At 58.1% G+C, this 229302-nt stretch carries 202 protein-coding genes, 2 tRNA genes, 2 rRNA genes and 5 pseudogenes (1 of these 211 only partly in view); 98 read left to right on the plus strand and 113 right to left on the minus strand.

Annotation, left to right across the window (positions count from 1 at the left end; genetic code table 11):
* The 3 genes from AC07UI_RS03585 to AC07UI_RS03595 form a co-directional block, all read left to right on the plus strand.
* Window positions 1-2543, plus strand: a 23S ribosomal RNA gene (locus tag AC07UI_RS03585); the annotation flags it as partial.
* Between the two features lie 158 nt (window positions 2544-2701).
* Window positions 2702-2817: ribosomal RNA gene (gene rrf / locus AC07UI_RS03590) — 5S ribosomal RNA — on the plus strand.
* Between the two features lie 235 nt (window positions 2818-3052).
* On the plus strand, window positions 3053-3538 hold the full coding sequence (locus tag AC07UI_RS03595) for an adenosine-specific kinase (protein ID WP_494991184.1): 486 nt from the start codon (window positions 3053-3055) through the stop codon (window positions 3536-3538).
* Between the two features lie 73 nt (window positions 3539-3611).
* Here AC07UI_RS03595 and AC07UI_RS03600 read toward each other — a convergent pair whose 3' ends face one another.
* The 6 genes from AC07UI_RS03600 to glcD all read right to left on the minus strand — a co-directional run bounded on the left by AC07UI_RS03600 (window position 3612) and on the right by glcD (window position 10952).
* Window positions 3612-4376: an alpha/beta hydrolase gene (locus AC07UI_RS03600; protein WP_494991185.1), complete on the minus strand. Its 765-nt coding sequence runs from the start codon at window positions 4374-4376 to the stop codon at window positions 3612-3614.
* Window positions 4377-4495: 119 nt separating this feature from the next.
* Entirely contained in the window at window positions 4496-6670 is a 2175-nt protein-coding gene (locus tag AC07UI_RS03605; protein WP_494991186.1) for a malate synthase G, read from the minus strand.
* A gap of 65 nt (window positions 6671-6735) precedes the next feature.
* Window positions 6736-7137 (minus strand): heme-binding protein, encoded by a 402-nt coding sequence (locus tag AC07UI_RS03610; RefSeq protein ID WP_494991187.1) that lies wholly within the window; start codon window positions 7135-7137, stop codon window positions 6736-6738.
* A 30-nt stretch (window positions 7138-7167) separates the two neighbouring features.
* The gene (gene glcF / locus AC07UI_RS03615) at window positions 7168-8385 is read right to left on the minus strand and encodes a glycolate oxidase subunit GlcF (protein ID WP_494991188.1); all 1218 of its coding nucleotides are present in this window, start codon (window positions 8383-8385) and stop codon (window positions 7168-7170) included.
* A gap of 3 nt (window positions 8386-8388) precedes the next feature.
* On the minus strand, window positions 8389-9453 hold the full coding sequence (gene glcE / locus AC07UI_RS03620) for a glycolate oxidase subunit GlcE (protein WP_494991189.1): 1065 nt from the start codon (window positions 9451-9453) through the stop codon (window positions 8389-8391).
* On the minus strand, window positions 9453-10952 hold the full coding sequence (glcD, locus tag AC07UI_RS03625) for a glycolate oxidase subunit GlcD (RefSeq protein WP_494991190.1): 1500 nt from the start codon (window positions 10950-10952) through the stop codon (window positions 9453-9455). Before glcD ends, glcE begins: the two co-directional genes overlap by 1 nt.
* Before the next feature lie 233 nt (window positions 10953-11185).
* Here glcD and glcC point away from each other — a divergent pair, with 233 nt between their 5' ends.
* Both glcC and AC07UI_RS03635 read left to right on the plus strand, forming a co-directional pair.
* The gene (gene glcC, locus AC07UI_RS03630) at window positions 11186-11950 is read left to right on the plus strand and encodes a transcriptional regulator GlcC (protein WP_494991191.1); all 765 of its coding nucleotides are present in this window, start codon (window positions 11186-11188) and stop codon (window positions 11948-11950) included.
* Window positions 11951-11998: 48 nt separating this feature from the next.
* Window positions 11999-12166 (plus strand): OprD family outer membrane porin, encoded by a 168-nt coding sequence (locus AC07UI_RS03635; RefSeq protein WP_494991713.1) that lies wholly within the window; start codon window positions 11999-12001, stop codon window positions 12164-12166.
* Between the two features lie 52 nt (window positions 12167-12218).
* On the opposite strand, the gene AC07UI_RS03640 is transcribed toward AC07UI_RS03635, so the two are convergent.
* From AC07UI_RS03640 to AC07UI_RS03705, 14 genes and pseudogenes are all read right to left on the minus strand, one after another.
* Window positions 12219-12866 carry a hypothetical protein gene (locus AC07UI_RS03640; RefSeq protein WP_494991192.1) on the minus strand — a complete coding sequence of 216 codons (648 nt, stop codon included), beginning with the start codon at window positions 12864-12866 and terminating at the stop codon, window positions 12219-12221.
* The gene (locus AC07UI_RS03645; protein WP_494991193.1) at window positions 12863-14059 is read right to left on the minus strand and encodes a methyl-accepting chemotaxis protein; all 1197 of its coding nucleotides are present in this window, start codon (window positions 14057-14059) and stop codon (window positions 12863-12865) included. The genes AC07UI_RS03640 and AC07UI_RS03645 overlap by 4 nt, the downstream gene beginning before the upstream one ends.
* Before the next feature lie 655 nt (window positions 14060-14714).
* Window positions 14715-15149 (minus strand): annotated as a pseudogene (locus AC07UI_RS03650) (CBS domain-containing protein); the annotation flags it as partial.
* Between the two features lie 46 nt (window positions 15150-15195).
* Entirely contained in the window at window positions 15196-15591 is a 396-nt protein-coding gene (nirD, locus tag AC07UI_RS03655; RefSeq protein ID WP_494991194.1) for a nitrite reductase small subunit NirD, read from the minus strand.
* Window positions 15591-18149, minus strand: coding sequence for a nitrite reductase large subunit NirB (gene nirB, locus AC07UI_RS03660; RefSeq protein ID WP_494991195.1), 2559 nt, complete (start codon window positions 18147-18149; stop codon window positions 15591-15593). The genes nirD and nirB overlap by 1 nt, the downstream gene beginning before the upstream one ends.
* A 554-nt stretch (window positions 18150-18703) precedes the next feature.
* Complete coding sequence (locus AC07UI_RS03665; RefSeq protein ID WP_494991196.1) at window positions 18704-19057, minus strand: DUF2784 domain-containing protein; 354 nt, start codon at window positions 19055-19057, stop codon at window positions 18704-18706.
* Window positions 19058-19165: 108 nt separating this feature from the next.
* Complete coding sequence (gene kdpE, locus AC07UI_RS03670) at window positions 19166-19855, minus strand: two-component system response regulator KdpE (RefSeq protein ID WP_494991197.1); 690 nt, start codon at window positions 19853-19855, stop codon at window positions 19166-19168.
* Window positions 19852-22551 (minus strand): two-component system sensor histidine kinase KdpD, encoded by a 2700-nt coding sequence (kdpD, locus tag AC07UI_RS03675; protein ID WP_494991198.1) that lies wholly within the window; start codon window positions 22549-22551, stop codon window positions 19852-19854. Before kdpD ends, kdpE begins: the two co-directional genes overlap by 4 nt.
* A gap of 26 nt (window positions 22552-22577) precedes the next feature.
* Window positions 22578-23150: a potassium-transporting ATPase subunit KdpC gene (gene kdpC, locus AC07UI_RS03680; protein ID WP_494991199.1), complete on the minus strand. Its 573-nt coding sequence runs from the start codon at window positions 23148-23150 to the stop codon at window positions 22578-22580.
* Between the two features lie 12 nt (window positions 23151-23162).
* Window positions 23163-25241, minus strand: a complete 2079-nt coding sequence (gene kdpB / locus AC07UI_RS03685; protein ID WP_494991200.1) for a potassium-transporting ATPase subunit KdpB — start codon at window positions 25239-25241, stop codon at window positions 23163-23165.
* Between the two features lie 10 nt (window positions 25242-25251).
* A complete protein-coding gene (kdpA, locus tag AC07UI_RS03690) occupies window positions 25252-27024 on the minus strand; it encodes a potassium-transporting ATPase subunit KdpA (RefSeq protein WP_494991201.1) in 1773 nt (590 codons plus the stop codon).
* Window positions 27021-27113 (minus strand): K(+)-transporting ATPase subunit F, encoded by a 93-nt coding sequence (gene kdpF, locus AC07UI_RS03695; protein ID WP_494991202.1) that lies wholly within the window; start codon window positions 27111-27113, stop codon window positions 27021-27023. The genes kdpA and kdpF overlap by 4 nt, the downstream gene beginning before the upstream one ends.
* Window positions 27114-27567: 454 nt before the next feature.
* Entirely contained in the window at window positions 27568-27945 is a 378-nt protein-coding gene (locus AC07UI_RS03700) for a cupin domain-containing protein (protein WP_494991203.1), read from the minus strand.
* A gap of 29 nt (window positions 27946-27974) precedes the next feature.
* Window positions 27975-30011: an oxidoreductase gene (locus AC07UI_RS03705; RefSeq protein ID WP_494991204.1), complete on the minus strand. Its 2037-nt coding sequence runs from the start codon at window positions 30009-30011 to the stop codon at window positions 27975-27977.
* 136 nt (window positions 30012-30147) lie between these two features.
* On the opposite strand from AC07UI_RS03705, the gene AC07UI_RS03710 reads away from it, so the two are divergent.
* The 6 genes from AC07UI_RS03710 (at window position 30148) to hpaA (ending at window position 36148) form a co-directional block, all read left to right on the plus strand.
* Entirely contained in the window at window positions 30148-30801 is a 654-nt protein-coding gene (locus AC07UI_RS03710; RefSeq protein WP_494991205.1) for a TetR/AcrR family transcriptional regulator, read from the plus strand.
* A 36-nt stretch (window positions 30802-30837) separates the two neighbouring features.
* Window positions 30838-31677 carry a pyrroline-5-carboxylate reductase family protein gene (locus tag AC07UI_RS03715; protein ID WP_494991206.1) on the plus strand — a complete coding sequence of 280 codons (840 nt, stop codon included), beginning with the start codon at window positions 30838-30840 and terminating at the stop codon, window positions 31675-31677.
* 128 nt (window positions 31678-31805) lie between these two features.
* Window positions 31806-32720, plus strand: coding sequence for an ABC transporter substrate-binding protein (locus AC07UI_RS03720; protein WP_494991207.1), 915 nt, complete (start codon window positions 31806-31808; stop codon window positions 32718-32720).
* Window positions 32721-32870: 150 nt separating this feature from the next.
* Window positions 32871-33734, plus strand: coding sequence for an ABC transporter permease (locus AC07UI_RS03725; protein WP_494991714.1), 864 nt, complete (start codon window positions 32871-32873; stop codon window positions 33732-33734).
* Window positions 33724-34833 carry a quaternary amine ABC transporter ATP-binding protein gene (locus tag AC07UI_RS03730; RefSeq protein WP_494991208.1) on the plus strand — a complete coding sequence of 370 codons (1110 nt, stop codon included), beginning with the start codon at window positions 33724-33726 and terminating at the stop codon, window positions 34831-34833. The genes AC07UI_RS03725 and AC07UI_RS03730 overlap by 11 nt, the downstream gene beginning before the upstream one ends.
* Window positions 34834-35245: 412 nt before the next feature.
* Complete coding sequence (hpaA, locus tag AC07UI_RS03735; RefSeq protein WP_494991209.1) at window positions 35246-36148, plus strand: 4-hydroxyphenylacetate catabolism regulatory protein HpaA; 903 nt, start codon at window positions 35246-35248, stop codon at window positions 36146-36148.
* Window positions 36149-36505: 357 nt separating this feature from the next.
* Here the strand turns inward: hpaA and AC07UI_RS03740 are convergent, their stop codons facing one another.
* The 12 genes from AC07UI_RS03740 to bcsQ all read right to left on the minus strand — a co-directional run bounded on the left by AC07UI_RS03740 (window position 36506) and on the right by bcsQ (window position 55250).
* Window positions 36506-37624 carry an ABC transporter ATP-binding protein gene (locus AC07UI_RS03740; RefSeq protein WP_494991210.1) on the minus strand — a complete coding sequence of 373 codons (1119 nt, stop codon included), beginning with the start codon at window positions 37622-37624 and terminating at the stop codon, window positions 36506-36508.
* Window positions 37621-39228 (minus strand): ABC transporter permease, encoded by a 1608-nt coding sequence (locus AC07UI_RS03745; RefSeq protein WP_494991211.1) that lies wholly within the window; start codon window positions 39226-39228, stop codon window positions 37621-37623. Before AC07UI_RS03745 ends, AC07UI_RS03740 begins: the two co-directional genes overlap by 4 nt.
* Window positions 39229-39232: 4 nt before the next feature.
* Window positions 39233-40249, minus strand: coding sequence for an iron ABC transporter substrate-binding protein (locus AC07UI_RS03750; RefSeq protein WP_494991212.1), 1017 nt, complete (start codon window positions 40247-40249; stop codon window positions 39233-39235).
* Window positions 40250-40540: 291 nt separating this feature from the next.
* Window positions 40541-41692, minus strand: coding sequence for an alginate O-acetyltransferase AlgX-related protein (locus AC07UI_RS03755; RefSeq protein WP_494991213.1), 1152 nt, complete (start codon window positions 41690-41692; stop codon window positions 40541-40543).
* The gene (locus tag AC07UI_RS03760) at window positions 41692-43101 is read right to left on the minus strand and encodes an MBOAT family O-acyltransferase (RefSeq protein WP_494991214.1); all 1410 of its coding nucleotides are present in this window, start codon (window positions 43099-43101) and stop codon (window positions 41692-41694) included. The genes AC07UI_RS03755 and AC07UI_RS03760 overlap by 1 nt, the downstream gene beginning before the upstream one ends.
* Window positions 43102-43119: 18 nt before the next feature.
* The gene (locus AC07UI_RS03765) at window positions 43120-43794 is read right to left on the minus strand and encodes an alginate O-acetyltransferase AlgF (protein WP_494991215.1); all 675 of its coding nucleotides are present in this window, start codon (window positions 43792-43794) and stop codon (window positions 43120-43122) included.
* On the minus strand, window positions 43791-44459 hold the full coding sequence (locus tag AC07UI_RS03770; RefSeq protein WP_494991216.1) for an SGNH/GDSL hydrolase family protein: 669 nt from the start codon (window positions 44457-44459) through the stop codon (window positions 43791-43793). The genes AC07UI_RS03765 and AC07UI_RS03770 overlap by 4 nt, the downstream gene beginning before the upstream one ends.
* 17 nt (window positions 44460-44476) lie before the next feature.
* The gene (locus AC07UI_RS03775) at window positions 44477-48340 is read right to left on the minus strand and encodes a cellulose synthase subunit BcsC-related outer membrane protein (RefSeq protein ID WP_494991217.1); all 3864 of its coding nucleotides are present in this window, start codon (window positions 48338-48340) and stop codon (window positions 44477-44479) included.
* The gene (gene bcsZ, locus AC07UI_RS03780) at window positions 48316-49545 is read right to left on the minus strand and encodes a cellulose synthase complex periplasmic endoglucanase BcsZ (protein ID WP_494991218.1); all 1230 of its coding nucleotides are present in this window, start codon (window positions 49543-49545) and stop codon (window positions 48316-48318) included. The genes AC07UI_RS03775 and bcsZ overlap by 25 nt, the downstream gene beginning before the upstream one ends.
* Window positions 49546-49552: 7 nt before the next feature.
* Window positions 49553-51850 (minus strand): cellulose biosynthesis cyclic di-GMP-binding regulatory protein BcsB, encoded by a 2298-nt coding sequence (gene bcsB, locus AC07UI_RS03785; protein ID WP_494991219.1) that lies wholly within the window; start codon window positions 51848-51850, stop codon window positions 49553-49555.
* A gap of 8 nt (window positions 51851-51858) precedes the next feature.
* A complete protein-coding gene (gene bcsA, locus AC07UI_RS03790; RefSeq protein WP_494991220.1) occupies window positions 51859-54078 on the minus strand; it encodes a UDP-forming cellulose synthase catalytic subunit in 2220 nt (739 codons plus the stop codon).
* Window positions 54075-55250, minus strand: a complete 1176-nt coding sequence (gene bcsQ / locus AC07UI_RS03795) for a cellulose biosynthesis protein BcsQ (protein WP_494991221.1) — start codon at window positions 55248-55250, stop codon at window positions 54075-54077. Before bcsQ ends, bcsA begins: the two co-directional genes overlap by 4 nt.
* 1543 nt (window positions 55251-56793) lie before the next feature.
* Between bcsQ and AC07UI_RS03800 the strand changes: the two genes are divergently transcribed.
* From AC07UI_RS03800 to AC07UI_RS03820, 5 genes are all read left to right on the plus strand, one after another.
* Window positions 56794-57576: a transporter substrate-binding domain-containing protein gene (locus AC07UI_RS03800; protein ID WP_494991222.1), complete on the plus strand. Its 783-nt coding sequence runs from the start codon at window positions 56794-56796 to the stop codon at window positions 57574-57576.
* 57 nt (window positions 57577-57633) lie between these two features.
* Window positions 57634-58362 carry an ABC transporter permease gene (locus tag AC07UI_RS03805; RefSeq protein ID WP_494991223.1) on the plus strand — a complete coding sequence of 243 codons (729 nt, stop codon included), beginning with the start codon at window positions 57634-57636 and terminating at the stop codon, window positions 58360-58362.
* A complete protein-coding gene (locus AC07UI_RS03810) occupies window positions 58359-59069 on the plus strand; it encodes an ABC transporter permease (RefSeq protein ID WP_494991224.1) in 711 nt (236 codons plus the stop codon). Before AC07UI_RS03805 ends, AC07UI_RS03810 begins: the two co-directional genes overlap by 4 nt.
* Before the next feature lie 34 nt (window positions 59070-59103).
* Window positions 59104-59868: an ABC transporter ATP-binding protein gene (locus AC07UI_RS03815; RefSeq protein WP_494991225.1), complete on the plus strand. Its 765-nt coding sequence runs from the start codon at window positions 59104-59106 to the stop codon at window positions 59866-59868.
* A 249-nt stretch (window positions 59869-60117) separates the two neighbouring features.
* Window positions 60118-61017, plus strand: coding sequence for a polysaccharide deacetylase family protein (locus AC07UI_RS03820; RefSeq protein ID WP_494991226.1), 900 nt, complete (start codon window positions 60118-60120; stop codon window positions 61015-61017).
* Window positions 61018-61062: 45 nt separating this feature from the next.
* On the opposite strand, the gene dsdC is transcribed toward AC07UI_RS03820, so the two are convergent.
* The 7 genes from dsdC to AC07UI_RS03855 all read right to left on the minus strand — a co-directional run bounded on the left by dsdC (window position 61063) and on the right by AC07UI_RS03855 (window position 68322).
* Window positions 61063-61992, minus strand: a complete 930-nt coding sequence (gene dsdC / locus AC07UI_RS03825) for a DNA-binding transcriptional regulator DsdC (protein ID WP_494991227.1) — start codon at window positions 61990-61992, stop codon at window positions 61063-61065.
* Between the two features lie 77 nt (window positions 61993-62069).
* Window positions 62070-63422, minus strand: coding sequence for a D-serine ammonia-lyase (dsdA, locus tag AC07UI_RS03830; protein WP_494991228.1), 1353 nt, complete (start codon window positions 63420-63422; stop codon window positions 62070-62072).
* Window positions 63423-63459: 37 nt separating this feature from the next.
* Complete coding sequence (locus AC07UI_RS03835) at window positions 63460-64803, minus strand: GntT/GntP/DsdX family permease (RefSeq protein WP_494991229.1); 1344 nt, start codon at window positions 64801-64803, stop codon at window positions 63460-63462.
* Between the two features lie 185 nt (window positions 64804-64988).
* Window positions 64989-65741, minus strand: a complete 753-nt coding sequence (locus AC07UI_RS03840; RefSeq protein ID WP_494991715.1) for an amino acid ABC transporter ATP-binding protein — start codon at window positions 65739-65741, stop codon at window positions 64989-64991.
* A gap of 11 nt (window positions 65742-65752) precedes the next feature.
* Window positions 65753-66475, minus strand: a complete 723-nt coding sequence (locus tag AC07UI_RS03845) for an amino acid ABC transporter permease (RefSeq protein ID WP_494991230.1) — start codon at window positions 66473-66475, stop codon at window positions 65753-65755.
* Between the two features lie 28 nt (window positions 66476-66503).
* Window positions 66504-67367, minus strand: coding sequence for a substrate-binding periplasmic protein (locus AC07UI_RS03850; protein WP_494991231.1), 864 nt, complete (start codon window positions 67365-67367; stop codon window positions 66504-66506).
* Between the two features lie 148 nt (window positions 67368-67515).
* Window positions 67516-68322 carry a phytanoyl-CoA dioxygenase family protein gene (locus AC07UI_RS03855; RefSeq protein ID WP_494991232.1) on the minus strand — a complete coding sequence of 269 codons (807 nt, stop codon included), beginning with the start codon at window positions 68320-68322 and terminating at the stop codon, window positions 67516-67518.
* Window positions 68323-68419: 97 nt separating this feature from the next.
* Between AC07UI_RS03855 and AC07UI_RS03860 the strand changes: the two genes are divergently transcribed.
* The 4 genes from AC07UI_RS03860 to AC07UI_RS03875 all read left to right on the plus strand — a co-directional run bounded on the left by AC07UI_RS03860 (window position 68420) and on the right by AC07UI_RS03875 (window position 71338).
* Complete coding sequence (locus AC07UI_RS03860; protein ID WP_494991233.1) at window positions 68420-69316, plus strand: LysR substrate-binding domain-containing protein; 897 nt, start codon at window positions 68420-68422, stop codon at window positions 69314-69316.
* Between the two features lie 159 nt (window positions 69317-69475).
* The gene (locus tag AC07UI_RS03865) at window positions 69476-70111 is read left to right on the plus strand and encodes a hypothetical protein (protein WP_494991234.1); all 636 of its coding nucleotides are present in this window, start codon (window positions 69476-69478) and stop codon (window positions 70109-70111) included.
* 57 nt (window positions 70112-70168) lie between these two features.
* A complete protein-coding gene (locus tag AC07UI_RS03870) occupies window positions 70169-70810 on the plus strand; it encodes a helix-turn-helix transcriptional regulator (protein WP_494991235.1) in 642 nt (213 codons plus the stop codon).
* 454 nt (window positions 70811-71264) lie between these two features.
* A tRNA-Cys gene (locus tag AC07UI_RS03875) sits at window positions 71265-71338 on the plus strand.
* Between the two features lie 239 nt (window positions 71339-71577).
* Here AC07UI_RS03875 and AC07UI_RS03880 read toward each other — a convergent pair.
* Window positions 71578-71664 (minus strand): annotated as a pseudogene (locus tag AC07UI_RS03880) (TetR/AcrR family transcriptional regulator); the annotation flags it as partial.
* Between AC07UI_RS03880 and AC07UI_RS03885 the strand changes: the two are divergent.
* The 14 genes and pseudogenes from AC07UI_RS03885 to AC07UI_RS03950 all read left to right on the plus strand — a co-directional run bounded on the left by AC07UI_RS03885 (window position 71644) and on the right by AC07UI_RS03950 (window position 81055).
* Window positions 71644-72269, plus strand: a pseudogene (locus AC07UI_RS03885) (NAD(P)H-dependent oxidoreductase). The pseudogenes AC07UI_RS03880 and AC07UI_RS03885 sit on opposite strands and share 21 nt — an antisense overlap.
* Window positions 72270-72542: 273 nt before the next feature.
* A complete protein-coding gene (locus AC07UI_RS03890) occupies window positions 72543-72893 on the plus strand; it encodes a BON domain-containing protein (protein ID WP_494991236.1) in 351 nt (116 codons plus the stop codon).
* Window positions 72894-73258: 365 nt separating this feature from the next.
* Window positions 73259-73420: pseudogene (locus AC07UI_RS03895) on the plus strand (GNAT family N-acetyltransferase); the annotation flags it as partial.
* 318 nt (window positions 73421-73738) lie between these two features.
* Window positions 73739-73825 (plus strand) — tRNA-Leu (locus AC07UI_RS03900).
* A 170-nt stretch (window positions 73826-73995) separates the two neighbouring features.
* Entirely contained in the window at window positions 73996-75309 is a 1314-nt protein-coding gene (locus AC07UI_RS03905; protein ID WP_494991237.1) for a tyrosine-type recombinase/integrase, read from the plus strand.
* 99 nt (window positions 75310-75408) lie between these two features.
* Window positions 75409-76491, plus strand: coding sequence for a hypothetical protein (locus AC07UI_RS03910; RefSeq protein WP_494991238.1), 1083 nt, complete (start codon window positions 75409-75411; stop codon window positions 76489-76491).
* Window positions 76492-76591: 100 nt separating this feature from the next.
* Window positions 76592-76831 (plus strand): helix-turn-helix transcriptional regulator, encoded by a 240-nt coding sequence (locus AC07UI_RS03915; protein ID WP_494991239.1) that lies wholly within the window; start codon window positions 76592-76594, stop codon window positions 76829-76831.
* Between the two features lies 1 nt (window position 76832).
* The gene (locus AC07UI_RS03920; RefSeq protein ID WP_494991240.1) at window positions 76833-77213 is read left to right on the plus strand and encodes a hypothetical protein; all 381 of its coding nucleotides are present in this window, start codon (window positions 76833-76835) and stop codon (window positions 77211-77213) included.
* On the plus strand, window positions 77210-77680 hold the full coding sequence (locus tag AC07UI_RS03925) for a Rha family transcriptional regulator (RefSeq protein WP_494991241.1): 471 nt from the start codon (window positions 77210-77212) through the stop codon (window positions 77678-77680). The genes AC07UI_RS03920 and AC07UI_RS03925 overlap by 4 nt, the downstream gene beginning before the upstream one ends.
* A complete protein-coding gene (locus tag AC07UI_RS03930; RefSeq protein WP_494991242.1) occupies window positions 77680-77862 on the plus strand; it encodes a hypothetical protein in 183 nt (60 codons plus the stop codon). The genes AC07UI_RS03925 and AC07UI_RS03930 overlap by 1 nt, the downstream gene beginning before the upstream one ends.
* A complete protein-coding gene (locus AC07UI_RS03935; RefSeq protein WP_494991243.1) occupies window positions 77859-78107 on the plus strand; it encodes a hypothetical protein in 249 nt (82 codons plus the stop codon). The genes AC07UI_RS03930 and AC07UI_RS03935 overlap by 4 nt, the downstream gene beginning before the upstream one ends.
* Window positions 78108-78110: 3 nt before the next feature.
* Window positions 78111-78401 (plus strand): hypothetical protein, encoded by a 291-nt coding sequence (locus tag AC07UI_RS03940; protein ID WP_494991244.1) that lies wholly within the window; start codon window positions 78111-78113, stop codon window positions 78399-78401.
* Window positions 78394-79269: a toprim domain-containing protein gene (locus AC07UI_RS03945; protein WP_494991245.1), complete on the plus strand. Its 876-nt coding sequence runs from the start codon at window positions 78394-78396 to the stop codon at window positions 79267-79269. The genes AC07UI_RS03940 and AC07UI_RS03945 overlap by 8 nt, the downstream gene beginning before the upstream one ends.
* On the plus strand, window positions 79262-81055 hold the full coding sequence (locus AC07UI_RS03950) for a DUF927 domain-containing protein (RefSeq protein WP_494991246.1): 1794 nt from the start codon (window positions 79262-79264) through the stop codon (window positions 81053-81055). The genes AC07UI_RS03945 and AC07UI_RS03950 overlap by 8 nt, the downstream gene beginning before the upstream one ends.
* A gap of 95 nt (window positions 81056-81150) precedes the next feature.
* Here the strand turns inward: AC07UI_RS03950 and AC07UI_RS03955 are convergent, their stop codons facing one another.
* Window positions 81151-81543: a hypothetical protein gene (locus tag AC07UI_RS03955; RefSeq protein ID WP_494991247.1), complete on the minus strand. Its 393-nt coding sequence runs from the start codon at window positions 81541-81543 to the stop codon at window positions 81151-81153.
* 56 nt (window positions 81544-81599) lie between these two features.
* On the opposite strand from AC07UI_RS03955, the gene AC07UI_RS03960 reads away from it, so the two are divergent.
* Together AC07UI_RS03960 and AC07UI_RS03965 are read left to right on the plus strand one after the other, a co-directional pair.
* Window positions 81600-82091, plus strand: coding sequence for a hypothetical protein (locus AC07UI_RS03960; RefSeq protein WP_494991248.1), 492 nt, complete (start codon window positions 81600-81602; stop codon window positions 82089-82091).
* Window positions 82091-82249, plus strand: a complete 159-nt coding sequence (locus tag AC07UI_RS03965; protein ID WP_494991249.1) for a hypothetical protein — start codon at window positions 82091-82093, stop codon at window positions 82247-82249. The genes AC07UI_RS03960 and AC07UI_RS03965 overlap by 1 nt, the downstream gene beginning before the upstream one ends.
* A 306-nt stretch (window positions 82250-82555) precedes the next feature.
* Here AC07UI_RS03965 and AC07UI_RS03970 read toward each other — a convergent pair whose 3' ends face one another.
* The 5 genes from AC07UI_RS03970 to AC07UI_RS03990 all read right to left on the minus strand — a co-directional run bounded on the left by AC07UI_RS03970 (window position 82556) and on the right by AC07UI_RS03990 (window position 88932).
* On the minus strand, window positions 82556-83296 hold the full coding sequence (locus tag AC07UI_RS03970) for a GIY-YIG nuclease family protein (RefSeq protein ID WP_494991250.1): 741 nt from the start codon (window positions 83294-83296) through the stop codon (window positions 82556-82558).
* 6 nt (window positions 83297-83302) lie between these two features.
* Window positions 83303-83563, minus strand: coding sequence for a hypothetical protein (locus AC07UI_RS03975; protein WP_494991251.1), 261 nt, complete (start codon window positions 83561-83563; stop codon window positions 83303-83305).
* 132 nt (window positions 83564-83695) lie between these two features.
* Window positions 83696-83917, minus strand: coding sequence for a hypothetical protein (locus AC07UI_RS03980; RefSeq protein ID WP_494991252.1), 222 nt, complete (start codon window positions 83915-83917; stop codon window positions 83696-83698).
* Window positions 83918-84219: 302 nt separating this feature from the next.
* The gene (locus AC07UI_RS03985) at window positions 84220-88020 is read right to left on the minus strand and encodes an SIR2 family protein (RefSeq protein ID WP_494991253.1); all 3801 of its coding nucleotides are present in this window, start codon (window positions 88018-88020) and stop codon (window positions 84220-84222) included.
* Window positions 88021-88263: 243 nt separating this feature from the next.
* Entirely contained in the window at window positions 88264-88932 is a 669-nt protein-coding gene (locus AC07UI_RS03990; RefSeq protein ID WP_494991254.1) for an NUDIX hydrolase, read from the minus strand.
* 345 nt (window positions 88933-89277) lie between these two features.
* Between AC07UI_RS03990 and AC07UI_RS03995 the strand changes: the two genes are divergently transcribed.
* Window positions 89278-90189 carry a hypothetical protein gene (locus AC07UI_RS03995; RefSeq protein ID WP_494991255.1) on the plus strand — a complete coding sequence of 304 codons (912 nt, stop codon included), beginning with the start codon at window positions 89278-89280 and terminating at the stop codon, window positions 90187-90189.
* A gap of 540 nt (window positions 90190-90729) precedes the next feature.
* Here AC07UI_RS03995 and AC07UI_RS04000 read toward each other — a convergent pair.
* The 3 genes from AC07UI_RS04000 to AC07UI_RS04010 form a co-directional block, all read right to left on the minus strand.
* Complete coding sequence (locus AC07UI_RS04000) at window positions 90730-91248, minus strand: GNAT family N-acetyltransferase (RefSeq protein WP_494991256.1); 519 nt, start codon at window positions 91246-91248, stop codon at window positions 90730-90732.
* Window positions 91206-91511, minus strand: a complete 306-nt coding sequence (locus tag AC07UI_RS04005; RefSeq protein WP_494991257.1) for a type II toxin-antitoxin system TacA family antitoxin — start codon at window positions 91509-91511, stop codon at window positions 91206-91208. Before AC07UI_RS04005 ends, AC07UI_RS04000 begins: the two co-directional genes overlap by 43 nt.
* A 411-nt stretch (window positions 91512-91922) precedes the next feature.
* Window positions 91923-92054 (minus strand): hypothetical protein, encoded by a 132-nt coding sequence (locus tag AC07UI_RS04010; protein ID WP_494991258.1) that lies wholly within the window; start codon window positions 92052-92054, stop codon window positions 91923-91925.
* Window positions 92055-92410: 356 nt separating this feature from the next.
* On the opposite strand from AC07UI_RS04010, the gene AC07UI_RS04015 reads away from it, so the two are divergent.
* Window positions 92411-92638: a hypothetical protein gene (locus AC07UI_RS04015; protein ID WP_494991259.1), complete on the plus strand. Its 228-nt coding sequence runs from the start codon at window positions 92411-92413 to the stop codon at window positions 92636-92638.
* A 34-nt stretch (window positions 92639-92672) separates the two neighbouring features.
* On the opposite strand, the gene AC07UI_RS04020 is transcribed toward AC07UI_RS04015, so the two are convergent.
* From AC07UI_RS04020 to AC07UI_RS04030, 3 genes are all read right to left on the minus strand, one after another.
* Entirely contained in the window at window positions 92673-92888 is a 216-nt protein-coding gene (locus AC07UI_RS04020; protein WP_494991260.1) for a hypothetical protein, read from the minus strand.
* Window positions 92889-93195: 307 nt separating this feature from the next.
* Complete coding sequence (locus AC07UI_RS04025; RefSeq protein WP_494991261.1) at window positions 93196-93474, minus strand: DUF2790 domain-containing protein; 279 nt, start codon at window positions 93472-93474, stop codon at window positions 93196-93198.
* A gap of 297 nt (window positions 93475-93771) precedes the next feature.
* Entirely contained in the window at window positions 93772-93978 is a 207-nt protein-coding gene (locus AC07UI_RS04030; protein ID WP_494991262.1) for a hypothetical protein, read from the minus strand.
* Window positions 93979-94232: 254 nt separating this feature from the next.
* On the opposite strand from AC07UI_RS04030, the gene AC07UI_RS04035 reads away from it, so the two are divergent.
* Window positions 94233-94439 (plus strand): hypothetical protein, encoded by a 207-nt coding sequence (locus AC07UI_RS04035; protein ID WP_494991263.1) that lies wholly within the window; start codon window positions 94233-94235, stop codon window positions 94437-94439.
* A gap of 31 nt (window positions 94440-94470) precedes the next feature.
* On the opposite strand, the gene AC07UI_RS04040 is transcribed toward AC07UI_RS04035, so the two are convergent.
* Window positions 94471-94653 (minus strand): hypothetical protein, encoded by a 183-nt coding sequence (locus AC07UI_RS04040; RefSeq protein ID WP_494991264.1) that lies wholly within the window; start codon window positions 94651-94653, stop codon window positions 94471-94473.
* A 201-nt stretch (window positions 94654-94854) separates the two neighbouring features.
* On the opposite strand from AC07UI_RS04040, the gene AC07UI_RS04045 reads away from it, so the two are divergent.
* Both AC07UI_RS04045 and AC07UI_RS04050 read left to right on the plus strand, forming a co-directional pair.
* Complete coding sequence (locus AC07UI_RS04045) at window positions 94855-95388, plus strand: NADPH-dependent FMN reductase (RefSeq protein ID WP_494991265.1); 534 nt, start codon at window positions 94855-94857, stop codon at window positions 95386-95388.
* A gap of 969 nt (window positions 95389-96357) precedes the next feature.
* Window positions 96358-96957, plus strand: a complete 600-nt coding sequence (locus AC07UI_RS04050; RefSeq protein ID WP_494991716.1) for a trypsin-like peptidase domain-containing protein — start codon at window positions 96358-96360, stop codon at window positions 96955-96957.
* Between the two features lie 547 nt (window positions 96958-97504).
* Here the strand turns inward: AC07UI_RS04050 and AC07UI_RS04055 are convergent.
* The gene (locus AC07UI_RS04055; RefSeq protein WP_494991738.1) at window positions 97505-97774 is read right to left on the minus strand and encodes a hypothetical protein; all 270 of its coding nucleotides are present in this window, start codon (window positions 97772-97774) and stop codon (window positions 97505-97507) included.
* Between AC07UI_RS04055 and AC07UI_RS04060 the strand changes: the two genes are divergently transcribed.
* Window positions 97677-98012, plus strand: coding sequence for a hypothetical protein (locus tag AC07UI_RS04060; RefSeq protein ID WP_494991266.1), 336 nt, complete (start codon window positions 97677-97679; stop codon window positions 98010-98012). The two genes, AC07UI_RS04055 and AC07UI_RS04060, sit on opposite strands and share 98 nt — an antisense overlap.
* A 674-nt stretch (window positions 98013-98686) precedes the next feature.
* Here the strand turns inward: AC07UI_RS04060 and AC07UI_RS04065 are convergent.
* Window positions 98687-98902, minus strand: a complete 216-nt coding sequence (locus tag AC07UI_RS04065; protein WP_494991267.1) for a hypothetical protein — start codon at window positions 98900-98902, stop codon at window positions 98687-98689.
* Between the two features lie 229 nt (window positions 98903-99131).
* A complete protein-coding gene (locus tag AC07UI_RS04070; RefSeq protein WP_494991268.1) occupies window positions 99132-99812 on the minus strand; it encodes an SOS response-associated peptidase family protein in 681 nt (226 codons plus the stop codon).
* A gap of 668 nt (window positions 99813-100480) precedes the next feature.
* Between AC07UI_RS04070 and AC07UI_RS04075 the strand changes: the two genes are divergently transcribed.
* Together AC07UI_RS04075 and AC07UI_RS04080 are read left to right on the plus strand one after the other, a co-directional pair.
* The gene (locus tag AC07UI_RS04075; protein ID WP_494991269.1) at window positions 100481-100675 is read left to right on the plus strand and encodes a hypothetical protein; all 195 of its coding nucleotides are present in this window, start codon (window positions 100481-100483) and stop codon (window positions 100673-100675) included.
* A 116-nt stretch (window positions 100676-100791) separates the two neighbouring features.
* On the plus strand, window positions 100792-101127 hold the full coding sequence (locus tag AC07UI_RS04080) for a hypothetical protein (RefSeq protein ID WP_494991270.1): 336 nt from the start codon (window positions 100792-100794) through the stop codon (window positions 101125-101127).
* Between the two features lie 70 nt (window positions 101128-101197).
* On the opposite strand, the gene AC07UI_RS04085 is transcribed toward AC07UI_RS04080, so the two are convergent.
* Window positions 101198-101740: a DinB family protein gene (locus tag AC07UI_RS04085; protein ID WP_494991271.1), complete on the minus strand. Its 543-nt coding sequence runs from the start codon at window positions 101738-101740 to the stop codon at window positions 101198-101200.
* A gap of 235 nt (window positions 101741-101975) precedes the next feature.
* Between AC07UI_RS04085 and AC07UI_RS04090 the strand changes: the two genes are divergently transcribed.
* From AC07UI_RS04090 to AC07UI_RS04100, 3 genes are all read left to right on the plus strand, one after another.
* Entirely contained in the window at window positions 101976-102692 is a 717-nt protein-coding gene (locus AC07UI_RS04090; RefSeq protein WP_494991272.1) for a metallophosphoesterase, read from the plus strand.
* A 379-nt stretch (window positions 102693-103071) separates the two neighbouring features.
* On the plus strand, window positions 103072-103467 hold the full coding sequence (locus tag AC07UI_RS04095) for a hypothetical protein (RefSeq protein ID WP_494991273.1): 396 nt from the start codon (window positions 103072-103074) through the stop codon (window positions 103465-103467).
* 196 nt (window positions 103468-103663) lie between these two features.
* Window positions 103664-104056, plus strand: a complete 393-nt coding sequence (locus AC07UI_RS04100) for a VOC family protein (protein WP_494991274.1) — start codon at window positions 103664-103666, stop codon at window positions 104054-104056.
* 113 nt (window positions 104057-104169) lie between these two features.
* On the opposite strand, the gene AC07UI_RS04105 is transcribed toward AC07UI_RS04100, so the two are convergent.
* A complete protein-coding gene (locus tag AC07UI_RS04105; RefSeq protein WP_494991275.1) occupies window positions 104170-104328 on the minus strand; it encodes a hypothetical protein in 159 nt (52 codons plus the stop codon).
* 289 nt (window positions 104329-104617) lie between these two features.
* Between AC07UI_RS04105 and AC07UI_RS04110 the strand changes: the two genes are divergently transcribed.
* Together AC07UI_RS04110 and AC07UI_RS04115 are read left to right on the plus strand one after the other, a co-directional pair.
* Window positions 104618-105019 carry a hypothetical protein gene (locus AC07UI_RS04110; RefSeq protein WP_494991276.1) on the plus strand — a complete coding sequence of 134 codons (402 nt, stop codon included), beginning with the start codon at window positions 104618-104620 and terminating at the stop codon, window positions 105017-105019.
* 201 nt (window positions 105020-105220) lie between these two features.
* Entirely contained in the window at window positions 105221-105412 is a 192-nt protein-coding gene (locus AC07UI_RS04115; protein ID WP_494991277.1) for a DUF2188 domain-containing protein, read from the plus strand.
* A gap of 145 nt (window positions 105413-105557) precedes the next feature.
* Here the strand turns inward: AC07UI_RS04115 and AC07UI_RS04120 are convergent, their stop codons facing one another.
* Window positions 105558-105971 carry a DoxX family protein gene (locus AC07UI_RS04120; RefSeq protein ID WP_494991278.1) on the minus strand — a complete coding sequence of 138 codons (414 nt, stop codon included), beginning with the start codon at window positions 105969-105971 and terminating at the stop codon, window positions 105558-105560.
* Between the two features lie 392 nt (window positions 105972-106363).
* Between AC07UI_RS04120 and AC07UI_RS04125 the strand changes: the two genes are divergently transcribed.
* The 4 genes from AC07UI_RS04125 (at window position 106364) to AC07UI_RS04140 (ending at window position 109225) form a co-directional block, all read left to right on the plus strand.
* A complete protein-coding gene (locus AC07UI_RS04125) occupies window positions 106364-106606 on the plus strand; it encodes a hypothetical protein (RefSeq protein WP_494991279.1) in 243 nt (80 codons plus the stop codon).
* 460 nt (window positions 106607-107066) lie between these two features.
* Complete coding sequence (locus tag AC07UI_RS04130; protein WP_494991280.1) at window positions 107067-107879, plus strand: class I SAM-dependent methyltransferase; 813 nt, start codon at window positions 107067-107069, stop codon at window positions 107877-107879.
* A gap of 48 nt (window positions 107880-107927) precedes the next feature.
* Window positions 107928-108179: a hypothetical protein gene (locus AC07UI_RS04135; protein WP_494991281.1), complete on the plus strand. Its 252-nt coding sequence runs from the start codon at window positions 107928-107930 to the stop codon at window positions 108177-108179.
* 695 nt (window positions 108180-108874) lie between these two features.
* Complete coding sequence (locus tag AC07UI_RS04140) at window positions 108875-109225, plus strand: hypothetical protein (RefSeq protein WP_494991282.1); 351 nt, start codon at window positions 108875-108877, stop codon at window positions 109223-109225.
* A 200-nt stretch (window positions 109226-109425) separates the two neighbouring features.
* On the opposite strand, the gene AC07UI_RS04145 is transcribed toward AC07UI_RS04140, so the two are convergent.
* From AC07UI_RS04145 to AC07UI_RS04170, 6 genes are all read right to left on the minus strand, one after another.
* A complete protein-coding gene (locus AC07UI_RS04145) occupies window positions 109426-109656 on the minus strand; it encodes a hypothetical protein (protein WP_494991283.1) in 231 nt (76 codons plus the stop codon).
* 136 nt (window positions 109657-109792) lie between these two features.
* Complete coding sequence (locus AC07UI_RS04150) at window positions 109793-110008, minus strand: hypothetical protein (RefSeq protein ID WP_494991284.1); 216 nt, start codon at window positions 110006-110008, stop codon at window positions 109793-109795.
* Between the two features lie 183 nt (window positions 110009-110191).
* Complete coding sequence (modC, locus tag AC07UI_RS04155) at window positions 110192-111271, minus strand: molybdenum ABC transporter ATP-binding protein (RefSeq protein ID WP_494991717.1); 1080 nt, start codon at window positions 111269-111271, stop codon at window positions 110192-110194.
* A 12-nt stretch (window positions 111272-111283) separates the two neighbouring features.
* Window positions 111284-111964 (minus strand): molybdate ABC transporter permease subunit, encoded by a 681-nt coding sequence (gene modB / locus AC07UI_RS04160; RefSeq protein WP_494991285.1) that lies wholly within the window; start codon window positions 111962-111964, stop codon window positions 111284-111286.
* The gene (modA, locus tag AC07UI_RS04165; RefSeq protein ID WP_494991286.1) at window positions 111965-112732 is read right to left on the minus strand and encodes a molybdate ABC transporter substrate-binding protein; all 768 of its coding nucleotides are present in this window, start codon (window positions 112730-112732) and stop codon (window positions 111965-111967) included. It lies immediately after the preceding gene.
* A 274-nt stretch (window positions 112733-113006) separates the two neighbouring features.
* Complete coding sequence (locus AC07UI_RS04170) at window positions 113007-114071, minus strand: NAD(P)H-dependent flavin oxidoreductase (RefSeq protein WP_494991287.1); 1065 nt, start codon at window positions 114069-114071, stop codon at window positions 113007-113009.
* A gap of 210 nt (window positions 114072-114281) precedes the next feature.
* On the opposite strand from AC07UI_RS04170, the gene acuI reads away from it, so the two are divergent.
* The gene (gene acuI, locus AC07UI_RS04175) at window positions 114282-115265 is read left to right on the plus strand and encodes an acrylyl-CoA reductase (NADPH) (protein ID WP_494991288.1); all 984 of its coding nucleotides are present in this window, start codon (window positions 114282-114284) and stop codon (window positions 115263-115265) included.
* A gap of 326 nt (window positions 115266-115591) precedes the next feature.
* Here acuI and ada read toward each other — a convergent pair whose 3' ends face one another.
* The 5 genes from ada to AC07UI_RS04200 form a co-directional block, all read right to left on the minus strand.
* Window positions 115592-116659, minus strand: a complete 1068-nt coding sequence (gene ada, locus AC07UI_RS04180) for a bifunctional DNA-binding transcriptional regulator/O6-methylguanine-DNA methyltransferase Ada (RefSeq protein WP_494991289.1) — start codon at window positions 116657-116659, stop codon at window positions 115592-115594.
* Between the two features lie 96 nt (window positions 116660-116755).
* Window positions 116756-117436, minus strand: a complete 681-nt coding sequence (gene alkB / locus AC07UI_RS04185; RefSeq protein WP_494991290.1) for a DNA oxidative demethylase AlkB — start codon at window positions 117434-117436, stop codon at window positions 116756-116758.
* Window positions 117426-118142, minus strand: a complete 717-nt coding sequence (locus AC07UI_RS04190; protein WP_494991291.1) for a 2OG-Fe(II) oxygenase — start codon at window positions 118140-118142, stop codon at window positions 117426-117428. Before AC07UI_RS04190 ends, alkB begins: the two co-directional genes overlap by 11 nt.
* A gap of 226 nt (window positions 118143-118368) precedes the next feature.
* The gene (locus AC07UI_RS04195; protein WP_494991292.1) at window positions 118369-118539 is read right to left on the minus strand and encodes a hypothetical protein; all 171 of its coding nucleotides are present in this window, start codon (window positions 118537-118539) and stop codon (window positions 118369-118371) included.
* Between the two features lie 45 nt (window positions 118540-118584).
* Window positions 118585-118887 carry a DUF1883 domain-containing protein gene (locus AC07UI_RS04200; RefSeq protein WP_494991293.1) on the minus strand — a complete coding sequence of 101 codons (303 nt, stop codon included), beginning with the start codon at window positions 118885-118887 and terminating at the stop codon, window positions 118585-118587.
* A gap of 208 nt (window positions 118888-119095) precedes the next feature.
* On the opposite strand from AC07UI_RS04200, the gene AC07UI_RS04205 reads away from it, so the two are divergent.
* Complete coding sequence (locus AC07UI_RS04205) at window positions 119096-119446, plus strand: hypothetical protein (protein ID WP_494991294.1); 351 nt, start codon at window positions 119096-119098, stop codon at window positions 119444-119446.
* Between the two features lie 220 nt (window positions 119447-119666).
* Complete coding sequence (locus AC07UI_RS04210; protein WP_494991295.1) at window positions 119667-119897, plus strand: hypothetical protein; 231 nt, start codon at window positions 119667-119669, stop codon at window positions 119895-119897.
* A 23-nt stretch (window positions 119898-119920) separates the two neighbouring features.
* Here the strand turns inward: AC07UI_RS04210 and AC07UI_RS04215 are convergent, their stop codons facing one another.
* Complete coding sequence (locus AC07UI_RS04215) at window positions 119921-120205, minus strand: hypothetical protein (protein ID WP_494991296.1); 285 nt, start codon at window positions 120203-120205, stop codon at window positions 119921-119923.
* A 137-nt stretch (window positions 120206-120342) separates the two neighbouring features.
* On the minus strand, window positions 120343-120531 hold the full coding sequence (locus tag AC07UI_RS04220) for a hypothetical protein (protein ID WP_494991297.1): 189 nt from the start codon (window positions 120529-120531) through the stop codon (window positions 120343-120345).
* 306 nt (window positions 120532-120837) lie between these two features.
* On the opposite strand from AC07UI_RS04220, the gene galU reads away from it, so the two are divergent.
* Entirely contained in the window at window positions 120838-121677 is an 840-nt protein-coding gene (gene galU / locus AC07UI_RS04225; RefSeq protein WP_494991298.1) for a UTP--glucose-1-phosphate uridylyltransferase GalU, read from the plus strand.
* A 129-nt stretch (window positions 121678-121806) separates the two neighbouring features.
* Complete coding sequence (gene gorA / locus AC07UI_RS04230; RefSeq protein WP_494991299.1) at window positions 121807-123165, plus strand: glutathione-disulfide reductase; 1359 nt, start codon at window positions 121807-121809, stop codon at window positions 123163-123165.
* Here the strand turns inward: gorA and AC07UI_RS04235 are convergent.
* Window positions 123162-124187 carry a DNA-binding protein gene (locus AC07UI_RS04235; RefSeq protein ID WP_494991300.1) on the minus strand — a complete coding sequence of 342 codons (1026 nt, stop codon included), beginning with the start codon at window positions 124185-124187 and terminating at the stop codon, window positions 123162-123164. The genes gorA and AC07UI_RS04235 overlap by 4 nt on opposite strands.
* 316 nt (window positions 124188-124503) lie before the next feature.
* Between AC07UI_RS04235 and AC07UI_RS04240 the strand changes: the two genes are divergently transcribed.
* From AC07UI_RS04240 to ahpF, 3 genes are all read left to right on the plus strand, one after another.
* Window positions 124504-125442: a site-specific integrase gene (locus tag AC07UI_RS04240; RefSeq protein ID WP_494991301.1), complete on the plus strand. Its 939-nt coding sequence runs from the start codon at window positions 124504-124506 to the stop codon at window positions 125440-125442.
* 137 nt (window positions 125443-125579) lie between these two features.
* Window positions 125580-126143 (plus strand): alkyl hydroperoxide reductase subunit C, encoded by a 564-nt coding sequence (gene ahpC, locus AC07UI_RS04245; RefSeq protein WP_419119408.1) that lies wholly within the window; start codon window positions 125580-125582, stop codon window positions 126141-126143.
* A 137-nt stretch (window positions 126144-126280) separates the two neighbouring features.
* Entirely contained in the window at window positions 126281-127843 is a 1563-nt protein-coding gene (ahpF, locus tag AC07UI_RS04250) for an alkyl hydroperoxide reductase subunit F (RefSeq protein WP_494991302.1), read from the plus strand.
* A 165-nt stretch (window positions 127844-128008) separates the two neighbouring features.
* Here the strand turns inward: ahpF and gloA are convergent, their stop codons facing one another.
* The gene (gloA, locus tag AC07UI_RS04255; RefSeq protein WP_494991303.1) at window positions 128009-128530 is read right to left on the minus strand and encodes a lactoylglutathione lyase; all 522 of its coding nucleotides are present in this window, start codon (window positions 128528-128530) and stop codon (window positions 128009-128011) included.
* A gap of 196 nt (window positions 128531-128726) precedes the next feature.
* Between gloA and AC07UI_RS04260 the strand changes: the two genes are divergently transcribed.
* Complete coding sequence (locus AC07UI_RS04260) at window positions 128727-129263, plus strand: DUF4946 domain-containing protein (RefSeq protein WP_494991718.1); 537 nt, start codon at window positions 128727-128729, stop codon at window positions 129261-129263.
* A 180-nt stretch (window positions 129264-129443) separates the two neighbouring features.
* Here the strand turns inward: AC07UI_RS04260 and AC07UI_RS04265 are convergent, their stop codons facing one another.
* The 3 genes from AC07UI_RS04265 to AC07UI_RS04275 all read right to left on the minus strand — a co-directional run bounded on the left by AC07UI_RS04265 (window position 129444) and on the right by AC07UI_RS04275 (window position 132589).
* Complete coding sequence (locus tag AC07UI_RS04265) at window positions 129444-129806, minus strand: histone-like nucleoid-structuring protein, MvaT/MvaU family (protein WP_494991304.1); 363 nt, start codon at window positions 129804-129806, stop codon at window positions 129444-129446.
* 246 nt (window positions 129807-130052) lie between these two features.
* Window positions 130053-131594, minus strand: a complete 1542-nt coding sequence (locus AC07UI_RS04270) for an EAL domain-containing protein (protein ID WP_494991305.1) — start codon at window positions 131592-131594, stop codon at window positions 130053-130055.
* Between the two features lie 122 nt (window positions 131595-131716).
* Entirely contained in the window at window positions 131717-132589 is an 873-nt protein-coding gene (locus AC07UI_RS04275; protein WP_494991306.1) for a LysR family transcriptional regulator, read from the minus strand.
* Window positions 132590-132666: 77 nt separating this feature from the next.
* Between AC07UI_RS04275 and AC07UI_RS04280 the strand changes: the two genes are divergently transcribed.
* From AC07UI_RS04280 to hpaR, 3 genes are all read left to right on the plus strand, one after another.
* Window positions 132667-133611 (plus strand): DMT family transporter, encoded by a 945-nt coding sequence (locus AC07UI_RS04280; protein ID WP_494991307.1) that lies wholly within the window; start codon window positions 132667-132669, stop codon window positions 133609-133611.
* A gap of 260 nt (window positions 133612-133871) precedes the next feature.
* Window positions 133872-134948 (plus strand): 4-hydroxyphenylpyruvate dioxygenase, encoded by a 1077-nt coding sequence (gene hppD / locus AC07UI_RS04285; RefSeq protein ID WP_494991308.1) that lies wholly within the window; start codon window positions 133872-133874, stop codon window positions 134946-134948.
* Window positions 134949-135069: 121 nt separating this feature from the next.
* The gene (gene hpaR, locus AC07UI_RS04290) at window positions 135070-135492 is read left to right on the plus strand and encodes a homoprotocatechuate degradation operon regulator HpaR (RefSeq protein WP_494991309.1); all 423 of its coding nucleotides are present in this window, start codon (window positions 135070-135072) and stop codon (window positions 135490-135492) included.
* A gap of 19 nt (window positions 135493-135511) precedes the next feature.
* Here the strand turns inward: hpaR and rarD are convergent, their stop codons facing one another.
* The 3 genes from rarD to AC07UI_RS04305 all read right to left on the minus strand — a co-directional run bounded on the left by rarD (window position 135512) and on the right by AC07UI_RS04305 (window position 139362).
* Window positions 135512-136393, minus strand: a complete 882-nt coding sequence (gene rarD, locus AC07UI_RS04295) for an EamA family transporter RarD (protein ID WP_494991310.1) — start codon at window positions 136391-136393, stop codon at window positions 135512-135514.
* 286 nt (window positions 136394-136679) lie between these two features.
* Window positions 136680-137693 (minus strand): aldo/keto reductase, encoded by a 1014-nt coding sequence (locus AC07UI_RS04300; RefSeq protein ID WP_494991311.1) that lies wholly within the window; start codon window positions 137691-137693, stop codon window positions 136680-136682.
* Window positions 137694-138051: 358 nt separating this feature from the next.
* Window positions 138052-139362: an MFS transporter gene (locus AC07UI_RS04305; RefSeq protein WP_494991312.1), complete on the minus strand. Its 1311-nt coding sequence runs from the start codon at window positions 139360-139362 to the stop codon at window positions 138052-138054.
* A 172-nt stretch (window positions 139363-139534) separates the two neighbouring features.
* Here AC07UI_RS04305 and AC07UI_RS04310 point away from each other — a divergent pair, with 172 nt between their 5' ends.
* The 5 genes from AC07UI_RS04310 (at window position 139535) to AC07UI_RS04330 (ending at window position 148625) form a co-directional block, all read left to right on the plus strand.
* A complete protein-coding gene (locus tag AC07UI_RS04310; RefSeq protein WP_494991313.1) occupies window positions 139535-140662 on the plus strand; it encodes a sugar diacid recognition domain-containing protein in 1128 nt (375 codons plus the stop codon).
* Window positions 140663-141062: 400 nt separating this feature from the next.
* On the plus strand, window positions 141063-142205 hold the full coding sequence (locus AC07UI_RS04315; RefSeq protein WP_494991314.1) for a glycerate kinase: 1143 nt from the start codon (window positions 141063-141065) through the stop codon (window positions 142203-142205).
* A 406-nt stretch (window positions 142206-142611) separates the two neighbouring features.
* Window positions 142612-144579, plus strand: a complete 1968-nt coding sequence (locus tag AC07UI_RS04320; RefSeq protein ID WP_494991315.1) for a hypothetical protein — start codon at window positions 142612-142614, stop codon at window positions 144577-144579.
* A gap of 237 nt (window positions 144580-144816) precedes the next feature.
* Entirely contained in the window at window positions 144817-146973 is a 2157-nt protein-coding gene (locus AC07UI_RS04325) for an autotransporter outer membrane beta-barrel domain-containing protein (RefSeq protein WP_494991316.1), read from the plus strand.
* A gap of 176 nt (window positions 146974-147149) precedes the next feature.
* Window positions 147150-148625: a hypothetical protein gene (locus AC07UI_RS04330; RefSeq protein ID WP_494991317.1), complete on the plus strand. Its 1476-nt coding sequence runs from the start codon at window positions 147150-147152 to the stop codon at window positions 148623-148625.
* Between the two features lie 74 nt (window positions 148626-148699).
* Here AC07UI_RS04330 and AC07UI_RS04335 read toward each other — a convergent pair whose 3' ends face one another.
* The 5 genes from AC07UI_RS04335 to AC07UI_RS04355 form a co-directional block, all read right to left on the minus strand.
* The gene (locus tag AC07UI_RS04335) at window positions 148700-149803 is read right to left on the minus strand and encodes a fimbrial protein (RefSeq protein ID WP_494991318.1); all 1104 of its coding nucleotides are present in this window, start codon (window positions 149801-149803) and stop codon (window positions 148700-148702) included.
* Window positions 149804-149852: 49 nt separating this feature from the next.
* On the minus strand, window positions 149853-152372 hold the full coding sequence (locus tag AC07UI_RS04340) for a fimbria/pilus outer membrane usher protein (protein WP_494991319.1): 2520 nt from the start codon (window positions 152370-152372) through the stop codon (window positions 149853-149855).
* Between the two features lie 37 nt (window positions 152373-152409).
* On the minus strand, window positions 152410-153165 hold the full coding sequence (locus AC07UI_RS04345) for a fimbrial biogenesis chaperone (RefSeq protein ID WP_494991320.1): 756 nt from the start codon (window positions 153163-153165) through the stop codon (window positions 152410-152412).
* A 98-nt stretch (window positions 153166-153263) separates the two neighbouring features.
* Entirely contained in the window at window positions 153264-153812 is a 549-nt protein-coding gene (locus AC07UI_RS04350; RefSeq protein ID WP_494991321.1) for a fimbrial protein, read from the minus strand.
* 420 nt (window positions 153813-154232) lie between these two features.
* Window positions 154233-159257: an RHS repeat domain-containing protein gene (locus AC07UI_RS04355; protein ID WP_494991322.1), complete on the minus strand. Its 5025-nt coding sequence runs from the start codon at window positions 159255-159257 to the stop codon at window positions 154233-154235.
* A gap of 329 nt (window positions 159258-159586) precedes the next feature.
* Here AC07UI_RS04355 and AC07UI_RS04360 point away from each other — a divergent pair, with 329 nt between their 5' ends.
* From AC07UI_RS04360 to AC07UI_RS04385, 6 genes are all read left to right on the plus strand, one after another.
* Entirely contained in the window at window positions 159587-161383 is a 1797-nt protein-coding gene (locus AC07UI_RS04360) for a hypothetical protein (RefSeq protein ID WP_494991323.1), read from the plus strand.
* Window positions 161384-161586: 203 nt separating this feature from the next.
* A complete protein-coding gene (locus tag AC07UI_RS04365; protein ID WP_494991324.1) occupies window positions 161587-163941 on the plus strand; it encodes an imidazole glycerol phosphate synthase subunit hisF in 2355 nt (784 codons plus the stop codon).
* A gap of 64 nt (window positions 163942-164005) precedes the next feature.
* The gene (locus AC07UI_RS04370) at window positions 164006-166306 is read left to right on the plus strand and encodes a hypothetical protein (RefSeq protein WP_494991325.1); all 2301 of its coding nucleotides are present in this window, start codon (window positions 164006-164008) and stop codon (window positions 166304-166306) included.
* A gap of 72 nt (window positions 166307-166378) precedes the next feature.
* Complete coding sequence (locus AC07UI_RS04375; RefSeq protein ID WP_494991326.1) at window positions 166379-169267, plus strand: hypothetical protein; 2889 nt, start codon at window positions 166379-166381, stop codon at window positions 169265-169267.
* A gap of 92 nt (window positions 169268-169359) precedes the next feature.
* Complete coding sequence (locus AC07UI_RS04380) at window positions 169360-169851, plus strand: hypothetical protein (RefSeq protein ID WP_494991327.1); 492 nt, start codon at window positions 169360-169362, stop codon at window positions 169849-169851.
* Between the two features lie 99 nt (window positions 169852-169950).
* The gene (locus tag AC07UI_RS04385) at window positions 169951-174657 is read left to right on the plus strand and encodes an RHS repeat-associated core domain-containing protein (protein WP_494991328.1); all 4707 of its coding nucleotides are present in this window, start codon (window positions 169951-169953) and stop codon (window positions 174655-174657) included.
* Between the two features lie 101 nt (window positions 174658-174758).
* Here AC07UI_RS04385 and AC07UI_RS04390 read toward each other — a convergent pair whose 3' ends face one another.
* The gene (locus tag AC07UI_RS04390; RefSeq protein WP_494991329.1) at window positions 174759-175088 is read right to left on the minus strand and encodes a LuxR C-terminal-related transcriptional regulator; all 330 of its coding nucleotides are present in this window, start codon (window positions 175086-175088) and stop codon (window positions 174759-174761) included.
* A gap of 222 nt (window positions 175089-175310) precedes the next feature.
* A complete protein-coding gene (locus AC07UI_RS04395) occupies window positions 175311-175595 on the minus strand; it encodes a LuxR C-terminal-related transcriptional regulator (protein WP_494991330.1) in 285 nt (94 codons plus the stop codon).
* A 494-nt stretch (window positions 175596-176089) separates the two neighbouring features.
* Here AC07UI_RS04395 and AC07UI_RS04400 point away from each other — a divergent pair.
* From AC07UI_RS04400 to AC07UI_RS04410, 3 genes and pseudogenes are all read left to right on the plus strand, one after another.
* Window positions 176090-176842, plus strand: a pseudogene (locus tag AC07UI_RS04400) (MCP four helix bundle domain-containing protein); the annotation flags it as partial.
* On the plus strand, window positions 176837-177700 hold the full coding sequence (locus tag AC07UI_RS04405) for a methyl-accepting chemotaxis protein (protein ID WP_494991719.1): 864 nt from the start codon (window positions 176837-176839) through the stop codon (window positions 177698-177700). The pseudogene AC07UI_RS04400 and the gene AC07UI_RS04405, both read left to right, overlap by 6 nt.
* A 40-nt stretch (window positions 177701-177740) precedes the next feature.
* Window positions 177741-178931, plus strand: a complete 1191-nt coding sequence (locus tag AC07UI_RS04410; RefSeq protein ID WP_494991331.1) for a pyridoxal phosphate-dependent aminotransferase — start codon at window positions 177741-177743, stop codon at window positions 178929-178931.
* A 127-nt stretch (window positions 178932-179058) separates the two neighbouring features.
* Here AC07UI_RS04410 and AC07UI_RS04415 read toward each other — a convergent pair whose 3' ends face one another.
* The 7 genes from AC07UI_RS04415 to AC07UI_RS04445 all read right to left on the minus strand — a co-directional run bounded on the left by AC07UI_RS04415 (window position 179059) and on the right by AC07UI_RS04445 (window position 186720).
* Complete coding sequence (locus AC07UI_RS04415) at window positions 179059-180051, minus strand: 2-hydroxyacid dehydrogenase (RefSeq protein WP_494991332.1); 993 nt, start codon at window positions 180049-180051, stop codon at window positions 179059-179061.
* A gap of 21 nt (window positions 180052-180072) precedes the next feature.
* Complete coding sequence (locus tag AC07UI_RS04420) at window positions 180073-181371, minus strand: MFS transporter (RefSeq protein WP_494991333.1); 1299 nt, start codon at window positions 181369-181371, stop codon at window positions 180073-180075.
* Between the two features lie 137 nt (window positions 181372-181508).
* Window positions 181509-182489 carry a sugar kinase gene (locus AC07UI_RS04425; protein WP_494991334.1) on the minus strand — a complete coding sequence of 327 codons (981 nt, stop codon included), beginning with the start codon at window positions 182487-182489 and terminating at the stop codon, window positions 181509-181511.
* Window positions 182482-183264, minus strand: a complete 783-nt coding sequence (locus AC07UI_RS04430) for a sugar phosphate isomerase/epimerase family protein (protein WP_494991335.1) — start codon at window positions 183262-183264, stop codon at window positions 182482-182484. The genes AC07UI_RS04425 and AC07UI_RS04430 overlap by 8 nt, the downstream gene beginning before the upstream one ends.
* A 191-nt stretch (window positions 183265-183455) precedes the next feature.
* Window positions 183456-184478, minus strand: coding sequence for a LacI family DNA-binding transcriptional regulator (locus AC07UI_RS04435; RefSeq protein ID WP_494991336.1), 1023 nt, complete (start codon window positions 184476-184478; stop codon window positions 183456-183458).
* A 322-nt stretch (window positions 184479-184800) separates the two neighbouring features.
* Window positions 184801-185754, minus strand: coding sequence for an alpha/beta hydrolase (locus AC07UI_RS04440; protein ID WP_494991337.1), 954 nt, complete (start codon window positions 185752-185754; stop codon window positions 184801-184803).
* Between the two features lie 18 nt (window positions 185755-185772).
* Entirely contained in the window at window positions 185773-186720 is a 948-nt protein-coding gene (locus AC07UI_RS04445; RefSeq protein ID WP_494991338.1) for a choline ABC transporter substrate-binding protein, read from the minus strand.
* Between the two features lie 305 nt (window positions 186721-187025).
* Between AC07UI_RS04445 and AC07UI_RS04450 the strand changes: the two genes are divergently transcribed.
* A complete protein-coding gene (locus AC07UI_RS04450) occupies window positions 187026-190058 on the plus strand; it encodes a fibronectin type III domain-containing protein (RefSeq protein ID WP_494991339.1) in 3033 nt (1010 codons plus the stop codon).
* Window positions 190059-190112: 54 nt separating this feature from the next.
* Here AC07UI_RS04450 and AC07UI_RS04455 read toward each other — a convergent pair whose 3' ends face one another.
* The 3 genes from AC07UI_RS04455 to AC07UI_RS04465 all read right to left on the minus strand — a co-directional run bounded on the left by AC07UI_RS04455 (window position 190113) and on the right by AC07UI_RS04465 (window position 195253).
* Window positions 190113-190754: a DUF1345 domain-containing protein gene (locus AC07UI_RS04455; protein WP_494991340.1), complete on the minus strand. Its 642-nt coding sequence runs from the start codon at window positions 190752-190754 to the stop codon at window positions 190113-190115.
* A gap of 213 nt (window positions 190755-190967) precedes the next feature.
* The gene (locus AC07UI_RS04460; protein ID WP_494991341.1) at window positions 190968-194066 is read right to left on the minus strand and encodes a multidrug efflux RND transporter permease subunit; all 3099 of its coding nucleotides are present in this window, start codon (window positions 194064-194066) and stop codon (window positions 190968-190970) included.
* Between the two features lie 29 nt (window positions 194067-194095).
* Window positions 194096-195253: an efflux RND transporter periplasmic adaptor subunit gene (locus AC07UI_RS04465; RefSeq protein ID WP_494991342.1), complete on the minus strand. Its 1158-nt coding sequence runs from the start codon at window positions 195251-195253 to the stop codon at window positions 194096-194098.
* Between the two features lie 250 nt (window positions 195254-195503).
* Between AC07UI_RS04465 and AC07UI_RS04470 the strand changes: the two genes are divergently transcribed.
* A complete protein-coding gene (locus AC07UI_RS04470; protein WP_494991343.1) occupies window positions 195504-196205 on the plus strand; it encodes a response regulator in 702 nt (233 codons plus the stop codon).
* A gap of 4 nt (window positions 196206-196209) precedes the next feature.
* The gene (locus tag AC07UI_RS04475; protein WP_494991344.1) at window positions 196210-197511 is read left to right on the plus strand and encodes an ATP-binding protein; all 1302 of its coding nucleotides are present in this window, start codon (window positions 196210-196212) and stop codon (window positions 197509-197511) included.
* Window positions 197512-197664: 153 nt separating this feature from the next.
* Here the strand turns inward: AC07UI_RS04475 and pncA are convergent, their stop codons facing one another.
* The 4 genes from pncA to AC07UI_RS04495 all read right to left on the minus strand — a co-directional run bounded on the left by pncA (window position 197665) and on the right by AC07UI_RS04495 (window position 200267).
* Window positions 197665-198342, minus strand: a complete 678-nt coding sequence (gene pncA / locus AC07UI_RS04480) for a bifunctional nicotinamidase/pyrazinamidase (protein ID WP_494991345.1) — start codon at window positions 198340-198342, stop codon at window positions 197665-197667.
* A 49-nt stretch (window positions 198343-198391) separates the two neighbouring features.
* The gene (locus AC07UI_RS04485; RefSeq protein ID WP_494991346.1) at window positions 198392-199168 is read right to left on the minus strand and encodes an anti-sigma factor family protein; all 777 of its coding nucleotides are present in this window, start codon (window positions 199166-199168) and stop codon (window positions 198392-198394) included.
* The gene (locus AC07UI_RS04490; RefSeq protein WP_494991720.1) at window positions 199165-199662 is read right to left on the minus strand and encodes an RNA polymerase sigma factor; all 498 of its coding nucleotides are present in this window, start codon (window positions 199660-199662) and stop codon (window positions 199165-199167) included. The genes AC07UI_RS04485 and AC07UI_RS04490 overlap by 4 nt, the downstream gene beginning before the upstream one ends.
* A 62-nt stretch (window positions 199663-199724) precedes the next feature.
* Window positions 199725-200267 carry a tetratricopeptide repeat protein gene (locus AC07UI_RS04495; RefSeq protein WP_494991347.1) on the minus strand — a complete coding sequence of 181 codons (543 nt, stop codon included), beginning with the start codon at window positions 200265-200267 and terminating at the stop codon, window positions 199725-199727.
* Window positions 200268-200618: 351 nt separating this feature from the next.
* Between AC07UI_RS04495 and AC07UI_RS04500 the strand changes: the two genes are divergently transcribed.
* Complete coding sequence (locus tag AC07UI_RS04500) at window positions 200619-201431, plus strand: crotonase/enoyl-CoA hydratase family protein (protein WP_494991348.1); 813 nt, start codon at window positions 200619-200621, stop codon at window positions 201429-201431.
* Between the two features lie 6 nt (window positions 201432-201437).
* Window positions 201438-202268 (plus strand): NAD(+) diphosphatase, encoded by an 831-nt coding sequence (gene nudC / locus AC07UI_RS04505; RefSeq protein WP_494991349.1) that lies wholly within the window; start codon window positions 201438-201440, stop codon window positions 202266-202268.
* On the opposite strand, the gene AC07UI_RS04510 is transcribed toward nudC, so the two are convergent.
* The 3 genes from AC07UI_RS04510 to AC07UI_RS04520 form a co-directional block, all read right to left on the minus strand.
* Complete coding sequence (locus tag AC07UI_RS04510) at window positions 202236-203015, minus strand: TSUP family transporter (protein WP_494991350.1); 780 nt, start codon at window positions 203013-203015, stop codon at window positions 202236-202238. The genes nudC and AC07UI_RS04510 overlap by 33 nt on opposite strands.
* A 277-nt stretch (window positions 203016-203292) precedes the next feature.
* Window positions 203293-203772 carry a nuclear transport factor 2 family protein gene (locus AC07UI_RS04515; RefSeq protein ID WP_494991351.1) on the minus strand — a complete coding sequence of 160 codons (480 nt, stop codon included), beginning with the start codon at window positions 203770-203772 and terminating at the stop codon, window positions 203293-203295.
* A 55-nt stretch (window positions 203773-203827) separates the two neighbouring features.
* Window positions 203828-204391 carry a TetR/AcrR family transcriptional regulator gene (locus AC07UI_RS04520; protein WP_494991352.1) on the minus strand — a complete coding sequence of 188 codons (564 nt, stop codon included), beginning with the start codon at window positions 204389-204391 and terminating at the stop codon, window positions 203828-203830.
* A gap of 215 nt (window positions 204392-204606) precedes the next feature.
* Here AC07UI_RS04520 and pssA point away from each other — a divergent pair, with 215 nt between their 5' ends.
* Window positions 204607-205950, plus strand: coding sequence for a CDP-diacylglycerol--serine O-phosphatidyltransferase (pssA, locus tag AC07UI_RS04525; protein ID WP_494991353.1), 1344 nt, complete (start codon window positions 204607-204609; stop codon window positions 205948-205950).
* A gap of 286 nt (window positions 205951-206236) precedes the next feature.
* On the opposite strand, the gene efeO (AC07UI_RS04530) is transcribed toward pssA, so the two are convergent.
* From efeO (AC07UI_RS04530) to efeU, 4 genes are read right to left on the minus strand one after another with little or no spacing between them, the layout of a single operon-like run.
* The gene (gene efeO / locus AC07UI_RS04530; protein ID WP_494991354.1) at window positions 206237-207061 is read right to left on the minus strand and encodes an iron uptake system protein EfeO; all 825 of its coding nucleotides are present in this window, start codon (window positions 207059-207061) and stop codon (window positions 206237-206239) included.
* 34 nt (window positions 207062-207095) lie between these two features.
* Window positions 207096-208394: an iron uptake transporter deferrochelatase/peroxidase subunit gene (gene efeB, locus AC07UI_RS04535; RefSeq protein WP_494991355.1), complete on the minus strand. Its 1299-nt coding sequence runs from the start codon at window positions 208392-208394 to the stop codon at window positions 207096-207098.
* Window positions 208395-208410: 16 nt separating this feature from the next.
* Window positions 208411-209610, minus strand: coding sequence for an iron uptake system protein EfeO (gene efeO, locus AC07UI_RS04540; RefSeq protein WP_494991356.1), 1200 nt, complete (start codon window positions 209608-209610; stop codon window positions 208411-208413).
* An 8-nt stretch (window positions 209611-209618) separates the two neighbouring features.
* Window positions 209619-210464, minus strand: coding sequence for an iron uptake transporter permease EfeU (gene efeU, locus AC07UI_RS04545; RefSeq protein WP_494991357.1), 846 nt, complete (start codon window positions 210462-210464; stop codon window positions 209619-209621).
* 201 nt (window positions 210465-210665) lie between these two features.
* Here efeU and AC07UI_RS04550 point away from each other — a divergent pair, with 201 nt between their 5' ends.
* The 6 genes from AC07UI_RS04550 (at window position 210666) to AC07UI_RS04575 (ending at window position 217623) form a co-directional block, all read left to right on the plus strand.
* Window positions 210666-211682: an AraC family transcriptional regulator gene (locus AC07UI_RS04550; RefSeq protein WP_494991358.1), complete on the plus strand. Its 1017-nt coding sequence runs from the start codon at window positions 210666-210668 to the stop codon at window positions 211680-211682.
* A gap of 343 nt (window positions 211683-212025) precedes the next feature.
* A complete protein-coding gene (locus AC07UI_RS04555) occupies window positions 212026-213684 on the plus strand; it encodes an AMP-binding protein (protein WP_494991359.1) in 1659 nt (552 codons plus the stop codon).
* A gap of 16 nt (window positions 213685-213700) precedes the next feature.
* Window positions 213701-214468 (plus strand): SDR family NAD(P)-dependent oxidoreductase, encoded by a 768-nt coding sequence (locus AC07UI_RS04560; protein WP_494991360.1) that lies wholly within the window; start codon window positions 213701-213703, stop codon window positions 214466-214468.
* Between the two features lie 12 nt (window positions 214469-214480).
* Window positions 214481-215674: an acetyl-CoA C-acyltransferase gene (locus AC07UI_RS04565; RefSeq protein ID WP_494991361.1), complete on the plus strand. Its 1194-nt coding sequence runs from the start codon at window positions 214481-214483 to the stop codon at window positions 215672-215674.
* A 9-nt stretch (window positions 215675-215683) separates the two neighbouring features.
* Complete coding sequence (locus AC07UI_RS04570) at window positions 215684-216811, plus strand: acyl-CoA dehydrogenase (protein ID WP_494991362.1); 1128 nt, start codon at window positions 215684-215686, stop codon at window positions 216809-216811.
* A gap of 38 nt (window positions 216812-216849) precedes the next feature.
* Window positions 216850-217623 carry an enoyl-CoA hydratase gene (locus AC07UI_RS04575; RefSeq protein ID WP_494991363.1) on the plus strand — a complete coding sequence of 258 codons (774 nt, stop codon included), beginning with the start codon at window positions 216850-216852 and terminating at the stop codon, window positions 217621-217623.
* Between the two features lie 96 nt (window positions 217624-217719).
* Here AC07UI_RS04575 and AC07UI_RS04580 read toward each other — a convergent pair whose 3' ends face one another.
* The gene (locus AC07UI_RS04580; protein ID WP_494991364.1) at window positions 217720-218871 is read right to left on the minus strand and encodes an acyl-CoA dehydrogenase family protein; all 1152 of its coding nucleotides are present in this window, start codon (window positions 218869-218871) and stop codon (window positions 217720-217722) included.
* Between the two features lie 3 nt (window positions 218872-218874).
* On the minus strand, window positions 218875-219981 hold the full coding sequence (locus tag AC07UI_RS04585) for an enoyl-CoA hydratase/isomerase family protein (RefSeq protein ID WP_494991365.1): 1107 nt from the start codon (window positions 219979-219981) through the stop codon (window positions 218875-218877).
* 458 nt (window positions 219982-220439) lie between these two features.
* Here AC07UI_RS04585 and AC07UI_RS04590 point away from each other — a divergent pair, with 458 nt between their 5' ends.
* From AC07UI_RS04590 to astA, 7 genes are all read left to right on the plus strand, one after another.
* The gene (locus AC07UI_RS04590; RefSeq protein WP_494991366.1) at window positions 220440-221219 is read left to right on the plus strand and encodes a transporter substrate-binding domain-containing protein; all 780 of its coding nucleotides are present in this window, start codon (window positions 220440-220442) and stop codon (window positions 221217-221219) included.
* Between the two features lie 108 nt (window positions 221220-221327).
* On the plus strand, window positions 221328-222020 hold the full coding sequence (locus AC07UI_RS04595) for an ABC transporter permease (RefSeq protein ID WP_494991721.1): 693 nt from the start codon (window positions 221328-221330) through the stop codon (window positions 222018-222020).
* The gene (locus tag AC07UI_RS04600) at window positions 222017-222727 is read left to right on the plus strand and encodes an ABC transporter permease (protein ID WP_494991367.1); all 711 of its coding nucleotides are present in this window, start codon (window positions 222017-222019) and stop codon (window positions 222725-222727) included. The genes AC07UI_RS04595 and AC07UI_RS04600 overlap by 4 nt, the downstream gene beginning before the upstream one ends.
* A 78-nt stretch (window positions 222728-222805) precedes the next feature.
* On the plus strand, window positions 222806-223567 hold the full coding sequence (locus tag AC07UI_RS04605; protein WP_494991368.1) for an ABC transporter ATP-binding protein: 762 nt from the start codon (window positions 222806-222808) through the stop codon (window positions 223565-223567).
* A 12-nt stretch (window positions 223568-223579) separates the two neighbouring features.
* A complete protein-coding gene (locus AC07UI_RS04610; RefSeq protein ID WP_090322115.1) occupies window positions 223580-224059 on the plus strand; it encodes an Lrp/AsnC family transcriptional regulator in 480 nt (159 codons plus the stop codon).
* Between the two features lie 264 nt (window positions 224060-224323).
* Window positions 224324-225286: a citrulline utilization hydrolase CtlX gene (gene ctlX / locus AC07UI_RS04615; protein ID WP_494991369.1), complete on the plus strand. Its 963-nt coding sequence runs from the start codon at window positions 224324-224326 to the stop codon at window positions 225284-225286.
* Window positions 225283-226317 (plus strand): arginine N-succinyltransferase, encoded by a 1035-nt coding sequence (astA, locus tag AC07UI_RS04620; RefSeq protein WP_494991370.1) that lies wholly within the window; start codon window positions 225283-225285, stop codon window positions 226315-226317. Before ctlX ends, astA begins: the two co-directional genes overlap by 4 nt.
* 48 nt (window positions 226318-226365) lie before the next feature.
* Here the strand turns inward: astA and AC07UI_RS04625 are convergent, their stop codons facing one another.
* The 3 genes from AC07UI_RS04625 to AC07UI_RS04635 all read right to left on the minus strand — a co-directional run.
* The gene (locus tag AC07UI_RS04625) at window positions 226366-227073 is read right to left on the minus strand and encodes an HPP family protein (RefSeq protein WP_494991371.1); all 708 of its coding nucleotides are present in this window, start codon (window positions 227071-227073) and stop codon (window positions 226366-226368) included.
* Window positions 227074-227221: 148 nt separating this feature from the next.
* Window positions 227222-228394 carry an MFS transporter gene (locus tag AC07UI_RS04630; RefSeq protein WP_494991722.1) on the minus strand — a complete coding sequence of 391 codons (1173 nt, stop codon included), beginning with the start codon at window positions 228392-228394 and terminating at the stop codon, window positions 227222-227224.
* A 271-nt stretch (window positions 228395-228665) separates the two neighbouring features.
* Window positions 228666-229302: the end of an MmgE/PrpD family protein gene (locus AC07UI_RS04635; protein WP_494991372.1), read on the minus strand. 731 nt of this gene lie beyond the right edge of the window; only the last 637 of its 1368 coding nucleotides appear in the window; its start codon lies beyond the right edge, outside the window; the stop codon is at window positions 228666-228668.

Consider the following 229302-nt stretch of genomic DNA (forward strand, 5'->3'; position numbering starts at 1 on the left):
GTCATGAAATCGAGTAGGACGGGGCACGAGAAACCTTGTCTGAATATGGGGGGACCATCCTCCAAGGCTAAATACTACTGACTGACCGATAGTGAACTAGTACCGTGAGGGAAAGGCGAAAAGAACCCCGGAGAGGGGAGTGAAATAGATCCTGAAACCGTATGCGTACAAGCAGTGGGAGCCCACTTTGTTGGGTGACTGCGTACCTTTTGTATAATGGGTCAGCGACTTATTTTCAGTGGCGAGCTTAACCGAATAGGGGAGGCGTAGCGAAAGCGAGTCTTAATAGGGCGTCTAGTCGCTGGGAATAGACCCGAAACCGGGCGATCTATCCATGGGCAGGTTGAAGGTTGGGTAACACTAACTGGAGGACCGAACCGACTACCGTTGAAAAGTTAGCGGATGACCTGTGGATCGGAGTGAAAGGCTAATCAAGCTCGGAGATAGCTGGTTCTCCTCGAAAGCTATTTAGGTAGCGCCTCATGTATCACTGTAGGGGGTAGAGCACTGTTTCGGCTAGGGGGTCATCCCGACTTACCAAACCGATGCAAACTCCGAATACCTACAAGTGCCGAGCATGGGAGACACACGGCGGGTGCTAACGTCCGTCGTGAAAAGGGAAACAACCCAGACCGTCAGCTAAGGTCCCAAAGTTATGGTTAAGTGGGAAACGATGTGGGAAGGCTTAGACAGCTAGGAGGTTGGCTTAGAAGCAGCCACCCTTTAAAGAAAGCGTAATAGCTCACTAGTCGAGTCGGCCTGCGCGGAAGATGTAACGGGGCTCAAACCATACACCGAAGCTACGGGTATCACTTAGGTGATGCGGTAGAGGAGCGTTCTGTAAGCCTGTGAAGGTGAGTTGAGAAGCTTGCTGGAGGTATCAGAAGTGCGAATGCTGACATGAGTAACGACAATGGGTGTGAAAAACACCCACGCCGAAAGACCAAGGTTTCCTGCGCAACGTTAATCGACGCAGGGTTAGTCGGTCCCTAAGGCGAGGCTGAAAAGCGTAGTCGATGGAAAACAGGTTAATATTCCTGTACTTCTGGTTATTGCGATGGAGGGACGGAGAAGGCTAGGCCAGCTTGGCGTTGGTTGTCCAAGTTTAAGGTGGTAGGCTGGACTCTTAGGTAAATCCGGGAGTCTAAGGCCGAGAGCTGATGACGAGTTATCTTTTAGATGACGAAGTGGTTGATGCCATGCTTCCAAGAAAAGCTTCTAAGCTTCAGGTAACCAGGAACCGTACCCCAAACCGACACAGGTGGTTGGGTAGAGAATACCAAGGCGCTTGAGAGAACTCGGGTGAAGGAACTAGGCAAAATGGCACCGTAACTTCGGGAGAAGGTGCGCCGGTGAGGGTGAAGGACTTGCTCCGTAAGCCCATGCCGGTCGAAGATACCAGGCCGCTGCGACTGTTTATTAAAAACACAGCACTCTGCAAACACGAAAGTGGACGTATAGGGTGTGACGCCTGCCCGGTGCCGGAAGGTTAATTGATGGGGTTAGCTAACGCGAAGCTCTTGATCGAAGCCCCGGTAAACGGCGGCCGTAACTATAACGGTCCTAAGGTAGCGAAATTCCTTGTCGGGTAAGTTCCGACCTGCACGAATGGCGTAACGATGGCGGCGCTGTCTCCACCCGAGACTCAGTGAAATTGAAATCGCTGTGAAGATGCAGTGTATCCGCGGCTAGACGGAAAGACCCCGTGAACCTTTACTATAGCTTTGCACTGGACTTTGAATTTGCTTGTGTAGGATAGGTGGGAGGCTTTGAAGCGTGGACGCCAGTCTGCGTGGAGCCATCCTTGAAATACCACCCTGGCAACTTTGAGGTTCTAACTCAGGTCCGTTATCCGGATCGAGGACAGTGTATGGTGGGTAGTTTGACTGGGGCGGTCTCCTCCTAAAGAGTAACGGAGGAGTACGAAGGTGCGCTCAGACCGGTCGGAAATCGGTCGTAGAGTATAAAGGCAAAAGCGCGCTTGACTGCGAGACAGACACGTCGAGCAGGTACGAAAGTAGGTCTTAGTGATCCGGTGGTTCTGTATGGAAGGGCCATCGCTCAACGGATAAAAGGTACTCCGGGGATAACAGGCTGATACCGCCCAAGAGTTCATATCGACGGCGGTGTTTGGCACCTCGATGTCGGCTCATCACATCCTGGGGCTGAAGCCGGTCCCAAGGGTATGGCTGTTCGCCATTTAAAGTGGTACGCGAGCTGGGTTTAGAACGTCGTGAGACAGTTCGGTCCCTATCTGCCGTGGACGTTTGAGATTTGAGAGGGGCTGCTCCTAGTACGAGAGGACCGGAGTGGACGAACCTCTGGTGTTCCGGTTGTCACGCCAGTGGCATTGCCGGGTAGCTATGTTCGGAATAGATAACCGCTGAAAGCATCTAAGCGGGAAACTAGCCTCAAGATGAGATCTCACTGGAACCTTGAGTTCCCTGAAGGGCCGTCGAAGACTACGACGTTGATAGGTTGGGTGTGTAAGCGCTGTGAGGCGTTGAGCTAACCAATACTAATTGCCCGTGAGGCTTGACCATATAACACCCAAGCAATTTGTTGACTCGAGAGAGCACCAGATTGCGGTGTGTGAAGACGAAACGAACCGAAAGTTCGAGAGACTTGCGAAACACCGAAGCTATCACATACCCAATTTGCTGAAGCGCGGCCAACAGGCCACGACTCGGTACCCGAATTTCTTGACGACCATAGAGCATTGGAACCACCTGATCCCATCCCGAACTCAGCAGTGAAACGATGCATCGCCGATGGTAGTGTGGGGTTTCCCCATGTGAGAGTAGGTCATCGTCAAGATTAACTTCCGAAACCCCTATCTGCATCTGCAGGTAGGGGTTTTGTTTTGCGCGCGATTTGTCGGCGCGGGCTGGCTCGCGATGGCGATTTCGAAGACGCCATGGCGCGCACTCGGGCGTCGACCGGCTGCTCCTGCAGAGACTCCAGCCTGGCTTGGGCCAGAGACAGCCGATGGACACAGACATGGCAAATGAATAGCTATGCTTAGTCAACATCGGAAAAGGAGTAGATTGAAATGCAACTCATCACTGTGAAAATCGATAAGTCGGAAGCTACGAACTTCATTTTTGGTCAGACGCATTTCATCAAGTCCGTCGAGGATATCCACGAAGCGTTGGTAGGTGCCGTGCCAGGTATCAAGTTTGGCGTGGCCTTTTGTGAAGCCTCTGGCAAATGCCTGGTGCGATGGTCTGGCACCGATACCGCCATGATCGAACTTGCCCGGAAGAATGCGAAAGCCATTGCCGCAGGCCATAGCTTCATCATTTTTCTCGGGGACGGTTTTTATCCGCTGAACGTGTTGAACACAGTCAAAATGGTGCCAGAGGTATGCCGCATTTTTTGCGCAACAGCCAATCCAACTGAGGTGATTCTTGCTGAAACGGAGCAGGGTCGAGCGGTCCTGGGCGTAGTGGATGGTTTCTGTGCCAGTGACATAGAAGGCGACGAAGACATCCTTTGGCGCAAGAGCTTGTTGCGACAGATCGGCTACAAGCTATGAGTGAAGACCAGGCACTGTGTAGCGGCCCAATGATGCCTGGACAACGTAGCTCCCTGCTCATCAAGCAGGTCGATTACAGCCCGCTGCCGAGCACTTTCAAGTATTGAGGGCTTTGCGATATTGAGTTGTGGCCAGTGCCCGGAATGACCTTGAACGAGGCCACGCCAGTGGGGAAATGTGCGTAGAGTTTCTCGGTATTTGAACGCGGTACGATCTCGTCGTGTTCAGCCGCGATCAACAGCGTAGGGACAGTGATTCCAGCGGCATATTTCCACGATTGAAACTTGTCCTTTAGCAGCCACCTCACTGGAAAAAAGGGCATTTTTATCGCGGCGAGATCTTCCAGGCTGCTGTACGGCGTGATCAGGATCAGGCGCGATGCCGGCCGCTGGCTCGCAAGGTGAATGGCGACGCCCGTACCTAAACTACGCCCCACAACCACCGTATTGGGGTGGTCGGCGTGGACCATATCAAACAAGGCCAGGGCATCGCGCTGGAGGGTCTCCTCGGAGGGGGATCCGGAGCTTCCACCGAATCCTCTGTAGTTAAGCAGGTAGATCGCCTGATTCGGGAAGGCTTGCGAAAAGTCGGGCAGGTTCAGCGAGACATCCTCGGCATTGCCTCCGAAGTAGATCAGCGCATCCGGACCGTCGTGGGGTCTGGTTGAGACCAACACTTGGGCGTCGGCTACAGGCAGCTTGAGAATCGTTGCGGGGATACCCATGGTGCGAGGCTGCGGAAAGTAGATGAGGGCACGCTGAAACACGAACAAGGCGGCACACAACCCAAGGTACGAGGCTGCAACCAATGCGAGGAGCAATACGACGGTTCGCGGCATGTGGCTGACTTCTTTCAGGGGGCACCCATCCGAGGTGTAACGCAACATGGAAAGCTGGCGCAGGCCGCGAAAGTGTAGTGCAGTCGTTGAGCTGGCAGGTTTTTAGAGTTCACTCGGCGTCAACCTTGTTTGAAGGCGATGCGGAACTTATGCAGCAGCGGCTCGGTATAGCCGCTCGGTTGTTCGCATCCGTTGAAAACCAGCGCACAGGCTGCCTGAAAGGCCCGCGATCGCTCGAAGTCGATTGCCATGGCTTGGTAGTGCGGCTCTGCGGCGTTCTGCTGGTCGACGACCTGAGCCATGCGTTGCAGGATCTTCAGGGTCTGCGTTCGGTCGATCACACCATGCCTCAGCCAGTTGGCGATGTGCTGGCTGGAAATGCGCAGGGTCGCGCGATCTTCCATCAGCCCGACATCATGAATGTCCGGGACCTTGGAGCAACCGATACCTTGCTCGATCCAGCGCACGACATAGCCGAGCAGACCCTGGGCGTTGTTTTCGACTTCCTCTTGAATCTCCTCGGCGGACCACCGGCCAATAGTGGCAACCGGAACGCTGAGCAGATCATTGAGAATTTCCTCACTGACGGCGGACAGATCTATCTGCTCCAATGCTTCTTGAACCGCGCGCACATCGACCTTGTGATAGTGCAGCGCGTGCAGGGTGGCAGCCGTAGGCGAGGGGACCCAGGCGGTGTTGGCCCCGGCTTTGGGGTGGGCAATCTTCTGTTCGAGCATGTCGGCCATCCGGTCGGGCATTGCCCACATGCCTTTGCCGATTTGCGCGCGACCCCGCAGGCCGCAGGCCAGGCCGACCAGTACGTTGTTGCGTTCGTAGGCCTGAATCCACGCGCTGTTCTTCATCTCGCCCTTGCGCAGCATGGCGCCGGCTTCCATGGCGGTATGCATCTCGTCACCGGTGCGGTCGAGGAAACCGGTATTGATAAAAGCCACGCGCGAAGAGGCGGCCGCAATACAGGCTTTCAGGTTGACGCTGGTGCGTCGCTCTTCGTCCATGATCCCCATCTTCAGGGTATTGCGCTCAAGCCTGAGCAGATCCTCGATACGACTGAATAACAACTCGGCAAACGCCACTTCGGCGGGGCCGTGCATCTTCGGTTTGACAATGTAGACGCTGCCGGTGCGCGAGTTGCCGCGGCGCTGCAGGTCATGCAAGGCAATCAGACTGGTGACTACGCCATCGAGGATGCCTTCCGGGATCTCCACGCCGTCGCTGTCGAGAATCGCCGGGCTGGTCATCAGATGGCCGACATTGCGGATAAAGAGCAGTGAGCGACCGTGCAGCGTCAGAGTGCTGCCGTCGACGGCGGTGTATTTGCGATCCGGGTTGAGGCGTCGGGTGATGCGTTTGCCATTCTTTTCCAGGTCTTCCCTGAGGTCGCCTTTCATCAAACCCAACCAGTTGCGATACACCTGCACTTTGTCAGCGGCGTCGACAGCGGCGACGGAGTCTTCGCAATCGATAATGGTCGAGAGCGCCGCCTCCATCAGCAGGTCCTTCACTCCTGCGTTGTCGGCACGACCAATCGTACTGTCCGGGTCGATCTGGATTTCTACGTGCAGGCCGTTGTTCTTCAGCAGGATAGCTGTGGGTTGCAGCGCCTGGCCTTGGTAACCGACATATTTTTCAGGCTGCAAGAGTGCGCTCCGGCTGCCATTTTTCAGGGTCACTTGCAGTTGACCTGACTCAACGCGGTAGCTGCTCACATCTGCATGAGAGCCATTGCTCAGTGGCATGGCTTCATCGAGAAAAGCGCGGGCAAAGGCGATGACCCTGGCTCCACGGACCGGGTTGTAGGTCGTGCCTGCCTCGGCGCTACCTTCATTGGAAAGCACATCGGTGCCATACAGTGCGTCATACAGCGAACCCCAGCGGGCATTGGCCGCATTCAGTGCATAGCGAGCATTCACCGCAGGGACCACCAATTGCGGGCCGGCCTGAGTGCTGATCTCTATATCGACATTACGGGTGCTGGCCTGCACTTGGGCGGGTTGCGGCTGCAAGTAGCCAATGGCGGTGAGAAAGCTGCGATAGGCCGGCATGTCAGTCACAGGTCCCGGGTGGGCACGGTGCCAAGTGTTGAGTTCGCTCTGCAGACGATCGCGCTCGGCGAGCAACGCCCGGTTTTGCGGGGCCAGTTCATGCACCAGAGCATCGAAGCCGCTCCAGAAGGTTTCCTGGTCGAGGCCGGTGCCTGGCAGCACTTCCTCATCGACGAACCGTTGCAGGGTCGCTGCCACTTTAAGGCGCTGGCAGTTGACGAAATCGGACATCACACAGTCTCCATCAGAGGTTGTCGATTCAGCGCAAAGCGCTGTTGGTTCAGTGAAGGGCCGGTTCAATTCAGGCATTGGGCGCCGGCTCTGGCGACTTGGGCATCCTGTTCGGCTTTCACTCCCGACACCCCGACCGCACCGATCACTTGCCCATCGACGATGATCGGCACGCCGCCTTCCAGCGAGGTCAGCAGCGGCGCCGAAAGAAAGGCGCTGCGACCTCCGTTGACCATGTCCTCATAGCCCTTGGATTCACGGCGGCCCAGGGCCGAGGTGCGGGCTTTCTCCGTGGCGATATAGGCGCTGATCGCTGCGCAGCCATCGAGACGCTCAAGGGCCAGTGGGTGACCGCCGTCATCGACGATGGCGATGGTCACCGCCCATTGATTGTTCTGTGCTTCAGTGCGCGCGGCGGCCAGGATCTGACTGACTTCGCTCTGGCTCAATACGGCTTTGGTTCTCATGGGGTTCTCCAATGGACGCTGTTCGTTCGGTTAAGGCAGGGCTTCTTCGACCAGTTCGATCCAGTGCCTGACAGGGGTTCGGCCGGCACCGTCGAGGTGGGTCTGACAGCCGATGTTGGCGGTGGCAATCACCTCGGGTTTTCCGCTTTCCAGTGCATTGAGCTTGTTGTCGCGCAGTTGTCGGGACAGTTCGGGTTGGGTCAGCGAATAGGTGCCCGCCGAGCCGCAGCACAAATGGCTGTCCGGGACTGGCGTGAGGTTGAAGCCCAGGCGAGTCAGCAACTCTTCTACCGCGCCGCCGAGCTTTTGTGCGTGCTGCAAGGTGCAGGGGCAGTGGAAGGCCAGACGCATGGTGGCGCTGATCTTGAGTTGCTCCAGCGGCTCCTCACGCAGCACTTCCACCAGATCCCTGGCCAGGGCGCTGACCCGTTTGGCCTTGGCTGCATAGGCCGGATCGTTTGTGAGCAGATGGCCGTAGTCCTTGATGAAGGCTCCGCAACCGCTGGCCGTCTGCACAATGGCTTCGGCACCGTTTTCGATGCTCGGCCACCAGGCGTCGATATTGCGCCGAGCGCGATTGAGGCCGGCCTCTTGGGCGTTCAAGTGATAGTCCACGGCACCGCAGCATCCGGCCTGGCTGATCGGCGTGACGCTGATTCCCAGGCGGTCCAGGACTCGTGCAGTGGCGGCATTGGTATTGGGTGACAGGCTCGGTTGCACGCAGCCCTCGAGCATCAGCACATGCCGCGTGTGCTGCGTCGTCGGTCGTGGCTTGGCGGGGTGCACAGTGCGCGGCAACTTGACCTTGAGTACCTCAGGCAACAGCGGGCGAAAGGTTTCGCCGGTATTGATCAGCGTCTTGAACAGCCCCGGGTTAGGTACCACCGCTCGCAGACTCTCGCGTAGCAAGCGCTGGCCGAGAGGACGTGGCACGGCCTCGTCGACCACCGCGCGGCCGATGTCCAGCAGGTTGTGATAGTCCACGCCGGAGGGGCAGGTGGTTTCACAGTTGCGGCACGACAGGCAACGGTCCAGGTGCAGTTGGGTCTTCTCGGTGACCTCGTTGCCTTCCAGCACTTGCTTGATCAGGTAGATACGCCCGCGAGGGCCGTCCAGTTCATCGCCGAGCAGTTGATAGGTCGGGCAGGTGGCGTTGCAGAAGCCGCAATGTACGCAGGTGCGCAGAATGCTATCTGCTTCTTCGGCGCGCGGCAGGCGTTTGGCCTGTTCACTTAAGGTGGTCTGCATGGTTCAGAGCTCCGCGTACATTCGACCCGGGTTGAAGATCCCTTGCGGGTCCAGTTGCGCTTTGAGTTGGCGGTGATAGCGCAGCAGCACGGGGGACAGCGGCTGGAAAGGGCTGTCGATCAGTCCGTGGCTGTAGCAGGTGGCATGACCGCCGGCCTCATGGGCAATCGAGCGAATAACGGCAGCATCGGCGTCGGATTTCAGCCAGCGTTGGGCGCCGCCCCAATCGATCAGCTGCTCGCCGGGCAGATCAAGAATGCCGGTATTGTTGGGCACTGACAGGCGCCACAGTGGCTGACCTTCGTCGAAAAAGGCCAGACGCTGTTCATTCAGTTCGCCCCAATAACCGGGGTCGAGCCATTCGCCGCCGAGACGATCATGGGCGGCCGTCACCGACCCTTCGCCCCCTTCCAGGCGCAGATGCAAACGCTGGCCGTCATGGCAGGCGGCGCTGATGGGAAGGGGTTGCTGGCCCCATTCGGCAAGCCTTGCCAAGGCGTGCGCGCGGTCCATTTCCAGCGAGATACTGATGCACCGGCGGGGCTTGGGCAGGACCTTTAACGACACTTCTGTGAGCAGGCCAAGACATCCGTAACTGCCCACCAGCAAGCGCGACAGATCGTAACCGGCGACGTTTTTCATGACCTCGCCACCGAAGCGCAGGTGTTTGCCCAAGCCTGTGATCACGCGGGTGCCGAGAACGAAATCACGCACCGAGCCGGACCAGGGCCGGCGCGGGCCGGACAAACCGGCGGCGACCATGCCGCCCAGCGTCGCACCCTCACCAAACGACGGCGGTTCGCAGGGCAGCATCTGGCCGGCTGCCTCCAGGGCTGCGGACAGATCGGCCAAAGGCGTGCCCGCCCGCGCGGTGATTACCAGTTCGGTCGGGTCGTAGCTGACGATGCCGCAATGACCGCGAGTGTCGAGCACTTCGCCTGCGACCGGGCGGCCGAGAAACGCCTTGCTGTTGGAACCCTGGATCAGCAACGGCGTGGCATTGTTCAGCGCCTGGATGACCTGTTCCAGCAGCGCAGCGCTGCCGTCGACATTCTGTTCGACATACATCAAAAACGCTCCAGTTCAGGGAAGGGCAACTGGCCCAGGTGCACATGCATGGCACCGAATTCGGCGCAGCGGTGCAGGGTCGGAATGTTCTTGCCGGGATTGAGCAGACCGCTGGGGTCGAAGGCGGCTTTCACTGCGTGGAACAGGGTCAACTCATCGCTGTTGAACTGGGCGCACATCTGGTTGATTTTCTCGCGGCCGACACCGTGCTCGCCGGTGATGCTGCCGCCGACCTTGACGCACAGTTCGAGGATCTTGCCGCCGAGGGTCTCGGCACGCTCCAGCTCACCGGGCTGATTGGCATCGAACAGAATCAGCGGGTGCATGTTGCCGTCACCGGCGTGAAACACGTTGGCGACCCTCAGGTCGTATTCGGCGGCCAGAGTGGAGATGCCTTTGAGCACGCCGGGGAGTTCACGCCGCGGGATTGTCCCGTCCATGCAGTAGTAGTCCGGCGAGAGCCGTCCTACCGCCGGAAAGGCATTCTTGCGTCCGGCCCAGAACCGCACCCGCTCGGCTTCGTCGCGGGCCTGACGCACTTCGGTGGCACCCGCGCGCTCAAGTACGGCACGAACCCGGTCACACTCATCGTGGACGTCCGCTTCAACCCCATCGAGTTCGCACAGCAGAATGGCTTCGGCGTCTACCGGGTAGCCGGCATGAATGAAATCTTCGGCCGCGCGAATCGCCAGGTTGTCCATCATCTCCAGGCCGCCGGGAATGATGCCTTTGGCAATGATGTCGCCGACCGCGCGTCCGGCTTTTTCCACGGAGTCGAACGCGGCCAGCAGCACTTTGGCGATTTGCGGTTTGGGCAGCAGTTTGACTGTGACTTCGGTGATGATCCCGAGCATGCCTTCGGAGCCGGTGAACAGCGCCAGCAGGTCAAAACCCGGCGAGTCGAGGGCCTCGGAGCCCAGAGTCAGTCGTTCGCCTTCGACCGTGAGGATTTCAACCTTGAGCAGGTTATGCACGGTCAGTCCGTACTTGAGGCAATGCACGCCACCGGCGTTTTCGGCCACATTGCCGCCGATGGAGCAGGCGATCTGCGAGGAAGGATCCGGCGCGTAATACAAGCCGAAGGGGGCGGCAGCCTGGGAGATCGCCAGATTGCGTACGCCAGGTTGAACACGGGCGCTGCGCGCTGCGGGGTCGATGTGCAGGATCGTGTTGAAACGCGCCATCACCAGTAGCACGCCTTTTTCCAACGGCAATGCACCTGCGGAAAGCCCGGTCCCGGCACCGCGTGCGACTACCGGCACCTGGCGCTCATGGCAGAGTTTGAGCACGCCTTGTACCTGCTCGATGTGCCGGGGCAGCACCACCAGCATCGGCGTGGTGCGGTAGGCAGACAGGCCGTCGCACTCGTAAGGCTTGAGATCTTCCTCGCGGTGCAGGATATCCAGATCGGGCAATCGCTCTTGCAGGGCCTGGAGTAGCGAGCCTTTATCGACGGCAGGCAGCGCACCGTCAACGCGTTCGTCGTAGAGAATGTTCATGGGTGGCTAACGACCCTGAGTTGCTTTTATTGGAGCTTGTTCACGGGAACAGCTAACTTGCATCATTGGCCTAAGGGGCCTTACTGTCCATGTGTTGTGAGGCTGGTCGAACCAGTTTTTTAGCGGATGGATTTTGTTACTTGTGATTAATATCAATATATTCAGTAAGTTAGTTGTGTTGTTTGATTTTATTGGCGTTTTCGCCATAACTGGTCATACCAGTTGGAGGTTGCATGAGCAACAGTGATTCGGGCCGTGCCCAGGTGGCGGACGTGGTGTGCGAACGCATCGAGCGTCTGATTGTCGATGGCGTACTGAAGACCGGTCAGCTCTTGCCTTCCGAACGACGGCTGACGGAAAAGCTCGGCGTTTCCCGCACCGCGCTGCGAGAAGGGCTTAAATTGCTGCGTGCCAGAGGAATCATCGAGACCGAACAGGGCAAGGGCTCGTTTGTCGCGCAGCTGTCGGGACATACCCCCACGTCGCCGTTGATGCATTTGTTCAGTTCACAGCCCCGCACCCTCTACGATCTGTTCGAGGTGCGTAGCCTCCTGGAAGGCGAGTCCGCCCGACTGGCCGCGTTGCGTGGCACCGATGCGGACTTCGTGCTGATCACCCGCAGCTATCAGGCATTGGTCGAGGCTCACACACAGTCACTCGATGCCTCGGCCCATGCACGGCTCGATCACGCGTTCCATCTGGCGATTTGCGAAGCCTCGCATAATCCGGTTTTGGTGCAGACCTTGCGCTCATTGACCGATCTGCTGCTCAACTCAGTCTTCGCCTCAGTCAACAACCTCTATCACCGCGAACCTCAAAAACGTCAGATCGACCGGCAGCACGCGCGGCTCTATAACGCCGTCACCGGCCGTTTGCCCGAGCAGGCGCGCAAGGCGGCCATCGCGCATATCCAGAGCATCTGCGAGAACCTCAAGGAAATCGAAAACGAAGAACAGCGCCTGGTGCGTTCCACGCTTCGGCTTGAGGGGTGGACGTGAACATGTGGCATATCGATCCGGTGTCTCTGCGGCTGTTCATTGCGGTCTGTGACGTATGACTTCGCTGCACTCGGCATTCCGGGGCTGACGTTCGGTCTGCGTTACGTCAAGGGTGACGATGTCGACGCCAGCCATATCAGTACCTCCCTGGCCGCCGGCCTGCGTGCCAGCGCCGATGAACATCGCGTGATTCTGAGCTACGTGTTCAATTTTTAAGCGCCAGGCTCTGCCGTTCACTTTCTCTTCCAGGGAGCCAGCCAACTTAACCTCAGTTCAGATCCCGGCGGATGGCATCGAGGCGTTCGTCGAGCAAGGGGGTGAGCAGGGCGTAGCACTGCGCCGGGTCGATGGACACTGTCGGGGCGTCGATCAGGCAACGCTGCAACCGTTCAAGAGCATTGCGCAGCGAGCCTTGAGCCTGCCTGAGTAAGCGTTCATGCAGGTACTGCAACTGGATCAGCATTTCCAAAGGGCAACTGCGAAAGGCGGCCGCGCGCACGGACAAACCGCGCAGCCGCCCCAGGTCTTCCAGTTCCCAGCAGCGTTCGGCGATGCTGGGTGGGGTCAGATTGAACGCACAACGATGCAGTTCAAGATGCTGGATGGCGCCGAGCAACTCTTGTAACAGCCGGCAGTGACCATCGAAATCCGCGGGGTCGCGGCGCAACACCTGCCAGGCTTGTCGTTGTGTCGCATACGGCCACGCTCTCCAGCCCTGGTCGAGCGAGTCGCCCAGAACCTGGCAGCGCAGGCGTGCCTCGCGGGTGGTCTGTCCACCGAGGCCGCGATGCTGCTGCAGGCCTTGCAGCAGGTCGAGGCCCAGCAAGAGTGCCTGTCGCAGGCCCGGGTCATCCTGTGGCAAGCGGGTTTGTCGGGATGGCTCGCCGTCGAGTATTTCGATGAGTGTTGAGTTCATGGGCGGCTTCCGACGGTGAGCTGGTTGAGATAGCGGGTCAGGTCGTGCAGCGCATGAGTCTGCGAGCTCTGTTCCTGCACAGCGCCATTGACCTGTTGCAACTGTTCGCTGAGGGCATGATTGGCTTGCTGGTGCTCACTGAGCGCCTGTTGCATGGCGCCAAGGTGCTGCAGATTGGACTGACTGCGTCGTGCCAGATTGTCGAGGTTGGCGGCGAGCTGCTCGCTCTGCTGGCTGCCTGCTTGCAGCAAGTCGCGGTGTTCTTTGACCTCGCCATCCACCAGGTGCACCGCCGTGGCAATCGCTGTTGCGGCCGTGGTGATCTCCTGGGTGGCCCGGTCGGTGGCCTGGGCCAGGCTGCGGACCTCTTCGGCGACCACGGCAAAACCACGACCGTGCTCGCCAGCGCGGGCAGCTTCGATGGAGGCGTTGAGTGCCAGCAACTGGGTCTGCTTGGCCAGCGCCTGGATGCTCTGCACCGTGCTCTCGACTGCGGCAGTGCGCTGCAGCAAGGCTTCCACGGCCTGTGCGGTATTGCCCAGGCTGTGCTGGATGGCGAGCATGCTGCCGCCCACGGCGCGCGCCTCCAGACAACCGGCGTCGCTCTGGGCATGGGCGTCGGCGAAGGCTGCCAGCGCACCTTGGGCCAAGGCGTCGATGCTGTGCAGGGTCTGATCGATCTGCTCGCTGGCGGCAGCGATCATAGCGATCCGTTGGCTCTGTTGCTCACCCTGGTCGCGGGCTTTTTGGGCCATCTGTTCCAGGGCGCGGCTGGCGAATTGCACTTCGCTACGCAAGCGTTCGCTGTTGCGCAATTGCATACTGCCGGCCATCAGTAGCGTCGCCGAATCGGCATCCCGGGGGCTGCGCAGTAGTCGTGCCAGTTCGGTGTTCCAGAACGTCTGCAGTCGGCGTAGGTGGCGCTCGCGCAGGTGCCAGGCGCAGCCCAGGTAGAGTACGCCAGGTATCAGGGTCAGTGCGCTGGCGGGCTGGTCGGCGAGCGCGAAACCGCAGGCGCCGAGGGCTAATCCAAGCGGTAACCAGGCGCCGATTCGACTGCGTTCGAGAAGGGCTCTACCGGGTTCGAACAATGCCTTGCCGAATGCCGTGCCTGTCGGGCGACGGGGTTTGCCGACCCCCTCGCTCCGGTTCGCTGCGGCGTGAGTCGAATGGAGCATTCCTTGAGCGGACATGGATAATCCTTACATTGCCAGGATGAAAGCAAAAACGGCGCACGCTCACCTTCCGCAATGCGGAGGAGGAGCGGACGCCGTTGCCCATGGTGTTTGCGAAGCCATCGCCGTTGATGGCTCATGCCTGGTTATCCCTTAGCAAATTGTCTGCCAGGCTTTGCTATCGACAGATCGCAGGAGTGTGCCCGGACAGTGAAAAGGGCGAATTCGCCGACAATCCGACGTTTGTCATTGGCAGATTTGCCTGATCGGCAGCTATTCAATGGGGACGGTGTATGCCCAAGCCACACCGAGAGTTCTGCAGCGCACAGCACACGGGTGACTCCGTCGCGCTGATAAGGGGCAGCAAGTCCGGGTCACCGACCGCGATGCACCTTGGCCGGGCAGTCGCCTTCAGGCTTTCATCAGGGTTTTTCTTCAGCCGATAGGCCAGGGCAGGGCGGGTCATGCTGAGTAAAGGCGATGCGTACTGGATGAAATTGACCGTGCCGTTTGAGCCTGATCACCGCAGGCTCTGTCTGGTGGTTTCAGAACATGCCCGTATCGCAAGATAGGGGCATTTTTGTATGCGCTGTTCAACTCACGGCAAGTGGCCGACTTCTGCCGCATGCATCTCAGGCGCTCGTGCGATGCCCACGACCGGGAGGCTCCATAGATCTCCGCGAATGTACTGTTCCAGTTGGCGGATCAGATCGGCCTGCTCGGTGATGGCTTCTTTAACCAGGTCGCCAATGGACAGCAGGCCCAGCAGTTGTCCGTTCTCCACCACCGGCAAGTGGCGCAGATGGCTGTCGGTCATGATGCCCATGCAAGTCTCGACGCTTTGACGGGAGTCCACTGTCACCACTGGCGCGCTCATGATGTCTCTGACGGGCGTGCCGACCGAGGAGCGCCCCTGGAGAACAATCTTGCGCGCGTAGTCGCGCTCGCTGATGACACCTACCACCTGGCCCCCCTCCATGACCGGTAGAGCCCCCACATTTTTTTCAGCCATCACTCTCAGCGCTTCCAGCACCATCTGATCCGGGGCGATGGTGTGGACCTGATTTTGCGTGGCTTTCAACTTCAATAGTTGTGCAACGGTCTTCATGGGGAACGCTCCTGTGAATGTCTACCTGCGGGCCGAGTCCTGTCACTCAAGCACTCGCGCTTACTCCAATCTCCACCACATCGCCGTTCAGCCGCACCGGCCAGACGCGCAGGCTTTGCTCCGGATACTCCAGGCAGCTGCCGTCTTCGAGACGGAAGTGCTGTTTGTACAGCGGCGAGGCAATCACCAGATCGCCCTTGAGGTTGCCGACGATACCTCGGCCAATGACATTGGCGCCTGACTTCGGGTCGCGGTTGTCGATGGCGTAAAGGGTTTTGTCCTGGGCATCGGGCAAGTGAAACAGCGCCACCTGGGCGCCATCGATCCAGGCGACGACACCTGAATTGGCGACCAGGTCGTGACGGCTGCACAGCGCCCGCCAGTGCGCAGGGCTTTCGCTGGCGCGGTGGGGTTCGATTCGGACGACGTTTGACTGGCTCATCAGAGCACCTCCTCGGTAACGGGAATCAGATGGAGTTCGGTGGCGTGCACCGGGCGACGCTGGCCGCGTTCCTTGACGAAATGGATATCCGGGTCGCCGCGTTCGTCATTGACGAAGGTGCGGAAACGCTTGAGCTTTTCCGGGTCATTGATGGCGTTGGCCCATTCGCATTCGTAACGGTCGATCACCAACTGCATCTGCGACTCCAATTCAGCACCCAGCCCCAGGCTGTCCTCGATGATCACCTCCTTGAGGTAGTCCAGGCCGCCTTCCAGGCTCTCGCGCCAGACCGAGGTGCGCTGCAGTTTGTCGGCAGTACGGATGTAGAACATCAGGAACCGGTCGATGTAGCGCAGCAGGGTGTCGTCATCCAGGTCGGTGGCCAGCAGCTCGGCGTGACGCGGGCGCATGCCGCCATTGCCGCAGACGTAGAGATTCCAGCCTTTCTCGGTGGCGATCACACCGATGTCCTTGCTCTGCGCTTCGGCGCATTCGCGGGTGCAGCCGGACACTGCAAGCTTGAATTTATGCGGCGCGCGCAGGCCCTTGTAGCGGTTCTCCAGAATCAGCGCCATGCCAACGCTGTCCTGCACGCCGTAGCGGCACCAGGTGCTGCCGACACAGGATTTCACCGTGCGCAACGACTTGCCGTAGCCGTGGCCGGTCTCGAAACCGGCCTCGATCAGCTCGCCCCAGATGTCCGGCAGTTGATGCAGTTGGGCGCCGAACAGGTCGATGCGCTGGCCGCCGGTGATCTTGGTGTAGAGGTCATATTTTTTCGCCACGGCGCCGAGGGCGATCAGTTTGTCCGGGGTGATCTCGCCGGCGGCGATGCGCGGGATGATCGAATAGGTGCCGTTCTTCTGCATGTTCGCCATGAAGGTGTCGTTGGTGTCCTGCAAGGGCACCAAGGACGGATCCATGATCGGCTGGTTCCAGCACGAGGCGAGAATCGAGCCCACCGCGGGTTTGCAGATATCGCAACCGGTGTGGCCACGGCCGTGCTTGGCCAGCATCTCGTCGAAGCTGATGATCCCTTCCACCCGCACCAGGGCGTACAGCTCCTGGCGGGTGTGGGCGAAGTGTTCGCACAGGCTTTTGTCAACGGCGACGCCACGGGCGCTGAGTTCATGCTCGAAGACTTGTTTGAGCAGCGCGCTGCAACCGCCGCAACCGGTGCCGGCCTTGGTCTTGCCCTTGAGTTCGCCCAGATCGGTGCAGCCGGCGTCGATCGCACAGCACACCGCGCCCTTGGTGACGTTATGGCAGGAGCAGAGGGTGGCGGTGTCCGGCAGCGCATCTGCGCCCAGTGTCGGAGCGCCGTCCGACAGCGGCAGGATCAGGCTGGACGGGTCCTTGGGCAGCGCGATGCCGTTCTGCGCGTACTGGAGGAGGGTGTCGTAGTAACTGTTGTCGCCGATCAGCACTGCGCCGAGCACGTGCTTGCCGTCAGCGGAGACCACCAGGCGCCGATAGCTGGCGCTGGCTTCGTCGATGAAGCGGTAGCTTTTGGCTCCGGGTGTGGTCGCGTGAGCATCGCCGATCGAACCGACATCGACGCCCAGCAGCTTGAGCTTGGTCGACATGTCTGCGCCGGTAAAAGGCTCGTAGTGCTGACCGGCCAAATTTGCGGCAACGTTACGCGCCATGCTGTAGCCCGGCGCGACCAGGCCAAAGATGCTGCCGTTCCAGGACGCACACTCGCCGATGGCGAAGATGTCGGGGTCGCTGGTGCGGCAATGATTGTCGACCACCAGACCGCCGCGGATTGCCACCTCCAGTCCAGCGCTGCGACCGACAGCGTCCTGGGGGCGGATGCCGGCGGAGAATACGATCAGGTCGGTTTCAAGGAACTCGCCATCGTTGAAGTTCATGCGGTAGGCATATTCTTCACCAATGACGATCTCCTGGGTCGCTCGCGAAAGGTGCACGCCGACACCCAAGGCCTCGATCCGTGCCCGCAGCGCCTCGCCGCCGCTGGCGTCCAGTTGCACCGGCATCAGTTGTGGGGCGAACTCGACGACATGGGCTTCCAGCCCCAGGGATTTCAAGGCGTTGGCGGCTTCAAGACCAAGCAGACCGCCACCTACCACCACACCACGACGGGCATGGGTGGCGGCTTCGCGGATCGCGTCGAGGTCGTCCAGGGTGCGGTAGACCAGCCGCGAACGTCCCTCGGCGCCGGGGATCGGCGGCACAAAGGGATAGGAACCGGTGGCCAGCACCAGGCGGTCATAAGCCTGGCGTCCGGCGCTGGTGACCACTTCCTTATGCTCACGGTCGATTTCAAGTACCTGAACCCCGAGGTGCAACTGCACGCCATGGCGGGCATACAGATCGGCATCGCCAAGGGCGAGGGACTCGGCATCACGGCCGCCGAAATACTCTGAGAGGTGTACGCGGTCGTAGGCACGCTGACGCTCCTCACCGAACACATGCACGTGATAGTGGGCGAGTGCACCGCGCTCGATCAGTTGCTCGACACAATGGTGGCCGACCATGCCGTTGCCGATAACGACCAGTGTTTCGCTTTTGATCGGGGTGACGATAGCGTTCATAGCCTTTCCTCTGTCGAAGCCGCTGCCTTGGCATGGCCAGAAAAAAACCAAAAAAAAAACGCCTGGAGCCGTTTAGCAGCTCCAGGCGTCTTTGCCTGGTATTCATTGATGTCTGGTGGGGTGATTAACCGAGGCCGCGCTGCCTGGTTCACCCGTCCCATGCCTGTTGAGGCGGGTGGTCGGCGGTGACCACTTGGGACGCCCGCCGGAGAGTTCGGCGGGTTTGTCAGTAGAAGAGCAGATTTCATGCCAGTTCCGGCGCGCGGTATTTTGATCCCGGGAAACGGTTAGCGGCGCAGGGGATGAAACGCTACAACGCGGGCTTCTCAGGAACTCTTGAAGACACCCATTGGCTTCGCCCGGCCAGTTATCACCCAGGCGCATTGAACCAGAAGGGTGCGAATTACTAGTCCGGTTCCTTTTTTGGGGCAAATCTGGTTCGGGATGCGTTTGCGGCTCATCTGTAGCCGTTAGCGAAGGCCGTGTGCAGTCGTATTTTTGTGGCTTGCGACAACGCCACTGGATCAGAACGCGTATTGCACACCTGTCTCCTTTCACTGCCTCAGCAGCAACAGGTAGACGAGCACATTGACCACCAGCACCAGAGCGCCCAGCCATACCTGTATGCCAGGTGTCAGCCCGGCCGGATAAATCAGCGGCCACAGATAATGCTCAACGAAACTGGCACCATGGCCGGCTTCTCCGGCGGCCAGACGCAGGTGGTTTTCCCATCCGGTCAACGGGCAGGGCCACTGGAAGCCCTCGACCGCCGCGCCCCAAGCCACAGCGGGCAAGTGCCACCAGCACAGGTGGCGCCATTTGAGCACCAGTAGCCCGCCGCACAGCACGAAGAGAATGAACAGCAAATGGAGCAGCACCAGCCCGTCGGCGGCTATGCGATAGAACATGTCGACTCCGTCGTTTCCGGATGCAGAGGCAGGCCATGCCGTTGCACACCCTTGAGGTATCGAGACAGGTGTTTGGAGCGTAAGGGGCCCGCCATATCAAGGCTCCGCTCAAGGAAGAAAACGGTAGCCGACACCGGTCTCGGTGATCAGGTGGCGCGGTTGCGAGGGGTCCACCTCGATCTTCTTGCGCAGACCGCCCATGAACACTCGCAGATATTGCGTATCTGTTTGATGGTTAGGCCCCCAGACCGCCTTGAGCAATTGCAGATGCGTCAGTACACGGTCTGGATGGGCGCACAAATGAGTCAGCAGGCGGTACTCCAGTGGCGTCAGATGCACGGGGACGCCGGAGCGCTCCACGACACGCCGTTCCATATCGATCCGCACGTCACCAAAGGTCACGATCGAGGTGCTTTCAACACCCTTGACGCTCCGGCGCAACTGGGCCCGGACTCGCGCGAGCAGTTCACCGGTGCCAAAGGGTTTGACCAGATAGTCATCGGCACCGGTATCCAGCGCAACGATTTTCGCGGACTCGGCACTACGCGCCGACAAGACAATAATCGGGACCTGCGACCACGTCCGCAGATCCCGGATGAGATCGACCCCATCGCCATCTGGCAGTCCGAGGTCAAGCACAATGAGGTCGGGACGTCGTGTCCCGGCTTCAATGAGACCACGCTCCAGCGACTCTGCCTCATACACCAGCAGACCTTCGGCCTGCAGCGCCATGCGCACGAAGCGTCGGATTTCAATTTCGTCCTCAACGATCAGGACACGCAGCGCCGTTTCGCTCATGGTTGGTCCTCTTCAGTCGGCTCCGCCGGCTGTTCGATAACGGGTGGCTCGCCGCGTGGCAGACTCAGCGTGAAACGCGCACCGCCATCCGGACGCGTGACGCCGTGAACCGTTCCGCCATGGACCTGGGCGATGGCACGGCTGATGGCAAGTCCTAGCCCGACGCCCGGGATTGCGCTTTCCTTTTTACCACGCTCGAACTTGCTGAATATCGCTTCCTCGTGTCCTCGCGGCAATCCAGGACCAAAGTCGTCGACCCATAATTCAATGGTGTCGCTGGTCGCTTCAGCGCCAATTCTGATAGGCGTGTCGGGCGGTGTGTACTTGCCGGCGTTCTCAAGCAAGTTGACAAGAATTCGCTCGATCAAAACAGTATCAATCTGGACCAGCGGCAGGTCCTCAGGTAGGGACACCTGCACCGGGCGCGCGCCTAAAGCAGGGCGAACGGCCCTCAGCGAACTGCCCACTACTTCCTCCAGGGGCTGCCACTGGAGATTCAGTGCAACCGCGCCTGATTCAAGTCGTGCCATGTCGAGCAAATTGTTAACCAGAGTGTTCATGCGCAGCGCTGATTCACGTATCGCATGGGCAATCTCAACGGGCTCGCCGGTCAACGGGGGCTTGGTCAGCGTCAGTGTCTCCGCCAATCCGACCATCGCCGCAAGGGGTGTTCGCAGGTCGTGCGAGATCGCAGCCAGCAGCGAGTTACGCAGGCGCTCGGATTCCATCTGAACCGTGGTGTCCTGAGCGACATTGACGTAATGGATTCTTTCCAGCGAGATGGCTAACAGCGACGCGCACGTGTCGAGCAGGCGTCGCTGCTCCGGAACGGCCAGACGAGTTGAGTCGCGCGGTTGTATCGCCAGTACACCGCGTACGCGCATTGGCGCCGATAGCGGCAGATAGAGGGTCGGGCTCGCCGGCAGGGTATCGGTTCCGTATCCGGCTGCCTCGGCTTTATCGAAGGACCACTGGGCAATGGCAGAGTCGACCTCAGGAGCATCGCCGGTGGTCATCGGCGCTTGCAGCTTGTCGTTGTCATCGGCGACGAGCAATGCCGATCGTGCGTTGAATTCGTCTGCGAGGAAACGCGTGCCGATCTCGGCCACTTGCTCGGTCATGAGTGCTGCGGACAAATACCGGGACATCTCATACAGCGCTCGTATGCGATCTTCGCGCTTTTGCGCTACCCGTGCCTGGTAGGTCAGGCCGGCAGTCATTTGACCGATCACCAGTGCCACAACGAGCATTACGCCGAAGGTCACCAGGTACTGGGCGTCGTTGATGGTGAACGAAAAACGCGGTGGCACGAAGAAGAAGTCGAACGCACCAACCGAGAGGAATGCTGCGAGAACCGCCGGACCGCGGCCATAGCGAACCGCGATGCCGACGACCGCGAGCAGGAACAGCATCACGATATTGGTCAGTTCGAATACCTGCAACAGGGGCGTGGCCAGCAAGGTGGTCGCCGCACAGATCGCAGCACTCATGGCGTAGGCGGGCCACACCACGCGATTCTCGCTGCCGACGGTGGCCTTCTCGGGTCGAGTACGTTGTTGTGCCGGGAGTGCGATCTGAACCACGTCCAGGTCGCTTCCAAGCTCACCGATCCGATCCGCCAGCATGCGAGTCCAGGGCCATCGGCGCGGCGTATCGTCACGCCCAAGCACGACCTTGGAGAGGTTGTGCTGTCGTGCATACTTGACCAGGGTCTGGGCAACGTCCTGGCCGGCCAGGGTCGAAATCTGCGCCCCCATCTCTTGGGCGAGTTTCAAGGTGCGCAGGACACGCTGGCGTGCGACATCGGGCAGGCGTTGCAATGCGGGTGTCTCGACGTAGACGGCATGCCAGGGCACATTAAGTTGGGCCGCCAGACGCGCGGTCGAGCGCACGGTTTTCTCTGTGCGCTCCCCAGGGCCGACGCAGGCAAGCAAGGAATCTCGTGTGCCCCAGACGGGCTGTACCGCACCGCTTTGGCGGTATTGCAGCATCTCGTTGTCGACCCGATCGGCCGTTCGGCGCAGAGCCAATTCTCGCAGCGCTATGAGGTTGCCCTTGCGGAAGAAATTGTGCACCGCGTGTTCGGCTTGATGCGCCAGGTACACTTTGCCTTCCTTCAAACGCTGCAACAGGTCGTCGGGTGGCAAATCGACGATGACCACTTCGTCTGCGCTGTCAAACACGTGGTCGGGCACCGTCTCCCACACCCGGATCCCGGTGATGCCGCCGACAATGTCATTCAGGCTCTCAAGATGCTGGACGTTCATCGTCGACCAGACATCAATGCCGGTGCTGAGCAGTTCCTCGACATCCTGCCAGCGTTTCGGGTGCCTGGAGCCGGCGAGATTGGAATGCGCCAGCTCATCGATCAGGATCAGTTTCGGTTTGCGCTCAAGCGCACCGTCGAGATCGAATTCAGTCAGCGTGCGATCCTTGTAGAGGACTTGTTTGAGCGGCAGCTGCTGGAGCCCGGAAACCAGCGCTTGTGTCTCGGCGCGACCGTGGGTTTCGACCACGCCAATCAGCACATCGACATTCAGCTCTTGCGCTGCACGGGCGGCGACGAGCATCGCGTATGTCTTGCCGACACCGGCGCTGGCACCGAAAAAAATTTTCAGTCGGCCGCGCTTCGCCTGCGATTCCTCCTCGCGAATCTGCGCCAGCAATTGATCCGGGTCAGGGCGTTGTCCGTCCATCAGGACCACCGTGTATGAGTCGGCTCTCAGCGTGTGGCGTCGAGTGCCAGGTTCAGTGCCAGGACGTTGACCCGCGGCTCGCCCAGGAACCCCAGCAGCGGGCCTTCGGAGTGTTCGACAATCAGTGCGCGCACGCGCTCGAGTGGCAGGTTGCGGATCCGCGCGACCCGGGCGGCCTGGTAGTCGGCGGCAACGACACTGATATGTGGGTCAAGTCCACTGGCAGAACTGTAGACCAGGTCAGCCGGTGCCGGCGCACTGTTGCTCGGGTCGGCTGCGCGCAGTGCTGCGATGCGGCTCTTGACGGCGTCGGCCAGGGCCGGGTTCAGCGGGCCCAGATTCGATCCGCTCGAGGCGCTGGCGTTATAAGGCATGGGGCTCGTGGCGGATGGACGGCTCCAGAAGTACCTGGGATCACTGAATGCCTGGCCGATCAACATGGAACCCACCGGTTTGCCGTCCTTCTCGATCAGGCTGCCCGCAGCCTGCTGCGGGAATATCAGTCTGGCGATGCCGGTCATGGCCAGCGGATAGGCCACGCCGGTCATCAGAGAAAGTACGATGAGCAGTGTCAATGCCGGACGGAGCAAGGATGACATGTGAGCGCTCCTTCAAGTCAGACCGACAACCGACAAGGTCATGTCGATCAGTTTTATACCAATGAACGGCACGATCACGCCGCCCAGACCGTAGATCAACAGGTTCCGGCGCAGCAGCAACGCTGCTCCGACCGGGCGGTACTTGACGCCTTTCAACGCCAGCGGGATCAGGAAGACAATGATCAGTGCATTGAAGATCACCGCGGACAAGACCGCCGAGTTCGGGCTTGCGAGCCCCATGATGTTGAGCGCGGAGAGCTGCGGATAGGTGCTGACGAAAGCGGCCGGGACGATCGCGAAGTATTTCGCGATGTCGTTGGCGATCGAGAAGGTGGTCAATGAGCCTCGGGTCATCAGCATCTGCTTGCCTGTTTCCACCACCTCGATCAACTTGGTCGGGTTGCTATCGAGGTCGACCATGTTGCCGGCCTCTTTGGCAGCCTGGGTACCCGAGTTCATGGCCACCGCAACGTCGGCCTGAGCCAGGGCCGGTGCATCGTTGGTGCCGTCGCCCGTCATCGCGACTAGTCGACCTTCGCTTTGGTGACTGCGGATTAACCGCAGTTTGTCCTCGGGCGTCGCTTCGGCCAGGAAGTCATCGACCCCCGCTTCGGCAGCGATTGCCGCTGCGGTGAGCCGATTGTCACCGGTCACCATCACGGTCTTGATACCCATGCGGCGGAGTTCGGCAAAGCGTTCCTTGATGCCGCCCTTGATGATGTCTTTGAGTTCTATGACACCGAGAACCTTGAGCCCGTCTGTCACCACCAGCGGCGTGCTGCCACGACGGGCAACGTCGTCGACGATGGCTTGCACTTTCTCCGGAAAGTTGCCGCCCAGGGCGTCAACATGTTTATGGATCGCTTCGGCCGCTCCCTTTCGTATCTGCCGGTTGCCCATGTCGACGCCGCTCATACGCGTCTGCGCCGAGAAGTGAACAAAATGCGCGCCGAGCGTGTGGATGTCGCGCTCACGCAGGTTGAACCGCTGTTTTGCCAGTACCACGATGCTGCGGCCTTCGGGGGTTTCATCGGCAAGCGAGGCGAGTTGCGCCACGTCGGCCAGTTCCGATTCCTTGACTCCCGGTGCCGGCAGAAAGGCGGATGCCTGGCGATTGCCGAGGGTGATGGTGCCGGTCTTGTCGAGCAGCAACACGTCGACATCACCAGCGGCCTCCACCGCCCGCCCCGAGGTGGCAATCACGTTGGCTTCCATCATGCGGCTCATGCCGGCTACACCTACCGCCGACAACAGGCCGGCGATGGTCGTGGGAATCAGGCAGACGAGCAGGGCGACCAGTACGGTGATCGAGATGGGCGACCCGGACTTTGCCACTTCGACGCCATACAGCGAATACGGCAGCAGGGTGACGGTGACGCCGAGAAACACGATGGTCAGGGCCACCAGCAAGATCGATAACGCGATTTCGTTTGGAGTCTTCTGCCGCTTGGCGTTCTCGACCATCGCGATCATGCGGTCGACGAAGGTTTCACCGGGGTTCGTCGTGACGCGAATGACGATCCAGTCGGAGAGCACCCGTGTCCCGCCGGTCACCGCGGAAAAATCGCCGCCAGCCTCCCGGATTACCGGCGCTGACTCGCCAGTGATGGCTGACTCGTCCACTGACGCTGCGCCCTCGATCACATCGCCATCGGCGGGAATCAGAGAACCTCCGAGATCGCCTGCTTCGACCACCACCACGTCACCCTTGCAGAGATCGCTGGACTGAGCCAATTGCCACTCTGAGCCATAGTGGGGTTCGCGCAGCTTCTTGGCCCAGATCTCCTTTTTGAGGTCGCGCAGAGAAGCCGCCTGAGCCTTGCTGCGACCTTCCGCGAGGGCCTCGGCAAAATTGGCGAACAGCACGGTGAACCACAGCCACAAGGTCACGGCGACGATAAAGCCGCTGCTTGCCTCGCCTTTGCCGCCCAGAGCCTGGATCCACAAGCCGGTGGTGAGGATCGCGCCGACATAGACGACGAACATCACCGGGTTGCGCCACTGCACCCTGGGGCTGAGTTTGCGAAACGACTCGACAATGGCGGGTCTGGCCAGGGTTGGGTCGAATAAGGTGAATGATTTTCGTGTCATTTTCCTGGACTCACTTGAACAGCACCAGATGTTCGACGACCGGTCCCAGCGCCAGCGCCGGCACGTAGTTCAGCAGGCCGACCAGCAGCACGGTGCCGATCAACAGAACGACGAACAGCATCCCGTGCGTGGGCATCGTGCCTGCCGTCACGGCCAGTCGTTTCTTGGCTGCAAGGCTGCCGGCAATTGCGAGTACCGGTACGATGACGCCGAAGCGACCAAACCAGCTCGCGATAGCGAGTATCGTGTTGTAGAACGGTGTATTGGCTGACAGACCGGCGAAAGCGCTACCGTTATTGTTGGCGGCCGAGGTAAAGGCATAAAGGATTTCGGAGAAGCCATGGGCTGCGGGGTTGGCAACGCCGATCCGGCCCGCATCGGCCATTACCGCAATCGCCGTCCCGAAGAGCACCAGCAGTGGTGTCACGAGGATCGCTATGGACACCATCTTCATCTCGTAAGCCTCAATCTTCTTGCCGAGATACTCGGGTGTACGGCCGATCATCAGGCCGGCGATGAAAACCGCGAGAATGGCAAACACCAACATGCCATACAGGCCTGAGCCGACACCGCCGAATACCACTTCGCCCAGTTGCATCAACACCAGCGGAACGGCACCGCCTAGCGGCGTGAACGAGTCGTGCATGCCATTCACCGCCCCGCACGACGCCGAGGTGGTGACGGCGGCGAACAGGCTCGACGCCGAGATGCCAAACCGCACCTCCTTGCCTTCCATGTTGCCCGCGGCAGCGTCGACGCCCAGCGCCGAGAGCTGCGGATTGCCGAGCTGCTCGTAATGGGTGACCGCCACGACAGCGACGACAAAAATGATCGTCATCGCCGCCAATACCGCCCAACCCTGGCGTTGATCACCCACAACGCGGCCGAACACGAAACACAGTGCAGTGGGGATCAGGAAGATGGCGATCAACTGGAAGAAGTTCGCCAGCGCAGTGGGGTTCTCGTAGGGATGCGCCGAGTTGGCGTTGAAGAAACCGCCACCGTTGGTACCGAGCATTTTGATTGCTTCCTGTGACGCCACAGGTCCCATCGCGAGGGTTTGCGTGTTGCTCGTATGGTCCTGCAGGACCGGGTTGCCTTGTGCATCCTTGATTGGCTGGCCGGCCGCATCGAGCTGGGGTGATTGGTACTGCGTCACCTCCAGCGTCGTCACGTCCTTGTAGGGATCGAAATTCTGGATCACGCCCTGGCTGACGAAGAACAACCCGAATACCAGCGACAGCGGCAGCAGGACCCACAACGTGACGCGAGTGAGGTCGGTCCAGATATTGCCGATGCTGGTTGCGCTGTGGCGCGCGAAGCCGCGGATCAGCGCCATCACCACTACCAGACCGGTGGCCGCCGATAGAAAATTCTGCACCGTCAGCGCGAGCATCTGGGTCAGGTAACTCATCGTCGATTCGCCGCTATAGCCCTGCCAGTCAGTATTGGTGACGAAGCTGGCTGCGGTGTTGAACGACGAGTCGGGGCTGATGGTGCCAAAACCCTGCGGATTGAGTGGAAGAAAACCCTGCAGCCGTTGCAGTGCATAGACTGCCAGCAACCCTGAAATGTTGAATATCAGCAGCGCGAGCATGTACTGAAGCCAACCCATCTCGACGTCAGCCTTGACACCCGCGAGGCGATACAACGGTGCCTCGATACGTGAGCCGAGGGTAAATCGGCCCTCCATCACCGTGGCGATCCATCTCGCGAGCGGCCATGCCAATGCAACCAGCACCAAGAGATAGACGCCAAGCAGAGTCCAGGCCTGGATCGTCATAAGAAGTCCTCCGGAAACAGCAGTGCGGCGATGAGGTAGACGAGCAGCCCGAGCGCCAGCAAGCCGCCGAAAAGGTAGAAGCCGTTCATCAACGCCTCCTGTTCAGCGCGGCACAACCGTAGGCCATGCCGACTACGGTGACGAAGCACAACGCACCGAGCCCTAGAAAGACGAAGTCCATCGCGATCCCTCCTGTGATGCTGTCTAGTGGCCTGTGTGGTTAGTTCTGTCAGTCAACTTCGGCGCCACAAGCCCCTATCCTGCGTTGCTGTTCCTCGCCATAGCGGGCTATGACTCGTCACAGCGCCTTGGCCAGGGACTTCTGGCATCCGAATTTGAACTAACGAACTAACCGTACAGGCCTCTAGGCTAGTTTTTCAGGTATCAAGATGCTGAAAATATTCAGGGGGGCGAGATAAAGATTTCGAAAAGATGGAGCAGGCAACGCTGCATTTTCGTGGCAGGGGAAAGTGACGTCGCGACGAGAGTCCGAGATGGATGACATCACCAGGTGATATCCGCAAACAATCCTTTGCGCATCGGTCAGCGGCGGGTATAGATCACCAGCAGGATGGCTCCTTGTACGGAGCCCGCGCTGTGAACCGCATCGGGTGCCCGGCAACAGTAGTCCCCGACATTCAGCGTTCGGTCCTGATCAAAGAATGAGCCTTGCAGTACGAACAGTTGTTCCAGCTCGCCTGCATGGGTATGGCTGGCGACATGGGCGCCTGGGTCGACCTTCATCAAGAGGGTTTTTTCACCGCGCCCGGTGTCTTCGAACAGCGGTTTGATCCAGAAACCTTCAGTCCGGGTCGGCAGCCAGTCATCTGCCGAAGACGAGTGATAGCGAGAGCCTTCGACCGGTCCCTGAATGCCGTTTTTCCCGGCAATTCTCCAGGATGGAGTTTCATCTTTTTGCATGGCGTTCTCCACCCCGGCAATGGGATCGTTTACAAGTTCTTGACCAGTCTCAAGGCATCGTAGATAGCGGCGTGGGTGTTACGCGCAGCCACCGCATCGCCAATGCGAAACAGCTGAAATACACCGTCCGGGTTGGTCACGACATTTTGCGGGTTGCCGACGATCAGGTCCTGATGCTCAACCACGCCGCCATTGCTGGAGGCGGCTTTCAATTCGAAATACAGCTCGTCCAGCGGTCGGGTGCCGTGGTTGACCACCACCTGATCGACGCGTCGGGTCTTGCGCGCGTTGCCGTAGTCACTGTCGATGGTCGCCAGCAGATCCTGACCCTCGCGTTCGACGGCGAGCAGGCGGAAGGTGACGGTGAAGGTTGTATCCAGTGCTTGCAGCGAGCGCATATAGGGCACCAGGTTCATCGCCATGACTTCCGGTGCGAAGGTGCGGTCCGGCGTCATGATTTCGACTTTTGCGCCGCTTTTGGCGATGAACTCAGCGGCTTGCAGGCCCGCGTGATCGCCCGCGTCGTCGAACAGCAGGACATTGCGCCCGGGCTTCACATCCCCGGAAATGATGTCCCAGGCCGAGACCACCAGTTCATTTCCAACAGAGAGGATCTCGGTATGGGGCAGGCCGCCGGTGGCGATGATCACCACGTCCGGTTTTTCGTCGTGGACGGTACTGGCCTGCGCCCAGGTATTGAAATGAAAGGTGACGCCCCGAGCCATGCACTGGGCCATGCGCCAGTCGACGATGCTGATCATTTCCCGCCGTCGTTGTGATTGCGCAGTGAGACGAACCTGCCCACCCGCCTGATTGGCGGCTTCGAACACCACGACTTCATGGCCACGTTCGGCAGCCACTCGTGCGGCTTCCAGCCCGGCAACACCGGCACCGACAATCACGATCTTGCGTTTGTTGCCGGCCTTGGGAATGTCATGGGGCATGCTGGTTTCACGGCCTGTGGCCGGGTTGTGGATGCAGTAGGCGGCACCGCCCTGGTAGATCCGGTCCAGGCAATAGTTGGCGCCGACGCAGGGGCGAATATCCTCTTCGCGGCCCTCGATGATCTTGCGCACGAGATGCGGGTCGGTCATGTGCGCGCGGGTCATGCCGACCATGTCAATCTTGCCTGAGGCGATGGCATGGCGGGCGGTGGCCACGTCCGGGATCTTCGCCGCGTGAAAGGTGGGGAAGTCGGTGGCGGCGCGAATCTCCCCTGCAAAATCCAGGTGCGGTGAGTTGCGCATGCCCTGGATAGGAATCACGTCGGTCAGGCCGGCGTCGGTGTCGATATGTCCGCGAATGACGTTGAGAAAGTCCACCATGCCGCTGTCTTTCAGGCGTCGGGAGATGTCCAGTCCATCGGTCTGGGTCAGCCCGCCGGGCATTTGCTCGTCGCCGGTATAGCGCACGCCGACGATAAACTCATTGCCGACGCGCTTGCGGATGGCGCTGAGGATATCGAAGGTAAAACGCAGCCGGTTATCGATAGAGCCGCCATAGGGTGCATCGAGGTCGTTGGTCAGTGGCGACCAGAATTGATCCATCAGGTGCCCGTAGGCCTGCAACTCGATACCGTCCAGGCCCGCTGCCTTCATTCGTTCCGCGGCGTCGGCGTAGTCCTTGATGATGCGCTCCACATCCCAGTCTTCCATCTTCTTCGGGAAGGAGCGATGGGACGCCTCGCGCTCGAACGACGGCGACACCACGGGCAGCCAATCACCTTTGTCCCAGCGCGTACGGCGGCCCAGATGGGTCAGCTGGATCATGACCGCTGCGCCATGTTCATGGCAGGCGTCGGTCAGGTCTCTCATCCAGCCGACAACCTCATCCTTGTAGGCCAGGATGTTGTTGAACACCGGCGGGCTGTCACGGGAAACCGCGGCAGAGCCGGCGGTCATGGTCAAGGCCACACCGGCCTTTGCCCGTTCCACGTGGTAGGCGCGGTAGAGGTCCTTGGGCATGCCGTCTACGGGATAGGCCGGTTCGTGGGCGGTGGTCATGATTCGGTTTCTGAGAGTCAGGTGCTTCAACTGATAGGGCTGGAGGAGCGGATCATTCAGCATCGTCAAGACTCTCCGGAAGAGGGCATCGGGTCAGGGTTGAAATTACGTTAGGGTGAAATGTACACCTGTGTCAACATGCTGGACATAGGTGTACATTTTACTTGCGTGGCTTTTGGCAACCGGCTAGGATCGAGTCATGAATGAACATACCAAAGCAGTAGAAACAGGCTGGCGAGGGTCGCTGGAAGGCTGGCTCGACGCCGCCTATGAAAGCCTGACCGAGTGCGGTGTCGACACGGTGCGGGTGATGCCGCTGGCCAAGAAACTGGGGCTGTCGAGAACCAGTTTCTACTGGTTTTTCAAGGATCGCGAAGAGCTGCTCGCGGCATTGATCGAGCGTTGGCGGGTGAAGAACACCGGCAATCTGATCGCCCAGACCGAGTGTTATGCCGAGAGCATTGCCGAGGCGATGCTTAACGTTTTCGACTGCTGGCTGAACCCGGAACTGTTCGATTCACAGTTCGAATTTGCCATGCGCAGCTGGGCCTTGCAGTCCGCCGAAGTGGCCGAACATATCCGGGTGGCCGACATTGCCAGGCGCGAAGCACTGATCCGGATGTTCGTGCGCTTCGGCTACGCATTCGACGCCGCCGATGTGCGGGCTCGAACGATTTACCTGACGCAGATTGGCTATATCAGCACCAACACCCGAGAGGATATCGGGGAAAGAATGCGGCGGATTCCCGAGTACGTGAAGATATTCACCGGCCAGGAGCCTCTGACTCGCGAGTTGAAACGTTTCTATTTCCGTCATGGCTATGAGGCGGATGACGTTTCATCGGCTACCTGACTGACCGCGACTTCTGATTAACGAAGGCAGGTTCAAATGTTCAACGAACCCACGATAGGCATTATCGGTGGATCGGGATGGCTCGGCCGCTCGATAGCCCTGGCGATGCTCGACAAGGCCTTTATCCGGCCCGGCTCGCTGGTGCTTTCGAACCGCTCTGCAAGCAACCCGTTAGCGAGTGAAAAGTGGCCGCAAGTGACCGTAACGCGCAACAACCAGGAGCTGGTGGAGCGTTGTGATGTGGTCATTGTGGCGGTACGCCCGGAACAATTTGCCGACGTGGAGATTTTCGCTGAAAACAGGCTGGTGATTTCTTTGATGGCCGGCGTGAGCCTTCGCAACGTGGCGGCCTATACGGCAAGTCGACAGGTCATTCGTGCGATGCCCAATGCCGCAGCAGAAATCGGCAAGTCCTATACGCCCTGGTTGGCAGCGATGGGTGTCACTGACGAGCAGAAAGCCTTTACCCAGAGGCTGTTCGAAACCTTCGGTAGTGCCGATGAAGTCTTCTCCGAAAACCATTTGAACTACCTGACGGCGCTGGTGGGAACGGGGCCTGCTTACCCGGCGCTGTTGGCGCGCAGCCTGCTCGAGCATGCCTTGAACAGTGGCTTGCCCCCGGCGATCGCCCAGCGTGCGGTGCAGGCTGTGGTGGTGGATGCCAGCCAGTTGATCGGGAATGGACACTCCCCCGACGAGCTCTTGCAGACGCTCATCAACTACCGGGGCGTTACGGCGGCAGGCCTCGAAGCCATGATCGCCGGCGGCTTCGATAAAACAATAAAAGCAGGTCTGGATTCGGCGACCTCAGTCGCCTGTTCCATGAGTCCATTTGCCCATTCTGCTGACATGAAAGAAGGTTCAATGATGCGGTAGTTGACCCTTCTTAACTTTGGCCGCAATCGAGGGTAGCGTTTATGAATATAAAGTCTTTCTCGAAGACGGGAGTTGCGTTGGGGATCGTTGCATTCAGTGGTTGGGCCTCAGCGTCTGAATGTGGCGATGTGACTATCGCCAACATGAACTGGCAATCGGCTGAAGTGATGGCCAACGTCGACAAGCTGATCCTCAACGCAGGCTACGGCTGTAATGCCGATCTGGTGACCGGGGATACCGTTCCAACCATCACCTCCATGGTCGAAAAGGGCCGACCCGATATTGCCCCGGAAGGCTGGATCGACCTGGTTCCGGAGGTCGCCAGGACGGGTGTTCAAAGCGGTAACCTCATTCAGGCGGCGCGTTCATTGTCCGATGGTGGCTCGCAAGGCTGGTGGATTCCGAAATACGTTGCCGATGCCCATCCGGACATCAAGAGCTTTGATGATGTGAAGAAGCACCCCGAGTTGTTCCCGGCGCCTGACGATGCGAAAAAAGGCGCGATCTACAACGGTCCTCAAGGCTGGGGCGGCACGGTGGTGACCAGCCAGTTCTACAAGGCTTACGGGTTCGAGAAAGCCGGCTTTGTTCTGGTGGATACCGGCTCGGCCGCGGCGCTTGATGGTTCCATCGCCAAAGCCTATGAGCGCAAGGCGCCCTGGCTGGGTTTCTACTGGGCACCCACCGCCTTGTTGGGTAAGTATCCGATGGTGAAGCTGGAAAATGGCATCCCCACCGACCCGGTGGAATGGAAGCGTTGCAATACAGTCGCGGACTGTCCTGATCCCAAACCTAACGGCTGGCCGATCGACCGGGTCTTTACCTTGACCACCAAGTCCTTCGCCGCTCGCTCGCCAACCGTCATGGCGTACCTGAACAAGCGCGCCTGGTCCAATGAGACGGTGAACCGCCTGATTGCCTGGATGACCGATAACCAGGCCACCGGAGAGGAGGGGGCCAAGTACTTCCTCAAAAACAACGAAGCACTCTGGAGCCAGTGGGTCACCCCTGAGGCGACCGGCAAGATCAAGGCTGCGCTTTAATCTCTCGGATCAATGCAGCCGTTGCGATGCGCTGCATTGATCCTTGCGCAGATAAAAATAAAAACACCCATGTATTGAAATGACTGCCAGCGTTCTTACGGTCTTCTACAAAAGGGGAATGTTATGGAGTGGCTATCAAGCTTTCCACATATGGAGGACGAAAGACTTAGGGCTTTGAAAAAGGCTATTGACGGTGCTTTTCGACACTTCACCAGCACCTATGGCAATGGCTTCGAAGCGTTCTTCGAGCCGTTGCAGTATTTCCTCAATCAGTCCGAGCGGTTCATGACCACGACGCCATGGCCGATCATCATTCTGCTCGTCGCCTTGATTGCCTGGTTTGCCAGCCGCAGCTGGAAGATTGTTTTGGGTTGTGTGTTGACGCTGATGGCGATCGGTTATCTGGACATGTGGACCGACACGATGAAGACCCTGTCGATGATCTTCGTCTGTACCGTGATATCCATCGTCATCGGCTTGCCGACCGGAATTGCCATGGCCCGCTCCAATCGCCTGCAGAACCTGATCAGCCCGGTGCTGGATGTGATGCAGACCCTGCCGAGTTTTGTCTACCTGATCCCGGTGGTGATGCTATTGGGGATCGGCAAGGTCGCGGGGCTGATTGCGGTGGTGGTCTACGCCTTGCCACCAATGATCCGGCTGACCAATCTCGGTATCCGCCACGTCGATGCCGAAATGCTCGAAGCCGCCGATGCCTTTGGTTCCTCCGGCTGGCAGAAACTGAAAAACGTCCAGTTGCCGCTGGCGCTGCCGTCAATCATGGCCGGGATTAACCAGACCATCATGATGGCGCTGGCCATGGTGGTGATCGCCTCGATGATCGGTGTTCAAGGGCTGGGTCAGCCAGTGCTCAAGGCCATTTCCAACCAGTACTTCACCCTGGGCATGTTCAACGGCCTGGCCATCGTCGGTATCGCGGTGATCTTCGATCGGGTCAGCCAGGCCTATGGCAGAAGACTGCAAAAGCATCTGGAGATGGTTCATGGTCACTAATCTGTCCAACGATTTCGGCATCGAAATCAAGCATCTCTACAAGATCTTCGGTTACCAGGCTCAAGCCAGTATCGAGCGGGTCAAAAACGGCATCAGCAAGGCCGAGCTGCTGTGCAATCACAGTCATGTACTGGGTTTGAAGGACATCAACATCAGCATGCCGTCCGGGGGCATCCAGGTCATCATGGGCCTTTCCGGTTCGGGAAAATCGACCTTGATACGACATATCAACCGATTGATCGAACCCACCGCCGGCGAAGTCATCGTGGGTGGCGTGGACGTGCTGAAGATGAGCCCGCACGATCTGCGAGAATTCCGCCGACATAAAATCTCCATGGTGTTTCAGAAGTTCGCGCTGCTGCCCAACCGGACCGTGCTCGACAATGCGGTGTATGGGCTGGAGATCCGGGGACTGCCGCGTGGCAGGCAAGTGGACGTGGCCATGGGCTGGCTTGCGCGGGTAGGGCTCAAGGGCTTCGAGAATCATTATCCGAACCAGCTCTCCGGCGGTATGCAGCAGCGGGTCGGTTTGGCCCGGGCACTGGCCAGCGACGCGCCGATATTGTTGATGGACGAGGCGTTCTCGGCACTCGATCCGCTGATCCGTATGGATATGCAGTCGGTGCTCCTGGATCTGCAAAAAGAGATCAAGAAAACCATCGTTTTCATCACCCACGATCTCGATGAAGCGCTGCGTATCGGTGATCGAATAGCCATCCTGCGTGACGGTGAAGTCGTGCAACAAGGCACCCGACAGGACATCGTCATGAACCCCGCCGACGATTACATTGCCAACTTCGTCAAGGAAGTGAACCGGGGGCGGGTGATCAGCGTCGAGGCGATCATGCGGCCGTTTGTTCGGGTGAAGGCCGGAGCGACGTTGGCGCTGCCAATGGGGACGTCACTCGAGTCGGCGGTCAAACGACTGGTCGAAGCGGGGCTCGATGAATTGGTGGTCACCAACAGTCAGGGCCAGCCGGTGGGGCAGCTGGCGCTGAAGTCCATTATTGCGACGATGGTCACCTCGACGGTGAGCGAGGCGTCGCAAGCGGATCAGGTCAAATCACCCGAGCGGCTCGTGCTGCCGGATTGCAGCTGAAGAGCGCCGGATGCGCGCGCCTCCAGCAAGAGAGGCCCAGGGAAAAACCCATGGCCTCCTTGTTGTGACGGCTATCTGTTTGCCTTGTTCCCGACTTAACAAACGCGCCAGATCCTCGCCGTTTCAGAGCGTTGAGTCTTATCGCGTCTTTCAAGCATTCAGTTAGTTCAGCGCGACACCGAACAGGGTGCCGGTCGCAATGTCATGCAAGGCACGGCTCATGCTTTTCTCCTGGCAGTTGCAGGGCGGTGGGTGCCCTGCGTGTAATTAGTTAATGCATTAACGTTATAATTAATATGTTAACTATCGTCAAGCGCTTGTGGAGCACACGACAACTGGCTCTCGGTTTGAGGATGGCGCAGGATGTGTCCAGGATTGGACCGAAACAAAAAACAAGAATGAGAACACTGTCATGACTGATCGCCAGCCGATCCCCAATATCAACATCGGCCAGGTCTACGACCAACGCTACAGCGATGCCGAGGTGCATTACGACAAACTGAGCAATCTGGCCGGGTTCTTTGGCCGCAACATGCCAGTGCATCGTCACGACCGTTTCTTTCAGGTCCATTACGTCAAAAACGGCGCGGTACGGGTCTACCTTGACGACCAGCAGTATCTGGAATCGGGGCCGATGTACTTCCTGACTCCGCCGACCATTCCCCACTCGTTCGTTACCGAGCCCGATAGCGAAGGCCATGTGTTGACGGTACGCCAGCAACTTGTCTGGGGATTGATCGAGGCCGATCCGAGCCTTGCACCCGGGTTCCAGATCCCGCCGGTTTGCGTGGCCCTGACACGGTTGGCACCGGAGTTCGATGTGGAGGCCAGGCGTCTGGAGTTGCTGTTTGACGAGCTGCAAAGCGAAATCAATCGACAGCGTTCCGGGCGCGGGCCTGCCCTCGATGCCTTGACTCGTCTGATCGTTATCAGCCTGCTCAGGCTCTCGGCCAATTCGCTCGAGGCGAAACCTGCCAGGCATGAGGACCTGCAAATATTTCATCGTTTCAATGAACTGATCGAAACGCATTACCTGCAGCATTGGCCACTGTCGCGCTATGCCGACCGAATCGGTGTGACAGAAGCCCGTCTCAATGACGTGTGTCGACGGATCGCCGACTTGCCCTCCAAGCGCCTGGTGTTCGAGCGGTTGATGCAGGAAGCCAGGCGCCTGCTGTTGTTCACCGGCAACTCGGCCAACGAAATCTGCTATCAGCTGGGTTTCAAGGACCCTGCCTACTTCAGCCGGTTCTTCCAGCGATATGCACAAATGACGCCGGGAGAATTTCGTCGGCGGCAGTCGGGCTCGCGATGAGGGGGGCATGACGCTGGTGCATTTAAATCAGCGGGGCTGGCGGGCGGGGTGCAGGGCAAGGTTTCATTGATGTTCCCTGTTGTCATTGTTCTGATGCGCTGAGCGCTTATCGCCCATCATGGCGATAGTCAGCGTCTTGAAAAATGGCTTTTACAAGGAATGAATTGCACTTTTCATGGATTTTTCTGCCCGCGACTCAATGAGCACAGCCCCGCCAGGCGACACTGGCGAGTCATCCGCATCTTTTGTCAGCAAGGCGAAATGGAAAGCCGTCAGCAGGCCCGTTTGGCCTGCGTCCGAGGGGGGCGAAGACTGAAGAACGTCAAGCCGTGATGAATGACTCCACGTTCAACTCACTCAACAAGGCTGAGGCGTCGTCTGCGCGTTGCTGGGGATGGTCGGGGTGGTCATGACGTGAGCATGCCCCTCTGCGTAGATATGAACCGTGCTTCCCAGCGCAGGAGCATGGATGCCAGAGCTGCGCACCGTTAACGTCCGGCTCGATGGCTGCCCACCGGCGGATGGAGATGGCACCTTCAGTTCCACCGTCAATGTGCAGGTATTGCCGCCAAAATCGAGCTCGGTAACGACCCCCCAACACCCCTCTGACTGCTCCTGGCCAGAGACCTGGCTGGATATCTGGAGCTGTTCGGGCCGCAACATGATCTGCGCCGCACCATATTGCGAGCTATCGCTGACGTGGATACGTCCCAGATCGCATTTGGCCCAACCCTCTTCGATCCAGGCAGGCATCACCACCGCGTCGCCCAGGAAAAGAGCGGTTTCCTCGTCACGGGGGCGCAGGTAAAGGTCCATGGGCGGACCGGCCTGAACCAGTCTGCCTTGGCGCATGACAGCCAACTGGTCAGCAAAGGACAACGCTTCGGCCTGGTCGTGAGTCACCAGAATAGTGGTGACACCGGCATCCGCCAGGAGTCGCGCCACCGTCTTGCGCATGGAGGCACGCAGACCGGTGTCCAGTGCAGAAAATGGTTCGTCCAGCAGCATCAGTCGAGGCCGTTGGGCCAGGGCGCGAGCCAGGGCTACCCGTTGTTGCTGACCACCCGACAGCTCGTGAGGCCAGCGCTGGCCCATGCGCGGGTCCAGGGCAACCATGTCCAGCAATTCCGCGACCCGCTCTTGTTTCGAGGCCGTATTGCCTGGGAGCCCGAATCCGATATTGGCGGCAACCGTCATGTGCGGAAAAAGCGCTCCGTCTTGCGGAACATAGCCAATAAGCCGCTGGTGGGCCGGCACCTCGGTGGTACTGTTGACCAACGTCTGGCCATTGAGCGAGATGCTGCCTGAGTCAGGAAACTCAAACCCGGCGATCATCCGCAGCAAGGTGGTTTTCCCCGAGCCGGACGGGCCGACAATGGCCGTGCGGCTGCCTGTAGGTACCGACAGGTTGACGTTCTCCAAGGCCGGCAGGGAACCAAAGGATTTGTAGATTGAAGTCAATTCAAGAGCGTTCATCGGCCTGCCGTGCGTTTGGATTGATGGTAAAGAAGCCCGGTCAACGGAAGCGAAAGAAGGATCATGATCAACGCGTAGGGTGCAGCGGCGGCATAGTCGATCTCACTGGTCATGGCCCAGAAACCGGTGGCCAGCGTGCGGGTGCCGTTGGGGGCGAGAAGCAGGGTGGCGGTCAGTTCATTGGTGATCGCCAGGAAGACCAGTGCAGCGCCAGCGGCGGCTCCCGGCGCCGCCAACCGCATGGTGATAAGCCATAGCGCCTGGCTGGGCGAACGACCGAGACTACGGGCCATGTTTTCCAGTTCCACCGGCGCCTGGGCAATGCCGGCGCGCAAACTGACCAGCGCTCTGGGCAGGAACATCAGCAGATAAGCCAGTAGCACGGTGATCGTTGTCTGGTAAATCGGTCGGGCGAAATTGATCGTGATAGTCACCAGTGCCAACGCCACGACAATGCCCGGCAATGAACTGGTGATGTAGTTGCAGCTTTCCAGCACACGGTGCAGTCGCCCCGGTGAGCGGATGGAGAGCCAGGCGACAGGGATCGCCGCACAGGTAGCGATGATCGCGCCCGCGCCGGCCAGAATCATGGTCTGCTCCAAAGCCGGCAGGATATCGCTCATGCGCCAGACCTCTGCGCCGCCGGCCACCAGCCATCTGGCCAGGGTGATCAACGGCACGCCGAGTGCCAGCGCACTGGTCACTATCGGCAGCAGCAATGCCATGGTTTTTTCCGTGCGATCGAGCCGCATGATTCGCTGCAGGCGCGCACTCCCGGACCCCACCCGTGCATAACGGGCCTTGCCGCGCGTTGCCGACTCAAAGGTCAACATGGCCAGGCAGCACAACGCGAGCACACCGGCCAGCATGTTGGCCGCAGGTCCGTTGAACGTGGACTTGAACTGGTCAAAGATCGCCGTGGTGAAGGTGTCGAAGCGGATCATTGCGTACAGACCGTATTCGGCCAAAAGATGCAGCCCGACCAACAAGGCGCCACCGCCGATGGCCAGACGCAACTGCGGCAGTACGACCCGGAAGAATACCGCCCAGGGCTTGAGGCCCAGTGATTCGGCGACATCTTCAATGGCCGGATCAAGGCGGCGTAGCGTCGCCGCAACGGGTAGGTAGAGAAAGGGGAAATAGGCAATAACCGAGACTAATACCCCGGCGAACAACCCATGAATCGGCGGGACCAGGCTGACCCATGCATAGCTGTGTACAAACGCCGGCACCGCAATGGGCGCGGTCGCCAACACAGACCACAGGCGCCGGCCTGGCAGGTCGGTGCGCTCGGTCAACCAGGCCAGGGCCACCCCAAGCGCGACGCACAACGGAATCGTAAACACCACCAGCAAAACGGTGTTGATCAGCAGCTCGGCGACTCGGGGCCGGAACACCAGCTCCCCGATGGTCGCCCAACCGATCTGAAAGGAAACACCGATCACGAAAGCGAGCGGCAGCAGCGCCAGCAACGAGACCAGTATTGAAATGCCAACGACCCACGCGCCGCCGCTCCGGGAGCGGCGGCGTCGCAGGTGCAGGTGCGCTGGAGTCGCCGAATCGGCGACTCCAGCAGGTTTTGAGACGATGACTGGCTCTGACATCAAATTACAGCAGCCCGGCCTGAGTCATCAGCTCGACAGCCCTTTTGCTGTTGAGTTTCGAGGCATCGACGAGCGGGGCGTCGAGTTCTTGCAGCGGCACCAGTTTCGGGTTGGATTGCGCATTCTGGCCAACAGCGTACTCGAACGATTTGCCTGTTTTCAGGATGCCCTGACCGTCTTTGCCGGTAATCCACTTCAGGAAAGCCTGGGCCTCTTCCTTGTGTTTACTGGACGCCAGAACGCCGCCACCGGAGATGCTGACAAAGGCACCCGGATCTTTATGTTTGAAGTAGTGCAGGGAGGTGTTCTTGCTGTTTTCGCCGGTCTTGGACTGGTCGACGAAGCTGTAATAGTGGTAGATCACGCCGCTGTCGATCTGGCCGGCATTGACGGCCTTCAGCACTGCGCTGTTACCGCGGTAAACGGTGGCATCGGCTTTCATCGCCTTCAGCCATTCCAGCGTTGCGGCTTCGCCTTTGAGCTCCAGTACTGCGCTGACGATGGCCTGGAAGTCTGCGCCGGCAGGCGATACGGCCCAGCGGCCTTTCCAGCTCGGGGACGCCAGGTCAAGCAAGGACTTTGGCAGATCGGCTTCGGCGAGCTTGCTTTTGTTGTACACAAATACGGTGGAGCGAGCCGCAATGCCGACCCACTTGCCATGGGCCGGACGATAGGCCGAACCCACTTGCTCAAGGGTGGTTGGCGCCACTGGCGTAAACAGCCCGGCATTGTCCACCAACACCATGGCCGGCGAGTTTTCGGTCAGGAACACATCGGCAGGGGAGGCGCTGCCTTCCTGCACAATCTGGTTGCCCATCTCGGTGTCATCGCCGTTGCGCACGGTGACCTTGATCCCGGTCTCACGGGTGAAGCCCTCTACCCAGGACTTGGTCAGGCTTTCGTGCTGAGCGTTGTAGACCACGATGCCGTCGGCGCTTGGAGCTGCATACACATGACCAGCGCTCAGGAGAGCGGTCGCCAGCAGTGCTTTTTTGAGGAAGGAAGGGATACGGACAGTCATTCTGTTAACAGCTCCAGCGGTTTTTCGAAATGTTATGGTCGGAGGTTTTGCATGGGTCGCTGCGATGAAGCTCGCAACCCATGTTGAACAATGCGAATCATTTGCATGTTTAATTCGCGTGGAATGTAGTGTGGCAAATGAGAAAAAAACGTCAAAATAACATTTAATAGATGTTATTTGCATTTAGATTAACGCCGCACGGGTCAGGGCGTGTCAAGGGGTTGCTGACGTTTGGAGTGTTGCTGCTCACGAGGTTGAGGTTTGGGGTCCAATTGTCTGCGCTATGGTCTGTCACAGTGGGCGATACGTAATGCGGTCGGTGTAAGCCGATTGCAGGTCCCGCTCCGGGATCTCCCAGATGATCAACCTGGGTGGCGTTTCTTTGAATGCGGGGTTGTTGAGGTAACTGTTTGCGGCGCCGGAGAACGCTCCGCCATCTTTGGCGAAGTTACCCACGGGGGCGCCCAGTGCCAGCTGCAGGAACCCCGCGAAGTTGGAGTTGCGTGAAAAAGAGGTCCCGATGAGCGCGGTGTCAGGCAGGTTGGCATCGCCAAAGAGGTCCAGCGCATTGTCAGGACTGTCGACTGGCGCAGCGGGAAGTTCGCTGATGCTGGTTTGGGCGACAATTTCGGGTTCGGGTTGCCATTTCAACGGCAGCCAGTCGATGCCTGCCAGATGGGCCAGATCGCCGGGTCGCACCACGCCCTTGGTGTGACTGACGTTGAACGACCGGTGGGGCATTGCGGTGATGCCCAGGGTCTTGAGGTGCTGCGCGATGGCATCGGCCGCAGCCTTCGCGCCAGACTCGCTCCAGTGCGTGTCGGTGCGCAAATAGGCATTGGCCCCCAGTGGCGTCAGCGCGTCGGTCAGGTCCAGATTCGACACGCCACCCCCATTCAGCTTCGAGGTCCAGGCCTGGATACGTCCTTCCAGCGCGGCCGGGCGGTGCAGGGAGCAACGTTGCGCAGCGGCGATGCGGCTCTTGTCTGGAACGATGACCACCAGCAGGCTGATCCCGCGTCGGGCGAACTGCTGTTTCAGATCAATCACCGCCTGGGCTTTTCCATCGGCATTGCGCTGCGCTTGATGATTGACCTTGAGTTCATCGGCCAGAAACAGCCAGTCACGGCAGCCCGGACGAACCCTGGGCCCAGTGTCGCCGAGGAATACCCAACTGGCACCGCGCTCCAGCTCGGCGAACGTTGTGGGGACGGAAGCCTTCGACAGCTCCTTGGCGAACCGCTGGGTGATATCGCCGTCAAGAATCTGTTCGCTCAATAATTTCGCAGGTATCAGCTCGATTTTTCCTGAACCGATCAACCGGCCTGCGGACAGCAATCCTGCAAACAGGAATACCAGCAGGGCCAGGCCTGCCAGCGGGCTGCCGCGTGAAGCCAGATCATCTGGCTGAGTGGGGGCGGGGGTGTGCTCTGGGGGCGTCATCAGAATTGAAAGTACAGGAAGGGCACGGTTTCGCGACTGGCGATCAGTGCGAACGACAGTACGAAACCGGCGATGGGCCAAAGGGCGCTGACGCAGAGCGCAATACCGCCCAGTCGTTTCTCACAATAAGGGCCCAGCAGCGGTGCGAGGACACCGAACACACCCAGCAAGGCCGCAAGGCCGTGTACCGGGCGCAGTGTCGCGCGCAGTTCGTCTGCCAGAGCAATGCCCTGCAGGCCGAACTGCCCGGCATACAGGCGCAGCGCGCTGTGGAAATCGGGGGCGCGGAACAGTGTCCAGGCCAGGCATACGAACAACAGTGTCAGCCCATGGGAAAGCACCGGCGGTACAGGGGGCAGGGCAGAACTGTTCCAGGCACGATCAACACACAACGCAATGCCATGCGCGCAGCCCCAGAGCAGATAGTTCCAGCTATCGCCACCGTGCCAGAGGCCGGCGATGGCCATGATCAGGAACAGGTTGCGGTAGGTTTTCCAGGGACCGTTGCGATTGCCGCCCAGCGGAATATACAGATAGTCACGTAGCCAGCTGGACAGCGACAGGTGCCAGCGCCGCCAGAAGTCCTGGATGCTGTTGGCCAGGTAGGGACGGTTGAAATTCTCGGGGAAGTGAAAGCCCAGCATCAGTCCCAGACCAATGGCCATGGCGCTGTAGCCGGCGAAGTCGAAGAACAGTTGCAAGGAGTAGGCAAGGCAGCCAACCCAGGCGTCGGAGAAGCTGGGGTTCTGCAAACCGAACGCCACATCGACCACTGGCGACAGGGTGTCGGCCACCAGCACCTTCATGCACATCCCGACCATGAACCGGCGTGCACCCAGCGAGAAATTCTGCACGTTGAAGTAACGGCGTTGCAGCTCGCGTTGAACCCAGTCGTAGCGAATGATGGGGCCGGCGACCGAATGGCCGAACATCGAGATATAGGTGGCGTAGTTGAGGAAGCTGCGTTCGACCGGCACGGTGTGGCGATGCACATCCACCAGGTAGGAAATCGCCTGCAATACGATAAACGACAGCCCGGCCGGCATGATGACCCGTTGCCAGTCCACAGGCATGGCGCCGTACCAGGTGAGGGTCTCGTTCAATGTACCGGCGACGATGTTGGCGTATTTGTACCAGCAGAGCACCGCGGTGTTGAGCACGATCAGTGTCACGAGTATCCGCACGCGGCCCTTGCCATCCTCCCGGGTCGCGTCGATCAGCAACCCACCGGCCCACGCCGTGATCGTCAGCATTACATGCAGTGCAAGGAACACTGGGCTCAACCAGCCATAGAACAGCCAACTGCCAAGCAGTAGCGTGACGTTGCGCCAGGCTGGCGGACTCAGCGCATAGGCGCACAGGAACAGCGGCAGGAACAGCGTCAGAAACTCGAGGGAGGCAAAGACCATGGTGGTGGCGCGATCCGGTTAGTGAGCCAGCGCGTCAGTCGCGGACAGCAGGTACGGGCCATTTGCGCCCGGCAGCAGCACAATGCTGTAGCGTTCGCCGGCCTTGAGTTGGCCCAGGCTCAGCGGAGCACCGACGTCGGCCTGGGCACAGACCAATTGAACCGACAGGCTGACAGGGTTGATGGCGCGGCGTTGCACGCTGCCATTAGCCACCTCCTTGAACAGTTCGGCTTTCGAACCTGCGGGGCGCAAACCGGCTTGGGTGCAACCTGGATCTGCGTTGATAAACGCCAGTGAAGCTCTCAGGCTATTGAAATCGTCGGGCTGCTCACGGATGACCACCTGGCTGATACCTTGAGTGCTGTCTGGCAAGGCGATCACGGTGGCGAATTCACCCGCCGCGATCCGGATGTCCAGCGGCTGGCTTTTGCCGTCGCGTTCGAGGGTGCCCTTGATTGGATGGTCGGCAGGCACCGGCATGTAGTCGGATACGGCGTGCGGGCCCTCGAGCCTGAGACGTGCCTCAGCGTTCTCGGCCAGCAGTTGCAACGGTCGGTCGGCGGCATTGATAAAGCGCAGGAAGGCCGAGTCCTGGGCCGGGCCCGTCGGGTATAAGGCAATGTCTGCGGCCTGGGCATGCAGGCTCAGCAACAGGGGCGCGAACAGGGCCCAGCCAAATGTCGGGCGGGTCATTTTACTACTCCCTTGTTGCTGACACTGGCGGCAGGCAGTTTGGCCAAAGCACCGCCGATCGCAGCGCCCCATGATTGATAACCGGCGACGGTGAAGTGCTGCCCATCGGTGGTAACCCACTGCCCGGGTTTGGAGAGCGTCAGCGAATCGATGTAGGTGCAAGGCGCCACGTTCGTGGCCAGAAACTGGGACATCAGCTGAGTGCGGGCATCGTTTTTCTGGTACATGCCACCGGCCTTGCCCCAGGCCGGGCCAACCCAGGCGCAACGCGTTCCGGTGGCGCTGATGGCCTTGGCCAGGCTGGTGACGCTTTGCCACGCCCAGGCCTTGGGAAATACCGGTTTGTCATAGGACGCCATGGTGTCGCCGATGACCAGTACCACCAGGTCGGGCTTGTCGGCGGCAATCAGGTCCTGGATCGGTGTGGTGGTTGCCTCGCGCCCCTTGATCACTATCTTGTCGTTGCCTTTGCGCTCGGCACCGCAGTCGACCTTTTTGCTGATCAGCCAGTCGCCGGCGCTGGCACCGCAGGCACCGATGGAATGAACCTGGGCCCCTTGACGGGTCAGGTTGTCGTGCAGCGGCTCGAGCAAATGGTCCGCGAGGCTCATGTGACTCTCCCCCAGAACAAGTAGAGTCAGGCCGGCAAGTGCAGAAGTGGGCATCGAAAGCTCCAGAATGATCAGTTGGAATAAGGTGAGGTGTACGGGCTGACCGGGAGGTTCATGGGGCCGCTGATGTCCTCGAACTGGTAGCGCACAGACAGGGCGCCGCTGATTTGTTGATAGTCGTGGGCGTTGTCCAGACCCAGATTGGCGCCCAGCAGGAAGTTCGAAGCGACCTTGTATTGCGCCGCCGCGGCGAGGCTGTAACCGATCCCGGTTTTGTTTTGCGCTGCGTAGCGCAAGCCCGAGGCCGCCTGCAGGGCTTTGTCGGTAGGGAAATAGTCGGCACTGTCCTGCTCGAAATGCTGCACGCCGACTGACGTCTTGACTTGATACGTCAAGCGTCCGCTGCGTTGCGCCCAGGTCACCGGCACGCCCAGGGCGAAAAAAGTCTGCGGGCTGAAATAACCGCCGTGGCCAAAGGTGAAATAGTCCTGGTTGTTGGCGTAGCTCATACCAGTCATGCTCAGGCCGGCAGTCAGCTTGCTGTCCGTTGCATTTTGCAGGTACCAGTAGACACCGCTGCCCAGTTCACTGCGGCTGTTGGATTCGACATGGTTGCCCATTAGCTGGTGCCAGGAGGCGTAGCCATAGGCGCCGACTTCGTTGTCGTCATAGCTCAACTGGCCACGCCCACCGTTGGCACTCACGCCGCCCCAGGACTGGCCACTGCGTTTGTCGGTGGTACCGGCAAACGAGGTAACGCTGTCGGTCACCGGACGCCGGGAAACGCTCACGCCGTAACGGACATTGGAGGTGTCGCTCAGGGGGCGGTCGACGCTGATGCCACCTGTAGCGGTGCTGTATTTGAAGCCCAGAGGGGTGGTGCCAATATCGGCTTTGAGCCCTTCAGCGGGCCTTTGAATGGCGACAGCGAGGCCGACACCCTGGGCTTTTTGCGAGCCAGCGCCGTCATTCTGCGCACCGTTGCCGAAACGCTGCAGCGACTCGCTGCTGGCGCTGCCCGCGTTCAGCGATACCGGCGTCACGCGCAGGGCGAGGCGGCTTTCATCCAGCGGAATATTGATTTCGAGCGGTGTTTCAACATCCGTCAGTTTGCTCAGTCCCGACTCACTGTTGTTGCTGCGAATGCTCAGGCCTTGAGTGACATAGGCGCTGCGCTCCTGGAGGATCTGATTGAGCGCCCGTTGCGCGGGGCTGATGTCCTCGCTCGCCAGGGCTTCGCGTGGCAGCCGTGACTCGAATGGATTGCTCGCCTGCTGCGCGCCTGGGGCGGCCCCGATGCCGGTGTTGTCGCGGGACGCAATGAGGACTGGCATCTCCTGAGCCGGCGGCGGAATCGCTGCCTGTGAGGTCGTGCGGCTGACCTCCCTGAGTTGGCCCGGCCCCCCTGCAAAAGGATTGGACGCAACCGTCGAAGCTGCCAGTTGGGTGCCTCGATCCCGGCGTTTCTCGCTCTGTTCGATGGCCACCGCTTTGCGCAGCAGATCAGCGGCCATGCCGGTCTTGCCCATGTTCTGGTAGAGGCGCGCGGCCTCAGTCAGCGTTTGAGGGTTACCGGATTCGGTCTTGAGCAGCTGTTGCAGCGCCTGTTCGGCAAATACAGTGTCATGTGCGAGCAGGGCCGCGTTGGCAGCCCCCAGCAGCAGTTGTGGGTCGTTTGGCTGGCGCTGCAACAGCGGCTTGTAGAGCTCGAAGGCTTTTGCCGTGTCGCCGTTGGCCGAGTACATCCGCGCCAGGGCAGAGACCGCAGCGCTGTCACCGGGGCGTTGCGCCAACGCGGGCGCCAGCGTGTCATAGGCGCTGGCCAGATCGCCTCGTTCACGCAACTGGTCAGCCTGACGGATGCGATAGAGATAAAGCAGGTCGTCGAAACGCTTGCGAGTCGACGCGTTCAGGGGCCGGTTCTGCAGGTCGCGCAGAATCGTGTTGACCTGTGAGTCTTCTCCAGCTCTCAACAGGACCGTAGCGTATTGCAGGATAAAGTCTGCCGTGGGGGCCGTGGCTGTTTGCATCTGGCTGCGCATGAGGGTCAGTGCGCTGCTCGGGTCACCGACCTCGACATAGGCTGAAGCCAGGCTCGTCGTGCGCTCCGGGCTGTTGCTGGCCATCGGCTGAATGCGGTCGAGCAATGTCAGGGCCTCCTGGCGCTGCCCGCGCTTGCCCATCTCGATTGCCTGGCTTAGTTGCAGGTTGAGGCTGACATCAGCGGCCAGCGCTTCCATATCCGGGGTGCGCTGGTCGGGACGTAAGCGTCCCAGGGTCGTCTGAGCGGCTTTCCATTCACCCATCTGGACCGACAGCAAGGCGCTGACGTAAAGCGCATCGGCATTGTCGGGGTGGGCCTGGAGCATGGAGTTGATCAGCTCCCGAGCCTTTTGCGGCTCTCCCATCGCCAGGTTCAAGCGTGCCAGGGCGAAGCGTGTCCAGATGTTGTCCGGCTCGTACCGCAGCGCATCCTGCAAGGCGTTGCGCGCGGCCGGCAGGTCGTTGCGTTGTTCGGCGAGAGCGGCCAGTTGCGTCGAGCGCAAGGCTTGCAAGCGTCCCGACTGGCCGAGCTTCGCCTGTTGGACTGCTGGCAAGGTCTGGATCAGTTGCAGGGCTTCATCGCCCTTGCCGCTCTTGAGCAGAACATTGACCAACCCTTCCAGCGCCTGAGGATCGTCACGGCGCAGGCTCAGTACCAGACGATAGTTGCGTTGTGCATCATCGAGCTGACCCTCCCGGGCCTGGATATCGGCCAGGGCAAGGCGGGCATCCGCCCCATTCGGGGTCAGGCGCAGGGCCTGGCTGACCAAGGCCTGTGCCTGGGCTGTCTGGCCTTTGGCCTGGGCGTCCCGAGCCTGCTGCAATGCAAACCAGTAGCGGACTTCTTGCAGAGCTGCCTGCCACTGGCTGCCGTCACGTTGTCGTGCGGCCTGACTCAAGAGTTTTTCCGCTTCGTCCAGTCGGTGTTGCTGCTGGCGGATAACCCCAAGGCCACCCAACGCGTCAGCATCCTCGGGCCGGGTGTTCAAGCGCGCCTGAAAAGCCTGTTCGGCCGTGGCCTGGTCACCTTCTTTGAGTGCCTTGAGGCCGCGCGCCACTTCAGCGGGCGGTTGCCAGCCCTTGTTGTCTGTCGCGCTCAGCCGTTGCTTGCCCTTGTTCATCTGCGAGCGGATTTCCAGGTCATCCGGATGAGTCTTGAGGTAGGCCTCGAACAAAGGCAGTTGCGTGGCATTGGGCGGGCCGATCCAGGTCAGCGCCAGGCGCCAGCTTTCGTCTGCATCACCGGCGATGTCAGTACGCTGGGTCAGCCCGGCCAGGGCGCGGATGCCCTCGGCACGGCTGTCTTCATGGCGTACCAGATGCTTGGCGTAAAACAGCGCGACGATCGAGTCGTTGGGCATTTCGCGTTGCAGGCGCTGAAATCCGCTTCGCGCTTCAGACCAGTCGGCCTGATTGAAGGCAAGGTTGTTGTAGTACTCGCGGCCGATCTTGCCTTGAGGTGGGCGGCCATCGAACAGTTGGCGAAACACGGCGGTCGCTTTGTCGCGTTCGCCGGCATCGACGAGGCGGCGAGCCTCTTCCAGACGCTGCTGGTTCTGCGGTTGTGCCAGGGCGATATCCTGTGCCAATTGCAGTGCCAGGCGAGGTGACGGCTGGATCGCCTCCAGGCGGGCGAGGTATTGCTGCGCCTGCTGTGGCGTGTTCAGTTGCACACCGATCAGGCCCAGGCCATACAGTGCATCCACCTGGACAGGGTCCAGAAGCAGGACTTTCAACCAGACTTCCGCCGCGCGTTGAGGGTTGTCATGCAACTGCCAGTAATGCCCTTGCTCGACGAGCAATGTCTGTGGCGTCGGGCTTTGAGCGTGGGCAACAGCGGCCGTCCACGCGCTCATGGCGACGATGGCTAGCGTGCGGTGGTGCGCGTACATGCGGTCTCCCAGGAGAGTTTCAGCGTTCCGTCTTCCCGGAATCGATAGTGTTTGTCTGCCCAGCCGAGCGCGAACAGGCTGAGCATGAAGTTGTAGTAAAGCGGGGGGCCGTCAGTGACATCAGTATTGGCCAGCGCTTCTCGCAAGGTCTGTTCCACACGGCGCCGTTGCTGATTGGCCAGCCGGGGTTGGCCCTTGGCCTGAAAGTACGGAATCAGTGCCGCGGAGAATCCGAAAGGGCCCTGACCCTGAACGTTGCCCTGGAGAACCTGGACTGTTTCCGGTGGGACCCCCGTCGCGACTGTACTGCGGGCCATACCGTCCAGCCGATTGAGCAGGGGCCCTGCCAGTGGTTCGGTCGCGTCGCTCATGCCCAGCCAGAGGTACACGCGAATAGCGTCGTAGCTACCCGTTTCGCCCTTGAACGGGTCGCTCACGAATACGCCCGATTGCGCTGAGTCCCCTTGATAGCCGACCCAGTCCGCAACGAAACCGCGCGGGCTTGATTGACGAATCATCGTGGCGGTGTTGTCGGCTATGGCTTGCCAGGGACCGGAAGGTGCTTCCTTGGCCAGCCGCCGCAACAAGGGCAGGGGCAGGTAGCTGGGATTCAGACGCCAGAGCTGGTCCGGCTGGACGAAGCCCACCGGCCCAGGCAATACCATAGGGCCCAACCCGGGCAACCTGACGACCAATTGCGCCTCGATCGTCGCCATCAGCTGCAGGGCGTCTTCGCGATAGTCCGGCCGGTGCCACAGACGTGCTGCTTCAAGCAGGGCGTAGGCGAACCACAGATCAGCGTCGGCGGCCGAGTTGGCGTCCTGCAGGAGCCATTGACCGTCCGTGCCTTGCCCCCATAACCAGCCTGGCAGTCGCGTGGCGATGGTTGCACCGGCGAGGTTGGCGGTGGTCCAGCGCCATAGTTTGTCGAAACGTTGCTGATCGTTGCCGATCAGTGCGAAGAGCATGCCGTAGGACTGACCTTCAGAGGTGCTGTGATTCTTCTCCAGGCTGGACTCCAGAACCCGGCCATCGGACTGGACGAAGCGCGTTGCATAGGTTTGCCACAGTGGCCAGGCCGGTTGCTCGCAGGATTTTCCCGCCGCCATCGCCGGAGCCAGCAGAGCGAGCGCAAGCGCGGCGCTCAACCTGCGCACAGTGCTGCGCAGGCAAGCATTCCGGGTGCTCATGGTCGATGGCGGCATGCGCGGCTCAATGACCAAGGCGACGTTTGGCCCTTTGGCGCAGGGTCAGGTAAACGATCGAGGCAAGCAGCAAGACCCCCGTGAGGGTGATCAGCACCAACGCCAGTACGTTTTGCGAGAGGTACCATTGCAGGTAGCGCCATGCTCCCAGTTTTCCGACGTAGTAATCCTGTTCGGCGACCAGCGATTCGACGTGTTTGCCCCTGACCACCACCAGGCTGCCTTGCAGCTCGTGGGCGTTTTCTTCGGTGCTTTGTAGGGCGGCGGTCACGTCGGCCAGGCCGTTGGGCCTTGCACTGGCGATGAACACCACACTGCGCCCGCTCTTGAGCGGCGATTCAAATCCGGTCAGATAAGCACTGCCATCCTCAGCGGAAAACCTGAGGCTGTTGCGTGCTTCGCGTAGATTGGTTTTCGCATCCGGGCTGATCCAGTTACGCACTCGCAGGGGCAGGTCGGACAGTTCAAAGTATTGCGTAGCCCCTTCGTCCCTGGCCGGCAGAAAGCTTTGCCACTGGTCCAGCAATGGCTGATTGTTGCCCGAGGCAAGTACCAGCAAATCCCGGTCGCGTTGATCGGCGAGCTGGTCGGCGTGAACCACTCTCACGCCGGTCGCCGGATAGCCGGTGGAGTCGCCGAAACGGCCCAGCAGGGTCAGGTAGGCGCTTAGATCGGCGGGGCCCGGGTTATCGGACAGGATCACCGAGGTTTCAGAAAGGTCGGCCATGCGGGTGAACGGGAAGCCACTGTCCTTGAACACTCCAAGGTTGGGCATGGCCATAAAATGGTCGTAGTCGCTCAGGTCCAGAGTCGAGTCCGGATCGATCACACCGCGCATGTTGTCGATAATGATGTCGCGGCATTCGCCCTGTTTGGTGTACTCGTACATAAAACGAAATTGCAGGCGTGATTGCAGTGCCACTGAATTGAGCGGCAACAGCATTCGCGACGTACGGGCCAGGCTGTCGTCGGTTTTGAGCATCGCCAGCAGGCTGTCGCTGCTGCCGAGTTTCTCGATCGAAGGCAATTCGATTGACTTGATCAGGCTGTCGTTGAAGCTGATCAGCAACGAGGAATTGGTGGCGATCGGTTGGGGCGTATAGCGGTATTTCAGGTCAAGTTTCGCGCCTGGTTCGCGCCAGTTGAACAGGTCCGGCGGCAAGCGCAGCGTAACCGCCATTTGTCCCGGGTTATAACCCGACACATTGAGCTCAGCGGGCTTCGCCAGTTCACCCAGACGAACCGGGCGATCGGAGGGCAGCCAGTTTGGCGCGTCATACGGCTGGCGTGGCTTGAGTGAGTCGATCCGCTCGATCACTACGCTCTGCCCCGAAAAGGCTGAACTGCCGAGGGCCAGGGCTGTCGCGGCGATTTTGAGGTCGGCGCCATCGCGCCCGGAAACGATCAACAGCTTGCCCTGAGCATCGTTCGGGTTGCTCATCATCGTCAATGTCGGCCCTGTGGCCTCCTTGATTTTCAAGCCATCCAGGCGTGCGGCTTCGCTACCGCTGACAAAAACCACGGCGTTGCCTTTGGCTGGCAGGTTCGTGAGGCTGGCGGGAAAGGTCGCGCCGCGGTAGCTGGCCAGTGCGCCAAACCAGGAAGACAGGATGCCCGCGGCTTCCAGCTCCGGACCGTCAGGGCGCGAGACAAACACGAAGGGCAGCCTCAAGGGCAAGGCATCCCGACGATCGAACAAAGGCTGCGGCAGAGCGGACAGATCGTTGGGCTGTTGAATCGAAGACACCTGCAGGCTCAACTGGCTCTCGTTGCCGATTCTGGCCCAAAGGCTTGAGTGCAAAGGGTCTTCACATTGCATTGTGTAGTGTCCAATGAACTGCAGGCTGAGCCGGTTGAATTCGGTGATCATCTGTGGCGGGATCTGAACGGTCCGGGTCTGCAACTGACCGGCCTCTTCCTTGGGTAAGGGCAGGCTGGCGGCCACCTGGTCGTTGACCAGCACGTTGATTTGCGAAAGGTCGGCCAGCAACGCCGGTGAATAGCTGTACTGCAGCGTGACTTGCGCCGATGTCACGACTTCATCGGCGCGCACGTTGAAGTTCACACTGTCCGTTGCCTCGGCTCCCTTGAGGTTCATCGAGTAGCTTTTGCCCAGCTCCTTGAGGGTGCGGGTATAGCGGTTGCCCGCAGCATCGCTCAACGGTGCGACCGGCATCACCGCCGGGACTGTGGCGCTGGTTTGTGCGGTAGCACTCAAGGCCAGGTCGCTCCAGCCCAGTAGCGAGCAGGCGATCAGCATGAGAGAGCGGCGAGGGAGAAAGGTCCGGCGAAAGGAATGCTTCAAGATCGTTGCTAATCCGCGGTGGAGTCGATAGGTGATGGAGCGTTCGAACGTTTACGCAGCAGGGCATGGCCGTCTTTTACGGTTGCGACGAACAGGTTGAGGATCGCGCGCAAGCCAATGCTGCTGACCTCGCGCAATGCCGCCAAGGGGGCGTCGAGACGGCCGTTACCCCAGGTGTTGGCCCACGTGTCGGCCCGTGAAAACGTCAGACGCACCAGTTCGCTTTGCTGGCGCAGGGTCAAGGCACCGAATTGCATGCCCGCCACGCTGTCGTTGCTGAATACCGCCGTTGCAGGAAAGATGCTTGAGGGAGGGCTGCGCAAAATACAGAACCGCAGCTTTTCATCGGCAGTGAGCTGAACCTCGGGTGGCAGTGTCAGACCTACACCGTTCTGCGAGAAATTCTGGGTTTTGCAATCGAACGACGTGCCGTCTTCGCGATAGATGCGCACGGGTAGATCGGCTGGCACCCTCGGCTCTGCGCGCGCTTGAGAGGCCTCACTGGCCACTGCTACGGCGGTGCTGACAATGATGATGTTGTACAGGGTCCAGGTCAGGTTGATCGCCAGGGTGGTGACCTGGGCCGAATCACCCCCGATCAGTTTCACCACACCGCATACCAGACCGATCATGTTCAAGGTCAGCAGGACGATATAAGGCCGCGCGAGCTTCCAGTCGAAATACTCCTTTTCGATGATGCCGCCCTTGTCGGTCACGTTGAACTTGCCCAGCGAAGGGCTGATCAGGGCCAACAGTACCGGCCGCATGATGTACCAGGCCAAAACCGACTCATACACTTCGTTCCAGAATGAATGGCGGAAGCGGCCCTGGATGCTGGAGTTGGTCAGGCTGGAATGGACAATATGCGGCAGTACATAGACCGTGACCATCAACGCCGAGGCGTGGAAAATCTCTGCACCGAAAACCAGGTAGGCCAATGGTGCGGTCAGGAACACCAGGCGAGGCAGGCTGTAGAAAAAGTGCATCATGGCGTTGAGGTAGCAGATACGCTGCCCCAGGTTCAGCCCTTTGCCGAACAGCGGATTGTCGGTGCGAAAAATCTGCGCCATGCCGCGCGCCCATCGTATGCGTTGGCTGATGTGCCGGGAAAGGCTTTCCGTGGCCAGTCCCGCTGCCTGTGGAATGGCCAGGTATGCGGTATTGAAACCACGGCGGTTGAGCTTGAGCGCGGTATGCGCATCCTCCGTCACGGTTTCGGTCGCGATACCGCCGACTTCCAGCAAGTGTGTGCGCCGCATGACCGCGCAGGAGCCACAGAAGAACGTTGCGTTCCAGAGGTCGTTGCCGTCCTGCACCAGGCCGTAGAACAGCTCACCTTCATTGGGTACCGAGCGAAAGGTATCGAGGTTCTTTTCGAAGGGATCGGGTGAATAGAAAAAGTGCGGTGTTTGCAGCAACGCCAGATTCGTGTCCTTGAGAAACCAGCCCATGGTGATCTGCAGGAAGGAGCGGGTAGGGACGTGGTCGGCATCGAAGATGGCGATGAACTCTGCGTCAGTGACTTTGAGCGCCTCGTTGAGGTTGCCGGCCTTGGCATGCCGATTGTTGTCGCGGGTAATGTAGTTGACACCAATGTCCTGGCAGAAAAGCCTGAACTCCTCCCGACGTCCGTCGTCGAGCACATGCACACGCAGTTTTCCCTCGGGCCAGTCGATGGCCTGGGCGGCGAGCACCACCAGTTTCACGATGCTCAACGCTTCGTTATAGGTGGGAATGAAGACATCTACCGTTGGCCATTGAGCGGGCGCCTGCTGCAAAATCTGCGGTTTGCGGTGCAGCGGCCAAGCCGTTTGTACGTAGCCGAATATCAGCACGAGCAGGGCATAAAGCTCGGCCAGCACCAGCCCGTAGCCAAATACGGCATCCTGCCAGTTCTCAAAGCTCAGGGTTTCGGACAGGCGCCAGTACATGTAGCGCAATGAAGCGATCAGCGAGAGTGTTATCAGGGTCAGGATCGCCAGACGGCCGGCTTGCCTGCGGATGATCAGGCTGGCGGCAAAACAGACGGCGGCAAACGCTCCCTGGGAATACAGATCCAGAGGCGCAGTGAGGATGCCCAGTGCCAACACCGCAGCTATCAACCCGATCGAGATCTTCAGGCCCTGGCGACAGCGAAGGGGCCATCGGCTGACACGAGCCTGGAAACTATCCAGTAGTTCCTCTAGCCGCCACGTCCTCGCGGGTGCCTGATTCAGCTGGACGGTCATGGTGCAATCCGCTCGCCGGAGGAATCCTGGAGAAGCAGCGCATGGACCGAGCGCGATAGCGCAAAAATGTCTTTGCAGGCGATGCTGCCGGGTGAGTACTGCAGTGGGTCTCGACCATAGGCCAACGATTCGTTGAGCTGGTGATCGTGATGAATCGTCCCGATCAGCTCAGTACCCAGCCGCCGCTGAAACAGCACGCCCATGTCCCTGCTGAAGGCGCGAGAGTCATCCTGTTGGTTGAGCACATACCTGTGCCGTTGCCCACGTCGCCGGCTGGTTTCCAGCCAATGCGTCATCGTGTCCAGTGCCAGATAGGAAGCCGCATCGGCCACCGTCACCACCAGCACCAGATCGGCGGCATCGAGTGCCTGTTGCGAATAGACGGTCGCGCCCGAAAGGGTATCCAGGATCACTGTATCGTTTTCGCCGAGGTTCATCGCCGCAAGGCGCTGATTCAACCAGTCAGGATCTTCAAGCATCAGCTGCTTGAGCGATCGGCGATCGTTCACCTCGCCCTTGCCGAAGGGCAGGGACTCACTGTCGCCATAGCCCTGCAGGCAATGAGCGCTCCAGTCTGCGGCCTGCTGTCTGAGCTGGATCAGCCCGGGAACCTGTCTGGTGATGCCCAAGTGGCTGGACAGGGCGTTCTGAGGGTCCAGATCGATCGCAATGGTTCGCCCGCCAGGGCGCCGGAGTGTTTTCGCAAGGCCTGCTGCGACGGTGCTTTTACCCACTCCGCCGTTAGCTGAAACGACAGCGATGACCTTTGCCTTGGTCCGCGTGCGAGCCGCTTCTGGCAGACCGTCTCTACGAACCTGGTGGAGTTCGCGCAACAGGTCGCTCAATAGCTGACGGTCACCCGTTGCAGAACCTGCAGGTGATGCAGTCAATGAAGGTGCACGCGTCGGCGAAAGTGGTGAGATGACGACGTTCTTCAAAGGCTCGACCCGCGCGCCAATCGGCTGGGCGGGCTCTGGCTCGTCAGGCGTAAACACCGTGGCCGTTGGTTTGAGGGGGGGCAATGTCACGGTCAACTCTTCTTCAGTCGCCGACACCGTTGGTGTAACCGGGTCATCTTTGAAGTGTTGATAGTTTGGTTGTATTTCCTGGTAGCTTCCTGCACTGGCGCCAAAACTTGTAAACAGTTTTGCAATGTCGTCTACATATTTCATGCGTTGTACCAGGAATGAAGTAACTCGGAAACTCAGGGTTCCGTTAACTAGACGGGTTTGTTGCGTTGTCTTTGTATCGACAGAGTCGGACTAGTTTGTGGTGATGGCGTCGTGCTGTCAACGATTGTTATAAATGGTCGGGTTGTGTTTTTTATTCGCCTGAACGCTATCAGGGCGTTGCGTGATTCGCAGAGCTGTGAATATCAGGGAGGTTATATAATGTAGTTTGGGGAAAGTGTAATGCGCTATTGGAAGGCGGGTGTCTTTGTCAGGATAAGTAACTTTCAGAAGCGAAAGAGCAGTCAGTTTCGGGCGTCTTCGAGGAATTGTTTCTCGGCTATATTTTAAAGAAGTTGACCTGCGCGTTTGCAGAAAGAGTGACGGCATTCAAAATATGCCTTTTCAGATACGGTACGGGCGTCCCAAGGCTGCTCGTCAGGCGATGTAAAGCTGCAAGGACGCTCCCCGTCAGGCCTGGGTGGCTCGACGTCAGTCCCCACGTAACTGCGATGTATTGTGGCCTCAAGACTTTTTTGGTGATAATTTCCGAAGGTTCCGGGAGACTGTTGGTCGTCATTGAAGCGCAACTTCTCGCGCGGTCGTTATTTTTGCAGTGGGTGTTTTTTAGTAGCAGATAAAATGAACGATTTGACGTTCTCTATTGTCCGTTATCAGACAGTGATTCTTATTAAGTTCCAGACTCAGGCCTGAGATCGAAGCAAGGGGCTTTATAGGTTTGAGTAGATTCAAGCGTGTAAAATAATTAACGCGTTCATCATGAAAACCTTTCTGCGGGAGTCGTATCGACGAGATTTAACCGCATGATAGGGGTGAATAGTTGACTAAAGTGTTTTTTTTATGGGGGTGTTGCGGTCTTTTGGCGAGAAGTTAATCAGCGGGTCCGTATTAGTATTTCACCGTCTATGCGCTCCATCTGAACGAAAACCCTGTGCCGAACCTTCGATGAGCTGCGCCCGTCTGGACTTCAATAGGGCACCCGGCGGTCTTTCACGACGCCCGGGCTCAAAGCAGAGATTCATACACTTCGTGATAAGCGGCCCTGCACGAAAGTAACGACGCTCCTCCAGTCTCAATCCGTGGCGTCAAACGCTTTGTGCCAGCAGACGAGAGCGACAGGGCGAGACTCGACCAAGGGGTGTTTTCGCACGCACGATCCCATCTCAATTTGTTACCGGACGTACCTGCACGGCGCAAAACGTGGCTGCGGTAACAGTTGCGAGCGCTTCTGAAAAATCTTCGATAATTTATTTGTCGTCTCGTAAGGCCCGTTCCAGACGGTTCCTGGCTGCTTTTCAGATCTTTTTTAGCGGCCAGTCAGCGAGTTGGCCGCTTGATTGCATAAGCTTGTACATACAAGTATGTGTGTGTGCGTAAGAGTCAACAGGAGTCTTGACGCACAGGCGGTTTTTAAAACACTTGTCCGAAATGTTGGTTCGGAAATTTCTACGTTCATAGCGTCGCACGCGTTCCAGTAACAGTACTCATGCGCCACAAGCGCTCATATTGGTTTTAGGAATTGAATATGAAAAAAGCATTGCTAACCCTTTCTGCACTGACTTTATGCATGGTTGCCGGCTCCGCGCTGGCCAAGGAGTATAAAGAGCTGCGTTTTGGTGTTGACCCTTCCTACGCGCCGTTCGAGTCCAAAGCGGCTGACGGTAGCCTGACAGGGTTCGATATCGACTTGGGTAACGCGATCTGCGCCGAACTGAAGGTCAAGTGCAAATGGGTCGAAAGTGATTTCGACGGCACGATCCCGGGCCTGAAAGCCAACAAATTCGACGGTGTGATCTCGTCGATGACCGTGACCCCGGCCCGCGAAAAAGTCATCGACTTCTCCAATGAGCTGTTCGCCGGTCCGACTTCGCTGGTATTCAAAAAAGGTTCCGGCCTGAGCACTGAGATTGCCTCGCTCAAGGGTAAAAAGGTTGGCTACGAGCAAGGCTCCATTCAGGAGGCCTATGCCAAAGCCGTACTGGACAAGGCCGGGGTGGAAACCCAAGCCTATGCCAACCAGGATCAGGTCTACGCCGATCTGGTCTCCGGCCGTCTCGACGCCTCGATCCAGGACATGCTGCAAGCCCGGCTGGGCTTCCTGAAGTCGCCACAAGGTGCCGATTTCGAGGTCAGCGCGCCAGTCGACAGCGAGCTGCTGCCTGCCAAAACGGCGGTGGGTATCGCCAAAGGCAACACAGAGCTCAAGGCCCTTCTGGATAAAGGTATCAAAGCGGTGCACGACAACGGCACCTATGACGCGCTCCAGAAGAAGCACTTCGGTGATCTGAATCTCTACAGCGGCAAGTAACGAGCCGGCGCCCGTCCTGTGGACGGGCGTTTTTTTATCGCTATAGGTCCCTGAATTATGTTCGAAGCACTGTTACAGACCCTCGGGCTTTCCGCGTTCAGCCTCAAGGGGTTCGGCCCTTTGTTGCTGGAAGGCTCCTGGATGACCGTCAAGCTATCGATACTGTCGCTGTTGTTGAGCGTGCTGCTCGGCCTGATCGGCGCCAGTGCCAAGTTGTCCAGCATCAAACTGCTGCGGGTTCCGGCCCAGCTCTATACCACACTGATCCGCGGGGTGCCGGACCTGGTGCTGATGCTGCTGATTTTCTACAGCCTGCAAACCTGGCTGACCAGTTTCACCGTAGCGTTGGGCTGGGAATACATTGAGATCGATCCGTTTGGCGCGGGGATCATTACCCTGGGCTTCATCTACGGTGCGTATTTCACCGAGACCTTTCGCGGCGCGATCCTCGCCGTGCCGCGCGGGCAGATGGAGGCCGCAACCGCCTATGGTTTGAGCCGTATCCAGCGTTTTCGCTTCGTGGTGTTCCCACAGATGATGCGCTTCGCCCTGCCGGGTATCGGCAATAACTGGATGGTGATCCTCAAGGCCACCGCGCTGGTGTCGATCATCGGCCTCGCCGACCTGGTCAAGGCCGCTCAGGATGCCGGCAAAAGCACCTATCAACTATTCTTTTTTCTGGTGTTGGCAGCGCTGATTTACCTGGTGATCACCAGCGCTTCGAACGTCGTCCTGCGCCGCCTCGAACGGCATTACGCGTCAGGTTCCCGGGAGGCTGTACGATGATTGAGCTCTTGCAGGATTACTGGAAGCCCTTCCTTTATAGCGACGGCTACCACATCACCGGCCTGGCCATGACGCTGTGGCTGCTCAGCGCCTCGATCTTCATCGGTTTCCTGGTGTCGGTTCCGCTGTCCATCGCCCGGGTCTCCAACAAGTTCTACGTGCGCTGGCCGGTGCAGTTCTACACCTACCTGTTCCGTGGTACGCCGCTCTATATCCAGTTGCTGATCTGCTACACCGGGATCTACAGCCTGGCTGCCGTCCGCGCGCAACCGGTGCTCGATGCGTTCTTTCGCGATGCGATGAACTGCACCATCCTGGCCTTTGCCCTGAACACCTGTGCCTACACCACGGAGATTTTTGCCGGGGCGATTCGCAGCATGGCCCACGGTGAAGTCGAAGCGGCCAAAGCCTATGGCCTGAGCGGCTGGAAACTCTACGCCTACGTGATCATGCCCTCGGCCCTGCGCCGCTCGTTGCCCTACTACAGTAACGAAGTGATCCTGATGCTGCACTCGACTACCGTGGCCTTTACCGCGACCGTCCCGGATATTTTGAAAATTGCGCGGGACGCCAACTCGGCGACCTTTTTGACCTTTCAATCGTTCGGCATTACCGCGCTGATCTACCTGAGCGTCACCTTTGCGCTGGTCGGTTTGTTCCGCCTCGCCGAACGCCGATGGCTGGCCTTTCTGGGCCCGGCTCACTAGGACTTCTACTTCCCCTTTGAGGATGCTTGCGCACATGTACAAACTGACCATTGAAGACCTGCATAAAAGTTACGGCAGCCATGAAGTACTCAAGGGTGTCTCGCTGAAAGCCAAAACCGGTGATGTGATCAGCCTGATCGGCGCCAGCGGTTCGGGCAAGAGTACCTTTCTGCGCTGCATCAACTTTCTCGAAACACCCAATGGCGGCGCCATGAGTCTGGACGGCCAGTCGATTCGCATGGTCAACGATCGACACGGCATGCGCGTGGCCGACGACGCTGAACTGCAACGAATTCGCACCCGTCTGGCGATGGTGTTTCAGCACTTCAACCTGTGGAGCCACATGACCGTGCTGGAAAACATCACCACGGCCCCGCGTCGGGTGCTGGGTGTCGGCAAGAAGGAGGCAGAGGATCGGGCCCGACGCTATCTCGACAAGGTTGGTCTGCCGTCCCGCGTTGCTGAACAATATCCGGCGTTCCTCTCCGGCGGTCAGCAACAGCGCGTGGCCATCGCTCGGGCCCTGGCCATGGAGCCGGAAGTCATGCTGTTCGACGAACCGACCTCGGCCCTCGACCCGGAACTGGTGGGCGAAGTGCTCAAGGTGATCCAGGGCCTGGCCGAAGAAGGTCGGACCATGATCATGGTCACCCACGAAATGAGCTTCGCTCGCAAGGTGTCAAACCAGGTGCTGTTTCTGCATCAGGGACGGGTCGAAGAGCAGGGTGCACCCGAGGACGTACTCGGCAACCCCCAGAGCGACCGGCTGCGGCAGTTCCTCAGTGGCAACCTGAAGTAGGCGCCATCCTCCGTGCAACACCTTTGAGCGACTGGCCAGTTGCTCAAAGGTGTATTGTCTGCCTGGTTCAGTCGAGCCAGTGTTCCAGGCGCCGGTTGAAGCGCCCGCGATCTACTTTGCCGCACATTCTGTTAGCCTCATGAACGACTGAACTCAAAGGTCGCTCGCCTGTCGAAGCGCTCAGCCCCTGATCGCTGACTTCAGAGAGCGGCGTGGGAAGTTCGAACGATCTGGATTAAGGCAAAAAACATGAAGCGGATCGTCACCGTTTTATCAGCGTTCGCTATCGCAGCAGGCCTCTTCGGTTGTATCAGCCAGCCGATCGAAATGACGCCGCAGACTGCGCAGCGTTTGCAATCGCAACCCCCGATCCGTTTTCTGCTGACCTTCGACGACGGTCCAAGCGCGTCCGGGTTTTACAATCCGACGGTCTCCGTTCTCGACGATCTTGCCCATAATCCGGTGCAATCGGGTATCAAGGCGGTCTTTTTTGTGCAGACTCGTGCGACAGGGGCGGGTGGCAGCGAACGGGGCCGGGAAATCATGCACCGTGAACATGACGAAGGTCATGTGCTGGGCTTCCACACTGCCACGCCGGGGCACACCAATCATCGCTCGCTGAACCCGGAAAAACTGGAGCAGTCGCTCACCGATGGCAGCGCGGACATTGCTGCAATCACAGGCGCGGCTCCGATTTTCGTGCGCCCGCCATTCTGGAATTACGATAAACGTACCTTCGCCGCGTATCAGCGCCATGGCATGCATGTTTTGCTGACCGATCTGAGCGCCAATGACGGCAAGATCTGGGGCTACAATTTCAGTCTGCGCAGACGCTCCAACCTGCTCAGGCAAATGTCCGAGGTGCGCGAGCGGATCGCCGCTGGAGAGTTGCCGACGGTCGATGGCGCCATTCCGGTGGTGGTGACCTTTCACGACCTCAATCGCTACACGTCCCGGCATATGCAGGAATACCTGCAGATCCTGATCGACAGCGCGCGCGAGACGGGCGTGGCAACCGCAGCCAAGCCTTTTTACGATGACCGATCGGCGTTGCAGCGTGCCGTCATGGCCCGCACGGTCAGCGATAGTTCCGAACCTGTCCGTTTGCCAGGGTTCTGGAACTGGTTTTGGAAAAGCAATTCGGAATAAGACTGATAAGCAGGTATGGAGCCGGCGAAATTTTTTCGTCGGTGGTTACGTACATTCGTGCAGCCAGTCAATCAATACCTGGACGCGCTTTGGCATGGGGGTGCGCTGAGGGTGGACCAGGAAATAGTCGTAACGCCCGGGCTGGGTAAAACCGCCAAAGGGCAGGATCAATTCACCTTGATCTATTCGTCGTTGCACCAGGCGCTGGCGACCGATTGCTATACCGACATTATTGATTGCCGCGGTAACGCATAAGTCGGAACGATCAAAGGTCAGGCTTTTTTTCGGTAGCCACGCTTGCATGCCTTGATGCCCGGCCCACAGCTGCCACTCTGCATCGTAAACGGCGTTTTCCCAGGCCAGAGCGTCGTGCAGAAGGGTGCAGGTGCGCAGGTTTTCGGGGTTCTCCAGCAAACCATGTCGATGAGCGTATTGAGGAGTGCAAACGGGGGCGATGGTTTCGCTCATCAGTTTATGGCTGACCAGGCCAGGGAATTCACCGTTGGCATACAGCAGGGCCAGGTCGATATTTTGGGTGCGGAAGTCGATGTTGTCGTTTCCGACGCGGATATCCAATGAGATTTGAGGGTAGCGTTCGTGAAAATCGGCCAGGCGTGGCACCAGCCAGCATTGAGCGGCCGAGGGGCGGGAGTAGAGCGCGACTGAGCCGGATATTTCCGAGTCAGGAGATGGTTGCAGCGCCTCCGTCAACTCGTCCATGACGCCTTGCAGAATCATGAACACGCGTTCGCCTTCGACCGTCAGCCGGACTTGCCGTGTCAGGCGCTCGAACAGGCGCAGTGACAGGGCGCGTTCGAGTTTGCCAATGCGATGGCTCACGGCACTCGGCGTCAGGCACAGCTCTTGTGCGGCCAGGGAAAAGCTCAGGTGTCGAGCCGCCACCAGAAAAGTATGCAGGTTGGCAAACTGCGTGCTATTGATTTGAGCCCCAGGTCGGGGGGGAAGGTTCAGCATCAATAGGTACTCCGCTGGCGAAAATCGATGGATCCGTGCCCCTGCATTGAGCACGGGCACGGACCGACGATCAAGGTTTATTGCAGTGCCAGAAGCACCCGTCCTTTAGTCAGGTAGGCGTCCATTTCTTCGTCGGGCACCATGCTGCCTCCAGTGCCCCACACCAGATGGGTGGCGTTGGCCAGGCGCGACTCGGTCAGGTTCAGGCGCTCTCGATAACCCTGTTGCTCCTGTACAACCCTGATCAGGCCAGGAACGCCTGCCAGCGCGGAGGGTTCCAGTTTAATGCCTTCGGTCGATTCCATCAGGGCCAGCAGGCGGTACATTTCCTCATCGCTGATCGTGTAGTAACCGTCGAGCAAGCGTTGCATCGAACGACCGACGAAACCGGACGGTCGACCCACCGCCAAGCCATCGGCCGCGGTGCTGTTGTCGATGCCGAAGTCATAGACAGAGACCGCATCATGCAGACCGGTATAGACCCCCAGCAGCATGCAAGGCGAGTGAGTCGGCTCGGCGAAGATGCAATGCACTGCGTCGCCATAAATGTGCTTGAGGCCAAAGGCAACGCCGCCAGGGCCACCGCCTACGCCGCACGGCAGGTAAACGAACAGGGGATGTTCTTGATCAACGGTGATGCCCGCCGCCGTCAGCTGTCGCTGCAAGCGCTCAGCGGCCACGGCATAGCCGAGGAACAGGTTGACCGAGTTTTCATCGTCGACAAAATGGCAGTGCGGATCGGACTCCGATTGTTTACGGCCTTGCTCGACGGCCACACTGTAATCGGACTCGTACTCCATCACGGTGACCCCGCAAGAGCGCAACTTGTCTTTCTTCCATTGCCGCGCGTCGGCGGACATATGCACGGTGGCCTGAAAGCCCAGACGGGCACTCATGATGCCGATGGACAGCCCAAGATTGCCGGTGGAGCCGACGGCAATACTGTACTGAGCGAAAAATTTGCGGGCTTCTTCGCTGTCCAGTTTCGCGTAGCTGTCGCCGGGTTGAATCAGGCCCGAGGCGAGAGCCAGGTCTTCGGCATGCTTGAGTACTTCGTAAATCCCGCCGCGGGCCTTGATCGAGCCGGAAATCGGCAGCAGGTTGTCGGCCTTGAGCCACAAGGCGCCCTGCGATGCCTGCGGGTATTGGCTGGCCAAAGCCGCCTGCAATTTAGTCAGGGGCAAAATCTCGGACTCGATGATGCCGTGACTGGCGCTGGTCTGAGGAAAAACCGACATGATAAATGGTGCAAAACGCTCAAGCCGGGCGCTGGCATCAGCGATATCGGCGGCGGTCAAGGCCACGTCGCTCAACGCCTGTGCGGCAGGGGCGAGGGCAGGGTTGAACCAGGTGGTTTCCTTCAGGTTCACCAGTTCGGTGATCAAGGGATGGCTTTCGCACCATGATTCGATGGTTTTATCCAGGGTCATCTTGTTACTCCAGACTTTTAATTGCAGACGGACGGGCTCACACCCAATGCGACAACAGTAGTGTCATCCCCAAGGCGATGACTGAGGCGAGCACGGTACCGGCGGTAAATTTTTTCAGCGCATCACTCAGGGAGACGCCCAGGTATTCCTTGACCACCCAGAAAGCCGAGTCAGTCACGGTGGTCCAGCCGATAGCGCCGGCACCGATGGCGATCACCATGAGTTCGCGGTTTTGCCCTGGCATGGCGTCCAGGATTGGCAGAATCATGCCAGCAGCACTGACCATTGCCACGGTTGCCGAGCCCACGGCCAGGTGCATCAGGCCGGCGACGAGCCAGGCCAGGAGGATCGGATTGATGTCCCAGTGCCCCAGTGTGCTGGCGAGGACTTTGCCGACGCCGCTGTCAATCAGCACGCCATTGAACGCGCCACCGGCGCCGATGATCAGCAAAATGTTCGCCAGCGGGGTGAAGCAGCTCTGGGTCAAGACCTGCAGTTGCGCCATCTGCAAGCCGCGGCGCAGTCCCAGTGCCCAGTAGGCAAAGATCACTGCGATCGCCAGGGCGGTCAGGGGGTTGCCGAGGAAGGTCATCAGGCTGTACAGGCTGGTGCCTTGAGGCAGGCTCATGACCGCCAACGTCTTGCCGACCATCAACAGCAGCGGCAACAGGATGGTAAACAGGGTCAGTCCCAGGCCTGGCAGCTCTCGGTGCGGACTCAGGACGCAGCGCTCATCCAGAAAAGCCTGTTGGCTAGCGGGCGCAGTGCGCGAGCAGACCAGGTTGACCCAGACGGGGCCGGCGATGATGGCGGTCGGCAAGCCGACGATCAAACCGTAGAGGATGACGGTGCCGACATCGGCGCCGAGCATCTTGGTAATCGCCATGGCGGCAGGATGGGGCGGCAGCATGCAGTGCACGGTCATCAGCGAAATGGCCAGCGGTATTCCGACATACAGGATGTTGAGGCGGGTTTCCTTGGCGACGACATAAATCAGCGGGATCAGCAAGACAAACCCCACCTCGAAGAACACCGGGATGCCTACGACGAAGCCAACCAGCATCATCGCCCATGCGGCGCGCTGTTCGCCCAGGGCATTGAGCAATGCCTGAGCGATGCGCTCGGCGCCACCTGACTCTTCGAGCATTTTGCCGAGAATACTGCCCAGGCCGATGATCGCTGCGAGAAAGCCCAGAGTGCCGCCCATGCCTTTTTCAAAGGATTCGGCAATGCTCGGCAAGGGCATACCGGCCCCGGCGCCGACGACAAAACTGGCCAGCATCAAGGCCAGGAAGGAATGAACTCTGAATTTGACCACCAGCACAATGATCATCACGATCGCTGCCAGTAGTATCAGTAATAGGCCCGCATTTTCTTGCATGACAACCCCTTATTATTTTATTGAGCGCGTTAACCCGCATACCTCACGGTGCGGCGGATTAAGCGCCAGCGCTGAAGGGGTTTACAAAGGATGCTTTTTCAACGAACGGGTGATCTGATGTCACCTATGGGGAGGGGGTTCCCCATGCCGGATTCAGTGAAGAGCCTGACATGAGGAGGCGCTGGTCAGTGCTGCATCGACTGGATAAAACTGGCGATGCGGCTGTTGTTGGGAGAGGCGAGTAGCTGCTCCGGGCAACCGGATTCAAGAATGCCACCGTCAGCGACAAAGCAGATGCGGTCGGCCAGTTTGCGTGCAAAGTTCATTTCATGGGTGACGATGATCATCGTCATGCCTTCTTGGGCGAGTTGGCGGATGGTGTCGAGCACCCCGGACACCAGCTCCGGGTCAAGGGCCGAGGTAGGCTCGTCGAACAGGATCAGTTCCGGTTTCATGGCCAGGGCTCGCGCGATAGCGACTCGCTGACGCTGCCCGCCGGAGAGTTGGTCAGGGTAGTAGTCGAGGCGTGCCGACAGGCCGACCTTGTCGAGAATGGCCCGGGCTTCGGCGATTGCCTCGTGTTTGGGGCGGCGTAGCACATGCACCGGTCCTTCGATGACGTTCTCCAGAACAGTACGATTGCTGAACAGGTTGAACTGCTGGAACACCATTGGCATTTTGCTGCGCGCCATGCGCAATCGGGATTCGTCCACCTGTTGGTAGGTCTGGTTGTCCTGATGGCACAGCCGCTCCCCGGTAAAGGTGATCTCACCGGCGCAGGGCGTTTCAAGAAAGTTGATGCAGCGCAGCAGCGTCGACTTGCCGCCGCCGCTAGGGCCGATAAGAAAGATGACTTCGCCACGCTTTACGGTGAGGTCAACGCCGCGCAGGATTTTGGTGTTTCCGTAGGCCTTATGCAGGCCGCTGATCTGCAGGATGGGATCGGCATTCATGATTTGGCCTCTGTCAGCCTGGAGGATATTGGACTCGTATCGGTACGGGTGCCTGTGCGCAGGTGGGCCGGTGTCAGGCGTTGCTCGATCCAGTGCACCCCGCGTGCAGCAATGAAGCTCAGGACGAAATAGATGATCGCTACCATCAGATAGACCTGTATGCTGAGGAAGGTATTGGCGATAACGATGCTGCCGTGACGCAGTAGCTCATTGACGGCAATGAAGGAAACCAGCGAGGAGTCCTTGAGCAGTGAGATGAAATAGCCGCCCACTGTCGGGATCGCAATTTTCAGTGCCTGAGGCAGGATCACTCGCAGATAGATCCTGGTGCGCGACATGCCAATCGATAGACCCGCCTCCCGCTGGCCCTTGTCCAGCGAGAGGATGGCGGCACGAAAGACCTCGGACAGGTAGGCGCCGAGGTTGAGGCTAAGGCCCAGCACCCCGGCCCAGAAGCCGGAAAGTGTCAGGCCGATTTGCGGCAGGGTGAAGTAGATCACCAGCAACTGTACGACCAGCGGCACGCCTCGCCAGAGTTCCACATAGCTGCGCAGTGGCCAGTCCAGCCAAGGCCGGCGTGCCAGTCGACCGAGAGCGACGGCAATGCCGATCAGTATGCCCAGGGTCATGCTCAACACTGACAGTTCCAGTGTCACAACCGCGCCCTTGAGCAAGAATGGGAAGTACTGGGGGATGAGGACAAACAAGAAGTCGTACATGGCGGGTATCCCTCTGTTTGCTTAAGGGTCAGTGCTTGATCAGCCTGGTTTGCATGGAGTCCCATACGCCGTATTTTTCGAGGATGGTCTGGTGAGTACCATCGGCGATCATCGAGTCGAGTGCGCCGTTGATGGCTTCGCGTAAATCCCCACATTCGTCACGCACGGCGATCGCTTGCGTACCGTAGATGTACGGCGCCTTGGCTTCGGCAGCAGCCCATTCCGGTTTCGGTTGATAAAGGATTGGCTCGCCGACGACGCGCAGGTTCTTCATGGTTTCCTTCTGGCCAATCAGGGTGCCCTGATCGAGCAGGACGGCATCGGCCTGATTGTTCTGCAGGGCCTGGAAGGGCTCGCCGAAACCGTTGAAGTCCATGACTTCGCCCACCACGCCGGCGTCAGCCAGCCGGTGCGCGTTGAGCGAATCGTCGGTCCCCATCACGCTGGCGAGCTTCTTGCCTTTGAGGTCGTCCATCGTTTTGATCGGTGAGTCGGTCTTCACGATGACGTAGTTGTAGCTCAGGAAGTAAGGATTGCTGAAGAGGATCCCGGCGTTCTTTACCCGTTCCTGGGTCGCCGACATGGCGGAGAGAATAATGTCCCAGCGCCTGGATTTCATGCCGGGAATCAGGGTCGACCATTCGGTAACGACATACTCGGTCTTGGGGACGCCGATACGTTTACCGATCTCCTTGAACAGCTCGGCTTCGAAGCCGCCGTAGCTGCCATCTTCGTTTTGCCAAATAAAAGGTTTCGTGCCCATCAGGCCGTTACCGGATCGCAGCACGCCTGAGGCTTTGACGTCCGCCAGGCAACTGCTACCGGCCTGAGCCAGGCCGGCAGTGCCGAGGAGCAATGCAAGAGCGCTGATTTTGAGTAGTGAACATTGCATGGGTGTGTCTCCGATTGGGAATTTTATTTTTATTTTGCTGAGCAAAAGCTCTCAATCTCGGAACCGTGTATCTATGGTGTGCAACTCCTTCTCCCTGATTCCCGGGGAGGCGAGCGATGAAGGTAAGGGGCAGGCGTGTGCAGTCGTCTCAGTCGTCTTTGCGCCAGACAACCGGAAACCAGTCTTCGCGCATACGGTCGCCGGTTTTCAAATTGATCCCCGGGAAGGGCGGAGACGTGCGCCCGGGGCGGGCGATGTAACGCACATCGTCGCCGATGAAGCGGGTCGAGAATGCTCTTCTGCGACCGGTTCCCTGGTTGCCCGCGGCACCATGCACAGCGCGAAAGTCAAACACCACGGCATCGCCCGGTTGCAATTCCGGCGAGAGGATTCTGAAGTCGCCGTTATCCACATCCGGCATGTCCATAAAGACACTTTCCCCGGTTGTCGAATGGGTCTCGCCATAGAAGTTCGTATTGCTGGCCCAGCTTTTCGGTCGTACCGGTTTAGGCCACAGATGTGAGCCGAGTACCACGCTCAGGGTGTTGAGTCTGGTCACCGGATCAAGCGGAATCCAATAGCTGGCAGTCTGCAATCCATCCACGCAGTAGTACGGCAGATCCTGATGCCAGGGCGTTGGTTTGGAGGTGCCGGGCTCTTTGACCAGGATGTGATCGTGGAAGACCTGCACCTGGTGTGACTGCATGATGTGGCCCGCGATCCCCGCTGCCGGTGAGTTCATGACAAAGTCGGTAAAGGCCGGGATACGTTGCCAGTTGCAGTAGTCTTCGAAAAAGCGACCGTTTTCGCCGCTACCCACGTTCTCTATCGCAAACTGGCTGGGTTGCGCGAGGTTCTGTTCGAATCCTTCACGCAGGCGTTCGATCCAGTCGGTGAAGACACCGCGCAGGACGACAGCGCCATCTCGCTGAAATACCTCGACATCGGACATCATCAGACTTGCTCCTCTGGTGTTAGCGGTGTGCGAGGAGTATTGCTTTTAAGCCTGAATAGGAAAACTATATATTTCTTATTCTTGAGTATAGGAAAAAATGATAGGTTTTTCGTTCCGCCAGCTGGAGTACTTCGTTGCTGCCGCCGAGCATGGAAGCATCAGTGCCGGGGCAAGGGCGCGACATGTATCGCAACCCTCGGTGTCTCTGGCCATTTCTCAGCTGGAAGAGGTGCTGGGTGAGCGCCTGTTTCGGCGCCAGGTCAGTCGCGGGCTGGAGCTGACGCCGGCAGGGCAGCGCCTCTTGGGGCGCGCGCGGGACATTCTCAATCTGGCGGCGGCGATGACCGAGGAACATAGTGACCGGCAAACGCTACGTGGACAGCTGACGCTGGTCTGCTTTCAGGACCTGGGACCTTATTTCGCACCTCGATTACTGGCCGGCTTTCGTGCGCAGCACCCAGAAGTGTTGATCACGCTGTTCGAAACCGATCTGGCGGGTGTGCATCGCACCTTGAACGCTGGCAAGGCGGAGCTGGCATTGACCTATGAGTTGGGGCTCGATCCGCTGACCGAACGGCAAGTGCTCGCTCAACTTTCACCCTATGCCTTGCTGCCAGCCGATCACCCGCTGGCAGCACAGGAGGACGTATCGCTCTTTGATCTGGCGCGCGAATGTCTGATTCTCGAAGACATTGCGCAGACGCGAGAGTACTTCCTCTCGCTATTCTGGTCGCACGATCTGCATCCAATGGCGCAGCAATACACCCAGACCTTCGAGATGCAGCGCGGCCTGGTTGCCCATGGTTATGGCGTGGCATTGTCTTGCACCCGTCCGGCAGGTGATCAGAGTTACGACGGTAAACCGATTGTCTGTTGTCCGCTGCGCGAAGCCGTCAAGCCGCAGCGCGTAGTGCTCGCCCAATCCAGCGCAATGCGCCCGTCACAGGTCGCTGAAGCCTTCATGCGCTGGGCTGCCAGCGAAGCCCTGCCATAGCGTCAATCTGCTCATTTGCGTTCGACTGCACTGCATGGCTGGTGAGTTTGATCCTGTCATTCAGGGCGATGTCTCGACGGAAGGTCATTTTTCAATATTGACATATATATATGTCGAAACTACCGTTATTGAACAAACCATCAATTCGAGTCTCCCGCCATGAACATCAAAACTCTGGGTTTCTTGCTTTTTGCACTTTGCGTTCAACCGGTCTGGAGTTACGCCGCTCAAAGCCCGGCGCCTGTCGCGGGGGCGCCAGAAGCGGCGCTCACGACTCGACTGGCACTGCGGGATCTGTGGGTGGAGCACATTTTCTGGATCAGAAACTACGTTGTCGCCAGCCAGCAAGGCAATCGCGCGCAGGCGGATACAGCGGTGGCTCAAGTGGTGGCCAACGCCACCTCGATAGCCAATAGCCTTGCACCCTTGTACGGCCAGCCTGCAGCCGATCAGTTGTTGAAGCTGCTCGCCGGACATTGGGGGGCGGTGAAACATTACAGCGATGCCTCTGTAGCCAAGGACACCAAGGGGAAAAATGCCGCCGTTGAAGAACTGACCAGTAACGCCAAAGCCCTGGCGCATTTCCTGGCCTCGGCCAACCCCAACTTGCCGGAGGGGACATTGGTCGCCATGCTCAGCACTCACGGCGGCCATCACATCGCGCAAATTGATCAGTTGGGCAAAAAGGACTATGCCGCTGAAGCCCGAACCTGGGCGGCGATGCGGCAACATATGCAGGTCCTTGCAGACACTTTGGGTGCAGCACTGGTCAAACAGTTTCCGGACAAATTCTGACGTTGGACGGGGCGCGCAAGCGCCCCTTTTTTTTGGCAAAAGCGGTGAGGTTGCACAATGCTGCAGGGGATGGGTCGTACACAGCAGGATCTTTTGTCAGCACTGCTGTACCAGCCGGCGGGTATGAGTATTGATGATCTGGCGAGCCACCTCCAGGTGACGCGTACCGCCATTCGACAACACCTGACCGCGCTGGAGCGGGACGGCCTGATCCTGCGTGGCGAAACCCGACCTACTGGCCGACGCCCTCAGCAGTTGTTTCTGCTCTCGAGCTCCGGCCGGGAGTTGTTTCCACGGCAATACCAGATGCTGGCCGATCTGTTGATTGGCGAGGTCGCCGAAATCATTGGCCACGACAATCTGGTCAGATTGATGCGCAGCCTCGGTCAGAAAATGGCCGCGGGAATGGAGCAAGCGGTCGTAGACGAAGAGCGGATCGTCAGCCACATGAATCAGGTTGGATATGAATCGCAGGTGTTTTTCCGTTCCTCTGGCGAGAAGGAAATAGTCGCCCACAACTGTGTGTTCCATCATTTGGCCAAAACCCACCCTGAAGTCTGCCAGCTTGATCTGGCGCTCATCGGCGCGCTGGGCGGCGGCGAGGTGGAACACCTCGAGTGCATGGTGCGCGGGGGCGAGGTCTGCCGCTTTCACCTGAACCGCAAGCCGCCGGATTCAAGCGACAAATCTCTCTTGTAAGGCACGTGCCAGGAGTGTCGCCAAACTCGGCGCTTTAAAAAGACTCCTCGGCAGGTTGCGACAAGCACAACACCGAGCGGTTGCCAGGATGGTGCTAGATCACATGCGCTCGATGCAGCTGACTATGCCGACCTCTGGGCGAAGAAAGCCAATCCCGGTTATCGATACCTCATTCCAGCAGGTGCTGTCGCAATAGTCACTGCGCTTTACGGAGGAGGGTGAGGCCATTGTTTTTGCCTGCATCGGACAGCGAATCGATGAATTGAGAGGAGAGTTAAATCTTTTAGAATTCAGGGGGTTGCCAAGTCCTGTCTTCTTCTCCATAATGCCGCCCATCGCTCAGGCGCTTGGCTACAAGCGGCTTGCAGGATGAAGGTTTGGGTCGTTAGCTTGGCTTCCGTATCCGCTCCAGTTTGTATACGGTTGATGTCGTTGTATGGCATCGAGCGTTTGAGGCCGAGTAGCAAAATGGTTATGCAGCGGATTGCAAATCCGCCTACGCCGGTTCGATTCCGACCTCGGCCTCCACTCTTGAAAACCCCGTAGATCAATGATCTACGGGGTTTTTTATTGCCTGCCGGAAAGTGAAGTGTTCCGCAATCGGTCGTTGTCTCGTGGGCGACCCGTTCTCTGATCCTGAGTGATTGGATCCTTGATCATTTCCCGAGATGGGTCGGTGAGATCGTATCGTTCAGGCATTTCAAGGGGTTGCGTACAGAGCCTGGTCGCCCAGCCTGCTGGCCTCTGCGACGCCATGGGTGCCGCGTGCGCTTGATCTTTTCGAGCTCCGGTGAACTGGCCAGCGCCGCGATCACGCCGGGTATCTCGTTGCCCTGGAGGAGCACGCACTCATCGTTGTTGCTCATCACGATCCCCGGTCCCTTACCCGTAGCCTCGCTGCGCAAGTCGCTGAGGGCTTAACCTTGGCCGATCCCGGCAACTCCCTTGAAATCGCGGACCTCTCGGCGCAAGCGTTCGATCCGCGGTTCACCGCGGCTGATCTGGCTGTCCATCACAAGGAGGCGCCGCCCCCGTCGATGTGGTCGCCGAGCAGGCGAGGATCGATCGCGCCGATGCCCTTGTGCTGGTCTATCCCGTCTACTGGTGGTCGATGCCGGCACTTCTCAAGGGATGGATCGATCGAGTGTTCGCCAATGGCTGGGCGTTTGACTTCAGTTCGGATGCCAGGCTGGTGAAGAAGCTTCGTCACCTACGGGTTCATCTGGTCGGTGTCGGCGGCACCGACGGGGGAACCTATGAGCGGCACGGCTATGCCGACGCCATGAAAATGCAGATTGACCATGGGATCTTCGATTACTGCGGCGCCTGCGTCGTGACGTCCGAGCTCCTGCTCGAATCGGAAACGCAGGATCCGGCTGCTCATTTTGACGCGGCGCGAACCCTCGGTCGCAATCTCTTCACTGCATCCCGGCGATGCAGCAGTAAGGGTGCTGATTAATTTTCCATGGCCTGAATGTCCTTTCTGGCCGTTTTCTGTCGGCCGGGATCGGCAGCGACGGGCGCTTTGCAGGTATTGCGCCTGGTACAGAGCGACCAAGGCGGACATTCACGGGCACAGCGTAGCGGCCGCACTATAATTAGTCTGTGTCCTTGTTTGTGTGGCGAGCACTCCAGAACGAATCAGGTTTCCATAGCGCTCGTCTGACAAGCACAGGGCAGCACAGTAAATGGGACGCAAAGTACGTTCGATTACGCAAGAGAGGGTCCTGTCATGAAAATTCACTCCTTCCAGCATTACTCTCATGGTCTGGAAATGGCCGTTCACGACGCATGGATTACCGCCAAGGTGAAATCGGCCCTGGCGCTTTCCGAGCCGGCCCTTGGTCTGCATGTCAATGTCAAAACCCATGCGGGCACGGTGGCGTTGAGCGGCCGTGTCAACACCCATAGGCAGTGTGAGCAGGCCATAGGTCTGGCCCGTTCGGTTCATGGTGTCGCCGAAGTCGATGCCAGCGACTTGCAGACCCACGTGTTCACGCCAGGGAGTTTTCCAGAAGCTCCCAACGCCGAAGAGAGCACTGAGAGTCGGCCACAATCGTCAGCAAAGACGGACGACAAGTGACGATGACGACCTTGCCAGCGCCGCGCTCCTGGTTGGGGGGAGCGGGGCGCAATGCAGATCGAGGACTTCCACGGACTAACAGACCACGATGCTGTCACCGCTTGTAGCGCGAGAGCGGGATCTGCTGTGAGGTGGAGTCCATCGATCTGCCGGGCGTCGGCAGGTTGAATGCCTGTAGGCTCCAGCGTAATGCCTTGCCGCGTTGGTATAGATCAAGCTGCCAGCGCTCGTTCTGTCGTGACGCGAGCGGCTTCGACCCTCGCCGGCCAGTCGCTTGCGGGTATGAATCCGGGCTTGCTACAGCCGTGGATAGGGCAGATACAATCCTTCGACTTTATTAATCCAGATAACAGGGAGTGGAAGTCATGGACGTTCAAGTCGTACGCGCTGACGTAGATTGTGTCGATAAAATCGCGAAACTCTTCGATGCCTACAGAGGATTTTATGGGCAGCCCTCCCATATTCAGGAATCGTACGACTTCATTGCAGAACGCATCACCCGAGATGAGTCTGCGATCTTTTTCGCGAACAAACCCTTGAAAATCAGTTGGTTGCGGAACGATGCTCATGCTAACCTATTGAAATAGCTTGTTTTTTCGTAGATGGATTGCAAATCCACCTACGCTGGTTCGATTCTGACCTCGACCTCCACTATAAATAGGCTCCGTAGATCAATGATTTACGGATCTTTTTTATTTGAGCTTCAAATCAGGATTTTGTCTTGCATTTGACGTCAGCGACCTTGCTTCAAGGGGAAGGGATGTATATATTTCCTCCCTTGCTGCACAAGCGCCAGGACTGCGTAATCGTTATTAACCTGTTCTCGGCCGCTTCACCGCGCTACCGCCCGAATGGCGAAACTGGTAGACGCATGGGACTTAAAATCCCCCGCTCGTAAGGGCGTGCCGGTTCGATTCCGGCTTCGGGCACCATTAACACTCTCCTGCTTGCTCCCCGATTCGTCCAAGTAAGAAGGAAACCCAAAGAAACCGGCCACTGAGCCGGTTTTTTTGTGCCCGCGTGTTCCCGTGTTCGTCTGGATATACCCGCCGTTTGAGTATATGTTTAGGTATATTCCGGTTCGATATTGAGGCGTATACCAATGGCGCGCACCGTTACCCCACTCACCGACCCCAAATGTGAGGCTGCCAAGCCCCGCGAAAAAGATTACCCACTATTCGATGGCCAAGGGCTATACCTGTTGGTGAAGCCGTCCGGGGTAAAAACTTGGCGTTTCAAGTATACCAAGCCTGATGGGAGGGCTGGACTAGCCACCTTTGGCAATTACCCTGCCCTTGGTCTGAAGGCTGCCCGTTTCCGTCGTGCCGAAGCGCTAGAGCTGCTGGCGCACGGGCAAGACCCAATCGAGCGCGCCAAAGCAGTCAAGATTGAAACTGCTGCCGCCGCCGCGAACACCTTTAAGGCCATCGCTTTGGAGTGGCATTCAGCCGGTGCCCGCAAGTGGTCGGCAGGACACGCCGCTACCATCCTGCGACGCTTGGAAACAAGCCTGCTCCCCGCGTTGGGCCACCGTCCTGTTGCTGATTTGAAAGCCCGTGACCTGATGGCGCCGCTCAAGGCTGTTGAAAAGCGCGATTCCCTGGACTTGGCTAGTCGCCTGCGCCAGTACATCACCGGAATCATGCGCCTTGCTGTTCAACACGGGCACATCGACAGCAACCCGGCGATTGATCTACAAGGGGCAACCGCAACCCGTAAGGCGACCAACCGCCCCGCACTTCCACTGGATCGCTTGCCAGAACTGCTGGCTCGCATCGAGGCCGATACCGGGCGATCACTGACTCGACTTGCCGTAAATCTGACTTTGCTGGTGTTCATCCGATCCAGTGAGCTGCGCTTTGCCCGTTGGGGAGAGATCGACCTCGACCGATCCATGTGGGAAATTCCCGGCGAGCGCCAGCCCATCGAGGGCGTGAAAAACTCGTACCGTGGATCGAAGATGAACACTCCGCACCTTGTCCCACTGAGTCGCCAGACCTTGGGCGTACTCGGACAGATACACCAAAGAACAGGGTTTTACGATCTGGTATTCGCAGGAGACCACCACCATTGGAAGCCAATGAGTGAGAACACGGTTAACAAGGCGCTACGCCGGATGGGGTACGACACCAAGACGGATGTTTGCGGGCACGGGTTCCGCGCAATGGCGTGTTCTGCCCTGGTGGAGTCGGGCATGTGGTCGCGTGATGCGGTAGAGCGGCAAATGAGCCACCAAGAACGCAACGCTGTGCGCGCCGCCTACATCCATAAGGCCGAACACCTGGAGGAACGCCGACTGATGATTCAGTGGTGGGCCGACTACCTGGACGCCAATCGAAAAATTCACATTACCCCGTATGACTTCGCCCACCGGGCCGACAGTGCCGACAATGTGGTGACAATCAAGCGGGCATAGCAAGTTTTGGCTGATCTAGGGTAGCTCCCGAAAAGCGGATTTCCCACCCGCCTGGTCAGCCGATTTATTCAATATGGGATCGCCTGGGAGGGCGTGAGAGTGGATGAATTTCAAGAGCTGCTACCGTGGTTTAATTCAACGCAGGCTATAAGTTTTTGGCAATCCATTACGGGAAAGCAGATCACAATTGAGGCGCTGCTAGCCGGTCATTTTCCGTTGTACGTGGATTGCAGTTCGCTGAAAGGCGACGAGTACGAAGGGGCTTGTCGTCCAGTGCGCGGGGATGGGATTCAACGAATAGAGCGGCTGGAGCGTATGGCGGAAAACCCGTTTTACTTTGGCGAATTGAGGGCTGTTCGTCCCATTGTTTCTGGTTCGGTATGGATTTACGCATCCGGTGATATGACGCCAGACCATAAAGAAAATGTGTTGTGGCGCGTCGGTAGTGTCAGCACCGCAGGGCAAGACAGGTCATACGAGCTGCCCGTCCTTATCAACTCTGCCGATATCCAAGTCCTTATAGAAAAAATGTTTGGGTATGAATCGCCGCAAGCAAGAGAGGCTGCCTTGTTTCGAGCGGTTCAGGTAAACCTCCAGCTTGATGCAATCACGGAGCAGCTGGCGCAGGCGCATCGCGTAGCAGAAGCCCTGGAGCAACGAGCAGCGAAATCAGAAAGCAAAGCCGCTGAATACAAAGCCGCTTGGAAAAGCGCCCTATCTGCTGAAGGCCAAGTGCGGCAACAGTTGGACTTGGTCAGCGTGGCGCGTAACGAGTCCGAGAGGCGCGCTAGTTATGCCGACGCCGCGGCTGCTGAACTGAAAGACCAGCGTCGGCAATTGGCGCAAGAACGCACTTATCTTGAAGCCGCGCGGGCTGAGATTGATAACTTGCACCAAGCATTGAAGTCCAAAAAGGAACAACCTTCCCAACTGTTGGCAATCGCCGGGCTTCTGGAATTACTGCTCGACGACAGCCGTCCACGCTACAACCAAGGCACAGCAGCTGATGCAATCGAAGGGCAGCATCCGGACTGGTATGGTGCCAGCGCCAGCAAGCTGACCAAGCTATTTGCCGACGCCAAGTCTGCAGCGAAGGATGCCGACAAAGTTGCCCAGGCTAGAGCTGAAGGCAGAGAGGCTGCAGCCACCAGGACGGGGGCTAGGAAAGTCGCGAAGGTCTGATCGGGTATTTTGCAATTGCAAAAATGGATTTTGCCGTTGCAATGACTGGCAATTAACTCCCCCGTACCGTGTGCCCTGTCTTAACACAGGAGCACTCGGAATGACCCGTAACCAAGCTACCGCAACACTGACACCCCCCTTTCCCGAACTGCTGACCATGGCCGAGCTTGCCGCTATGCTGCGCCGTACCCGCTCTGGAGTGGACAAGCTGCGCGCACGTGACCCGAGCTTTCCAAAGCCGCTGAAGGATGGCAACGACCGTCGCAGCCGCATCTACTTTGTGCGCTCGGAAGTCGAAGTGTATTTGGCCGCTCGGCTTGAAGCCCGCGAGGTGGCCTGAAATGAAAAAGAGCCAGCCCCCTTACCAGCAGACCAGCCAATCGCACACCGATACTACCACCAGCCCCAGTCCCGTCGTAATGCTGAAAACGGCGCCGACTAAGATTGCCCGCGTCCTGGTGTACTTCCGTCACTTTGGAACGCTCAACCGCTTTGAGGCGCCGAAGCGGGTTGGCGATTCCCGCCTGAACTCGACCATCCACGTACTGGAGAACAGCTACGTCCTGACCTTTGAACACTTGCCGGAGAAGTCGCCGAACAATTGGGGTGAGCCCTACGACTGTACCCGTTACCGTCTGCTGGAAAGCTCGTTCGCCCTGGCCGGCAAGGTGCTGGCGCAGATGTTCAACCGGACTGCCAAGCGCCAGAAGGTGGCGGCATGAACGCTATCACCCTCATCAAATCCCAAGGCGAGCCCCGAGTGGATAGCCGCGTGCTCGCCAAACAGATGGGTAATCAACACAAAAACACCATGGAATTGATCGAGCGGTACGCCGGCGAGTTCCTTCGGTTTGACCATCTTCCGTTTCAAACCGAAGTTGGTAACCGCGCGCAGGGTGGCGGCAAAGCCGAACGCTTCGCCCTGCTGAACGAGGATCAGGCATTTTTTCTGCTCACCCTGTCTCGTAACACTGATCGCGTCGTAGAGCTGAAGTCGAGTCTGATCGTGGCGTTTCGCGAGACCCGTTATGGGTACGCCTGCCAGCACCTGGAGTCTCGGACGCAGGAGGCGAGCCAGAACGGTCGCAGCCTCGCCCGCTTTCGCTGGGACAAGCCAGGCCTGGAGCAAGGTGTGGCCTACCTGAAAGAGCAACTGAAGTTGCCTATCGATCTGGAGGACGTGCGCTAATGAGCACCACCGCCCACCCAGCATTCCCACTGCTCAATCTGAAACAGAGTGTTGCACCCAAGGTTGGCCACATGGCCCTGAGTGCCCTCAGCGCCGACTCCAGCCTCGCAACACGCCTCAAGCGTTACTCGCACCACATGGCCACCGCCCGCACCCTGGAAACTGTCGGGGGTGCTGTATGAATTTCGGCACTCTCGCGCAAATCGCCAGTGAATCGCTCGACACTATGGAATGCAGTCGCGACCACCTCCGGTGGCTGTCAGCACTCGGCAAGGCGATTCACACTGACCTGTCCACTGGTCACGGCCTTGTCGCAAAGGATCTGGCGGACCTCGTCCAATACCTCGCCGATGATCACCGCAACGATCTGGACCACCAGCTCAGCAAATTCAACGACCGGCTCGACGCTATCGTACTGAGGGTGTAACCCATGAAAATTCAAAACAGTGCGCAAGCGCTGACGGGATCGGCTTGCCCGAAGAAAGCCACCGAGCTGTTTTATGTGACCCACCCGAAAGCGCCCAAAGCGCTGCTGGGGCCGTTCCTGACCGAGGCTGACGCCGAGTGTGGGCGCATCGTCATGCGTAGTGCCGATGCCGTGGTCACGTCCGCTCTGGTCGATCACCTGGACGACTTCACCCGCTCGCACGCCGTGAATAACGGCCAGGTCTGTCGGGCCTTTGCTGGCGCTGATCACCAAGGAAGCGTCCGCCATGACTGACGCCACGATCCTTTTCCATGACGCGCTCCAGTCGGTCTATGGCCCGCTCGACCGACTGCCGGTGCCCGATGGTGCCATTCACCGTTTCCGTGTGCCCGGCGACAAGCCCGGTTCGCTCAATGGCTGGTACGTGCTGTACCTGGACGGCATTACCTCTGGGGCGTTCGGCAGCTGGAAGGCTGGCGGCACTCACACCTGGACCAGTCGTGAACCTGCCGACTACCGCGAAGCAGAGCAGGTGCGCCAACGCATCGAGCAGGCCCGCCAGCAGCGCGAAGCCGCGCAACAGCGGCGCCAGCAGAACACCGCCAAGTTGGCCAACCACTGGTGGAGGGATGCACGCCGCGCCGATCCGGATCACCCGTACTTGTTGGCCAAGGGGGTAGGCCCTCACGCCCTGCGCCAGCGTGGTGACGAACTGCTGGTGCCACTGTACACCGATGGCCAGTTGGTCAACCTGCAACGCATTGCCCAGGACGGCAGCAAGCGCTTTCTGTTCGGCGGTCGCATCAAGGGCTGCTATTCGCCATTGGGTGAGGTCGCCCCCGACCGTCCGCTGTGTATCTGCGAAGGCTGGGCCACGGGCGCCACGCTTCGCCAGGACGGTAGCTACACCGTCGCCGCCGCGATGAATGCCGGGAACCTCAAGCCGGTGGCGCTGGCGCTGCGTGCCCGCTATCCGGGTCTGGAACTCATCCTTGCTGGCGACGACGACCGGCATACCGAGGGCAATCCGGGGCGCACCGCTGCCAATGCGGCGGCAGTCGCTGCCGGTGGTCAAGTGGCTTTCCCCGACTGGCCCGCCGACGCGCCCACAGCTCTCTCCGACTTCAACGACCTCGCCAACTGGAAACGCTCCCATGAATAACCCTGACGCCAACGTCATCAACCTGCGCCCAGACGTTGCGACCATTAAGCCGGATCGCCCGTGCTGGGCCGTGTATGAACACTGGGTAACGAACGAGAAGGGCCACAAACTGCGTCCGGGGGTGTACCGGCATGGCTTCAAGCGTAGCGTCCTCGATCAAGATGCCGACGAGGACAGCAACACCGCCCGTCCCACCGTTGACGAGTGGATCGCCAGCCCTGTGACGGTGATTGCCCGCACCACCAACAGCGACGACGACAGCGAAGGCCGCTTACTGCGCCTGGTAACCGAGCGCGGGGTCAGGGAGTGGATTATCCCCATGGAGGTGTTCGGCGGCAGTGGCGAGGATGCCAGGCGCCAGCTGTTCGGCATGGGCGTCATCATCGCGCCCAAGAAACGTGGCGCGTTCGTGGAGTACTTGTTGGAGCAGCGCCCCACCGAGGTGTTCGCCACCACTTGCCGACCGGGCTGGCATGAGTCGGGCGCCTTTGTACTGCCTGGGCGCACGCTTGGCAGCCACAAGGTGCGCTATCAGGCCAGCGGCAAGGGACAGAACCTGTTCAGTCTGCGCGGCGACCTGGAGGGCTGGAAAACCGAAGTCGCGACCAAGTGTGAAGGCAACCCGGTGCTGACCCTCGCTATCGGTTGTGCACTAGCTGGCCCGTTGCTGAGCCTGGTGGGCGTATTGGGTGGCGGTGTTCATCTGGTGGGTGACAGCTCCAGCGGCAAGTCACTGGCACAACTGATCGGCTCCTCCGTGTGGGGCGACCCTAGCATCTTTGCCGCGTCCTGGGACATGACCAAGGGCGGTTTGGAGATTGAAGCCTCGGGCCGCAATGACACTCTGCTGCCCTTGGACGAGATCAAGCGCGCCGACCCCAAGCGCGTACAGGAAATGGCCTACTCGCTCGCCAACGGCCAGGGCAAGGGCACCATGACCCGCGAGCGTGAAGGTCGGCCCAAGCTGAGCTGGCGCCTGCTGACGCTCTCCAGCGGCGAGCGGTCATTGTCCGAACACGCGGCCATCGGTGGCAATGCGGCCCACGCTGGCGCTGAGCTGCGCATGGTGGATGTGAACGCCGGTACTCGCACCCACCGGGCCTTCGATGAGTTGCACGGCCTGGACGGCGCCAACTTCCACCGTGAGCTGACTGTTGCTGTCAGTGCCCACCATGGGCATATCGGGCCAGCATTCGTGGAAAAGCTGCTCGCCAGTAACGACCGCCCCGGCCTGCGGGAAGACTTCGCCGGTATCCGTGCCCAGTTCACCGAGGACAACGCCCAAGCCGGACGGGTAGCGGATCGCTTCGCAGTCATTGCACAGGCGGGGGAAATGGCTATCACCTATGGCCTGTTGCCCTGGTCACAAGGCAGCGCCCTGGCCGACTGCCAGTTGCTCTATGGCGAGTGGTTGAACCGGGTAGGCAGCGGCAATGCCGAAGACCGCCAGATCCTCGCAGGCATCGCCGACTTCATCGCCAAGCACGGCAGCAGCCGCTTTTCCAACGTGAACGCATCAGAAGATGATACCAAGGTGTTCAACCGGGCCGGGTACTGGGAGTTATCAATGGGTAAGCGCCTGTACCTGTTCAACAAGCCGGCACTGATCGAGGCCGCGCACGGCCATGGCCTGCCCCGCGTGGTCAAGGCGCTGGAGGGGGCAAACGCCCTCGCAGACCACAACAACGAGCGCAAGATGAAAAACTACCGCCTGCCTGGTGGCGGGCAAGAACGTCTGTATGTGATTGACCCCGAAGCCCTTGACGGCGAAAGGGGCCGCGTATGACCGCCACTACCACCAAACACTAATGCCCGAGTTCACAGGAACCTAGAATCACTGGCAACAGTGGCAACAGTGGCAACGTCCTTGTGCGCCGTGGCTTAGAGCCGTTGCCACCCTATAAAAAAAGTGGCAACAACTGGCAACACACACATCAGTTTCAATATAAGAGAGCCTGTCGAACATTGCTTTTGGTTATCACTGTTGCTGGTAAAGAACCGGTGGCAACAAAATCCCGGCATCGGCAACGCCTGGAAGCCACGGTTTAAGGGGCTGTTGCCATTGTTGCCACGGTTGCCGGTGTTTTTGAATTCACAGGAGCATGTGTTTGTTAAAGGTTCGAGCAGGTTGAATTGCCCGGCAGTTGCTTTTGATTTACTCCTAGTGCGGCGAACAGTTGCCTCGCTGGAGAGGACGGCGGTGAGCAGGTTATTCTGAACAAGCCTGCTTCGAAAAATGACCACCCCAATTCGCAGCCCGCAGAGCGACGGCATGGCCGAGAGATTCGTGAAATGCATACATCGGAGATAAGAATTGTGGGTACGCAAGCATGACTGACCGCAAAGAGTATTTGACCGAGTGCCCGGCGTCCTTCGTTGAGCAGATGGCGCCGAACTACCTGGGCAACCCGAACGTGGTTGCCGAGATTCTCAATGAGTTCGTGACCGAGATTTACGGGTGGGTGGGGCAGCGCTCGAGCGGTGCCATGACCGCGGATGAGATGACCGAGCTGGCCTATGCGCGCAGTCGCAAGTTTGCCGCAATCTTCTCCGGCGAGAATCCGGACTATGCCGGGATTATCGGCTGGAACACGCGCTCTGGTGGCGGCCTGGGCGCCTACCTGATGGCGGACCTTGGCCACTACTGGCAAAACAATCGGGACGCCTTTGGCAATGACCCGTATCGGGTTTGTTACGGCTGGCTACTATGGGCGACGGTCGACGCGATGAAAATCGACGACGAGGATCTTACCGCGCTGAAGATGGGCGATCGCCTTAAAAGCGTAATTCGCCTGCTGACCGGCACTACAAAGAGAGTCTGATGGATACGCGCGCGTTTTTTCTGCTGAAGTCCGAGGTCAAGGGCCACGTCCGCACGGATGTATCCGTGACAGGTGACAAGCTGTGGTGGTTCCTGGGCGTGCATGAGTGGAAGGTGCTCCCGGCAGAGAACGACCCAGGCTGTGTGAAAACGTTTTAGAGCAGGTTTGACAGTCAGGACTGGAACGAAAATCTCGTTCCTACGCAAATTTCCGGTCTGGTTGATTAACCAAACGCTGGTAGATTTTACGTAGCAACGCACACTTCAAAACGGCGCATGCGTTTTCACACAGCCTGGACCCATTGCGGTCGTTCACGAGCGGTGGGCGCAAAGGCAGACCATCAGTACTGGTTCGAGAGCAACTCTTGCACCGGGATCAAAGTGCTGATCGAGCATGTGACCGACCGCGACAGCTATTTTAAGCTGATCCCTCGCCAGTCCAGAGGCAAAGCATTGGAGAACGACCTAGGGCTTTGATCTGGCGATTTCAGCGGCCCGAGATTGAGCCCGACTAATGGGGATCAGATTCTCCTGTTCCAGCAACTCCCTAACCTTCCGACGGAGATCTCGCTGACGATCCTCCTCAAATGTTTTGAAGATCGCCAACGCCTTATCAACCTCAGGGTTATTTTTGGGCTCAGCCGGCTCCTGGAGAAGCTTCGTACCAAAGATTCTGTTGATCATGAACGCCACGAACGACACACCATTTCCAACGACATAAAGCAGCCCCATCAAGAGTTTATTTTCGATGTCTTGACGGATCTTTCGTTTACGCGCCTGCGCCTCGATGGGGTACTTGCGCATGATGATCGCCAGCTGGACATTAAACCGGGTCGTGTCGGACTGCTCCTCGGTATAGTATTGATCCAGCCTCAAGATGTCCTCGTAATACAGCTCCGTCTGCCCGTTGCCGCACAGAGGCATGTCCTTTTCCGCACTGTATTCGCGAAAAGCCCGACTCCCCGAAAAATGTGAGTGAAGGGTCGACTCGATGGCGAAGGCGTTGTCGTGATAGGCGAAGTACAGCACTTCATCGATGTAGTCATCGTCCCCGGTGCCTTGAAACGCAAGGCGTGCCTCAACCGAAGGAAGCGAGGTAAAACCAAGCTTGTAGAAAATTCCTAGCGGCGTCTTAAGCCGAATGTAGTAGAGATTGCCGTTCTTTTGCGCGGGCGGAAGTGGACGATAACCTACACGTCTGATCATCGAAAGTTACCGCCGCTTAAGTTGGCTAGACAATGAAAAATCGAGCGCCTGCGGATCTGAGCGCGAATCCGGATGACGAGGTTTGGCCAAAATGGCCTTACACATGTGACCGTCACGTTCAGGTGGGTTGATCGAGATCATGAAGTCAGTCGCGGCGGGGGCTTTAATGCTGGCAGCCCTTAAAACTTCCATCTTCACCTTGATGGGATGTTTGGCCACTAGCGCTTTCATCCACGCCGTCTGTTCGATGGTGTTTTCGTCGTGCATGGGTGTCCTTCCTCTATCCACATTAGCGAAATTGTCTGTTTTCAGGATCTGTTGTCGAGATCTTGCCGGGGAGGCGAATCCAGGCTCATGTCCTCGAGCCCAAAACATTGCTCCAAGTTTCGAGCGGCTCGATCACGAATGATGTCCATGCTCCGCCCACAACACAAGTGTGGATGCCTGATCGCCAACCACATCGGGTGCGACGATCGAAAGACACCCAGCTTGGGTGGTCTGATTAATGAGTGTTTCATAGGTTTGGAAAACCCTCTGCCAGTCCATGTGGGCCGTCGTTGACCGTGGCAGTCTCAGCGCAGCGGCGGCGGCCTTGAGCCTTTCGCCTTCAATGGTTTTCACTCACCATCGCCTTAAGCGATGGCATCAGGAAGGTGTGTTGCCCGGACGGTTACGGTGCTCCATCAATCGACTTGGGAGCTGCGAAATTGCACTCCACTTGACTACCCGTTTGCATTCGACCTGACCAGTCATTTGCATTCGTTCTGACCACCGATTGCATCGGATTTGACCAGTACGCTTTGTAACCATGATCGGCAGAGAACGGCCAATTTCTGTCTGTCGAGACAGGCTGCAATCAACCCTTTCGCAGTCACTCTCGCTCGAACGCTTACGTTTACGTTGGGGTGTCCGTTTATGTCACGCTAACGCCGCTGTTCTCGACGTCTCAGTTCCGCCAATCTCGGATCGTTCTGGGTCTCGGCTTTCTCAGCAAGCTGGCTGAAGAGTTTCTCAACACCATAGGGCCATTCGACCGGATCCTCGACCAAGATGACCCAGAGCAAATTTAGGAGCGCCTGTGGATGTCGTCTGGCAATGGTATTACTCGACTCGGTGGCGAGAGACGGGCTAATTCGCAATGATGCACCATTGGTTGGAACCAGCTTTGGAAGAATAGCCTCCACGATTTCGGGAAACCGGTCAGGTATAGCCAACGCGAGATCAGCAAGACGCGCCGAGACCAATGCCGTACGGACGTCACGCTGGCGTGGCCAAACCTGGGTAAGAAAGGGCATTAGGCGATCACCCCATCGGCTTCCAGCTTCGAGAGTCCAGTGCTCGAGATGCCAGAGCATCTGCGTGCGCAGATCATCCTCGGCATGTATAAGAATCTCGCGCAATTCTACATCGGAGATTAGGCGTTCGGAGTCTACTGCGCCCTCATCATCGCCCCAGCCGGCCAGCAGCATGCCCGCTAGATTATTTGCATCGTTCCGGCGTTGATCCGTCTGGCGCGCGAGTGCAATAAATCCAGGTTTCAGCCGCAGATAAAGGGTGCGCTGTGGTTTTCGAGCGCGCCAGAAATATCCTGCCCAGAACGCCCTGCTGTCGTCTCCCGCGCCGCCGGCGAGTGACAGAAGCTGGGCTTGAGTCCAATTAGGATCGGTCTGGAATAGCCAATTGAGGTGCGGCGAGATCATCACGATGGCGTGCGGCCGATGGTCGCCGGGCAGGTTCAGCAACTGGTTAAGTCGGCGTAGCCAAGTGTCCGGTAGGCCTGCGCAAGACTCAAATGTCGTCTTCGCAGGATCTTTAAGCAACGCGTCCACCATGCGGCTAACAGGACTGTTCAAACCCTCATCGACCCACGCCCGATCAGGTCGTGGATACCGCTTTACCTTGGGAACTGCCATTAGCGCCGCGATCGTTGCGTCCCAGACCAAGTCGAAAATAACTGGAAACTCAATAAATAGTCGCTCCCCCTGTTCGCTCAGCCATGCCGAGACCGGATGGACTATCTCCGCCAGATTACTAGCCGAGAGACGTGCAAGGCGACGCCCTATGGTGGACAGCAATCGGGAGGACATCGCTATGTTGCTCACCGAAGAAAGGAGTGCACTCCACGCCCATGGCACGAATATATCTTTCCGCGCAGCATCGGTCAGAACGCTAAGCGCGCGTATTGGTCGATCTGCGGCGAAGCCGGAAAAAGGCTGTCGCTGAACGTGGGAAGCGAAATTGTACTGACCAAGGGCCAGCGCCTCTTCAAGGACTTCACCAATAGGTAACCGCTCAAGCGGTGCGGCATTCGTGTCGGTCTCAATACTGTAAACTCTTGAGACACTTGGCTGAGCCGTATGCGCGCTGGAATCCTCCGTCCAGTCAGGTGCTAGAGCACGCAGCTTCGCAACGTCAGCGTCCAAATCGAAGGAAAAAGTGACTCCCTGAGTCGAGAGCCAATGGAGCCGGCAGAGCCGGCAATAAGCGACAAGCTCGTCGCTATCTTCGCGCTGCGCCGTCCATGCAATTTGACCCTCGCGAATGCGTGTCTCAATTTCAGCGATCATTGATGAAGGTATTTCGGACCATCGATCGCGCAGGGAAAACAGCAAATCCCGTTCCTGCTTCGATGTCCAAAATGCATCGTCATTGAGATCCAGAAATATCTGGCCAGCTTCCTCGGGTGTCGTCAGGTCGTTGCGTCCAGCGGCCCAAATACGCAAACGGGTAAAGAGCGGATCGTTTATTCCGGACCACTGAACGGCTTCTTTACGCGCAGCTGTGCGGTCCTCTACTGTCAGTCGCGCCACCATTTTAGTAAAAATAGCGAGGTGGCCAGTCAGTCCGTGGCTATCCTCATCCAGAGCATAGCCGTCATCGGGCCGCGTGGTGTCGAAATAGAGATCATCATGACGGTTGACCTCGCGTTCGATTTGGACAGCGTATTCAAGCTTCTGACGGAAAAGCGCGGTGGCATAACCCAGCATGTCTGGCGGAATTTCAAGCGTCTGATGCGGTCTCGGATATTCCACATCAATGCGCAAGATGTCCTTGAGCGATAGCTCCGGATGCGCTTCCGGTGCCATAACACCAACTGGTTCGACAGTGAGGATCGGCTGATACAGCGCAATAGCTTCTCGGATGAATGAGGGGGACCAGCCCTCAAGCTTCGTTTTGGCTTCGATATCATATCGACAGGAGTCTGGATCAAACGCTTTCTGCTGCCAGGACGCCAGCAGGATACGCCAACCATCGCGTACAGCCGACGCATAAAGAGCCGCGTTGTGGCGTAGTGACCATTCGATGCGTTGCTGAATAAGCGGATGGAGCCGTGCTTGCTTAGCCGCCCACCACAGGGCGGCCGGTTGATGCGAAACTCTAACGAGCCATATGCCGAGGTGCCAAAGGCGAGGTGGTAGATTTGCCGCAACATCTGCGCGAACTCCGCATAGTTGCGCGATGCCCTCAGATAAGAGATCTGCACGGTCGATTGGTAGTAATGCAATGCCGTCCCAGGCATTTTGTTGCACTGCGCGCTTCGTAAAAATGTGATCTGGATCAACTGGAACAGGAGGCGTATCGCTGTCTAGACCGAATGCCTCGAACGGGTCGAAGCGAGAGCTTGTCTGGTCATAACGATCTACCTTATCGACTGGTGCGTACCGGGCATTACGATCAAAGACGCACAGCCAGTGAGCGGGTAGCGGATCATTAGCTGAAGACAGCAGCCGGGCACCGGTTGCGGTCGAAGCAAGATGCGCAATCATGCCGCGCTGATATGGTGCCATCAGGACTGGTCCGTTTGACGCGCTAGTAATTAGCCGATCGTGCCAGCCATCAACATCACGAGCGCGCTCTGCCCAAGCCGACAGCGTCTTCCACAGCGCAGCATGTCCATTTGCGCTGTCATAGGCGATGGGTTCAACTCCTTTATGCGCCCACTGAGCCATCGCCTGCGTCGCATCTCCCGATTGGAATGCGTAAAGCTTATGGCCAGGTCTTTCAAATCGATTGAGCGCTTCCAGTAGATACTGGACCGGTGGATCGTCGGCCGAATAACCGACGAATACGATCCGAAAACGTCGCAAAAGCGCCTGTATGTAGCGAGTCGCCCAGCCATCCGAGAGGTAGGCATGGCCAAAATCGGCGCTTGAGAGCACAAATTCGTCGTCGCAAGCGCGACGATAATCGGCATCAACACGGCCATGAAGATGAATAATTCCGCGAAAGTCGATGTCGCGGCGCGGATCTGGCAGTTGAGGTGGATTGGACGAGACGATCCCCGGCTCACACTCCTCGAATAGCAGATCGAAGTTAGTAGTAACGAGCCGTGCCACTCCAGCCCGCGTCCGCGACAGATCTAGCATGGTGCGATGTGCACCGAGGCTGTAGTCGAACTCTGGTTTGAGCGCGATGGCCACCGCCTCTCGTACTTCGGTAGGTTCGAACTCTCGTTCCAGCATTCCAAAGATTCGATCAGTAGCGACCAGCCCGGTTAGGCCCGTTCCTTTCTCAAACTCCCTGCCGGCATCGAACAACCGGCGCGCTGGACTGTCGAGCGCTGATCCGAGCAGCCCCAGCACCTTTTCGGCTAAGACCGCAAAGTTCGGCAGATGTGCTTCAGCTTGTGAGACGCCTGCGCCACAGAAAAACAGCACCTCGCCAGCGTCGCGCGCACTTAGGAGTTCATCGGGTAGCGACGGGCCGTCAGGAATGAAACGCATGGGTTAACTCGCGTGCTCGGTACGGCCTACAGAGGGGCCTGTGGAATTTTAGTTGGAGCTGGGCGGCCCCTTCGAATTGACAAGTCAGTCAGCATATCAGGCGAGCTTCGCTGAAAGACGATCGTTTTTGGCCGATTTTCGTCTGTAGCGTAAGGTCTATATAGGGTCGATTGCGGTCCTTCCTGATAGGAAGATAACGCCGTCTTGCTGACATTGCCGATAAGCCCGACATCAGCTTGAGCGTTAAGGTGCTGAAAGTCCGGCGCCGCCCCTCTGGCCCAAGCGTTCCCTCAGCGCTTCGATTACGGGCTTGTCTGCCGTACCGTTCAGCAGTCTCGGTAGGGCATCCAATGGCACCAGGCCGACAGCCTGACTTTCCCAGCCCATGGCGGCCGGTGATCCACCGAGGCGCTCGCCGATGTAGAGGCGGCAAACGCTGGTCGTGCGAGTGAAGTCACCCAGCAGATCGGTGATCCGCACCTGTAGACCCGACTCCTCCATAGCCTCGCAGATCGCCGTCGCTTGCAGCGTCATGCCCTTGGTGACAGTTCCTTTTGGAAAGGTCCAGTTGTAGCCACCGAAGCCGTTGGTGGGTGCAACGATCCATACCCTGCCATCACCTTCCAGTACAATAACGCCGGCACTGACTTTCAAGCCGGGCGTTTGCTTGAGTGGTGGCGCTTCTTGGTCGAGAAGCTGGCTTGTAATCGCGTTCCAGCCTTCAGCCGTTGTCGGGTGCTCTGTCCAAGGTGAGACCGGGATGCCGTTGATGATACTTGGCAAATCTCCGCCGGGAATTGCCGTAGCAATAGTGGCGGCATCCTGCCAAGTCTTGGCAGTTGAGGGTGTGCTCGGATGCTTGATTAGAACCGGTTTCCCGTGTTCGTCCTGATGTGGGTGGTAGATGGACATGCCTGACTCCTTTTTGTCATGGCGAAGATTGTGGATTGTCTGTATCAGAGTGGCGCCAACGCGGATGATGGAGCCGAGGGTGACAAGGGGGGTGACAAAGATGACGTGTCACCCCCCTTGTTGTCACGGGAACCACAAAAAAAGACGACGCTTTGTCACCTTATGGCTCTCAGGCTCTCAGCGCAGTATCTGCCGAGCAATGCATGACTTCCAGTGTGTGGGTTACTTACCAGCCACGCTTAGCTTGGGCAACTTATGACCGCGCCCCATGGAGTCGCACCAATGACCGGGACAATCAGATCGGCACGCATGACTGCGCCGAACAATGAAACAGGGGGTGTCAGTATGGAAAGATTGAAACCGGGGGTTTCAGATAGTCAGCGGCGGCGTGTCCTCGATCTGCGCCGCCAACACTCATTCCGTGAAGTGGCAAAAATCACCGGGATACCGCTTGGGACTGTAAAGACCATTGTTAGTCGTTCGGGGGCATTCCGTGACAACGAGGCCCACCGTACCCTGTTCACATTGCCACCGATCACGGCCAGGGCTGAAACGCTCCCCAGCGTGCCCGAACTGCCGCCACAGCAGAGCGTGACCGGAGACAAGGAAGTGGACGCCGTGTTGTGGCTGCGCTCGATCATCAACACCGGCCAGGCCGCATTGATCGAGCGGGCCATGGAAGCGGCCAAGAAGATCAAGACGCCGCTCGACGTGCTGGAGAAGCGCTATCGCAACCACCTGACGGCCACCAACCCCGGCAACCTATTCGCCGCCCTGTCATCGTTTGGCTTCGCTGACCTGGAGTCGCTGTCAGTTCGGGCCATCGAGCAGCACCGGCTACGACTGGAGGGCGTGTCCCGCTTTGGTGACGCCCTGCTGGCCGACACCGAGGCCGAGGCGTTTTGCATCGAGGCGCTGCGCGGGCTGGAGATCCCCAAGGGGAAGGTGTTTCTCGACAAGAAGGAAACAGCCGCCCGATTCAACGCCCGCCCCGAGCTGATGCCGCAAACGCTGACCGACTGCCTGTACGAGCTGGGCTACTGGCGTCAGCTTTACTGGTTACGTCATGCGGTTGAGCGTGATTGCGCTGACCCGGCGCCAGAAGCGTCAGCGCGGGACGACTTCGTATTCGATATACTGGCTGATATACGCCCACGACATAAGGACGAGGCCAGGGCCGTGCTGCGCTATCTGACTACCAATGATCTAGGCGACACGAAAGGCGCAAACCGCATCATAGAAAACCTGGTCAGGTGAGCGCCAGACACCAAGGGGGGCATCCAGATGCCCGAGGGGGTACTTTCCGGTTTAGGTATACGTTTAGGTATACGAATTGGATTTAAAAAGTATTTAGTTCAATAAATACGTGGCCTGCGGGTGCTATGTTCGATTCCGGCTTCGGCACCATCTAAATCAAGGGTTTGCGAGCGAAAGCTAAGCAAACCCTTGTTCGTTTCTGGTCCGCAATTTTAGAGTTGGTCCGCAATTCACTTGGTTGGCGAGACTTTTTTTACCCTTTCGGTTGCGGATGTATTGTTCGGTCATTACGACGGTCGTATGCCCAAGTTGATCCCTCTCCATGTGCCTGCGGGCGTGATGTGTGTGACTACCTCACACTGACGCATCAACACACAAACGGCGCCCAACTGAATGCAGTCATGTACATGCACCGCTGACCGCAGTTCACTAGCGAGCGAAAAGCAGTACCCGATTACGGGAGCCGCAAAATCGCAGGAGGGAAGAGCGGGACTTAACCGGCCGCAGCTAGATGCGGCCAGTTTGCTGTCCGACGGTCAATCAGGTGAAGGGAAGCATCATCGTGATTGGAGACAGTTGTGGGCAGCGGTTGAACCCTGCTTTCTCGTAAAACGTCACCAGCCTGTCAGTCAGCGGGTGGACTACGAGAGCGGTCGACGCGACGTCACTGGACGCGGCAATCGAACGAATAATGGCGTCTTTGAGTAGATCCAGCGACAGTCCGGTACCTTGGACCGTCTTGCACACCCCCATGCGCCCCAGGACAGTTACCGGATGCTGGTCGGGTGAGTTGCGTTGCGCCCGCTTGGGCACCACGTCTGCCCGCATAACCATGCTGTTCGACAGTGTGTAATAGCCGACGACGGTATTGGTGCCCTTAATGCAGGTGACAAAAACTGTGGCGTGTTTGGCGTCCCGGGCTTTGAGAGCCCTTTTTATCAGATACTCGTTGATCGATTCCTCACCACAATCGAAGGCGCTCAGATCGTGGATTGCAGTCAGTTTCTCCGGAGCGCTTAGCTCCAGCGAGGCGGTCTTTCGAGCAGTTGGCGTAGACATTCGTTACTCCTTGCGGGGTTCGACTGTAAGGCTTGCTCGAATGCGTCAAAGTCATCGTTAGCAAGGATGAACAGGCGTTGATCCAGGATGACGTCCTCTGCTTTTTTACACGCAGCATCCAGGATAAAGCTGGTCCGATCGCTTCCTGAAATGGCTACGGCCACATCGATCAAGTCTCGTTTTCTAAAATCGACCCGCATGTTGATCGGAACGGCCTTGGTCTTTTCTGTTGCAGGTTTCGCAGGCAAATGAGTACTGGTCATGGTCTTGGTCCTATTCTTTCTTCACTTTCTGGGGGGGACCTCCTTAGATTCATCTCTTCGTGGGTAAGCAGGTTTGGCTGTTCATTGATTGATCCCTCAGGTACGCGACAGTGCCGCTTAAAGGTGCCACTAGAAGTGTGGCGCGGGCTGCATAACAACCCGTGGGCAAATCATAGTTGGCCTGTGTAGCAGTTGTCTACACGTAACGCAGATAGCTACACAGAATCGGTCGAGCGGTCGTCAGCCGATTTCGGTTCGAGAAATGACATCAGGTAGCTGCAACGGACTGGAGGCTAGTGGGAAATTGTTTAGGAGGTCATAACGCCACCGACCGCCTCGCACCGTTTCATGCGTGAAGATGCGCTTGCCGCTGTAGTCGTCGATGAACCAGACCTTGCCGAGCTGATCGACTTACATGCTGGCGTAGCGATTGCTGGCCTGGCTGTAGAAGAAGCGGTGGCCGTGGTCGGCAATGATCCGGATCGCCTGGTTGAGGTGTTCGGCGCGCTGCTGCTTCAGAGTGAGTTTTTTTTCTGTGGGCATGAGGATGTGTCTCGGTGGTCATAGGAAAAGTTGGCTAAGCTCATGGCGGTCAAATTCTCAGGGGTAACAGCCATGACGAGAAAGCTCATCTGCCAGAAATGCAAACAAGATACGTCCGTAGAGCTTTGCTTTGACGAGGATATCGACGGCCAGGTCTTCAATTGCGAGCACTGTGGCGGGAGGCATGTTGAGGTTGAGACCAGCAAGCTGCCGGGATCCCCTGTCTTGAGCAGGTTCCGATTAGATGAAGATGAGTAATCGTGCCATCGACCAGGCATCAGCTCTCAGGCTGGCGTGATGTGAGTTTGTGGGCTATTGGTTGATGGCCCGGCATGAGGCCGGATCAAGGAGGTGGTATGTCAGAGTTATTGCCGATGTTCACCACTGATTATCGCGACCATCAGTTCGTGATTGATTTCTATCGACGCCAAAACGGAATCACAACGAAGCTACAAGTGTTACAGGGCCAAACTGCTCTTGCGCCAGTGACTTATGACAATCTCTGGTCAAATTACGAAGATGCCAAGGTGTTCGCAATCAAGGAGGCCAGGCGTCTGATTGACGACCTGATCAAAAACGCATGAACTGACAGCATTCAGCGCAATAGGTGAGGGTGGATCAGGCTTCGCAGAACGCTGTGAAATTCAGTTCACCGTCGATATCCAGTGTATCCATCACACCGAGCCCTTCCTGCAACGCCACGATGCGAACCTTCAACCCGCGAAACTCGCCGATCTTGTAGTCGAAGCCCTGGCAATCTTGCTCAACCATCTGCAGGTGAGCGTCGGCCAGCACTTGCGCCAAGCCATCCTTGACCTCAACGATCTTTTTCATAGTGAATCTTCAGTAGGCGCCGCCCTCCGTGACCGGATGCGACAAGTAAGGGGGGTGTTCTTTGATGGGCTTGAGCGCTTCTTGGCGCGCGGTATCTTCGAGCTGACGCGACAGTTTTTGGCTAATCGTGATTCTGCGTCGTGATACGGCAAAGAGCGGGGCGCAAGCCTCAGGCCTTGTCCCGGGCATTGGCTGGACCAACTCGGGCTGTGCGCGGCGGTGGACGAGTTTCTGCGACAGGAGCGAGTCGGGGGTACTTGCCTGCACCGAGGAGGCGTGTGGCCTGTACCCCTATCGACAGGGCTGATCAGGTAATGCTGGTGTTGCTCGCTGCACTCCCGCCCCATTCGAGGAAACGGATCTTGTGCACCTCGCCCTCGCTGTCCTCGTAGACCAGGGTCACCGGTACTACGCCTGTCTTCTGGGACGTGTCGGTGCGCTGCAATACCTTCTGCACATCGATTTCCATCCCGTAGTGGTAGTCCACGGCGGAGATGCTCGCACCGGGGTCTTGCTGGCCGTTCTGGGCGAATACACTTGGCGCGAGACTGGAAATCACCGCACTGACAACTGAGGCCATTTGCATAAGGCTGTTCCTCTGCTGGGGTTCGCTTACATGGACTTCATGTGACCGTCGATGAGGATGAAGTTCACTCCACCCCGACGAACGCCCCCTGTCTGGCTTTGCCAGAGCCGCGTGTAAAGGCTGGCTATTCCTCGTGCTAGACGCTCTCGACCATTCGTCCTTTAAACCCTGCTTCTGTCTCGGCGGCACGTACTGGCATCGGATGAAAACCTGGCTCTGCCGCACGCTGAACTGTGAGTACTGCATGGCATGCGACAAGCCGGCGACTAACCCAATCGATACTGAGATCAAGCGCAGTCAGAGCAAGTAACCAGTTGCTTGTCCGAGGTGGTTGTCCTGCACTCCGGCGATGAGGTGCAGTGGAATGTGCTGTTGCGCATCAATGGATGGGATTTCGAAGCTACCTACTATTTGAAGGTTTCGCTCACTCAGCCCGGTCGACTCTTCTTCCTTTGCCTTAGCCATTCTCGCGTGGTTCGCTGCGATTTCATTGAGGGTTGACACGTTACATCTCCGGTGACTGACCAAGCGTATCGCTGGGGTCCTTAAAGGTTAATTTTGATTGCCGCCGCGTCAGAATTACGTCGTTCCGGGGCCGCTACGGGCGTACTTAGCAATCCTTAAGCCAGGCATGGTCGCGTATACCGCGCCACGTTTTCATAAGCGACGAATGGTGGTGCGGAGTCATTCATGGGCAACGTACTGCGCATCCGCCACGTACTGCCGGTGAGCATGGATATCGTCGAAACGCTGGCCAGATGCCGTCAGCACGCTGCGCAAGTGCTGACGACCTTGAGTCGGGTGAGCTTGAGCCGTGTTCGGTCGGCGTGCTGGCATTGCGTTCAGAGAGGGGGCGTATCGAGGTGTACGGCGTTGGCCCGAAGACCGAGGACATGCAATCGCTTGCCCTGTTCCGATTGGGCGAGCAGAAGCTGATTGATGTGATGCTGTCGGTAGACCAATAGGTGTGCCGCAGATGAGTGCGGTACGGGTAGATCAGGGGGCTGTGTACTCGAGATACAGTTTTTCGAGCGCCTCCTGGTACTTGTCTCCCGTTAAAGACTTTTTCAGAGCTGCCACGAGTTCGAGTGCTGAGGCCGCAGCCATGACCTCGTTTTCTCCCCGGCTTGCAGCGCGCTGTCTTGCTGCCGCAATTATCGCATCTTCAGTCGTGCGCATGGTTCTGTCCTCGAAAGATGAAGCATCACTGATGCCGACAATCCACCACTAACTTTAGCCCCGAGAAATGCCATGACAGCCAGGCAACCCGACTGGAGGCAATCGAACGCGCCTACCGATCGGCAATGCTGTCACGCTTAAGATGGCTTTGGCTCGTGTATGCGACAATTCACCAGCCCACTAAGTCATGGAACGTTATACATGGTGCAATTGCTTGCGGTCTCTGGAAGCCTCCGTGCAGCCTCTACAAACTCCGCGCTACTGCGTGCTGCTGAGATGCTTAGCCCTGAAGGGATGTCGATCAAGCACTACCTGGAGGTGGGTCAATTACCTCACTTCGATCCGGATCTGGCGGACGATCCTCCGCAGATCGTCGCAGAGCTGCGCGGGATTATTGCCAGGGCAGACGGCATTCTCATTTCGTGCCCTGAGTACGCTCGCGGAATACCGGGGTCGTTCAAAAATGCACTGGATTGGCTCGTAGCCAGCCAGGACTTTCCCGGTAAGCCGGTAGCACTTTTCAACGCATCACCTCGAGCGAGTCACGCCCAGGCGGCGCTTAGGTTGGTACTGGAAACAATGTCCGCGATTATTGTCGAGCCTGCCTCGATAACAGTAAATCTGCTGGCGAAAGGAATGGATGAGTCGGACATCGCTGCGAGCTCGGAGATCAGTCAGCAAATCGTCTCGGCCTTGGGCGCGTTCAAAAATCAAATTGAGGGCGGTCTTTCTTAGTACTAGTCCTGTCTGAAATCGAAAAACGGTGAACGGATATGAGATTAATCGACCGGCCTTGGCCTCTTCAATGAGGGCGACGGCTACCCGATTAGCTTCGCTCCAGGCCCTGATGTCGCTGACTGGCTCTTCATCAGAATCATCGATCACCGATGATGGGCTGGTACTGGCAGATAACCTGCTGTGTGACTTCGAATGTCGTTCGAGCGACGCTGAATAAAACGTTCTACGAAAACACCCCATGAACGAGGCAAGCCCATGGCCCTGCCCGAATTCATCGAGGCGATAGACTGCTGATAGCTGAACGCTTATCGATGGCCCGCCAAGTGCGGGCTTTTTTGGTTCTTCACGGAATTCCGGGAAACACAGAAACAAGAACACCGATTTGATTGATGATGTTTGGTCGGCAGGACCCCGGAGGAGGGGGCGGCTGGTTATGGAACACTTCCGTAATAGTGGTTGAGCACTTCGGTAGTAGTAATGGAGAACTTCCATAATGGTTTTTGATCACTTTCATGATGGTCGTGAAATGCGTTCATGATAGTTATGAAGTCTGTCGATTTACAGAGTTCAAACCCCCAAACAATGGAACCGAAAAGCCCAGAATAATCAGTGCTTTAGCGTGCAAGTATGGCGAAGTCGATGTCCGTCGTTATTTATCAGGGAGCCCATAGAGGCTACTCTTTTTACTTCAAGTTTCTGCCATTTTTCAGGCGCCAAATATTTGTTCATCTGGATGGATCGTAAAGCGATTGGCCTTAGCACGATTCATTCATACGCGCCATTAAAACTCAGCCATAAATTACAAAGCGCTTAACTAGGACAAGCAGTAAGGAGAACTAGGGTTCGACAAAAGACAAAAAATTGACAACAAAAAACAGTCACATTCTCCCTGTAAGTTGGTGATACATAATGATCAAGATCATTGCCTGCTTTTTAATAGGAGTTGTAACTGCAGGATGCAACGGTATGGTAGAGCCCGACTTTTCGGGGCCTACTAACAATTCATACTTTTTAGTCTTTTCAGGCTTTCCTTTTCCGTATCTATACATGGCTTCTGCCGTGCAATGGAACGAGGACTACGCCGTCACCACTCGCCACACCCCGTTCATCTCCAACGTGAAATACAGCTGCAGCACAGGCTGCGACCTTGTCTTCATTCAGCACAAGGCCAACGGCCGCTACCCATCATGGCGCGCACCGCGTGTGGGCGAATCCATAACTGCCGTGGGGGCAAGCCCGTACCTGGCGACCGCCACCGGGAAAGGCAAGGTGTATCAAACGCCTTTCTCCAATACCGCTGAACACAGCGGTGATCTCTATGCCATCCATGATGCCCCGCTGATCCAGGGGATGTCAGGCGGGCCAGTTATCGCCAGTGACGGCAGTGTTGTCGGCATCAATGTCGGTTTCTACTCCACCACGCTGAACAATGTGAGCGTGCAGCTGGACGTAAAGAGCGCTGAGAGGATCAGCGTCTTTATTCCTTACTCGATCATTCAGCGCGAGTGGGGGCTGTTGCAGGCAAAGCTTGACGATCCGCACGGCACGAAATATGCCGCGAAGTAGCTTTAGCCATTGCCCGGTTTGTTGGAGGGACCTTCATCCCTTTGCGCATCCTGATGTACTGCTCGGTCATGCCAATCGTGGTATGCCCGAGCTGGTCGCGCGCCCCCTGATGCTCCCGGTTGACGCTTCTCTGTCGGTAGCCGCCTTGGCTTGAAGATCGCGCATATCAAATAGTGCTTTTTCAATTCCGGCAGACCTCCGCGTGCGGATTCCACACCATCTGCACCAGGCGGCTTCAAGCCGCCTGCTCGACCTTCGCCGTCGGCCACTCAGTAAACCCAACCTTTGGTGCCTTTGTTTTCGGGTTACTGGCGATTTGTACAGGCGCAAGGGGGCGGCCTGTTGCATGGCTGGACACACCTGATATCCAGAGATGTTCAGACTTCTGTCGCTATACAGACGATCACGACATTAAATATTGCCAGGGCCGTGCCGATAACTCCGTATCTATGTATCAACGGAGTGACGAAGCATGGAAGTCAGCAATACCCAAAGCGGGTACCAGAAGCCCAAAAACCTGGCCAGTCTGGGTAGTCGATTGCAGTCTCTATCCATCTTGCATGCTCAACATCACGACGCCGTTCCTGAATATTTTTGACTGGATATTCATTTTCTTCGGCTCACGGAAACGACTTGGCGACGTGCTCGCATCGACGATCGTGGTCCGATCCAGATAAAGACGATTACCACTGTTCCCATATTCAGGACGAGGAATAACCATGAGGGTTTTGATCGGGGTGTTGGCAGGAATGGTGCTGACCGGGTGCTCGTTGCCCGCATCCTTGGTGCCGGGTGAGCCAAGTGTCAGTGAGGTCACGACCAAGGTACCAAAAGACTATGCCATGTGCGTTCTGCCTGCTTGGCAGCATGAGGTCCCTAAAACCACTCAATCCGGGATTACGAATGGATACCGGATCACCGCGCCAAGCGTTGTAACGGCCGATGAGATTCTTGATATCGTGAAGTGGAAGAACGGGAGTCGGGTATCGCTCTACCAAGGCCCGCCATGGGCCAAGTCAGGCGCTCTGAACAAGTCACTGCGTGACTGTTTGTAGCGGCGCCTCTGTATACAGGTCGTCCTGTACGGTTACAAAAAAAGCTCAGTCTGGTGCTGCAATGCTGCTCAGTTAAGGCGACGACGCGATCCGTAGCAGCTGGCGAAGCCTGCGTTCGGCTGCGCAGCAGTCGCAAATCATGCAACCACGGTCAACCTGTAACACCACAGTGCCTGATTTTACGACCGCTACGCAGCCGAACGCAGCCTTCGGCAGCTGCTACGGGGAATGTGCGGAGCCAGAAATTCCTTAACTGAACAGCATTGCAGTCTGGTGCCGGGCTTTGTCGTTTCGGGGTTTTGTACAGGACAAAAAAGAGCCTCAAAGCTCTTTGATGGGGAGGAAGTAGAGCCATTGAGGCTCAAGATGCGCATGAAGCGAGTGGCGAGCTTGGTAGGCGTTCAGGTCACTCACCACCCACGCAGTTGCAGGAGCATTTAAGCAACTGCGTAAATATATCGTAGGAAGGTGGGATTTCACGCTCAAGTACCACTAGTCGAATGTGCCGGGATTGGTGCCAGCACCGGCGAGCCTCCCTTTGAGAGACTACGACTGGTTACAGGCGTCTTGTCGCTACCGACACATGAAACAGATCCATGTCGGCTGTAGATAGGGAGGGGCCAAAGCGTATGCAGAAGCCTTTGCCTCCGCATACGTCTTTGTATCTCACTACTTCACATCCGAATGTCGAGCGATGTCGCCATCTGCGACGGCTGATAAGGCCCGGTCGAGTAGTACTCGCGAAGCTGGGCTTCAAGGCTGCGAAGGATCTCCATATCAAGCCGAAGGCCGGTCTCTCCGGGGCGATTCTGAATCAACCCTTGGGCGTATCCACCAGCGATGAGCGCATTAAGCGTGTCCCGAGCGTACTCGGCAGATTTATCAGTCATGTCCGGCCTCCGGGGCCTTTTCGTGTGGAAATAAAAAGCTACCACGGAAGCGCTGGACACCTATAGCGCCTGAATCGCAGGCACAAAAAAGCTGATGGAGACGATCGGCTATTTCGCGAAACCAGAGAGGCCCAATCATGCATGGCCCGACTGCCGCACGCCCGGTAGCGACGCCTGCTTGAACTGCCGAGTGCAGTTGGATAAGCCATCTTTTGACCGCTCAGAGAAATCAAGACACCCGCTTGATCAGTTTTGCCCCCTGGTTTCTCACATTGCCCACAGCCATGTCGACCTTGAACCATTCGAAGGTATCAGGTGGCTCGCCTTGCTTGAGGAGCATCTGTTCGGCACGTTCCTTTGGGGTTGAATGGTTGAGCCATTCCCGGGCCAGCTCCGGTGTCAGAACGACCGGCCGCCGGTCTTGGGTATCGACCAATCCTCCGACGCTTTCTGCAGTGATGATCACGAAGCCATCGTCTTCCCTCGGTTCACGGCCGCCGGCGGGGTACTGCCCGATGGCCGCACAGAGTATCGGTGCGCGGTCACGGCGCCGGATGAGGTAGGGCTGTTTCTTCGAGCCACCTTCATAGATCCACTCGAACCAGTTGTCGATTGGGGCAATGGCACGGTGTGGCCAGATCGCCCGGAAGAAATGGCCGTGCGCGACCTTTTCGACCCTGGCATTAATCGGTGGCGGCTTGTCGATTGCCCAGTGCGGGCGCCATCCCCAGCGAACAAGGTCGGCATGCAGTGCTTCGCCTTCCAGATGCAGAAGTACAACCTGGGTAGTGGGCGCGACGTTGTACCGTTCGATTGGCTGGTCGCCCACAGTGTTGACCAGCGCATTGGGCATGCTCAGCGCGGCAACGAAGTCGTGGATGCCCCGATATTGTGAAAGCCTTCCGCACATGGCAAGTCCTCCAGCCTATCTTTTAGCTTAGCTGCAGTGAGCGCATGCCTGTGACTCATTGGACCTGCCGTCTGCAGTGAAACCAATAGAGCGGAAGATCAATTATTGCAGCGGGCTTGCACTACCTTGCAGGTATTCGGAGTTCCACCTGATCGACCTGCATAGCGTCTGCAATTGTCCATTGAAGAGGTGCGTACCTGCTGCAGATTGGAACCCCATGCCAGGCCCCCCTCTCCAACAGTGGGCATTGCTTTTGCGTAGCAGCTGGAGCCCCCGGTTGGAGTTGTAGCGAGCCCCTCAGTCTGTTTATGTGCACATCCTGCAATAAACGAAAGGCAGATAGAAAAAATTGATATAAAAACCAAGGACTTGTTTTTTGGTGATGATTTTTTGTTCATTCCATTTCCCCCTGTTAATGAGGTTTCTGGCCGGCATTCATGCCAATTGAAAGGTCGAGCCTCGACAGCAAGGCACTGCACCTTCTTTGGTCGTACCAAAACTATTTTAGTAGGAGGTGCAGGTCCTTGGGCTCGCAGGCTATGGACTGGGGGATCAAGGTCTGAAAGGCAAAACGATGCTGGGCAGACGGTTACAGATTTTCGGTATGGAATCCTGGAGATTACTGGAGTAAAAAATACCTTACCCACCTCAATCCGGGGGATGCGCAAATGGTCATTACTGTCAAAGAACGCGATGAGCATCACATGTCTCATGACTCAAGTAGAGAGGGGGTCAGAATGTGGGATGTATATCAAGGAGATGTTCTTGTAGGCGTCTATCACAGTGAAGCAGATGCATTGAAGTACAAGGCTTTGCTGGAGAGCGGTCGATTGGATAGCCTCAAGGCAGCTCCGAAACACTAAGTTCGACGTGATGAGCAAGCCCGGCCCCGCGCTGGGCTTTGTCGTTCCTGCAGCGGGTTTTCTCAAGTGCGCGGAAGCAGTGATACAGTCCGCCACTTTCAGAACGAGGAAGCACTATGCGGATTTTGATTGGGGCGCTGGCGATGGTGATGTTGGCCGGGTGTTCGTTGCCCGCATCCTTGGTGCCGGGCGAGCCAAATGTCAGTGAGTTCACGACCAAGGCACCGAAAGACTACGCCATGTGCGTGTTGCCTGCCTGGCAGCACGAGGTCCCTAAAACCACTCAGTCCGACATTACGAATGGATACCGGATCACGGCGCCAAGCGTTGTAACGGCCGATGAGATTCTCGATATCGTGAAGTCGAAGAACGGGAGTCGGGTATCGCTCTACCAAGGCCCGCCATGGGCCAAGTCAAACGCTCTGAAGAAGTCACTGCGTGACTGTTTGTAGTGGTGTTTGTGTTTGCGGGTCGCCCTTTGCATTGACACGACAAAGACCGGTCCAGCGCCGGGCTTTGTCGTTACGCATCGGGCTCAGATGGGATGAGGGCGACCAGATCCGTATCACCTGCGTCGACACCCGCTTGTGAAAGCAGGGTCGTAACCTGGCCTCGGTGATGGGTCTGATGATTGAAGAAATGCATGACCAGGCTGTAAAAGCCCTTGTCTGCCGCAACCCCTTTCATGCTTGAGTAATGAAGGGTGTGATCTAAATCGGGCTCTGTAATCGAGCGAGCCCATTGGATTATTACTCGATCGAGCCACGCTCGATGCTTTGAGAGTTCCCGGATATTTGCGAACAGTAACTGGTCGAGGTTTTTCGGGTCAGGAAGCTGCCGTACCGGTTCCAGTGCCAAGTAGTTCACTGGGTGCCTGGCAAATCGCTTTAGCCAGATCGTGTCTGCGGCCGTCACGTGGTTCAGCGTTCCGAGAATAGAACCAAAGAATGCTTTCCTGTCGGCTGAGAGTTCTTCATCGGACAGGCGTCTGGCCGCCGCATAGATCTTGGCGTTCATCCACTCGTTATAGGTTGCCATAAGGCAGACATGGCTGGTGCGGCTCACTGTTATCCTCCTGGAAGGCGCGGCGATCATTGGACGTTCACCTGGTCCGGTGACAGCGCTTCGATGCGCTGTTTTTTGCTGGTTGCCAATCATATAGCGGGACGCTTGCCAGAGGGGGCGCACTCGAACCACATTAAGCGTTGGGAAGTCCCGGCAGTTGACTACCTGCAATCGTTGCTCCAGTCGCAAATGATCTGGCTGGAAAAAGGTCTACTGGAGGAGTAGGGGTGGCGATATGAGCAAGATCAAGCGTTTTGAAATCAACACCACGGGTCGCGACTTTGCCGTTGGCGACATTCACGGTCACTTCACCAGGTTACAGGCCGCTGTGGATGCCGCTGGCTTCGATCCTGCCGTGGACCGGCTGTTCAGCGTTGGTGATCTGGTCGACCGCGGGCCTGAATCGCTCGAAGTGGATGATTGGCTACTGCGCAAACCGTGGTTTCATGCCATTCGCGGCAATCATGAGCAGATGGCGATCGAATCGTACGAAGCCGGTAAGGGCAGCAGTCAGTGCGCCCTTCACTACATCAATGGTGGCGCATGGTTTTACGCCCTTTCCGGCGTCGAGCAAGGCTGTTACGCAAGCATTTTCAGCGATTTGCCGCTACTGATCGAGGTCGAGACTGCTGCCGGGCTGGTGGGGCTGGTTCACGCTGATTGCCCGTGCAGTAGCTGGTCAGAACTGGTTAATGCGATCGAGCTTGGCAATAGCGAGGCAGATCACTTGAGCGCAATCTGCCAATGGTCGCGCCATCGCCTTCAGTATGAGGACCGGTCAGTGGTTGCAGGCGTTCGCGCGGTTGTTGCCGGGCATACCCCGTTGCGCCAGGTGGCAGTGCTCGGAAACGTTTATCACATAGATACCGCCGGCTGGCTGGATGGCCACTTCACGCTGCTCAACCTGGCAACGCTCGAATGCATGCCACCGATCAACCCAACACTTCATTGAATTTGGGAGGCATGGACCGTACTCCGGGGCTCTCCACCAGCAAAAAGCTCGTCATCATTTTGTAACAGTCCGGTCGCTATAATCAGGCAACACAACGCGTGCTCTTTTTTTTTGCTGCCATTTAAGGCAGCTTTTTTTTGCCTGCCGATTTTGGCGGCAGCCTGTCAGACCTACCCATTGAGCTACGACATTTACGAGAGCGGTTGCTGCCCAAGTCAGCCCAACCTGTTCAAGCGTGCACGTCTTCGATTTCTGGCCGACGTCGCAACTGCCCCCGCTGAAACAGGCTATTTGAGGATTTAGGATCCAATCGCTAAAGTCATTGATAAATCAGCCGATAGTTTGGAATGCCAGCCACATTTTTCGGTAGGGTGTCACTATGGATGCTAACGTTTGCAACTACCACGAAATTTCGACTGAAGAAATTTTGCAAAAAATTCGCAATAAAGAAAGCTTCAAGATCAGCAAGGTTCCGTTCAGTGCCTACCAGTCGGCCGTTGAGTACACCGAGAAGTTGATAAAGTCGGCTGGTTTCAAATGCTGGGTCTACACAGTCGGCCGTATCGGCGCAGTTACCCCGACCATCGGTTCAGGCATTGGGGCGGTTATCGGTATCGGAACGGCGCTGACAATCGCAACGCACAACATAGAGAGCAAGGGCCCTGATTATGAAATAGGCCGCAACATCTATGGGTGTGACTTTGAGGTTATCTACAAGAAGAAGCCCCTCTATCTGGAGCTTCCAGACAATTCAGTTCGGCTCCAGCACGCTTAAAGGAATTCTCGCGAACGCCAGGCGCAGTCGCCCCTCATTTTTTGGGCACGCTCGAAGCAGCGGCGCTGGCCGCTCCCACAAGTCGTCACAGGCGGCATTGGGTCGAAAGTAATGGGATGGACGAAAGCCTGATGAAGCACCTGGCTTCAATATGCTAGATTCGCCGCTCAATTGGCATGACAAGGAATGTTCGTCCATGAAGTTCGGCTACATGATCATCTATGTCCCCGACGTTGCTGCCTCACTCCAGTTCTTTTCGTCCGCCTTCGGGCTTAACGTTCGGTTCCTCCATGAGTCCGCCACCTATGGCGAACTCGAAACAGGAGAAACGGCGCTGGCATTCGCTGCCGATGAACTGGCCGCGATGAACTTCAGCACCGGCCATGTCCCGGCACACTCTTCCCCCAAACCGCTCGGAATCGAAGTCGGCCTGGTTACCGAGGACGTTCCAGCCGCTCATGCCAGAGCGCTGAACGCGGGCGCCACTGAAATTTCTGCCCCAAGCACCAAGCCCTGGGGGCAAACCGTATCCTACGTTCGATGCCCTGACGGGACGCTGGTAGAACTCTGCACACCGGTACAGCAGTAAGTCGAGGTAGTGGGTAATCGGTGAGGCGACCGTAGCCACCGAAAGGTCCTGGTCTCTTCAACGGCAGTACTGGCGAGGGCGCGTAGTTCAGGTTTGAGTCAGGACGATTTGCATCACTTGCACTCCATGGAGTAATTACCGGGAACCACGGCGTGGTACATCGCGATCTGGGCCATGCACTCTTCGAGCGTGCGCCACTGGCTGAGCGGCCTGGTTTCGCAACCTTGGGCGGTGCAGTAGTGGATATACAAGGTGAACAGGGTGGCTGTCATGGTCGGCTTCCGGGATCGCTGGGCGGGCAGCTTGGTGATCACGCGCCAGAAGTGCTCGTGGGATCAGCGTCCAAGTGGCCGTGGAATGAGTGTCCAAGTCAGCGTGGAATCGCTGTCCAAGTGTTCGTGGAATGGGTGTCCAAGTGCGCGCGGAATCCGCAATGGAAGGATTTGAAATTTGTTATGGCGCTGAGCACATGCTGATTCTCGGTTTCGACGGTGAGGTCAGCGGCCAGATGTACGACTTCAGGCCTGGTTTACCGATGATAATGAACTGGTGACGCCGTTGGTGCGTCCGCTGACCTGGTTTCACGACCGTCATGCCGAGGCGAACGGGTTTGTTCTGTTTTGCTGTGGCGACAAGAATCCTCGTCAGAGTGGCGTGATGGTTGGTTGTGGACTAATGCTTAAGACTGGGCAATCACTGGATATCCGGGAGAACGAAATGGCACCAGTAGACAGGCCGTCCCCCTTTAATTACGTCCACTCAAACGGCAAAGAGGCGATGATTGATTTCGAATGGGGGGATCCAGGTGATCCAATCCCCAAAGGCCTTCGTATTACCGTGAAGTACTCTGAGGACAATATTCAGAATCTTCATGAAAAAGCGATTTATAAAAGCTTCGAAGATGCAAAAAGCCAGGGCATTAAGCTCGCTGCCAATATGATCAAGGAGGCCGACCGACTGTAGGCCTGTCGTTCTCCCGAGGTGTTCGGTGAAAAGGGCGAGGGCGGGTCAGGCGGCTTCCCTTGCCGACTCGACGGCCCATGCATCAGGACCCGGCGTGCCGATTATCTGATTTTATGGAGCTTGAGCATCGTCATCAGGGGTAAGCAGCGTATAAGGTGATCTCGGCACCCCTGGATTATCTTTGCCTGAATGGAGGTGACTATGAGCGCTCCAATGCTTAGCAAGATGCAAATCAACGGTTATGAATTGATCAGTGTAAACAACGGCCCCTGGAAAGTGTGCACGCAAGGTGACCGGCTCGGATCCTTCGGCACCCGGGAAGAAGCCATGGCTTATGCGGCCATTTTGCCGTCTTACAAAGTCAGGTCGAAAAAGTCGGCCGATACCCAATAGCTCGACCTTTGAATCACTTCTCCAGCCTCGGCCATGCCGGGGCTTTTTAATAGCCAGCACCAGCAGATCACCGGCTATCGCGAGGGGGCTACGATCGTTCAGCGCAAGAGATCCCGGTGAGAGGGCTCCCGAGCCGCGCGCACCGCTATCTGCCATCAATCGAGTATTTGCCCGGACCTGTAATGCCCAGCAGCAGCAAGCCGCCCATGATGCTGATGTTCTTGAAATACTGGATCATGTTGGCCGCGCGTTCCGGGTCAACCATCGTCCAGAAGTGATGCCCGATCAGCGCGGTGCCGAGTACGAACAAGACGAAGAGAAAGGCGAGTGGGCGGGTGTAGAAGCCCAGGATGATCGCTATCGCGACAAAGAACTCCATGACGACTGCAACCCCCGCGGCGACCATGGGCATGGGCGCGCCGAGTGAGCCTATGTAAGCAACGGTACCGCCGAAGTTTGTCAGCTTGCCCCAGCCGGACATGATGAAAAGGATCATCAGAAGGATACGGGCGAGCAGGATGATCTCGTTTCTCTGATTCTCGAACAGGTTGTATCTCATGGTGTTCCGCCTGTGGACGTGAGAGAGGACGCACAAGCAAGTCTGGTATTGGGGACCTTGCGCGTACGTTTAACACTAGCAGCTGATTGGTAGCCTGCTCTCGGAACAATGCATGAGTCTGTAAGACCGTGCTAATTCCGAGCCCGGTATATGCTTGTGCATCGGTGTGCTCTATGGAGTAACCGCCTTTATTCAGTGATGGTAGTCATCAACTAACGCTACCGAAGGGGTAGTGCGCATTTGTTGTTGGAGTCGACAAAGTCCGGCCCCGCGCCGGGCTTTGTCATTTCCGGGGGGGGGGCGTAAAGGCGAGGCGGTCTGCAACTGGCATGACTTGAGTGCGTGGTCTATTTCTATTTATCCCGGCACGGGGCCGGATCAGGGAGATTTCCATGCATTTGGTTGTGGAAAGGCCTTATCCCGTGGATTACATCCATCCAAACGGAGAACAAGCAAAGATCGACTTCATCTGGGGTGATCCGAAAAGCATGTCGCCTATCGGAATTACTATTTGGCTCAAGGCTGGAAAAGACTGGGTCAAGCTCGGCGAGGAAATGGGCGAGTGGTGTACCTATGGTGAGGCCTTGCGATTCGGTATTGCTATAGCCAATCAATGGCTTGGTCGACTGCGCTGATTCAGATCAGCCAGGGGCGCTTATCTCCAGAGACCATAACGCCGGGACAAAAAGTTATTAGACCCGCAGGGCGGGCTTTGTTAAAAAAGTAATTGCACGGCTCCTGCCTTGAAGGAAACAGGTTGAGGTGTGAGCGTGCCGATGAACCTCCATTTATCTAAATGGAAACCGCCCAACATTGAGCTGGGCAACGATCAATGAGTCTGATTGCCGACCTTCGGGTAAATCGCTGCGCATCTGGCCAACTGCTCGCGCACCTGTGCATAGGGCTCATTGATCCCCTTCTTTTTCTTCCTGCAAATACTGTACATTCGATGCCCCCCTGTGAGCGCCATCGCGGTGCAACGGCCTGTGGCCGATGGGTATACTCAGGCCGGTTTTTTCAGGCGCAGGAGTCGAGTCTCGTCACTCGCAGCCAATACTCAGTGAACGCCATGTCCAGTCAGGATCGGAGAATGCAATGGAAATGCAAAAAAATAAAAGTGCCATAGCCAGCAACCGGGATGCGTGGAATGACTCTGCCAAACATCATAAAAATACCGATCAATGGCAGGCGCGTTTAAGTTCGGTTAGCCGCGCGGATTTTTCATGCCTGGACCAGACCATCACATCCTTGCTTCTGCGTGTGGGGGTCGATGGCAAAGATGTGGTGCAGCTCGGCTGTAATAATGGTCGAGAGAGCCTTTCGCTTTTTGCCCTTGGCGCTCGTTCCGTGGTTGGAGTTGATCAATCCAGTGCTTTTCTCGATCAGGCGCGGGAGCTGGCGTCTCTCTCTCCCCATGATCCCGAGTTCATAGAAGCCGACATCCATTGCTTGTCGCCCGCACTCCACGGTCGTTTCGATGTTGCGTTGATTACGATTGGTGTATTGAACTGGATGCCCGATATTGCGGACTTCCTGTCTCATGTCGCGAAGACCCTCAAAGTGGGCGGCACCTTGGTGATTTATGAGACCCATCCCTTCCTCGAGATGTTCGATCCGGAGTCGACCGATCCCTTGCGTGTACACAGCTCCTATTTCCGTGTGGAGCCCATTGTCGAAGACAACGCGATTGTCTATGAGGGAAAAGTCGAGGCGAAGATCTCTCCGTTCTATTGGTTTGTCCATCAGATGGGTGACATCGTCACGGGTTCAATAGAGGCCGGGCTTCAGATCACACACTTGAAGGAGTATCCGCACTCCAATCGCGAGGAGATCTACGATCTCTACGAAAATCAGCAAGTGCAGCTACCTATGTGCTACACGCTTACGGCCATTAAGCGTCAAGCATGAGGAGCAGTGCCGTGTCAGGCACTATCGGCGGCGCAGGCTGGATGAAGAGTGACCACTGGCGCCCTGATGCGTTCATTGAGCAAATCATTGAGCTTTAATGCCGACGGTACCGAGACTTTCCAGATGGCCGGCTCTGAGGCGCAACTAGAGCACTGGACAGTCAAGGATGGAGTGATCTGTTGCATTATGCCCAAGGACCCAACCGAATGTTATCGGCTCAAAAAAGACAACGATGACTACTGGCTAGTGAAGCCGGATACCGGAGAGGTGCATTACAGCTACACCCTCGCACTCCAGTGAGGTAAGAGCCCAGGTCCCGGATTCCATGCCCGGTCATTGTGCCTAATGCCGTTCAGTTAAGCGAATGTGGTCCACTGTAGGAGCGAGCTTGCTCGCGATGGTCGTTAACGATAACGCGTGTTTACTGGCTAAACGCGGCGCACTTAAGTCCATCGTCGGAACGCCGCCCGGAGCAAGCTCGCTCCTACAACTTCCTTAACTGAACAACATTGCGGTCATTGGTCGGGCTTTTTCTTTTCGGCTCCAAAGCTTCAAATTTCCGGCTAGGCTCCAACGCGCTGATGATCAGTATTTCCCAGGCAACGGGCGCTTGCTGGTATTGATCAGCTGTCACAAGGGAGGCAGTAGATGAGAGATTCTTACATTGAAGACGATGGGGCTGAGTATCCGATAAATAACCTCGTACGCTGCGGCCAGATTCCTTATAAGGTTGATTTCGAAGGTGCGGCAATCGACGACTCGTCAGGCAAGACAAAATCGACGGTTTCGCGAGGGAGGAGCAGGACGAAGTTCCTCCCCAAAGCGATTCACCCGTCGAAGAAGTAGTTGAGATGTAGCCACGCCTCGCCATGTGCGGGGCTTTTCATTTGCGCGTTCCAATGTCTGACGCCACTCAAGAACACCGAAGTTTTCTGCGTATCACTAATCTGCGTCGGCTCAGTGATACAGTCGCCTTTTCAGAATGAGGGAAGGCTATGCGGATTTTGTCAGGGGCTCTTGCGATGGTTCTGTTGGCAGGGTGCACGACGCCCGCGATGAACGAGGCTCGGTCAAAAAGCCCATACAAGACGCTTTCGTCGAACAAACCGGAAAAAGTCGTGGCCCAGTGTGTCCAGTTTGCGTGGCAGGATGAGTCGGTGTTTGGTGTTGATGCCGGGGCATTTCTCCAGCCGGGCAAGTCCGGCGGCTATACGGTCTACACGACCGGAGCGCAGTACTTTGTCGACGTGCAGAGCGCTGCATCAGGTACCACCACCAACTATTACGCGGCATCGGACACTTGGGTCGCCAAGCGCAGGCTTGCCGCGCTGGCAACCTGCCTGTAACCCCTAAAACGAAAGGCTTGGGTGAAGTGTTTCACTCAAGCCTTTCGTGTTTGTCACAAGCGGTCAATTTTGTCTGCGTCACGTTGATTCCTTCTGTCTCATGCTTGGCCCATCACCGAGAATGCAAACCTCCCTCATATTGCCATTGGCATGGTAACGGCACCTGAATGAAGTCAGGGGCGCACCAGGTAGATACCTGGCTACCTGAATCTGGGAAGAGGGGGGTCGATAGGTTTCAAAGATGTCAGGGCACTTCTAATGAGTGGAGTTTCGGTCTCTATCTCTTTGAGACGATCTCGTATTCTGAGTGCTGTGGGATGGCCACCTTGGTGGTCGACCCAGTCTGCGATTTCTTTGCAGGCTGCGGCCAGGCGGACCTGACGGGAGTCGAGGAGTGTCAACAATGTGGTGATGGACTCTTTTTCGGACATTTGCAATACCTCCGTTGAGAGAGGAATCTGATGGGACGAAGCAAAAAAGCCCGCGAGGAGCGAGCTTTCTGCCGATGAGGCTGATCCTTCAGCTGAAATCAGTATAGACCCGGTAATGGATGTGGATCGCTCGACTCTAACGAGATGACACGTGCCTGCTTCTGGCGTTAAGCCGCTGGCATTCACGATCGGCTTCTTCTTCGTGATCAAAGCCATCCCCGATAAAGCCACCCGTGCGGGTATCGGCAATCCGGTACCAGTCGGCTACAGGAGCGAGCAGAGAAGACTCTCCCGCTCTGCGGCCCTGGATGATGATCTTGTTGCAGCGCTGCACAACGAAAAAGTCTTCCATGGCGTCACCGGTCTGATTCGTGTCAGAACAACTATAGAAGCAAGTTTGAATCGTGCAAAAACCTGCGCCAGGCGGTCATGCGCCTGAAACATCGAAAAAGACCTCATGAGTCATGAACCCTCAATCTCCAGGCGTTCGGTGTTCTTCCTGCCAATTGTTCCCGTCACGCGGTCTGCCCGATGTTCAAGCCAGTACGGCCACTGCTTTGATCTGTGCCCAGAGTTGCTGGCCGGGGCGCAGATTCAACTGATCCCGAGAGTAACGCGTGATCCGCGCCAGCAACGCAGTGCCCGCGGCATCAAGGCGTACCAGTACATGGGCAGCGTTATCAGCGGGGATTTCGCTGATCACCGTGACCGGCAAGCGATTGAGGATGCTGCTGTGTCCGGCGACCTGCAGGCTGAGGCTGACGTCGCGAGCCTGAACCTTGAAGCGTAGGGCCTTTCCATTTGCCAGGAGCGAATGTGCGACTCGTACGCTCAGCAGAGTGCCCGGCAATTGCAGGGTCAGAAGCTGGTAGTGGGCGTCGTAGGCGCTGACCTTGCCTTCGATCACCACGCCGGCATCGTCTCCCAATGCCATCGGCAGGTCGAGGCGAGCCAGGGTTTCGCCGATGGGGCCGCTGGCCAGGGCTTTGCCCTCGCTGAGCAGGACGATGTGATCGGCCAGACGCGCGACTTCATCCTGCGAGTGGCTGACGTACAGCACCGGGATTTCCAGCTCGTCATGCAGGCGTTCAAGGTAGGGCAGGATTTCGTTCTTGCGCTGGTTGTCCAGCGCCGCCAATGGCTCATCCATCAGCAATAGCCTGGGGCTGGTCAACAAGGCGCGAGCGATGCCGACACGTTGACGCTCACCCCCCGACAGGTTCTGTGGATGGCGATCGAGTAAATGGCCGATCCCCAGCAGTTCGGTGGCATGGGCCATATCGACTCGACGCTGCTGACGCGGGATACGCCGCAGTCCGAATTCGAGGTTGGCCAGCACCGACAAATGGGGGAACAGACTGGCCTCTTGAAAGACGTAGCCCAGTGCCCGTCTATGGGGGGCAAGGAAGAGTTTTTTGCTGCTGTCTTGCCAGACCTCATCGTTGATCTGGATAAAGCCTTGATCGGCTTTTTCAAGGCCGGCGATACAGCGCAAACACGTGGTCTTGCCCGAGCCGGAATGGCCGTACAGCGCGGTGACGCCGCGACCCGGCAGGCGCAGGTCCAGGTCCAGCGTGAAGTCGGGGTAGCTCAGTTGCAGGCGAGCATGAATCAACGCGGTCATCAATCAGCTCCAGCCGGTTTTGGTTTTGCGGCTCGAGTAGAGCGCGAGCAGTATCAGGAACGAGAACACCAGCATGGCACCCGCCAACCAATGGGCCTGTAGATAATTCATGGCTTCGACGTGGTCGTAGATCTGTACCGACACCACGCGGGTCTTCTCGGGAATATTGCCGCCGATCATCAGCACCACGCCGAATTCGCCGACGGTATGGGCGAAGCCGAGAATCGCTGCAGTGATAACGCCGGGCCTGGCCAACGGCAAGATGACACTGAAGAAGGTGTCCCAAGGATTGGCGCGCAACGTTGCGGCGACTTCCAGTGGGCGGGTACCGATGGCTGAAAATGCGTTCTGCAACGGTTGTACGACAAAGGGCATTGAATAGATTACCGAGCCGATCACCAGGCCGCTGAAGCTGAAGGTCAACGTGCCCAGCCCAAGTGACTGGGTGAACTGACCGATAAACCCGTGAGGGCCGAGGGCCAGCAGCAGGTAAAAGCCGATCACCGTCGGTGGCAGCACCAAGGGCAGGGCGACGATCGCGCCGATCGGGCCGCGCAGCCAGGAGCGGGTGCGCGAGAGCCATAGCGCAATCGGAGTGCCGATGATCAGCAGGATCACCGTAACCAGGGACGCCAGTTTCAGGGTCAGCCAAATGGCGGAAAAATCGGCACTCGATAGCGGCATTTAGAGTTGGTAACCGTAGGATTTGATGACGGCAGCGGCTTTCGGACCTTTCAGGTAGTCAACCAGTGCCTTGGCGGCCGGGTTGTCTTTACCTTTGTTGAGGATCACCGCGTCTTGTTTGATCGGGTCGTGCATGGCAGCCGGAACGATCCAGGCCGAGCCGCTGGAGACTTTGCCGTCTTTATAGATCTGCGACAAGGCGACGAAGCCCAATTCGGCGTTACCGGTGGACACGAACTGATAGGCCTGGGTGATGTTCTGGCCTTCGACGATCTTGCCTTTGACCTTGTCTGTCAGGCCCAGTTTGGCCAAAACCTGTGTAGCGGCCAGGCCATAAGGCGCTGCTTCAGGGTTGGCGATGGAGAGATGCTGAAACTGGTTGTCGTTGAGCACTTTGCCCTTGGCGTCGATGTAACCGTCCTTGGCCGACCACAGCGCAAGGGTGCCGATCGCGTAGGTAAAGCGCGAACCCTTGACGGCGTCGCCTTCGGTTTCGAGTTTCTGTGGCGTGCTGTCATCGGCGGACAGGAACACTTCGAAAGGCGCGCCATTCTTGATCTGGGTATAGAACTGGCCAGTGGCGCCATAGGCGGCGACCAGCTTGTGGCCGGTGTCCTTTTCGAAGTCGGCAGCGATTGCCTGAATCGGTGCGGTGAAGTTGGCCGCTACCGCCACCTGGACTTCATCGGCCTGAGCCGATCCGAAAGCGCAGACCGCGAGCAGTGAGGCCAGGCAGGTGGGGGCGTAACGTGAGACACGAATAGTCATGTAGCAGCTCCGTGGGCAGAGTGTGGTGGGCAGTTTGTCTGTAGGAGCGAGGCTTGCCCGCGAAGAACGACAACGCGCAATGCCTGAAAAACCGCGGCGTTTGCTTCGCGGGCAAGCCTCGCTCCTACATCGGATCAGCGCTTGGGGGGTTAAACGCTATATAGTTGAATATATAGCGAATCGGCAGCGAACGGAACTGGAGGCATTGGCGCAGGGATTTTTTAGCGGGGATCAACTGGAGAAGGCCGCGATCTGGATCGCGGCCCTGTGCGTGTTAATGCGCGGTCAATTTAGCCAGAGCCTGTGCGGCTAAACGTGTGGTCAGCTCAGCGGTCGACAGTTCGACGCCCAGTCGTATTGCCTGTCCGGACCAGAGGGTGCTGAAGTCGGCCTCATCTTTGGCACGCAGCGGCATCAAGGCACCGCCAGCGAAAGGGAAGGCCGGTGCCGCAGGGCTGATCGGGCCGAGTTCGCGCATGACCCGGTTGAGAATCCCCCGAGCCGGACGGCCCGTGAAGACATTGGTCAATGCAGTCTCGCTCTCTTTGGCGGTGCGTAGGGCCTTGTGATGAGACGCCGTGACTTTCGCTTCTGGCGTGAACAAATAGGCCGTACCCAACTGAACCGCTGATGCGCCGAGGAGGAAAGCCGCGGCGATTCCTCGGGCGTCGCCAATCCCGCCCGCTGCGATGACCGGGACGCTGACGGCATCGACGATTTGCGGCACCAGGGCCATGGTGCCGACCTGGCTATTGAGGTCATCGCTGAGAAACATCCCACGATGTCCGCCGGCTTCATAGCCCATGGCGATGATCGCATCGCAACCGTGCTGTTCCAGCCAGATGGCTTCATCGACGGTGGTCGCCGAGGAAAGGATTTTCGCGCCGCTCGCTTTGACGCGATCCAGCAGAGATTTTTCAGGCAGACCGAAATGAAAGCTGACGACCTCCGGGCGAAATTCTTCGACCACTTCGCAGGCGGCGTTATCGAACGGCGCGCGGTTGGATACAGGTGTGGGTGCCTCGAAATCAGCGCCGAGTTCGCGGTAATACGGCTCCAGCAGATTCTTCCAGTCACGGTCGCGACCCGCATCGGCGGCTGGTGGTTGATGACAGAAAAAGTTCACGTTCAGCGGGCGCTGACTGTGTTGGCGGAAAACCTTCAACTCCTCGCGCAACTGCTCGATGCTCAACATGGCGGCAGGCAAGGAGCCCAGACCTCCGGCATTGCTGGCGGCGATGACCATGGCTGAAGTGGTCGCACCGGCCATGGGCGCTTGAATGATCGGCAGTTCGATGCCAAGCAGGTCAAGAATGCGGGTATCAGGCCATTGGCTCATTTTGGGTTCTTCTCCGACGTCAAAAAAGATAAGGACGGCTACGGGACGTTTGTATCAGGAGTGACTGGCGCAAGGCCAGTCGACTTTCAGCTGGGTCCTACCTTTGGCTGATTGACTTGAGAGACGAGAAGGCTAATGTCCTTGTCATGACGATGAACGCCACCTCAGCTCACATGTTCATTACCCACCAACGCTCTACCGGGAGGCGCTATGTTCAATGGTATTTTGATCGAGAAAGATGAAAGTGGTTATCGGGCCAATCTGACTCAAATCAGCGAAGACCAGTTGCCGGAGGGAAATGTCACCGTCCGTGTGGCGTATAGCACCTTGAACTTCAAGGACGGCCTGGCCATCACTGGCAGCAGCCCGGTAGTGCGTAAATTTCCCATGGTGCCGGGGATTGATCTGGCCGGGACTGTCGAAGTCAGCAGCCATCCAGACTACAAGGCCGGAGACAAAGTCCTGCTCAATGGCTGGGGCGTAGGCGAAGGTCATTGGGGCGGTCTGGCGCAAAAGGCACGACTTGACGGCGATTGGCTGATTCCGTTGCCTGCGGCGTTTACTCCGGCCCAGGCCATGGCGATCGGCACCGCGGGTTACACGGCGATGCTCAGTATCCTCGCGCTGGAGCGTAATGGCGTGAGACCGGATCAGGGCGAGGTGCTGGTGACTGGCGCTAACGGCGGGGTCGGCAGTTTTGCCATCGCCTTGTTGGCCAGGCTCGGTTATCGAGTGGTGGCGTCCACAGGTCGCACCTCAGAGCACGCCTATTTGCACCAGTTGGGGGCCAGCGAAATCATCGACCGGGCCAGTCTGTCCGAACCCGGCAAACCGTTGGCCAAAGAACGCTGGGCGGCGGTGATTGACTCAGTCGGCAGTCACACCCTGGCCAATGCCTGCGCCAGCACCCGAGCCAATGGAACCGTGGCGGCCTGTGGTCTGGCGCAAGGTATGGACTTTCCTGCGTCTGTGGCACCCTTCATTTTACGTGGCGTTACATTGGCCGGGATCAATAGCGTGACCCAACTCAAGGCCAATCGTATCGTTGCCTGGGATCGCCTGGCCAAGGATCTGGACTTCGCTTTGCTGGCGCTGATCAGTCATGAAATTGGCTTGAGTGAAGCCATAGAGGCTGCGCCGCGGTTACTCGCCGGTCAATTGCGTGGTCGGGTTGTGGTGGATGTGAATCGTTAAACAGGGCTTTATGGGTCTAGAGCCAATGCCCGTCAGTTAAGCCTTTACGCGGTCCGTAGCAGCTGGCGAAGCCTGCGTCCGGCTGCGCAGCAGCCGTAAACCCTGCTGCCACGGTTTGTCTGGAATACCGCAGCGCTTGATTTTACGGCTGCTGGGCAGCCGAACGCAGCCTTCGGCAGCTGCTACGGGGGAATGTGCGGGGCCAGAAACTTCTTAACTGACCGGCATTGGGTCTAGGGCGGTCAAACAGCCAGTCAACCAACAGCCGCAAACCCGGCGCAGGTTCGTACCGGCCCCGATAGCGTGGCGGTCCATATCGGGGTTTTCTAAGCCTGAGTCTCACGCTCCAGCAGCTGGCGTTTGCGCTCCACGCCCCAGCGATAGCCCGAGAGGTTGCCGTCGCTACGCACCACCCGGTGGCAGGGGATCGCCACCGCCAGACTGTTGGCGCCGCAGGCTTGAGCTACGGCGCGGAATGATTTCGGTGCGCCGATGCGCTGGGCGATTTCGGCGTAGCTGGCGGTGCTGCCCGCCGGAATCTCCCGCAGCGCCATCCATACGCGCTCTTGAAACGCAGTGCCGCGCAAATCCAGGGGTAAATCCAGGCCAATGGCCGGCATCTCGATAAAACCGACGACTTTGGCGATCAGTTGCTCAAAGTCATGGTCGGCGCCAATCAGATTGGCCTGCGGGAATTTATCCTGCAGGTCATGGACGAGGGCATCGGGATCGTCTCCCAACAGAATCGCGCAGACCCCGCGATTGCTTTGTGCGACCAATATTGCGCCCAATGAACATTGACCAACGGCAAAACGGATGTCGGCGTTCAGCCCACCGGCGCGGTAGTCGCTGGGTTTCATGCCGAGCAGGTTATTGGCTGACTCGTAGAAGCGACTGTTGGAATTGAAGCCGGCGTCATACAGTGCGTCCGTTACGGAGTTGCCATGTTCGAGCCGCTCACGGACTTTGCGCGAACGGTGACCCGTGGCATAGCCCTTGGGCGTCAGGCCGGTAACGGCTTTGAAGACCCGGTGAAAGTGAAAGGCGCTCATGCCCGCCATCTGCGCCAATTCTTTCAGGCTGGGCAGGGTCTCGGCGGATTCAATCTGCCGACAGGCTGTTGCGACCAGCGCGCAGTGTTGCGCCGCGACATGCGTCTGGTCTGCCGCGGCGCGTTTGCTCGGACGATAGCCGGCGGCTTGCGCTTGTTCGGCAGTGTCGAAGAATTCGACGTTTTCAGGTTTGGGCAGGCGCGCCAGGCTGCTCGGCCGGCAATAGATTCCTGTGGTTTTTACCGCGTAGACAAACTGACCGTCCGCGCGCGGATCTCGTGCCAGCACCGCTGACCAGCGTGGGTCGTTCTCTGTCGTGGTTTTTGCGGGGGCCGATGTCATGTTGTCCTACTCGTTTACAGGTTCAGGTCAGATTATCGAGCAAGGAGGGCGAGGGCACTCCGGGCCTTGCGGTCAAATTCCACTCTGGAGGTTTCATCAGTCGGCGGTACGAAAGGTGAAGTTGATACGTTGGGCGCCGAGCAGCGAGTGCAGGCCATCCTTGAGTGGCAGGATGCTGTGATAGCGCAAGCGATCGACACCGCCCCAAACCACGATGTCTCCATGAAACAGCGGCACTCGTTGGCTTTTATCACTGCGTTTATGACCACCAAACAAGAATATGGCCGGTAACCCGAGGGACACCGAAACGATCGGTGCGCTGTAGGAGCGTTCGTTCTTGTCTTGGTGCAAGGACATCCTGGCTCCCGGCACATAGTGGTTGATCAGGCAGGAGTCCGGCTGGAAGTCGTGAAATCCTGCTTCCAGTGCCGCCGCCTGAGCCAGCGCCAGGAACACGGCTGGCATATCGGGCCATGGCTGGCCTGTTTGCGGATCGATGGCGGTGTAGCGGTAGCCGGTTCGATCAGTGGTCCAGCCCAGTGCGCCGCAACTGCTCAAACCCACTGACATGGTAAAGCCGCCGGGCGTGACCATTTGGCGAAACGGCGCCGCCAGCAGAACCCTTTCCAGCGCGGATAACAACCGATCTTCCCATGGCAGGGCAAAGCCCCTGAGGACGAAAGATTGTTCGCCTATCTGCTCGGTTTTGGCCGGTTGTTGAACGTCGGTGCCAGCAAACAGGTCAACGATTGTCGAGTTCATGTCATCACTGCGCATCGTGAAATATGACTCCAAGCGTATGCCGTTTACCCGTGTGCAGGCGACTCACACCGTGGCGTAACGTGACTCTGTAGTAGCCGCGAACGCCGTGTACCGGTCGGTGATGCACGGCAAAAATCACTGCGTCGCCTTTCTTCAGGCCTATGACCTGCGGACGCGACTGCATGCGCGGGCGTTGTTCCGTGATGACGAACTCGCCGCCGGTAAAGTCTTCGCCTGGTTCGGATAGCAAAATCGCCACCTGCAATGGGAAGACGTGCTCGCCATACAGATCCTGGTGCAAACAGTTGTAGTCCTCTGGCCCATATTGCAGCAGTAAAGGCGTCGGCCGCTGCTGTCCGGCTTCATGGCAGCGCTGGAGGAAGTCCTCGTGCTGTATCGGATAGCGCGTTGGCAGATTCATTTGCTCATTCCAGCGGTTGGCCAACTCAACAAGCTCTGGATACAACGCGCCACGTAAATGGGCAACCATGTCGGGCAGCGGGTACCTGAAATATTTGTATTCGCCGCGACCGAAACCGTGTCGGGCCATCAGCACATGAGAGCGGAACAGCGCTTGATGGTCATATAAGGCGCTCAGGCGGTCGCAGTCGGTTGCACCGAGAAGTCCGGTGATAGTGGCGCTGCCGTTCTGGTCAAGACTTTGTTCGATCGCGGGCCAGTCCAGAGCGGCAAGACGTCGGGAGAGATCGTGCTCGCTCATCGCTGTGCCTCACGGCGAACAGTCGAGAGGTGATTCGTTGAGGTGGTGTATGCAAGGGACATGGTCTGATTCCTGAACCAGAGGTTGAGGTCTGCCAGTCTAGGAAGCGATCATCGCGCTGACACTCCGGCGCTTGCGGTCGAATTTCGGGGGGGAAGCGCGGGAGTGGTCAATCAAGGCGCGGGGGAGCGTGACGTCCATGTTGCTCCGGTGCATTTGCGCCGCTTTAGAGCGCCTTGCTCACGTTGACTTCGCTGATGATGTCGTCGGTCTGGCCATGAATGGCCTCCAGTGCGGCTTTGGCTTCTTCCACTGTGCCTGACACAAGCTGAGCGAATTCGAAACGACGCTCGCCATTGAGTTTGTATTTGATGACGTACTTGATCGTTTGGGTCACGGTCGTACCTGTTCCTGTTGATCGAGGGGCAGTGCGGGGCGGGTTTCAGCGCAGTTTCGAGCTGGAACGGCGGATGATCTTGATCGAATGGGTCAGGTTCGGTTTGCGAGTCACGCTGATTGCCCGACTGCTGACGGTGTCGATGGTGATATTCCAGAAACCGGTGCTGGGTGCAGTGATCTTGGCCGGAAACTTGTCGAACGCGCCGCCGTGGTAAGTATGGCGACCGCCATTTTTGAAGCTGCGAAAATTGGCGTCGTTCATCAGCCGGATGTTGCAAACCTGGGAGCATTCGATGACGACGATATCGTCTTCATTGAGGTGCTCGCGCTGGTGGATAAATTTCATGGGCGCCTCCAGAAGGGCTTTTTCTACAAAATCAAAACGATAGATGAGCAGTGGCCCAGTTTATCAGTCCAAACGGTTTATTATCGGACTGACGAGGGCGGGTTGGACAATCAGGAACAGTTATTTGGGATTTTATGAGAGATACAAGCCTGCGTCTCGGAGAAAAACAGCATTTGCGCTGTCGGACCGTCTTTATCGGAGGTTTTGTATGAAGCGGGCGGTGTGGGTTCTGGCCTTGGCTATAAGTGGTTGCGCGACGGTAGCGGACATCAGGCAGACGCCGCCAACCATGGTTGTAATCTCGGGAAAAAGTCCGCAGGACTATGCCAGGTGTGTGACCGACAAACTGTCGAGTAGCCGTGGTGCCTCGCAGATCGAGCCGCACAAGGACGGCGTGAGGGTTATCGTCCCGCAAAAAATTTCCTCGGGACCGGCCGCGGTGTTCGAGATTGAAGACCGATCCAATGGCAGCAGCATCAAACTTTTTGAGCGAATGTCCAACATGCCGCTGCGACCCTGGGATGTGCGTAATGCGGCCTCGGAGTGTATTTCCGGCTGATTGCGAGCTTTTACATTTAAAGCCTGAAGAGGCATGAACACGTAGTGTTTGTGGCACTTCAGGCTTTTTTGGTTTCGGCAATATGGTTGGCAGGGAGTGGCCTGCTGATGGCAAGGTCGAGCACCTATTGGCCAAGGCATCCGATAAACTGTCGTGAATCGATACAGATGCCGTCGAGGCTGGCGCTTGGGCGGCATTGTTATTTTTGGGGGGGGCAGTGATGAAGCGTGAACAGGTAAGAGAGCGGCATGCCGAGGGGCATATCTCGGCGACTCATGTGATTCAAAATCCGGCCAATTCGGGCGAGTGGATTGTGTTTTTCAAGAAAAGTGCAGGGCGCAGCTTTTTCCTGGTGGATGACAGCGATGAAGTCGAGTCATTCGCGCGACTGGATGATCTGATCGAGACGGTGCGCGGGCTCGGGATCAAATTTGCTGAAATTCATATGTGATCACGACGGGGCTGGTTGCAGGCTTACTTGCAGACCACCACCACGCTGCGGCTCTTGAAGTTGCCGACGTCGACGCCCAGCGTTTTGTCGCTTTCCTTGGGTGAAGGTGTACCGTCGGTGCCAATGATGCTGTAGCCGGTACCGGCACATGAAGCATCTGCTTTTTCATAGCAGGCGGCCCATGAGTTGACCTCTCCGGAGCAGTCAATGGTCAGCCCTTGTTGGCCGTCGTTCAGATAAGTCTTTTCTGCGCTGGCACAGCCACTGAGAGCCGCCAGTATCGCGCTGATTACCAAAACTTTCTTCATGTTATTTATCGTCATCAAAGTGTTGAAGCAGAGCGCGTACAGCCGGGCTTGGCGAAAGATTATAGCGAAAGGCCATTTGGGTACAGACAGACACCCGCAAGCCCTGCGCAAAGGCAGGGCCTGAATAGCGCGGGCTTTTAGGGTTTGGTGCTGCGTCGCCGGGCAGGGGGCGCCGGCTGGTCCTGCAGCACCTCTGCAACCTCAATGGCCAACGCCTGTGTGGGGAAAGGCCCGGCAACATTTTCGCCGCTGGCACTGTCTACCCACCATTGGCCATCTTTTGCCTGATTGATCAGGTAACCGTTCACGCTTTTTGCTGCCGACATCGATCTGCCTCGTTGGCTGGGTAAAGCGCGCAATCATAGCGTCAAAAGCGGGGCGAAAGGGCAGTTGGCGGTTTGTCGACGCTCAGGACAGTACCGTCTGAAGAAGTACGCATCCCCCCTTTAAAAGCGTGGCCTGACGACAAGAAGGTGATTTACGGCAGGCTCGATATGTAAGATGCTGCGGAACTATTGCTCCTGATATTTCTCTATGATGGCGTCGGTTAGCCCGCGCAGGGCATTGTAAGGTGCTCGCCGCCTGATTAGACTGCGCCGAAATTCGTACGTACAGCCCTTTCAAGGACTCATATGATCAAGAAATGCTTGTTCCCAGCAGCCGGTTACGGTACTCGCTTCCTGCCAGCGACCAAGGCCATGCCTAAAGAAATGCTGCCGGTGGTGAACAAGCCACTGATCCAGTACGGCGTTGAAGAAGCACTGGACGCTGGCTTGACAGAAATCTCCATTGTTACCGGTCGTGGCAAACGTGCCCTGGAAGACCACTTCGACATCAGCTACGAGCTGGAAAACCAGATTAAAGGTACTGACAAAGAGAAGTACCTGGTCGGCATCCGCAAGCTGCTCGACGAGTGCTCGTTCTCCTACACCCGTCAAACCGAAATGAAAGGCCTGGGTCACGCTATTCTGACCGGCCGTCCATTGATCGGCGACGAACCCTTTGCAGTAGTGCTGGCGGACGACTTGTGCGTCAACCTGGAAGGCGACGGTGTGCTGACCCAGATGGTCAAACTGTACAAACAGTACCGTTGCACGATCGTGGCAATCCAGGAAGTCGACCCGCAGGAAACCCACAAATACGGCGTGATCGCCGGCGATTTGATCGGTGATGACCTGTATCGCGTGCGTAACATGGTCGAGAAGCCAAAACCTGAAGATGCCCCGTCCAACCTGGCGATCATCGGTCGTTACATCCTGACCCCGGACATCTTCAAGTTGATCGAAGCAACCGATCCGGGCAAAGGTGGCGAGATCCAGATCACCGACGCCCTGATGAAGCAGGCGCAGGACGGTTGTGTGATTGCCTATAAGTTCAAAGGCACACGTTTCGACTGCGGTGGTGCTGAAGGCTACATTGAAGCAACCAACTTCTGCTTCGAACACTTCTACAAAACGGGCAAGGCTTACTGATAGCGCTTCACCGTTCTGTTCTAAAAAGCCACCTTCGGGTGGCTTTTTCTTTTTCCGGCCCCATGTAGCTCGCAGCGCTGCCCAAAAAGGCCGCAGCGGTTATGCTTGTGGCCTGCCGAGGAGATTGAAATGGCCTACGATTTTGACCTTTATGTGATTGGTGCCGGTTCCGGCGGTGTTCGTGCTGCGCGTTTCGCTGCCGGCTTTGGTGCGAAAGTGGCCATTGCCGAGAGCCGATATTTGGGCGGTACCTGCGTCAATGTGGGGTGCGTGCCGAAAAAGCTGTTGGTGTATGGCGCCCACTTCGCTGAAGACTTTGAACAGGCCAAGGGCTTTGGTTGGTCGCCGGGCGAGGCCGAATTCGATTGGCCGACGCTGATTGCCAACAAGGACCGCGAAATCAACCGATTGAACGGTATCTATCGAAATCTGCTGGTCAACAGCGGTGTAACGCTTCATGAAGGTCACGCCAGGCTGATCGATCCGCATCAGGTGGAAATCAATGGCCAGCGCTTCACCGCAGAGCACATTCTGATTGCCACAGGTGGCTGGCCGCAGATCCCGGATATCCCGGGTCACGAGCACGCCATCAGTTCCAACCAGGCCTTCTTCCTGAAAGAGTTGCCCAAGCGCATTCTGGTGGTGGGCGGTGGTTATATCGCGGTCGAGTTCGCCGGGATCTTCCATGGTCTGGGTGCAAAAACCACACTGCTGTATCGCGGCAATCTGTTCTTGCGTGGCTTCGATGGTGCGGTGCGCACCCATTTGCAGGAAGAGTTGACCACGCGCGGGATGGATCTGCAGTTCAGCGCGGATATTGAACGTATCGACAAGCAAGGCGACGGCAGTTTGAAAGTGACGCTCAAGGATGGTCGCGAACTGGAAGCTGATTGTGTGTTCTACGCCACGGGTCGCCGTCCGATGCTGGACAATCTAGGCCTGGAAAACACCTCGGTGAAACTCGACAAGCGCGGTTTCGTCGAAGTCGATGAGCAATACCAAACCAGCGAGCCCTCTATTCTGGCAATCGGAGATGTGATTGGTCGCGTTCAACTGACGCCGGTCGCCTTGGCGGAAGGCATGGCCGTGGCGCGACGCTTGTTCAAGCCAGAGCAATACCGCCTGGTGGATTACAGGATGATCCCGACGGCGGTGTTCAGCTTGCCGAATATCGGCACTGTCGGCCTGACTGAAGAGCAGGCCAGAGAAGACGGCTACACCGTGCAGATTTTCGAAAGCCGTTTCCGGCCAATGAAGCTGACGCTGACTGAGTGCCAGGAGCGCACGCTGATGAAGCTGGTGGTAGACGCCAAGACCGACAAGGTTCTGGGTTGCCACATGGTCGGGCCGGAAGCCGGTGAGATCGTTCAGGGACTGGCCATTGCCTTGAAGGCGGGCGCGACCAAGCGCGATTTCGATGAAACCATCGGTGTGCATCCTACGGCCGCTGAAGAGTTCGTCACCATGCGCGCGCCCGTGTCGGGTTAATCGTCTTTAGCGGGCTCTGAGGCACCTTGCGTATCTGGCTCTGTGGTCGTCACGGACGCCAGGTGCAGGGCTTGCAGGCTTGCTTCGGCTTTTGCCAGTGAAAGCTCCAGTTCCTTGTTGGTTTGAGTCTGCTCGTTGACGGTTTGTTTGAGTGAGTGGCTTTCCAGCAAGGCGACGCGCAAGCGTTCCTGGAGGAGGGTGCGATCACTGTCGACGTGGTTTGAGTGCTCCAGCAACTGTTGGTAGCGGTTGTTGACCTGCTTGAGCTGCTCCTGGATCAGGCTCAGCTCCCGAAGTGTGCCGCGGTTCTCGGTCAACAGGCGTTCGTTGTCGCGGTGCAGCTGGGTGATCTCGTCCTGACGCACCAGTGCACTCTGCTGTGCCTGACGCAGCTCCATTTGAACCTGCTGCAGCTGTCCTTCGTGGCGGCGTTGTTCTTGCTCGCGCTGTTCCTTGATGGCATTGCGGTAGTGTTCCAGGGCATCGCGGGCATGCAGGTGCTTTTCTTCCAGTGAGCGTATCTGCTCATCCTTGTCTTTCAAGCGTAATTCGAAGTCGCTCAGTGCCTGATTCAATCCGGCGTTGCGGGTTTGCTCGGTCTGCAGCATCGAGCGGGTGCTCTGCAATGTAGCGGTCTGGTCGGCGAGCGCCAGGTGCTGAATCTCAAGTTGTTGCTTGAGCCGAGCCTGAGCGTCGATGGCTTCAGCCAGTTGCGCTTCCAGCGCGTTTCTTTGCGACTCGAATCGTGCCTCGGCGCGATCGATCGGTTCTTGAGCCTGTTCTTTAAGGCGCTGCGCCAGGCGCGCAACCAAACCCGTCAGCTCATCGTCAATCTGCTCGTGCGGCGCGCTCAGGCGTTCGTCGCCGTAGTCCAGCTCCTTCAGATAGCGATGGATGGTGGTCTTGGATCCGGTGTTGCCCATCTCGATACGTACCGCATCGATGCTTGGATGCTCGCCGCGGGCGAGGATCGCCAGGCGTGCCGTTTGCACTACCGCTTTATTGACGCCGCCACGAGCCATGTGTTCTCCTACGATTTCGTACTGTGGTATGTACTACATATATACGTACTATATCACGTGATAATTAAAATTAAAGATTTGCATTTTTAGCATGGGATATACTGGTATTACCCCGTGTCATAGCTGTTCCGAAGTATTTATCGCTCTATTTCCGTACACAACACCCTTGTAGGAGCAGCCGGTCGACGCTCGATTGCTCGCGAAAAACTTGAGAGCGCTGAGGTGCATCTGGCTTCCCGCGTTAGCGTTAACGACCATCGCGAGCAATCGAGCGTCGACCGGCTGCTCCTACACGGGTCACCACAAGGTCATTCCCATGAGCGATCTGGATCGTTATCTGCACGCGGCAACCCGCGAGAACACACGGCGCAGTTACCGGGCGGCCATTGAGCACTTCGAAGTCAGTTGGGGCGGGTTTCTGCCGGCGACCGGCGATAGCGTGGCGCGTTACCTCGTTGCTCATGCCGGCGTGTTGTCGATCAACACCTTGAAGCTGCGGCTGTCTGCGCTGGCGCAGTGGCATAACAGTCAGGGCTTTGCCGATCCCACCAAGGCACCCGTGGTGCGCAAGGTCTTCAAAGGCATCCGCGCTTTACACCCGGTCCAGGAAAAGCAGGCCGAACCGTTGCAGCTCGAGCATCTGGAGCGAGTCATTACCTGTCTCCAGCAAGAAGCGTTGCAAGCCATGGCGGACGGCGATCAACCCACGCTGTTGCGGGCCAGGCGTGATGCTGCACTGATCTTGTTGGGCTTCTGGCGTGGCTTTCGTAGCGATGAGTTGTGCCGCGTGCAAATCGAACACGTGCAGGCAACCGCCGGCTCGGGCATCACGCTGTATTTGCCGCGCAGCAAAAGTGATCGCGACAACCTGGGCAAGACCTATCAAACCCCGGCGCTGCAGCGCTTGTGTCCGGTGCAGGCTTACATCGAATGGATCAATGCCGCCGGGTTGGTACGCGGCCCGGTGTTTCGCAGGATCGATCGCTGGGGCAACCTGAGCGAAGAGGGCTTGCACGCCAATAGCGTGATTCCGTTGTTGCGTCAGGCATTGCAACGCGCGGGGATTCCCGCCGAGCAATACACCAGTCACTCATTGCGCCGGGGTTTCGCCACCTGGGCTCACCGCAGCGGTTGGGATTTGAAGTCGTTGATGAGTTATGTCGGCTGGAAGGACATGAAATCGGCCATGCGCTATGTCGAAGCCAGTCCGTTTCTCGGGATGACTCAACTCGCCGAAAAACGCATTGGCGAGTAGCTAACATTTTCTTCTATTAACACAGCGTGCTAATAGCCAAAACCAATCGGCGGCATCATCTTTGCCAATGAGCCATCAGGAAGTTGAGTGGGTAGGATTCACCTCATCAACTTTTCAACCCTGACGGAGAGTCACCGATGCCTATCATCAACAGCCACGTTAAACCGTTCAAAGCAACCGCATTCAAAAACGGCGCATTCGTCGAAGTGTCGGACGCCGATCTGAAAGGCAAATGGTCTGTCGTGTTCTTCTACCCGGCCGACTTCACCTTCGTATGCCCGACCGAGCTGGAAGACCTGGCTGATAACTACGCCGAGTTCCAGAAGCTGGGCGTAGAAATCTACAGCGTGTCGACCGACACCCACTTTGCTCACGCTGCCTGGCACAACACTTCGCCTGCTATCGAAAAAATCCGCTACACCATGATTGGTGACCCGACCCATGTGATCTCCCGCAACTTCGACGTGCTGATCGAAGAAGTCGGCCTGGCTGACCGTGGCACCTTCGTGATCAACCCTGAAGGCCAGATCAAAATCGTCGAACTGAACGACGGCGGTGTAGGCCGCGACGCTTCCGAGCTGCTGCGCAAGATCAAAGCCGCTCAGTATGTCGCTGCTCACCCAGGCGAAGTTTGCCCAGCCAAGTGGAAAGAAGGCGAGGCCACTCTGGCGCCGTCTCTGGACCTGGTCGGCAAGATCTAAGTCCGTGAGTCGATTGAGGGCGATGAGCTCTTGAGCCTGTAAACCGCATCGCCCCAAAAAAACGCCTGGGCGAATCTGCCCGGGCGTTGTTTTTTCTACCGTCCTGCCTCTCTACCAAAAACATGGAAATCGCCCGTATGTTGGACGCCAATCTAAAAGCTCAGTTGAAGTCATACCTGGAACGGGTCACCCAGCCGATCGAGATCGTCGCCTCCCTCGACGACGGTGCGAAATCCCAGGAAATGCTCGCGTTACTCAAGGACGTTGCCAGCCTTTCCAGCCTCATTACCTTGCTCGACAACGGTACCGATGCGCGCAAGCCATCGTTCTCGTTGAACCGCCCGGGAAGCGATATCAGCCTGCGCTTCGCCGGCATCCCTATGGGCCACGAATTCACTTCGTTGGTGCTCGCCTTGCTGCAAGTCGGCGGCCACCCTTCGAAGGCCAGTAGTGAGGTGATCGAACAGATCCGCTCGCTCAAAGGCGAGTTCAACTTCGAGACTTATTTCTCGCTGTCTTGCCAGAACTGCCCGGACGTGGTCCAGGCGCTGAACCTGATGGCGGTGCTTAACCCGAACATTCGTCACGTTGCCATTGACGGCGCGCTGTTCCAGGACGAAGTCAATGATCGTCAGATCATGGCGGTGCCAAGCGTTTACCTGAACGGGGTCAACTTCGGCCAGGGCCGTATGGGCCTGGAAGAAATCCTCGGCAAGATCGACACTAGCGGCATCGAGCGCCAGGCTGAAAAGATCAGCGCCAAAGAGGCCTTTGATGTGTTGGTGGTGGGCGGTGGCCCGGCCGGTGCTTCGGCTGCGATCTACGCTGCCCGTAAAGGCATTCGTACCGGTGTCGCTGCCGAGCGTTTTGGTGGGCAGGTGCTGGACACCATGGCCATCGAAAACTTCATTTCGGTCCAGGAAACCGAAGGGCCGAAACTGGCCGTGGCCCTGGAAGAACACGTCAAGCAATACGACGTCGACATCATGAATCTGCAGCGCGCCGATGCGCTGATTCCCGGCAAGAGCGGGGCGCTTCACGAAGTCAAATTCGCCAGCGGCGCATCGCTCAAAGCCAGGACGGTCATCCTCGCGACCGGCGCCCGCTGGCGTGAAATGAACGTCCCGGGCGAGCAGCAATACCGTAACCGTGGCGTAGCTTACTGCCCGCACTGTGACGGCCCGCTGTTCAAGGGCAAGCGCGTGGCGGTGATCGGTGGCGGCAACTCGGGTGTCGAGGCGGCCATCGACCTGGCCGGTATCGTGGCGCACGTCACGCTCCTGGAGTTCGATGTGCAGCTACGCGCCGATGCGGTATTGCAGCGCAAGCTGCACAGTCTGCCGAACGTTACGGTGATCACCCATGCGCAAACTACTGAAGTGACCGGCGATGGGCAGAAGGTCAACGGCTTGCTCTACAAGGATCGGCAGTCAGGCGAAGTGTTGAATGTCGAGCTGGAAGGTATCTTTGTGCAGATCGGTTTGCTGCCCAACACCGATTGGCTGAAGGGTACGATCGAGCTGTCGCCTCGTGGTGAGATTATTGTCGATGCACGCGGCGAGACTTCACTGCCGGGGGTGTTCGCTGCCGGTGACGTGACCACGGTGCCGTATAAGCAGATTGTCATTGCAGTGGGCGAGGGTGCCAAGGCATCGCTCAGCGCGTTCGATCATTTGATTCGCACGTCCGCTCCTGCATAAATCCTCGATGCAGAAACATAACCCCTGTGTGATCGTTCCCACGCTCCGCGTGGGAATGCAGCCCGTGACGCTCTGCGTCACATCCAAAGCGGACGCGGAGCGTCCGTTGAGGCATTCCCACGCAGAGCGTGGGAACGATAATGTGCTGGATCACTTATGGGTGGTTTACAGTGGTGCCGGCTGAATGATTTCAACCCAGTAGGCGTCCGGGTCCTTGATGAAGGCCAGGCTCTTCATGCGGCCGTCGCTCAGGCGTTTCTGGAAGTCCACACCCAGTGCTTCAAAGCGCTCGCACGCGGCGCGGATATCCGGCACCGAGATGCAGATATGGCCGAAGCCTCGTGGGTCGGTATTGCCGTTATGGTAGGCAAAATCCGCATCGTTTTCGGTGCCGTGGTTGTGGGTCAGTTCGAGAATGCCGGGAATCGACTTCATCCACTCGGTACGCGCGCCAGCGTCAGCCGGGATCTGCGCTTTATCAACCAGGGCCAGGAAGTACAGACTGAATTCGGCTTCCGGGAAGTCGCGTTTTTCCACCAGGGAGAAACCCAGGATGCGGGTGTAGAAGTCCAGCGACCTGGTGATGTCCTTCACCCGTAGCATGGTGTGGTTGAAGACGAATTTCTGAGTGGCAGTGTCGGGCTGGGCGGTCACACCCGGGAAAGTGTTCAGTTCGTGCAGGCTCATGGGCCCTCCAGAAAATAAGTGGGGCAAACGGCGCTCCAGGTCACGAGCGGTCCCCTGGCTTGCGGTTGATTGGGTGGACCAATGATACGCAAGCGTTGCTGGCAGCGCCAAACCAAACGTCAACAGACCCTGGCCTATTGCCTGGTGACGTTGCGGGCCTCAAACTTTATCGTTCGACCCGCGAGTGCTCATTGCAATGATCCGACCCTATAAAACCCTATTCGTTTTGACAGGCCTGTTGCTTGGCAGTGCTGGCATTCAGGCTGCCGACCCGGTTATCACCTGGCCCAACGGCTGGGAAGTGGAGGTGTTGCCGCAAGAAGGCTCAACGCTTGAGTCCTCGCCCAAAGTGTCCAGGCAGCGAGCGGTCAAGAATGATCAAAGCGCAACTCCGGTCATGGTCATGGAGTTGACCATGACTCAGATTGACGCCGGGCATCAGGTCAATCTGCAGGGGGTGTTGCTGGAAATGCGCAAGTCCGTGCAAAAGGATTTCGTTTCGGGGGGATATCAAAGCGTTTGCAACAAAATCCACTCAGCCACATTGAGTCGGCTGTCGGCGCTTGAAACCACTTGCACCATCACGCAAAACGGGCGGCACGTACTGTCTCAAACATTAGTCGCTGCGGTTGATGGCGATAAAGCTTATGTTCTTTCCTATGCAGGGCAAGCAGAGGCTTATGCGGCGAGCCAGGATGAGATACTCGTTGCACGAAACAGCCTGAAACTTTAATTGTTTGTTCAATCGTTACGGATTTTGCGCCGGGATTTGCTGTTAGCTAGTCGAGGGGGCAAGTACAAAGTTGTGGTGTGGGCCGGGTATTTCTAACGGGCTCGACAACCATCGTTAGATTGACTGCCGCCCTAAACGAAAAGGCCCTGCATGTGCAGGGCCTTGATGTGGCGCAATCGCTTAAGCTCGCAGCCAGGACTCAACGGTGGCGGCACCGTACTGTTCCTTCCAGGCTTTCAAGCCGCGGTGATTACCGCCCTTGGTTTCAATCAGTTCACCGGTATGCGGGTTGTGATAAACCTTGACCACGCGGGCCCGACGCGTCTTCGGAGCAGCCACAAGCGGGCTGGATTTACCCAGCTTCGGATCGAGGATGGCGATGATGTCGCGCAGGCTCTTGCTATAGGTTTTCATCAGGCCCTGGAGCTTTTCTTCGAATTCGATTTCTTTCTTGAGCCCGGCGTCATTCTTCAGCGATTCCAGCTGCGCAAGCTGTTCTTGAAGGGCCTTTTCAGCGGCACGAAATTCAGCGAGTCTGGACAATATCTTCACTCCAATAGTGTATTTGGCTGATACCAACCGCAAACAAAGCTATAAGCCAAGAGCCTTAGGACGAGTCGGTGATAATGGCTCACCTGCAATCTTGCACAGGCAGCAAAAATTGTAGTAGTTAATGCATCAAGAGTAAATCATGTCTTTTTGTTCATCGGGTGGATAAGAGTCGCCCGATGCAATGTGCTGCATGATTCAATTGCAACATGGGGATTTTTGTCCGGTAAGCCTCTCTATTTAATGGTGATTTAATGTCAGGAGGAATTCATCTCCGGGCATGGGCCGAGCGAATAGATAGCCTTGCAGAAAATCCACACCTTGTGCCGTGAGATAGTCGCGTTGTTCGGGTGTTTCGACACCTTCTGCAACGATACCCAGGTCGAGCTTGCCTGACAGTTCAATGATGCTGTCGAGTATATGACGGGACAGGGCGTCGACTCCGATCATCGCTACAAAGCTCTGGTCTATTTTCAAGAAGTCCACATTGAATTGGCGCAAATAGCCCAGGCTCGAGTGGCCTGTGCCGAAATCGTCGATGGCGATCATGACACCCAGCTCATGGAGTTGTTTGAAGAGCTCCCGGGTGATGTCTGTTGGCTCGATCAGCTCGCGCTCAGTCAACTCCAGAACGAGCGTGACTTTGCCGGGTGGGAATGCGCCGAGAAACTCCCGGCAGTCTTCAACCAGCTCCAGGTCATGGCAGTGGCTGGCGGTGATGTTGATACCGATATGGAAGCCATCATTGAATGACTGGGCATGTGGGGCCAGCAATGCAGCGGTTTGCCGCATCAATGAGCGGGTCATCGGGACGATCAATCCGCAGTGCTCGGCAAACGGGATAAACAGGTCCGCACGCACCAGGCCTTCTTTGGGGTGTTGCCAGCGCATCAACACTTCCATACCGGCCCATTGCTTGTTATCGCCGCGTACCACGGGCTGGAAGTAGGGAATGAACTCAGCTGCCTTCAATGCACGTTGTAACTCATGGCTTGGCGAGGATGAGTGCTTCTGCAGCCGATGGCCGATGGTTCCGGAAATTACACCGAAGAAGATCAGCAGGCTGAAAAGAGCCGGGTACCTGGCCTTCATATAGCGCCAGACTTCGCCCTCAGGCATACCAGCTTCGACACTATAGGCATAGCGCGATGACTTTAGATGGTTGGGGGCCACGGGGAAGACCGGTAAACGCGAGTCGTGAACCTGGCCATCGGCGGATAACCAGTTGGAACCTACCTGGAGCACGAGGTCTGTATAGCGGCTTATCAAACGCAGTGCATTGGTCAGATGGTAACCATCGATGGTTGCAAGAGCTCCCTGACTGCCCTCGCTCAATCGATAGACAAGCACGGCAGTATTTGGCGTGACGGGGTTGCCACTCATCAGCCACAGTTTCCCTTCGACATAATCTTCAGGGTCAAGCACTGAAACAGCGCTGTTGCCATACAGAGAACTGCAATAGTTACTGTTATTCCAGATCAGGTTGGTAGAGCGCACGAAAGGGCGACGGGTGACTTGCTCGCGAAGTGCCAACTGTTTGTCGTCATCACAAGACGGTCCCGCGAGGGGGAGAATCTCCCGTGCCGCCATCGCGGTGTTATCGAGCATCAAGTCAAATTGGCGCACCGCCTCTTCGGCGGTTTGTGCGGTGGCCTGCTCCAGTGTGCGCTGCGCTTGCGTATACAGGATGGCGAACCCAAGCACTACGGGCATCGCTGCAGTCAAAACGGTAATTGCAATACGGCGGGTCCGTTGCTGACGACTTTTAACAGTCAATGGCATTTGCGAAACCTATAGCGAAGTAAGAACGGTAGGGCTCTCAAATGCGGGTAGGGCAATGACTTTTCTCCCAAAAAGAGTTCATGCACCGGCCATGATAGTTGGTGCACGCACTTTACGCTTTTTCATCGGTAATCGAGGCTCAAGGCCAACTTGATGAAGGCCAGTGTCGCCGGCGATGCCTGCCGTTGATCCAGTACTGCCAGACCCACCTGACGCTTGACCTGAGGACACAGCGCTCTTTTTACATACCGGTCGTCTGCGCAGTTCGGTAGCGACAACTCGGCGACGATCGTCAAGGCGTCACCGCGGCTGACGGTCTCCAGTGTGCTGAGCAACTGCGAGCTTCGATAACGAATGTCGGGCGTCAATCCGGATGCGGTGAACAGCCTTGAAACCAGCTCCGATGAGCCCGCCTGCGTGAGAATGAACGGGTCGTCGCACAGGTCTTTCAAGGTCACGCCTTTCTTCGCGGCCAGCGCATGATCGACCGGGATCAGCGCGACCATCTGGTCTTCGACCAATGCATACGTATCGAAGCGCTCTTCAGGCAATACCACAAATCCGATATCGATCCGCCGCTCTTCGAGCCACTGGACGACCTGATGGTCCGGGCCTTCGTCGATGTGCACCTCAATCCCTGGATGGGCTGCACGATAGGGCTGCAGAATCATCGGCAGAAGTCTCATCGATGACGTCGGCCCAAAGGAGCCAATGCGCAAAGTACCGCGTTTCATGCCGCGCGCATCGGCGGCTTCCTGTTGCATGGTGTTGGCCAGGCCCAGCATGGCCCGGGCGCGCAACACCAATTGCTGGCCGATGTCACTCAGTTCGACCTGGGACTGATGCCTTCTGAGCAGCTCGACGCCAAGCTCTTGCTCCAGCGATTTGATGGCGTGGGATACCGCCGATTGGGTAATTCCCAGGCGGGTCGCGGCGCTGGTAAAACCGCGCAGCTCGGCAACCAGCGAAAAGATCTCGAGTTGGGTCAGGGTCATGAGTTTTTACTCATTTTACGATGATCATGTATTAGGTGAAGAATACGCCATCCCCTGCCTTCGCGCCCGAGAGTGTTATGAGAACCGATGTAAACGCTGTCCCGATTGAATCCGATGTGCCGGTTTACCTGAAGCTGGCGGCGGTCACGATGATCTGGGGCGGGACTTTTGTCGCTGGACGTTTCCTGGCCGACACGCTCAACCCGTTGCTCGCGGCGAGCGTGCGCTTTCTGTTGGCCAGTCTGGCGTTACTGCTGTTCATGGCGCTGGCGCGTATCCCCTTGGCGCGCCCCAACCTCAAGCAATGGCTGCAGTTGGCCGTGTTGGGGTTCTTCGGGATCTTTTTCTATAACCTGTGTTTTTTCTATGGATTGCATTACATCAACGCCTCGCGCGCTTCGCTGATCGTGGCGTTGAACCCGGCAGTCATCGCCCTCGCGTCGTGGCTGTTGTTCAGGGAGCGCTTGAGTCGGGCGAGAGTTTTCGGCATCGGGATTTGCCTCGCAGGGGCGGGCCTGGTGATCGTCAGTCGAAATCAGCAACTGTTCAACGGCGCTGCGAATGCCTGGGTCGGTGACTTGCTGATTTTCGGCTGCGTGCTGGGCTGGGGAACCTACTCGCTGTATTCCAAAGGCCTGAACCAGGCTCTGGGGTCACTGCAAACCGTGACCTATTCGATCCTGATCGGCACCGTGATGCTCTGGGCGACCAGCGCAGCGCGCGGTGAACTGAGTATCGAGGTGCTGGCAAGCCTCAACCCCAGGCAGTTTTTCAGCCTGCTTTATTTGGGCGTGCTGGGTTCGGCGCTGGCCTATATCTGGTACTACGACGGTATCCGAAAAATCGGCGCAACCCGTTCCGGCGCTTTCATCGCCCTCAACCCGCTGACTGCGGTAATTCTGGGAGCACTGCTGCTGGGTGAGCAACTGACCCTGCCGATGTACCTGGGCGGCGGGTTGATTCTGGGGGGCATCTACCTGTGCAACAAACCCCTTGCACTGGCGTCAAAAAAGGGGATTTGATACAGAATGCGGACAAACTGTTTTACGCTGTGTAGAATCGGTTTACGCATATAAGAATAAGTCTTCTGGCAGCAGAAGCCTCGCCCGTACGAGAATGGGTCGACATGAAGCTACTAGGGTTCCAATTGATTTTCGGTGATTTCCTCGCCCGCAGCGTGCGGGGGATCTCCTGCGCGCCGCCCGTCGGCTTCAGCATTGATAGCAACTAACGATCCGTTAATTCCAGCTGTTAATTCTAAAAGCATGATGAGGCGCCAACCATGGCAGATTTATACGAAAACCCGATGGGCCTGATGGGCTTTGAGTTCATCGAATTCGCATCGCCGACCCCAAACACGCTCGAACCGATCTTCGAGATCATGGGGTTCAGCAAAGTCGCAACCCATCGCTCCAAAGACGTGCACCTGTATCGCCAGGGCCACATCAACCTGATCCTCAACAACGAACCCCACAGTGTCGCCTCGTACTTCGCGGCCGAGCACGGCCCGTCGGTTTGCGGCATGGCGTTTCGTGTCAAGAATGCCCAGCAGGCGTTTGCCCGTGCCCTCGAACTTGGTGCCCAGCCGATTCACATCGAGACCGGCCCGATGGAGCTGAACCTGCCGGCGATCAAAGGGATCGGCGGCGCGCCGCTGTACCTGATCGACCGTTTCGGCGAAGGTAGCTCGATCTACGACATCGATTTCGTGTTCATCGAAGGTGTTGACCGCAACCCGGTCGGGGCTGGCCTGAAAATCATCGATCACCTGACCCACAACGTGTATCGCGGTCGCATGGCGTATTGGGCGAATTTCTACGAGAAGCTGTTCAACTTCCGTGAAATCCGGTACTTCGACATCAAGGGCGAATACACCGGCCTGACCTCCAAGGCCATGACCGCCCCGGACGGCATGATCCGCATTCCACTGAACGAAGAATCGTCCAAGGGCGCAGGGCAAATCGAAGAGTTCCTGATGCAGTTCAACGGCGAGGGCATTCAGCACGTTGCCTTCCTGACCGACGATCTGCTCAAGACCTGGGATCACCTGAAGAAAATCGGCATGCGCTTCATGACCGCGCCACCGGAAACCTACTACGAGATGCTCGAAGGTCGTTTGCCGAACCACGGTGAACCGGTCGAAGAACTGCAATCGCGCGGGATTCTGCTGGACGGTTCATCCGAGCCGGGCGACAAACGCCTGCTGTTGCAAATCTTCTCGGAAACCCTGATGGGGCCGGTGTTCTTCGAATTCATCCAGCGCAAGGGCGATGATGGCTTCGGCGAGGGCAACTTCAAGGCGCTGTTCGAATCCATCGAACGTGACCAGGTTCGCCGCGGTGTGCTTGCAACCGAGTAATCAGTTGCTGAAGTAAAAGAGCCCGGCTGCAGCATTCTGCAGCCGGGTTTTCTTTTGCGTGTCGGATGGCGATAGTGAATGTGTTAATGTTTTTCTTTCCAGCCTTTTGACCGATCCTCTTATGACCCATCCAAGACCTTCTTTGACATTGACCCTGCTTCAGGCCCGTGAAGCGGCCATGGCGTTTTTCCGACCTTCGCTCAATCAGCATGACCTGACCGAGCAGCAGTGGCGGGTCATCCGCATCCTGCGCCAGAACGGCGAACTGGAAAGTCACCAGTTGGCAAAAATGGCCTGCATCCTGCCGCCAAGCATGACCGGGGTGTTAACCCGTCTTGAGCGCGATGAGTACGTCAGCCGCCGCAAATCCTCTGAAGATCAGCGACGTTTGTTCATCAAACTGACCGAGAAGGGCGAGGCCTGTTTCGTCTCCATGAGCGGTGACATGGAGATCAACTACCAGAAGATCCAGCAGCAATTCGGCGAAGAAAAGATGCAGGCACTGCTGGCACTCCTCAACGAGCTGAAACAAATCAAGCCCTGACTCAAACGGGCCGTTTGAGTCAGGATTTGCGATGGCGTGCCAGGTGTTTAAACCCTTCGAAGACCAACACCAGCACCGCCAGCCAGATCGGGATATAGGTCAGCCATTCCCCCGCACCGATGCTTTCTCCCAGCAGCAGGGCGACGCCGAGCAGCAGCACCGGCTCGACATAACTGAGCAGCCCGAACAGACTGAAGGCCAACAGCCGGCTGGCGATGATGTAGCTCACCAGCGCCGATGCGCTGATCAGCCCAAGCAGCGGGATCAGCAGGTATAGCCACGGGTGCTGCCCGACCACGCCGAAACCTTGCTCACCGCTTTGCACGAACCATAACGCCACCGGCAATAGCAAGGTCATGTCGAGCCACAATCCACCCAGGTTGTCTGCGGCCAGGCGTCGGCGCAGCACGAAATAGGTCGGATAACCGATGGCCACCAGCAAGGTCGTCCAGGAGAAGCTGCCGACCTGATACAACTCATTGACCACGCTGAGGCTCGCGAAGAATGCCGCGATCTTTTGCAGGTGAGAAAGACGCTCGCCGTAAACGAGTCGTCCGGTCAGAACCATGGTCAGTGGCAGTAGAAAATAGCCAAGGGATACATCCAGGCTATGCCCGTTCAGTGGCGCCCACATGAACAACCACAGCTGCACGCCGAGCAATGCCGAAGAAAGCAGCAGGCCCAGCGCCAAAACAGGTTTGTCGAGCAGGCGTTTGATCAGTGCGACGGCGTGTTTCCATTCGCCCGAGGCGAACATGAAGACGGTCATGCACGGCGCGGTCAAGAGCATGCGCCAGCCAAAAATTTCTACGCCGCTGAGGGGCGAGAGCAGCGATGTGTAGAAATACATGACGGCGAACAGCACCGATGCCAGAACCGATAAAGCAATACCTTTTGACACACTGTCCTCGCGAGACCTGGAGTGAGCGTAAACGGGTGCAGAGGATAGCGGTTTTGGGGAAAGAATATCGCTCATCCTGGGCTGAGCGGCGGTACTGCCTTCGCAGGTAAGGCAGTACCGCCGCTCAGTTAAGGACATGAGGTCTCTAGGGAGCGAGCTTGCTCCGGGCGGCGTTCCGACGATGGGCCCAAGGGCGGTGCGTTTATTCAGAAAACACGCGTTATCGTTAACGTCCATCGCGAGCAATCGAGCGTCGACCGGCTGCTCCTACAGGGGTGGGATTGACTCAAGTATTACGCGGTACCCGTCCGGAAACGAAGTGACTGACATCGTTGTAGCCCGGAGTAGAGGAGTGGCCCGGGGTCACCAGCGAGTCGATAAAGGCTTCGTCTTCGGCAGTGATTTTCACCGCCAACGCCTTGGTGTAGGCGTCCCACTGTTCTTCGGTACGCGGTCCGACGATGGCTGAGCTGACTGCTGCATTGTTCAGCACCCAGGCGATGGCAAATTCGACGATGCCGACGCCACGGCCCTGGGTGTATTGCTGGATCTGTTGGGCAATGCGCAGGGATTCGACCCGCCATTCGGTTTCCAGGATGCGTTTGTCCTGCCGCCCGGCGCGGCTGTTGACGTCCGGCGTGACATCGGGCGCGTATTTGCCGCTGAGCACGCCACGGGCCAACGGGCTGTAGGGCACCACGCCGAGACCGTAGGCACTGGCGGCGGTGATCTGCTCTGTCTCGGCCTGACGGTTGACGATGTTGTACAGCGGCTGACTGATCACCGGCCGGTCGACCCCGAGTTTATCCGCCACGCGAATCACTTCAGCAATGCGCCAGCCGCGGTAATTGGACAGTCCCCAGTAGCGGATCTTGCCCTGGCGCAGCAGGTCGCCAATGGCGGAAACGGTGACCTCCAGCGGCGTGTTGTGGTCTTCGCGGTGCAGGTAGTAGATGTCCAGGTAATCGGTGCCCAGCCGGGTCAGGCTGGCCTCGATAGCGTTGAAGAGATGCTTGCGGCTCAAACCCGTGCGATTCGGTACGCCGTCTACCGGGCCGTAACCGACCTTGGACGCGACGACCCACTCCTGACGGCGACTGGCAATCGCTTCGCCGACGATCTCCTCGGAGCGCCCGCCAGTGTAGACATCCGCGGTGTCGATAAAGTTGATGCCCTGATCCCAGGCCTTGTCGATGATCCTCAGGGAGTCCTCGGTGCTGGTCTGTTCGCCGAACATCATCGTGCCCAGGGTCAGGGCGGACACTTGCAGACCGGATTGGCCGAGGGTGCGGTAGCTCATGTTCGAAATCCTCTTTCGGGTTGAGTGTGGGCATACACAAAAACGAGGTTCTTTATTACACCGTTCTGTGTTCCCTCTCAATGCTCCTGGCTTGCGATCCGCGTTGCCGGTGGGAAAAGATCGCAGCCTTCGGCAGCTCCTACGCCGACCGTGTTTGGCAAAGATCTGTCGGATACACACACACCGTTTGATCGTTCCCACGCTCCGCGTGGGAATGCCGCCCTGGACGCTCTGCGTCCGCTCTGGATGTGACGCGGAGCGTCACGGGATGCATTCCCACGCGGAGCGTGGGAACGATCAAACCATCAATAGTCGAGATACAAGGAGCTGCCGAAGGCTGCGATCTTTTGATCTTCGGCTACGCGCGCAGCGTACGGGTCATGCGCAGCGCCAGCAGGCTACCGGCAACGATCACCCCGGCCAGCAGATACAGCGCAGCGTCGGTCGAACCGGTGCTGTCCTTGACCCAGCCGACCAGGTATGGACTCAGGAAACCAGCCATCTGCCCCATGGAGTTGATCAGCGCCAGGCCACCCGCCGCCGCACCGGCGCTGAGCATCGCAGTAGGCACCGGCCAGAACATCGGCAAGCCGGTGAGGGCGCCCATGGTGGCGATGCTCAGGCCAAGAATGGCGACGGCCGGATGCGTCGCGAAGTTGACGGCGATCAGCAAGCCCACCGCACCCATCAGCATTGGCACCACCAAGTGCCAGCGACGCTCTTTGTGCAGATCGGCTGAACGACCGACCATCAGCATGAACACCGCAGCCAGCAGATAGGGAATCGCACTGATCCAGCCGATCACCAGATTGTCGCTGAACCCCAGGCTTTTGATGATCGATGGCAGCCAGAAGTTGATCGCGTAAACGCCACTCTGGATGCAGAAATAAATCAGGCCGAAGGCCCAGATCGCCGGATTCTTGAACACCGCCAGCAGTGAGTCGGTGGTGCTTTTTGGCTTGTTTGCCCGATCTTCAGCCTGATCCGCTTCGAGTACCGCACGCTCTTGCGGGGTCAGCCATTTGGCGTTGGCGAAGTTGTCGCTGAGCAGGAAGAACGCCAGTGCGCCGAGAATCATCGTCGGAATGCCTTGCAGCAGGAACATCCACTGCCAACCGGCCAAACCGCCTTGACCCGCCGCGAAGTGGTTGAGGATCCAGCCGGAGAACGGGCTGCCGAGCAGGCCGGAAACCGGGATCGCCGACATGAACAACGCCATGATGCGGCCACGGCGGAAGGTCGGGAACCACTGCGAGAGGTAGAGCACCACGCCGGGGAAGAACCCGGCTTCAGCCGCACCGGTGAACAGCCGCAGAGTGTAGAACTCGGTCGGGGTGGTGACGAACAACAGGCAGGTCGAGAGCATGCCCCAGGTGATCATCATCAGCGCGATCCAGCGCCGTGGGCCGAACTTCGTTAACGCCAGATTGCTCGGTACGCCACACAGCACATAGCCGATAAAGAAGATCCCGGCACCGAGGCCGTACACGGTTTCGCTGAACTTCAGCGCGTCGAGCATCTGCAGCTTGGCAAATCCAACGTTGACCCGGTCGAGGTAGTTGAACAGGTAGCAGATGAAAATGAAGGGGATCAGGCGCAGGGTAATGCGCTTGTAGACGGCATTTTTGTGGTCAGCTGTGACCAGTGTGGCCGCGGCGCTCTGGGACATGGCGGGTCTCTCTTTATTATGATTTTTTGCGATGCGAGGGTAACGTTGATCGCACCAAGAGTCTCGGTCACCCCAGGGTTCCTGTCTTTGTGCCTGCGCACAGGGTTTGGACGCTTGCCCTGTGCCGCTGAACAATCACTAATAAGAAACTGCCTTCAAGGATCACGCTGCTATGTTCGAACTGGATCATGACCTGGCGCAGGATATCGTCGACCGGGCGATGGCCATCCTGCCCTATAACGTCAACGTCATGGACAGCCAGGGCCTGATTCTGGGCAGTGGCGAGCCGGAGCGGGTCAACACCCGCCATGAAGGTGCGCAGTTGGTGCTGGCCAATGGTCGTGTCGTGGAAATCGATGAGCAGACCGCCAAACACCTCAAAGGCGTGCAACCGGGGATCAATCTGCCGTTGTTCCTCGACCAGCGACTGATCGGCGTGTTGGGCATCACTGGTGATCCGGACCAGTTGCGAACCTACGCGCAGCTGGTGCGTATGACCGCCGAGATGCTTGTGGGCCAACGTAACCAGCAGGACGAACAACAATGGCGGCGCCAGCGTTGCGATGATCTGCTGGCCTTGTTACTCAGCGAGGCCGGAGATTCACCACGCTTGATTGACGAGGCCCAACAGCTGGGGCTCAAACCGCAGCTGCCGCGCATTCCTTATCTATTTGAACTGGGGCTGGAACATGGCCCCGGGCAGACCGTTGAAGCATTGAGTGCCTGGCTGGCTTCGCGATATCCCGACAGCTGGTGTGTGAGTTCGGCCAAGTCATCGTTGCTGTGGTGTCGCGCGGCGACGCTGTCGATTGAAAATGAACGGCTGCTGGAAAAACTCGACGGCCAGGGCTGGAACATACTGCGTATCGCCGTCGGTGGTCAGGCCGATGGTCTGCAAGGGTTGCGCCGCTGTTACCGGCGAGTTGGTGACCTGCTGGCCTACGGGCGCGATGTGCTGCCACAGAGCCGCTTGCTGACACTGAACCGCTATCGTCTGCCGGTGATGCTCTGGCGCCATCGCAACGATGATGCCCTCGATGAACTGCTTAATCCGTTGCGCAAGGTCATCGCCAAGGACAGTAACGGCCAGTTGCTGGCGACCCTGCGCAGTTGGTGTGAACACGACGGTCAGAGCCAGGCCTGTGCTGACGCTTTGGGGATACACCGCAACAGCCTGCGCTACCGGATGGAGCGCATCGCCGAACTGAGCGGAGTCGATCCGTTGCGACTCGATGGGATGCTGGCGCTTTATCTCGGGGTGCAGCTGCTGCCGCAGACCGATGCTCCCGCCACCCCTTAGACTCGGCTTGCCGGTGATGGTGATCTTGAAGGCGCCATCGCGAGCAAGCTCGGCTCCTACAGCAATTTGCGCACGACGGTCAGAGGCCGGGCCTGTGCCGAGGCCTTGGGTATCCACCGCAACAGCTTGCGATGGGATGCTGGCGCTGTATCTGGGGGTGCAGCTGTTGCCTCAAACCGACGCTCACCCTTGACAATGGTCAACGCAAATCCCGTAGGAGCACGGCTTGCCGGCGATGGCGTCGTTGAGGTCGCCATCGCGAGCAAGCTCGGCTCCTACAGTAATTGAGGTGGCGGCTTTGTGACAATGAACAATAAACCCACCCGGTACTTGTGCAGCGGACCGGCGTTATTCCTGATTCCAACTGGCAGCATGGCTCCATTGGAACTGGAGAACTCACATGAAAATCATCATCGCCCCCGATTCGTTCAAGGACAGCCTGAGTGCCATCGGTGTGGCCGATGCCATCGCCCTCGGGCTGGCGGAGGTCTGGCCGGACGCGCAACTGCTCAAGTGCCCGATGGCGGACGGAGGTGAGGGCACGGTCGAAGCGATTCTCGCCGCGCGCGATGGCGAGTTGCGCAGCACTCAAGTGCAAGGTCCGTCAGGTCTACCGGTGCAGGCCTGTTGGGGCTGGTTGCCGCAGAGCCGCACCGCAATCATCGAAATGGCCGAGGCCAGCGGTTTGCAGCTGGTTGCGATCGGCCAGCGTGATGCCTGCTCCAGCAGCACTTATGGCACTGGCCAGTTGATTGGCGCGGCGCTCGATGCCGGCGCGCAACGGATCATTCTGGCCATCGGCGGCAGTGCCACCAATGACGGCGGCGCCGGTGCGATGCAGGCGTTAGGCGTGCGCTTGCTCGACAGTCAGGGACAAGCATTGAGCCGGGGCGGTCTGGCACTCAAAGCGCTGAGCCGGATCGAACTGGACGCAATGGACCCGCGTCTGGCCCAGGTCCGTTTCGAAATCGCCGCGGACGTCAACAATCCACTCTGTGGTGCCCACGGCGCCTCAGCGATATTCGGCCCGCAGAAAGGCGCCTCGCCTGAACAGGTGCAGCAGCTGGACCAGGCCCTCGGGCACTTCGCCGATCACTGCGCTCAAGTGCTGGCCAGGGACGTGCGTGACGAACCCGGCAGTGGCGCCGCCGGCGGTTTGGGGTTTGCCGCCAAGGCATTTCTGCATGCGCAGTTCCGCCCCGGCGTGGAAGTGGTGGCTGAACTGGTCGGTCTGGCAGCAGCCGTACGCGGCGCCGACCTGGTGATCACCGGCGAGGGCCGTTTTGATGCCCAGACCTTGCGTGGCAAAACCCCCTTTGGTGTCGCGCGGATTGCTAGTCAACAAGGGGTGCCGGTGATTGTGATCGCCGGCACCCTGGGCGAGGGGTATGCGCAGATGTATGAACACGGCGTCGATGCCGCGTTTGCCTTGCCGTCGGGGCCGATGAGTCTTGCGCAGGCCTGCGCTAATGCGCCGCAATTGTTGCGCGAGCGGGCAGGGGATATTGCGCGGGTCTGGCGGTTGGCGGTTGGCAAGTCTTAATCCAACGATCGTTCCCACGCTCTGCGTGGGAATGCCGCCCCGGACGCTCCGCGTCCGCTCGTGTGACGCAGAGCGTCACTGGATGTATTCCCACGCGGGAGCGCGGGAACGATCTCTAATCGCCCGCAAGTCTTGAAGCCATCCTGAGGGGCACTCGTTGCCCGTCCTCGAGCGCTGTTTCATGTGCTGTACAGCGTGCTTTACCTAACCACTGTATAGGCGACCACCTGTCAACTCTGACAGTATCGCGCTCTGAAAAACCGGTGCTTAATTCGCTCAGGCTTTTACGGCCGGGCAGAACGACAAGGCGCTTTGCAGTAGTTGAGCCATGCATGGACTGCCAGACAAGTTTTTAAGGTCATGAACCTTTTCATGGCTGAACTAAAACGGATTTGGAGAAATAAGCATGGCTATATATGAAAAACTAACGGCTGAGCAGGTGCGGGCCAATTATCGTGAAGAGTTCTTTGTCGCCGATCTACTGCCCCCCACAATCGTGGATGCTCTTGATGCCAGTGGCTTGATACATAGCAGTAAGCTTAGTGCTCCGTTGAAAGTCAGTATTCCATTGTGGGATGAGCGGCCTCCTATTCCAGGGCAGGTAAACGTATTGACGATGGAGTGGCTGCCTGCCAGTTCAACCGATTACTTGCCTATCGGCATTCCAGAAGAAATTGCTGACCCCAGTACGTTTCCTGATAGCAACTTCCCCCTGCAGAGGACAATCCCTGAATTAATTTTCGATAATTATGAAGGCATTTTTCAGTTTCGTTATCGCGTGAGCAACTGGAATGGCGGGGGGGAAAGAGAATCCCCAGCAGCCCAAGTGACCATCGACAGGACCGGGCCGATTTGGGCAGATCCAGAACACGCCGTGATCGATATTGATGAAAACTTGATCACCGATGCTGTGCTAGTGCGCGATGGCGGTGTCAAATGCACGATCCCGGATTTTATTGAGGCGAATAGGGTCGATGTGATGGTTCACGTCGCCTGGCTGGATAGAGTGCCGTTGCCGTCGGAGGATCTTGCTCAGTTTATCGTGCTTTCGCGATTGCTTCCTCCAGACCGCAAAGTGTTGATACCTGCCAGTGCTGTCATAGCCTATGGCTCGACAACCCAATACGCTGTGGCCTTCTTGATAGACAAGGCCGGTAACCGTGGTGAAATATCATTACCGGCTACGGTTCCGGTTGCACTGGGTACGCTGCCCAGTGCCTTGCGGCCTTGCACCGTGCCTCTGGCTCTTGATGGCGTGGTTGATCGGGCCGACGCGGCTTTTCCAACCAAGGTGCATATCGAGTCGTACACCGGGTGGGGCAACGATGATGGCATCGTAGTGAAGTGGGGGACGAATCTCGCTCGGACTTCGGTCGGTGCGCATTTGCCGTTTCCTCTGGCCATCACCGTACCCTGGCCCCATATGGCACGAGAGTACGATTTTAACTCGGCCACGCATGTGCAACCGGTCGCGGTGGACTACCAGGTATTCAGGGGCGATGTCGGCTTCGCTTCGCCAGGCGGCATCTCGGTCAATACGGACTTCGCGATTCCCGGGCCGGTTAACCCAAACCCTGAGCCGATCAATCCGAGTCTGAATTTAATTGTCTTCGAGAGTTTCAGTGGCAGCAGTACCGAATTGACGTTGGCCGATGTCGGTGAAGATGCAACAGCGTCTATCGAACTGTTTGATGATCCCGAAATCGGCGATACATTGACGCTTTATTACAATGGCGTTGCTGTTATTTCGTCTTCTAACCCTTATGTTGTCGACGGTACTGAGACTGCAAACCAGGTCATCGACATCGTCATACCGTGGGCCGATATCGAACTCACTCCGGTCATGGATGACTTGCCGATGTACTACACCCTGACGCGCGCGGGCTTCGCTAACCCGCAGGAATCAGATCGCACCACCATCGATGTTTTCGTGGAAACCGTCGATCTTCCTGCGCCGGAATTTCCTGAAGCTTTGATCAACTGCAACAGCCTGAGGCAGCAAACTCCGGGTAGTGGGCCATGGGGGGTCTTCATACACATACCCGCATCGAATTACCTGAAAGAAGGTGCAACAGTAGCGCCGGACTGGAAGACCTACGAATATGACGGCACTACGTTAATACCCGACACCGAACACACTGAGAGTCTGACTGTTTCCTCAGAGCAAGAGCGGAACGGTATCGACTGGTTTGTTCCCTATGATGAATGTCTAAAGCCCACCTACAGACCCCCTGTTTCTGGCGGTAAGGGCAAGATGAATTACACCATCACTGTTCGCGGCAATCCCGAGCCGTCGCCCACCATTGACGTTATTGTCGCTGTATTTGAAGGCAACGGCTCAGGCAACGACCACTGCCTAATCCCCAGACCTTAAGCTCATTCAACGGCAGGCAGCAGGAGGGAGGAATCTTCCTTCTGCCTATCGTTGAATGTGTTGAGGTTTGGGATAAGTCCTACAGACGTATCCGTGCGTTCTGAGTAACTTTGCCGCCCCAATGCGTAGGGCACAGCCATCAGCCCTGACGAACTCCAGTTCAACGACTTTTTGCGGTGCTTGATGAACCCTAAACGAACCTTTGCCTTACATCCTCTTTCGGTATCACTGAAGTGGATGACGCTCCTGCCCCTGTTGCTGACCAGCACTCACTCGCTGGCGAGAATCATTGATGGCAATAGCAGCCCACCCGTGACGATTGACGGCAGCGTTGCTGCCGATCAGTACCTGCTGAGAAACGGGGCGAACCTGACGGCCAATGGTGCGGCAACCAACGACATCCGGGCTGAAACCAACTCATCCTTGACCCTGAACGGTTCGGCGGTGACTTCGGTTGCCAGCAACATCGGCGTTGAGCTGGTCGATAGCCGCGCAACCATCACCGGCAGCACTGTCACCGGGAACAGACTTGGCCTGTCGCTTGGTTACAACACCGCCGCCCCTGCGGGTTCCTCGGCAACAGTGACTGGCAGTGTCATTACGGGGGGCTCTACCGGCATTCTGGCCGGGGACCTGAGTGATCTGACCCTGGTCCGATCCACGGTCACCGCCAGCAATTCCACCGGGACCGGCCTTCAGTTGGCCAATGGAACCGTCTCGGCAACGGCCAGTACCATTCGCGGAGGCGATCAAGGGGTGCTCTTTGTACCCAGCGGTAATGTCGGCACGCCCGGGCGTCTGGTACTCAACGACACACTGGTACAAGGTCAAACCGGCTCGGCGATTGTCGTCAACGACTTTGGCCTGGCACCGGTTTCAGCCACGATCGAAGTGAATGACGGTTCCACCCTGGTGGGTGGTAACGGGCGAATCCTGGAAGTCGATGGCACATCGACGGCCAACATGACGGTCGATAACAGCCACCTGGTGGGTGACGTCGTTGCGGGCTCCGGTGCCACGGCCAATATCACCTTGCAAAATCAATCGACCCTGACCGGCCGGCTCGACAATGTCAGCCAGCTGACCGTCAATAGCGACGCCCGGTGGGTGATGGTCGGTGACGGCAACGTTGCCAACCTGGCACTCAACGGCGGTGGCGTCCAGTTCGGCAACCCCGGCGAATTTTTCAAGTTGACGGTGGGCAATCTGTCGGGTGAGGGCGGCACGTTCTACATGCACACCAACTTCGGTCAGGTCGATACCCTGACCGTCACCGGTACAGCCACGGGCAATCACGACGTCAGGATCGATGCCAGTGGTTCCGAACCGGTGGCTGCCGCTTCCTTACCGGTCATCCACATTGCTGACGGCGACGCAAGGTTTTCATTGCTCGGCGGTCCTGTGGACCTGGGCACGTACTCCTATGACCTGATAAAGCAGGGCAATAACGACTGGTACTTGAACACGGCGTCGCGGGTGATCAGCCCAGGCACCCAGTCGGTACTGGCATTGTTCAACACCGCGCCCACGGTCTGGTACGGCGAGCTGACCACCTTGCGCAGTCGCATGGGCGAAGTGCGGATGGACGGCGGCCAGGCCGGCGGCTGGATTCGCGCCTACGGTAACAAGTTCGATGTCAGCACCGGTTCCGGCGTGGATTACAAGCAAACCCAGCAAGGCCTGTCGTTCGGTGCCGATGCGCCGTTGCCGGTCGGTGACGGCCAGTGGTTGGTGGGTTTGCTGGGCGGTTACAGCAAATCCGATCTCAACCTGAGCCGCGGCACCAGCGGTACGGTCGACAGTTACTATGTCGGCGCCTACACCACTTGGCTGGATGAGCCCAGCGGTTACTACTTTGACGGCGTGTTGAAGTTCAACCATTTCGAGAACGAGGCCGACGTACAGCTTAGCGACGGCAGCAAAACCAAGGGTAGTTACAACAACAACGGTGTCGGAGCATCCCTTGAATTCGGGCGGCATATCAAGCTGGCCGATGACTATTTTGTCGAGCCGTACACTCAATTGTCGGGCGTGGTAATCCAGGGCCAGAGTTATGACCTGGACAATGGGCTGGCAGCGGACGGTGATCGTACTCGCTCATTGCTGGGCAAACTTGGCGCCACCGCCGGGCGCAACTTCGATCTGGGCGAGGGCAAGGTCGTACAGCCTTATGTTCGCGCCGCTTACGTGCATGAGTTCGCCAAGAACAATGAAGTCGAAGTCAATAACAATGTGTTTAACAACGACCTGTCCGGCTCCCGTGGCGAGTTGGGCGCCGGGATCGCGATGACCCTGACCGACAAGGTTTCGCTGCACGCAGATGTTGATTACAGCAACGGCGAGAAGATCGAACAGCCGTGGGGTTTCAACATCGGTGCTCGCTATAGCTGGTGATCACGCCGAAAGATGATACGGGGGGAGTGAACGCCTTCCCCCGTTTTTTTTACGTCAACGCCTGTCGTTTTGTGGCGTGTGTCTCGGGTAAAAACATGGCGCTGCATTTTTAGAAAACTGGCCGGAATACCATTGAAGGTAATCGTTTCGGCGCGCTACTGAATGAGGGAATCATCATGTCCAGGTATTCCGAATCTTCCAATCAGCCCGCAACCAGCCTTCCTGTTCCCGATGTTATCGGAGTTCTCCCTCCGGTTCCTGACGGTGAAGAGAACCTGTTGCCCAAAGATGCGTGGCTGCGTCCGCTAAGGGTTGAATTTGGTTGGTGGGAAGATCCAGTGTCACTGCCAGACTTCACCGATGTCGTCCAGCTCATCTGGGATGGCGACGAAGCCAATCCCGTTGCTGTAAAACAATATGACTGGAGCAATTATCCAGACCCGCCCCTTGAACTCTGGTTGGAGGTTCCGGTTTCCAAGCTGGATGAAGGAGTTCATACCTTGTATTACCGGCTTTTGCCCTGGAATGGCTCAATGCCGCAATCATCGCTACCGGTAAACGTCACCATCGATAAAACCGCCCCAAGACTGGCACCTTCCAGCCAATTGATTTTCCCTCCCGCCGTTCTCCCGCCTAACCAAGTCACAGATCGGTACCTTCAGGCCAATGATGATCAGCTGAAGGCTGATCTCCCTGCGTATACAACACCCCGGCCCTGGGACCGCATCGAATGGTTCTGGGGGACAGGCGCCGGTGACTTCAATTCAGGCGGAGTCATTGTGCTGGACGATCGAAATTACGCTGATCCCGTGGTGGTAACGATTCCAGGTGACTTGATTCGCGCCCGAGGGGACGGCCAGCGCTTCGTGCAATATCGGGTGCAAGATCGTGCGGGTAACACCAGTACGTATTCGGCTCATGTCCAACTGAGCATTGCCGCCACCCCGATCCCGCGCACGCTCCCTCCGTCAAAGGTCAAGGAAGCTACGGGAGGTGCGTCGAGCGGTGTGCTGAGCCCGAGCAATGCCATTAGTGGTGTAACGGTAGTCATTCCTCCCGAGGCGGTCATCTATGACGGGGAGCCAGTGTTTGTGCAATGGGCCGAGCAGGGCAGTGCAGGGGGGTATCGAACGGACATACCGACACCTGTGGGTTCCCGGGAATACAAAATCCCGAGCGACAAGGTTGCCTTTCACGTAGGGAAATCCCTGCCCGTGCGTTACGAGGTGTTCGAGACCGGCGTCGTGGCCCCCTATATATCGCAGCCGTATACCTTGCGGGTCGAAGCGTTGGGCGGAATGCCCACTGTTCAATGCGACAAGGTGTCGGGCGCAAGGTTGAGTGTAGGGAGCATTGCGGACGGCGGGTACGCCAGTTTCACGCTCGAACGCTGGACCCTCATGTCTACGAACCAGTACATCACCATCAAGGTGATAGGCGTTGGCAGCAATAGCCAGGCGCTCGAGATTCCTGTATTGACGGAGTTTCCTGTCCCGGAAGTGGCGCAAACCATTGCTGTCGGGCGTATTTCAAAGGCTGATCTGCAACGTTTCAAACTCAATGTCGGTTTCGAGGTGCGGGTTAGCGTGAGCTTCGACGGTAAGGAGACCTGGCAGCGCTTTCCATCGTTGACGCCGACACTGGTCGCTTAAGGTTTTCGGGGGGGAGGGGAAGCGGGTTTGCCGGGAACGGCAAACCCGCTTTTTTGTCGTGGGTTACTCGAGGTTTATTTGTAGGTAACGGTGAAGTTCAGCGCACCTTTGGCCAGGCCAGGGCGAACCGCGCTGGTGGGCTCGGTCTGGTAGAAACGGGCGGTGAAATCCAGGACCGTGGTGCCGGGGGAAATCGCGATCAAGGGCACTTCTGTGTTCAATTCCATGGGCGTGATGCCATCGCCTTTGAGTATCTGAATACCCATGCCTTGGGCATCCGAATCGGACGTCAGGCTGAAGATTCCACTGGTCGTGGGGCCGATGGGCACTGATCCCCTGACCCCTTCGAGCTGGATATTGGCGGTTGCAACGAAACCACCACCTGTATCGGTTTCGCAGGAACTTAACGTGATATTGAAAGGCACGAGCGTTGTGGTGTAACCCGGGCCGGTGAAGTCTGCGGCATCCCAGTCGCCGAGCTGAACGGGGTCGGCGCTGACGGGATTGGCGCCGACGGTGCATTGGGCCTGAATAATAGTGCCGCTCAACCCATAACCGAACACCTTGCCCAAATCGGGGAAGTGACCGCTGAACAGCTCGCTGCCATCGAGTGTGTGCGCCCCGACAGGCAAAGGTCCGGTTTTCACCAGCGTGACCCGGTTGCTCAGAGGATTGAGCCGAATGTATGTGAGCAACTGTTTGTCGTTGTACCCGTCATAGGGAACTGTCGGGGTGCCGCCGATGGGAACGAAGGAGTTATCCCCTCGGCCATCGAGCGGAGTGCCCAGTTTGACGCGTACGCCAACGCCCGGAATGTTGGTTTGCAGAATCTTGCCAGTGACATCTTCACCATTGATCGGATCCAGCGGGCCGGGAAACACAGGGGCCGTGGCTCGGGCATTGAACATCAAGTACTGGGTGCCATTATTCAGGCATTCCGCAGTCATGGCCGGGTTGTCCGGTGTGCTCGCGAGCATGTCAACGGTGCCTATGACGGATCCGACGCGGGCGTCCCGAGGGATGTACAAGGTGCCGATGTTGCGTTGATAGTTTTTCACTGTCGACCCGGCGGGGGCCCACCAGCAATCGGCCATCGCCAGGGGCGACAGACAAGTACCGATCAGTAGTGCTCCACACAGTAGTGTTCCACGCAACAGTCGGTGTATCGAAGATTTCATGCTGAATTTCCTGATGGATAGCTGTTGACGCGCACCGTCTTTCCTTTGATCAGAGGCATGTCAGTTCCTGCAATCGGTAGCCCTGTACTTGCTCCATGCTGTCGGGGTCGACGTTCAGTCGGCACTGCGGATCGCTCTGATCACCCCAGCGTACGTCGAGTGTCTGTGGCTCGGCGCCGGTGGAGAGCATCATTTGCCCGGCCTGGCCGACGGTGCCGATGACGGTGCCTGCGCCATCGCTGACCTGTGCGCCGAAAGGCAGTGGCTGGCCTGTGGCGGTGCGGCCAGTGATGACCAGGCGATTGACCGAGCGCGCCGGGAACGTAGCCTTGACCACGGCTCCGCGTCTGGGCACGACCTGAGCGCTGCCATTTTCGATTTCCACCTCGGGACCTAGCTGGTCGGTCTGTAGCACGACGTGATTGACCCGATAAGGGCGCAGATACGGAACGAGGGCGTAGCCACGTTCGTTCGTCTCCACGCCGGTGGCATTCACAACGCCGACCCCGGCGATGTCTGGTACCAGGACCAGTGCACTGGTTTCGCCCAGAGAGGGCCCGACATTGATGCCATCTGCGTGTAGCAACACGGCGCCGCTGGCGTTGATTGACGTGCTGCGGTAATCCCGGCCTTGGGTCAGCCCGGCACCGACGCTGCCAAAGGGCGCCTGATAGCCGACTGAAAGTGCTGCCGCCTGTTGGCGTTTCTCATCGGAGCTCAGGCTGACCCGGTAGTTGAACCGGTTCTCATCGACGCTGCCACCCAGGCTGGCGCGCTGGCTGTAGTGCTCGCCGTTATTCTGAACATCGAAGGTCGCAGTACTTGAGTGACCGAAATCAAGGGGCATCGACACGTTCAGACCGAACTGTCGGTCGGTGCCGTGGGTATTGCTTAGTGATTGCGAGGCGTACAGGTTGTAGCTGACACCCTGGTATTGGGTGTTGAAGTTGAACTGGTACTGACGTTGTTCGTGACTGCTCCCCCAGTAGTCCTGATGTGACAGTGTCAGGCTCACTGCACTGCGACTGCCGAGATGCTGATAGATAGACCCCTCCAGACGACTGCGCCGGCTACCGTAGAACGTCGAGCTGTTGCTGCGTTGGCTGACGGCTTCGTCGAAATCCCGATAGCCTTCGGTGGAGTAGCGATAACCGGCGAAACGCAGATTGGTCCTGGTCGCAAAAGACTTGCCGTATTTCACGGCGTAACTCATGCCTTGGACATTGTGCGTGTCCGGTGCGTCGATGTCGGTGTTCGAGCGGGTAACGTCCAGGGACACGGCGCCGATTGATCCCAGGTCTTTGGCGAGGCCCAGAGTGCCGGCACGATAGAAATCACTGGCCATCAGGCCGCCATACAGTGTTGAGTTCCAGGCCGTGCCCATGGCCAGCGTGCCCTGCCAGAACAACGGATCATCTTGATTGCTCGCCGAGTGGTAGCGCCCCAATGCACCGCTGTAACGCCATACGCCCTCACGCAACAAGTTGCCGATGGTGGCGTAGGGCTGGGTAAAGCGTCGAACCTGGCCATCGGCCTCGGTCAGAACGATTTCCAGCTCGCCGCCACCGCCAATGGTGCTCAGATCGTCGATTTCATACGGGCCAGGGCTGACATAAGTGGAATAGATCGGGTAACCGTTTTGCAGAACTTCCAGTTTGGCGCGGGTTTGTGCCACGCCGCGGATGATCGGTGCATAACCTTGCACGGCATCGGGCAGCATGCCCATGTCTGAATTGATCAAGGCACCTTTGATCGGCACGCTTCTGAACACATCGCTGCCGGTAAAGGTTTCGCCCAAGGTCAGATTGGCATGGGTGCCGGGGAGGTCGCGCTGTGCATAGGTATAGGCACTGGTCCATACACGCTTGCCCTCTACGTCCTGGCGCATCGACTGGTTGCTGCGCAAGCGCCAAGGGCCGAGATTGATGCCGCTGTTCAGGTACAGGTCGTCACTGTTGTTCTTGCCGCCATAGCGGCTGGAGCCTTGCTGCGCCGAGACTTGGTAATTGACGAAAGCGGCGTTGATGCCGTAGTCCCAGCGTTCGGGGTCTACGTGACCAATGACATCACGCCGCATGGCGATCTGTGGAATAGAGATCGCCAGCCGTAGTTTGTTGGCGTCGAAGTCGATCTCGGCACCATGGATCAATACAAACAGATCGACGCAAGAGGCCAGCAATAGCGAGGGGTCGGCCAGTCTGTCGAGCCGTACACCCAGCTGTTCCAATAGCTCGGAGGACAGGCAAGGCAGCAGGCGGTCACTGTCCGGGTCGAATTCGAAGGCAATCTCGCGCTGGCCGAAATAACGCAGATTGATCTGAATATCCACCCAGTAACGTCCAGGCCCCAGTTCGCTACGATTGGCCAGAGCGCTAAGGGCCAGGGCGCCGGCATCGCTGGCGTGCGCCGGGCTTTGGCGCATGAAACCGGATTGGAATTCGACGGGTTGGGTCGCCAGCGCGGGCTTGATTTCAAACAGGATGGCACTGCTGCTGCCGACGAAGAGTAGTTGAGCGAGACGCAGGCGCTTGGGTCTGGCCGCGTACCAGCGCTCGAGTGAAGTAGTCATGGTTATTTTCCTGGCAGTTAATGCAGTGGGCACTGCCTCAAGGGGCCAGTTGAATCGGCACGGTCAATGGCACGCTGTAACCGCCGTAGTCGTTGATCGCCGAGAACACTACCTGCATGCCCTGATGGGGCTTGATGCCGCTCAGGGCGTAGCGCTGGGTGTTGAATGGCTCGACCATGATTGCGTTCTGCACGGGCTGATTCTGGCCCTTGTCGGTCACTTCAAGGCGCACGAAAGAAACGTGGAAAGGGGTCGGATTGTTCACGACCAGATGAGTCTGGCCGCTGGCGTCCTTGATCGACCACTGCAAGTCTTTCAGCCGCGTCATGGGGTTGTCCTTGATCTGGCTGGGGCGATAAAACAGTTTGATGCGGGTACGAAGGGCAATATTCAGGGCATTGCCATCGTTGGCTTCTGCCTGCGGAATTTCCTGCAGATTGAAATAGAACAGTGACTCGCGATCGGCGGGCAGAGTGTTGGGCAAACCGTTGATCTGTACCTGTTGTTCTTTGCCTGGGTTGAGTCGAAACAGCGGCGGCGAAGGGATGAACGGCACAGCAGTGGTGTCGTCGTCGCTGGCCGTATTGACCCAGGTTTGCGCCGCGAAAGGTCGGTCGCTGGGGTTGGCGACGATCAACGAAGTACTGCGCTTGTCGCTGTCGAAGACCACGCGGGTGCCATTGAGCGTCAAGGCCGCCTGGCTGACGGGAATATAAGATGCAAGCATGAATACAGTCATGCAGGCGCCAAGGGTCGGGCGGACAGTGGCCGCCTGCTTGATCAAGCCGAACATAGGTCAGTACCTTCTATCCAGGCAGAAACCTGTGCCTGGACAGCATTGAGAGGCCCCTTGATCGCGAGGTGCGATCAAGGGGCAAGGAGTGGGGGGTATCAGTTGATCGCGACAACGAACTGAACGTCGGCCGAGGCGACGCCAGCCGTCACAGCAGCGGCTGTCGAGCGGTAATAGGCGTTGAAACGCATATCGGTTGGGCCGGTATCTTCGAGGTCGTAATCAGCAGACGCTGCGCCGGGGGCGATCGATGCGCCGGATTTGTCCTTGAGTACGATAACGACATTTCTGGCGCCATCCGCAGTCGGGGTGACCGCGAAGTAATTGCCGCTGATATCGGCAGTACCGTTGAAGGTGACCTTGGCAGTGCTGCCAGTAGTGATGCCGCAGCCTGGAACGCCTGAGACGCGCAAGGCAAAGCTCTTGCCGGCGTATTCCTGGCCGATAGCGGTAAAACGGCTGGCCTCGATGCTGCCCATTTTTACCAGATTACCAATGGTGCCATCTTCCGGGTTGACAACCTCAATCGGGCAGGTGCTGGAGGTGATCTTACCTTCTAAGTTAATGGTGCCGGTATTGGCGAATGCCGAAGTGCCGGCCAGGGTTGCTGCGAGGCCCAGGAAAAGTGCAAGTAAATGTTGTTTCATGATAAATCCTTAGTTGGAGAGAATGTCCGTCATCGCATCGGTTTGATGCCGGGTTTAGTTGTGCTGGTGATATCAGTTAGTTGTGTGGCGGTGTCATGACGGGGCGGGATTTTAGGCGGGTTTTTAGATTTAAAACAGGTTATGGAACCGCAGAAGTGGGGATGCTTGATGTAGGATAATTCTTTATTTTCAATCGTGATTAGACGCGAGCGATAAGCGTTTTTATTGAATCGTTTAGAACTTGAGGTTGATAAGCAATGTTTTTGGCTGTGGGAAATGTGAGTACATATATGTAGGGTTTTTCTTTAGTTCAAAAAAAGCACTGGATTACCATGGTTAATCCAGTGCTTAAAATAGAAAGTATTAATTGATGTTCTGGGCGACTGGAACATAGGCTCTTGTCGCCCTATGGGCGAGAGCTCAACGGCGAGCAGGATGCCTGTTAGAATCTAAAATTGCTTTTGAAGGAACTCCCTCAGCGTTTGCTTTGGCTGTCGCGCCTTTCACTACCCCACTATTAATTATGTTTCCTGCGTCATCGAATTGTAAATTCCCGCGTTTCGTAACTGCTATTGTCAAGTCGTCCAGCATTGGGTTTTTGTGTGCAAACGGTGCAGGTGTCTTCTTCAACCCGGCAGCCGCTTGCCGAATGGAAGCAGTATCCATGACGGGTCTACCAGCAACTGGCACCACTGGTGGAACAGGGGCAGAGACAGCCGGAGTCTGGGTCCCAATGGAGCGGACAGTGGGGCTGACAGGCTGGGTTGTCGGGCGAAAATCTATTGGTGCGTCAGGACGACGGAGAGCTGCCCTGGGTATATTGGCCATACTACTGACCGATGACCTCTTGGCCGTTTCCTTGGTGACAACACCGAGTAACCCCCTCACCCCCTTGTAACCACTATGGACAATCGAAGGCGCCGCTACGGCCATCGCCGCATACCCCAGATATGCCCCCCACTTGGCGGCTTGTTCATCACCGTTGGCGGCCGCGACTGCACTGGCGGCGGTCGATCCAGCGGTAAGGGCTGTACCCACCGCCAGTAGCGTACCCTTGGCGATGATGGGAGCCGTGAGTGGGGTGGCAACGCCAAATGTGGCAATCGTGGCAACGACCCCAACGACAACAAACACGGCGCCCACCGCCACGCCGATCCAGGATTCCCAGCCGCCTCCCTGTTTCATTGCAGGCAGCACGTCCTCATCCGGCCGGCGCAGCCTGCCACTCCATCCGATCGCTTCGTGCCCTGTCGGGTCGCGCAGCGCAATCGGGTTGCCCAGGCAATAGGTATAGGGGTTTACACCGCCGCTGCCAAACGGGCTGAGCGAGTCCGGGCTGTGGAAGCGCATCAGGCCCGGGTTGTAAGCCCGATAACCGCGGCCCAGCAGGTACCAGCCACTGACTTCGTCGCGCACTTCACCGTTGAACGCCAGCAGGCTCTGTAGCATGTTTTCACTGTGGCGTTCGCCATAGGCGCTGTAGACGACCGTGCGCAGGTCGCTTTGTTGGCTTTCACCAATAACGCTGTGGTTCGCGTCGGTCAGTAATAACAATGTTTGTGAGTTGTCTGTGGCTTGTTGTCCGAGGGGTTGGCCGTGGTAGAGAAACTGGGTCTGGCGATCATCCTGAACGATATTGCTCAGTTGTTCGTCCTGATAAAAACGCAAGGTCTGGCTTTCATTGCCTTGTTGTGAGGTGACCAGATGATCGTGGCCGTCATAACGATACTGGCTGACGGACTGGCCCAGGGCATTCTCCACACCCAGCAGACGGTTCTGACTGTCGTAGCTCAGGCGTTGGCCGCGTTCATCGTTGAGTTGGCAACCGTTGAGGTCGTAAGTGAACGTCGGGTCGGCTGTCGCTCTTGCCGGCGTATAGGCAATACCCTGGAGCTGGCAGGGGTCATCGGTCGCGTACGTGAATATCGCCCGCTCGGAGGTACCGTCAGGGAATCTCGTCAGCACGAGCTTGATATTGTCCAGCGCATCGAACGAGAAGATCTGGCTGCTGATCTCCCTGCCTTCACTGTCCCTGGGCAGTGTAGTGCCCTCGCAATTGTGGTTGGTCAGCCGGCCCCGTCGGTCATAGGCGAACGTCTCCTTGAGCAGGCTGATCCCGGCTTGTTGAAGATGTCGACCTTCCAGCAGGCCATCAGGCTGCCAGGTTTGCGCCTGGGTGCGTGGCGGCTGCTGGTTCAGGGTCAGCGTGCGCAGAACTTCACGGCCCTGATCGTCATACTGCAGTTCGGTCACCAGCGTGCTGTCTGCGGTTAGGTCTCTGGTGGTGGTACGCCAGAGTTGGCCCAGGTTGTTGTATTCGAACGCTGCCAGAATCTGGCCTTGATGGATGCTGTTCACCCGTCCGAGGGCATCGTAGTCATAGACGGTGTCCCGCCCGTCGCTGTCCCTTTGCTTCAAGTCGGTTCGTTTGAGCTGGCGGCCTTGCATGGAGCTTGAATAATGGGTCTCCCAGGCTTCCCCTTGTTTATCGACCCAACGTTCGATGCGTAATTGGTTGGAGGTGTCGTAGTCGTACTCGCGAGTACCTTGTTCATTTTGCGCGTGGGTCAGGCGTGAGCTGATCGAGTGATACGTGAAGCCTGCGGTTTCGTCCGGCGCACGACTGCTGATGGGTTGGTCGGTGAGAACCAGGTTGTAGTCGTATTCAATGGACTGATTGGCCGGCGTAATCCTTTCTTTGATCTGCATCTGGCCGGGGTCGTAGGTGAAGCGCTCTGTGCGCTTGCCGGCCGTGGTTCGGGTCAGGCGCTCCAGACCGTCGAACTCTTGTTCACCCACAATAATCGTCTTGCCGTCGCCGTTCACGCTCAGGTCCACGGCTAATTCCGACGTGCTGTGCGGGGCGTAGGTGCGACTGACGATGCTGTCGTCGGGCAGGGTGCTGCTGACCAGGCGCGACCAGGCGTCATACGTGAATCGGGTGATGTATTTCGATGTGTCTTCGTGCTGGGTACAGCGACCCAAGCCGTCGTACAGGTAGGTTTCGGTCGCGATTTCTTCCTGGTCCGCATCCAGGGTACGGACCCGGGAGGGTTTGCCGAACCGGTTGAGCCAGGTTTCGCTCAGGCCGATGATCGTGGGGTTCGGGCCGGCACTCTGGATCCAGCTACGCTGGATCGGTCCTTGCGACGCTGTCGTCCCGATCGGGTCGATGCTCTGGTGGGCTTCGACGCCATCGGCGCCGATCACGCAATTTTGTTGCGCCCAGTCGTCGTAGTGGAGCGTGCTCTTGAGCGCCAGAGGTGCTCCATCCAGCCAGTCGTATTCAGTCTGTTCAGCCAAATCGCCCCAGGCATTGTAAATGGCCGCATAGGTTTGTCGGGTTCGGTCCGGGTTATTGCTATCGACATGGTCGCGCTCCTGGAAAACCAAGCGGCCCAACCCGTCGAGAACACTGCGCGTTCTGATCTGTCTGGCGTTGATGCTGACCTGCTCGGCCTGCTGCCCGAACTGTGTGCTGAGAATGTATTCATAGCGGCGGCTGGCCGTGAAGTCAGTACCAGGGGCGACAATTTCGCTCGTCACTTGACCCAGGACGTCGTACTGGTAGTGGGTTTCAACATCGTCAATGCGGCTTAACAGTTCTTGCGAGGTGATCAACGAGTGTTGGCGAAGGACAGCTTTGCTGACGTCATCGAAATCAGTACTCACGGTTTCCGTGGTTTGTTGCACCGGCACACCCAATTGGCGGCTGACGAACTTGCGGAAGTCATAATCAACGCGGGTGGATTTTTCGTTCAGAGTCGCCGTCTGGCGCGTGACACGGCCATGCAGGAACGCATCACTCGGAGCATTGCTGTGTTCGAACAGCGTACGCTCCAGCTCGGTTTCACCGCTGGTTTGTACCTGCACCAGGGTTTGGCTCTCGACCGTGATCCAGTTTTCCAGTGGGCTGCCGGCCAGCGGCGGTAAGGCCTTGTAGCGATAGCGGGTACGCAATGTCGGGGCGTTGCCGGCAGGCGACGCCGGAGTGACGGTCTGCTCCTTGAGGTGCCGCACAAAGCCCTCGGGGTCGGCCGGACAGCCATCGGCGCCCGCGGCGGGATACCAGATGCAGATTTCGACTACGCCATTGGCCTGGGTCTGCTCCAGCAGGTTACCGAAGTTGTCGTAGGTGCTGCTGACGGTTTCACTGCGCCGGTGGGTCGGATTATCGAGCAGCGACCAGGTGGTTTTGACTTCTTTGGGCAACTGGCAGTACCGGGGCTGCTGGTCGAACGCGACGTTCGGCGTCAGGTAATACGTAGTTTCGACCGTCTCGACCTTGTTGTTCTGGGTGGTCGTTTCGGTGGTCAGCAGGTGGAACTGGTTGAATTTGCGTTCGATTTTTCGGACCGGTTGCGGTTGCGGCGCCGGTACCGATTCGGTAGGTGGATCTGTTACCCACAGGGTTTCGATGCACACATACTCGTAGGCGCCAATGTGTTTGTAGAGGTTGTCGAGACCGTCATTATCCCACGGTACGGAAAGGCCGAAACCCACGAAATTCGTTTCGCTTTTTCCCGGCTCTTCGCTTTTGTAGGTGTACCGAACCTCGATCATCGGCTGGTCGAATCCCGGATACGTCAGATGCTTTGTCACCCGTGGCAGGGCCGAGCGACCGCTACCGGCCGGGAACTGGTGACCGAGGTCTTGATAGGACATTTCCTCACGTCCACCGGTGGGCGTCTCCACCCAGGTCATGCACAGCTGATCGCGGACAAGGGTGTAGCCAAAGCGCCAGGACGCCTGGTTCTCGGTCGGCAGAGTGATCTGGGTCACGCGCTTGTCAGACGCGCCCAAGGTCATGACGAAGCGCGCCAACGGCCCGCCGTCAGGGCCGCCGAACGGCTGCAGCAGTACCTCGACGAAGGTGCTCTGGCGGTCGACCGTCAGCAAGGTCTGGCCCGAATCATCCTTGATCCAGGCCAGTAGCTGGTGAGTGCCGCTGAACGGCTCATAGCCGAGGGTGACCTTGTGCCCCGTGGGCGAATGAATCTCGACCGGCAACGCCACCCGGTTCTGGGCGCTGCCCTGCACCTCAAGGATCTCGACCAGGCCGGACTTGTGCACCACCCGGTAACGGTTGCTGCCTTCCGGATAGAAATGAAAGCTGTCGAGTTTCTTTTCCCGCATCGTCAACTGGCCAGTGACGCTGTCGCTGCCGGTGACCTTGAAGGTTTCGCCGGTGCTCAGCGACAGGATCTGGTTGCCGGGCGTGTATTGCGACAGTTGCAGGTTCCAGCCATGGCCGTAGCCACTGTCCAGAGTATTGAGCGGGCTGTACGCCAGTGCTAGAGCAAAGCCCGGGCCGCGCAAGTCATTGGTTTGAATCTCGGGAAAGTTGATCGCTACTGTATATAAACCGGTGCGCGGGTCAACGCCATTCTTCATTGAACTCATGAAGTTAAGCGCGTTGGAGTGTACGGAGCTGGCGACAGTCATTGATATGAACCTCTTTGACGGTTAAATAAGAAAAGCCGGTAGTCGGAACGCAAGTGGGTATCAATAACGTCAGCGTCTACCACCGCTGAATTCAAGCGGGCTGTAATAATAAAGAAGCCGATAAAACGGGTGTTGACCTGCATCCAGTGAATCAATACAGGCATTCAATGGAGACAATAACAGCGGTGCGATGCCGCGTAACCTAGCAGTTCTGATAGTAGGCAGGTTGTCAGTTAAGGCGTAAAAAATAGCCATCGATAACAGTCAAATTTTTTGCTGTACCAGTGAATTAACTGGCGCCAAGACGTGCAAATAAGGGAGTCCAAGTAATGGCTATTGCGCTACCCCCGCCGAAGGTTCCCGGCTTAGGACCGGATAACGCGATTGATCTGGATGATTTAGGCAGTGCGGACCTTGAAACCTACATTGACTATCCCGGGATAGCAGAAGGCGATCAATTCTGGCCCAATTGGCGTGGATGCGGACCGCTCGGCGATGTCGTCGACCAATTTGAAAACCTGGTGACGATAAACCCCGGTGATTTGCGACCCGAAGGCATGCCGATCAGCATCGCCAACGATCTGCTTGTAACCCTGGATCAGGGCTGGGTGTTTTACTCGTACCAGATGGACGATCCGTCTCAACCGGATAATCGGGGAGAGGAATCGCTGCGCCGGTTTTTCTATGTGGGCAAACGACCGTCGATGACGACGCAGTTACTGCCGGCGCCTCAGTTCAAGGAGTCCCATGATCTGTGTGTGGATCTGTCGCTGGTGGAGGCTGGGGGAGCGACCATCGTGACGTTGCCTTATCAGGCGATGTCGGCAGGCGATGTGGTGACGTTTACCATGAAGATGTTTTTTTATGACGGTTTTCCCTGGGACGACTTCATCCGCACGAAGACCTTGACGGAACTCGACATCGGGCAACCGCTGCAATGGACAGTGCCACGTAACGAGCTGGAAATCATTGACGGGGGCTCCGTGCAGCTGAGCTACGGCATCGTCTATGCCACCCCGACGGTCTCCACTCCCTCAGCTGAACAAACATTGCGCATCGTTACACCGGTGACCTCATTGCTGCCGCCCCTTGAAATCAAGGGCTTTAGTGGCGACATGCTCGACCCCGAGGCGCATCCCGATGGCATCACGCTGAGCATCAAACTGTATCCAGGCATCTCGGTGGGCGATGACCTGGTGGTGTACGCCTTGGGCGACACGCGCGTGATAAAGGTATTGCGGGTTGATCCGTCGACGATTGATGGCGAAATACTTGAAATCCACCTTGAGTACGAATGGTTAGCGGCCAACAACGGCAAACTGGTGAGCCTGATGTATCAGTATGCCCGGGTCGGCAGTGCAGGCACCTCGAAGCCGTTGTCGCTGATGTTGCGCGTGCCCCTGTATTTGCCACATCCCATTGTCGAAGGGGTGATACCGGATGGCGATCCAGATGAGTACAAAGGTTATTTGCTGGCCCGGAGTACCACCGGGGGCGTCTACATCAGAATTCCGGACGACGCGGTGATTGGTGCAGACGATGGGGTTCAGATGATCTGGGAAGGCTACGGTCACTTGGGGAATTACATCGCTGACCCTACGGCGGGTAACCCGAGACGCTTCTATATTCCGCCACAGTTTGTACCCGCGAACCTGGGTAAACGCCTGCGGGTGTTTTATCGAGTCACCCCGCCAGGGGAAGAGCCCTTTCTTTCGAAGGTTTACAACCTGGAAATCAAGGATATGGAGAGCGGCTGGCCGACCCTCCAGATTGAAACTCCCGTTTCGCCGGGCAACAGAGTTTCTTTGGCTACTGTCCCCCCTGACGGTGTGACCTTTCGCCTGGGGTCATGGACGTTCATGGCAGAAGGCCAACGGGTGAAGATATACGCGAAGGGCCTTCTGTCGGATGACGACAAAGAAGAGATCATTAACTTGCGCGAAGGCGAAGACGAGGAGGTCACCGAAGATGAGTTTTACGCCGGGGAACTGTATTCGAAATTGCGTCGGGACTTTCTGGAACGTTTGAAAGTCGGTCTGCAATTCGATGTATTCGTTGAAACCAGTTTCGATGAGGGTTTCAGTTATAAGGCGTTTCCGATGATATCGCCGCAACTGATCGCGTAACCCATGGCGGGCAGTTATCCATAGGTGCTGAGGTAAAAATTATTCCGCGTGGTTCATCTCCGTCGTCTTTGACGTGGGTGCAAGATGAATCACGCCTGTGGTTGGTCTTTTACAACGACTTAATGCATGAAACGAAGGGATGCCAAACATAAAAAGTCAGTTCGCGTTCATTATCTATGTACCTATCAAATGGAGCCACTATCATGGCCGGTAATTCGTTGAAAGATTTGTTGGCGTGGATGAAAGGTAACTCGCGCATGTTGGGTTGGGGGCTCGTGGTTGCCATGGAGCGACGCAAGACGAATTTACTGTTGCTCCAGGAATATATCAGCCGTTTCGACACAGGCAGCTACTTGCCGCCCATCCGGGGTGAAGTACCGATTGTCGAAAATCAGTGGCTGGAATTTGTCCATGATTTCGTGATGGATGTGCCGGTGCTGTCGTTTGAAAATGCTGATCTCAATGACTCCAAGGCCATGTTGACCATGGCCGTCATGGGCGGCAGCCAAATAACCCTTAAGAAAGAGAGCGTTGGATGGAAAGCCGTTAAAGTTGACGAGATCGACCCTCTACAAGGACCGAAGTTATATCTGGATCTGCTGCTGAATGAGGTGCCAGGGGATGTTGATGTCGATGGCCGAGTCATACTGGATTTGAGCAAAAGCGATAACTTCAGGTTGACCTTTGGGCAAACACAACATGAGCAACGGATGGGCGGTGATTTCTTCAAGGACTTGTTCAATCAACTGCCGGATGAGAAGCGTATTTATCCGCTGGGCAAGATTGAGCGCGGAACGCAAGAGCTGATGCATCCGCAGTCTTTTGCTTTGCGGACCCAGGCGAGCGGCGCGGCGGCTCGGGACCCCGAGTCTCCTGAATACGGTGATGGCGCTGTGCTTGCGCTGGTAAGGATGGAGGGGCGCGCTGGAGGAAATATTCCAGGCGCAAACTACAAGTATTTGATTCCTGATGATCAGGGGAAGGATTACTCGGCGACTGTGCTGTTTGATTCTGGGCAAACAATGAAAGCGGCACTCTTGAATGAAGTTGAAGCATTTATCCAAAGTCATGAGTTTGACTATACGTATGATCAAAATGACGAATTAATAGCAGTGAGTTCAACGTCTGGCGTAGTGGTAGTTCCCGAGTACGACGGTACAACGTCTGAAACGCTACCGGATGGCTCCGTAATTGATATAGGTCTTAAAATTGGAGAAGTGTCTTTTCCAGCTGGCACTTCGTATCCGTTGAATGTTGAATTTACGACCGATAAAGCTTCTGTTCATTGGACGTCAAGTGCTGTTGCGGAGTGTGTTAGCACTACGAAAGACAAAGAACCTTTTCTTTTTTTGGTGCCATACAAAATCGTGCTGGAGACGGAATATGAGTTTGTTGAGACGGATGAAGGTATGTTTTGGCGGCAAACTAAATTCGACTTTCGCCCTTATATCGACATTGTTCCATCGGAAAATTTTGTTAGTGGCAAAGCACTTTCATTTTGGATGACGATTATAGTAGTCCTCATGGCTATGCTCTTCACGGCTCTTACTAAAGTATTTATTGACAATTGTAAACGATATTTTACCGAAGATATACTTCCGGGCGCATCGGTAACGGAAAGTATCAATGAAATTATCAAGCTGAACTTCGGCCAGGCCATACAAGGCAACGAAATCTACGCCCCTCACGACATCGGTTTCTTCGGCCGCATCAACCCCACCCAGACGTCTTTCGTGGTCAGCCCGATGCAACCGCTGATCAAGCAGGGTGGCACGCTGCAATTCACCACTGACCCTGTCGTGACAGGCGTGCAATGGAAGGTCGAAAACCTGGTTGAAGGGCCGGGTAACCCAGGAACCATCAACAACAGTGGCATGTACCAGGCCCCAGCCGCCGCTTCGATCTCTGGGCGCTTCACCCGGGTTCGAGTCACCGCAACGGCCCCGGACCGCGGGTACCACAGCTCGGCCCTGGTAACGGTGGTGGTCAGCGAGCTGTCCGTCCACCCCTTGATCCAGATCTGCGATATCGGCGCCACGGTCGAACTGGCGGCCGGTCTTCTGGGCGAGGGCACGCTCAGTTGGTCGATCAAGAATCCGGTGTCGGGTGAAAGCGGCGAGGTGAGGCGCAGCGACAAACCCGATGGTGATCATACCTATCACCACGGGCCGGTCGTGAGCACTAAAACCTATGTGATCGATGAGATAGAAGTTAAAAAAACCGGGACGAATGAAACACGCTCGGTGCATGTTCTGGCGTTGCAGAAAGCACCCGGGCTTACGGTGGAAATACTCAGCACTGACGTAGCGCAAGGGCGCGTACAACTGCAGGCCATTGTCAATGGTAATGCGATGGCCGCCGAATGGAGCCTTCCTTTGGGCGGCCCAGGTTCGATTGATCAAACAGGCCGCTATCAATCGGCCGCAACGGCCACCGAACGATTCGCGCTGATTTTTGCAGTGGTGGACGGTGGTGCATTTGGCACGTTCGAAGGCCATCTGATTTTGCCTCTGCCCCTGGTCGAGCTGCCGCAACTGCTTGAAAAGTTGAGTGAGTGAATAGCGAACATCGAGCAAACAACTTCGTGTTCATTGTGTATGTACCTGTCAATTGGAGACTGTCATGGCCGGTAATTCGTTGGAAAGTTTGTTGGCGTGGATGAAAGACCGCTCCCAGATGAGGGGGTGGGACCTCATTGTTGCGCTGGAAGGACGCCAGACCAATCTTGGCTTACAGCAAAACCACATCATTCGATTGAGTCAGGGCACTGATTTGGGGAATATCTCGGGTTCCTTTGATATTCCAGAGACCAATATTACCCATTACCTGTCAGGTTTCAGTCTGGCTGCACCGGCGCTGTCCTTTGAGCACGCTTCCCTTCAGAGTGCAAAGACAGCCTTGAGCGTGGCGGTGGTCGGGGGCACCCAGATGACGGTGGAAACCGTCCAGGGCCAAAAAAACATCACCCGCCTCAGCGCCCTCGATCCACTGGACGGCTCGCACCTGACGCTGGACCTGCCCATCGGCGCGGATTCGCGAAGTGTTCACTTGGACCTGGCGAACAGCGAGGACGTGTTGCTGACTTTGTTCAACACGCCAAATGAACAACGTGAAGCAGGGAAGCTTTTCAAGGACTGGTTCGAGACACTGGACAACGACTCGCGGGTTTACACCTTGGGTACGTTCCCGGGTGAGGGCAATCCGTTGATGCTCACCCGCAGCATCGATGTTCGAACCCAGGCTCGCGACGGGCAGGAGCTGTCACCGCAAGCCCTCAACGAAAACGGTGCCGTGCTCTTGTTCGCGAGCATGGTGGATGGCAGCTTGGGTGATTTACCTGGGGATGGTTCGGGTTTCAGGTACTTGATTCCCGATGATGATGCGCAAAACACTTACTCGGCGACGGCGCTGTTTTCCTCAGGATTGATCCACCGCGCTGCGTTCGGTCATGCCGTCCTGCAGCTACTCGATAATGCTGAATTCGAGCGCATCCTCGACGAAGAGGGCTCATTGACAAGAATGGTGGCCAAGCGCGGTGTCCTGCAGGCAACGGCAGGCACTTACCAGAGCCTTGACTATCAGTTCGAGTCCGAGGCCTTCAGCCTTCCGGCCACGGAAGGGGCATTGCCGCTAACCGTGGAGTTTGCTCCGCGCGAAGTGATTCAACGCTGGCACAGCACCTTCACACTACCGTTTAGATATCGCCCCGTAGGGGGCACAAACTGGAACACCTATACAGCCACCTTCAACATCAACCTGCAACACAAGTTCCACTTGTCGGCGGATGAATCCGGTGTTTCGGCGATGGAAGGTGAATTGTTCGTGCCGTATGGCAATAGTCAAGAGGTGAGCCACGTCTCCGGGCTTCCTGGCACGATTGGGTCCGCCGAACTGGAGCAGATCAAGGACTTCGTCGCGTTCACCGTCAAGCGGGCACTACTTGAGTCGTTCTCCAATACGCTGACGACAACAGCGTCCGACACTTTTGTGAAGGGCGTCGATATCGTGGGCGGCAGTACCTTGCATCCGTCCCACGTTGCCTTGCCCCTTGACCTGGCAATGTTTGGCCAGCTCCAGTCGGCCGGTTCGTCATTCTCGATTGTCCAGCCGCAACGCCCGATAGCGGCCGGCAAGCTTCTGCAATTGACCACGGATCCTGTGCGCACTGATCTGCGTTGGGCAGTGGAAAACCTTTCGGGGGGCGGCAACCCGGGCACAATTGAGGAACAAATAGGCCTGTATCGAGCACCACCTGCCCATTCGATGACCGATACCTACAGCCAGGTATTGGCCGTTGCCACTGACAGGCTCACAGGCGAGAAAAGTGCAGCATTGATCAGGGTCCAGGCGAACCCGATTACCATCAATCCGCTGATTCAGACGTGTTATTACGGCCAGCAGGTCGAGTTGTCGGCGGGTCAGCTGGATGGGAGCGAGCTGAGCTGGTCGATCAAGAACCCTGTTCCGGGCGAAAGTGGTGAGCTGGTGGCCAGTGATAAACCTGGCGGTGATCACACTTACATCGCCGGCCCACAGGTTCCAAGAAAAACCTATGTGCTCGATGAAGTGGAAGTAAAAGACAGTCAGGGTCAAACCCGATCGACCTATGTTCTGGTGCTGCAGAGAGAACCCGGAGCCACGATAAAGCCTGTCGAGAATTCAAATCTGCCAGACGGCCAGATTCAATTGCAGGCCTTTGTGAACGGTAACCCTATCGAGGGCCAATGGTCCCTCCGGCTCGACGGGCCGGGATCGATCGATCCTTTCACAGGTATATACAGCGACAACCCCGGGGCCAAAGAGCGGTTCGTTCTGATTACTGTGTTGGTGGACGGTGGTGAATTTGGCGAGTTTGAAGGCCATATTGTACTGCCACTACCGCTCACTGATTTTCCCACCGTACTGAGTGCACTGGCCAAATAACGATTTGGTTTAACTGAAGTAATACCTGGATTTTTTTTGCTTTGTTTTTTAAACAAGGGCGAGGGCGCTATCATGTCTGTTAATTCGCTGAAAGGTTTGCTGGAACGTATGAGTAAGGGTTCGGTCACCCAAGGCTGGGGTGCTGTTTCGACCTTCAGTCGCAGCCGGCTCAATCGTTTGCTGGAACAACAATATATTGAAAAATTCAACGGTCAAAATTTCCTGCCTCCTGTCAAGGGGCATATGGTTTTAAATGAGGCGGGGAATGATTACGTTGAGTTGAAAAACATTGCACTCGGCCAACCATTGCTGTCGTTCAATACCGCCTCACTGACTAACTCCACCGCGGTGTTGACAATGAACATCGTGGCCGGTGGTTATACCGCGTGGCGTCAAAGTCCCGGTGCTTCGAAAAAACTGCTGACGGCATTCACTGTCACCGAGCAGCAGGGTTTTAAACTGGAAATGGATATTGACCTGTCCCTGGTGGTCGGAGAAGTCGACAAGCAGGGCAAGGTGAAGTTGAACTTGTCCCAAGGGGCCAATTTCCGGTGCAATCTGGCGGGTAATGACGAGCAGGCGAATAGCCGGTTGGCTGCATTCTTTAAACAAAGCTTCGAGGACTTGCCGGCGCATCGAAGTGTCTTTCAATTGGGGATGCTTGAACTCAAAGGCTACAACCACCTGACACCTGCCTCGTTTCGTATTCTCACCCAGGCGGCGCCAGGTGCGAAGGTCAGGGGCGCGTTGAACTATGGTGACGGTGGCGTGGTGATTTTCATCCGGCTGCGAGGTAATGCGGCCGATGGGCGCTTTCCGCCGGATGACAACTTCCCTTATTTGATCCCGGATGATCAGGAGTCAGATGGCAGCGATCGCTATTCGGCTTCATTGGTTCTCTCCGAATCGATGATTCGTTATGTCGAGAACAATCAGCTGGATGTGCTCAATAACTTGCTTTTTCCCGGCGATAACGTTTTCGAAGAGCGTGAGCGACATGTGCCTCGCGACTTGGCGGTGTTCGGCAATATCAACGCGAAGCAGACCCGCATCGCTCTGGAACCCGCCTTCAAGACCCTCAAGGCTGGAGACACACAACGCTTCACGCTACGTGACTGGAAGGGTAATGCGATTCAGGCCAGCAGCTGGCGAGCGGTCAGCTTGCAGAGTCATACCGTCGCAGGACATGGCACGATTGCCAATGGACTGTACACCGCTGCCTCGAAAGCCCTTATCGGGCATGAGTCGCTGCATGTGGTGGTGACCGCCGAATACATCAATGCGGGTATTACCTACACCGCTTCGGCTCTGCTATTGGTGGCGTACGACAGCATGGTGGTTGCGCCGCGAGTGGGTACCTATCCGACTGGCGTGCAATCACAGCCCATTGTATTGACGGCATCGACCCTGAACGATGCTGGCGTGACCTGGGCATTGCGTGCGCCCGAGTATGGCGCGCTGGTGCAGAACGGTAATCAGGGCGCGTTCACCCCCGACGCCCGCGCAAGAGCTAAAGGCCTGGCTATTCAGCAGGTTGATGCCATGGGCGCCGAGACCATGCACTCATCGTTGCTGCTGGTGAATGCACAGCAACTGCTGCGGATCAATCCTGCTTATATTCCGGCGGTCAGCAAATCCGCGGAGGTACAACTGACGCAGGATGCCACGTTGTTGCCGGGCGTCCCCAGACGCTGGAAGGTCATTAGCGGGGGAGGCACTGTCGACGCTACCGGGCTGTTCAAGGCACCCGCGCAGGGCACGACGTCCAGCAGCGTCGTGCAATGCGAAATCGTGCGTAATGGCGTGGTTTTCTCCAGTGGCTACAGCGTTGTCGATTTTTCCGAACTGGAAGTCGAGCCCGGCTGGAGACAGCTTTCGCAGTTCACCATCAAGGTGCCGGGTGGGCTTGATCAGGGGCGCCTTGGCTCGCTGTATACCAATGGCTATCAACAAGTCAGGGCTCAGATTCTCGTCGAGACAGTCCCGGTTGACGGTGTTGCCTATCCGCTCAGCGTGATTGAAAAGGCCAGCATGCGGCTGGTGGACGAATACTCGAAAGCCGAAATTCAATTTGTGGATGACGCCCTTGACGGTATTCCAGAAGCAGATGACCAAGTGTGGCGCACCCGTTTGATCTCCAATCGCTTCGAACTGGCCGTTCCCAGGGCTGCGGAACCGGATAACCCAATCACTGCCGCCCTGGCCATCAGTCTGCAGGATGTTTACCTCCATACCCGGGAGAGAGCAGGCGCGGCGGCAACCTTTCATGTGACGTTCCAGGCGGACAGTGACGACAGATGGTGGAAATCGACTGAGATAACCGACATCAACAACAAGATCGATATCACGCCGCTGGCCATTCCTGATTTCCAACCAGCCGACTACACCTTCGAGCGGGTAAGAGTTGACGGAGGGTCGGGCGGCCCGGGTGATCCGGAAGACGATGATTTTGACTTCCATTTGCGTACGGTCGATTACTGGAAGTTGCGATATACGGGTGTCCCCGGGGCACCTGGGACGACGTTTGAGACGATGGAGTTGATGTCTATTAACGGAAACGAGATCAATACCTCGACTATTCGTTGGGAGAGCGAGCAACTGGCTGAAACGATGTTCAGTTGGACGGGGTATGTTTTTCAGGATCCGCACAAGGCCGATGATACGAAGAAAGTGCAGTTTGATCAGGTCGTCAAGGATGTAGTGAAGTCAGAGTCACTCGATGTGAACGTTAATCAGTCGGTGTTTGAAAAAGGACTGCTGGTCATCAGTTTGCACCGTTCCGATCGCGTGAAATATGTGAGGCCAACGGATCCTTCGCGAAGCAAGTTGTCGCGGGATTTGGCAGTCGTGCTGATTGATAAACGTGGGAATGCGCATAAACGGCGAATCTCTTTCCTCCCTTCCGGCGTGTACGGTAGCCGCAATAAGTTGCAGCATACACTGTTTACCCCCACCGCCTGACGGGGCTGTCTGACAAACACTTCTGGTGCCCGGTATTTACGGGCGTCAGAAGCGCCTGGACAATGAATTAATCAATGTAAAGGAGTGGTGTCATGAAAATTTTTAAAGTGTTTGCAGTAGGTTTGATGATTGCAGCCTGCGGACTTCCCGCGGCATACGGCGCTACGCAAGCTGCAGCGGATATGCCGGACGGGGTTATTGCGTTCGCTGAGAAATATGAGAACGGCGCGCCCGGAGGCGATCAATGTTCGATCGCTGCCATAACGGGTTACTATAATATGAATTATCATGGCTGCAAGAATGATCAAATGACTTATTTTCGCCTTGACAATGTTCCGTCGGCTACGACGTTCAAATTGGAGTCGGAGAAATGTAGTGGGGGGTCACATCGTTGGTATTTTTTGGTGAAGAGCTATATTCATCCTACTACGACGGCGTGGGTGTCCATAATGGACCTCGCTAGTAAAAGCGTAGGTGATATTGTGACAAAGGGAATGATTCTGGTCGACAAATACGATGATGGTGGTGTGCCGCACAAAGGAAAGTTGAGCTGCCTCAATATTGTTCGTTCGCAGTTGCCTTGAGGGAAGTTGATTAGTTCATGGTTTTTTAAGGTTCAATAACTGTTATAGGTGGCCAGTGAACATTGTTCGCTCGCCACGCATACGCGAGGCTTATAAAAAATGACCACTTCAACTTCCGTACACTCCAACGCCTTCAACTTCATGAGTTTTCTGCAAAACGGCGTTGACCCACGCACCGGGCAATACACGGTAGCAATCAACCTGCCCGACGTTAAAACCAATGACCTGCAAGGTCCGGGTGTTCCGCTGGCCTTGACCTACAACCCGCTTAATCAGCAGGACAGTGGCTACGGCCATGGCTGGAACCTGCAACTGTCGCAATACACGCCCGGCAACCAGATCCTGTCGCTGAGTACCGGCGAAACCTTCAAGGTCACCGGCAGCGACAGCGCCACTGGCCAGTTGACCATGAAGGAAAAGAAACTCGACAGCTTTCATTTCTATCCGGAAGGCAGCACCCGTTACCGGGTCGTACACAAGTCCGGCCTGGTCGAGATCCTTGAGGTGCAGGGCAGCGCCCAGAACCGGGTGGCGTTGCCGGTCGAGATTCATTCGCCCACGGGGCACAAGGTCACCCTCGGCTATGAGCCGTTCAGCGGCACTCACCAGCTACTGGCCTGGATCAAGGATGATTCGGGCCAGACCCTGCTGACAGTTAACCGCCAGAGTACGTCCGTCGAGGTGTTGCTGCAGCCGTTCGGCGGCCCAGACGGCGGGCCGTTGGCGCGCTTCGTCATGACCCTGGAGGGCTCTGACAAGCAGGTGACCCGGATCACCCTGCCCACCGAAAACCAGGCGTCCTGGCGCTTTGGCTACACCCTTATCCAAGATCAGCTGTGCATGAGCAGGGTGGAAACGCCCACCGGTGGACGTGAGGAAATGCTCTATCAAGACCTCGGTCACCAGTTCCCGGCCGGTAGCGGTCGCACGGCCCTGCCACGGGTGACAAAGCACCTGACTTACCCGGGGTTTGACCAGCCGATGATCGATGTTCGGTACACCTACCCACAGGAGAAAAACTTCCTGGGCTTCGGTCTTCCCCTGGCGTGGGATGATGACGGGCTCGATAACCTCTACAAGCACATTGGCGCCTACGAGTATGTGAGCGTCGAAACCCTGTGGGGCGACGATGAACAGCAACCGGGAGAAAATAAACCGGTCCGGGAAATCGAACGCAAGTTCAACCAGTTCCACCTTCTGACCACCGAAACGACCACCCGGAACAACAAGGTCAACACCGTCGAAACTACGTATTACCTGACGCCGAACGTCGCATTCGACCAGCAGCCCCGGTACTGCCAGTTGCCCAAAGAAGTCAAAACCACCTGGTCGTTGCTCGATAATCCGACCCAGCGGCGCAGTGAAGCCGTCAGCAGCACTTACGACAACTTTGGTAACCTGCTGGAGCAGACCCAGGCCAGCGGTGTGCTAGAAACCAGCGCCTGGTATCCCGCCGCGGGCGCCGATGGCTGCCCGGTCGACCCCGAGGGCTTTGTGCGGCACCTCAAGGAGCAGACCGTGACTCCGGCGTCGCCTGCCGGCAACGCCCCGACATTGCGTACCCGCTATCGCTACAAGGCCTTACCGCCGCTGGCCGGCAGCCCGCTGGAAAACTGGATCACGGTCGAGAGCCAAGCCTTGGTGCAGGTACAAACCAGCAGCGAAACCGAGCTGGAACGCACGCTGTTCGAACACGGCAATGCTCCGAGTGATGCGTTCCTGCATGGCCGTGTCACGCGCCAGACAGTGACCCTGAGCGGAAAATCCACGACGACCGACTATCGCTACAGCAAGCTCGACAGCCCCGACTTCCGGGAAAGTGTGCTGCAGACGGTCGAGACTGTGACCGGTTTTGACCACGAACAAAACGGGAAAAACGTACAAAAAATCATCACCCTTCAGCATTCGCTGCTCAACGGCGAGCCACTGCTCAACCGTGACGACAACAATGTGGAAATCCGATATACCTACGACGCGCTGCGGCGGGTGGTTCGCGAAACCGTCGCGCCTGGCACGGATTACGCCGCCTCTCGTCGCTATGAATATGTTCTTTGCGCGAATACTGGCGAACAGGCCGAACAGTTGCTGTTTGATGTCAAGGACGTGAAAACCTGCACGAAGTTCGACGGGCTCAATCGGGCTGTTTACGAAGAACGGGAAAACGCCGATAACCGTGCGCGCGCCAATGAGCTGCGCCAGACTTACGAGGCGACTTACGACGAATTTGGCCATCTGCGCAAAGAGGTCGAGTACGACTGGCTGGAAGAACAAGCATTGGCCTTGACCACGCAATACGAGTACGACGACTGGGGTGTGCAACGCTGTGTCACCGGCCCGGACGGCGTCAAGACGTTCGAGGACACCGACCCGATCGGAACGACCGCGTCACGAGGCCCGATCCAGCGCAGTTGGCGTGAAGGCGTCCTGCCCACTCCGGAGGTCACCGGCGTCACCGAGACCTGGATCAACCTGTTCGAGAAGCCGACCCGTACCGAACGGCTTGACCTGAGCGAACAGCGCGTCAGCCTGCATGAGTACTTTTATGACGGGCTTGGACGTACCGTCAAAGAGATCGTCGGTTTCGGCGATGTGAAGCGCGAGACGCTCTATGGCTATGACGCCTTCGACCGGATGATCGCAAACACGCTGCCGGATACCGCCGTGGTTCGACGCAGCTACGCCGCGCACAGTCGTGAGGATCTTCCGGTTTCGATCAGCGTCAACAACATCGTCCTTGGGACGCAAGTGTTCGATGGCCTGGACCGTATGACCCACTCGACCACGGGCGGGCGCGAGCAGGTGTTCACCTTTAAACCGGGACAAACCGAACCCGACACGGTGACCACGCCCAGCGCAGAGGTCATCGAATACGACTATCAACCACAGCTGGGCAACGAGCCTGTACGGCGGCGCCTGCCTCGCATTGCGGCCAAGGGTGAGTTCGACGAGGCCACCTACGATTACGACCAGAAAAACGCACGGCTGCTTTCTTGCCAGGAACAGGGCATATACCTCACCCGTGAGTACTACAGCACCGGTGAACAGAAGCGCGAGCGGCGAGTGGTAGAGGGTGGTGAATACACCATGGACTATCGCTACAGTCGCCTGGGTCGTCTGCTGGGTTACACCGATGTGCTGCGTCAGGAGCAGAGTTATCGCTACGATGCCAAGGGCCGGCTTGAGCATACGCAACTGGGCACCACGGCATCGACGTTCACCTACGACTCCCTGGGCCGCACGGCCACCATCAACACCAGCGACAGTGCCGGTGGACAAAGAGTGACTATCACGCTGCAATACGATGAGTTCGATCGGGAAACCCTGCGCGAATTCGACCTCAATGGGGTCAGGCAGCAACTGACTCAGGTGTACAACGATGTCGATGGTCTGGCACAGCGGACCTTGAAGGAGGGCACCGTTGTATTGCGTGACGAAGAATATGGTTACGACCTGCGCGGCCGGTTGACCAACTATACCTGTGCCGGTACCCAGCCGCCCGTTGATCCCTACAACAAAGCCATCACCCGCCAGGTGTTCTCGTTCAGCGAACTGGACAACCTGCGCCTGGTGCTCACCACGTTTGCCGGCGGCACCAACCGTGCGACCTACACCTACGACACGGTTGATCCGGTGCAACTGCGAAAAGTGGCCAACACCCATGCGGATTACCCGGCAGAAATCCTGCTGGACTACAACGAGGATGGCCATCTGATTCGCGACGAAGAAAGCCGCACGCTCGAATACGACGCCCTTGGCCGGTTGACCGGCGTCAGCGGCTCGTCGGGTGGGACGCCGGGCAGCTACAGCTACGATCCGCTGGACACACTGGCGGGTATGAGTGACGGCAGCGCGCAGGAGCAGCGCTTTTACCAGGGCGATAAATTGGCCAACCAAATCAAGGGCGCCAACAGCAGCACCTTTATGCGGGGCGACGAAGTTGTGCTCGCCGAGCACCAGGCAGGTGCTGGCCCAAAGTCCCTGTTGCTGGCCAGTGATGACAAGAACAGCGTGCTGTGTGAAGTCAGCAACGGTTCGGCCAATGACATCGCTTACACGGCGTACGGCCATCGCAACGCGGAACCGGTGAGCACGCAATTGGGCTACAACGGTGAACCCAGCGAAGCGCAAACCGGTTGGTATTTGCTGGGTAAAGGCTATCGGGCGTTCAATCCGGTGTTGATGAGGTTTCATAGCCCGGACAGTTGGAGTCCGTTTGGGGAGGGTGGGGTGAATGCGTATGCGTATTGCGAGGGGGATCCGATTAGTAATGTAGATCCGACGGGACATAGCCCCTGGGGAGCGATTTTGCGAGCTTTTAAGACTACCACTGCATCTTCTGGTATAAAACTACCCGCAAGTTTTACTGGTAATCCACACCAAGACAGAGGGGCGACTCTGCACACTATTGAATCTAAACATGTTACAAGATTCGAAAAAAGGTTTAAGTTATATGGCAAAGAAGCGTCGGTCTCCTTGGAAAAATTTACAAATCTTCAGAAAGACCCAAGAGCTAATAGAGAGCAATTAAATTCCATGATAACAAGGCACAATTCGCAGGTCGACAAGGCGCAGTCAGCCGTTTCTGATTATGAATTTGCTAAAGAAAATCTAGGCAAAAAAGGTATTACTCAATATAGCGCAAAAGATCTCAAAAAAGCTGCAAACCAATACGATAAAATGGAAGCGATAAAAAAAGACGCTTTTCGGACAAAAATTAGCAAAGACATGGCGGACATTAGAGCTAAAGGTCGCGGTAGAGGCGTTAAGACGAACTTCTTGGGCAACGACAATCAGGATTACATTTAATTGAATTGATTTTTCGAGCTGGAAAGCGATGAGCAGTATTGTCGCTATCCAGTTTCGGATCGGTCATTCAGCATGAGTTCAATGTCTGCTTTCGCTGAACTTCACCCCAACCCACTCAACCGCGCAAACTCCACCAACGCACTGTCATGGCCAAGTCCCAACTTGTCCATGGCGGTGCGTTTTTGTCGGCTGATGGTTTTTTCGCTGCGGTTCAGTTGTGCGGCGATCTGCCGGCCGGACAGGCCCTGGACGAACAGGCGCACCACTTCCATTTCCCGTTCGGAAAGACTCACCCGCGGCGCATCGGTGCTTGCGTGGGGCAAGGTCTGGGCTTCGAGAATCTCTGCAAAAGAAGGGCTGAGATAGCGACGGCCCTTGGCCACGGTCTGCACCGCCTGTTTCAGTTCGCTCAACGAACTACGTTTGGGCACAGGCCACTGTTGAGCAAGGCTTGCAGAAGAGAAGGGTTGCGCAACATGGTCATCGCGATCAGCGATACATGGCCAAAATGACGTTTCAGATTAGCCCATTAATGCAAGCCCCTCGGGAACGCGAGAATGATGCGCTGGGGCCTTGGGTTGCAATGCCGGCGCGATACGAGGGCATCGTCGCCGGCATTGCCGAGGGATTGACATCTGGGGTGTGGGCAGGGCTCAAGGCAAATGGATCAAGCCTTGTTCCAGCGCCTTGACCACTGCGGTCCAGCGCGAATTCACGCCGAATTTGCGGCGAATGTTGCAGAAGTGGTAATTCACGCCGGCTTCGCTGCAGCTGAAGATCTGGCCGATTTCCCAGGAAGACTTGCCCCTGGCACTCCATTGCAGGACTTCTTTTTCTCTTTTGGTGAGTGTTATGCCTTCCAGGTGCTCGGTTCCCACTGCGTGAAGAGCGGACTGGGTAACGGAGGACCGGGCGGTGATCGGGTTCGAACGGTGCATGAAAGACTCTCCCATTTATCCATCTATGATGTGGGCGCAACGGATCCTTCCTACTTCAAACGGGCGTGGTTCGCGCGACCGGCTTACAGACACCTGTTTCGGTGCTGTGGGCTCGGGCTAGTTATAAACGGATTCAACGACCTTGGAACCTGTAAGAACTAACAGGTGCGGCACTTTAATTCAGAGGTCAAAGGCGTTTCTGTCATCCACTGACATTGATTCAAGTAGGCATATTCACCGCGTAGGCGCGACGAAGCGCCTGCTATGGAGTCAGGATTCCTTCGCCTGCACCGCTCGTCGCTTTTTGAGGAATATTTCAGGGTCGGCCGCATAAAACCTCAAACCCTGCCGATATCGGTGACAGGTCCACACAAAACACCCCAAGAGTGGCGCCCAACTGTCCGGTGAAGCACGGTCCCGTGCCTGGCAGTCTCTAGCGCAAGGATGCTCGCAGCCCTACATCTTCCGAGAGCCATCCTATGTCCCTACGAAATATGAATATCGCGCCTCGAGCCTTCCTCGGTTTTGCCTTCATTGCGTTGCTTGTTGTCGTTTTGGGCGTGTTCGCGGTGAGTCGCATGACGATCATCCGCCAGGCATCGGTTGACATGGAAAGCAACCAGCTGCCCAGCGTGAGTTACCTGGGGAGCATCACGGAAAACGTATTGCGTCTGCGCATTTTGTCGTTCCGGGTGCTGGTCAACCGTGAGGCGGCCGGTCTGCAGGAAGCTGAAACACGTATCGTCATACTGATGGACAAGGTCAGGCAGGCACAATCGAGCTACGCGGCATTGCCCGCGGGAGGCGAAGAAGCGGCGCTGTACAAGAGCTTTACAGTGACACTGGACAGTTATCTGCAAGCGCAGAACCAGATGATGGAGTTCTCGCGCCAGAACAAAGTCGATGAGATGCGCACCTTGATCAATACCCGAATCAAGGACGGCACCGACCAGATGGGCGAGCAGCTCAACAAACTCATCGCAATCAACAGAGCCGATGCCACAAGAGCCAATACCGAGGCCGGTGACCAATATGACACTGCCAAGCACGGGATCATCGGTGTTTCAGTGGTCGCGGCGCTGATTACCGTGTTGTTGGCCTGGTTGCTCACCCGCAGCATTGTCACGCCGTTGAACAAGGCGGTCGAAGCCGCCGAAATCATTGCCGGCGGCAACCTGACCAAACCGATCGTCGTCGATGGTAATGACGAACCGGCGCGCCTGCTCAGTGCCTTGTCCACCATGCAGGCCAATCTGCGCAAGACCATCGAGCAGATTGCCGGCTCGGCGACGCAACTTGGATCAGCCGCTGAAGAGCTCAGCGCGGTCACCGAGGAAGCGTCCCACGGCCTGCAACAGCAAAACAACGAAATCGAACAAGCAGCGACCGCCGTCAACGAAATGACCGCCGCCGTGGAAGAAGTGGCGCGCAATGCGGTCTCCACCTCCGAGGCGTCCAACCAGTCGACCCAGGCGGCCCGCGAAGGTCGTGACCGGGTGGTGGAAACCGTCGGTGCGATCCAGACCATGACTCAGGATGTGCAAACCACCTCGGCGATGATCGAAGGCCTGGCCGTGCAGGGCCGTGACATCGGCAAGGTACTGGACGTGATCCGGGCGATTGCCGAGCAGACCAACTTGCTGGCGCTCAACGCTGCTATTGAAGCCGCTCGTGCCGGTGAAGCCGGTCGTGGTTTCGCGGTGGTGGCTGATGAAGTTCGCGCGCTGGCCCATCGCACGGCGCAATCGACCCAGGAAATCGAAAAAATGGTCGCTGGCATCCAGAACGGTACTGGCCAGGCGGTCGAGTCGATGCAGCAAAGCAATCAACGCACTCAAAGTACCCTGGAGATGGCCCGCGCTGCCGGCGTTGCCCTGGAGCAGATCACCCAGTCGATCCACCTGATCAACGAACGCAACCTGGTGATCGCCAGCGCCTCGGAAGAACAGGCGCAAGTTTCGCGGGAAGTGGACCGCAACCTGGTAAACATCCGTGACCTGGCCAGCCAGTCCTCTGCTGGTGCCAACCAGACCAGCGCCGCCAGCCATGAGCTGTCGCGACTGGCGGTGGATTTGAATGCAATGGTGGCGCGGTTTGTGATTTAAGTTAGGGTTTAGGCTGGAGCTCGCGCAACAGGAGAGAGACATGCGCTATTCAGCCTTGACCCAACGTATTGCCGGCGACGGAGCAACGGCCTGGCAGATTCACTACCGAGCACTTGAATTGCTGGAGCAGGGCGCCGATGTGTTGCTGTTATCGGTCGGCGACCCGGACTTCGACACCCCCAAACCGATTGTCCAGGCCGCCATCGACAGCCTGTTGGCCGGCGATACCCATTACTCGGAGGTGCGTGGCAACCGCTCGCTGCGCAACAGCATCGCCCGGCGCCATGTCCGGCGCAGTGGTCAGGCGATTGAGGCCGATCACGTCGTGGTATTGCCGGGTGCGCAATGTGCGGTGTACTCGGTCGCGCAATGCCTGCTGGATCCGGGCGACGAGGTGATCGTCGCCGAACCGATGTATGTGACCTACGAAGGTGTATTCGGCGCCTGCGGGGCCAGGGTGGTTCCGGTGGCGGTGCGTCCGGAGAATGGCTTTCGCGTTGATCCGGCGGACGTCGCGGCGCTGATCACGCCCAGGACCCGGGCGATGTTGCTCAACAGTCCGAACAACCCATCGGGAGCAAGCCTGTCGCTGCCAATCTGGCAGGCACTGGCGCGGCTGTGCATTGAGCACGATTTGTGGCTGATCAGCGACGAGGTCTACAGCGACCTGTTGTATGAAGGCGAGCACATCAGCCCGGCGAGCCTGCCGGGCATGGCCGAGCGCACGGCGACCCTTAACAGTCTGTCCAAATCCCACGCCATGAGCGGCTGGCGGGTCGGCTGGGTGATCGGCCCAAAGCCTCTGACGGAACACCTGATCCATCTGTCGCTGTGCATGCTGTTCGGCTTGCCGGATTTCGTTCAGAAGGCGGCTGAAGTTGCCCTTGATGCCGATTTGCCGGAGCTTGCGCAGATGCGTGACGAGTATCGCCGGCGTCGGGATCTGGTCTGTGCACGCCTGGCCGATTGCCCGGGTATCACTGCCGTGACGCCCGACGGGGGTATGTTTGTGATGGTCGATGTTCGTGAAACAGGGCTTGGCGCCCAGGTATTTGCCGAGCGCCTGCTGGAGGGATATGGCGTATCGGTGCTCGCCGGCGAGGCGTTCGGCCCCAGCGCGGCGGGGCATATCCGGATTGGCCTGGTGGTGGATCAGCGGCGCCTGGCCGAGGCGTGTCGGCGGATCGTGCGGTGTGTGGCGGATTTGCAGGAACAGCGGCCGTCGGCTTGATTCAGATCGTCAGATCGTTCCCACGCTCCGCGTGGGAATGCCTCACTGGACGCTCCGCGTCCGCTCTTGTGACGCGCAGCGTCACGGGCTGCATTCCCATGCGGGAGCGTGGGAACGATCATATTGGTCAGACCACCTTCAATCGCTTCTCCCACACCGATCCATTCACCAGATTCGCCGGCCGCTCGCCGGCCAGTGCCGCCAGCAGATTGTCCACCGCGCAACGGGCCATGGCCTCGCGGGTTTCATGGGTGGCGGAGCCAATGTGCGGCGTCGCCACCACGTTGTTCAGCTGTAACAGCGGTGAGTCGTGTCCCAGTGGTTCGCGTTCGAACACATCCAGCCCGGCCGCGCGGATCTGCCGCTGTTGCAGCGCCTCGATCAGCGCGGCTTCATTGACCACCTTGCCCCGGGAAATGTTGATGAAGATGCTTTCCGGGCGCATCAGCGCAAACTGCTCAGCGCCGATCAGACCTTCGGTTTCGGCCGTCAGTGGCAAGGTCAGGCAAATGAAATCAGCTTGCTGCAATAACTGCGCAAGGCTGCGGTACTGCGCATTGAAGCGCTTCTCCACTGTCGGTTTCGGTGAATGACTGTGATAAATGACCGGCATGCCGAAGCCGAAATGCCCACGTTGAGCCAGCGCCTCGCCGATTCGCCCCATGCCGATGATGCCAAGGGTTTTGCCATGTACGTCGCTGCCAAAATGCATCGGCCCGATGTTTTGATTCCATTGCCCGGCGCGGACCAGACTGGCCAGCTCGACCACTCGCCGGGCCGTCGCCAGGATCAATGCGAAGCCTGTATCGGCGGTGGTTTCGGTCAACACGTCCGGGGTGTTGCTGAGCAGAATGTTGCGCCGTGTCAGGTAGTCGATGTCGTAGTTGTCGACGCCCACCGAGACGCTGGCGACGGCTTCCAGCTGTGGCGCCAGATCGAGCAAGTCGGCATCGAGACGCAGGCTGGCTCCGAGTAAACCCTGGGCACTGGGCAAGGCATCGCGCAGACGCATCAAACCGTCGCTGTCCAGCTTGTCGATCAGGGTTACCTGTGCCTGTTCATGCAAACGGGCCATCAGTTCTGGCGAGAGTTTCTTGTAGAGGACGACGTGCTTTTTCATCGTGTTCACCTTCAGTTCAATTCAGGAGTGTGCGGCCAGAGGACGTCTTGGCGAGACCTTGGGCTGCGCTCGGTCACTGGCTCCCGGTTTGAGGAAAATCGTCAGCACTACCGACAGCAGCAACGCGCCGCTCATCAACAGATAGGAAGCACCGGGCGAACCGGTGGAGCTGTTCAGGTAACCGACCAGATAAGAGCCGCCGAAAGAACCAAGGGCGCCCATGCTGTTGATCAAGGCCATGGCGCCACCGGCAACGTTGGCCGGGAGGATTTCCGGGACGATGGCGAAAAACGGTCCATAAGGCGCGTACATGCAGGCCCCGGCGATTACCAATAAGGTGTATGACCACCAGAAATGTTCGGCGCCCAGGGCGTAGGAGCCATAGAACGCCACAGAAGCGATCAGCAGCGGCGGCCAGACGAAGCGCTTGCGCCGTTGAATCTTGTCCGAGCCCCACGACACCACGAGCATCGCAATCACCGCGGCCAGATAAGGCAGCGCCGACAGCCAGCCGGCCTCGATCATGTCCATCTGTGCCGCGTGCTTGAGAATCGACGGCAGCCACAGCACGAAACCATAGACGCCAACGCTCCAGCAGAAAAACTGCAGCGCGAGGATGATCACCTTCGGCGAACGGAAGGCCTCGGCGTAGTTTTTCACCGCTTTGATCCCGACCTGTTCGGCGGCCAGCGCACTGTGCAGGTCCTGCTTTTCGGTATCGCTGAGCCACTTGGCCTGGGCCGGACGATCATCGGCCAGACGCCACCAGATAAATGCCCAGAGCACCGCCGGCAGGCCTTCGATGATGAACATCCAGCGCCAGCTGAAGTGCTGCACCAGATAGCCGGACACCACCGACATCCAGAGCATGGTCACCGGGTTGCCGAGGATCAGAAAAGTGTTGGCTCGCGAGCGTTCGGCGCGGGTGAACCAGTGACAGAGATAAACCAGCATCGCCGGCATCACTGCGGCTTCGACCACCCCGAGCAAGAAGCGGATGGCGACCAGCATGTAAGCGTTGGAGACGATCCCGGTCAGTGTCGCCAGGGCGCCCCAGAGAATCAGACTGACGAAAATCAGCTTCTTCACGCTGTGCTTCTGCGCGTAGATCGCCCCCGGTATCTGGAAGAAAAAGTATCCGAGGAAAAACAGTGCGCCGAGCAACGACGACAGTCCCGGCGTGATCATCAGGTCGGCGGCCATCCCGGAGGCCGCGGCAAAGCCGTAATTGGCCCGGTCCAGATACGCCAGGCTATAGGTGATGAACACAATGGGCATGATGTACCACCAGCGGCGGGTGGCGAGTTTGGACGTTTGCATGATGGTGCTCCTGAGCTTGTTGTTTTTGTCGCAGCAGGTAACGGGGTTGTTTCAAGTTTTACAGTGACTGGTATGGCCTCTTCGCGGGCAAGCCTCGCTCCTACAGGGGCGGCGCAGGCACACCCGATTGGGTTGATTCAGCGCTTCCTCTGTAGGAGCGAGGCTTGCCCGCGATTGGGGCCATCAAGGGCAGCAGATAACTCAGCCCTGGTCGGCAACCCTTCCATATCCCCGCGGCTCTGCACCGCACGACTGCCAATCCAGTTGGCGCGTTGCACCGCATTGCTGACGCTGTAGTTCTCCAGCAGCGCACTGATCAAGCCCACTGCAAAACCATCACCGGCACCGACGGTATCGACGACGTTTTCAACCGGCACGGCCTCGACAAAACCCTGATCCTGATGAGTACGGTAGTAAGCGCCGTGAGCGCCGAGCTTGATCGCCACCGCTTCGGCGCCGTGGTCCAGATAGAACGCGGCAATGTCGGCCGGGTCTTCGAAGCCGGTGAGCAAGCGGCCTTCACTCAACCCCGGCAACACCCAGTGGGCGAGGGCGGCCAGCTTGTTTATTTCAGTGATCATCTGTTGTTCGCTGGCCCACAAGGCCGGCCGCAAGTTGGGATCGAAGGAAACGCTGCGCCCGGCCGCACGCATTTGCGTCATCAGCTCGCGAGACAGTTCGCGGGCCGTGGCCGACAACGCCGGCGGAATGCCCGTCGCATGCAGGTGACGGGCTTGCAGCAGTTGCGGGCGGATCGCTTCGATCGACAGATGACTGGCGGCCGAGCCCCGGCGGAAGTACTCCACTTGCGGATCACGGCCGTCGTCTTCGCGGGATTTGAATTGAAAGCCGGTTGGGTGCAGCGGATCGACCTCGACATGGGCGCAGTTGATACCCTCGGCTTGCAGCGTATCGACCACAAAACGCCCCAGGGAATCGGCGCCGACCCGGCTCAGCCAGGCCACGTTGAACCCCAGCCGCGACAAGCCGATGGCGACGTTGCTGTCAGCCCCGGCGATACGTTTGTGAAAGTGCCCGACCTGCGCCAGTTCACCGGTTTGCTCGGCGACGAACATGGCCATGGTTTCGCCGAACGACAGAATATCGATCTCAGACATGGGCGCTCTCCAGCCGTGATTGACCCAGTCGGGCCAGGACGGCGACATGCTCGGTGGTCAATTGCAGTAAGTCATCGGCTTGCAACGGGTATTCCGCCGCCCGGGTTACGCCTTGGGTCATGTGCTGCAGCAGTTGCTCCCATAGATGCAGGTCGCCGGGGCTGGGCGGTATCGCCACCAATTTGCTGTCGGCCCTGCGCGTGACAGCCTTGCAATGCACGTAACCTACATGGCGGCCCAGCAAGCGTGCGGCGGTGGCGGCTGATTGGTCCTGCCATTGCCAGTTGCCGATGTCGAAGGTCATCTGCACCGGCAGCTTGTGTTGCTCGACCTGAGCGAAGAACCGTTGGAACGGCTCGATGCGTCCGCCCTGTAAGGTCTGATCGTTTTCCACCAGCAACTGGACCGGATGCTGTGCCAGGCAGGACGCAAGGCTGTGCAGGTCGTTGTTGTCGGTGAAGTAACCCAAGGACACTTTCAGCCATCGTGCGCCGAAGGACTGTGCCCGTTTCAGGGTCGCGGCCAGTAGTGGGTTGGGTTGCGACTGCCCGGCCACCCAGAGTTCCAGCGGCGAAGAAAACACCGCCTCAAGTCCCTGTTGTTCGATGGCTCGGGTCAGTTCGCGCGGGTCTTCGGCGGTGAGCAGTTCTTCACGCCACTCGATGCGCCTGGCTCCGGCGCTGGCCAGCAACTCGACGAATGCCAGTTGCCCGCGTTGCCGAACCAGCTCGGCGCCGTAGCTGGAAAGGCTGATGGAAACGGGTGATTGATTCATGGTTATTGACCTCTGAAACCGGTTTCATTTTTTGTGCAAAAAAAAGGTTCAAAAAAATTTGAATGATGCTGATCGGATATTTGTGTTGTCTGTGAGGGCCTCTTCGCGAGCAAGCTCGCTCCTACAAGGACAGCGCTGAACCTGTAGGAGCAGCCGGTCGACGCTCGATTGCTCGCGAAGAGGCCTGTCAGTCAGCAAACCCCTCGCGTCGACCCACGAACAATCAACTGCGCCGGATAATCCAGCGTCCGAACCGGCCCGTCATCCCCGCGCAATCGCTTGAGCAAGCAATCAAAAGCACTGGCGCCGATGGCTTCGGTGGGCTGGGCGAGGGCGGTGATTCCGCTGCCCACCAGCGGGTACCAGTCCAGATCATCCAGGGCGATCAAACCCACATCCTCGAACAGTCCGCAACCCAGCTCACGCAGCGCGCGGGTACTGGCCAGCGCGGCAATGCCGTTGGCGCAGAACAGGGCTTTCGGGCCGGGGCCGGGCGTGGCGAGAAAGGCTTGCAGGCGTGCGGTCAGCTCGGCACCGGTCTCGACAACCCTGCCGAGCAGGGCCGGGCGCTGTGCGATCTCGGCGGTGAAGCTGCTGACCCGTTCGATCCGCGAGCTGGTGCCGTCATAGGGTTCGCTGACCATCAACACATCGCGATAACCTTGTTGTTCAAGGTGCGTGAGGGCGGTGTGGACCGCGGCGGGGTTATTCAGGCCGACCAGATCGCTGTGCAACTGGTCGACCTTGCGATCTACCAGCACCATGGGCATTTCATCGTGCAGTTCGCGTAATTGATCCAGGTGATGGCCGAGGGTGTTCACGATCAGGCCTTCGATGTTGTAGGAGCGCAACGCCGCCAAATGCTGACGTTCCTGCTCGTCATCGCGGTCGGTGTTGCACACCACAAGGCTGTAGCCGTGCTGACGGCAGGCGGTTTCCACGCCATGCATCACGGCAATCGAATAAGGGTTACGGATATCGGCCACCAGCATGCCGATCAGGCGGGTGCGCCCGCGTTTCAGTCCTCGGGCCATCTGGTTCGGGCGATAACCCAGCTCGCTGATCGCCTGTTCGATGCGCAAGGCAATGGCATCGGAGAGCAAGGCGCGGTCTTCGCCGATAAAGCGCGACACGCTGGCCTTGGAGACCCTGGCGCGTTCGGCGACATCGAGCATGGTGACGCGGCTGCGTTGGGCGGCGGAAAAACTGTTCACGGTGTACGACCTTCTTATTGGAATTATTGGGAAGCAGCGGTCATGAGACTTCGCTGAAACCGGTTTCAGAAGACACCAGAACCTGATAGGTCGTCAAGAGGGGGAAGGAAAGGAATTAGAAAATTGTGGCGGTGGCGAGGGGACAAGCCCCAATGCCCTGTAGGAGCACAATGCTGTTCAGTTAAGCGAACGCAGCTTTTTGTAGGAGCCGAGCTTGCTCGCGATATGGACGTTAACGATGACGCGTGTTTTCTGAATAAACGCGCCGCCCTTGAGTCCATCGTCGGAACGCCGCCCGGACCAATCGAGCGTCGACCGGCCGTTACAACAAAGCCTCCCCGCCACAATGGGTTCCAGGAAACCCGCGCAAATACTCAAACAGTGCCTCGTAAAGCTCATCAACTTCAACGGCAAGACCACGCGCCCGCAAGCAGCCATGGACCAGCCCCTGACCTCGATAAAGCAAGGCGGGCGTGTTGGCCGCGTTCAGCCGATCACTGAAACATACGCCGTCATCGCGTAATGGATCGAACTGCGCCACTGCGATAAACGCTGGTGGCAGACGGCTGAAGTCGTTTGCCAGTAACGGCATGGCATAGGGCGAACGCTGCGTTGGACTCGGTAAATACAGCGCGTGATAGCAATCCAGATCGTTGGTGCTGAGTAACGGCGCATCGGCGCATTCACTGCGTGACGGCAAACTCGCATCGCCGCCCAGCCCTGGATAGATCAGCACCTGCGCAGCAGGTAACGGCTCATGGGCGTCTCGTAACGCCAGGCACAACGCGGCAGCGAGATTGCCACCGGCGCTGTCTCCAACCACAACGCGCCGTTCAAGGTCCAGTTGAAACGGGCAACCATCACTGTCCAGCGCTCGCCACACCGCCAGACAATCGTTAAAGGCTGCCGGGAACGGATGCTCTGGAGCCAGCCGATAATCCACCGCCAGCACCAGCACCTGAAGTCGGGCTGCCAGTTCGGCGGTGATGAAGTCGTGGGAGTCCAGGTCACCGACGACCCAGCCGCCGCCGTGCACGTAGACGATGCACGGCCAGCCGCCGGCCGGCATCGCAGTGGTCGGGCAGTAAGCGCGCACCGGTACGTCATTCAAACGCAATTCCGTCACGGCCAACCCCGCAGGCCGGGGCGGGGTGAACGCCCGGCACATGCGGCTATAAGCTTCACGTAGGCCTTTAAAACTGCTATCCAGGCTATTGAAACTCAAGGTTTTCTCGACGAACTCAAGAAGTTCGGGAGAGAGCGGGTAATCGGTCATACGGCACTCAGTTGGGCATCAAGGTTTCAGACTGGCCTGTACGGTAGCGACGCCATCCTTGCCATCCACACTGGTCACACCCGCCAGCCAGCGTTGCAGATCCTCCGGGTGCTCGCGCAGCCATTGCTTGGCCACATCTTGAGGCGCCTTGCGGGCCATGATCGGCACCATCAACTGGCTTTCCTGCGCGGCGGTAAAGGTCAGGTTTTCCAGCAGGCGGTTGACGTTCGGGCAACGCTGGGCGTAGTCCGGTGCGGTCACGGTGGAGACCGTCGCGGCGCCTTCGTTGGGGCCATAGACGTCCTCGCTGCCGGTCAGATAGGTCATCTTCATGTTGATGTTCATCGGATGCGGAGTCCAGCCGACGAACACCACGAACTCCTTGCGATTCACTGCCCGCTGGACGGCGGCAAGCATCCCGGCTTCACCGGACTCGATCAGTTTGAAGCCACCGAGGCCAAAGTGATTGGTTTCGATCATGGTCTTGATGGTGGTATTGGCGCCACTGCCGGGCTCGATGCCGTAGATCTTGCCGCCCAATTGGTCTTTGAATTTGGCGATATCGGCGAAGGTTTTCAGCCCGGCCGCTGCAACGTATTCGGGGACCGCCAGGGTGGCCTGGGCATCGGCCAGGCTGGGTTTGTCCATGACCTTGAGCTGATTGGCGGCGACAAAGGGTGCGATGTTCTGATCCATCGCCGGTTTCCAGTAACCGAGGAAGATGTCCAGCCGCTTGTCACGAATACCGGCGAAGACGATTTGCTGCACGGCGCTGGTCTGCTTGCTGTCGTAGCCAAGACCGGTTAGCAAGACGTCAGCCATGCCGCTGGTGGCGATCACGTCCGTCCAGTTGACCACGCCCATGCGCACGGTTTTGCAGGACGGCGCTTCGTTGGCCATAACGCTGGTGGTTAGCAGTGCGGTACCGGAGAGAATCAACAGACAACGGTTGAACAGTCTTTTCATGTGAGAAGTCTCGCTCGGCAGGTCGTTTATTGTGGGTTCGGCGTCTTTATGCACCGTGCCATCACCTTACGCAGCACGTCAGGCGCCAAAGCGCTCTGCGGCGACAGGATTTTGCACTGTGGCGACACTGATTACCCGTGCCGTTAGCCGATGGACGGAACCCACGGTCTAGAACCAGGAGACCGGCATAGAACACCCCGGAACGCAACTAGCAGATCTGTTAGTGGCGTCGAAAGTATCAATGGCCTGTAATTACCCTGTACGTGACTCCTCGCCAGGAGCGCCATTCACAGTGGAGTAGTGAAATGAATCCGGACGACGAAGCGAAGCGCCATCTTCAGTACTCGACTGCAGTTGACGCGAATGGTGAATCGGAACCTTTACTGGCCACCGTTACACTCGATCCAGCCTCGACACAGCCACGCAATCTCCGCAACCCGGGGAGAAGTTGGTCCGAGGCCCGGCTAACATGGGATGCTCCCAGCGATTCGTCGGGTCTGCGTGATTACGAAATCACCTGTCCGGGTAGGGAAACTGTTCAAACCACTGCGCGTGAACACATTGCCAGGAACTTGATACCTGAAGTTGCATATCCGTTTAAGGTTCAGCCGCGCAGAACTGCGGGTATGCCTCCTGCGCTCTCGCAGTCGATCACTGTCGTAACCCACGATTTAACCCCCCCGAACAAACCGAAAGCGCTCAGGCTCACAAGGCTAACGGCCGATAGTGCATCGCTGAGTTGGACTGCATCAACCAGCAACGGAGTCCGTTACAGAGTTTATCTCAATGGATCCCTCGTCGGGGAGGTCGACCAACTCCATTTCACTTTGGCGCACCTGCAAGATCATACTGACTTTCACTTTAAAGTTCGTGCAGTTAATACCTCTGGCATCATGTCGAGCGCCGCCTCTCTCAGGTTCAACACCTTGTTGCGTGCACCGACAAACCTGAGGTTCAGCCATCTCAACGGGTTCTGCCGGCTGGCTTGGGATCCGAATTTCGGGAAGTATCCGACTCATGTGGTATCCATCAATGGCAAAGAGTTCACCACTGGCCGAGGCCGTGTAGGTTACAACTTCAAGCTGGCCGATCTATCGCCTGGTCCTGCCCCACATCGCTTCAATTTTGCGGTTTATGCTCGACTTGATGATTCCATCTCGAAAACGACCGAACTGGAGAGGACGCTGACTGACGATGTACCTCCGAGTAAACCCGGCGCCCCCATTGTCAGCGATATCACAGACACTTCGGCGAGACTGACCTGGGAGCCGTCGAGCGATAATGTAGGGGTGACTGGTTATAGAGTTTACCGGAATGGTTTTCCTCTTGTTCCTCTTGCCCCGGATGCTCACTACGCTTTCAACGGGTTGACCAGCGGTGCCTACTACTATGTCCATGTGCGCGCACGGGACAAGGATGGAAACGTCTCTGCTTTCAGCGAAAGGGCTGTGTTCAAAACCACAGGGCAGGCGCCTAAGCCTCCACCCTCGACTCCAAACGCAAGTATCACTGCCCTGACATCTACTGATGCCGAACTGCAATGGTCATTTGTGGAGGAAGAGTCCTTCGCGACGGGCGCAAGAATCATGATCAATGACGAGTACTATAAAGATGTGATTTTTTTATCTGGCTGTAATCTAGTGTTGGATAATCTGATCCCTGACGTTGAATACTCAATCAAAGTGCGTGCCTTTGACTATTATGGGCAGTTATCCGAACCGGCCACTCTTGTCTATGAACCCAAGGACGTCACGCCGCCCAGTGTCCCGGAAAACTTGCGTGAAATTGCTTCGACATTCGATTCAGTGACACTGGCCTGGGAGGAGTCAACGGACGACGTCAGTATGTGTGGCTATGTCATCTACAATAATCACGAATATTTCGACAGCACACCGCTTGCCCACTACACCGCCGTCGATTTGTTTCCCGGTTCGTACTCATTTGAGGTTTGTGCTTTGGATGCTTTCGGGAATGCTTCCGAGCCGGCTTCAATAGTCGTATTCAGTACTCCAACCAGACCGGGCACGCCTGTGGTCAGCAACAGAGCTCACACGTCGGCGACAGTGACTTGGGCTCCATCAATTGGCAGTAACATCCTCTACCAGGTTTGTCTCAACGGTTCCGTCATCACGCAGACCGAGCAACTCCATGTCACTCTCACGCACCTGAAAAATCATACCGACTATCTTGTTGAGGTTTATGCTCTTAATGTGGCCGGCAGATCCGAGCCCGCCTCCGTAACGTTTAGAACCTTGTTGAGTCCGCCGGCAAACTTGAGGTTCAGCCATCTCAACGGGTTCTGCAGGCTGGCCTGGGATCCGAATTTCGGGAAGTATCCGACTCATGTGGTCTCCATCAATGGCAAAGTGTTCACCACTGGCCGAGGTCGTGTAGGTTACAACTTCAAGCTGGCCGATCTATCGCCTGGTCCTGCCCCACATCGCTTCAACTTTGCGGTTTATGCTCGACTTGATGATTCCATCTCCCTAACGACCGAACTGGAGAGGACGCTGACTGACGATGTACCTCCGAGTAAACCCGGCGCCCCCATTGTCAGCGATATCACAGACACTTCGGCGAGACTGACCTGGGAGCCGTCGAGCGATAATGTAGGGGTGACCGGTTATAGAGTTTACCGGAATGGTTTTCCTCTTATTCCTCTTGCCCCGGATGCTCGCCACACTCTCAATGGGTTGACCAGCGGTGCCTATCACTATGTTTTCGTGCGCGCGCGGGACAAAGATGGAAACCTTTCTGCTCTCAGCGGAATCACAGTGTTCAAAACCACCGGGCAGGCGCCAAAACCTCCACCCTCTGCACCAAAAGAAGTGCGTATCACGCCCCTGACATCTACTTCAGCCAAACTGGAGTGGTCATCCGTGGAGGAGGAAGCTGTTACGACGGGTGCAAGAATCATGATCAATGACGAGCACTATGTAGATGTGCTTTTTATGGCCGCAATTACGTTGTCCAAGCTGATCCCTGACGTTGAATACTCAATCAAAGTGCGTGCCTTTGACTATTATGGGCAGTTATCCGAACCGGCCACTCTTGTCTATGAACCCAAGGACGTCACGCCGCCCAGTGTCCCGGAAAACTTGCGTGAAATTGCTTCGACATTCGATTCAGTGACACTGGCCTGGGAGGAGTCAACGGACGACGTCAGTATGTGTGGCTATGTCATCTACAATAATCACGAATATTTCGACAGCACACCGCTTGCCCACTACACCGCCGTCGATTTGTTTCCCGGTTCGTACTCATTTGAGGTTTGTGCTTTGGATGCTTTCGGGAATGCTTCCGAGCCGGCTTCAATAGTCGTTGAAATCAAAAGCTGACTTTCCGGGGGCGTCTTCCTGCAGTTCCGTGATCGAAGAACTGCAGGCGCTCTTTCACCCAAACAACCCCGCCGCAATATTGATCGAGAAACCCAATATCGCGGTGTTGAACAAAAAGCCGATCAGCGACTGCGCCAGGACGATCTTGCGCAGCCCCCGCGTAGCGATCCCGACGTCCGAGGTTTGCACCGCGACGCCGATGGTGAAGGAGAAGTACAGGAAGTCCCAGTAGTTGGGGTTCACCAGGCCCTCGGCAAAGCGCAGGGCCGGCTCCTTGCCGCCCCAGGTGTAATAAAGCCGGGCGTAATGCACGCTGAAAATGACCCCGATCAGCAGCCATGAGCCGATCACCGTCAACCCGGTGAAGCCGTAGCGCAAGAGTTTGTGGGTGGTGTCCAGGTCTTTGCTGCCGGCCAGTTCGAAGGTAATAGCCGCGAGGCTGGCAATCGCTGCGATGCACACCAGCAATAGCACCAGCCCGGCATTTTCGTCTTCGACCTCGGCGATCCGTTTCACGTCATCGGCCCGTGAACGCACGGTGAGCCAGAACATCAGCGCCAGGTAAGTCCAGACCCCGGCGTTCCAGCCAAAGAGGGTTTTGCTGATAACCGAATCGGCGGGAGCCAGAATGCTGACCACCACACCCAGCAGGGCAGCGGCGGTCAAACGAGGATGGGTGCGGACCAGGTGCGGCATGGTTGTTCTCTGCGGCGGGGCTTTGACGAACCTTAGCATGTGGCTGAATAGAGAACCCTGTAGCAGCTGGCGAAGCCTGCGTTCGGCTCGGTCCGCGCTCGGGCGAAGCAGTCGTAAAAGGTGCGACCGAGATCCTCCTGAAAGACCCCGATCACCGATTTGCGACCGCTGCGCGCTCGAACGCAGGCTTCGCCAGCTGCTACAAAAAGCGGCTCAATCCGCCTTATGCCGCTTCTTCACAAGCTTCATCACCACCACAAAAAACACTGGCACGAACACCACCGCCAGGGTCGCGGTGATCATCCCGCCGATGACTCCGGTGCCGATGGCTTGCTGGCTGGCGGAACTTGCGCCTGTAGCAATCGCCAGCGGCACCACGCCAAGGATGAACGCCAGCGAAGTCATGACGATAGGGCGCAGACGCAGACGTGCGGCTTGCACCGTGGCGTCGATCAGGTCGTGGCCTTCGTCATACAGGCTCTTGGCGAACTCGATGATCAGGATCGCGTTCTTCGCCGACAGACCGATGATGGTGATCAGCCCGACTTTGAAGAACACGTCGTTGGGCATTCCACGCACAGTCACCGCCAACACCGCACCGAGCACTCCCAAAGGCACCACCAGCAACACCGAGGTGGGAATCGACCAACTCTCGTACAGCGCCGCCAGGCACAGGAACACAATCAGCAACGACAGTCCGAGCAGGATCGGTGCCTGGGCGCCGGAAAGGCGCTCCTGCAACGACAATCCGGTCCATTCCTGGCCCAGGCCCGCGGGCAGTTGCGCCACCAGCCGCTGGATTTCTTCCATGGCTTCACCGGTGCTGTGACCCGGTGCCGGTTCCCCGGAAATGCTGATGGCCGGATAACCGTTGTAGCGCGTTAACTGCGCCGGGCCCTGAGTCCAGTTGGCCTGGACGAAGGCCGACAACGGCACCATTTTTTCGGCGTTGTTACGCACGTGGATGTTCAGCAAGTCCGCCACCTGACTGCGTTGATCACCTTCAGCTTGCACCACCACTCGTTGCATCCGGCCCTGATTGGGGAAGTCATTGATGTAAGCCGAGCCCACTGCGGTGGACAGCACATTGCCAATATCGGCAAAGGAGATACCCAAGGCGTTGGCCTGCTTGCGGTCGACTTCCAGTTGCACTTGCGGCGCTTCAGCCAAGGCGCTTTCCCGGACGTTGGCCAGAATCGGGCTTTTCTCGGCCGCAGCCAGCAGTTCGGTACGCGCTTGCATCAGCGCGGCATGGCCGACGCCGCCACGGTCTTGCAGACGGAACTCGAAACCGCTGGAGGTACCGAGACCGTCCACTGGCGGCGGCAGCACCGCGTAAGCCACCGCGTCCTTGACCTGGCTGAGGGCGATGTTGGCCCGGTCAGCGATTGAGGCGGCGGAGTCGTCGCTGCCACGCTCTGACCAGTCTTTGAGCGTGGTGAAGGCCAGCGCCGCGTTCTGCCCGCTGCCGGAGAAGCTGAAGCCGAGGATCACCGTGCTGTCGCCCACTCCGGGCTCGGTGGCGTTGTGCGCTTCGATCTGCTCCACCACCTGCACCGTGCGGTTCTTGCTCGCTCCGGGTGGCAACTGGATGTCGGTGATGGTGTAACCCTGGTCTTCCACCGGCAGGAACGAGGAGGGCAGGCGACTGAAACACAGCCCCAGGCCGATCAACAGCACGCCGTAGATCAACAGATAACGACCGCTACGTTTGAGCGCGTAGACCACCGTGCGTTGATAGCCGTCGCTCAGTTGCTCGAAGCGTCGGTTGAACCCACCGAAGAACCCGCCCCTGGCGTGATGTTCACCCTTGGCGATCGGCTTGAGCAACGTGGCGCACAACGCCGGGGTCAAGGTCAGGGCGAGGAACGCCGAGAACAGAATCGAGGTGGCCATCGACAGTGAGAACTGTTGGTAGATCACCCCCACCGAGCCCTGCATGAACGCCATCGGGATAAACACCGCCACCAGCACCAGGGTGATGCCGATGATTGCGCCGGTGATCTGCTTCATCGCCTTGCGCGTTGCCTCTTTGGGCGACAGGCCCTCGGTGGCCATGATTCGCTCGACGTTCTCTACCACCACGATGGCGTCGTCCACCAGGATGCCGATGGCCAGTACCATGCCGAACATGGTCAGCACGTTGATCGAGAAACCCAGCGCCAGCATGGTCGCAAAGGTACCCATCAGCGCCACTGGTACCACCAGCGTCGGGATCAGCGTGTAGCGGATGTTTTGCAGGAACACAAACATCACCGCAAACACCAGCAACATCGCTTCGCCCAAGGTGTAGATCACTTTGGTGATCGAGACTTTGACGAACGGGGACGTGTCATAGGGGATCTTGTACTCCACGCCGAGCGGGAAATACCGTGCCAGTTCGTCCATCTTCGCCCGCACCAGCGTCGCGGTGCTCAAGGCGTTGGCACCCGGCGACAGCTGCACGCTGACAGCGGTCGACGGCTTGCCGTTCAGGCGGGTGGAGAATTGGTATTCCTGGCTGCCGACCTCGACCCGGGCAACGTCGCCGATACGCACGGTCGAACCGTCGGGATTGGCCCGCAGCACGATGTCGGCGAACTCTTCGGGCGTCGACAACTGGCCTTTGACCAGCACCGTCGCGGTGATTTCCTGAGTCGAACGGGTCGGCAAGTCACCGATGCTTCCGGCCGAGACCTGGGCGTTCTGCGCGGTAATCGCGGCGCTGACATCGGCCGGGGTCAGGTTGAAGCCAATCAGCTTCTGTGGATTGATCCAGATTCGCATGGCCCGCTCGGCGCCATACAGCTGCGCTTTGCCGACGCCATCCAGGCGGCGGATCTCGTTCATCACGTTGCGCGCCAGGTAGTCGCTGAGCGCCACATTGTCGAGCTTGCCGTCACTGGAGGTCAGGGTGATCAGCAGCAGGAACCCGGCCGAAACTTTTTCGACCTGCAAGCCCTGCTGGGTGACCGATTGTGGCAGGCGCGGCTCCACCGCTTTAAGGCGGTTTTGCACGTCGACCTGGGCCATCTCCGGGTTGGTGCCGGGCTGAAAAGTCGCGGTGATGGTGGCGCTGCCCAGGCTGCTCTGGGACTCGAAGTACAGCAAATGGTCAGCGCCGTTGAGCTCCTGCTCGATCAGGCTGACCACGCTTTCGTCCACCGTTTGCGCCGATGCGCCGGGGTAGGTGGCGTGGATTTCGACTTTCGGCGGCGCGACGTTGGGGTACTGCGCCACCGGCAATTGCGGAATGGCCAGGGCGCCGGCCAGCAGGATAAACAACGCGACCACCCAGGCGAATATCGGGCGGTCGATAAAGAATTGCGGCATGGGAGGTGCGTCCTGGGGGCTGTTGCTAGCTACTGGCCAGAAACCTGGGCGAGTGGAAGAGGGGTGTCGTCGATCTGCACTTTCTCTCCGGGGCGAGCATGTTGCAGGCCTTCGATGACAATGCGGTCGCCCGGTTTCAGGCCGTTGGTGACAATCCAGCGATCCTTCTGCTCCTGACCAAGCTGCACCGGTTGCTGACTGACCCGCTGCTCGGCGTCCACCAGCAGCACTTGAGCGATACCGGCGCTGTCACGCAGGATGGCCCGTTGCGGCACGCTGATGCCTTGTGGGTTGACCGCTTGCTCCAGACGTACGCGGATGAAGCTGCCCGGCAGCAGATCGAGGTCCGGATTGGGGAACTCGCTGCGCAGGATGATCTGGCCGGTGCCCGGGTTGACGCTGATGTCGGCAAACAGCAATTTGCCCGGCAGCGGGTAAAGGCTGCCGTCGTCCTGAATCAAGGTGGCGCGGGCCTGATCCTGCCCGACCTGTTGCAACTGCCCGGCGCGGAAGGCGCGGCGCAGGTCGTTCAGCTCACGGGTCGACTGGGTCAGATCGGCGTGGATCGGGTCCAGTTGCTGGATCAGCGCCAATGGTGTGGTTTCGTTCTGCCCGACCAGTGCGCCCTCAGTGACCAGTGCCCGGCCAATGCGCCCGGAAATCGGCGCGGTGACCGTGGCGTAGCCCAGGTTCAGTCTGGCCCGTTGTACCGCGGCCTGATTGGCCGCTACATCGGCAGCCGTCTGCCGGACGCTGGCTCGGGCGTTGTCATAATCCTGGCCGCTGATGGCGTTGCCTTCGACCAGCTGGCTGTAACGCTGCTCCTGCAAGCGTGCCTGGAACGCATTGGCCTCGGCCTTGCGCAGGCTGGCCAGGGCGCTGTCGAGGTCGGCCTTGAACGGCGCCGGGTCGATGCGAAACAGCACGTCGCCTTGCTTGACGTCGGAACCTTCACGGAACGTGCGTTGCAGCACGACGCCGGCCACCCGCGCCCGCACTTCGGCAATCCGCGGCGCGGCGATCCGTCCGCTCAGTTCGCTGCTGATAGACAGTGGCTGCGCCTGGAGGGTTTCGATCCGGACCGTGGCCAGCGGTGGCTGTTCTTCGGCGGTGGAGGACTTGTCACAAGCGCTCAGCGTCAATGCCAATGCAATCAGGCCAAGCTTTGCAAACAGGTTCTTTGACATGTGAATACCCCAATAATGACTCAGGCATGCTACGGGGAGTCGTCGGGGGTAGCGGTGAAGCTTTGTAGGTGCTCTGTGAAATTGTGTGAAGGTTTTGCTCGCGGGTGCGCCAGGGCGTATATCCTTTGCGACCGCTTCGCGGTCGATCGCGGGCAAGCCTCGCTCCTACGGTTTTGCACCGTTCCTGTAGGAGCGAGGCTTGCCCGCGAAGACGGACTAACAGTCACCACAGCACTTTCTGGAAACACCCATGCCCAACATCCTCCTGGTCGAAGACGACACCACGCTCTGCGAACTGATCGCCAGCTACCTGGAACGCAATGGCTATCAGGTCAGTGTGATCAGCCGCGGCGACCAGGTGCGTGAGCGTGCGCGAGTCAATCCACCGGATCTGGTGATCCTCGACCTGATGCTGCCGGGCCTCGACGGGCTGCAAGTCTGCCGCTTGCTGCGGGCCGATTCGGCGACGTTGCCGATTCTGATGCTGACCGCCCGCGACGACAGCCACGATCAGGTGCTGGGCCTGGAAATGGGTGCCGACGATTACGTCACCAAGCCCTGCGAGCCGCGTGTGCTGCTGGCGCGGGTGCGGACCTTGCTGCGGCGCAGCAGTCTCAGCGAGCCGCAAACGGCCAGCGACCGTATTTTGATGGGCAACCTGTGCATCGATTTGTCGGAACGCAGCGTGACCTGGCGTGAGCAACTGGTGGAGCTGTCCAGCGGCGAGTACAACCTGCTGGTGGTGCTGGCCCGGCATGCCGGTGAAGTCCTGAGCCGCGATCAGATCCTGCAACGCCTGCGTGGCATCGAGTTCAACGGCACCGACCGCTCGGTGGACGTGGCCATCTCCAAGCTGCGGCGCAAGTTCGACGATCACGCCGGTGAAGCACGCAAAATCAAAACGGTGTGGGGCAAGGGTTACTTGTTCAGTCGTTCCGAGTGGGAATGCTGAGCCGATGCTGAGAACGCTGATTCGGTTGTACCTGATCACCATCGTCACCTTCAGCGCGGCGATTTACCTGATCCCGGACCTGGTGATCAAGGTTTTCCATGAGCGCTTTGTGAACTACAACCTGGACCAGTCCCGCGGTCTGCAAAACCTGATCGTCAAACAGTTTCACGCGGTGCCGGCCGAGCAATGGCAGGCGTTGGCAACCGAAATGGATCAGCAGTTCCGGCCGTTGCAGGTGGCGTTGGTGCGCAACGACGACCCGGACTTCAGCGCCTACGAAACCGAGCGTTTGCAGCGTGGCGAGAAAGTGGTCCGTCTGGGCGATTGGGGCTGGCGCACGTTGACCGTAGCGCCACTGGATGAGCAGAGGGTGGTCAAGCTGATCGTTCCGCCGGACCCATTGGACGTCAACTTGCTGTACTGGAGCATGAACGTGCTGATCGTCGCAGCGTTGCTGGCCTGCCTGCTGTTCTGGCTACGTGCGCACTGGCGTGATCTGGAACGTTTGAGTGGCACCGCCGAGCGCTTCGGCAAGGGCCATTTGAGTGAGCGCACGCAAATCCTGGCCAGCTCCAATATCGGTAGCCTGGCCAATGTGTTCGACACCATGGCCGGTGATATTGAAAACCTGCTCAACCAGCAACGCGATCTGCTCAACGCCGTGTCCCATGAACTGCGCACGCCGCTGACCCGGCTCGACTTTGGCCTGGCGCTGGCGCTTTCCGACGACTTGCCGGCGGCCAGCCGCGAGCGCTTGCAGGGGTTGGTAGCGCATATCCGCGAGCTGGATGAGCTGGTGCTGGAGCTGCTGTCCTACAGCCGCCTGCAAAATCCGGCGCAGGTGCCTGAACAGGTGGAGGTGTCCCTCGATGAGTTCATCGACAGCATTCTGGGTAGCGTCGATGAGGAGCAGGAGTCCCCGGACATCGTGATCGATGTCCTGCTGCATGGCATGCTTGAGCGCTTTACCCTCGACCCGCGGTTGACCGCTCGGGCGATCCAGAATTTGTTGCGCAATGCCATGCGCTATTGCGAGCGGCGAATTCAGGTGGGGGTTGAGGTATGCCCCAAAGGCTGCAAAATCTGGGTCGACGACGACGGCATTGGCATTCCCGACGGCGAGCGCGAACGGATCTTTGAACCCTTCTATCGACTGGACCGCAGCCGCGACCGCGCCACCGGAGGCTTTGGCCTGGGCCTGGCCATCAGCCGCCGGGCGCTGGAAGCCCAGGGCGGCACCCTAACGGCCGAGACTTCACCGCTGGGCGGGGCGCGATTCAGGTTGTGGTTGCCGGTGCTGGAGTGAACAACCTTAATCCAGTGCCGGGTTACTGATCGTTCCCACGCTCCGCGTGGTAACGCATCCAGTGACGCTCTGCGTCACAGCCGGACGGAAGTGTCCAGGGCGGCATTCCTTTGCTGCGCGTGGGAACGATCAAAACCTTGACCCCAGGATCTCTCACAAAAACGCCGTCGCACTCTCCACATCGTTTGCGGTGATCAACCGCACGCCCGCCGTTTGCATCCGTTGCGTGGCAGCGGCCAGCGAGCCGTCCCTGTCAATCGCTCTGCAGGCATCCACCACAACAAAGGCGTTGAACCCGGCCGCTCGCGCATCGAGTGCCGAATACATCACACAAAAATCCAGCGCCAGTCCGACCATATAGACCGTGTCGATCCCGCGCGCTTTCAGATAACCGGCCAGTCCGGTGGTGGTTGTGCGATCGGCTTCGACAAAGGCCGAATAGCTGTCGATGTCAGGGTTGCAGCCTTTGCGGATGATCAGTTGCGCGTGGGGCAGATTCAAGTCGGCGTGAAGCTCGGCACCGTGGCTGGCTTGCAGACAGTGATCAGGCCAGAGCGTTTGCGCACCGTAAGGCAGCTGAACACTGTCGTAAGGCTTGCACCCCGGGTGGCTGGAGGCGAACGAGGCATGTCCGGCCGGGTGCCAGTCCTGAGCGATGACCACTTGTTTGAAGTGGCTGGCAATGCGATTGATCAGCGCAACAATCACATCCCCTTCAGGCACCGCCAGTTGGCCGCCGGGAATAAAGTCGTTCTGCACGTCGATGACCAACAGCACACTGCGATTGCGGGGTGTACCGAGTGATTTCCATTGAACCGTGGTGGTTGTCATGCCGGGATCCTCCCTGGAAGTAAGATGCCAAGCATAGTGCCAACTGTGATCAAGCGCTGAATCGGCTTCTAAATAGCTGCGCCATGGCCTCAAGCTCCGCTGTCGGGTTATGGCCGATGACCATGTAGGCGTGATCGGTTTCGGACCAGTAGACGATATTCATCCCGTGCCGTTGCTCTTGCGCGGGAGGGCGAGTGGCGTTTTTTGAGCGGGTGATGCACAGCGCCAACGGACCGTGGATCGGGTCCAGGTATGTGATCTGGGCAATCGGCACACCATCGTATTCGAGCAACTGCGCGCGTTTGAGTACAGGTCGCGGTAGCACCAGTTGTGCCGGTTCCAGTGCCAGTCCCAAGCGCTGGTCGATGGTTTTTAACTGTGCGCGTTGAGACGCTTCGTCGTCGGGGAGGTTGTCCAGGGTTTGCGGGGTGTAGAGGGCCATGTAGTCAGCCACCAATCCACGCCAGTTGGTTTCAACCTTGGGCGTGGATCCGAGAAACAGCCGATCGGCCGCGATGCCTGCAACCAGAAAACCTGCTGCAACCGCGATGAAATGGCGTCGGCTCAACGCAGCGCTGGTCGCCGGCGACGGCAAGATGTTGAGTATTGCGGCCAGCCGGTCCCGGGGCGCCTGATCGAGTAAATCCGCATAGACGCTCTGGAAGGGCAGATCACTGCGCGACAGCCACTCAAGACGCTGTTCCAGGGTTTCGTCATTAGACAGTGCAAAATCGACCCGGTCCCGGTCCTCGGCACTCAGCTGACCGTCGAGGTAGGCCACCAGCAGTTCATCCGATGGTCCTTGTTGCGAGCGCTGGTCAGTCATCGCCGTTCTCCTGTCGAGGTGGTGGGCACTGAGTGCAGGGGCGGATGCTCGGCCAGCTTCAAACGAGCGGCAGCCAGACGGCTCATGACGGTGCCGATGGGGACCGCGAGGACCTCGGCGACTTCCCGGTAAGACAGACCCTCGACATAGGCCAGAAACACCGTTTCGCGCTGCGCCTCAGGCAAGGCATCGACGCGTTTGATCACTTGTGCGGCCAGCACGTGGGTCTGCGCTGCGTGTTCACCATCGAACGACAAGACGCTGTCCGCTTCGACGAACCCCAGACCCTGGCGCACCCGCAGCGCGCGGACCTCGTTGAGCCAGATCGAATGCAGGATGCTCAGCAACCAACGATCCATGCGCGTGCCCGGCACAAACTGCCCGGCACGCTCCAGCGCCCGCACGCAGGTGGCCTGCACCAGGTCTTCAGCCACGTGCCGTTGCCGAGACAACACCAGGCCATAACGCCATAAACGCGCCAGATGCTGGCCCAGCTCTGCTCGTATTGTCTGATCGCCGGCGATAGCGGCCTCCGTTATTGTTGTTGGAAGGTTTTTCAGGTTTTCGACGAGTCGGCGATGGCTTCGGCCAGGTCCTTGTATTCCTCGCAGGTGGTGCTGCAAATCGACTTGATGCTCTGCAACTGCTCTTGCGCCAGATCCAGCCGGCCTTTGATCACATAGGCCTCGCCGAGGTATTCACGCACTTGCGCATAGTGCGGATCGAGTTTGACCGATTGCAAATAGTAGCCAATGCCTTCGTCGGTACGCCCCAGTTTGCGCGTGGCGTAGCCGCGGTAGTTCAGGGCTTTGGCGGTGTTCGGTTGTTTGAGGGTGTCGAGCAGGGCGAGGGCTTCTTCATAGCGACCGTCCCTGGCCAGACGGAACGCATAATCGGTGCGGTCTGCATCCGGGGTCAGGCTACTTTGCTGGTCCACACAACCTTTGCTGCGAGTGTCCCAGACCTTGCCTTTCGGGCAGTTGGGTTTGGCCGGGGCGGATTCATCGCCATGGGCCATTACCAGGGAGCTGGATAACGCCGCTGCCAGACAACCGGCGAGCAGCAGCGGGGTGGTGAAAATAGCGAGGCGGGTGTTCATCAGCGATGCTCCGATCGGTGGGATTTAGGTATTGAAGAACCTACAGAGAGAACACCTGACGGTGGTTAATTATTCATGCCTGCCTGAATATCGGTGCATATCCCCGTAGCAGCTGGCGAAGCCTGCGTTCGGCAGCGCAGCGGTCGTAGTTCGGTTATCGCGGTTAGCCTGGAGAAATGCAGAGTCTGATTCTACGACCGCTGCGCGCTCGAACGCAGGCTTCGCCAGCTGCTACAGGGGGCCGTACAGGCCCGAGAGTCCCGCATTTGGCCGATGCGCTGCCTTACTGCCAACCGCGATGGCTTGTTATAGTCTGGCCCTCATTTTCCAGCCCCGGTAAGGATTACTGTCATGTCCGAATACCAAGCCTTTCGCGTCGAACTGGCGGACAATATCGCCCATGTGCAGATAAATCGTCCGGAAAAGATCAACTCGATGAATGCGCTGTTCTGGACCGAGATCATCGAGATTTTCCAGTGGATCGATGACACTGATGAAGTCCGGGTGGTGGTGCTCAGCGGCGCGGGCAAGCACTTTTCGTCCGGTATCGACCTGATGATGCTGGCTTCGGTGGCCAACGAGCTGGGCAAGGACGTCGGCCGTAACGCGCGACTGCTGCGGCGCAAGATCCTGCAACTGCAAGCCTCTTTCAATGCCGTCGACAACTGCCGCAAACCGGTGCTGGCGGCGATTCAGGGCTATTGCCTGGGCGGCGCCATCGATCTGATCGCGGCTTGCGATATGCGTTACGCTGCCGAAGACGCGCAGTTCTCGATCAAGGAAATCGACATGGGCATGGCTGCCGATGTTGGCACTTTGCAACGGTTGCCGCGAATCATTGGTGACGGCATGCTTCGTGAACTGGCTTACACGGGACGTACCATCGGTGCCGAAGAAGCGCGTAGCATTGGCCTGGTCAACCGCAGCTACCCTGATGCGGTCAGCCTGCTCGAAGGCGTGATGGGCATCGCCCGGGAAATTGCCGCCAAGTCGCCGATTGCGATTGCCGGGACCAAAGAGATGATCAGTTACATGCGCGATCACAGCATCAACGACGGACTGGAATACATCGCGACCTGGAACGCCGCCATGCTGCAATCCGCTGATCTACGCTTGGCCATGGCCGCGCAAATGAGCAAGCAGAAACCCGAATTTCTGGATTGATAAAAAATGACTTTACGCTGGACCACCGCAGTACTCGATACCGACGTTCCCGGCGGCTGGGCCGTGGCCCGCAGCAGCGACGGGTTTTTGTTCGATGACAACGGCGCGCTGTTCCCGCGCGAATGGCTGAAACGTCAGGAGCTGTCGATTCTGGCAGAACATGGTATTGGCCATCTGGACGGCGAACCGGTTTACCTGCTGGAGCTCAAAAGCGCCTCCGAGGTGCCGGGTTGCCGCTGGCAAGGTCTGCGGGCGTTCATGCTCGAGGGGGATCACACCGTCTACAAAGTGCTGGGTTATGCCGCGCAAATTGGCACCTGGGCACGCGAACATCGCTTTTGTGGCAACTGCGGTCAGGCGATGCAGCAACTTCCACGCGAACGGGCGATGTACTGCGAGCCATGCGACCTGCGGCATTACCCGCGGATTTCACCGAGCATGATCGTGCTGATCACCCGCGGCGATGAGGTGTTGCTGGCCCGCTCGCCACGCTTTGTCCCCGGGGTCTACAGCACTCTGGCCGGGTTCGCCGAGCCTGGAGAGTCGGCCGAGGATTGCCTGATTCGTGAAGTGCGCGAAGAGGTGCAGATCGAGGTCAAGAACATCCAGTACGTCGGTAGCCAGTGCTGGCCGTTCCCGCACTCGATGATGCTCGGTTTCCATGCCGAGTACGCCGGCGGTGAAATCGTGCCGCAGGAAGACGAGATCGAAGATGCGCAGTGGTTCAACATTCACGCGCTGCCGCCGTTGCCGGCGTCACGCTCGATTGCCCGCTACCTTATCGATCTCTACGTGGCGCGCCGTTTAGGCCATGCTGAACCAGTGTTGCCAGGCTAGGCGCACGGTCAAGCCCAGCACCACGGTGATGAACACCGGGCGAATGAACTTCGCACCGCCGCTGATGGCGGTGCGCGCGCCGAAGAACGCCCCAACCATTACCGAGATGCCCATGCTCAGGCCGATGATCCAGTCCACCTGACCGGAAAACAGGAACACTGACAGCGCCGCGATGTTGCTGACGAAGTTCATGCTGCGCGCCACGCCACTGGCCTTGACCAGGTCGATGGGGTACAGCAGCAGGCTGCTGACAGTCCAGAACGCACCGGTGCCGGGGCCGGCCACACCGTCGTAGAAACCCAGGCCGAAGCCTTGGGTCGACTGCCACTTCTTTTTGATCGGCGCGTCGCTGTCCAGCGGCGCTTTCGGCGTGCCGCCAAACAGCAGGTACACACCACAGGCGAAGACGATCACCGGCAGCATCTTGTTCAGCCACTCGGCCGGCATGTAATGCGCAACAATTGCGCCAACCAGGGCCCCCACCAACGTTCCGACAACCGCGTGCATCCACTGGCGCGGGTGGAACAGTTTGCGCCGGTAGAACGTGAAACTGGCGGTGGCCGAGCCGAAGGTGGAACTGAGCTTGTTGGTGCCCAGCACCAGGTGCGGCGGCAAACCGGCGGTGAGCAAGGCCGGGGTGGTGAGCAAGCCGCCACCGCCGGCGATGGCATCGATAAAACCGGCGATGAAGGCAACAAGGACAAGGATGGCGAGGGTGACGAGGTCTACGCTGAGTTCGAAAGGCATGGGATCGACTTATTCGGCGGGGCGCAGAAGAGGCTGCGCGAAAGGCCGGTATCTTACCCCTATGTTTCACTTGCAGCGACCGTCGTAGAGCATTCGCGGGCAAAGTCCGCACTCACAGGTCGTGCGCGGACCATGTAGGAGCAGCCGGTCGACGCTCGATTGCTCGCGATGGACTCAAGGGCGACGCGTTCATTCAGAAAGCACGCGTTATCGTTAACGTCCATCGCGAGCAAGCTCGCTCCTACAAGGGGGCAGGTAAGCCACAGGAAGTGGCTGCTTACAGCCCCAAATCAGACAACCCCGGATGCTCATCCGGGCGACGACCCAGTGGCCAGTGGAACTTGCGGTCGCTTTCCTTGATCGGCATGTCGTTGATGCTGGCGTGCCGGTTGGACATCAGCCCGTATTCGTCGAACTCCCAGTTTTCATTGCCATAGGAGCGGTACCAGTTGCCGGAGTCGTCGTGCCATTCATAGGCGTAACGCACGGCAATGCGGTTATCGGTAAAGGCCCAGAGTTCCTTGATCAGCCGGTAGTCGAGCTCTCTGGCCCATTTGCGGGTCAGGAAGCCTTTGGCTTCTTCGCGGTTGTTGGCGAACTCGGCGCGGTTACGCCATTTAGTGTCCAGGGTATACGCCAGGGACACCCGTTGTGGATCGCGGGAGTTCCAGCCGTCTTCGGCCAGGCGAACCTTTTCGATGGCCGACTCACGGGTGAAAGGTGGAAGTGGCGGACGAACTTCAGCGTTAGATGACATTTAAAGTCTCCAGAGAAAGATAAAGTTCAAGCAGGTGCTGTCTTGTTTAAAACAATCACAGGTCCAATAACTTTCGCGCCATGCATTGCGCATTATCGGCGGCACTCTGATCGCCCATGACAAGAGCAACGGTAATGGCGCCATCGATCAGGATAAGCAGCTGTCTGGCCTGCTCCTGCGGGTCTTGCACGCCATGTTCTGTACAGAGCTTGCACAGGTAGTCGAGCAGCTTCTGTTTATGTTCTCTGGCCACCAGGCGCACCGGGTTCTGCGGGTCGCCGGTTTCGCCGCTGGTGTTGATGAACGCGCAGCCGCGAAAGCCTTCGCTGGCAAACCAGCCCTTGAGTACGGTGAACACATTGAGCAGGCGCGCCTCCGGGGTCGGGGCCTTGTCGACCTCGGTCCGGAACCAGTGCATCCAGCGTTCATCACGGCGCTGCAAGGCGGCGACGGTGAGTTCGTCCTTGTTCGCAAAGTAGCGATAAATGCTCTTTCTGGAGACACCGGCGGTTTTCACCAGAAGATCCATGCCGGTGGCAGCGATGCCACTTTTGTAGATCAGCTTTTCGGTGACATCCAGAATGATGTCGCGCGTTTCGTTGCTAGTGATTTCGTTCATGCGGCCAACAGTAGAACGATCGTTCTTCTTAGTCAATAGGTTATTTTATCAGCGATGATCGTTCCCACGCTCCCGCGTGGGAATGCAGCCTGTGACGCTCTGCGTGACATTTACGGCGGACGCGGAGCGTCCAATGAGGCATTCCCACGCAGAGCGTGGGAACGATCAATGGTGTAAGCTCATCCGCTCTTTGGATTCGACCTCTTGCGAGCCTTATGCCGTCGCTTTTCAAACGCTCCCTGCTGCCAAAACTGCGCAGTTTTCCGCTGACTGCAGATGCCGTCACCATCCTCTCTGGCGCCGCAGAGTTTCGCCGCTGTCTGCTGGAGAAAATCGCCCAGGCTACGCAGCGCATTTATATCGTGGCGCTGTACCTGCAGCAGGATGAAGCCGGCCAGGAAATCCTCGATGCCTTGCACGCTGCCAAAACCGCTCGGCCCACACTTGAGGTGGTGGTTGTGGTCGACTGGTTACGCGCTCAGCGCGGTTTGATCGGTGCTGGCAAGCAGCCGGGCAATTCGGCCTGGTATCAGGCCCAGACCCGCGCTCATGCCAGCCAAGTGCCGGTGTACGGTGTGCCTGTGCAGACCCGCGAGCTGTTCGGTGTGTTGCACCTCAAGGGCTTCGTGATCGATGACTGTGTGATCTACAGTGGCGCCAGTCTGAATAACGTCTACCTGCACAAGTTCGACAAGTACCGTTTTGATCGTTACCACTTGCTGCAGTGTGGCGCGTTGGCCAACTCCATGCAGCACCTGATCGAGCACGGCCTGATCGCCTCCAGAGCGGTTCACCGCCTGGACCTGCCGAATCTGCCGAGTACCCGCAGCCTGCGCAATGACATTGGTGATCTGCGCAGCCGTCTGAAGCACGCCGCTTACGACACCACTTTCGGTAGCGTCAACAAGGGCGGTTTGTCGGTCAGCCCGCTGCTCGGGGTCGGCAAGAACAACCCCTTGAGCCGGGTGATCTGTGAGTTGATCGCCAACGCTCACCGGCAACTGACGATCTGTACGCCGTATTTCAACCTGCCGCTGGCGGTGACCCGAGAAATCAACCGGGCGCTGGCACGTGGGGTGAAAATCGACATCATCGTTGGCGACAAGACCGCCAACGACTTCTACATTCCGCCGAGTGAGCCGTTCAAGGTGATTGCGGCGCTGCCGTATCTCTACGAAATCAGCCTGCGACGTTTCGCCAAACGCCATCAGCCGGTGATCGACAGCGGTCAGTTGAACCTGCATCTATGGCGCGACGGCGACAACACCTACCACCTCAAGGGCATGTGGATCGATCAGCGTTACACCTTGCTGACCGGCAACAATCTCAACCCGCGCGCGTTCCGCCTGGATCTGGAAAACGCCTTGCTGATCGATGACCCGAAAAACGAGCTGATGGAGCCGCGTCAGACTGAACTGGCGGAGATTTTTCGCAACACCAGTCGCATCGAACATTTTCAGCAGCTTGATACCCTGCCGGACTACCCGCCAGCGGTCGGCAAGTTTTTGCGTCGGGTCAGCCGGGTGCGGATCGAGCGCTTGCTCTACCGCATTCTGTAAGGCTTGGCCGGGAACCCTTTGTCTGGCGGCAGGCCAACAGGCGATCAACATTATTAGTGCATGAATAGGGAGATATACGCAGGGGGGGCGACTGATCGTTCCCACGCTATGCGTGGGAACTCCTCCGTGGCCGCGTAGCAATCGCTCTGGATGTGACGCGCAGCGTCACGGGCTGCATTCCCACGCGGGAGCGTGGGAACGATCCATGAACAGGAAACGCACAACACCTGTAGGAGCGAGGCTTGCCCGCGAGGCGTCGGTTCAGGCGACGCTGAAGCAATTGCTCTTAATTGAGCCCCAGCTTGCCACGCAACGTCGACAAATCTTCTGCCAGGGTGTTAACCGGACCGACCAGCGCTTTGCGGTCGTTTTCCTTGACCTTGTCGTACGTCTCGAAACCACCATCAGCCGTTTTGTACTTGGCCAGAATCGTGTTCACGCTGGTGAAGTTTTTGTCGACTTTGGCGATGAAGGCTTTGTCCTGTTTCTCCAACTGCGGACGGAACAGCTCGACGATTTTCTTCGCACCATCGATGTTGCCCTGGAAGTCATACAGGTCGGTGTGGCTGTAACGGTCCTCTTCGCCGGCGATCTTGGTCGCAGCGACTTCTTCGAGCAGCGAGGCGGCACCACCCACCACTTTCTCTGGCGGGAAGGTCAGGCCGGCCACGCGGGTCTGCAGTTCTTTGACGTCTTTGTTCAGGCCGTCGGCCAGTTCACCGAGACCTTGGGTGCTGTTCTCGGAGAACAGCGAGTATTCAATACGGTGAAAACCGGTGAAGTCCTCGGCCTTGACGCCTTTTTCGTGGTCGTTGACACGCGAATCGATGGACGCATCGAGGTCACTGAACAGTGCGGCAATCGGCTCGATCGACTCGTAGTAAACCCGGGTCGGCGCGTAGAGCTTTTTGGCGGTGGCCAGGTCGCCTTTTTTCAGCGCGTCGGTGAACTGCTGGGTGTGGCTGGCCATTTCGTCGAGCTGTTCGGTGACATAGATTTTGTAATCCGAGATCGGTCCTACCAGCTCCAGCGGCGCGGTTGCAGCGAAAGCCGAGAGAGGAGTGTGGAGCAGGCCAAGGGTCAGCAACAAAGCAAGAGGCGTCTTTTTCATGGGACTTTTCCGAGAAGGTTATTGTGTTTAGGGGTTAAGCCGTGGTTTTGGGGTGTGTTGCGTCAAGCAGCGAACGACCGATGAAGTCTTTGTCGCCGGTCACGCCAGGCAGCGTGAAGAAATAACCGCCGCCCACCGGCTTGAGGTATTCCTCCAGGGGCTCGCCATTGAGCCGGGTCTGCACGGTGATAAAGCCTTTCTCCAGGTCGGCCTGGTAGCAGATGAACAACAAACCCATGTTCAACTGACCGTTCTTGCTCACGCCGTTGGAGTAGTTGAAGGGCCGGCGCAGGATCAGGCTGGCCTGAGTCGCCGCGGTGCGCGGGTTGGCCAGGCGGATGTGCGCATCCATTTTGGTCAGTTTGCCGTGGGGGTCTTTGGCGTAATCCGGGACCTGGGTTTCCTTCTGGCCATCCATCGGTGCACCGCTGGTTTTGACCCGGCCGATGATGCTTTCCTGCTCTTGCAGCGGCGTGCGGTCCCAACGCTCGACGAAGTTGCGGATGATCCGCACCGCCTGATAGCTACCGTTGGCCGCCCAGGCCGGTTCATCGCTGCCGGGCTGGACCCAGACGATCTGGTCCATGCTCTTGCTGTCGTTGGAATCGGGGTTGGCCGAGCCGTCACGGAAACCGAGGAAGTTGCGCGCACTTTGCGCAGGTTCACCGGGGCGTACAGGGGCTTGTGGCGGCACGCTGCCTTCCTGTTTCCAGCGCACCAGCAGCAGGTCCGGAAGGTTTTTCACGATGTCGCGCAGGGCGTGGATATTAGTGTCGGCAGTGTTGGCGCAGAACTGCAGGCTCAAGTCGCCGTGGCAGCTATCGGGATCAAGGGCGTCGTTGGGGAAACCGACCATGCGGATCAGGCGCTTGGGTTTGGCCCCGCTCAGGCCGAAACGCTCGTCGAACAGCGATTCGCCGACCGACACGGTGATGGTCAGGTTGTCCGGGGTGACCACTGGCCCGAGGATTCCGGAGTCTACTGGCGGCAGCTTCGGGTCGACCTGCGACACCGGACCGCCGCTCATCAGGAATGCAATGCGTTCGTTGAGGGTGCGGAACAAGCGCTCCAGGTCCTTGCGGTCGCTGGCGAGCACATCGAAGGACACCAGCATGCCGCAAGATGGGCGCGGGGTGACGATGCCGGTCTGATGTTTGCCATGAAAATCGTGCCGATCGTGAGTTTTCTCACTGCTCGGTGCTTCGGTGACTTGCGCCGGGCTGGCGGCCATGGCCGGGCAGCTCAACGTGCTGCCGGCCAACGCCACGCCAGCGGCGCCCATGCCGAGCAAAACGCGGCGACGCTGGGCGGAGAAATGATTTGAGTCGTTCATGTGTGTTGGTCTTCTACTACAGGCCGGAAAGGCCAAGGGCGGGATCGATTCCATCGAGTACATCGGCCAGAGCCTTGGCCTTGTTGGCAAGTCGCACGCGCTGATCGGCACCGACGCTGTCGTAGGTGCTGTAACCGTTTGTCATGCGCAAATCATTGAACTGGGCATCGAGTGCGGTGGTGGCGCTGTCGATCTGTGTCAGCAGCCCGGCGGCGGACTTGGCCAGCAACGGCCGCAACAGGTCGACGACTTTGCGCGTCGCTTCCAGGTTGGCGGCGAAACCGTTGAGGTCGCTATGGCTGTAGCGTTCTTCTTCACCGCTGCTGCCGCGCACCTCGGCAATGCTGCGCATGCTCCGGGTAACGATATTCACCAGTTGCTCAGGTGGCAGCGATTGCGCCATCAGCTGTTGCTTGAGCCGGGTGACATCGCTGAGCAAGCGCTGGGCAACGGGCGTGAGGTTATCGACAGAGCGTTGTTGGAACAGTGCGTATTCGATGCGGTGCAAGCCGACGAAGCCGGTGTCTTGCTCGCGTTTCTCGAAGTAGTCAGCGCGAGCGTTGATCGCCCGATCGAGCTCGGCCAGGCGCTGAGCGGCCGGTGCAATGCGCTGGTAAGCGGCGCTGGCCGGCACATACAGCGCTTGAGCCTGACTCAGGTCACCGGATGCTATCGCTTGTTCAAGGGCTGTGACGGCGGTGATCAATGCGCTGCTTTGGCGGCTCAAGTAAACCCGGAACTCCGACAGCGGGCCGATAAACGCCACCATCGATGGACGCGCCTTGGCGCTGGCTTCGGACTCGGCGGTCGGGGTCACGTGCAGCGTGCCGCGCGGGTTGCTCAGCAGGCCACAGGTGATCGCGTAATCGCCTGGCCGCAAATAGGCGTTGATCACCTGGCTCAGACCCGGGGCGATGTTTTCGCGTTCTTCGACCACCAGCACGCCGTCGAGGATTTCCCATTCCACGGCACGATCAGAGCGATTGAGAATACGAAAACTGGCGTGTCCGGCAGGCAGGGTCAGGACATTCGGCTCGCAGCTGTGGGGAGCGATGGTGACGGTGATTTCGTCGTGGCTGGCCTGGCGCTTGGCGGCGGCCATTTTCGACGCGTAAAAGAACAGCCCACCGGCGGCGATCATCACGATCACTGAACCGGCCACTGCCCAGCGCAAGGCGCGGGGTGGCGAGGCCTGTGCAGAGGCTTGGTTTGACATGGAGGCCCTTACTGAGCGGAAACGGAAGAGGGTTGGCCTGGCGCAGGTCGGGGCGCCGCCGGAACGAAGAACAGCACCAGTGTCACCACCAGATAAATCAGGTAGACACCCAAGGTGCTGATGGTTGGTGCGTCCTGGTAACCGAACATGCCGGCCAGCACCGAGCCCAGCGGGCCATCCATTGGCAAGGTTGTGCTGAAATCGAAGAGCACGGTTTGCAGGTGATTCCACAGGCCCGCTTCATGCAGGGCACGCACCGAACTGGCGAGGATCCCGGCGGCGACCACCAGAATGAACAGTCCGGTCCATCGGAAGAACGCCCCGAGGTTCAGTCGCATGCTGCCGGTGTAGATCAAAAAGCCCACGACAATCGACAGGATCAAGCCGAACAGGGCGCCGATCGGTGCGGCCGGACCTTCGCTTTGCTGGAACACCGCAAGCAGGAAAAACACCGTTTCCAGGCCTTCCCGGGCGACGGCGAAAAACACCATGACGATCAGCGCCGTGATCTGATGCCTGGAACCGGTCAGCGCCTGATCGAGGGAGGCGTGAAGGGAATGCTTGATCGAGCGTGCGACCTTACGCATCCAGAACACCATGGAACTCAGAATGGCCACGGCCATCAGGCCGACCACGCCTTCGAAGAGTTCCTGCTGTTTTTGCGGGAATTCGGCACTGACCAGTTCCAGCCCGCCACCGACCAGAAAAGCCAGTGCTGCGGCGAGGAACACACCGATCCACATGGCGGGCATCCACTGATCACGACCGGTTTGCTTGAGGTAACTGGCGATGATGCCAACGATTAACGCCGCTTCAATGCCTTCGCGCAGCATGATCAAAAAAGGAACCAGCATTCAGCACCGTGTTGAGAATGATTAATGGGGGCTAATTTGTAACATAATGATACTCATTGCTAAATGTGGTTGATTGGTATTTACCTGAACGGATGCTGAACGAAAGAAGGTTCTGTGGTGCGCCGAAAAGATCGCAGGCTGCGCCAGCGCCTACGTTAAGATGGCCGCCCCATTCATTTGCGCAGGGCAGTGCAATCGTCAATGTCGGAAAAAGACACCATTTCCATCCAGCTCGTGCGCGAAGCGCTGCTGCAGAGTTGCGCGCCCGGTACCGCCACGCATGAGGTATTGCACAAGGTCGGGATCGATCCGATGCTGCTGGAGGTCGCTGACGCCCGCGTACCGGCCACCGCCTATGCACGGCTGTGGCGCTTGTTGGCCCGGCGCCTGGACGATGAGTTCTTTGGTATGGATCCGCGCCAGCTGAGGTCCGGTAGCCTGGCGTTTCTGTGTCGTTCCAGCATGGCGCAACCGACGCTTGCGACGAGCCTGGCGTCGGGGCTGGAGTTTCTTTCCTTGATGCTCGAACGCTTGCCGGCACAGCTTGTTCATCAGCAGAGCCTGGCGGAAATCGTCCTGCTCGAAGACGATAAGGAACCGCGGCGAGCATTTACCTATTTCACCTACTGGATGATTGTCCACGGCGTTGCCTGCTGGCTGGCCGGGCGGCGCATTCCGATTCTCGCCATTGAGCTGCGTTGCCCGGAGCCAGACTTTTGCGACGACTATAAGGTGATGTTTTCCGAGAACCTGCGTTTTGACCGACCGCGGACCCGGATGATTTTTTCGGCGGATTGCCTCGATCTGCCAATCAAGCGCAGCAGCGATGAACTCAAGCGTTTTCTGGCTCATGCACCAGCCAATATCCTGGTCAAGTATCGCGACCCGGAAAGCCTGGCCAGCCGGATCAAGAACGATCTGCGGCACTTGCCCGCCGAACACTGGCCGGAAACCGATAGCCTGGCGCAACGTCTGTGCATGTCGGCTTCAACCTTGCGCCGCCGTCTGGCCGAAGAGGGCCAGACCTATCAAGGACTCAAGGACAGCGTGCGCAAGGAGCTGGCGATACTCTGGCTGGCCGAACCGCAGATCAGCTTCGCCGAAATCGCCACGCGGCTGGGATTTGCCGATGCCAGCTCGTTCTACAAAGCGTTTCGCAAGTGGTCAGGGTCCAATCCCGGGCATTACCGGAGTTTGATTTTGAATGAGGCGGGGTAGGACGCAGCACTTGGCCTTAGACCTTGATCGTTCCCACGCTCCCGCGTGGGAATGCAGCCCGTGACGCTCCGCGTCACTGCCAAAGCGGACGCGGAGCGTCCAGTGAGGCATTCCCACGCAGAGCGTGGGAACGATCCAAAAGCGTTTCGCAAGTGGTCAGGGTTCAATCCCGGGCATTTGATCGTTCCCACGCTCCCGCGTGGGAACGATCAATCCTTCAAATCTTGGCCAAACCAGTCACGTAACTTGATAGCTTTGACCATTGCCCAGCACCCCACACGGAGCGAGTATTTCCAGGATTTTTCACGGTTCCTACTAATAAAAAGACCGAGGGATTCTGGTGATGCGCGATTACTTGTCTGCCACTGCACAATTCGATTATCAACACACTGTCGATGAAGCCCTGAAGGGCACTCTGGCGGGGCTCAATGCGTGCGTCGAATGCTGCGACCGGCATGCCTTGCCGGGACGTATTGCGTTGTTCTGGGAGGGCCGCGATAGCACCAGTGCGACCTACACCTTCAGCGAATTGCAGGACAAGGCCGCGCGCTTCGCCAACTTTCTGCTGGCCCAAGGCGTCAAGAAGGGCGACAAAGTCGCAGGCCTCTTGCCGCGTAACGTTGAGTTGCTAATTACAGTCTTCGCCACCTGGCGCATTGGCGCGGTCTACCAGCCGTTGTTTACCGCCTTCGGCCCCAAAGCCATCGAGCATCGGCTGAGCAGCTCCGGTGCAGCGCTGGTGGTGACCGACGCCGCTAACCGTTCCAAACTCACCGAAGTGACCGGCTGCCCGACCATCGTCACCGTGGGCGGGCCCAAGGGCCAGGGCATCGTGCGCGGTGACTTCAGTTTCTGGGCCGAGCAAGCCAACTATTCGGCCGACTGCGAGCCAGTCCTGCTTAGCGGCGACGATCCTTTCCTGCTGATGTTCACCTCGGGCACCACCGGTCCGTCCAAAGCGCTGGCCGTACCGCTCAAGGCGATTGTCGCGTTTCAGAGCTATACCCGTGACGCAGTGGACCTGCGCCCGGAAGACGCTTTCTGGAACGTTGCCGATCCGGGTTGGGCCTACGGCATCTATTTCGGCGTTACCGGCCCGCTGTCCATGGGCCATCCGATCACCTTCTACGATGGTCCGTTCACCCTGGAAAGCACCTGCCGGGTGATCAACAAATACGGCATTACCAACCTGACCGGTTCGCCGACGGCGTATCGCTTGCTGATCGCCGGCGGTGATGAGTTCGCCCGCTCGATCAAGGGCAAGCTGCGTATCGTCAGCAGCGCCGGTGAGCCGCTGAACCCGGAAGTGATTCGCTGGTTCGCCGATAACCTGGGGGTGGTCATCCACGACCATTACGGCCAGACCGAGCTAGGCATGGTGCTGTGCAATCACCACGGTCTGGAGCATCCGGTGCATGTCGGTTCGGCAGGTTTCGCCTCGCCTGGGCACCGAATTGTGGTGCTCGATGATCACTACCAGGAGCTGCCGGCCGGGCAGCCGGGCATTCTGGCGATTGATCGCACCCAGTCACCGATGTGCTGGTTCGCCGGCTATGAAGGTGCGCCGACCAAGGCATTTGTAGGCAACTACTACCTCAGCGGCGATACCGTGGAGCTGAACCCGGACGGCAGCATCAGCTTCGTCGGCCGCAGCGATGACGTGATCACCACTTCGGGTTATCGGGTCGGCCCGTTCGACGTGGAGAGCGCACTGATTGAACACCCGGCGGTGGTCGAGGCGGCGGTGATCGGAAAACCCGACCCGGAACGCACCGAGCTGGTGAAAGCCTTTGTCGTGCTCAGCCCGCAATACCGTGCCGCGCCGCAGCTGGCCGAAGAGCTGCGCCAGCACGTGCGCAAGCGCCTGGCGGCGCACTCGTACCCCCGTGAAATCGAATTTGTCAGCGAACTGCCGAAAACCCCAAGCGGCAAGTTGCAGCGCTTTATCTTGCGCAATCAGGAAATCGCCAAGGCTCAAGAGGCCGTGGCTCACAAGGCTTGAACCCAAGGAAACAACGATGCAGATCGAAAATAAGGTTTTTCTCGTCAGCGGCGGCGCGTCCGGTTTGGGCGCCGCTACGGCTGAGATGCTGGTGGCCGCTGGTGCCAGGGTGATGCTGGTGGATTTGAACGCCGACGCCGTGGCGGCCCAAGCGCAAAAGCTCGGTTCACAGGCGCAAAGCGTCGTGGCCGATATCTGTCAGGAAGCGGCAGCCGAGGCTGCGGTAAAGGCAACGGTCGCAGCCTTTGGCGGGTTGCACGGGCTGGTCAACTGCGCGGGCGTGGTGCGCGGCGAGAAGATTCTCGGCAAGAACGGCCCTCATGCGCTGGCCAGTTTCAGCCAGGTGATCAACGTCAACCTGATCGGCAGCTTCAACCTGCTGCGTCTGGCAGCCGCGGCCATTGCCGACGGCGAAGCCGATGCCGACGGTTCACGCGGTGTGATCATCAACACCGCCTCGGCCGCCGCCTTCGACGGCCAGATCGGTCAGGCGGCCTATGCTGCTTCCAAAGGCGCGATTGCCAGCCTGACCTTGCCCGCCGCCCGTGAACTGGCGCGCTACGGCATTCGGGTGATGACCATCGCTCCGGGGATCTTCGAAACCCCAATGATGGCCGGCATGACCCAGGAAGTGCGCGACTCTCTCGCCGCTGGCGTTCCGTTCCCGCCGCGTCTGGGCAAACCTTCGGAGTACGCTGCGCTGGTTAGGCATATTATTGAAAACAGCATGCTCAACGGTGAGGTGATCCGTCTCGACGGTGCCTTGCGCATGGCCGCCAAGTAAGGAGGATTTATCATGACTATTACCAACGATCCGATTGTTATTGTCAGTGCCGTCCGCACCCCAATGGGCGGTTTTCAGGGTGAACTGAAAAGCCTGAGCGCACCGCAACTGGGTGCCGCTGCGATCCGCGCTGCAGTCGAGCGCGCCGGTGTTGCACCTGGCGCGGTGGAAGAAGTGTTATTCGGTTGCGTGCTCTCGGCCGGTCTCGGTCAGGCGCCCGCACGGCAAGCGGCGCTGGGCGCCGGGCTCGACAAGTCGACCCGCTGCACCACGCTGAACAAAATGTGCGGTTCCGGTATGGAGGCAGCCATTCTGGCCCACGACATGCTGCTGGCCGGCAGCGCCGAGGTGGTGGTGGCCGGTGGCATGGAAAGCATGTCCAACGCACCCTATCTGCTGGACCGCGCCCGCAGTGGCTTGCGCATGGGCCATGGCCAGGTCATCGACCATATGTTTTTCGACGGTCTGGAAGACGCTTACGACAAGGGCCGCCTGATGGGCACCTTTGCCGAGGATTGCGCCGAAGCCAACGGCTTCAGCCGCGAAGTTCAGGACGAATTTGCCATTGCTTCGACGACTCGTGCCCAACAGGCGATCAAAGACGGCAGTTTCGCCGCCGAGATCGTGCCGTTGCAGGTGATGGTCGGCAAGGAGCAGAAGCTGATCAGCGACGATGAGCAACCGCCAAAGGCCAAACTGGACAAGATTACCGGGCTGAAACCGGCGTTCCGCGAAGGCGGCACGGTCACTGCTGCCAACTCCAGCTCGATTTCCGACGGCGCTGCGGCATTGGTATTGATGCGCCGCTCCGAGGCTGAAAAACGTGGCCTCAAACCGCTGGCAGTGATTCACGGCCACGCGGCGTTTGCCGATACGCCGGGCCTGTTCCCGGTGGCACCGGTGGGTGCGATCAAGAAACTGATGAACAAGACCGGCTGGTCGCTGGATGAGGTCGAACTGTTCGAAGTCAACGAGGCCTTTGCGGTGGTCAGTCTGGTGACCATGAGCAAACTGGAAATCCCCCATGAGAAGGTCAACGTACACGGTGGCGCTTGCGCCCTGGGCCATCCGATCGGTGCGTCCGGTGCACGGATTCTGGTGACGCTGCTTTCGGCCCTGCGCCAGAAAGGCCTGCATCGCGGCGTGGCGGCCATCTGCATCGGTGGCGGCGAAGCAACGGCCATGGCTGTTGAAGTCCTGTACTAAGGAATCCTTATGCTCCCGACTGACGAACAACTACAGATCAGCGACGCGGCCCGGCAGTTTGCCCAGGAACGGCTGAAACCGTTCGCCGCCGAGTGGGATCGTGAACATCGCTTCCCCAAGGAAGCCATCGGCGAGATGGCCGGACTGGGCTTCTTCGGCATGTTGGTGCCGGAGCAGTGGGGCGGTTGCGACACTGGTTACCTGGCCTACGCCATGGCCCTGGAAGAAATCGCCGCCGGTGACGGCGCCTGCTCGACCATCATGAGTGTGCACAACTCGGTGGGTTGCGTGCCGATCCTTAAGTTCGGCAACGATCAACAGAAAGAGCAATTCCTTAAACCATTGGCCAGCGGCGCGATGCTGGGTGCCTTTGCCTTGACCGAACCCCAGGCCGGCTCCGACGCCAGCAGCCTGAAAACCCGTGCCCGGTTGAACGGTGATCACTACGTACTCAACGGCTGCAAACAGTTCATCACCTCCGGGCAAAACGCCGGCATCGTGATTGTGTTTGCAGTGACTGATCCGAGTGCCGGCAAGCGCGGTATCAGCGCGTTTATCGTCCCCACCGATTCGCCTGGCTATAAGGTCGCGCGGATCGAAGACAAGCTCGGTCAGCACGCGTCGGACACCTGCCAGATTCTTTTCGAAGACGTGAAAGTACCGGTCGCCAACCGCTTGGGTGAGGAGGGTGAAGGCTACAGAATCGCGCTGGCCAACCTCGAAGGCGGGCGTGTGGGTATTGCCTCGCAATCGGTGGGCATGGCCCGCGCAGCTTTTGAAGCCGCGCGCGATTACGCCCGCGAGCGGGAAAGTTTCGGCAAGACGCTGATCGAGCATCAAGCCGTGGCTTTCCGCCTGGCGGACATGGCCACACAGATCGCTGTCGCCCGGCAGATGGTGCATTACGCGGCGGCCCTGCGTGACAGCGGCAAACCGGCGCTGGTGGAGGCGTCGATGGCCAAGCTGTTCGCTTCGGAAATGGCTGAAAAGGTCTGCTCCTCGGCGTTGCAAACCCTCGGTGGCTATGGCTACCTGAACGACTTTCCGCTGGAGCGCATTTACCGCGACGTGCGCGTCTGCCAGATTTACGAAGGCACCAGCGATATTCAGCGCATGGTCATTTCACGCAATCTTTGACTCTGTATCTCTACTCTTTCTAAGGCAGGAGCCCATCCATGAGTTATGAAACGATTTTGCTGGAAGTTCAGGGCCGGGTTGGCCTGATCACGCTCAACCGCCCGCAAGCCCTGAATGCTTTGAATGCGCAGATCGTCAGTGAGCTGAACCAGGCGCTGGACGGCCTGGAAGCCAACCCCGAGATTGGCTGCATCGTGCTCACAGGATCGAAGAAGGCCTTCGCCGCGGGTGCCGACATCAAGGAAATGGCCGAGCTGACCTATCCGCAGATCTACCTCGACGATCTGTTCAGCGACAGCGACCGAGTGGCCAACCGTCGCAAACCGATCATCGCCGCGGTGGCCGGTTTCGCCCTCGGTGGTGGCTGTGAGCTGGCGCTGATGTGCGACTTCATTCTGGCCGGCGATAACGCCAAATTCGGCCAGCCGGAAATCAACCTCGGTGTATTGCCGGGTATGGGCGGCACCCAGCGTCTGACCCGCGCCGTGGGCAAGGCCAAGGCGATGGAAATGTGCCTGAGCGGGCGCTTGATCGATGCGGTGGAAGCCGAGCGCGCCGGAATCGTGGCGCGCATCGTACCGGTGGATGAGTTGCTGGATGAAGCGCTGAAAGTTGCAGCGGTGATTGCTGGCAAATCCCTGCCGATTGCGATGATGGTCAAGGAAAGCGTGAACCGCGCCTTTGAAGTCAGCCTGTCCGAAGGCGTGCGTTTCGAACGCCGGGTGTTCCATGCGGCGTTCGCCATTGAAGATCGCAGAGAAGGGATGGCCGCGTTTATCGCCAAGCGCGAGGCGCAGTTCAAGGGTAAGTGATGTAGAAGATTCACCGACGCCATCGCGGGCAAGCCTCGCTCCTACAGGTTACTAAATCCCGTAGGAGCGAGGCTTGCCCGCGATGCTTTTCAGCCTTCAGATCTGATAGTTCTTCAACTCTCGCGCAATCACCATTCGCTGAATCTCGCTCGACCCTTCATAGATCTGCGTAATCCGCGCATCGCGGTAGAAGCGTTCTACCGGGTAATCCTCCAGATAGCCGTAGCCACCGTGGATCTGAATGGCCGAAGAGCAGACCTTTTCGGCCATCTCCGAGGCAAACAGCTTGGCCTGTGAGGCTTCGGACAGGCAGGGTTTGCCGGCACTGCGCAGACGCGCCGCGTGCAGGATCAGCAAGCGGGCGGCATTCAAACGGGTGTGCATGTCCGCCAGCAGGTTGGCGATGCTCTGGTGCTCGATAATCGGCTTGTCGAACTGCACCCGATCGCGCGAATAAGCCAGCGCCGCTTCGAATGCCGCACGGGCGATGCCCAAGGCCTGGGCGGCGATGCCGATACGACCGCCTTCAAGGTTGGACAGGGCAATCGCCAGCCCCTTGCCGCGCTCACCCAGCAGGTTCGCTTCAGGAATGGTGCATTGGTTGAGGGTCACGGCGCAGGTGTCGGAGGCACGGATGCCCATCTTGTGTTCAGTTCGGTCGACGATAAAGCCCGGGGTGTCGGTGGGCACCAGAAACGCCGACAGGCCTTTCTTGCCCAGATGCGCATCGGTGACTGCGAAGACGATAGCCAGTTTGGCCCGTTTGCCGTTGCTGACAAATTGCTTGGCGCCATTGATCACCCACTGGCCGTCGCGCAGCTCGGCGCGGGTGCGCAGGTTATGGGCCTCGGAGCCGGCCTGGGGTTCGGTCAGGGCGAAGCAGCCGATGGCTTGTCCGCTGGCCAGGTCCGCCAGCCAGGTCTGTTTCTGCTCCTCAGTGCCGTAGTTGAGGACCGGCCCGCAGCCCACCGAGTTGTGGATGCTCATCAAGGCACCCGTCGCGCCGTCGCCAGCGGAGATTTCTTCCACTGCAAGGGCGTAGGCGACGTAGTCGACATAGGTGCCGCCCCATTCCTCGGGGACCACCATGCCGAGCAAACCCAGCTCGCCCATCTTCGCCACCAGCGCATCATCGATCCAGCCAGCCTTTTCCCACGCCTGGGCGTGGGGCGCGATTTCACGGCGGGCAAAGTCCCGGGCCATGTCGCGGATCATGACTTGCTCTTCACTCAATTCAAGGTCGTGCATGGCTCAGCTCCCACTCATGTCGAAACCGCTGAAGAAACTCGCGACATGCTCGCCATCGAGGGCTTGCAGGGTCGGCGGGTTCCAGCGCGGGTTCTTGTCTTTATCGATCAGCAAGGCGCGCACGCCTTCGATCAGGTCACCACGTTCGAACCACTGACGGTCCAGATGCAGTTCCAGGGCAAAGCACTCTTCCAGGCTCAGCTGGCGACCGCGCCGCAGCATCTCCAAGGTTACGCCCATTGCCAGCGGCGAGCGGCTTTCCAGCAGAGTGGCGGTGGCAAGGGCCCACTCGTGGCTGTCGGCAACCGTGACTTCGCGTAATTGCTCGACGATGCTCGGCACATCGGGCAGGGCGAAGAAGTGGTCGATGGCCCCACGCAAGGCGTGCAACGGTGCGTCGGGCAGTTGCTGCACGGCAAGTGCAGCCAGTAGACCTTGCAGGTCCTTGAGCGGTGTTTCGTGCCACTCCAGGTAATCGAGGCGCTGATCCAGCAGGCTCAGCCTGTCGCTTTCCAGGTACCAATCGGCCAATCCACAGTAGAGCGCGTCGGCAGCGCGGATCTGCACGCCACTGACGCCCAGGTAGATCCCCAGCTCGCCCGCAACGCGTGACAGGAAGTAGCTGCCGCCGACATCCGGGAAATAACCGATGGCCACTTCCGGCATCGCCAGACGGCTGCGTTCGGTGACTACCCGCAGATCCGCGCCTTGCACCAGACCCATGCCACCGCCGAGGACGAAACCGTCCATCAGCGCCAGCACCGGTTTGCGGTACTGATGGATGGCCAGGTCGAGGGCGTATTCCTCGACGAAGAAGTCCTGGTGCAGGGTTTGCCCGCTTTTGAAGCTGTCATACAGCGTGCGGATATCGCCACCGGCACAAAAGGCTTTTTCACCGGCACCGCGCAGCACCACCGCATGTACCTGCGGGTCATGGGCCCAGGCATCGAGTTGCTGGTGCAGGCTGCGGACCATGTCCAGAGTGAGGGCGTTGAGGCCGGCGGGGCGGTTGAGGGTCAGGTGGCCGATATGGTTACGGACCTCGGCCAGCACTTCGTTTTGCGTGGCATCCACGGACCGTATCGCCTGGGATGAAACCTGAGCAGTCATCACTAACTCCCTGCTTTTATTGTTCTTTATAGAAGTGTTCGCGCGCGAACGATGCCGGATCGTAACAGTGCAAATTTGCCATGTACAACCCGGATAACTGCAGGTCTGGTGTGCATTTTTGCAGGATAACCCTGTTCATTCGCCCCTTCGAAGGGTGTTATCGCCGGGTAAGTGCCGGAAACGACCGATTCGGCTGTGGAATACCGCTTATCAGCATAGCCGGGCTGTCTGCGCGGGCCGTTACGACACCTGCCCCAAGCATTCTGTTGGCATTCTGGTGTTCCATTTGAAGCCGTCTGCGACAAGGGTTTCAGGGTGGGGGTGTGGCGACGCACCGGTTTAAAACAATAAGAACGCTGTTGCGGTGGATGCCGCATCGACTCTCTGCTCCTGCCCATAAATGTGGCTCGGTCGTGTGCCTGGCCGCGATAAATCCAAATAAATCGGGACTTACGAAGATGAACAAAAAATGGCTGGCCTTACCGGTACTCGCGTTGTTGTTCTGCTCGGCAGGCGCTAGCGCCAAAGAGTGGAAAGAGCTGCGATTTGGCGTCAACCCAAGCTATCCACCGTTCGAATCGACCACCGCCGATGGTGGCGTGCAAGGCTTTGGTGTGGATCTGGGCAATGCAATCTGCGCCGAGCTGAAGCTCAAGTGCGTGTGGGTCAGTAACGACTTCGACGGGCTGATTCCTGCGCTCAAGGCCGGCAAGTTCGATGCGATCGAGTCGTCGATGACGGTAACTGAGGCGCGCAAAAAGCAGATCGATTTCTCCGACCGCCTGTATGCCGGCCCGACCGCCATCGTCACCCGCAAGGATTCCGGTCTTGAACCCACCGCCGAATCCCTCAAAGGCAAGGTCATCGGTTACATGCAGGGCACGATTCAAGAGACCTATGCCAAAGCCAGACTGGCCCCCGGTGGCGTGAAACTGCGGGCCTACCAGAGTCAGGATCAGGTCTACGCGGATCTGGTTTACGGCCGTCTCGATGCGTCGATTCAGGACAAGCTGCAAGCGCAGATGAGTTTCCTGACTTCGCCGCAAGGTGCCGACTTCCAGAACAGTCAGGGCATCAGCGACCCGCTGGTACCGTCGGAAATCGCCATCGGCATCCGCCAGGACAACGACGAGCTCAAAGGCATGATCAACACCGCCATCAAGGCCCTGCATGAAAAGGGCATCTACGCGCAGATCCAGAAGAAGCACTTCGGCGATCTTGATCTCTACAACAACTGATCCTCGCACCGACAGCGCTGTATCGTCCTGTGCGATGCAGCGCCAGGCTGTGGCAATTCAAGACTGGTGACTTGCGTGAATACCTTCCTTCATTTTTTGGGGCTCGATATGTCGGCCCTGCAAGGCTATGGCCCTCTGTTGCTGCACGGCACCTGGGTGACTCTCAAACTGTCTGCACTGTCGCTATTGGTGAGCATGCTGATGGGCCTGGTCGGCGCGGCAGCCAAGCTTTCACCGCTGCGCCTCTTCAACCTGCCGGCGACGTTCTACACGACACTGATCCGCGGGGTTCCCGATCTGGTGCTGATGCTGTTGATTTTCTACAGCCTGCAAGGCTGGCTGAGCAGCCTGACCGAGGCCCTGGGCTGGCCCTACATGGAGATCGACCCGTTCGTGGCAGGCATCATCACCCTGGGGTTTATCTACGGCGCCTATTTCACTGAAACCTTTCGCGGCGCGATTCTCAGCGTTCCGCGCGGTCAGCAGGAAGCCGGTGCTTCATTTGGCTTGAATCGCTGGCAACGTTTTCGCTTCGTGGTATTCCCGCAAATGATGCGTTTCGCCTTGCCCAGCCTTGGCAATAACTGGCTGGTGCTGCTCAAGGCCACGGCGCTGGTGTCGATCATCGGCTTGTCGGACCTGGTCAAGGTCGCTCAGGAGGCCGGCAAAAGCACCTTTAATATGCTGGATTTCCTGCTGCTGGCGGCGGCGCTGTATTTGCTGATCACCAGTGCGTCGAACTATGTGCTGCGCGGGCTTGAGCGTCGTTACAACCAAGGCGTACGGGGGATGACGCGATGATCGAGTTGATTTCGGAATACTGGAAACCCTTTCTCTTCAGTGACGGCTACAACTTCACCGGGTTAGCGATAACCTTGTGGTTGCTCTGCGTGAGCATCGTGCTGGGGTTTTTCCTTTCGCTGCCGCTGGCGATCATGCGGACCTCGCGCTGGGGCCTGCTGCGCTGGCCGGTTCAGCTATTCACCTATGTGTTTCGTGGCACGCCGCTGTATATCCAGCTACTGATTTGCTACAGCGGGATCTACGGCATTGCGGTGGTCCGTTCTCAGCCACTGCTGGAAGCCTTCTTTCGCGATGCGATGAATTGCACCTTGCTGGCGTTCACTCTCAATACCTGTGCCTACACCGTAGAAATTTTCGCCGGGGCGATTCGCAGTATTCCCTATGGTGAAATCGAGGCGGCCCACGCCTATGGCTTGAGTGGCTGGCGTTTGTACTTACGGCTGATCCTGCCTTCGGCGTTGCGCCGGGCACTGCCGTATTACAGCAACGAAGTGATCCTGATGTTGCATGCGACTTCGGTGGCTTTCACCGCGACTATTCCGGACATCCTCAAGGTGGCCCGCGACGCTAACGCCGCGACCTTCATGACTTTCCAGGCGTTCGGCATTGCCGGGTTGCTTTACCTGGCGCTGTCTTTCGGGCTGGTGGGTGCATTCCGCCTGGCAGAGAAGCGCTGGCTGAGTTTTCTCGGTCCGGCTCACTGAGTCATTGCGTGCGGTTGTTCATCTCCATTCTTTCTGTCCAGAGCTGTGCCGATAGCGGTGTGGCTCCAGGAGTGTTTCATGTACAAGCTGACGGTTGAAAATCTGTATAAACGATTTGGTGACAATGAGGTGCTCAAGGGCGTCTCGTTGAAAGCCCGTGCAGGCGATGTGGTGAGCATGATCGGTGCCAGCGGTTCCGGGAAAAGCACCATGCTGCGGTGTATCAACTTTCTTGAACGGGCTGACGAGGGCTCCATCGAGCTGGATGGCGAAGTCATCGCGACGCGGCCGGCAGCCGGTGGCATGCGCGTTGCCAGTCCCGCGCAGTTGCAGCGCCTGCGCACGCGTCTGGCCATGGTGTTTCAGCATTTCAACCTGTGGAGCCACCTGACCGTTCTGGAAAACATTATGCTGGCGCCATGCCGTGTGCTGGGCGTCAGTCGCAAGGACGCTGAGCAAAGCGCTCGTGCTTATCTGGACAAAGTCGGTTTGCCGCAGCGAGTGGCCGAACAGTACCCGGCGTTTCTTTCCGGCGGCCAGCAACAACGGGTGGCGATTGCCCGGGCCCTGGCGGTGGAACCGCAGATTCTGCTGTTCGACGAGCCGACCTCGGCGCTCGATCCGGAGCTGGTGGGTGAAGTACTCAAGGTGATTCAGGCCCTGGCAGAAGAGGGCCGTACCATGCTGATGGTGACCCACGAAATGGGCTTTGCCCGCAAGGTGTCCAGTCAGGTGTTGTTTCTGCATCAAGGCCGGGTTGAGGAGCAGGGAACTGCAGAGATTCTCGACCAGCCACAGAGCGAGCGTTTGCAGCAATTTTTATCGGGTCGTTTGAAGTGAGGCAAGACGTACATGGCGGATATCCGCGATCTGTCGATCGTGCTTGATCGTATCGATCAGGCAATCATTGAGGTGCTGCGCCATGAAGGGCGCATCACCTATCAGAAGCTTTCCGAGCGGGTGCACCTGACTCCCAGGCCGTGCCTGGAACGGGTGCGCAAGCTCGAACAGCTCGGGGTTATCCGCGGTTATGGGGCGATTCTCGACGAAAAGAAACTGACGCCGGGGTTGTCGTTACTGGTGCTGGTGGCGCTTTCGAACCAGAGCGGGCGGGCGGCGCAGAAGGCGTTTGAAGCCAAGGTGCGTGCCTGTCCGCAGGTGCTGGAGTGCCGCCTGATCAGCGGCGCGTTCGACTACAGCCTGCGTATGCGTTGCCGGGACATGGAGCATTACCGGGTGCTGACCGAAGTCTGGTTCGACGACCCGGACTTGCACATCGACAAACTGGTCAGCCATCCCGAGCTTGCGATGGTCAAGACTTCGATGGAGTAAGCCCTACGAAATCATTCCCACGCTCCGCGTGGGAATGCAGCCCGTGACGCTCTGCGTCACAGAAGCGGACGCAGAGCGTCCGATGAGGCGTTACCACGCAGAGCGTGGGAACGATCGATCCAGCGCACATCTTTCCCCGCCGAATCGGCTGCTCACCCCCTCGCTTTCAGCCATTTCCATCACACCGACCCACGTTATCAGCCGGGTTTTCTGCCCGCCAAACCAGACAATGAGTACCTCTTAACCCTCATTGATTCTGTGCCCATGCAAACCACCAATACCGTTTTGATGATTCGCCCGACACGTTTCTCCTTCAATCAGGACACGGCCGCCAACAACCGTTTCCAGCGCCAGGCCGCGCTCGCCGAAGACGTGCAGCTCAAGGCTCTGCGAGAGTTCGATGGCTACGTCGCCGCATTGCGCGAGCAGGGTGTCACCGTCATGGTGCACAACGACAGCGAAGCGCCGCATACCCCTGACTCGATCTTCCCCAACAACTGGTGGAGCAGCCATCCTGACGGCACTTTGGTGCTGTACCCGATGCAGGGCCACAACCGTCGGCTGGAACGGGACAAAGGCGTACTGGAGTGGTTGCGCGACGAGTACCGGGTCGAGCAGATGCTGGACCTCTCGGGCCTGGAACAGCAGGAAGTGTTCCTTGAGGGCACCGGCAGCATGGTTCTCGATCGTCAGCAGCGAATTTGTTACGCCGGTTATTCCACTCGCACCCATGCCCAGGCCTTGAATCAGGTGGTCGACCACCTGGGTTATGAGCTCTGCGCGTTCAACGCGGTGGACCGTCAGGGCGTCGCCATCTACCACACCAACGTGATGATGAGCGTGGGCAGCAGCCTCGCCGTTGTGTGTCTGGAGTCCGTCAGCGATCTGAACGAGCGCTCGGCGTTGCAGTCTCGGCTGGAGGACAGCGGCAAACAGGTCATGGCCCTGAGCTGGGAGCAACTGGAGTCGTTCGCCGGCAACATGCTCGAAGTCCATAACGCGGCGGGCGACCCCTTGCTGGTGATGTCGCGTACAGCCTGGCAATCGCTGGATTTGACGCAACGTCGATTGATCGAGCGTCACGCCACACCGCTGCCGGTGAATATCGACACCATCGAACGCATCGGCGGCGGCAGTGCGCGCTGCATGCTGGCGGAAGTTTTTCTACCTGAGCGTCTGCCTGAACATCAGTCCAACCATCTGGCCTCCAAGGAGCAATCGCGATGATCGTCCGTCCTGCCACAATGGCTGACCTGCCTGCATTATTGACCCTGGCCCACAGTGCGGGCACCGGTTTGACCACCTTGCCGGCCGATGCCGTGCGTTTGCGCCATCGCCTGGAGTGGGCGGAGAAAACCTTCGCCGGCGAGGCCGAACGAGCGGATGCCGATTACCTGTTTGTGCTGGAAACCGAGAGCGGCGAAGCCGTCGGCATTTGTGCGCTGGCCGGTGCCGTGGGCATGCGCGAGCCCTGGTACAACTACCGCCTCGGGTTGTTTGTTGCTGCGTCGAAGAATCTGGGGATCAATCAACAGCTGCCGACGTTGTTTCTGGGTAATGACATGACCGGGCAGTCGGAGCTGTGTTCGTTGTTCCTGCATGCCGGACACCGCAAAGGGCTCAATGGCCGGTTGTTGTCCAAGGCGCGGTTTCTGTTTCTGGCCGAGTTTCGTGAGAAGTTCGGTGAGAAGGTGATTGCCGAAATGCGCGGTTACTCGGATGAAGAGGGTGTTTCGCCGTTTTGGGAAGGCCTGGGGCGGCATTTCTTCAAGATGGATTTTGCCGATGCCGACTACTTGACCGGCCTGGGTAACAAGACCTTTATCGCTGAGTTGATGCCCAAGTTTCCATTGCCAACCTGTTTGCTGCCTGAAGCGGCGCGCTCGGTGATCGGTCGGGTTCACCCCAATACCGAACCGGCGTTGGGCATGCTCAAGGCCGAAGGTTTCGACCATAAGGACTACATCGATATCTTTGACGGCGGGCCGCTGATCGAGTGCGCCACCGGTGACATTCGTGCGGTGCGTGATAGTCAGGTGTTGCAGCTGAGTATCGGCACACCCGGTGAACTCGCAGTGCCCTATCTGATTCACAACCGTCAGTTCGCCAATTGCCGGATCACCGCTGCGCCGGCGCGGGTTGCAGCAGGTACGTTAATTGTCGATGCGCAAACAGCGAAAAGCCTGGGCTTGAGTGCCGGTGCTTCAGTGCGGGCGGTTAGCCTGGCGGTTCCGGCGCAACAACGGTCGGCGGCCTAGGGAACGCAACAATGGAGCCCGGAGCGGGGCTCCATTGATCATCTGCGCTCAGATCCTGCTGACCAGCACCTGGCCGATACTGCGGCGTCTGGCGTGCAGCTCGCTGGCGTGGATCAGTTGTTCAAGGTCTTCCGGGGTCACGTCGAAGAACTCTTGCATGTCTTCCAGCGCACGCCTCAGGTCTTCGGCGGTGATGCCCGCAGTGTCTGTGGGCGGGTGATCGGCCACAATCACCGCGACAGGCTCGTTATGGCTCTTTGGGTAGCGAATCCGCGTCAGGTTGTTATAGGCCAGGGCACTGAGCAGCATGCAAAGCGCGCCAAGCATGACCGGGCCCAGCGCCAGCCAGTCCATGGCGATGGTCGCGGGATCCGCCAGTACCAGCAGCAAGGCCAGCGCCCCGGCCGGTGGATGCAGGCAACGTAACCAGCACATCAGAATCAGCGCCATGCCGGCAGCCAGGCAGGCACTGCCCAGCGTTCGGCCAAGCACGTGGGCCACCAGCAGGGACACCACCGCGGCGGTCAAGTAGCCGCCGAGAATCGACCACGGCTGTGCCAGTGCGCCGGACGACACGGCAAACAGCAGTACCGCCGAAGCCCCCAGTGGGCCGATCAGGTGCAGCGCCACGTCCATCCCGAACACATGCCCGCAGAACCACACACTGAACAAGGTGCCGAGGGACATGCCGATGGCGGCGCGACTCCATTCCGTGGGGCGGGTATTGACGGCGGCAGGTAACCAGCGAGCAAGCATGATGAAGACGATCCAATTGCAGATGGAGGGCAAAAAGAAGGGCTGCCGAGGCAACCCTTTGAAAGTTCCAACATTTGGGGGAGGAACCGGCACAGTGTGCCGATCAATGGAATCGCTGACAAATTCATAATGATGCTGTTTAAATGCATTATTTTTGAAGTGTCGAGACTTTGCGTCCGCTCAAGAAGCACAGCGAACCGCCCATGGCCGTCAAGGCTCCCAAGGCATAGAACATCGTGCCCGGTGCGGAGTGGGTCAGCAAGTAACCGCAGATCACCGGACTCAAGGCGCCGCCCAGGGCTGCGAGGTTTTGCGCGCCGTAATAGCTGCCGCGCAACTCCTCGGGGGCAAGAGTATCGATGAAGAGAAACTCCGCCGGGTAGATGATCATCTCGCCGAGGGTGAAGACAAACATCGCCAGGCACCACGAGGTCAGGTTGTCGGCGTAGCTGAAGCCGATCAGCCCGAGAATGAACAGGCTGCTGCCCACGGCGATCCAGTAGCGCAGTTGCTCACGCTTCAGGAAACGGCCGATCTGATACTGCAACAGGATCACGCTGATGGCGTTGCAGGCGAGGATCGCCGCCATGGTTTCAAGGGCTCTGTGGGAGTTCTGGGTCACCAACAGGTATTGCGAAAGGTACAGGGTGTAACGCCCATGGACGACGGTACTGAGCAGGCAGCCGCAGGTGAACATGATCAGCGTGCGGTCGTTTTTCAGTGTCACCAGAGTGTTGAGAAAACTTTGCGGTTTGTTGGGGGCGGTGCTGGCGTCTGAGGGAATTCCGCGCATCAGGAAGGTGCTGAAAAACGCGATGCCGCCAGCGATCAGGAACGGCGCCAACGGCTGTACACCAGCGATCACCACCCCGAGCATGGGGCCGGTGGCGTAGCCGATATTGGTCAGGGTGTAGCGCAGCGAGAAAACCCTGGCCCGTTGGCCCATGGGCAGGTTTTCGCTGATGATCGCTTTGGAGCCGATCAGAAACAGCGCGGACGCGGTTTCGGTAATCACCAGGGTCAGGGTTGTCAGGTACAGGTTTTCGGCGAAGGTCAGCAGGACGAAACCGATAGCGCTGGATAGCATCGCGAGGATCAGCAACCGGCGCTTTTCCAGGCGATCGATGATGTAACCGCCATAAAGGGCGAGCAGGGTGGCAATGAACACCGCGATGCCCAGCAACAGGCCGACGTCCTGCTGGTTCAGGCCGAGTTTGTTACTCAGGAACAATGTGAGCAAAGGGCTGGTGATGGCGCGGCTGACGACAATGGTCAGCGAGCAGATCATCAAACGGCGGATTACGAGCGAGTAAGTGGCCACGGTGGTGCAGATTTCCTTGTCGTTGATCGTTCCCACGCTCTGCGTGAGAATGCCTCACTGGACGCTCTGCGTCCGCTCTTGAAGTGACGCGCAGCGTCACGGGCTGCATTCCCACGCGGGAGCGTGGGAACGATCAAACCCTATGTAGCAGCTGCCGCCAGGCTGCGTTCGAGCGCGTAGCGGTCGTAAAATGCCATACCGCGATACTGAGCAAATATTGAGTCGCCCGGATTGCGACCGCTTCGCGCTCGAACGCAGGCTTCGCCAGCTGCTACAGGATGCGCGTTTGCCCCGTTAACCCTTTATCCAGCACCCCAACAGATTCCAGTTCCTCAAGCCGCCACAATTGCTCCAGCAACTCTGCGGCCTGTTCTTTGGGCATCACCTGCATCGCCAAACTGTGAAACTTCTCTTGCAGCGCCCCATCGCTCAACGGATTGCCCGGCGCGCCCAATGGCACTTCGACGCAGAGGCTGGCCTGGCGTCCATCCACACAACGCAGCGTGACCACCGGTTCGCCATCCTCTGACAGCTGCGGATCCACATCTAGCTGGATGCGTTGCAGCCAATGCCGGATCTGCGGGGCGCGACGCTGCTCATCATCGTAGGCATCAAGCCGTGCATGGCCATAGACCAGTCGAACAGCGAGGGCGTAGGGCAGGCTCATTTGCGCGGCAGCCAGGGTGCTGATGTCGCGACCGCCGCACATAGCCTTCAAGAAGCCGCACAGGGACACCTGAATGTCTTCCACCTGTTCTGCGCTGACCTGCAACTGCTCAAGCAGCAGGCCCAGGGCATCTATGGCCGAGTGAGTGCCACGGCACGAGGCATAGGGTTTGATCGAGCAACGGGCGAGTTTCCAGACCTGGCCGAGGGCCTCATCCAGTGCCTGGGGCACAGCGCTGTCA

This window comes from Pseudomonas sp. GW821-FHT04C07, from assembly GCF_059420325.1.

Excerpts from the sequence above, each read along its gene's own strand:
- AC07UI_RS03595 (WP_494991184.1), top strand. The coding sequence starts at position 3,053 with ATGCAACTCATCACTGTGAAAATCGATAAGTCGGAAGCTACGAACTTC.
- AC07UI_RS03600 (WP_494991185.1), bottom strand. The coding sequence starts at position 4,376 with ATGCCGCGAACCGTCGTATTGCTCCTCGCATTGGTTGCAGCCTCGTAC.
- AC07UI_RS03605 (WP_494991186.1), bottom strand. The coding sequence starts at position 6,670 with ATGTCCGATTTCGTCAACTGCCAGCGCCTTAAAGTGGCAGCGACCCTG.
- AC07UI_RS03610 (WP_494991187.1), bottom strand. The coding sequence starts at position 7,137 with ATGAGAACCAAAGCCGTATTGAGCCAGAGCGAAGTCAGTCAGATCCTG.
- glcF (WP_494991188.1), bottom strand. The coding sequence starts at position 8,385 with ATGCAGACCACCTTAAGTGAACAGGCCAAACGCCTGCCGCGCGCCGAA.
- glcE (WP_494991189.1), bottom strand. The coding sequence starts at position 9,453 with ATGTATGTCGAACAGAATGTCGACGGCAGCGCTGCGCTGCTGGAACAG.
- glcD (WP_494991190.1), bottom strand. The coding sequence starts at position 10,952 with ATGAACATTCTCTACGACGAACGCGTTGACGGTGCGCTGCCTGCCGTC.
- glcC (WP_494991191.1), top strand. The coding sequence starts at position 11,186 with ATGAGCAACAGTGATTCGGGCCGTGCCCAGGTGGCGGACGTGGTGTGC.
- AC07UI_RS03640 (WP_494991192.1), bottom strand. The coding sequence starts at position 12,866 with ATGAACTCAACACTCATCGAAATACTCGACGGCGAGCCATCCCGACAA.
- AC07UI_RS03645 (WP_494991193.1), bottom strand. The coding sequence starts at position 14,059 with ATGTCCGCTCAAGGAATGCTCCATTCGACTCACGCCGCAGCGAACCGG.
- nirD (WP_494991194.1), bottom strand. The coding sequence starts at position 15,591 with ATGAGCCAGTCAAACGTCGTCCGAATCGAACCCCACCGCGCCAGCGAA.
- nirB (WP_494991195.1), bottom strand. The coding sequence starts at position 18,149 with ATGAACGCTATCGTCACCCCGATCAAAAGCGAAACACTGGTCGTTATC.
- AC07UI_RS03665 (WP_494991196.1), bottom strand. The coding sequence starts at position 19,057 with ATGTTCTATCGCATAGCCGCCGACGGGCTGGTGCTGCTCCATTTGCTG.
- kdpE (WP_494991197.1), bottom strand. The coding sequence starts at position 19,855 with ATGAGCGAAACGGCGCTGCGTGTCCTGATCGTTGAGGACGAAATTGAA.
- kdpD (WP_494991198.1), bottom strand. The coding sequence starts at position 22,551 with ATGGACGGACAACGCCCTGACCCGGATCAATTGCTGGCGCAGATTCGC.
- kdpC (WP_494991199.1), bottom strand. The coding sequence starts at position 23,150 with ATGTCATCCTTGCTCCGTCCGGCATTGACACTGCTCATCGTACTTTCT.
- kdpB (WP_494991200.1), bottom strand. The coding sequence starts at position 25,241 with ATGACACGAAAATCATTCACCTTATTCGACCCAACCCTGGCCAGACCC.
- kdpA (WP_494991201.1), bottom strand. The coding sequence starts at position 27,024 with ATGACGATCCAGGCCTGGACTCTGCTTGGCGTCTATCTCTTGGTGCTG.
- kdpF (WP_494991202.1), bottom strand. The coding sequence starts at position 27,113 with ATGAACGGCTTCTACCTTTTCGGCGGCTTGCTGGCGCTCGGGCTGCTC.
- AC07UI_RS03700 (WP_494991203.1), bottom strand. The coding sequence starts at position 27,945 with ATGCAAAAAGATGAAACTCCATCCTGGAGAATTGCCGGGAAAAACGGC.
- AC07UI_RS03705 (WP_494991204.1), bottom strand. The coding sequence starts at position 30,011 with ATGCTGAATGATCCGCTCCTCCAGCCCTATCAGTTGAAGCACCTGACT.
- AC07UI_RS03710 (WP_494991205.1), top strand. The coding sequence starts at position 30,148 with ATGAATGAACATACCAAAGCAGTAGAAACAGGCTGGCGAGGGTCGCTG.
- AC07UI_RS03715 (WP_494991206.1), top strand. The coding sequence starts at position 30,838 with ATGTTCAACGAACCCACGATAGGCATTATCGGTGGATCGGGATGGCTC.
- AC07UI_RS03725 (WP_494991714.1), top strand. The coding sequence starts at position 32,871 with ATGGAGGACGAAAGACTTAGGGCTTTGAAAAAGGCTATTGACGGTGCT.
- AC07UI_RS03730 (WP_494991208.1), top strand. The coding sequence starts at position 33,724 with ATGGTCACTAATCTGTCCAACGATTTCGGCATCGAAATCAAGCATCTC.
- hpaA (WP_494991209.1), top strand. The coding sequence starts at position 35,246 with ATGACTGATCGCCAGCCGATCCCCAATATCAACATCGGCCAGGTCTAC.
- AC07UI_RS03740 (WP_494991210.1), bottom strand. The coding sequence starts at position 37,624 with ATGAACGCTCTTGAATTGACTTCAATCTACAAATCCTTTGGTTCCCTG.
- AC07UI_RS03745 (WP_494991211.1), bottom strand. The coding sequence starts at position 39,228 with ATGTCAGAGCCAGTCATCGTCTCAAAACCTGCTGGAGTCGCCGATTCG.
- AC07UI_RS03750 (WP_494991212.1), bottom strand. The coding sequence starts at position 40,249 with ATGACTGTCCGTATCCCTTCCTTCCTCAAAAAAGCACTGCTGGCGACC.
- AC07UI_RS03755 (WP_494991213.1), bottom strand. The coding sequence starts at position 41,692 with ATGACGCCCCCAGAGCACACCCCCGCCCCCACTCAGCCAGATGATCTG.
- AC07UI_RS03760 (WP_494991214.1), bottom strand. The coding sequence starts at position 43,101 with ATGGTCTTTGCCTCCCTCGAGTTTCTGACGCTGTTCCTGCCGCTGTTC.
- AC07UI_RS03765 (WP_494991215.1), bottom strand. The coding sequence starts at position 43,794 with ATGACCCGCCCGACATTTGGCTGGGCCCTGTTCGCGCCCCTGTTGCTG.
- AC07UI_RS03770 (WP_494991216.1), bottom strand. The coding sequence starts at position 44,459 with ATGCCCACTTCTGCACTTGCCGGCCTGACTCTACTTGTTCTGGGGGAG.
- AC07UI_RS03775 (WP_494991217.1), bottom strand. The coding sequence starts at position 48,340 with ATGTACGCGCACCACCGCACGCTAGCCATCGTCGCCATGAGCGCGTGG.
- bcsZ (WP_494991218.1), bottom strand. The coding sequence starts at position 49,545 with ATGCCGCCATCGACCATGAGCACCCGGAATGCTTGCCTGCGCAGCACT.
- bcsA (WP_494991220.1), bottom strand. The coding sequence starts at position 54,078 with ATGACCGTCCAGCTGAATCAGGCACCCGCGAGGACGTGGCGGCTAGAG.
- bcsQ (WP_494991221.1), bottom strand. The coding sequence starts at position 55,250 with ATGAAATATGTAGACGACATTGCAAAACTGTTTACAAGTTTTGGCGCC.
- AC07UI_RS03800 (WP_494991222.1), top strand. The coding sequence starts at position 56,794 with ATGAAAAAAGCATTGCTAACCCTTTCTGCACTGACTTTATGCATGGTT.
- AC07UI_RS03805 (WP_494991223.1), top strand. The coding sequence starts at position 57,634 with ATGTTCGAAGCACTGTTACAGACCCTCGGGCTTTCCGCGTTCAGCCTC.
- AC07UI_RS03810 (WP_494991224.1), top strand. The coding sequence starts at position 58,359 with ATGATTGAGCTCTTGCAGGATTACTGGAAGCCCTTCCTTTATAGCGAC.
- AC07UI_RS03815 (WP_494991225.1), top strand. The coding sequence starts at position 59,104 with ATGTACAAACTGACCATTGAAGACCTGCATAAAAGTTACGGCAGCCAT.
- AC07UI_RS03820 (WP_494991226.1), top strand. The coding sequence starts at position 60,118 with ATGAAGCGGATCGTCACCGTTTTATCAGCGTTCGCTATCGCAGCAGGC.
- dsdC (WP_494991227.1), bottom strand. The coding sequence starts at position 61,992 with ATGCTGAACCTTCCCCCCCGACCTGGGGCTCAAATCAATAGCACGCAG.
- dsdA (WP_494991228.1), bottom strand. The coding sequence starts at position 63,422 with ATGACCCTGGATAAAACCATCGAATCATGGTGCGAAAGCCATCCCTTG.
- AC07UI_RS03835 (WP_494991229.1), bottom strand. The coding sequence starts at position 64,803 with ATGCAAGAAAATGCGGGCCTATTACTGATACTACTGGCAGCGATCGTG.
- AC07UI_RS03845 (WP_494991230.1), bottom strand. The coding sequence starts at position 66,475 with ATGTACGACTTCTTGTTTGTCCTCATCCCCCAGTACTTCCCATTCTTG.
- AC07UI_RS03850 (WP_494991231.1), bottom strand. The coding sequence starts at position 67,367 with ATGCAATGTTCACTACTCAAAATCAGCGCTCTTGCATTGCTCCTCGGC.
- AC07UI_RS03855 (WP_494991232.1), bottom strand. The coding sequence starts at position 68,322 with ATGATGTCCGATGTCGAGGTATTTCAGCGAGATGGCGCTGTCGTCCTG.
- AC07UI_RS03860 (WP_494991233.1), top strand. The coding sequence starts at position 68,420 with ATGATAGGTTTTTCGTTCCGCCAGCTGGAGTACTTCGTTGCTGCCGCC.
- AC07UI_RS03865 (WP_494991234.1), top strand. The coding sequence starts at position 69,476 with ATGAACATCAAAACTCTGGGTTTCTTGCTTTTTGCACTTTGCGTTCAA.
- AC07UI_RS03870 (WP_494991235.1), top strand. The coding sequence starts at position 70,169 with ATGCTGCAGGGGATGGGTCGTACACAGCAGGATCTTTTGTCAGCACTG.
- AC07UI_RS03890 (WP_494991236.1), top strand. The coding sequence starts at position 72,543 with ATGAAAATTCACTCCTTCCAGCATTACTCTCATGGTCTGGAAATGGCC.
- AC07UI_RS03905 (WP_494991237.1), top strand. The coding sequence starts at position 73,996 with ATGGCGCGCACCGTTACCCCACTCACCGACCCCAAATGTGAGGCTGCC.
- AC07UI_RS03915 (WP_494991239.1), top strand. The coding sequence starts at position 76,592 with ATGACCCGTAACCAAGCTACCGCAACACTGACACCCCCCTTTCCCGAA.
- AC07UI_RS03920 (WP_494991240.1), top strand. The coding sequence starts at position 76,833 with ATGAAAAAGAGCCAGCCCCCTTACCAGCAGACCAGCCAATCGCACACC.
- AC07UI_RS03925 (WP_494991241.1), top strand. The coding sequence starts at position 77,210 with ATGAACGCTATCACCCTCATCAAATCCCAAGGCGAGCCCCGAGTGGAT.
- AC07UI_RS03930 (WP_494991242.1), top strand. The coding sequence starts at position 77,680 with ATGAGCACCACCGCCCACCCAGCATTCCCACTGCTCAATCTGAAACAG.
- AC07UI_RS03935 (WP_494991243.1), top strand. The coding sequence starts at position 77,859 with ATGAATTTCGGCACTCTCGCGCAAATCGCCAGTGAATCGCTCGACACT.
- AC07UI_RS03940 (WP_494991244.1), top strand. The coding sequence starts at position 78,111 with ATGAAAATTCAAAACAGTGCGCAAGCGCTGACGGGATCGGCTTGCCCG.
- AC07UI_RS03945 (WP_494991245.1), top strand. The coding sequence starts at position 78,394 with ATGACTGACGCCACGATCCTTTTCCATGACGCGCTCCAGTCGGTCTAT.
- AC07UI_RS03950 (WP_494991246.1), top strand. The coding sequence starts at position 79,262 with ATGAATAACCCTGACGCCAACGTCATCAACCTGCGCCCAGACGTTGCG.
- AC07UI_RS03955 (WP_494991247.1), bottom strand. The coding sequence starts at position 81,543 with ATGCCGTCGCTCTGCGGGCTGCGAATTGGGGTGGTCATTTTTCGAAGC.
- AC07UI_RS03960 (WP_494991248.1), top strand. The coding sequence starts at position 81,600 with ATGACTGACCGCAAAGAGTATTTGACCGAGTGCCCGGCGTCCTTCGTT.
- AC07UI_RS03965 (WP_494991249.1), top strand. The coding sequence starts at position 82,091 with ATGGATACGCGCGCGTTTTTTCTGCTGAAGTCCGAGGTCAAGGGCCAC.
- AC07UI_RS03970 (WP_494991250.1), bottom strand. The coding sequence starts at position 83,296 with ATGATCAGACGTGTAGGTTATCGTCCACTTCCGCCCGCGCAAAAGAAC.
- AC07UI_RS03975 (WP_494991251.1), bottom strand. The coding sequence starts at position 83,563 with ATGCACGACGAAAACACCATCGAACAGACGGCGTGGATGAAAGCGCTA.
- AC07UI_RS03985 (WP_494991253.1), bottom strand. The coding sequence starts at position 88,020 with ATGCGTTTCATTCCTGACGGCCCGTCGCTACCCGATGAACTCCTAAGT.
- AC07UI_RS03990 (WP_494991254.1), bottom strand. The coding sequence starts at position 88,932 with ATGTCCATCTACCACCCACATCAGGACGAACACGGGAAACCGGTTCTA.
- AC07UI_RS03995 (WP_494991255.1), top strand. The coding sequence starts at position 89,278 with ATGGAAAGATTGAAACCGGGGGTTTCAGATAGTCAGCGGCGGCGTGTC.
- AC07UI_RS04000 (WP_494991256.1), bottom strand. The coding sequence starts at position 91,248 with ATGTCTACGCCAACTGCTCGAAAGACCGCCTCGCTGGAGCTAAGCGCT.
- AC07UI_RS04005 (WP_494991257.1), bottom strand. The coding sequence starts at position 91,511 with ATGACCAGTACTCATTTGCCTGCGAAACCTGCAACAGAAAAGACCAAG.
- AC07UI_RS04010 (WP_494991258.1), bottom strand. The coding sequence starts at position 92,054 with ATGCCCACAGAAAAAAAACTCACTCTGAAGCAGCAGCGCGCCGAACAC.
- AC07UI_RS04015 (WP_494991259.1), top strand. The coding sequence starts at position 92,411 with ATGTCAGAGTTATTGCCGATGTTCACCACTGATTATCGCGACCATCAG.
- AC07UI_RS04020 (WP_494991260.1), bottom strand. The coding sequence starts at position 92,888 with ATGAAAAAGATCGTTGAGGTCAAGGATGGCTTGGCGCAAGTGCTGGCC.
- AC07UI_RS04025 (WP_494991261.1), bottom strand. The coding sequence starts at position 93,474 with ATGCAAATGGCCTCAGTTGTCAGTGCGGTGATTTCCAGTCTCGCGCCA.
- AC07UI_RS04035 (WP_494991263.1), top strand. The coding sequence starts at position 94,233 with ATGCCGTCAGCACGCTGCGCAAGTGCTGACGACCTTGAGTCGGGTGAG.
- AC07UI_RS04040 (WP_494991264.1), bottom strand. The coding sequence starts at position 94,653 with ATGCGCACGACTGAAGATGCGATAATTGCGGCAGCAAGACAGCGCGCT.
- AC07UI_RS04045 (WP_494991265.1), top strand. The coding sequence starts at position 94,855 with ATGGTGCAATTGCTTGCGGTCTCTGGAAGCCTCCGTGCAGCCTCTACA.
- AC07UI_RS04050 (WP_494991716.1), top strand. The coding sequence starts at position 96,358 with ATGGTAGAGCCCGACTTTTCGGGGCCTACTAACAATTCATACTTTTTA.
- AC07UI_RS04060 (WP_494991266.1), top strand. The coding sequence starts at position 97,677 with ATGAGGGTTTTGATCGGGGTGTTGGCAGGAATGGTGCTGACCGGGTGC.
- AC07UI_RS04065 (WP_494991267.1), bottom strand. The coding sequence starts at position 98,902 with ATGACTGATAAATCTGCCGAGTACGCTCGGGACACGCTTAATGCGCTC.
- AC07UI_RS04070 (WP_494991268.1), bottom strand. The coding sequence starts at position 99,812 with ATGTGCGGAAGGCTTTCACAATATCGGGGCATCCACGACTTCGTTGCC.
- AC07UI_RS04075 (WP_494991269.1), top strand. The coding sequence starts at position 100,481 with ATGGTCATTACTGTCAAAGAACGCGATGAGCATCACATGTCTCATGAC.
- AC07UI_RS04080 (WP_494991270.1), top strand. The coding sequence starts at position 100,792 with ATGCGGATTTTGATTGGGGCGCTGGCGATGGTGATGTTGGCCGGGTGT.
- AC07UI_RS04090 (WP_494991272.1), top strand. The coding sequence starts at position 101,976 with ATGAGCAAGATCAAGCGTTTTGAAATCAACACCACGGGTCGCGACTTT.
- AC07UI_RS04095 (WP_494991273.1), top strand. The coding sequence starts at position 103,072 with ATGGATGCTAACGTTTGCAACTACCACGAAATTTCGACTGAAGAAATT.
- AC07UI_RS04100 (WP_494991274.1), top strand. The coding sequence starts at position 103,664 with ATGAAGTTCGGCTACATGATCATCTATGTCCCCGACGTTGCTGCCTCA.
- AC07UI_RS04105 (WP_494991275.1), bottom strand. The coding sequence starts at position 104,328 with ATGACAGCCACCCTGTTCACCTTGTATATCCACTACTGCACCGCCCAA.
- AC07UI_RS04115 (WP_494991277.1), top strand. The coding sequence starts at position 105,221 with ATGAGCGCTCCAATGCTTAGCAAGATGCAAATCAACGGTTATGAATTG.
- AC07UI_RS04120 (WP_494991278.1), bottom strand. The coding sequence starts at position 105,971 with ATGAGATACAACCTGTTCGAGAATCAGAGAAACGAGATCATCCTGCTC.
- AC07UI_RS04125 (WP_494991279.1), top strand. The coding sequence starts at position 106,364 with ATGCATTTGGTTGTGGAAAGGCCTTATCCCGTGGATTACATCCATCCA.
- AC07UI_RS04130 (WP_494991280.1), top strand. The coding sequence starts at position 107,067 with ATGGAAATGCAAAAAAATAAAAGTGCCATAGCCAGCAACCGGGATGCG.
- AC07UI_RS04140 (WP_494991282.1), top strand. The coding sequence starts at position 108,875 with ATGCGGATTTTGTCAGGGGCTCTTGCGATGGTTCTGTTGGCAGGGTGC.
- AC07UI_RS04145 (WP_494991283.1), bottom strand. The coding sequence starts at position 109,656 with ATGTCCGAAAAAGAGTCCATCACCACATTGTTGACACTCCTCGACTCC.
- AC07UI_RS04150 (WP_494991284.1), bottom strand. The coding sequence starts at position 110,008 with ATGGAAGACTTTTTCGTTGTGCAGCGCTGCAACAAGATCATCATCCAG.
- modB (WP_494991285.1), bottom strand. The coding sequence starts at position 111,964 with ATGCCGCTATCGAGTGCCGATTTTTCCGCCATTTGGCTGACCCTGAAA.
- modA (WP_494991286.1), bottom strand. The coding sequence starts at position 112,732 with ATGACTATTCGTGTCTCACGTTACGCCCCCACCTGCCTGGCCTCACTG.
- AC07UI_RS04170 (WP_494991287.1), bottom strand. The coding sequence starts at position 114,071 with ATGAGCCAATGGCCTGATACCCGCATTCTTGACCTGCTTGGCATCGAA.
- acuI (WP_494991288.1), top strand. The coding sequence starts at position 114,282 with ATGTTCAATGGTATTTTGATCGAGAAAGATGAAAGTGGTTATCGGGCC.
- ada (WP_494991289.1), bottom strand. The coding sequence starts at position 116,659 with ATGACATCGGCCCCCGCAAAAACCACGACAGAGAACGACCCACGCTGG.
- alkB (WP_494991290.1), bottom strand. The coding sequence starts at position 117,436 with ATGCGCAGTGATGACATGAACTCGACAATCGTTGACCTGTTTGCTGGC.
- AC07UI_RS04190 (WP_494991291.1), bottom strand. The coding sequence starts at position 118,142 with ATGAGCGAGCACGATCTCTCCCGACGTCTTGCCGCTCTGGACTGGCCC.
- AC07UI_RS04200 (WP_494991293.1), bottom strand. The coding sequence starts at position 118,887 with ATGAAATTTATCCACCAGCGCGAGCACCTCAATGAAGACGATATCGTC.
- AC07UI_RS04205 (WP_494991294.1), top strand. The coding sequence starts at position 119,096 with ATGAAGCGGGCGGTGTGGGTTCTGGCCTTGGCTATAAGTGGTTGCGCG.
- AC07UI_RS04210 (WP_494991295.1), top strand. The coding sequence starts at position 119,667 with ATGAAGCGTGAACAGGTAAGAGAGCGGCATGCCGAGGGGCATATCTCG.
- AC07UI_RS04215 (WP_494991296.1), bottom strand. The coding sequence starts at position 120,205 with ATGAAGAAAGTTTTGGTAATCAGCGCGATACTGGCGGCTCTCAGTGGC.
- AC07UI_RS04220 (WP_494991297.1), bottom strand. The coding sequence starts at position 120,531 with ATGTCGGCAGCAAAAAGCGTGAACGGTTACCTGATCAATCAGGCAAAA.
- galU (WP_494991298.1), top strand. The coding sequence starts at position 120,838 with ATGATCAAGAAATGCTTGTTCCCAGCAGCCGGTTACGGTACTCGCTTC.
- gorA (WP_494991299.1), top strand. The coding sequence starts at position 121,807 with ATGGCCTACGATTTTGACCTTTATGTGATTGGTGCCGGTTCCGGCGGT.
- AC07UI_RS04235 (WP_494991300.1), bottom strand. The coding sequence starts at position 124,187 with ATGGCTCGTGGCGGCGTCAATAAAGCGGTAGTGCAAACGGCACGCCTG.
- AC07UI_RS04240 (WP_494991301.1), top strand. The coding sequence starts at position 124,504 with ATGAGCGATCTGGATCGTTATCTGCACGCGGCAACCCGCGAGAACACA.
- ahpC (WP_419119408.1), top strand. The coding sequence starts at position 125,580 with ATGCCTATCATCAACAGCCACGTTAAACCGTTCAAAGCAACCGCATTC.
- ahpF (WP_494991302.1), top strand. The coding sequence starts at position 126,281 with ATGTTGGACGCCAATCTAAAAGCTCAGTTGAAGTCATACCTGGAACGG.
- gloA (WP_494991303.1), bottom strand. The coding sequence starts at position 128,530 with ATGAGCCTGCACGAACTGAACACTTTCCCGGGTGTGACCGCCCAGCCC.
- AC07UI_RS04260 (WP_494991718.1), top strand. The coding sequence starts at position 128,727 with ATGATCCGACCCTATAAAACCCTATTCGTTTTGACAGGCCTGTTGCTT.
- AC07UI_RS04270 (WP_494991305.1), bottom strand. The coding sequence starts at position 131,594 with ATGCCATTGACTGTTAAAAGTCGTCAGCAACGGACCCGCCGTATTGCA.
- AC07UI_RS04275 (WP_494991306.1), bottom strand. The coding sequence starts at position 132,589 with ATGACCCTGACCCAACTCGAGATCTTTTCGCTGGTTGCCGAGCTGCGC.
- AC07UI_RS04280 (WP_494991307.1), top strand. The coding sequence starts at position 132,667 with ATGAGAACCGATGTAAACGCTGTCCCGATTGAATCCGATGTGCCGGTT.
- hppD (WP_494991308.1), top strand. The coding sequence starts at position 133,872 with ATGGCAGATTTATACGAAAACCCGATGGGCCTGATGGGCTTTGAGTTC.
- hpaR (WP_494991309.1), top strand. The coding sequence starts at position 135,070 with ATGACCCATCCAAGACCTTCTTTGACATTGACCCTGCTTCAGGCCCGT.
- AC07UI_RS04300 (WP_494991311.1), bottom strand. The coding sequence starts at position 137,693 with ATGAGCTACCGCACCCTCGGCCAATCCGGTCTGCAAGTGTCCGCCCTG.
- AC07UI_RS04305 (WP_494991312.1), bottom strand. The coding sequence starts at position 139,362 with ATGTCCCAGAGCGCCGCGGCCACACTGGTCACAGCTGACCACAAAAAT.
- AC07UI_RS04310 (WP_494991313.1), top strand. The coding sequence starts at position 139,535 with ATGTTCGAACTGGATCATGACCTGGCGCAGGATATCGTCGACCGGGCG.
- AC07UI_RS04315 (WP_494991314.1), top strand. The coding sequence starts at position 141,063 with ATGAAAATCATCATCGCCCCCGATTCGTTCAAGGACAGCCTGAGTGCC.
- AC07UI_RS04320 (WP_494991315.1), top strand. The coding sequence starts at position 142,612 with ATGGCTATATATGAAAAACTAACGGCTGAGCAGGTGCGGGCCAATTAT.
- AC07UI_RS04325 (WP_494991316.1), top strand. The coding sequence starts at position 144,817 with ATGACGCTCCTGCCCCTGTTGCTGACCAGCACTCACTCGCTGGCGAGA.
- AC07UI_RS04330 (WP_494991317.1), top strand. The coding sequence starts at position 147,150 with ATGTCCAGGTATTCCGAATCTTCCAATCAGCCCGCAACCAGCCTTCCT.
- AC07UI_RS04335 (WP_494991318.1), bottom strand. The coding sequence starts at position 149,803 with ATGAAATCTTCGATACACCGACTGTTGCGTGGAACACTACTGTGTGGA.
- AC07UI_RS04340 (WP_494991319.1), bottom strand. The coding sequence starts at position 152,372 with ATGACTACTTCACTCGAGCGCTGGTACGCGGCCAGACCCAAGCGCCTG.
- AC07UI_RS04345 (WP_494991320.1), bottom strand. The coding sequence starts at position 153,165 with ATGTTCGGCTTGATCAAGCAGGCGGCCACTGTCCGCCCGACCCTTGGC.
- AC07UI_RS04350 (WP_494991321.1), bottom strand. The coding sequence starts at position 153,812 with ATGAAACAACATTTACTTGCACTTTTCCTGGGCCTCGCAGCAACCCTG.
- AC07UI_RS04355 (WP_494991322.1), bottom strand. The coding sequence starts at position 159,257 with ATGACTGTCGCCAGCTCCGTACACTCCAACGCGCTTAACTTCATGAGT.
- AC07UI_RS04360 (WP_494991323.1), top strand. The coding sequence starts at position 159,587 with ATGGCTATTGCGCTACCCCCGCCGAAGGTTCCCGGCTTAGGACCGGAT.
- AC07UI_RS04365 (WP_494991324.1), top strand. The coding sequence starts at position 161,587 with ATGGCCGGTAATTCGTTGAAAGATTTGTTGGCGTGGATGAAAGGTAAC.
- AC07UI_RS04370 (WP_494991325.1), top strand. The coding sequence starts at position 164,006 with ATGGCCGGTAATTCGTTGGAAAGTTTGTTGGCGTGGATGAAAGACCGC.
- AC07UI_RS04375 (WP_494991326.1), top strand. The coding sequence starts at position 166,379 with ATGTCTGTTAATTCGCTGAAAGGTTTGCTGGAACGTATGAGTAAGGGT.
- AC07UI_RS04380 (WP_494991327.1), top strand. The coding sequence starts at position 169,360 with ATGAAAATTTTTAAAGTGTTTGCAGTAGGTTTGATGATTGCAGCCTGC.
- AC07UI_RS04385 (WP_494991328.1), top strand. The coding sequence starts at position 169,951 with ATGACCACTTCAACTTCCGTACACTCCAACGCCTTCAACTTCATGAGT.
- AC07UI_RS04395 (WP_494991330.1), bottom strand. The coding sequence starts at position 175,595 with ATGCACCGTTCGAACCCGATCACCGCCCGGTCCTCCGTTACCCAGTCC.
- AC07UI_RS04405 (WP_494991719.1), top strand. The coding sequence starts at position 176,837 with ATGCAGGCCAATCTGCGCAAGACCATCGAGCAGATTGCCGGCTCGGCG.
- AC07UI_RS04410 (WP_494991331.1), top strand. The coding sequence starts at position 177,741 with ATGCGCTATTCAGCCTTGACCCAACGTATTGCCGGCGACGGAGCAACG.
- AC07UI_RS04415 (WP_494991332.1), bottom strand. The coding sequence starts at position 180,051 with ATGAAAAAGCACGTCGTCCTCTACAAGAAACTCTCGCCAGAACTGATG.
- AC07UI_RS04420 (WP_494991333.1), bottom strand. The coding sequence starts at position 181,371 with ATGCAAACGTCCAAACTCGCCACCCGCCGCTGGTGGTACATCATGCCC.
- AC07UI_RS04425 (WP_494991334.1), bottom strand. The coding sequence starts at position 182,489 with ATGTCTGAGATCGATATTCTGTCGTTCGGCGAAACCATGGCCATGTTC.
- AC07UI_RS04430 (WP_494991335.1), bottom strand. The coding sequence starts at position 183,264 with ATGAATCAATCACCCGTTTCCATCAGCCTTTCCAGCTACGGCGCCGAG.
- AC07UI_RS04440 (WP_494991337.1), bottom strand. The coding sequence starts at position 185,754 with ATGACCGATTACCCGCTCTCTCCCGAACTTCTTGAGTTCGTCGAGAAA.
- AC07UI_RS04445 (WP_494991338.1), bottom strand. The coding sequence starts at position 186,720 with ATGAAAAGACTGTTCAACCGTTGTCTGTTGATTCTCTCCGGTACCGCA.
- AC07UI_RS04450 (WP_494991339.1), top strand. The coding sequence starts at position 187,026 with ATGAATCCGGACGACGAAGCGAAGCGCCATCTTCAGTACTCGACTGCA.
- AC07UI_RS04455 (WP_494991340.1), bottom strand. The coding sequence starts at position 190,754 with ATGCCGCACCTGGTCCGCACCCATCCTCGTTTGACCGCCGCTGCCCTG.
- AC07UI_RS04460 (WP_494991341.1), bottom strand. The coding sequence starts at position 194,066 with ATGCCGCAATTCTTTATCGACCGCCCGATATTCGCCTGGGTGGTCGCG.
- AC07UI_RS04465 (WP_494991342.1), bottom strand. The coding sequence starts at position 195,253 with ATGTCAAAGAACCTGTTTGCAAAGCTTGGCCTGATTGCATTGGCATTG.
- AC07UI_RS04470 (WP_494991343.1), top strand. The coding sequence starts at position 195,504 with ATGCCCAACATCCTCCTGGTCGAAGACGACACCACGCTCTGCGAACTG.
- AC07UI_RS04475 (WP_494991344.1), top strand. The coding sequence starts at position 196,210 with ATGCTGAGAACGCTGATTCGGTTGTACCTGATCACCATCGTCACCTTC.
- pncA (WP_494991345.1), bottom strand. The coding sequence starts at position 198,342 with ATGACAACCACCACGGTTCAATGGAAATCACTCGGTACACCCCGCAAT.
- AC07UI_RS04485 (WP_494991346.1), bottom strand. The coding sequence starts at position 199,168 with ATGACTGACCAGCGCTCGCAACAAGGACCATCGGATGAACTGCTGGTG.
- AC07UI_RS04495 (WP_494991347.1), bottom strand. The coding sequence starts at position 200,267 with ATGAACACCCGCCTCGCTATTTTCACCACCCCGCTGCTGCTCGCCGGT.
- AC07UI_RS04500 (WP_494991348.1), top strand. The coding sequence starts at position 200,619 with ATGTCCGAATACCAAGCCTTTCGCGTCGAACTGGCGGACAATATCGCC.
- nudC (WP_494991349.1), top strand. The coding sequence starts at position 201,438 with ATGACTTTACGCTGGACCACCGCAGTACTCGATACCGACGTTCCCGGC.
- AC07UI_RS04510 (WP_494991350.1), bottom strand. The coding sequence starts at position 203,015 with ATGCCTTTCGAACTCAGCGTAGACCTCGTCACCCTCGCCATCCTTGTC.
- AC07UI_RS04515 (WP_494991351.1), bottom strand. The coding sequence starts at position 203,772 with ATGTCATCTAACGCTGAAGTTCGTCCGCCACTTCCACCTTTCACCCGT.
- AC07UI_RS04520 (WP_494991352.1), bottom strand. The coding sequence starts at position 204,391 with ATGAACGAAATCACTAGCAACGAAACGCGCGACATCATTCTGGATGTC.
- pssA (WP_494991353.1), top strand. The coding sequence starts at position 204,607 with ATGCCGTCGCTTTTCAAACGCTCCCTGCTGCCAAAACTGCGCAGTTTT.
- efeO (WP_494991354.1), bottom strand. The coding sequence starts at position 207,061 with ATGAAAAAGACGCCTCTTGCTTTGTTGCTGACCCTTGGCCTGCTCCAC.
- efeB (WP_494991355.1), bottom strand. The coding sequence starts at position 208,394 with ATGAACGACTCAAATCATTTCTCCGCCCAGCGTCGCCGCGTTTTGCTC.
- efeO (WP_494991356.1), bottom strand. The coding sequence starts at position 209,610 with ATGTCAAACCAAGCCTCTGCACAGGCCTCGCCACCCCGCGCCTTGCGC.
- efeU (WP_494991357.1), bottom strand. The coding sequence starts at position 210,464 with ATGCTGGTTCCTTTTTTGATCATGCTGCGCGAAGGCATTGAAGCGGCG.
- AC07UI_RS04550 (WP_494991358.1), top strand. The coding sequence starts at position 210,666 with ATGTCGGAAAAAGACACCATTTCCATCCAGCTCGTGCGCGAAGCGCTG.
- AC07UI_RS04555 (WP_494991359.1), top strand. The coding sequence starts at position 212,026 with ATGCGCGATTACTTGTCTGCCACTGCACAATTCGATTATCAACACACT.
- AC07UI_RS04560 (WP_494991360.1), top strand. The coding sequence starts at position 213,701 with ATGCAGATCGAAAATAAGGTTTTTCTCGTCAGCGGCGGCGCGTCCGGT.
- AC07UI_RS04565 (WP_494991361.1), top strand. The coding sequence starts at position 214,481 with ATGACTATTACCAACGATCCGATTGTTATTGTCAGTGCCGTCCGCACC.
- AC07UI_RS04570 (WP_494991362.1), top strand. The coding sequence starts at position 215,684 with ATGCTCCCGACTGACGAACAACTACAGATCAGCGACGCGGCCCGGCAG.
- AC07UI_RS04575 (WP_494991363.1), top strand. The coding sequence starts at position 216,850 with ATGAGTTATGAAACGATTTTGCTGGAAGTTCAGGGCCGGGTTGGCCTG.
- AC07UI_RS04580 (WP_494991364.1), bottom strand. The coding sequence starts at position 218,871 with ATGCACGACCTTGAATTGAGTGAAGAGCAAGTCATGATCCGCGACATG.
- AC07UI_RS04585 (WP_494991365.1), bottom strand. The coding sequence starts at position 219,981 with ATGACTGCTCAGGTTTCATCCCAGGCGATACGGTCCGTGGATGCCACG.
- AC07UI_RS04590 (WP_494991366.1), top strand. The coding sequence starts at position 220,440 with ATGAACAAAAAATGGCTGGCCTTACCGGTACTCGCGTTGTTGTTCTGC.
- AC07UI_RS04595 (WP_494991721.1), top strand. The coding sequence starts at position 221,328 with ATGTCGGCCCTGCAAGGCTATGGCCCTCTGTTGCTGCACGGCACCTGG.
- AC07UI_RS04600 (WP_494991367.1), top strand. The coding sequence starts at position 222,017 with ATGATCGAGTTGATTTCGGAATACTGGAAACCCTTTCTCTTCAGTGAC.
- AC07UI_RS04605 (WP_494991368.1), top strand. The coding sequence starts at position 222,806 with ATGTACAAGCTGACGGTTGAAAATCTGTATAAACGATTTGGTGACAAT.
- AC07UI_RS04610 (WP_090322115.1), top strand. The coding sequence starts at position 223,580 with ATGGCGGATATCCGCGATCTGTCGATCGTGCTTGATCGTATCGATCAG.
- ctlX (WP_494991369.1), top strand. The coding sequence starts at position 224,324 with ATGCAAACCACCAATACCGTTTTGATGATTCGCCCGACACGTTTCTCC.
- astA (WP_494991370.1), top strand. The coding sequence starts at position 225,283 with ATGATCGTCCGTCCTGCCACAATGGCTGACCTGCCTGCATTATTGACC.
- AC07UI_RS04625 (WP_494991371.1), bottom strand. The coding sequence starts at position 227,073 with ATGCTTGCTCGCTGGTTACCTGCCGCCGTCAATACCCGCCCCACGGAA.